Below are 230,686 nucleotides of genomic sequence, written 5' to 3' on the forward strand. Positions count from 1 at the left end.
GCGGGTGGCCAGCAGCAGCCCCAGGCGACGCCGGAACCGACCAAGCCCAAATACGACTTCTACACGCTGCTGCCGGAATCCGAAGTCATAGTGCCGCCGGACGCCATGCCCAAGGACACGCCACCGACCACGCCCACCCAGCCGGTGACGCCCGAGGAAGCCGCGAAGATCGACGCCGCCCGCGCCGAAGCCGCCCTGGCCGGGCAGGTGCCGCCGCCTCCGCCCACCGTGGCCAAGGCGCCGGTCACCCAGTTCTTCCTCCAGGCCGGCTCCTTCCGCAAGAAGGACGACGCCGACCGCGTACGTGCGCAGATCATCCTCCTGGGGCAGAACGTCCAGGTGGAATCCGGCACCGTGCGCGAGGAAACCTGGTACCGGGTGCTGGTCGGCCCCTTCGCCACCCGTGAGCAGCTGGCGGGCGCACAGAAACAGCTGGCTGGCAGCGGCTTCGGTAATCTCCTGTTGCAACAACGACAGGCACGCTGATCGGCTATTCGCAGGCGCGCGGTTGAAAAGCCGCGCCGCCTCCCCCATCTGGGTTTCCATTCGGGCAATTCGCCCCGCTGCGTGGAGACTCTCCCCTTGACCACAATCGTTTCAGTCCGCCGCAACGGCAAAGTCGTCATGGGCGGCGACGGCCAGGTTTCCCTCGGCAACACCGTGATGAAGGGCAACGCCAAGAAGGTCCGCCGTCTCTACCACGGCCAGGTGCTGGCCGGCTTCGCCGGTGCCACCGCCGACGCCTTCACCCTGTTCGAACGCTTCGAAGGCCAACTGGAGAAACACCAGGGCCACCTGGTCCGCGCCGCCGTCGAGCTGGCCAAGGACTGGCGCACCGACCGCTCCCTCAGCCGCCTGGAAGCCATGCTCGCCGTGGCCAACAAGGACGCCTCGCTGATCATCACCGGCAACGGCGACGTGGTCGAACCCGAGCACGGCCTGATCGCCATGGGCTCCGGCGGCGGCTTCGCCCAGGCCGCGGCCACCGCGCTGCTGCAGCGCACCGAGCTGTCCGCCCGCGAGATCACCGAGACCGCCCTGAACATCGCCGGCTCCATCTGCGTGTTCACCAACCAGAACCTCACCATCGAGGAACTGGACGCCGCCGAGTAAGGCCGTCCAGACCGGAGCTTCCGTACATGTCCATGACCCCCCGCGAGATCGTCCACGAACTCAACCGCCACATCATCGGCCAGGACGACGCCAAGCGCGCCGTGGCCATCGCCCTGCGCAACCGCTGGCGGCGCATGCAGCTGCCGGTCGAGCTGCGCGCCGAGGTGACGCCGAAGAACATCCTTATGATCGGCCCGACCGGCGTCGGCAAGACCGAGATCGCCCGTCGCCTGGCCAAGCTGGCCAACGCGCCCTTCCTCAAGGTCGAAGCCACCAAGTTCACCGAAGTGGGCTACGTGGGCCGTGACGTCGAATCGATCATCCGCGACCTGGCCGACGCCGCCGTGAAGATGATGCGCGAGCAGGAAATGCACAAGGTGCGCTTCCGCGCCGAGGACGCCGCCGAGGATCGCATCCTCGACGCCCTGCTGCCGCCGGCCCGCAGCGGCTTCGGTGACGAGCCCGCCCGCGAGGATTCCAACACCCGCCAGCTGTTCCGCAAGCGCCTGCGTGAAGGCCAGCTGGACGACAAGGAGATCGACATCGAAGTGGCCGAAAGCCCGGCCGGCGTCGAAATCATGGCCCCGCCCGGCATGGAGGAGATGACCAGCCAGTTGCAGAACCTGTTCTCCAACATGGGCAAGGGCAAGCGCAAGAGCCGCAAGCTCAAGGTCAAGGAAGCGCTGAAGCTGGTGCGCGACGAGGAAGCCGCGCGCCTGGTCAACGAAGAGGAACTCAAGGCCCGCGCCCTGGAGGCGGTGGAGCAGAACGGCATCGTCTTCATCGACGAGATCGACAAGGTCGCCAAGCGCGGCAACGTCGGCGGCGCCGATGTCTCCCGCGAGGGCGTGCAGCGCGACCTGCTGCCGCTGATCGAGGGCTGCACCGTCAACACCAAGCTGGGCATGGTCAAGACCGACCACATCCTGTTCATCGCCTCGGGCGCCTTCCACCTGTCCAAGCCCAGCGACCTGGTGCCGGAGCTGCAGGGCCGTCTGCCGATCCGCGTGGAGCTCAAGGCCCTGTCGCCCGAAGACTTCGAGCGCATCCTCACCGAACCGCACGCCTCGCTCACCGAGCAATACAGCGCCCTGCTGAAGACCGAAGGCCTGAACATCGAGTTCGCACCGGAAGGAATCAAGCGCCTGGCTGAGATCGCCTGGCAGGTGAACGAGAAGACCGAGAACATCGGTGCCCGTCGCCTGCACACGCTGCTGGAGCGCCTGCTGGAGGAAGTCTCCTTCAGCGCCGGCGACCTGGCCGCCCAGCACGACGAGAAGCCGATCCTGATCGACGCCGCCTACGTCAACAGCCACCTCGGCGAGCTGGCCAAGGACGAAGACCTGTCGCGGTATATTCTCTAAAGTTCAAAGCCTGAAGCGGGAAGCCTGAAGAAGGAGCCCTTCCCGCTTCAAGCTTCAAGCTTCAAGCTTCAAGCACTGCTGACACCCGGACTAACACCCATGCGCCTGCCAACGTCGATCCAACTGCATAAAGCCTCCCGCACCCTGGTGCTGGGTTACGGCGAGGTGAGCTACAGCCTGCCGGCGGAGTTCCTGCGGGTGCATTCGCCCTCGGCCGAGGTGCAGGGCCACGGCAAGCCGATCCTGCAGTACGGCAAGGCGCGGGTCGCGCTCGTCGGCGTCGAACCGGCGGGCAACTATGCCCTGAAACTGACCTTCGACGACGGCCACGACAGCGGCCTGTTCACCTGGGACTACCTCCACGAGCTCGCCGTCCGCCAGGACGCCCTCTGGGAGGATTACCTGCAGCAGCTTTCCGCCGCCGGCCGCTCCCGCGATCCCGACGAAAGCGTCGTCCGCCTGATGCTCTGACGCAGTGCACCCGCCAGCCCCTTTCTGGCCATGCCGCACTAGGTTAGAGCGCATTTTCTAGAAGCTCGCGACATACTCCCCGGCGCGCGCCCGACCCAGGGCCAGCTTGCGCAAATCCACAAACTCGGGTAACCAAGAACTGGCAGGTTCCATGCATTTGGCAACCACAGGTTCATAGAAATCGGCGAAGTTCTCTTCGCACCCCCGGTAACCCGAGCAGTACCAGGCACGCTTAACTGTCCCGTACAGCAGTCACCCGGTATCCGCCTCTGGACAATGGAGCGTCGTAGATGAGCAACAAGAACAATGAAGACCTGCAGCGCCAAGCCTCTGAGAATACCCTCGGGCTGAACCCGGTGATCGGCATCCGCGGCAAGGATCTGCTGACCTCCGCGCGCATGGTCATGCTGCAGGCCATCAAGCAGCCCTTCCACAGTGCCAAGCACGTCGCCCATTTCGGGGTCGAGCTTAAAAACGTCCTGCTCGGCTCCTCGGCCCTGCAGCCGGAAGCCGACGACCGCCGCTTCGCGGACCCGGCCTGGAGCCAGAACCCCCTCTACAAACGCTACCTGCAGACCTACCTCGCCTGGCGCAAGGAACTGCACCAGTGGATCGAGCACAGCGACCTGTCGTCGTCCGATACCAGCCGCGGCCACTTCGTGATCAACCTGATGACCGAAGCCATGGCCCCCACCAACACCATGGCCAACCCGGCGGCGGTGAAGCGCTTCTTCGAAACCGGCGGCAAGAGCCTGCTCGACGGCCTCTCGCACCTGGCCAAGGACCTGGTCAACAACGGCGGCATGCCCAGCCAGGTCAACATGGACGCCTTCGAGGTCGGCAAGAACCTCGCCACCACCGAAGGCGCCGTGGTCTTCCGCAATGACGTGCTGGAGCTGATCCAGTACAAGCCCATCACCGAGCAGGTGTACGAACGGCCGCTGCTGGTGGTGCCGCCGCAGATCAACAAGTTCTACGTCTTCGACCTGTCCCAGGAGAAGAGCCTGGCGCGCTTCAACCTGCGCAATGGCATCCAGACCTTCATCGTCAGCTGGCGCAACCCCACCAAGGCCCAGCGTGAATGGGGCCTGTCGACCTACATCGAGGCGCTCAAGGAAACCATCGAGGTGGTGCTGAAGATCACCGGCGCCAAGGACCTCAACATGCTCGGTGCCTGCTCCGGCGGCATCACCACCGTCGCCCTGCTGGGCCACTACCAGGCGATCGGCGAGCACAAGGTGAATGCCTTCACCCAGTTGGTCAGCGTGCTCGACTTCAACCTGGACACCCAGGTCGCGCTGTTCGCCGACGAAACCACCCTGGAAGCCGCCAAGCGCCGCTCGTACCAATCCGGTGTGCTGGAAGGCAAGGACATGGCCAAGGTCTTCGCCTGGATGCGCCCCAACGACCTGATCTGGAACTACTGGGTGAACAACTACCTGCTCGGCAACGAGCCGCCGGTGTTCGACATCCTCTACTGGAACAACGACACCACGCGCCTGCCCGCCGCCTTCCACGGCGAACTGGTGGAGATGTTCAAGACCAACCCGCTGACCCGTCCCGACGGGCTGGAGGTCTGCGGCACCCCGATCGACCTGAAGAAGGTTACCTGCGACTTCTTCTGCCTGGCCGGCACCACCGACCACATCACCCCGTGGGAGGCCTGCTATCGCTCGGCGCTGCTGCTGGGGGGCAAGTGCGAGTTCGTACTGTCCAACAGCGGGCACATCCAGAGCATCCTCAATCCTCCGGGCAACCCCAAGGCGCGCTTCTCCACCAACAGCGAGATGCCTGCCGATCCGAAGGCCTGGCTGGAGAGCGCCACCAAGCACGCCGACTCCTGGTGGCTGTACTGGCAGGCCTGGCTGGCCGAGCGCTCGGGCAAGACCAAGAAAGCCAGCTTCACCCTCGGCAACAAGGCCTACCCGGCCGGCGAGGCTTCGCCAGGGACCTATGTCCACGAACGTTGATCGCGCGCATTGCGCATTGCTGCCCCGGCACCCGGACGTGCCAACCAGGCCCACCGCCAATACCGGCGGCGGCCTGAACCAGGCTCGGCCTGGCGCTACAGGGAGGCCCCTCGCGGGTGCCTCCCGTCGTTTCAATCCATAGGGGCCCGCGCATGCCGCAACCTTTTGTCTTCCGCACCATCGACCTCGATGGCCAGACCATCCGCACCGCCGTCAGGCCCGGCAAGGACCACCTGACGCCGCTGCTGATCTTCAACGGCATCGGTGCCAACCTCGAGCTGGTGTTCCCCTTCGTCCAGGCGCTGGACCCGGACCAGGAGGTGATCGCCTTCGACGTTCCCGGTGTCGGCGGTTCCTCCACGCCGAGCAAGCCCTACCGCTTCCCCGGCCTGGCCAAGCTCGCCGCCCGCATGCTCGACTACCTGAACTACGGCCAGGTCAACGCCATAGGCGTGTCCTGGGGTGGCGCCCTGGCGCAGCAGTTCGCCCACGACTACCCCGAGCGCTGCAAGAAGCTGATCCTCGCCGCCACCTCGGCCGGCGCGATCATGGTGCCCGGCAAGCCCAAGGTGCTCTGGCGCATGGCCAGCCCGAGGCGCTACATCCAGCCGTCCTACGGCGTGCACATCGCCCCGGACATCTACGGTGGCGCCTTCCGCCGCGACCCGACCCTGGCCATGGCCCACGCCAGCAAGGTGCGCTCCTCCGGCAAGCTCGGCTACTACTGGCAGCTGTTCGCCGGCCTCGGCTGGACCAGCATCCACTGGCTGCACCGCATCCGCCAACCCACCCTGGTACTGGCCGGCGACGACGACCCGATCATTCCGCTGGTGAACATGCGCATGCTCGCCTGGCGCATCCCCAACTCGGAACTCCATGTCATCGACGACGGTCACCTGTTCCTCGTGACCCGAGCGGAAACGGTGGCGCCGATCATCATGAAGTTCCTCGCCCAGGAGCGTCAGCGCGCGGTAATCCACCCGCAGCCGATGCAACTGCGCAATCCCTGAAGCCCGCAGGCGGCGGTGCCTCCGCTCCATGATGGGGCGGCAGCACCGCATTCGCGCGGCAAAACGCCCGCTGTAACGAACTTGAATTTCCCGCGCAGTAGTCTGGAATGCACCTATTGCGCTCAGTGGTACGAGCCTTGCCTAAACCTCCTTGACGACGGATTGATTACGGAGCGTTGCCCCCATGCGAGAGAAACAGGTGTCGGGAGCCTTGCCGGTCCCCGCTAACTACATGAACGCGCAGAGCGCGATCGTCGGCTTGCGAGGCAAGGACCTGGCCTCCACCGTCCGCACCCTCGCCCTGCAGGGCTTGAAGCACCCCGTGCACAGCGCCCGCCACGTCCTCGCCTTCGGCGGCCAGCTGGGCCGCGTATTGATGGGCGACACCCCGCACAAGCCCAACCCGCAGGATGCGCGCTTCGCCGATCCCTCCTGGAGCCACAACCCGTTCTACCGTCGCGGCTTGCAGGCCTACCTGGCCTGGCAGAAACAACTCTATGCCTGGGTCGAGGACAGCGACCTCACCGACGATGACCGCGCCCGCGCCCGCTTCGTCCTGGCCCTGGTCAGCGACGCCATGGCGCCCTCCAACAGCCTGCTCAACCCCCTCGCGGTGAAGGAGCTGTTCAACACCGGCGGCCTCAGCCTGCTCAATGGCGCGCGCCACCTGTTGGACGATGTGCTGAACAACAACGCCATGCCGCGCCAGGTCAGCAAGCACTCCTTCGAGATCGGCCGCAACCTGGCCACCACGCCCGGGTCGGTGGTCTATCGCAACGAGCTGCTGGAACTGATCCAGTACAAGCCGATGAGCGAGAAGCAGTACCTCAAGCCCCTGCTGATCGTCCCGCCGCAAATCAACAAGTTCTACATCTTCGACCTCTCGCCGGAGAAGAGCTTCGTCCAGTACGCGCTGAAAAACGGGCTGCAGGTGCTCATCGTCAGCTGGCGCAACCCCGACGCGCGCCACCGCGAATGGGGCCTGTCCACCTATGTGCAGGCGCTGGAGCAGGCGGTCGACGTGGCCCGCGCCATCACCGGCAGCAAGGACGTCAACCTGATGGGCGCCTGCGCCGGCGGCCTGACCATCGCCGCCCTGCAGGGCCACCTCCAAGCCAAGCGCCAGCTGCGCAAGGTCAGCAGCGCCAGCTACCTGGTCAGCCTGCTGGACAGCCAGGTCGAAAGCCCTGCCGCGCTGTTCGCCGACGAGCAGACCCTGGAGGCGGCGAAGCGCCGCTCCTACCAGCACGGTGTCCTGGACGGCCGCGATATGGCGAAGATCTTCGCCTGGATGCGCCCCAACGACCTGGTGTGGAACTACTTCGTCAACAACTACCTGCTGGGCCGCCAGCCGCCAGCCTTCGACATCCTCTACTGGAACAACGACAACACCCGCCTGCCCGCCGCCTTCCACGGCGACCTGCTGGACTTCTTCAAGCACAACCCGCTGACCCGGGGCGGCGCGCTGGAAATTTGCGGCACCCCGATCGACCTGCAGAAGGTCACGGTGGACAGCTTCAGCGTGGCCGGCATCAACGACCACATCACCCCCTGGGACGCTGTCTATCGCTCGGCCCGGCTGCTGGGTGGCGAGAGCCGCTTCGTGCTGTCCAACAGCGGGCACATCCAGAGCATCCTCAACCCACCGGGCAACCCCAAGGCCAACTACCTGGAAAACGGCAAGCTCAGCTCGGACCATCGCGCCTGGTACTACGACGCGAAGAACGTGCAGGGCAGCTGGTGGCCGGAGTGGCTGAGCTGGATCCAGGCGCGCTCGGGGGAGCAGCGCGAAACCCTGGTCACCCTCGGCAACCAGGCCCACCCACCCATGGAGGCGGCACCCGGCACCTACGTGCACGTGCGCTGAAGACGTTCGGCCGGCCGGGGAACACCCGGCCGACCGCATGCAACGACGACAAGAAGACTGGATGAAGACCCGAGACCGGATACTCGAATGCGCCCTGATGCTGTTCAACAGCGAAGGCGAACCCAACGTCACCACCCTTGAGATCGCCACCGAACTGGGCATCAGCCCGGGCAACCTCTACTACCACTTCCATGGCAAGGAACCGCTGGTGATGGCGCTGCTGGAGCGCTTCCAGGACGAGCTCGCGCCGCTGCTCGACCCGCCCGAGGACGTGGAGCTGGGTGTCGAGGACTACTGGCTGTTCCTGCACCTGATCGTCGAGCGCCTGGCGCAGTACCGCTTCCTCTTCCAGGACCTCTCCAACCTCGCCGGGCGCCTGCCCAAGCTGGCCCGTGGCATGCGCGCCTGGCTCAACGCACTGAAGCGCACCCTGGCCTCGCTGCTGGCGCGGCTCAAGGCACGGGAGCAGTTGGTCAGCGACACCGAATCCCTCGGCCAACTGGTGGAGCAGATCACCCTCACCCTGCTGTTCTCCCTCGACTACCAGCGCATCCTCGGCAACGACGGCGAAGTACGCCTGGTGGTCTACCAGATCATGATGCTGGTGGCTCCGCACCTGCAGGACGACTCGCGCCAGGCCGCCGAGCGCATGGCCCGGCGTTATCTGGAAGCCTGAAACGCAAACGCCCGGCGCGAGGCCGGGCGTCTGTGGTCCCTGACGATCAGGACTGGCTTGGCGTGCTGGCCGGAGCGGACGGCGCCGGAGTGGCGGCGGGAGCGCTCGGTGCAGCGGCCGGAGCCGGGGTTGCGGCCGGGGTCGCCGGCTTGGCAGCTGCCGGTTTCGGCGCAGCGGCTTTCTTCACCGCAGGCTTCTTCGCAGCAGGTTTGGCAGCGGGCTTCGCCGCCGGCTTGGCAGCCGGTTTTGCCGCAGTTGCAGGCTTGGCAGCGGCTGCGGGTTTGGCCGCTGCCGGCTTCGCCGCAGGCTTGGCTGCTGCCTTGGCGGCAGGTTTCGCCGCAGGCTTGGCGGCCGGTTTGGCAGCCGGTTTCGCCGCAGCGGTCTTCGCAGCGGGTTTGGCTGCAGCCTTGGCGGCCGGCTTCGCAGCCGGTTTAGCGGCGGGCTTGGCAGCGGGTTTCGCCGCAGCGGTCTTGGCAGCAGGTTTGGCAGCGACCTTGGCGGCCGGTTTAGCGGCAGCTTTGGGAGCGGGCTTGGCAGCCGGCTTGACCGACTTGGCGGAGACGCCGGTCAGCTTCTCGATCTGCCGGGTCAGGCTGTCGACCTTGCTGTTCAGGTCCTTCACCTCGTTGCGGCTAGGAACGCCGAGACGGGAGATGGCACTGTTCAGGCGCTTGTCGAAAGCCTCTTCCAGCTCGCCCCATTTGCCGATCGCCTTGTCCTTGACCTCATCGACCTTGGACTTGGCGGAGCCGACGCGGGAACCAACCCGGGACTTGACCGCATCGACCTGCTTGTCGACTTCGGTCTTGGCCTGTTTTTCAGCCTTCTCACCATCCTTGACCAGCGTATCGAACAGCTTGGTGCCGTCGTTGCTGACCTTCGAGTAGGCCCCCAAGCCAGCCAGCCAGATCTGGCGCGAGTATTTCTCGATCTCGCCGATCCAGGAGTTGGTTTCTTTCGTGGTTTTTTTCTTACCAGCCATCCTGCTCTCCTTATTTGGTTCGCGCGACGTGCTCGAGCAACGCGCTCAGCTCGTCAAGCTTAGCAGAGAGTGCCTCAACGTCCTGTCGCGAGGGAATACCCAGGCGATTGAGTGCGACAGCGACGCGGTTGTCGAAGGCTTTTTCGATCTTGTCGAGCTGCACTTCGACCTTTTCCTTCACGCCGGTGACCGAGCCCTTGACGCTGCCCTTCACCGAATCGATCTGGCTGTTGGCGGCTTCGACGCGCGCATCGACGACCTTGCGGCCCTGCTTCTCGACGCTCTCGCCGGCCTTCACCAGGTCGCGCAGGTAGTCGGCGCCTTCCTGTCCGGCCTTGGCGTAGGCACCCAGGCCAGCCAGCCAGATCTTGCGGGCATAGAGACGGACATCGGAAAGGACGGTGGTCTTGGTTTCTTCGACTTTCTTCTTGACGACGGCGGCTTTGGCCATGGTGCACCTCACTCGGGTAATGGAGGACTCGCCCTTTCTCAGGGCTTGAGGTGCACGTTAACGAGGAAAATTAGAAACCGCATACTAGCCGCGGGTTGGGTGAAACGCGCCGTGCCCGCCCTCTCCACGTGCCGTGAAAAGGGCCCTCACGGCATCAGGCCAGGTACTCGTCCAGCGCCTTCTCGATCTCGCGCTTGATGCTGCCGCTCATGGCCGACAGCAGCAGGCCCAGCTTCACCTCGACATTCACCTTGTCGTCACTGACCTCGATCTGCCCGTCGGCGCCGCTGCGCTTGAACTCCAGGGTGTCGCCACGCCACTGATAGCGCACGTCGTATTCACGGGCGAGGCGCTCGGCGAGCTGCTCGGCCTTGGCCCGGACGGCGCTGCGGCCCAGGTTGTGGGAACGTTCGACATTGATGCGGGCCATGGGCCAACTCCTGACTGCGACTTAAGGTCGCGCGACTATAGCAGGCCGCCCGCGGGCCCTGGCGAACCGGCACCGTTCGGGGCCAAGACAAAGCAGGCCAACCGCGCCTAAAATGGCCGCCAATTTCTTCCGGGGCAGCGACATGAACGATCCGCGCAAAGGCAGCGATGCCGAACCCACCACCCACTTCGGCTACCAGAGCGTTCCCGAGAGCCAGAAGGCCGACAAGGTCGCCGAGGTGTTCCACTCCGTGGCCGCCAAGTACGACCTGATGAACGACCTGATGTCCGCCGGCGTCCATCGGCTGTGGAAGCGCTTCACCATCGAGCTCTCCGGCGTACGCCCGGGCAACCGCGTGCTCGACATCGCCGGCGGCACCGGCGACCTCACCCGCCAGTTCTCGCGCCTGGTGGGCAGCACCGGTGAAGTGGTGCTGGCCGACATCAACGCCTCGATGCTCAAGGTCGGTCGTGACAAGCTGCTGGACAGCGGCGTCGCCGGCAACGTCAGCTTCGTCCAGGCCGATGCCGAGCAGCTGCCCTTCCCCGACAACCATTTCGATGTGGTCACCATCGCTTTCGGCCTGCGCAACGTCACCCACAAGGACGCCGCCCTGCGCTCCATGCTGCGTGTGCTCAAGCCCGGCGGCCGCCTGCTGGTGCTGGAGTTCTCCAAGCCCACCAGCAACCTGCTGTCCAAGGCCTATGACGCCTACTCCTTCAGCCTGCTGCCGCTGATGGGCAAGCTGATCACCAACGACTCCGAGAGCTACCGCTACCTGGCCGAGTCGATCCGCATGCACCCCGACCAGGAAACCCTCAAGGCCATGATGGTGGAAGCCGGCTTCGAGCGCGCCACCTTCCACAACATGACCGGCGGCATCGTCGCCCTGCACCGCGGCATCAAGCCCTGATGCTTACCCAGGCCCTGCTCGCCGGCGTCGAACACGGCATCAACCGCGTCCTCAGGCTCGACGGCACTGCGCTGCCGCGCCTGTCGCGCCTCGAAGGCAAGGTGATCGAGATCGATTGCCAGGCACCCGCCCTGCAGCTGTTCATCCTCCCCGGAGGCGACGGCCTGCAATTGGCAGCGAACTGGGCCGCTCCCGCCGACTGCCGCCTGCGCGCGCCGGCCGCCAGCCTGCTGCGCCTGGCCCTGAGCCGCGAAAAGACCGCCGTCCTGCACCGCCCGGAAGTCGAGCTGGACGGCGACAGCGCCGCGCTCATGGAGCTCGCCGGCGTCCTCCAGGACCTGGAGCTGGACTGGGAATACGAGCTGTCCCGCTGGCTCGGCCCGGTGGCCAGCCAACTGCTCAGCGCCCACCTGCGCAGCCGTGTCGACTGGACCACCCAGAGCCTCGACAGCCTGCGCCTGAACCTCGCCGACTACCTGGCCGAGGAATCGCGCACACTGGTCGGCCAGCGTGAAGCGGACGCCCGCTTCGCCGAACTGGACCGCCTCAAGGTCGACCTCGACCGCCTCGACGCCCGCATCGGGCGCCTGACCCAGAAAAGCAAACCCAACGCATGAAGCTGCTCGCCGTCCGCCGTCTGCTGCGCATCCAGAGTGTGGTCATCCGCTACCGCCTCGATGACCTGGTCTTCGACCTGCCGCTGCCCTGGTGGCTGCGCGCCCTCAGCTACCTGCTGCCCTGGCGCTGGTTGCCGCGCAAGCGCCTGGAGCTCTCCCGGGGCGCACGCCTGCGCCTGGCGCTGGAAGGCCTGGGGCCGATCTTCATCAAGTTCGGCCAGCTGCTGTCCACCCGCCGCGACCTGCTGCCGCCGGACATCGCCGACGAGCTCGCGCGCCTGCAGGACCAGGTCCCGCCCTTCGACCCCGAGCAGGCCGTGGCCCGCATCGAGGAGCAGCTCGGCGCCCGCGTCAGCGAAGTCTTCGCCCGCTTCGACGTCACCCCGCTGGCCTCGGCCTCGGTGGCCCAGGTCCACGCCGCGCAGTTGAAAAGCGGCGAGGAAGTGGTGGTCAAGGTGATCCGCCCCAACCTGCGCCCCATCATCCGCCAGGACCTCGCCTGGCTGTTCATCCTCGCGCGCATCGCCGAGCGCCTCTCCAGCGACGCCCGCCGCCTGCGCCCGGTGGAAGTAGTCAGCGATTACGAAAAGACCATCTACGACGAACTCGACCTGCTCCGCGAGGCGGCCAACGCCAGCCAGCTGCGGCGCAACTTCGAAGGCTCGCCGCTGCTCTACGTGCCCCAGGTCTACTGGGACCTGTGCCGCCCCAAGGTGCTGGTGATGGAGCGCATCTACGGCGTCCCGGTCACCGACCTGGCCACCCTCGCCGACCAGCGCACCGACCTCAAGCTGCTGGCTGAACGCGGCGTGGAGATCTTCTTCACCCAGGTCTTCCGCGACAGTTTCTTCCACGCCGACATGCACCCCGGCAACATCTTCGTCAGCAACCGCCAGCCCTGGAACCCGCAGTACATCGCCATCGACTGCGGCATCATCGGCAGCCTCACCCCCGAGGACCAGGACTACCTGGCGCGCAACCTGATCGCCTTCTTCAAGCGCGACTACCGTCGCGTCGCCCAGCTGCACATCGACTCCGGCTGGGTGCCCGCCGAGACCCGGGTCAACGACTTCGAAGCTGCCATCCGTACCGTCTGCGAGCCGATCTTCGAGCGGCCGCTCAAGGACATCTCCTTCGGCCAGCTGCTGCTACGCCTGTTCCAGACCGCGCGCCGCTTCAACATGGAAGTGCAGCCGCAACTGGTGCTGCTGCAGAAGACCCTGCTCAACATCGAAGGTCTGGGACGCCAGCTGTACCCGGACCTCGACCTCTGGAGCACCGCACAGCCCTACCTGGAACGCTGGATGCGCGAGCGCATGAGCCCCAGGACCCTGCTGCACAACCTGCAGTCCCAGGTCGAACAGGTGCCGCATGTCGCCAACATGACCCGCGACCTGCTGGAGCGCATGAGCCAGCCCCATGCCGCCGACCCGCCGCCGCCCTGGCACAAGCCCCGTGACGGCCTGGCCCTGCGCCTGATCGGCGCCGCCCTGCTGGTCGGTGCCGCCACCCTCGGCCTGGAGCAACACGCCGCAGCCTGGCCCGCCTGGCTGATGCTGGCCGGTGGTCTGTATCTGGTATTGCGCCGATAGCCAAGCCAGCGCCGGCGCTGGCACACTAGCCGCCCCGGTCAGGCCGTGCATCGCACCTGACCCGCTCGTGGAAACCGAAATGAACGACTGGCTGGAAGAAATTCACTGGAATGCCGATGGTCTGGTCCCGGCAATCGCCCAGGACCACAAGACCGGCCGCATCCTGATGATGGCCTGGATGAACCGCGAATCCCTGACGCTCACCGTCGCCGAGAACCGTGCCATCTATTGGTCACGCTCCCGTGGCAGGCTATGGCGCAAGGGCGAGGAATCCGGCCACGTGCAGCGCCTGCACGAGCTGCGCCTGGACTGCGACGCCGACGTCGTGGTGCTGATGGTCGAACAGCTTGGCGGCATCGCCTGCCACACCGGCCGTGAAAGTTGCTTCTACCGCGTCTTCGAGAATGGCGACTGGAAAACCGTCGACGCGGTCATCAAGGACCCCGATGCGATCTACCACGCAGGACACACCCATGAGTGACACCCTTACCCGCCTCGCCGAGGTCCTGGAAGCGCGCAAGGGCGCCGCAGCGGACTCCTCCTACGTGGCCAGCCTGTACCACAAGGGGCTGAACAAGATTCTCGAAAAGGTCGGCGAGGAATCGGTGGAAACCATCCTCGCCGCCAAAGACGCCGCCGTCAGCGGCGACTGCAGCGACCTGATCTACGAAACCGCCGACCTCTGGTTCCACAGCCTGGTCATGCTCGCCGCCCTCGGCCAGCATCCCCAGGCGGTGCTCGATGAACTGGATCGTCGCTTCGGCCTGTCCGGGCACGCTGAAAAAGCCGCCCGCCAGCCTTCCGCATAACGCATTAGCCTCAGGAGCAAACCATGGGTATTTTCGACTGGAAACACTGGCTGGTCATTCTGATCGTCGTCGTCCTGGTGTTCGGCACCAAGCGCCTGAAGAACCTCGGTTCTGATGTCGGCGAAGCCATCAAGGGCTTCCGCAAGGCGATGAACACCGAAGAAGACCAGAAGGCCGAACAGCAGGCTGCCGCCCAGCCGCAAGCACAACAGCCCGGCGCCCCGCTGAACCAGCCGCACACCATCGACGGCCAGGCACAGAAGGTCGAAGAGCCGGTAGTGCGCAAGGACTGACCCAGCATGTTCGGTATCAGCTTTGGTGAACTGCTGCTGATCGGCCTGGTGGCGCTGCTGGTGCTCGGCCCCGAGCGCCTGCCCGGTGCCGCCCGCACCGCCGGCCTGTGGATCGGCCGCCTCAAGCGCAGCTTCAACGCCATCAAGCAGGAAGTGGAACGCGAGATCGGCGCCGACGAAATCCGTCGCCAGCTGCATAACGAACAGATCATGGCGCTGGAGAAGCAGATCAAGGAGAGCATCGTGCCTCCCGCTGCGGAGCCCGTGCCCACGCCGGCCGCCCCGCAGCCGGCCCCCGAGGCCGTGCCCGCACCCGCGACAGCAGCGGCGGCCGAGGCGAGCCCCGTCGCGCCCGCCGCTGAAGCCGTCCCGGCCCGCGCACCGGCCGCCCCCGTCGTGCCCACCGAACAGCCACAGCCGCCACGCCCCCTATGAGCGATCACAAGCCGGAACTGGACCAGGAAATGCCCCTGGTCTCGCACCTCACCGAACTGCGTACCCGCCTGCTGCGCTGCGTGGCCGCGATCTTCCTGATCTTCGCCGGGCTGTTCTACTTCGCCCAGAAGATCTACACCCTGGTCTCCGCGCCGCTGCGCCAGTACCTGCCCGAAGGCGCGACCATGATCGCCACCGACGTGGCATCGCCCTTCCTCACGCCCTTCAAGCTGACCATGGTGGTGGCACTGTTCCTCGCCATGCCGGTGATCCTGCACCAGGTCTGGGGCTTCATCGCGCCCGGCCTGTACAAGCACGAGAAACGCATCGCCATGCCCCTGCTGGTCTCCAGCATCGTGCTGTTCTACGCCGGCATGGCCTTCGCCTACTTCCTGGTGTTCCCGCTGATCTTCCACTTCTTCGCCAGCGTCACTCCCGAAGGCGTGTCGATGATGACGGACATCAGCAGCTACCTCGATTTCGTCATGACCCTGTTCTTCGCCTTCGGTGTCGCCTTCGAGATCCCGGTGGCCGTGGTGCTGCTGATCTGGATCGGCGTCGTCGACGTCGCCTACCTGAAGAAGATCCGCCCCTATGTGATCATCGGCTGCTTCGTGGTCGGCATGATCCTCACCCCGCCGGACATCTTCTCCCAGACCCTGCTGGCGATCCCCATGTGGCTGCTGTTCGAGGTCGGCGTGTTCTTCGGCGGCCTGATCCGCAAACGTGGCGATCACCCCGAGGACAGCACCGACGAGCCCGGCGACCAGCCGCCCGCCACCCAGCCGTGAACCTGCTGCTGCTCGAAGAGGGCGACCTGATCGCCCCCGATCGTGCCCTGCTGCAGGGTCGTCGCCTCAAGCACCTGCATGAAGTGCACCGCGCCGAAGCCGGCGACAGCCTGCGCGTCGGCCTGCTCGGCGGCGCCATGGGCGAAGGTCGCCTGCTGAACCTGGAGGCCGACCGCGCCGAACTGCAGTTCAGCCTGGAACAGGCGCCACCGGCCAAGCTGCCGCTCACCCTGCTGCTGGCCCTGCCACGGCCGAAGATGCTGCGCCGCGTGCTGCAGACGGTCGCCGCCATGGGCGTGCCGCGCCTGGTGCTGCTCAACAGCTACCGGGTAGAGAAAAGCTTCTGGCAAACCCCCTTCCTCGAACCCGACGCCATCCGCGAACAGCTCATCCTCGGCCTGGAGCAGGCCCGCGATACGGTGCTGCCCGAGGTGGTGATCGAGAAGCGCTTCAAGCCCTTCGTCGAGGATCACCTGCCCGCCATCGCCGCCGGCACCCTCGGTCTCGTCGGCCACCCCGGCCCCTGGCCCGCCTGCCCGCGCGCGGTGGAAGGCCCCATCACCCTGGCCATAGGCCCGGAAGGTGGCTGGATTCCCTACGAGGTGGAAAAGCTCCAGGAAGCCGGCCTCGAGCCAGTGCAACTGGGTGAGCGCATCCTGCGCGTGGAAACCGCCGTCACCGCCCTGCTCGCCCGCCTGTTCTGAAGCCTTTGGCTTCAAGCCGCGCCTGCGCCTGCCGATAACTACGGAACTGCCTCGTTCGCTGGAGAAATCCTCATGTTCCGCTGGTTCGGCAATATCAGTGTCAATCTCAAGCTGACCCTTGGCTTCGGCCTGGTACTGCTGCTCACGGTGCTCATCACCCTCACCGGCTGGCTGGCCCTCGACGCCACCCTGCAGCGCGGCGACAAGCTCGGTGCCAGCGCCAAGCTCAGCGAGATGACCAAGGACCTGCGCATCGCCCGCCAGGAGTACCAGATCAAGCAGGAGCCGGCGACGGCCGACAGGGTCGACGCCGCACTCAAGGCAATCGAGGCCTTCGCCCAGGAGCTCGACAAGCAACTCAGCGATCCCCAGGACCACGACCTCATCGACCAGGAGGAAGCCGCGCTCGGCGCCTACCGGCAAGCCTTCGTCCAGCTCGGCCAGGCCTACCAGGCCCGTGAGGCCTCACGCGCGCAGCTCGGCGCCAGCGCCGATGCCGCCGTGCTGGCGATCGGCGAGATCGAGCAGCGCATCCTCTCCGACATCGCCCTGGACGAAGCCTCGCGCCTCGACCAGTACCGCCAGATCAACGAACTGCGCCTCGCCGTGCAACAGGCCCGCTTCCAGGTGCGCGGCTACACCTACAGCAACGACCCCAGCCTGGAACAGGCCGCCCTCACCGCCGTGGATACCGCCCTGGCCGGCCAGGCCAAGCTCGGCGAGACGCTGGGTGAGGACGAAGACCTGGCCAAGGTCGCCGCCGGCCTCAAGGCCTACCGCGCCGCCATCGGCGCCTTCCGCAGCGCCACCGACGCCACCCTGGTGCACGCCCAGGCCATGACCACGCAGCGCGACAAGCTGTTGCAGATCAGCAACCAGCTGTTCGAGAGCCAGTCCGCCAAGCGCGAGAGCGAATCCGCCCAGACCCGCACCCTGCTGCTGACGGCCATCGCCATCGCCCTGGCCATCGGCATCGCCGCCGCCGTGATCATCACCCGGCAGATCGTCCTGCCGCTGCAGCGCACCCTGGCCGTGGCCGAACGCATCGCCTCGGGCGACCTGAGCGAAGACCTCAAGGTCGATCGCGGCGACGAACTCGGCCAACTGCAGAAGAGCATGCAGCGCATGACCCTGAGCCTGCGCGAACTGATCGGCCATATCCGTGACGGCGTCACCCAGATCGCCAGCGCCGCCGAGCAGCTTTCCGCCGTCACCGGGCAGACCAGCGCGGGGGTCAACAACCAGAAGGTCGAGACCGACCAGGTCGCCACCGCCATGAACGAGATGGCCGCCACCGTGCAGGAAGTCGCACGCAACGCCGAGCAGGCTTCCGAGGCCGCCAGTTCCGCCGACCGCCTGTCCCGCGAGGGCGAGGTGGCGGTGAACGAGGCGGTCGAGCAGATGGATCGCCTGGCCACCGAAGTGGGCCGCTCCAACGAGGCCGTCGGCCGCCTCAAGCAGGAGAGCGAGAAGATCGGCAGCGTGCTCGACGTGATCAAGTCGGTGGCCGAGCAGACCAACCTGCTGGCCCTCAACGCCGCCATCGAAGCCGCCCGCGCGGGCGACGCCGGGCGTGGGTTCGCCGTGGTGGCGGACGAGGTGCGCGGCCTGGCCCAGCGCACGCAGAAATCCACCGAGGAGATCGAGGAACTGATCGCCGGCCTGCAGAGCGGCACCCAGCAAGCCGCCAGCCTGATGGACACCAGCCGCAGCCTGACCGAAAACACCGTCGAGCTGACCCGCCGCGCCGGTCGCCGCCTGGGCACCATCGCCCAGGCCGTCTCCACCATCCAGCAGATGAACCAGCAGATCGCCGCGGCCGCCGAGCAGCAGGGTGCGGTGGCCGAGGAGATCAACCGCAGCGTGATCAACGTGCGCGACATCTCCGAGCAGACCGCCTCCGCCAGCGAGGAGACCGCCGCCTCCAGCGTCGAACTGGCGCGCCTGGGCAACGAGCTGCAATCGATGGTCTCGCGCTTCCGCGTATAACCCGCCAGCCCTGGCCCGCGTTTCCCGGCCAGGGCGCAATGCCCATGCAGGCTTGCGGCGCCGCTACGCCGCCAGCTACTCTCCCGCACCTTGCGTCCCTGGTCGCAGCTCCGGTGGCCCCTTCAGCCAGCCACCCGCGCCCAGCTCCAACAACTCGAAAGACGCCCCTACCCCACTCGAACACGGCAGCGCCACAAGCACTGCCGTGCGCAGCTCATTTCCGGGAGAAATCCATGTACCACTGGTGTACGCAACTGCTGGCCAACCTCACCGTCAGCAAAAAACTCGTGGCCGGCTTCGGCCTGGTCCTGCTGCTCACCCTCACAGTGATGCTCACCGGCATCCACGGCATCGACCGCATGATCGCCAGCAGCGACGAGATGGTCGCCGTCGGCGCCGTGGAAAACCTGATCAAGGACGCCCGCGCCGAGCGCCTGCAGTTCCTTGCCAACGGCGACATGCAGCACGCGAAGAACATCGAGGAACTGGTCGACCGCATGCTCCAGCAGAACGAGCACATGCGCCCGCAGTTCGCCGAGGGGGAAGGCGCACGCCGCCTGGCGGGCCTCAACGCCGCCGTGCTCGCCTACCGCCAGTCCCTGGGCGACCTGATCCGCGCCCAGGAAACCCGCAACGCCGCCCGCGCCGTGCTGGTCAAATCCGCCGAGTCCAGCCTGCAAGTGTTCGAGAAGCTGCAGAACCAGCTGTTCGACGAACTGGCGCTCAACAGCAGCGACAGCCAATTGCTGGGCCAGGCCCGCGAGGTGTTCGAGCTGAACCGCCAACTGCTGTCGATCCGTTACCTGGTGCGCGGCTTCGTCTTCCAGCAGACCCCCGAATCCGAGCAGCCGGCCCTCGCGGCGCTGGCCACCATGCAGGCCGACCTGCAGAAGGCCATCGCCGGCACCAGCGGCGAGCGCCTGGAAGCCCTGCAGAGTGCGCAGCAGTCCTTCGCCGCCTATCAGGACGCCATCCGCCTGTTCGGCAACGGCGCCGCTGCCAGCCGCCAGGCCAGCGCCACCATGGCCGATCACGCCCAGGTCATGCGCGACCTCAGCCAGGCGCTGTACAGCCAGCAAGTGGACGAGCGCAGCGGTGACGCCAGCGCCGCCAGCGGCCAGTTGCTGGTCACCACCCTGTTCGCCGTGCTCCTGGCCATCGGCGCCGCCTGGGTCATCACCCGGCAGATCATCCAGCCGCTGCGCCAGAGCCTGGCCTTCGCCGAACGCATCGCCCAGGGTGATCTCGGTGGCCAACTGCAGGCCGACCGTCGCGACGAGCTCGGCCAGCTGCAGCGCTCCCTGCAGGCCATGGCCGGCAACCTGCGCCAGTTGATCAGCCACATCGGCGACGGCGTCACCCAGATCGCCAGCGCCGCCGAGCAGCTCTCCGCCGTTACCGAGCAGACCAGCGCCGGGGTCAACAGCCAGAAGGTCGAGACCGACCAGGTGGCCACCGCCATGAACGAGATGGCCGCCACCGTGCAGGAAGTCGCGCGCAACGCCGAGGAAGCCTCCGAAGCCGCCCTCGCCGCCGACCGCGAAGCCAATGCCGGCAACCGCATGGTGCTGGAGGCGGTGCAGCAGATGGACCGCCTGGCCACCGAAGTGGCGCGCTCCACCGAATCGGTGCAACAGCTCAAGCGCGAGAGCGAGAAGATCGGCAGCGTGCTCGACGTGATCAAGGCGGTGGCCGACCAGACCAACCTGCTGGCCCTCAACGCCGCCATCGAGGCCGCCCGCGCAGGCGAAGCCGGCCGCGGCTTCGCCGTGGTCGCCGACGAGGTACGCGGGCTGGCCCAGCGCACGCAGAAATCCACCGAAGAAATCCAGGAGCTGATCGGCGGCCTGCAGAACGGCACCCAGCAGGCCGCGAGCATGATGGAAAGCAGCCGCGCCCTCACCGACAGCACCGTGGAACTGGCGCGCCGCGCCGGTGATTCCCTGGCCAGCATCACCCGCACCGTGTCCACCATCCAGGCGATGAACCAGCAGATCGCCGCGGCCGCCGAGCAGCAGAGCGCAGTGGCCGAGGAGATCAACCGCAGCGTGATCAGCGTGCGCGACGTCTCCGAGCAGACCGCCGCTGCCAGCGAAGAGACCGCCGCCTCCAGCGTCGAGCTGGCGCGCCTGGGCAACGAGCTGCACACCATGGTCGGGCGCTTCCGCGTCTGACAAAACGGCGCCCCGGGGGTAGGATCACGCGGTCATCCTTCCCCCAAGGCCCCCGTCATGCGCCCACTGACCATCGACCTCGACGAACTGGCCTTCGCCCTCAACACCAACGGAGAAGATCTGGATCACTACCTGGATCTTCTGAGCGGCAAGGTCCTCTTGATGTACTCGGAAGTTCCAGACCCCGAAGTTGCGGATCTGCTTGAATCCGAACCCGAGCGAATGCTGCTGATCGAGCCGATCACTTCGGCAATCAGCTTCACCATCATGGAAGACTTCATACAGACGGTGACGCAGCAGGAAATCTATCTTGCCCTCGAACACGCCCTGTCTGGCCGGAAGCCGTTCAGAACATTCAAGAACGTGCTTATGGGTTATCCGGACGTACTGCAGGCCTGGTACACCTTCGAAGCCAATGCCATCCGGCAACTGGCGCTGGACTGGCTTGAGGAAAATGACCTGTATCCCGCCAACGAACCTCGCGATGCATAGCCTGCAAAATCTCGCTGATTCGCCACACCATGAAAAAGGGCCGCATCGCGGCCCTTTTTTCGTTACAGCACCTGGCGCAGGAAGGATTGCGCGCGCGGGTCCTGTGGCTGGTCGAAGAACTGCGCCGGCGGCGCGTCCTCCAGCAACTTGCCGTGGTCGAAGAACAGCACGCGGTCGGCCACTTCGCGGGCGAAGCCCATCTCGTGGGTGACGCAGACCATGGTCATGCCCTCGACGGCCAGCTGCTTCATCACGTCCAGCACTTCGCCGACCATTTCCGGGTCCAGCGCCGAGGTAGGTTCGTCGAACAGCATCACCTTGGGCTCCATGCACAGGGCACGGGCGATGGCCACGCGCTGCTGCTGGCCGCCGGAGAGGCGCGAGGGGTACTCGTCCACCTTCTGCGAGATGCCGACCTTGGCCAGCAGCGCCCGGGCCTTCTCCTCGCGCTCGGCCTTGCCGCGCTTGCGCACGACCTTCTGCGCCAGGCAGAGGTTCTCCAGCACCGTCATGTGGGGGAACAGGTTGAAGTGCTGGAACACCATGCCCACCTCGCGGCGGTAGGCGTTCACGTCGGTCTTCGGGTTGGCGAGGTCGACGCCGTCGATGCTCACCGAGCCGGAGTCCAGCTCTTCCAGGCCATTGAGGCAACGCAGGAAGGTGGACTTGCCGGAACCGGACGGGCCGATCACCACCACCACTTCGCCACGGGCCACCTGGGTGGTGACGTTATCCACCGCGCGCACCTCATGGCCACGGGCATCGAAGACTTTTATCAGCTCACGGACTTCAATCACTTTGCGCAAGCCTCCGTTCCAGGCGGTTGGCGATCTGCGACAGGGGCAGGTTGATCACCAGGTACAGGGCGGCGACGCAGAACCAGATCTCGAAGGTCGAGAAGGAGGTGGTGATCGCCTCGCGGCCGCTCTTGGTCAATTCGGTGATGGCGATGACCGACACCAGCGAGGTGTCCTTGACCAGGCTGATGAACTGCCCGGCCAGGGGCGGCAGCACGCGTTTGAAGGCCTGGGGCAGGATCACGTGGCGCATCGACTGCCCGGAAGACAGGCCGAGGGAACGCGCCGCCTCGTTCTGCCCACGGGCGATGGACTGCACGCCGGCACGGACGATCTCGCCGACGTAGGCGCCGGTGAACAGCGCCAGCGCCGCCACCCCGGCGAACTCGCGGGACAGGTCGAGCACGGTGCCGATGAAGAAATAGAAGATGAAGATCTGCACCAGCAGCGGCGTGCCGCGCACCAGCTCGACATAGACGGTGGAGAGGTCGCGCAGGGTGGGGTTCGGCGAAAGCCGGCAGAGGCCGGTGAACAGGCCGATAGCCAGGCCGAAGGCACCGGAAAGGACGGATATCCACAGGGTGGTCCAGAGGCCCCAGAGCAGCGGCCCGGCGGCCCAGTGGCGGGTCACGCCAACCACATCGCCCTCGGCGACGTCATCGCCCTGGGAAACCTGCAGGCTGTCCTTGGCGATGACCAGCTGCTGTTCCTCGCCGGCATCGTTGACCAGCGTCACCCGGGCGTTGGCGCCCTCCTCGGCGATGGCATCGACCCGCGCGTACTCGGCGGCGCGCTGGGCTTCTTCGGCGTGGTAGGCGAAGTACTGCGGCACGCGGTTCCAGCGCCACTCGTACGAAATCAGGGAGGTTGAATACCAGAGGCCATAGGCGACCACGACCAGGATCAGGCCGGTCAGTACGTGCCAGGGCCAGGTGCGACGTTGTTTTCTAGTCACGGGCTATCTCTTTCATGGCGGGAGGCCATAGAAGGCAAAAAGGCAGGCCCGGCCTCGTGAGCCGGAACCTGCCGTCTGCAGCGTGAAGCGTCAGGGCTTCGCGGCTGCGATTACTCCATATCCTTCAGCCAGGCGGTGTTCTTGAACCACTTGGCATGGATGCGATCGTAGGTGCCGTCCTTCTGGATCTGGTGCAGCCAGTTGTTGATCCAGTTGATGCTGTCGTAGTCACCCTTCTTCAGGCCGAAGGCCAGGGGCTCGTAGGTGAAGGGCTCTTCCAGGTACACCAGCTTGCCGGCGCCGGCCTTGTTCACCGCGACCACGTTGTAGGGGGCGTCGTAGATGAAGGCATCGGCCTTGCCGTTGACCACGTCCATCACCGCTTCCTGCTCGTTGTCGAAGCCGTTGTACTTGGCCTTGGCGATCAGCTTCTTGGCGACCATCTCGCCGGTGGTGCCGATCTTCGAGGTGATGCGGTACTGGGCGTCGTTCAGGTCCTTGTAGGACTTGATCTTGCCTTCCAGCTCCTTGCGGATCAGCAGGGTCTGGCCGACCACGATGAAGGGCTCGGAGAAGTTGAGGCGCAGGTTGCGCTCCTGGGTCAGGGTCATGCCGGAGCCGATCATGTCGAACTTGTCGGTCAGCAGGGCCGGGATGATGCCGTCGTAGCTGGTGGAAACCAGTTCCAGCTTGACGCCCATCGCCTTGGACATGGCCTTGAGCAGGTCGACTTCGAAGCCAATGATCTCGCCACGCTTGTTGGTCATTTCGAAGGGCATGTAGGTCGGGTCCATGCCGACGCGGAGGGTGCCGCGCTTGACCGCATCATCGACGACGCCAGCGTGTGCCAGGCCGGTGACGGCGCAGGCGGAGAGCAACAGGGATGCGAGAAGCTTCTTCATTCTTACTCCTGATTGGGCAGATCGTTTTATTGTTGGCAGCCCACGGACGACGGGCAGGCGGCAGATGCTAACCGCCCGCGCCGTGGATGGCGAGTCAGAGGCAAGAAGTACGCCAGATTCGGACGGGTGGAGCGCGAGGCCTAGCTTTCCAGCAGGAAGGTGACCGGGCCGTCATTCACCAGGTGCACCTGCATGTCGGCGCCGAAGCGGCCGGTCGCCACCTGCGGGTGCTTGAGGCGCGCCTGCGCCACCAGGTAGTCGAACAACTCCTCGCCCAGGGCGGGCGGCGCGGCACTGGAAAAGCTCGGGCGCAGGCCGCTGCGAGTGTCGGCGGCCAGGGTGAACTGGGACACCAGCAGCAGGCCGCCCCCCACCGCGCCGAGGGAGAGGTTCATCTTGCCCTCGGCATCGGCGAACACACGGTAGTTGAGCAGCTTGTGCAGCAGCTTGTCGGCGCTGGCCTGGCTGTCCTGGGGCTCGACACCCACCAGCACCAGCAGGCCCTGGTCGATGGCACCGACGGTTTCGCCAGCGACGTCCACGCGGGCCGCGGAGACCCGTTGCAGCAAGCCCTTCATCAGGCCTCTTCTTCCGGCGGCAGGTCCAGCAGGCGGCGGGCGATCTGGTCGGTGGCGCGCACCAGCGCATCGGTGATGCCCGGCTCGGACGCAGCGTGGCCGGCATCACGGACGATCTGCAGCTCGCTGTTGGGCCAGGCCTGGTGCAGTGCCCAGGCATTGTCCAGCGGGCAGATCACGTCGTAGCGGCCGTGCACGATGATGCCGGGCAGGTGGGCGATCTTGTGCATGTCGCGCAGCAGCTGGTTGGGCTCGAGGAAGGCATCGTTGACGAAGTAGTGGCACTCGATGCGGGAGATGGACAGCGCGCGCATCGGCTCGCTGAAGCGCTCCACCACCGGGCCGCTGGGGCGCAGGGTGGCGGTGCGACCTTCCCAGGTGGACCAGGCCTTGGCGGCGTGCATCTGGGCGATCTGGTCGCTGCCGGTCAGGCGCTTGTGGAAGGCCTGCAGCAGGTCGCCCTGCTCGTCGGCCGGGATCGGCGCGACATAGTCTTCCCAGTAGTCGGGGAACAGGCGGCTGGCGCCACCCGCCTGGTAGAACCAGGTGATCTCCTGGGGACGGCAGAGGAAGATGCCACGCAGGATCAGCGCCTGCACACGTTCCGGGTGTGCCTGGGCATAGGCCAGGGACAGGGTCGAGCCCCAGGAGCCACCGAACAGTACCCACTTGTCGATGCCCAGGTGCTCGCGGATGCATTCCAGGTCGGCCACCAGGTCCCAGGTGGTGTTCTTCTCCAGGCTGGCATGGGGCGTCGAACGGCCACAGCCGCGCTGGTCGAAGGTGACGATGCGGTACAGGTTGGGGTCGAAGAAGCGGCGGCTCAGGGCGTCGCAACCGGAGCCCGGGCCGCCGTGGATGAACACCACCGGCAGGCCGTCGGGCGAACCGCTCTCGTCGACGTAGAGCACATGCGGTTCGTCCACCGCCAGCTCGTGACGGGCGTAGGGCTTAATCTCCGGAAACAAAGTCTGCATTCTGGGCTCCGATACTCTGCGTAAGCTCGACCCCTTGCGGGTCTCCGCCACCTGTCCTGCCGGGCATCATAACGAGGAAAAGGGAGTTAGGCATGTCACCTGGGAAGATGATTTTCGCGATCGCATTGATTCTAGTCGCGCTCACCGGGTGCGGCCGCGATGATCCCGCCGCTGCGCTGGATGCCGCGGTACAGCAGCTGCAGGACAACCTCGAAGCGAAGAAGACCAGCGCGGTGATCGACCAGTTGCACCCGCAGTTCAGCGCCCAGCAGGAGTTCGACCGTGAATGGGCCAAACGCACCATGACGCTGTTGTTCCTGCGTCACAAGAATGTGCGCATCCTGGCCCTGGGCAAGGCCAACCGCATCGACCCGACCTACAGTACCAAGGGCTACACCGAGGCCCAGGTGGGGCTGGCCGGCGCCGAGGGGTTGCTCCCCGACGCCGCGCGGCACTACGCCGTGAAGCTCGAATGGTGGCTGGAGGACGGCGAATGGAAACTGGCACGGCTCACCTGGGAATAGCCCTCAAGCTGCAACACCGCATCCGCGCCGCCGGCCTGCTGGTGGAGGCCGGGCGCATCCTGCTGGTCAAGCACGCGGTCGGCGACGACACCTACTGGATACCACCGGGCGGCGGCTTCGAATCGGATACCGATGCCTGCACCCGCGACACGGTGAAGCGCGAGTTCTTCGAAGAGACCGGGCTGGTGGTGGAAGTCGGCCCGCTGGTCTACGTCCGCGAGTTCGCCGAACCGGCCATGGGCCGCTTCCATATGGAGCTGTTCTACCGCATCGACGCCCGCCACGGCGAACCCACCCTGGCCAACCTCAAGGGCCTGGGCGGCGACGAGTTCGACATCCGCGAGCTGGCCTGGATCAGCCGCGAAGAACTGGCCGCCCTGCCCTTCTACCCCGCCGAGCTGCTGGACGACGCCTGGGATCGCCTCGCCCCCGCCCTGCCGACCATCCGCCATCTCGGGTTGCAGACCTAGCCCGGAACGGCTCCTGTGGCAGCGAACTCATACGCGAAAAAACGAACGGTGGGCTGAAGCGGAGCGCCGCCCGGCCCACCCTACGAGCGTGCCACCCCGGCCATCGATGGGATTCGCTGCGCTCTTCCCATCCTACGAAAGCCCGTCACCGCACGGCCCTTTCCAGGCGCCCAAGGGTTCGTGCCTCCTCCCCCGCATGGGTTTCGCTTCGTTCTACACCATCCTACGAAAGCCCGTGCGCACCACGTGGCGATGCGCTGGACGAAGAAAGTTGGAGCAGCCGCGAACGCCCCTCCAGGAGGCCGAGCGCAGTCGTTGCGCCGGGGGACGAGCGGCATGGATGCCGCGAGAGACGCGCCAGGCCATGGATGGCCCATCGCGCCGACCCCCAGACGACGCTTGCGGCGAACGCACTTCAGTGCGGCCCGAAGGGCGAGCGTAGCGAGTAACGACGATGGAGTGAGGGAACCCGACGCAGTCGGGCCGGATGATGGGGCAAGTTTTTTGGTTCCTTTTCACCGGGCTGGCGTTCCAGCGATTGGAAAAGGGACTCGCCCGGGTGGGCGAAACCAGAAATATCACCAGAGCTCGGCAATCAGCTGGGCTCAAATCCTCTAGCAACACTTAACGCAGACAGAGCCAATTCATTCGCCCATGGCCGCAACGCGGCCCCAGCAATGTAGCCCGGGCTTCAGCCCGGGAAAGATGGCACGTGCCAAGCCCCGGGCTAAAGCCCGGGCTACCTCTACGAAATCCTCCGTGCCGTTACTTCCCGTACCGCCCCCGCCCCCAGGCGAGCATCGCCAGCAGCAGTTGGCGGATGACCTTGCGGGTGGGCACGGCGAGGTCTTCGCGGAAGGCAAAGGGTTCCACTTCGTTCATGTAGGTGCGCTGGGCCAGTTCCAGCTGCACGGCGTGGATGTGCTGCTCCGGCTGACCGTAGTGGCGGGTGATGTGGCCGCCCTTGAAGCGGCCGTTGAGCACGTGGCTGTAGCCCTCGGCACGGGTGCAGACACTTACCAGGGCGTCCGCCAGGCCGGGGTCGCAGCTGGCGCCGGCATTGGTACCGAGGTTGAAGTCCGGCAGGTGGCCATCGAACAGGCGCGGGATGAAGGCGCGGATCGAGTGGGCGTCGAACAGCAGGGCATAGCCGAACTCGCGCTTGAGCCGCGCCAGCTCCTCGGCGACATGGCCGTGATAGGGCCCCCAGATGCCTTCCAGGTAGCCGGCACGCTCCTCGGCCGAAGGCTCCGCGCCGTCACGGAACAGCGGCTGGCCGTCGAACATCACGTCGGGGAACAGCCCGGTGGTGGCGGTGGCGTAGAGCGGCTTGTCGTCCGCCGGGCGGTTGAGGTCGATGACGTAGCGCGAGTAGTTGGCGGCCAGCAACCCGGCACCCAGTTCGGCAGCGAAGTCGTAGAGCAGCGGGATGTGCCAGTCGGTGTCGATCAGCGAGCGTGCGCCGTCGACCAGGCCGGCCTCCACCGCCGGGGTCAGGCGGGTGCCGGGGTGCGGCATGCTGATCAGCAGCGGCACGCGGCCGGGGGTGAAGTCGAGGACGTTATCCAAGGTCGATCTCCTGTCCGTGGCGCACCACCCGTTTGGGCAGGTCGCCGCCGAGCCAATAGGCCAGTTGCGCCGGGCGCTCGATGTCCCAGGCGACGAAGTCGGCGAGCTTGCCCGCCTCCAGGCTGCCGCATCGCTCGGCCAGGCCCAGGGCGCGGGCGGCGTTGAGGGTGACGCCGGCCAGGGCCTCTTCCGGGGTCAGGCGGAACGAGGTGCAGGCCATGTTCAGCATTAGGCGCAGCGACAGCGCCGGCGAGGTGCCGGGGTTGAGGTCGCTGGCCACCGCCATGGCCACGCCGTGGCGGCGCAGGGCCTCGATGGGCGGCAGCTGGGTCTCGCGCAGCAGGTAGAAGGCGCCGGGCAGCAGCACGGCGACGGTGCCGGCGGCGGCCATGGCGATGGCGTCTTCCTCGGTCATGTACTCCAGGTGGTCGGCGGACAGCGCGCCATAGCGCGCCGCCAGGCTGGAGCCGTGCAGCGACGACAGCTGCTCGGCGTGCAGCTTGACCGGCAGGCCCAGCCCGCGCGCGGCCTGGAACACCCGCTCGACCTGGGCCGGGGAGAAGGCCAGGTGCTCGCAGAAGGCATCCACCGCATCCACCAGGCCTTCACCGGCCAGTTGCGGCAGGATCTCGGTGCATACCCGCTCGATGTAGTCATCGGCACGCCCGGCGTATTCCGGTGGCAGCGCATGGGCGGCCAGGCAGGTGGTGGTCACCGTCAGCGGCAGCGCTTCGGCGAGGCGCCGGGCGACCCGCAGCATCTTGCGCTCGCTGGCCAGGTCCAGGCCGTAGCCGGATTTCACCTCCAGGGTGGTGACGCCGTCGCGCAGCAGCTGCCGGGCGCGCGTCACCGCGCTGGCCAGCAGTTCATCCTCGCTGGCCTCGCGGGTGGCGCGCACGGTGCTGGCGATGCCACCCCCCTTGGCGGCGATCTCGGCGTAGCTGACGCCCTCCAGGCGCTGTTCGAACTCGGCGCTGCGGTCGCCGCCGAACACCAGGTGGGTGTGGCAGTCGATCAGCCCCGGGGTGACCCAGGCGCCGCCCAGGTCGATGCGCTCGGCGCCCGTGGTGTCGGGCGCCTCGGCCAGCGGGCCGACCCAGCGGATCAGCTCGTCGTCGGTGAGCAGGGCCCCGTCCTCGATGATCGAGTAGCGCCCGCCCTGCAGGGTGGCGAGACGGCAGCCGTGCCAGAACCTCTTCATTGCAATCCTCCTGTCCGTGTGGAAACCGTTTCCAAAGCCGGCCCGTCGCGCAGCAGCGCCACGGCCGAACCGATGTCGGGGGCCAGCCAGCGGTCCTCCTCGTAGGCCGGCACCCGCTCACGCAGCAACGCCCGGGCGGCCGCCGTGCCGGCACCGGTGGCCAGCTCGCCGAGGAACTCCTGGGCCTGGGCGGCCAGCAGGTACTCGATGGCCAGTATCTGCCGGCAGTTGCCCAGGGCGCGGCCGAGCTTCAGCGCGGCGCTGGTGCCCAGGCTGAGGTGGTCTTCCTGCAGGCCGGAGGTGACGAAGTTGTCCACTACTGCCGGTTGCGCCAGATGGCGGTTCTCGCCGGCCAGGGCGGCGGCCACGTACTGCAGGATCATCATCCCCGAGTTGACCCCGGGCCGGCTGACGAGGAAGGCCGGCAAGCCGCTGACCAGCGGGTTGACCAGGCGATCCAGGCGCCGCTCGGCGATGCCGCCCAGCTCGGCCACGGCTATGGCCAGGAGGTCGGCAGCCATGGCCACGGACTCGCCGTGGGGGTTGGCCTGGGAGATCACCCGGTAGTGGTCCGGCGTGCCCAGCACCAGCGGGTTGTCGTTGGCGGAATTGAGCTCGGTCTCCACCTGGCGCGCGGCGTGGTCGAACTGGTCGCGGCAGGCGCCGTGCACCTGGGGGATCGAGCGGATGCTCAGGGCGTCCTGGGTGCGCAGGCCCTGGCTGGCGGCGATCACTTCGCTGCCGGCGAGCAGCGCGCGCAGGTTGGCGCCGACCTGCTGCATGCCCGGGTGCGGCTTGAGTTCGAGTATCGCCGGGTCGAAAGCGGCGAGCTGGCCGCGCAGGGCCTCGAAGCTCATGGCGCCGATCACGTCGGCCCAGCGCAGCAGGTGCTCCAGGTCGGCCAGGGCCAGGCAGGCCAGGCCGGTCATGCAGGGCAGGCCGTTGACCAGGCAGAGCCCGTCTTTGGCGCCCAGCTGCAGCGGTTGCAGCCCCTCGGCGGCCAGCGCCTGGGCGGCCGGCACCACGGCGCCGCGATGACTCACCTCGCCGACGCCCAGCAGGGCGATGCCGACATGGGCCATGTGGGTCAGGTAGCCCACCGAGCCCTGGGACGGCACGCGCGGGGTGATGCCACGGTTGAGCAGGTTGAGCAGCCCTTCCACCACCTGCGGCTGCAGCCCGGACTTGCCCTGGCTGTAGTTGGCGATGGCGCAGCAGATGATGGCGCGGGTCTGCTCGTCCTCCAGCACCGGGCCGACGCCGCAGGCGTGGCTGAGCAGGGTGTTGCGCGACAGCGCGGTGAGCTGGTCGCCCTCCAGCAGGATGTCGCTCAGGGCCCCCAGGCCGGTGCTGATGCCATAGGCGCGCTCGCCACGCTCGACGATGCGGCGAACGATGGCGTGGGCGTTGTCGATGCGCGCCCAGGCCGCCGGGGCCAGCTCCAGGCGCCGGCCGCCACGGGCCACATCGACCACGTCGCGCCAGCGCAGCGGGCCGTTGCCGAAGACGAGGGTTTCGCGGGTGGTGCTGCTGGTCTTCACGGTATCCATGCCGCCCTCACAGGTTGGCCACGCGGCGCTGGACGAAACGGTCGACGTAGTCGTCAGCGGGCTGGTGGAGGATTTCACGGGGCGCGCCGACCTGGATCAGTTGGCCGTCCTTGAGGATGGCGATGCGGTTGCCGATGCGCACCGCCTCGTCGAGGTCGTGGGTGATGAAGACGATGGTCTTGTTCAGGCCCTTCTGCAGCTCCAGCAACTGGTCCTGCATGTCGGCGCGGATCAGCGGGTCGAGGGCGCTGAAGGCTTCGTCCATGAGGATGATGTCGGTGTCCGCCGCCAGCGCCCGGGCCAGGCCCACGCGCTGGCGCATGCCGCCGGACAGCTGGTGCGGGTAGGACTTCTCGTAGCCGGCCAGACCGACCGTGGTGATCCAGTGCTGGGCGCGCTCCTGGCACTGCGCCTTGCTCTCGCCGCGCACCTTGAGGCCATAGGCGACGTTGTCCAGCACGCTCTTGTGCGGCAGCAGGCCGAAGCTCTGGAACACCATGCTGATCTTGCGCCGACGGAAGTCGCGCAGGGCCTGCATGTCGTAGCGCAGGATGTCCTCGTCATCCACCAGGATCTCGCCGCTGGTGGGGTCGATCAGGCGGTTGAAGTGGCGCACCAGGGTGGATTTTCCCGAGCCGGACAGCCCCATGATGACGAAGATTTCCCCCGCCTCGATGGACAGCGACAGGTCGTTGACCCCCACCACGCAGCCGGTGGCGGCCAGAACCTCGGCCTTGCTGCGCCCCTGGCGGATCAGCGCCATGGCCTCCTCCGCACGCGGGCCGAAGATCTTGTAGACGTTTTTCACCTGGATCTTGCTCATTGGCTGGCCTCATGGCGGGAGCGGCCGTAGGCCTGGGTGATGCGGTCGAAGACCACGGCGAGGATGACGATGGCCAGGCCCGCCTCCAGGCCCTTGCCGACGTTGAGCGTCTGGATGCCGATGAGCACGTCCTCGCCCAGGCCACGGGCGCCGATCATGGAGGCGATCACCACCATCGACAGCGCCATCATGGTGGTCTGGTTGACCCCGGCCATGATGCTCGGCAGCGCCAGCGGCAATTGCACGCCGAACAGTTGCTGCCAGCGGTTGGCGCCGAAGGCGTTGACCGCCTCCATCACCTCGCCGTCCACCTGGCGGATACCCAGGTCGGTGAGGCGGATCAGCGGCGGTGCGGCGTAGATCACCGTAGCGAAGATGGCCGGTACCTTGCCCAGGCCGAAGAGCATCAGCACCGGGATCAGGTACACGAAGCTGGGCATGGTCTGCATGATGTCCAGCAGCGGCATCAGCAGCGCCCGCAGGCGGTTGCTACGCGCCGAGAGGATCCCCAGCGGGATGCCGATCAGCACCGAGATGAAGGTGGCCACCAGCATCAGCGCCAGGGTCTGCATGAGCTTGTCCCAGAGCCCCACCGCGCCCACCAGGAACAGCAGGCCGGTGATCACCAGGGTCGGCAGCACGCGGCGGGTGGCGTGCCAGGCGATGGCCGCCACCAGGGCCAGCATCAGCCACCAGGGCGTGGCACGCAGCAGCCACTCCAGGTTGACGATGGCCCACAGCAGGGTGTCGGAGATGTGCCGGAACACATCCCCGTAGTTGGTCACCAGCGCATCGACCCAGCGGTTGACCCAGTCGGCGATGGAAAATGTGAAGCGTTCGGGAAACATGGGGAGCTCTCTCCGGATGGGTGGATGCGGCTGGCGGTTTCAGGCGGTCAGAGCGAGGCGTCGACCTTCTTCGCCGCATCCTCGCTGACCCAGGCGTGCCAGACCTCCGGGTGCTCCTTGAGGAAGGCCTTGGCCAGCTTGTCCGACGCGATCTTCTCCTTGGCCATGCGTGCCAGGTTCTGGTTCAGCAGGTCGATGGGCAGGTTGACCTTCTTGAGCATCTCCACCAGCTCGGGCGCCTCGTCGTGGAAGACCTTCGACAGGCCCACCTGGATGGTCACGCGCTTGTCGACGCCGGGCTTCTCGTCCAGCTTCACCAGGTCGGCCTGGCCCATCAGCGGCGTCGGCGACCAGTAGTAGAAGAGAATAGGCTCGCCACGGCGGTAGCTGGACAGCACCGCGGCATCCAGCGCCGGGCCGGTGCCGGGGCGGAAGTTGGTGAATGTGTCTTCGAGGCCGTAGTCCTTGAGCATCTCGCTGTTTTCCAGCTCGCAGGTCCAGCCGGCCGGGCAGTTGTAGAAGCGGCCCTTGGACGGCTCTTCCGGGTCGCGGAACAGCTCGGCGTACTGACCCAGGTCGGCGATGGCCTTGAGTGTCGGCGCCTTGGCTTCCAGGCCGCGCTTGGCGTCGCCTTCCACCAGGTAACGCGGCACGTACCAGCCTTCCACGGCGCCGACGATCGGTGCGCCCACGCCCACCACCTTGCCGGCCTTCTCGGCCTTGTTCCAGGCGTCGCTGCGGCCGATCCACTCCTCGGCGAAGATCTGGATGTCGTTGTTGCCCAGGGCCTGCTCCATGGTGATGGAGTTGCCCGGCAGGCTGTCGGTCTCGCAGCCGTAGCCTTGCTTGAGGATGATCTGCAGCAGGTCGGTGAGCAGCATGCCGCTCTCCCAGTTGAGGCCGGCGAACTTCACCGGTTTGCCGGCTCCGCACCAGCTTTCGGCCTGGGCGGTCCCATGGCCCGCCAGCAGCCCCACGGCACACACCAGGCCCAGCATTTTCTTGTTGAATCGCATGTTCCGACGCTCCTTGAACTTGGTAAGGGTTAAGGCAGAGCAAATGCCCGGAGGGCAGGCCATCGGTTTCCGGGCAGGAAACCGGCAAGAGCCGGTTCCCGTACGTCGGCGACGACGAATTATCGTGAATGGCGGGTACGCCCAGGCGCCCCGCTCATCCCGCGTACGACCACTCAGTCATCCAGACTCAACACGGACGGCATCTCCTGCCGCCCCTCACCAGCGCCCGGCCGCACCCAGATGAACCAGGCGATGACCAGCAGGGCGATCCACACCGCGCCTACCTGCAGCGCGGCCTCACAGCGGTCACCGCTCCAGGCGGTGACCTGACGGATTGAAGTCACCTCTACAGCACCATCGCCGCCACCCAGCCGAAGGCCAGCAAAGGCAGGTTGAAGTGCAGGAAAGTCGGTATGACGGTGCCCCATATGTGATCGTGCTGGCCGTCGGCAGCCAGCCCAGCCGTCGGCCCCAACGTGGAGTCGGAGGCTGGCGACCCCGCATCGCCCAGGGCAGCAGCAGTGCCCACCAGGGACAGGGTCGCCAGAGGCGAGAAGCCGAAGCCTATCGCCAGTGGCACGTAGATGGCGGCGATGATCGGCACGGTGGAAAAGGACGAGCCGATGCCCATGGTGATCAGCAGCCCTACCAACAGCATCATGAACGCCGCCAGGGCGCGGTTGCCGCCCACCAGTTCGGCGGAATGGGCCACCAGGGACTGGATTTCACCGGTGGCCTTCATCACCCCGGCGAATCCCGAGGCGGCGATCATGATGAAGCCCACCAGGGCCATCAGCCGCATGCCCTGGAGGAAGACCCCGTCCTGTTCGTTCCAGCGGATCACCCCGCTCATGGACACCAGCGAGAACCCCACCAGGCCGCCAAACACCATCGAGCCGGTCCAGAGCTGCACCACCAGGGCCAGTACCAGCGCCAGCAGCACCATCGTCAACTGCCGGCGAGACAGGCGCGCCGGGGCCTCGCCCTCCTCACCCGCCACCGGCCGGTCGGCATAGACGCGAGGCTGGCGGTAGCTCCAGAGCAGCGCCAGTAGCAGGCCGAACACCATGCCAAGCGCCGGGATCAGCATGGCAACCGGCGCCATCTCGCGGGACACCAACTGGCCACTGCCGGCACCGTTGATGTTGGCCACCAGGATGTCGTTGAGAAAGATCGAGCCGAAGCCCAACGGCAAGGTCATGTAGGTGGTCGTGATGGCGAAGGTGATCGCGCATGCCACCGCCCGGCGGTCGAGTTGCAGCCGGTTCATCACGTGCAGCAGGGGCGGCACCAGCAGGGGGATGAACGCGATGTGCACCGGCACTAGGGTTTGCGAGGCGACGCCGGCCAGCACCATGGACAGCAGGATGGCCCACTTGATGAAGCGCCCCCCGCCCTCGCCCAGCCGGCTGGTCAGGTTGGTGGACAACCGCTGGGACAGGCCGGTACGGGACAACGCGATGGCGAAGGCCCCCAGCGTCGCGTACGCAAGGGCCACGGGGGCGCCGCCACCCAGGCCTTCATTGAAGGACTTCACCACCGTTTCCATCGGCAGGCCGGCGAACAGCCCGCCCACCAGTGCCGAGGCGATCAGGGCGAAGACCACCGAGACCCTCAGCATGCACAAAGCAACCATGACCAGTACGGCCAGGATGATCGCGTTCATAACCACTCCTTGTTCTTGTTCTGTCAGACGGGCCGAGCGCACGGCCCGCTGGGGTGGGGGGGTGGGCTCAGAGGCTCGGTAGCAAGCCCGGCGGCACCAGGGCATTGAGGCAGCCGCTGGCCAGCAGCGCGCTGGCGGCCTCGATGTCCGGGGCGAAGAAACGATCCTCCTGGTAGTAGGGCACCTGGCCGCGCAGCAGGGCGCGGGCCTCTTCCAGCTTCGGCGAGCTCTTCAGCCCTTCGCGGAAGTCCAGGCCCTGGCAGGCGCCCAGCCACTCCACGGCGAGGATGCCGCGCACGTTCTCGGCCATGGCCCAGAGGCGCTTGCCGGCGTTCGGCGCCATGGAGACGTGGTCTTCCTGGTTGGCCGAGGTGGGCAGGCTGTCGACGCTGTGCGGATGGGCCAGCGCCTTGTTGTCGCTGGCCAGGGCGGCAGCGGTGACCTGGGCGATCATGAAGCCCGAGTTGACCCCGCCGTTGGCCACCAGGAAGGGCGGCAGCTGCGACATGTGCTTGTCCATCATCAGCGAGATGCGCCGCTCGGACAGCGAGCCGATCTCGGCGATGGCCAGGGCCAGGTTGTCGGCGACCAGGGCCACGGGCTCGGCGTGGAAGTTGCCACCGGAGACCACGTCACCCTGCTCGGCGAACACCAGCGGGTTGTCGGATACGGCGTTGGCCTCCACCTCCAGCACCTCGGCGGCCTGGCGCATCTGGGTCAGGCAGGCGCCCATCACCTGCGGCTGGCAGCGCAGGGAGTACGGGTCCTGCACCTTGTCGCACTGGGCGTGGGAGCGGGCCACCTCGCTGCTCTCGGTGAGCAGCGCGCGGTAGGCGGCGGCGGCGTCGATCTGCCCGCGCTGGCCACGGGCGGCATGGATGCGCGCATCGAAGGGCGCCCGCGAGCCAAGCATGGCCTCGACGCTGAGCCCGCCACAGACGGCGGCGGCGGCGAACAGGTCCTCGGCCTCGAACAGCCCGCGCAACGCGTAGGCGGTGGAGGCCTGGGTGCCGTTGAGCAGGGCCAGGCCCTCCTTGGCGGCCAGGGTCAGCGGCTCCAGCCCGGCGATGGCCAGGGCCTCGGCGGCCGGCAGCCACTGCCCCTTGTGGCGCGCGCGGCTCTCGCCGAGCAACAGCAGGGACATATGCGCCAGGGGGGCGAGGTCGCCGGAGGCGCCCACCGAGCCCTTGAGCGGAATGTGCGGGTAGACCTCGGCGTTGATCAGGGCGATCAGCGCGTCGATCACCTTGCGGCGGATGCCGGAGAAGCCACGGGCCAGGCTGTTGACCTTGAGCAGCATGATCATCCGCACCAGGGCGTCGTCCAGCGGCTCGCCGACACCGGCGGCGTGGGACAGCACCAGGGAGCGCTGCAGCTTCTCCAGGTCCTCGCGGGCGATGCGGGTGGAGGCCAGCAGGCCGAAGCCGGTGTTGATGCCGTAGGCGGTACGGTCCTCGGCGATGATGCGCTCGACGCAGGCGACGCTGGCCTCGATGGGCGCATCGGCGCTGGCGTCCAGGCTCACGCGTACCGGTCCGAGGTGGACCTTGCGCAGTTGGGCCAGGGTCAGTTGGCCGGGGTGCAGATGGAGGTCGAACATGCTCATTCCCCCTTGCCGATCATCGGCAGGTTGAGGCCCTGCTCGCGGGCGCAGTCGATGGCGATCGGGTAGCCGGCGTCGGCATGGCGCATCACGCCGGTGCCCGGGTCGTTGGTCAGCACGCGGGCGATGCGCGCGGCGGCTTCGTCGGTGCCATCGCAGACGACGACCATCCCCGAGTGCTGGGAGAAGCCCATGCCCACGCCACCGCCGTGGTGCAGCGACACCCAGGTGGCGCCGCTGGCGGTGTTCAGCAAGGCGTTGAGCAGCGGCCAGTCGGACACGGCGTCGGAGCCGTCCTGCATGGCTTCGGTCTCGCGGTTGGGGCTTGCGACCGAGCCGGAATCGAGGTGGTCGCGACCGATGACGATGGGCGCCGACAGCTCGCCGCTGCGCACCATCTCGTTGAACGCCAGGCCCAGCTTGGCGCGCTGGCCCAGGCCAACCCAGCAGATGCGCGCCGGCAGGCCCTGGAAGGCGATGCGTTCGCGGGCCATGTCCAGCCAGCGGTGCAGGTGGGCATCGTCGGGGATCAGCTCCTTCACCTTGGCGTCGGTCTTGTAGATGTCCTGCGGGTCACCGGAGAGCGCCGCCCAACGGAAGGGGCCGATGCCGCGGCAGAACAGCGGGCGGATATAGGCCGGGACGAAGCCGGGGAAGTCGAAGGCGTTGGCCACGCCCTCTTCCTTGGCCATCTGACGGATGTTGTTGCCGTAGTCGAAGGTGGGGATGCCCTGCTTCTGGAAGTCGAGCATGGCCTGCACGTGCACGGCCATGGACTGCTTGGCGGCCTTGACCACGGCAGCGGGTTCGCTCTGCGCACGGTCGCGGTACTCCTCCCAGGTCCAGCCGGCCGGCAGGTAGCCGTTGAGCGGGTCGTGGGCGCTGGTCTGGTCGGTGACCATGTCCGGGCGCACGCCACGGCGCACCAGCTCAGGGAGGATCTCGGCGGCGTTGCCGTGCAGGGCGATGGAGATGGCGCGGCCTTCGGCGGTGTATTTGGCGATGCGCGCCAGGGCGTCGTCCAGGTCTTTGGCCTGCTCGTCGACGTAGCGGGTCTTCAGGCGGAAGTCGATACGGCTCTGCTGGCATTCGATGTTCAGCGAGCAGGCGCCGGCCAGGGTCGCCGCCAGGGGCTGGGCGCCGCCCATGCCGCCGAGGCCGGCGGTGAGTACCCAGCGACCGGCGAGCTTGCCGTCGTAGTGCTGGCGGCCCGCCTCGACGAAGGTTTCATAGGTGCCCTGGACGATGCCCTGGCTGCCGATGTAGATCCACGAGCCGGCGGTCATCTGGCCGTACATGGCCAGGCCCTTGGCGTCCAGCTCGTTGAAGTGTTCCCAGGTCGCCCAGTGGGGGACCAGGTTGGAGTTGGCGATCAGCACGCGCGGGGCGTTGGCGTGGGTCTTGAACACCCCGACCGGCTTGCCGGACTGCACCAGCAGGGTCTCGTCCTCGTTCAGCTCCTTGAGGGTGCGAACGATGGCGTCGTAGCACTCCCAGTTGCGCGCAGCACGACCGATACCGCCGTACACCACCAATTCCTTGGGGTTCTCGGCCACTTCCGGGTCCAGGTTGTTCATCAGCATGCGCAGCGGCGCTTCGGTCAGCCAGCTCTTGGCGTTTAGCTGGGTACCGCGGGGAGCGCGGATCTCGACATCACGAAATTTGGTCATGGCAGGCTCCTGGGAGACGTGGAGTGCAGATGGACGGGATCGTACCCGGGATATCTACACACATATGAACTTGTACATACAAGCATATGCAAGTGAAAGGCCAGTTCACTGAGGTACGCCTCTCTGCGTCGCAAGGAACCGCTGTACGCCGCGAATGACGGGGCCGAGAGCAAACGCGAAATGTTCGGGGGTGGACCGCAAGGAAGGTAGCCGACCTGTTACCGGGTCGCTTTCCTGGGGCAAAGAGCCTCCTTCGGCGCACGGTAATGGGGCATTCGGTAACGCGACGGGGAAAGGGGAGGAAACACAGGTGGAGCCGGGCGATGTTCCGCCGAGGCACGAAAGCGGGACCAGGCCATGAAGCGTTGGGCCTCGCTGCGCTCGGCGCCGACCTACGGCATCGAGTCCAACGTGGAGAACAAGGGGATCAGCGCGGTTGCAGCTCGATCAGGCAGCAATCCACCACGGCCAGCGCATCGAGCACCAGCTCGCGCAGCGTGCCATTCCCTTCCAGGTGCAGGCAGTCATGGCGACCGAGGTGCAGTGTTTCGCCCGCGTCCAGGCGCACTTCCAGCTCTTCGCCGGCGCTGAACAGCAGCAGGGTGTCGGCGGCGCTGAACAGGCGTAGCGGCCCGTTGACGCGCTGCCACTGCAGGCGGCCGGCGAAGCGCTGCGGGGCATAGATGAGGTTGAAGTCGCGGATGGCGCCGCCCAGCAGCTCGCACTGCACGCGACTGCCGCCGTCGAAGGCGAAGGCGTCACCGGCCGTCAGCTCGCGGGACGGGACGTCGTCCACCACCAGGCGCATGCCGGCACCCTCCAGCACGGTGATGACGCGCTGGTAACCGGTGAAGGCGGAAAAGGGCCCGGGCTGGCCGACATCGGCGATGGACAGGCGCCAGCCGAAACCGTCGAGGTCGGCGCCGCCGTCGCGGAGGATCTCCTGGGTGGAACCGGCACCGTTCTTCCACGGCATGCGCGGGTAGTCGGCGGCACGCAGCACGCGGGGCAGGCTCATGAGCCGAACCGCCCTTCGAGGCGGTAACGCGAGCCCGGGTAGAGCAGGCGCGCGCTGGTGACGGTATTGCGGCCCGACCAGGTGCGGCGGCGGATCAGCAGGCAGGGTTCGCTGCGCTCGATCAGCAGCAGGCGGCACTCGTCGGCGTCGGCGAGGATCGCCTCGACCACGTGCTCGCCCTCGGTGAGCGGCGCCACCTGGGACAGGTAGGCGTGAGGCGTCTGCTGGGTGAAGTCCTGCTTGAGGTAGTCCGGCGCCACCGAGGCGTTGACGTAGCGGTCCTCGATCTGCACCGGCACGTCGTTCTCGTAATGCACGATGAGCGAATGGAACACCCGCTGCCCCTCGCGCACGTCCAGTGCCAGGGCACGCTCGGAGCCGGCCAGTTCCTCGCCCAGGGCGATCACTTCGCAGCGGTGCGCATGGCCCCGCGCAGTGATTTCCTCGGCGATGTTGTGCACCTCGAACAGTGCCGCCTGGCCCTTGGGCTCGGCGACGAAGGTGCCGACGCCCTGCATGCGCACCAGGTAGCCGTCGGCAGTCAGCTCGCGCAGGGCGCGGTTGACGGTCATGCGGCTGACGCCCAACTCGTTGACCAGCTCGCTCTCGGAGGGCACGCGATGGTGCGGCGGCCAGGTGCCGTCGTCGATCTGCCGGCAGATCATCTGCTTGACCCGTGCGTAGAGCGGCGCAGGCGCCTCGCCGGGCTGGACGGCGAAGGACGGGATATCGACAGGCGGATTGGGCACGGGAACACTCCTTGGCGGCACGCTCGGCTGGTCGGCCGGGGAACAGGGCGAGTTTACGGTCTCGATATACGTCTGTATATGTATATACAAATAACAACCCTCGCAGGTCGCTAATCATGCCAGCCTTCTTCACCGAACGAGCCCTGTTGCCCCAGGGCTGGGCCAGGGACGTCCGTTTCGAGGTGGCCGCGGATGGCCGCCTGAGCCGCGTGGAAGCAGGCGCCACGGCCGATGGCGCCGAACGTCTGAACGGCCCGGTGGTGCCGGGCATGCCCAACCTGCACTCCCACGCCTTCCAGCGCGCCATGGCCGGCCTGGCCGAGGTGGCGGGCGACCCCAACGACAGCTTCTGGACCTGGCGCGACCTGATGTACCGCCTGGTCGGCCGCATGGAGCCTGAGCAGGTGGAGGTGATCGCCCGCCAGCTCTACATCGAGATGCTCAAGGCCGGCTTCACCGGCGTCGCCGAATTCCATTACCTGCACCACGACCGTGACGGGCGCCCCTATGCCGACCCGGCAGAACTCGCCCTGCGCATCAGCCAGGCCGCCAGCCGCACCGGCATCGGCCTGACCCTGCTGCCGGTGCTCTACAGCCACGCCGGCTTCGGCGGCCAGGCGCCCAACGAGGGCCAGCGCCGCTTCATCAACTTCACCGATGGCTACCTCGCCCTGCAGCAGCGCCTGCGCGCAGCACTGCCCGCCGGGCAGGTGCTGGGCACCTGCTTCCACTCGCTGCGGGCGGTGACACCGGAGCAGATCGGCGCCGTGCTGGCGGCGGACCCGGGCGACGCACCCATCCACATCCACATCGCCGAGCAGCGCAAGGAAGTGGACGACTGCCTCGCCTGGAGCGGCCGCCGCCCCCTGCAATGGCTCTACGACAACGTCGATGTAGACCCGCGCTGGTGCCTGGTCCACGCCACCCATGCGGAACCCGACGAGGTCGAAGCGATGGCCCGCAGCGGCGCGGTGGCCGGTCTGTGCCTGACCACCGAAGCCAACCTGGGCGACGGCATCTTCCCGGCGGTGGACTACCTGGCCCAGGGCGGACGCTTCGGCATCGGCTCCGACAGCCATGTGTCGGTCAGCCCGGTAGAAGAACTGCGCTGGCTGGAATACGGCCAGCGCCTGCGCGACCAGCGCCGCAACCGCCTGCACCAGGCGCATCAGCCCCGCGTGGGCGACGCCCTCTACCAGGCAGCGCTGAACGGTGGCGCCCAGGCCCTGGGCCAGCCCACCGGCGCCCTGGCAGCAGACCAGCGTGCGGATTGGCTGGTGCTGGACGGCAACGACCCCTACCTCGCCACCGCCCAGGACGACGCGCTGCTCAACCGCTGGCTGTTCGCCGGTGGTGATCGCCAGGTGCGTGATGTGATGGTGGCGGGACGCTGGGTGGTGCGGGACGGCCGTCACCCCGAGGAAGAGGCGACGGCGCGGGAGTTCGCCGGCGTGCTGCGCTCCCTGTTGGGCTAGGGGATCAGCGCGGCATCTTGTCGTCCGGCGTACGCCAGATCAGGCCATCGGTGTCGTAGCCCTGGTCGCGGGCCAGCTTCAGCAGGTGCGCGCGAGTGTGTTCCGGCACCTCGGGAGTGCGTGACAGCAGCCAGAGGTAGGTGCGGTCCGGGTGGCCCACCAGCGCGGTCTGGTAACCGTCGTCCAGGTAAAGCACCCAGTACTGGCCCTTGGTGAGGTCCGGCGCCAGGCGGCTGAACCAGTTATCGAAGCGCACCCAGAGCTTGTCGGTCTGCCCGGCGACCTGGGGCACGGCCTGGCCCTGGGCTTCCTGCCATTCGCCTTCGGCGGTACGGCAACGGTTGAGCACGCCGACCGCGCCATCCGGCTGCAGGCTGTAGTGGGCTTCGGATTGTGCGCAATGGCGCTGGAAGAACATCGGCAACCGCGCCAGTTCGTACCAGGTGCCCTGGTAGCGTTGCAGATCCACCGAGCCCACCGTGCGCGGTGGCGCAGCGGGCTCGCTGGAGCCGGCGCAACCGGCCAGCAGCAGCGCGCCAAGCAGCAGCGCAAGACGGATCATTTCAGGCCCTGCCCTTGGTACATCATCACCTTGTCGCCGGCGAACTGGATGCTGATGAAGGCCTTCTGGTCGCCCCAGGTGCAGCTGGTCAGGCCCACGGCGCCGGAGCACTCGGTGGGTTCGCCGATGATCTGCTCGACCTCGGCCTTGGCCATGCCGGCCTTGATCTTCGAATAGTTCTCCTGGTTGATCTTGTTGCAGGCGACGAGCGCGACGCAAACGGACAGCAGGGCGAGGATGCGCAGTTGCATGAATGACTCCGTGGTGTGGGGAATACCGCGGCAAGCTTGGCACAGCGCCACGGGGAATGCCCATTGGAGTCAGAAGCGCGAGCCGGGTTCCTTGAGGAAAGCGGCTTCCTCGACGCTGGAGGCACGGCCGAGGATGGCGTTGCGATGGGGGAAGCGGCCGAAGCGGGCGATCACCGCGTGGTGGCGCACGGCGTAGTCGAGGAAGCCGTCGAACAGCTCGCGCTCGGCAGGGGAAACGCCATCGCGCAGGGCGGTGTAGCGCTGCACGGCCAGTTCCTGGGTGGCCAAGTCCTCGGCGTGCTCGAAGACGATCTCGACGAACACCCGGCGGATTGGTGTGAGCTGCGCATCCAGGCCCCGGGCGATGCCGTCGCGCACCAGTGCCAGGGCACGGCTGTCGCCGGCATAGGCGCGGGGCTGGTCACGGAAGAGCATGCGCGGCAGCTGGTCCAGCAGCAGGATCAGCGCCAGCCAGCCCTCGGGCTGCTCCGCCCAGTCGGCCAGGCCGCCGTCCAGCGCCTGCTCCACCTGGCTGCCGAAGCACTGGCGGGCGTGTTGGTCCTGGCTGTCGCGCTTGCCGAACCACAGGCCCTGGCGCGCGGCAGCCGTCTCGGCAGCGTCGGCGAAATCGCCGAACCACCAGTCGAGCAACGGCTGCCAGGGCTGCATGGCTTATTCCTGGTGGTAGCCGGTAACGCGCTCGACTTCTTCCTTGGAACCCAGGAACACCGGCACGCGCTGGTGCAGGGAGGTGGGCTGGATGTCGAGGATGCGCTGACGGCCATCGGTGGAGGCGCCGCCGGCCTGCTCGATGATGAAGGACATCGGGTTGGCTTCGTACATCAGGCGCAGCTTGCCGGGCTTCTCCGGCTCACGGGCGTCCCAGGGGTACATGAACAGGCCGCCACGGGTGAGGATGCGGTGCACGTCGGCCACCATGGAGGCGATCCAGCGCATGTTGTAGTTCTTGCCCAGCGGGCCTTCCTTGCCCTCCAGCAGCTCGTCAACGTAGCGCTTCACCGGGGCTTCCCAGTGGCGCTGGTTGGACATGTTGATGGCGAATTCAGCGGTGGCGGTCGGCACGCGGATGTCGTCGTGGGTCAGTACGAAGCTGCCCAGCTCGCGGTCCAGGGTGAAGCCCTTGACGCCGTCGCCCAGGGTCAGCAGCAGCATGGTCTGCGGGCCGTAGATGGCGTAGCCGGCGGCCACCTGCTTGGTGCCCGGCTGCAGGAAGGCCTGCTCGTTGAGGCTGTCGTTCTGGGAGAGGTACTCGTCCGGGCAGCGCAGCACCGAGAAGATGGTGCCGACCGAGACGTTGACGTCGATGTTGGAAGAGCCGTCCAGCGGGTCGAATACCAGCAGGTACGCGCCCTTGGGGTACTTGCCGGGGATCTGGTAGGCGTTGTCCATCTCTTCGGAGGCCATGCCGGCCAGGTGGCCGCCCCACTCGTTGGCTTCCAGGAGGATTTCGTTGGAGAGCACGTCGAGCTTCTTCTGTACCTCGCCCTGTACGTTCTCGGTGCCCATGCTGCCGAGCACGCCGCCGAGGGCGCCCTTGGAAACGGCATGGCTGATTTCCTTGCACGCACGCGCCACGATCTCGATGAGGAAGCGCAGATCGGCAGGGGTGTTGTGGCTACGGGTCTGCTCGATCAGATAGCGACTCAGGGTTACGCGGGACATGGAAGAGGCTCCGGAGGGGAAGTAAAAACGCGCGCAGTTTAGCGCGACTCGCGCCGCAATGCTGCAAGCCGCTCGGCAGCCTTCTGCAATGCCCGGAGCAGAGGCGCCGGAGGCCTTCTGGGCGGCACGCAGAATCATCTGACGCAGCAAACGCCAACTGGTTCAGCGACGGCTCAGAGGCTCACCCGGGCCAGCGCGCAGACCTGGTTGCGGCCGTTGCGCTTGGCGTCGTACAGCGCGGCATCGGCCACCTGCAGCAGCTCGTCGAGGCTCTGCCCCTGGCTGGGCCAGATGGCCAGGCCGGCGGACAGGGTCACGTGCAGCTTGCCGCCACGGGTGGCCAGGCCGGTATCGGCCAGTTCGCGACGGATGGCTTCCAGGCGAAGGCGCGCCTCTTCGCTGTCGGCCCCGGGCAGGATCAGCAGGAACTCCTCGCCGCCGATGCGGAACACCGCGTCGGTGCTGCGCAGGCTGCATTCCAGGAAGCCGGCGACGCCCTTGAGCACGTCGTCGCCCACCAGGTGGCCGTGGCGGTCGTTGAGCTGCTTGAAGTGATCCAGGTCGATCAGCGCCAGGGCGATGGGGGTTTCCTCGCGGAGGCTGCGGGCCTGCTCGCGGGCGAAGAATTCGTTGAGGTAGCGGCGGTTGTAGAGCCCGGTGAGCGGGTCGCAGAGGGCCTGCTCCTGCAGCTGCTCATGCAGGCTGGAGATGGTGAGCAGGCGTTGCTCGCTCAGGGCCAGGGCCTCGGCCAGCTGCAGCTCGCTGCGGTGGCGCTCGGTCACTTCGCGCAGGTAGGCCATCCGCCCCAGCACATGGCTGCCGGTGCGGGTGACCCGCTCGATGGCCCGGGCGCGCACCTCGAAGTAACGCGGCGGCTCGCCCAGGGTCAGCATCGGCTCGCCACCGGCCTGCGCCTGCAGCAGGCCATGCAGTTCGACGCCGATCACCGGCCAGCCCAGCAGCGCCCTGCCCTGCCAGCCGTTACGCAGGCCCGCCAGGCGCAGCGCGGCGGGGTTGGCCTCGATCACGCGGCCCTTGGCATCGATCACCAGCACCGGATCGGGCAGCTCCTCCAGCAACAGGTGGCGCGCCACCGGCAACAGGTCGAACAGGCGCACACCGAGAATCAGCCAGGAAAACGCCAGCAGGGTGAAGGCGAAGCTGAAGGGTGTCGGGTCGAAGCCGAACAGGGTCCAGCCGAACACCACGTAGCTGATGTTGGCCGCCCAGGGCACGCAGGTGACCACGACGAAAGCGAGGTAGTGGCGACGATGCAGGCCGTGGCTGGTGATCACCGCACGGCTCACCACCGCCAGGCAGAACAGCATCAGCACATAGACGTACACCGCGGTGCCGTGGAACAGCACGCCGTGCTCGTACACCACCGGCGCACCCGGCAGGCTGGAAGCCGGCGCCGTGGCCGGGCCATAGAAAGCCTGCCAGGGGTTGAGCAGCGCCAGGCCCCATACCGCCAGCGGCGCGATCGCCAGGGGCAGGTAGCGCTGCGGCGCCAGAGGCTCGCGGATGCTGTTGACGTATTGCCAGAGGAACACCGCCCAGAGCGTGGGCACGGCGACGATCCCCGGCCAGGCCATGCTGGCCCAGAACACCTTGCACGAGGCGCCCTGGGCGGCCAGTTCGAGGCCGGCGGTGGTCAGCCACCAGAGAATGCAGACATGCAGGACGACGAAGCTGGCGCGGCCCGGGAAGTAGCGCTGGCGGCCGATCCAGCGGGCCAGGAACATGATGCCGACGCTCAGCATCCCGGTGAACAGGACGGGAGTGGTCAGGGCCCAGCCGGAGCCGCTGCACATGCTCATGCCGGGCGCCCCACGCCGAGCCGACGAATGACCGGCCGCCCGAAGAAGGACTGGCCCAAGAGGCGGGCAGCTTGCAGCTGCGAAATGAAGTCGAGCACCGGCCGTACCTGACGCAAAGGAACGTTGCGCGACCCCTGTCGCGCAACGGCGCCAAGATACAGCAAAAAGCCAGTATCTACGTGACAACTTCGCTCAGCGAGCGGCCTCAGGCGCCCTTGCTTTGGCCCTTCAGCAGGCTCAGCGCCATCAGCACCAGAAGCCCCACGCCCAGCAACAGGACGGCCCACAGGCCGATGCGCTTCCAGGCCAATGCCGAGCCCTTCTCCTCGGCCACCACCACCGCCTTGGCCTCGGCCAGGCGCAGGTCGCCATCGGGCTGGGCGCTGCCCATCTTCGCCAGGCTGCCGGGGCCGTAGCCGGGCACCAGGGTGGTCAACGGCAGTTCGGCGCTGGCCGCGCCGGGCTTGCCGACGGCCAGGGTGTAGGGCGGCGTGCCCCGGGCCAGGAACACCAGTTGCAGCGCACGCATGCCTACCTGCAGGGTCGGGGCCTTGACGCCGAAGCCGCCGGCGCGCTGGTCCACGCTCATCTTCAGGTGCTGCACCGGCATCCAGCCGTCCAGTTCGAGCCGGTCGTGCAGCACCTCCTTGCCGTCCTTGGGCAGGCGGTAGAGCAGCCCGGAGGTCAGCGCCTGCCATTGCGCGGTGTCGTTGCTCCGCGCCTGGAGCCGCACCGGCGCCAGGGTATTGGCCTGTTCGAGGGAGAATTTCAGGCTCTCCACCGGCAGCGGCAACGGCAGGTCCCAGCTGTACTCGCCGGCCGCCGGGCTGCCAGCGGGCAGCGGGTCGGACCAGACCATGGGCGCCGGGCTGCTTTCCTGGCGGGCACCGGTGACCCGCGCTTCGGTGAGCAACGGCGCTTCGCGGTCCAGCCAGAGCAGGCGCAGGTAGCGCGCCTTGTGCCCGGGCAGGGTCACTTCACGCTGGTAGATATGGTCGTTGCCGAAGCTCAGCCGGGCGATCTGCCCGGTGCCCCAGGACTGCCAGCTCTGCAGGTCGTCGCTGGCCTCGATGGTGAACTGCTGGAAGCCTTCACCCTCCTCGCTCCAGTCGATCACCAGTTTCTCCAGGGGCGCTTTCATGCCACTGGCGTCCAGCAACCAGCCACGCAGGCGCTCGCCGCTGGCGGCCGGGTCTTCCGGCAGCACCTCGACCACGGTGCCGGTTGTGCTGCGTTCCACCCGCACCCGAGGCGCACCCAGGCTGGTATCGGCCGGGCCGCGCAGGGGGAACCACTTGAGTTCCAGCTCCTGCTCGCTGCGGGTGACCTGGGATTCACCCCGGGCCAGCGCATAGGCCAGGGGCTCGCCCTCGGCGTTGAAGATGCGCAGGTCACGCAGGTCGGCATGACGGGCGAGGAAATGCAGCGACATCGGCAGGTCGACGCGGTACCAGGGGCCATTGCCCTCGACCTTGAGCGGTACCCGGGCGGCGAAGTCGTCCAGGCTGTCCTGGGCCTGCACCGGCTGTGTCACGCACAGCAGGCCCAGGCAGATGTTCAGCAAGAGGGGGAAACGGCTCATGCGTTGACCTGCTCCGATTCGGGCGCCGCCCGCTTGGGCGGAAGCGGCGCGAAGTAACCGACGACCAGCAGCAACACGCCGACGCCGATGAAGGAAATGATCCGCTCCAGGCCGCCCCGGTTACCCAGTTCGACGAAGAACAGCTTGGCCACCACCACCGCGATCAGCGCGGCGCCCACCAGCCACAGCTCGCGGTGCACGCGCCTGTGGCCGCCGATCATCAGGCCCAGGGCGATGCTGGTCCAGACGATGGACAGGCCGGCCTGCACCAGCATCGAATCCAGCTGCGCCTCCAGCACGAAGGGCACGCCGCCCCAGTGGTGGGCGCTGCGGAAGACGATGGCCGTGGCCAGGGCGAACAGCGAGGCGCCCACCACCCACTGCGGCGCCAGGCGCTGGATGCTGGCGTCGAAGCCGAACTCGCCGAGGTTCTCGCGCAGCCACAGCCAGACGCCCAGCAGGGCGAACAGCAGGCCCAGCTCCAGCGGGTTGACCAGCGGCAGGTAGGGCAGCGGGTCGGCACTGCCGTCGCTCCAGGCGTTGGCGATCCAGAACCAGGCCAGCATCATCGCCGCCAGGGGCATGGCGGCCCACAGGCGGTATTCGCGCGGGAAGGCGACCACCGGCCAGGGCAGGCGCGACACCCGGGTGACCAGCAGCAGGTAGAGGCTCGGCAGCAAGGCCCAGCCCAGCCAGCGCCAGGCGTTGTAGTGCTCGGACAGCAGCATCAGCAGGTAGCGCAGCTCCAGTGCCAGCACCCCGAGGATCAACCAGCAGCCCAGCACGTGGGCGGCGCTGCGGGGGCCTTCCGGCAACAGGCCGTGAAGTTTGCGCAGGGCCAGCAGGTGCACCGCGAACAGCGCGCCCCAGCCCAGCCAGCCGAAGTCCGCCGCCGGGTGGTAATGCGGGTTCCAGGCAAGCATCAGCACCACCAGCGCACCCGGCACCAGCAGCAGGCAAAGCAGCGCCAGGGTGCGCCACTGGGTGCGCAGCGCCAGCAGCATCCACAGCGTCACGGTCACCGCCGCCGCCAGCAGTACCAGGGGGACCTGCAGTTCCGGCGCGGCGAAGCGGGCGATCTCGGCGACCCAGGTCAGGGTCCACCAGCCCGCGCTCCACACCAGCAGCAGTTGCGACAGGTGCCCCAGGCTCAGGCCTTGCAGGCGCGGGTCCTCGCGACGGGTTTCGTGGTGCAGGCGCCAGGCGCCGGCCAGGGCGGCCAGGGACAGCACCAGCGGCGTCCAGAAGCCGGCGTGGGCCAGCGGGCGCAAGCCCTCGGTGCTCAACTGGCCGAGCAGCAGCGGGCTCACCGCGAGGAAGCTCAGGCCGGCGATCACCTGCAGCGCCAGGCCGAAGACGAAGCTGGCGCGCAATTGCAGGTGCAGGCTGAGCCAGACGATCAGCAGGCCGCTGCCGCCCCATACCGCGCTGGCCGTGCGCCAGGGCAGGACGAAGAGCACCGCCAGGTTGATGAACACCAAGCCCACCAGCAGCACCAGGGACATGCTGTGCAGCAGGCGCTTGTCGTTGCGCACCATGTCGTCGCGGGCCGCCACCAGCATGCCGCCGATCAGCGCCAGGCCGATCAGCGAGGCGGTGACCAGGCCACTCCAGCCCAACGCACTGCCGCTGCCCAGCCCGCTGCGGTCCATGCCCAGGAGGAACACGGCGCCACCGAGCAGCTGCACGGCGAAGGCGCTGAAGAGGAAGGTGCGCGAGGCCAGGCGCAGGCCGACGTAGAGGGTCGCCAGGCCGGCCAGGGCCCAGACGATGGCGGTGCCTTCGGCGCGCAGGCACAGCGGCGCGATCAGGTAGAGGAAGGCCAGCCCGCTGCAGGCCAGCACCGGCAAGCCGCTGCGTTCCCAGGCGGACGCCTCTTCCTCCTGCGCACCGCGCAGTTGCCAGAAGCTGAACAGCAGCGCCACGCCGAGCATCAGCGCGCCCAGCGCCGCACCGTCCAGCAGGCTGTCGACGCCCACGCGCAGGCTGCCGAGGAAGGCCAGTGCCGCCCCCACCTGCAACAGCAGGGCGAAGGCACGGGCCAGAGGCCGGCGTTGACGCAGGCCCAGCCAGAAGATGCCGGCGCCTTCCACGGCCCAGGCGGCGGAGGTCCAGCGCGCATCCAGGCCCAGCGGGATGGCCAGGGTGCCGAACACCACGCCGAGGGCCATGCAGGTTTCCACCAGCAACAAGGCGCGGCCCGGTGCGCGACCGGCCAGGACCCGGGCGATGAACATGTACAGCAGGCCCATGGCCAGGGCGCTGAAGGCGGCGCCGAACTCGATGTGGTGGATCACCGCGTACTGCAGGCCGAAACCGACCAGGGGCGGGCCGAACAGCACGGTGCCGTCGATGTAGTCGCCCTGGCGCGCCGACCAACGCAGCAGCGCATCACGCTCGCCATCCGGCGCGGCCGCCGCCTCGCGCAGCTTGCGCCGGGCGAACAGCAGGCCGATGGCCAGGTACATGAGGAAGAACAGCACCAGGAAGGGCTCGGTGCTGGCGAACAGCTCGGGCTTGTACGAGCGCAGACCCCAGGCGAAGCCGATGCCGAAGGTGCCGACGAAGCCGATCAGGTTGAGCAGGCGCCAGGCCTTGAACCAGGCGATGGCGAAGATGCCGGCGTTGAGCAGGGCGAAATAGGAGAACAGCGCGACATGGTTGCCGCTGCCGGTGGAGGTGAGGATCGGCGCGGCGAAGCCACCCAGCGCCGCAGCGGCGGCCAGGCCCAGGGCGTCCTGCAGCACCGCGAGGATGGCCGAGCAGAGGGTGACCACGATCAGCAGGATCAGCGCCATCTTCGGGTCCAGCAGCGGATGCAGGCGCATCGCCGCGAACACCGTCAGGTAGAGCACCGCAATACCCGCACCCTGCAGCATCAGGCCGTAGTTGGGGTTGCGCTTGCGCAGCCACCAGCCCAGCCCCAGCAGGGCGATGGCCGCGGCAGCGACACCCGCATAGCGCACCTCGATGGGCACCACCATGCCTTCGGTGGCGTAGCGCAGGAGGAAGGCCAGGCCGAGGAACAGCAGCAGCACGCCGACCCGCAGCACGGTGTTGCCGCCGAACAGCCAGTTGCGCGCAGCCTCGAAGCCCCGCTCGAACAGCGAAGGCTCGCGGGGCGGCGGCGGTGGGGGCGGGGTAACCGGGGCACGGGCGACCATGGGCTCCGACTGGCGCGGCGGTAGCGGTTCGGCCAAGGGCTCGGGGAGGGGTTCCAGGGTCCAGTCGCTGACATCCGGCTGGCGCGGTGGCGGGGTCACCACCAGGGGCTCCGGCTCGAGCTCCGCAGGCAGTTCCCAGACCAGCTCGCTGTCGTCCACCGGTTGCTCCGGCTTCTCCGGCGCGGCGGCCTGAGCATGCACGACGGGCGCTTCCGGCACCGGCACGGGCGCCTCGGTGGGCGGCGCGGCGGGAGCGGCGGGTTGCACCCCGCTGCGCTCGACCTTGAGCAGCCGCTCATGGATGGCCTGGGTGCCCACATCGAAACGGGCCGCGAACTCGCGCAGCTGCTTCTGCAGGGCGGCGTTTTCCGTACTCAGCCCGTGCAGGCGAATCGCCTGTCCGAGGCCCAATCCGAGGAGGCCGCCCAGCAGGGCTCCGGTGATCGATTCACCGGCTGCCGCTCCCATGGCCAGACCCACCAGCATGAAGATCCATTGCATGCACTGAATTCCCAAGTGATTGAGAAGAAACGCCAGATCCCTGCACGTTCAACGCCGCCGCCCGGCGTAAATGGCGACGCGCCAGTATATCGAGCGAAACGGAACACTCCCTACAGACGAATGCTGGCCATCTCACAGACACAGAAAATTCATCCGATTGCGCACAGAGAGTAGAAATCCTCTCGCCGGCCGGCGGCAAACTGTTCACAAATTCGCCAATCCCGCTATGATGCGCGCCCTCCCAGCCCCAAGCCCGCGCCCAAGCCATGAAAACCATGCTCATCGTCGGTGCCGACATCGATCGCACCGAAACCTGGATCCGTTACGAAAAGAGCATGTGTCACGCCTGCGTCTCCAGCTGCTGCACCATGCCGGTGGAGGCCCGCATCAGCGACCTGATCCGCATGGAGCTGGTGGCCGACTTCGAGCGCGGCGAGCCGCCGAAGAACATCGCCAAGCGCCTGATGAAGGACGGCCTGGTGGAACGCTTCAACCAGAAGTCGGGCATCTTCACCCTGGCCCGCATGGCCAACAACGACTGCTACTTCCTCGACCGCAAGTCGCGCCTATGCACCATCTACGACAAGCGCCCGGAAACCTGCCGCAACCACCCCAGGATCGGCCCGCGCCCCGGCTACTGCGCCTTCAAGCCCAACGCCTGATCCCGCGACCTCGACCAAGGCGGGTTTCACCCGCCCTACCCACCTCGGCAAGTACCGCCCACCCAGGATGCTGCCTTGTGGGAGCGGATTCATCCGCGATGCCCCGGCCCCGGGCTGAAGCCCGGGCTACGGCCAGAACGGCAACACGAGCCCCTGAAAACGAAAACGCCCCGCGGGCGATGCCGGCGGGGCGTTTTTCAGTGGCGGCTATCAGCCCTTGGCGAACAGCTTCTTCGCCAGGCTCACCACCACCAGCACCAGCGCACCGGCGACGATGCCGACCACGCCGTTGATCAGGGTCGGCACCACCACGCCAGCGGCGCCCGCCGCTTCGGCCAGGTGATGGATGGGCTCATGGGCCGCAGGGATGCCGTGGGTGAGGATGCCGCCGCCCACCAGGAACATCGCGGCGGTGCCGATCACCGACAGCCCTTTCATCATGTAGGGCGCGGCACGCAGGATGGCGCGGCCAATGCTCTGCGCGGCCTGGCTGGCCTTGCGGCTGAGGTAGAGGCCCAGGTCGTCCAGCTTGACGATGCCGGCCACCAGGCCATACACGCCGGCGGTCATGATCGCGGCAATGCCCACCAGCACGGCCACCTGCACACCGAAGGACGACTCGGCGACCGTGCCCAGGGTGATGGCGATGATTTCAGCGGAGAGGATGAAGTCGGTGCGGATGGCGCCCTTGATCTTGGCCTTCTCGAAGGCCACGACATCGACGTCGGTCTTGGCCAGCGCCTCGACATGGGCCGCGTGGCTCTGCTCGTCTTCCTCGGCGCTGTGCAGCCACTTGTGGGCGAGCTTCTCGAAGCCCTCGAAGCACAGGTAGGCGCCGCCCACCATCAACAGCGGGGTCACCGCCCAGGGCGCGAAGGCGCTGATCAGTAGCGCAGCCGGCACCAGGATCGCCTTGTTCACCGCCGAGCCCTTGGCCACTGCCCAGACCACCGGCAGCTCGCGCTCGGCCTGCACGCCGGAAACCTGCTGGGCGTTGAGGGCCAGGTCGTCCCCCAGTACGCCGGCGGTTTTCTTCGCGGCGACCTTGGTCATCAGGGAAACGTCGTCGAGGACGCTGGCGATATCGTCTAGCAGGGTGAGCAGGCTGGCTCCGGCCATGTGGAAATCCTTGAGTGGGGGAAGGCGTTGCAGGGGCGGAATGATGCAACAGCCTACGGCGCCATTCCATCGGCCCGTCGGATTTCCAAGCAAAAAGCTGACAGACAGACGCCCCGGCACAGTCAAGGCCGGGGCCGGACGCTATCTCACCTCAACCACGGGTGCTGGGCGGGCCGCTCTGCAGGGGCTGATCGCCCTCCTTTGCCACTTCCACCGGTTTGGCGGCGGCCTTGGGTTTGGGCTTGATCAGGCTGAAGTCGATCATGGTCTTCGGCGCGTAGGGGTCGCCGATCATCAACGGGCGCGCCTTGAAGTCGGCACTGACCAGGCTGCGGCTGGGATCGAGCGTGTCGAAACGCAGGCCGGCCAGGTCCGCCCAGGTGTGCACCAGCCCGGCGCTGCTGAAGGGGCGGTCGAAGGTACCGGCGAAGTTGCGCGGGTGGCTCTGTTGCCAGGCGGGGCTGGTCCAGACCATGAAGGGGATGGTGTACATCGGCGCAGTGGGCGCCGCCTCGTTGCGCCCCAGCACCTGCGGGTGCTCGGGGTCGAACACCGCCTCGCCGTGGTCGGACAGGTAGAGCAGGAAGCCGTTCGGGTCGGTGGCCTTGAAGCGCTCGATCAGGGTGGAGACCACGTGGTCGTTGAACAGCACGGCGTTGTCGTAGCTGTTGTAGGTGGGCAACTGGTCGTCGGTGACGTTGGGCGGCACGCCCTGGCGATCGGTGAAGCGCTCGTACTCCGGCGGGTAGCGGTACTGATAGCTCATGTGGGTGCCCAGCAGGTGCACCACGATGAACTTGCGCGGCGCCTGGTCGGCGAGGACCTTGGCGAAGGGCTCGAACACGTCGTCGTCGTACTGGCGAGCATTCTGGTTGCGGTTGTTGTTCAGGTAGAACTGCTCGTCGGCCTGCTTGGAGAAGGTGGTGAGCATGGTGTTGCGCTTGGTCAGGGTCTGCTGGTTGGTGATCCAGAAGGTCTTGTAGCCCGCCTGTTTCATCATGTTCAGCAGCGAGGGCTTGCTCAGGTAGGCGTCCGGGTTGCTCTCGTCGGCGAAGCTCAGCACCTGCTGCAGCGCCTCGATGGTGTAGGGGCGCGGGGTGACCACGTTGTCGAACACCTGCAGCTCGCCGCGCAGCTTGTCGAGGTTCGGCGTGGTCGAGCGTGGGTAGCCATACAGGCTCATGCGCTGGCGGTTGGTGGATTCGCCGATGACCAGCACCAGGGTCGACGGCTGGTTGCCGTTGATGTCGCGCAGGTTGGCCAGGGGCGCGATGCGGGCGTTGCCTTCCAGCAGGTCCTGCATGTTGGACAGCTGCTGGCGGTATTGCCGGTAGCCCACCGCCAGTTGCCAGGGCACCGCCGGCTCCAGGCGCTTGTCGATGCCGTCCATGGCCTGCTCGAAGCTGTCGTTGACCATCATCTGCTTGGTCACCGGGTAGCCGAGCAGCGCCACCAGCAAGGCCGCGCTGATCGCCAGCGCCTTGCCACGGGGCAGGTACACCGGGCGCAGGCGCCGCCAGATCAGCCAGGCGACGGCGGCGTAGGCCAGCAGCACCAGGGGGATCCACCAGGTCATGTACTGGGTCAGGTACTCGCCGGCCTCGGCGGTATTGGACTCGAACATGATGAAGATGACGCTCTGGGAAAACTCCTGGCCGTACACCAGGAAGTAGAACAGCGCCGGCAACGAGGCCAGCCAGAGCATCACGCCGATCACCGCAGCCAGTGTGCGGGTGCGCGCCGGGAACAGCAGCACCGGGATCAGCCACAGGCCGCTGAGCAGGAAGGCCTGGCGAAAGCCGGTGAAGCCACTGGTATCGGTGGCCAGGATCAGCACCTGGGTGAGGCCGGAGAAGCACCAGAAGAACAGAAACAACCAGCCCAGACCGGCCCAGTCGAATGTCCGGGCCCCTTGATCACGCGCATGCGACGGCATAAGAACTCCATCAGTCGGATACAGGCTGCCGAGCGAACCGGCAGGAACTACACGAACTCTGCACAAGCACGTGTGAAAACTTCGTCAAGAAAGGCGATACGGCCCGGGAGTGCGCGCTCACGCGCAACGCATCCCAATGGCGTAGGGGCAAAGTCGCTACACTCCGCCACCACCCATGCTCCAGCAGGACACGGAATGTCGATGACCACCCCGCACGCACGCCTCCGCCAGCTCCTCGTTTATTGGCTGTATGCCGCCGCTTTCGGGCATCTCTGTGCCGGCCTCGTGCTCACCTGGTTCAACCACCTGCCGCTGTTCGAGGCCTATCAGCAGGGCGTCGAGCACGCCTTCTGGACCGGCGCAGTGCCGGCGGGCGCGCGCGATCAGCAGCTGTGGTGGCAGGCCCTGTTCGGCGCCACGATGCAAAGCTACGCGGTGTTCATGTTCGCCCTGGTGCGCATCGGCGACCGTGGGCGCAACGGTTCGGCCTGGGGCTGGATGATGGTCGGCATCCTGCTGTGGGCCCCGCAGGACATGCTGCTCTCCGCGCAGCGGGGCATCTGGGCGCACCTGTGGGTCGACGGTTTTGCCCTGCTCGCCCTGCTGCCACCGCTCGCCTGGCTCTATCGACACGATCGCCGCACATCTTCCGACTGACCAGTCGTCGGCAGCTCCCGCAGGCCTTGGGTGATCCGACCGAAGGCCGAGGGCTTCGCTTCGTCGTCCCCCCTCCTCCTCTCCCCCGCTTCGCCGTTGCCAGCGCCCGTTTGCGGTTGCCGGCGCAACCTCCCGTTTTTCGGGCCCTGCAGCCCTGAATCCCGAGCTGGACTCCACCGGGAGAGCCCATCCGTGTTCGCCGCGGCACTCGGGCAAGCGCAACGGCTAGAAATTGACACCCTGTCAATTAACGACAAATAGCCGCCTTATTGCCGAAATTTGCAGCAAATATCGCGATTATTTATGCATTCGAGCGTTGATATCCCCTTCCTGGCGTCTATACCTTCCTCCTTATCGCCACCCCAACCGGCCATCCGCCGGGCACCGGCGATACCTCGCTCCTAGAGCGCCCACAAGGCCACTGGAGCACCACGGAGATACCCTCCGACCATCACCAAGGAGCTACAGAATGCAAAGGAAGTTCATAGGAAAAACGCTGATCCTGGCCACTCTCGCCTCTCCCGCGATAGGACTCGCGGCCGAGCTGGTGGACGTAGCCAAGTTGCCGTCACGGGCAGGAATAGCCGGTGGCAGCGACATCCACTCCGACCTGGGCCTGGCACCCGAGGAGCTCGACAAGGGCACCAGCGCCAAGCTGCCGAACGGCACCCAGGTCACCCGCTACCAGCAGTACTACAAGGGCGTGCGGGTCTGGGGCGAAGCCATCACCGAAAGCCGCAACGGCGCCACCAAGCGCACCGGCCGCATGCTGGTGGGCATCGAGCAGGACCTGGTGCGTGACGCCACCCCCACCCTGACCAAGGAGCAGGCCCTGCAACAGGCCAAGGCCCTGGTCGCCAGCAGCCAGCCGGTGAGCAACGAGCAGAGCGAGCTGGTGGTACGGCTGAACGAGCAGAAACAGGCGCAGCTCGCCTACGTGGTGTCGTTCTTCGTCGGCGGGGATGAGCCGTCCCGCCCGCACTTCATGATCGAAGCCAACACCGGCCAGGTCCTGCAGCGCTGGGAAGGCCTCAACCACGCCGAAGCCACCGGCCCGGGCGGCAACGCCAAGACCGGCAAATACCTCTACGGCACCCAGTACGGCCCGCTGATCGTCAACAACCGCTGCGAAATGAACAGCGGTGACGTGATCACCGTGAACCTCAACAACAGCACCAACAACACCAGCGTCAAAGCCTTCCGCTTCGCCTGCCCGTACAACGAGTACAAGCTCACCAACGGCGCCTACTCGCCCCTCAACGATGCCCACTACTTCGGCAACGTGGTGTTCCAGATGTACGGCAATTGGTTCGGCGGGCTGCGTCCGCTCAACGAGAAAAAGCTGTACATGAAGGTGCACTACGGCAACGGCTACGAGAATGCCTTCTGGGACGGCCAGGCCATGACCTTCGGCGACGGCAAGAGCCGCTTCTACCCGCTGGTTTCCCTCGACGTGTCGGCCCACGAGGTCAGCCACGGCTTTACCGAGCTGAACTCCGGCCTGGTCTACGAGGGGCAATCCGGCGGCATGAACGAAGCCTTCTCGGACATGGCCGGCGAAGCCGCCGAGTACTTCATGAAGGGGCAGAACGACTGGAAGGTGGGTGCCGATATCTTCAAGGGCAACGGTTCGCTGCGCTACATGGACCAGCCCAGCCGTGACGGCAGCTCCATCGACCGGGCCAGCGACTACTACGAGGGCATCGACGTGCACCACTCCAGCGGGGTGTACAACCGCGCCTTCTACCTGCTCGCCAAGTCGACCGGCTGGAACACCCGCAAGGCCTTCGAAGTGTTCGTCGACGCCAACCGCTTCTACTGGACCGAGACCAGCACCTTCGACCAGGGCGCCTGCGGCGTGATCAAGTCGGCACAGAACCGCAGCCTGCCGACGACGGACGTGATCAACGCGTTCAAGGCCGTGGGCGTGAGCTGCAAGACGACGCTGTAACCAGGGCACTGCCCGTATCAAGCCCCCTGTCGGCGCGAGCTTGCAGGGGGTCATCAAGCAGTACGCTAGAAAATCTCTATGCCGGACTGCCCCTTTGGCGATTCCTCTACTATCTCCTCGTGCCTCAAGGCCGAGTCTCATCCCCAGAGAGCCGGCACCGCAGCGACGAAGAGCGTAAGAGCCTCAATAAGCGGTCCAGATCCTCTCACCCTTGCTCACCGACAGTGAGCGAGCGCGATCCCGACGCGCCTTATTAAGCAGGCTCAAACGGCGCAGCAGGTAGCGAGCACGCCAGCGCAGAGGCTTTTCGATGGCTTCGAGCAGCATTGGAACATCTTCAACAAAATCCACATCGTCAGTTTCATCGTGCACGTCAATGAACAGCCGCTGCTCCATGGATTCGCCATCAAGAGGCAGACCAGCCATGAGCCGGTAGAAGTTCCAGAAACTCTGATCGTTGGTGCGCTGATGGTGGAGAACCATGCGGGCGAGCGCATCGAGAGCAGCGCCACGATCCCCGGCTGCAATGCGAATCGCAAAAAGCTCACCATAATTTTTGAAGGTGTAAGCGCTACGCCCGCTGCGTCCCAGAAAGCGGGTTCCGCTGATATTCAACAATGATTTGAATGCAGCCTCCGAGTAGTAGACGTCGCTATACAAAACCAGCAAATCGCCGCTGACCCAGAGCGACTCTGCTGCAAGCAGACTATGGGCTTTGGTTTCGTTATTCAGCGGGCACCAGCTGATAGCGGGCAATGCGGCAAACGCAGGACTGGCGGTGACGAGCCAAGGCATGGTTATGCCTTGCTCCGACAACAAGCGAAGGGTACGCCCTATGAGCGTCTCACCTTGCACCTCGATGAACTGTTTGGGGAGCGCCCCCTGCTCCCAGCGATCAAGCTTATGCCCACTTTCTGCAGCAAGTATCAATACGGTAATGCCAGTCATTGGCGTAGAACTCCTTGGCCAGACTCCAAATCCTTGGCCTCTACATTTCCTGATTTCACAAATTTTTCACAAATAGTGGCGGCTGGCCACCTTATAGAAAAAAAAATGAACTGCAATGATGCAGATCACAGCAACGACAGACGGTAAAACCGCTTGAGTGGTGCAAGATGCCGACGTAGAGGAGAACTAGAGAGCCAGAACCGGTAGAGCTGAGAGCGCCTCCGACTTATTGAACGCGCCGGGCACAGACTCCCAATCATCAGAAGGCGCGCGGTGCATAAGCGTCCCCGCACCTGCCATACCGGACTATCGACAACAATCTCTGCCGGTTGTCTAGCCACACCACCTGACGGCTCCGCATCCGACCTAGGACCTCCCCTCAGTCAAGAACGAATCAAAACGCCGGCAATACCAGCGAAAGCTAGAGCGACAAAATGGCCTCCCAAGACATGCTTGGCAGCAGCTGAACGGCCGGTTCGTGATGCTGCTGAATAGGACGCAGAGCGTTCCGCGCCAAAGACGGCCTAGCCACTTGCCACTCAAGTTCTGTCAGAGTATTCCGAAACAAAAGTAAGCCACTGCAAGAGCGGCTGGAATCTCCACTCGGATGGAACTGAACCGATGTCATCGCTGCGCTCCGTCAGCCTGCAGACCAAGATTCTGCTGGCCTTCACCCTGGTCAACCTGATCAGCATCGCCACCTTCATCAGCTACGCGCAGTACGTGAAGTCCCTGGACATCCGCGAGCAGATGGACAACCGCCTGCGTGCGGCGGCTCATGCAGTGCCACGCCTGCTGGGTAACGACTACCTGGAGCGGGCGCGGACGGCCGATGGCCTGCGCGAGGGCGAGTACCTGGAACAGGTGCGCAACCTCGGCGAGTACGCCGGCGAGGTGGACTTGAAGTTCGCTTACACCCTGATGGTCGACAGCGGCGGCCGGGTGTTCTACCTCTCCGACGGCGCCAGCGGCAGCGAGATCGCCAGCGACAGCTACGCCAAGCACCTGGAGGAGTACACCGATGCCAGCCCGGCGGTGATCCAGGCCGCGCGCAGCAACCAGGCGCAGTTCGACGAGTACACCGACAGCTACGGGACCTTCCGCTCGATCTTCCTGCCCATGCGCACCAGCGGCGGCCAGCCCTACGTGGTGGGCGTGGACGTCACCCTGAGCAGCCTCGACCAGGCCATCGCCGACAGCCTGCGCAGCCTGCTGCTCATTGGCGCGGTGACGCTGGGCATCGGCCTGCTGCTGTCCTGGCTGGCCACGCGCATGCTAGTCCACGCCATCCGCCAGCTCACCGGGCAGCTCAATCGCATCGCCCAGGAACGCGACCTCTCGCACTCCCTGGCAGTCACCAGCAACGACGAACTCGGGCAGATGGGTACGCGCCTGTCCGGCCTGCTGCAGGACCTGCGGCAAACCCTTTCCGGCGCCCTCGGCATGGCCGACAGCAACCAGCAGCTGGCGGAAACCTTCCTGCACCGCGCCGACGACATCACCCAACAGATCCAGCAGGCGGCGCACCAACTGGCCGACGTCGACCAGCACGGCCAGTCGATCCAGCAGGCCGCCGGGCAATCCCACAGCCTGGCCGGGGCGGTGCGCAGCAACCTCGAGCGCACCAGCACCGAGCTCAGCCGCGCCCACCAGGAGCTGCAACAGCTGATCGCCGATGTGCACGGCAGCACCTCCTCCAACATCGAGCTGGCCACCGACCTCGACGGCCTCAGCCGTGAGGCCGAGCAGATCGGCCAGGTGCTGCAGATGATTGCGGGTATCTCCGAGCAGACCAACCTGCTGGCCCTCAACGCCGCCATCGAAGCCGCGCGCGCCGGCGAAGCGGGCCGTGGCTTCGCCGTGGTCGCCGACGAGGTGCGCAAGCTGGCAGGGCAGACCAAGAGCGTGCTGGCCGATGCGCACAAGGTGATCGACCAGGTCACCGGCGCCATCCGCCAGATCGCCCAGCGCATGGGCAGCACCGCCGAGCGCTCGCGCGCCCTGGCGGGCAACGCCGACGAAGCGCTGGAAGCCCTCGACACCCTGGTGCGGCAGATGGGCGAGGTGAACGCCAATGTCGAGCAGGCGCTGACCAGCAGCGAGCACATCCAGCATGCGGTGGCCGATATGTCCGGGCGCCTGGGCGATATGCGCGGCGCCTTCGAACACACCCGCCAGGATGTGGACGCCATCAACCACTCCGCCGCTGAACTGGGCGAGACGGCACGTGCCTTGAAGAGCGGGCTGGGGGCCTTCCGCACCTGACAGGTGCAGGCGCGGAAGCTGACCACTCGCACAAGTTCGTCAGCGCCCCTATAATCCGCGCCCCCGCAGGAGAGCGAGGCGCCATGCGCCTCCGCCGAAGGCGCAAACTCCCATAATCGCTCAGGCAGAAGTCACTGCGGGTTCCATGATCGCCAACTGGAGAGCGGCCGCCCGCGAGCGGCCCACCGAAGGGGCAAGCGGCCCACGCCGCGCAAACTCTCAGGTACACAGGACAGGGGGAGGGGCAGCACAACGCAGGAGTTCTGTGTGCTCACCTACGTCTACCTGATTGCCATCGTCGCCGAAGCCATGTCCGGTGCCCTCGCCGCCGGCCGGCGCAATATGGACCTGTTCGGCGTCAGCCTCATCGCCTTCCTCACCGCCCTCGGCGGCGGCACCGTCCGCGACATCCTCCTCGGCCACTACCCGGTGAGCTGGACCCAGCACCCCGAATACATCTTCCTCACCATCGGCGCCGGCCTCTCGGCCATGCTCCTGGCCAGGTTCATGCACCACCTGCGGCAGCTGTTCCTGGTGCTCGACGCCATGGGCCTGATCGCCTTCACCGTGATCGGCTGCAACGTCGCCCTGGGCCTGGACTATGCCCTGCCGGTGGTGGCCATGGCCGGGATCATCACCGGCATCTTCGGCGGCATCCTCCGCGACATCCTCTGCAACCGCACCCCGCAGGTCCTACGCCAGGAGCTCTACGCCAGCGTCTCCCTGCTGGTCGCCCTGCTCTACCTCGGCCTGCGCCAGCAAGGCGTCGACGACGACCTCAACCTGCTCGCCTCCTTCAGCGTCGGCCTGCTGCTGCGACTTTCGGCGATCCGTTTCAGCTGGTCGCTGCCGATGTTTTCCTATGCGCCGGGGCGCTGGGAGCATTGAAAGTCTCCGCACCCACCCACCGAGCCCGGCTCGGTTCGGTGCGCCCCATCTCCAGCCTGCCAGCGCAGCCCCGGGCCCGCGGTGTCGCCCGATCCCGGAGCGCACAAATGGTGGCACCTCGCCGTTTCGGCCTTGGTTTCACCTTGCCCGAAGGGTAAAATCCACACGTTTTCCCGGGCTTTTCTACGGGCCTGTGACGGCCCTGGCCAAAGCCCGCTCGCTCACCACGACGATGCGTCGCCCGTAGGACCCGCTGCAAGGATCGCAGTCGCCTTGAGCGCTAGACCCATCGGGACATGACCCATGCCGTTCGGGCCGCCCCCCAAGCTCAACCTGCGCAGCCTCATCCTGCTGTTCGCACTCGCCGCGACCCTGGCGACGCTGGCCAACAACCTGCTGGTGACCTATGGCATCCAGCGCCAGGCACTGGTGCAGAACGCCCTGGAGGCCAACCGCGCCTATGCGGCCAAGCTCGCCGCCAGCATCAACGAGAACCTGGCCGGTGACCTGGAACGCCTGCGCTTCAGCGCCACCCTGCTGGGCAACGTGCCGGGGGACACGAAACAGATGGCGCTGGAGGCCGAGCGCCTGCTGATGCAGGACCACAGCTTCAACACCGTGCTGGTGGCCGATGCCGAGGGCACCGTGGTGGCCTCCAAGCCGGACAGCCTGGGCATCAACGGCCAGGCCCTGCGCTCGCGGGAGGCCCTGCAGCAGCGCCGGGCGATGGTCAGCCCGGCGTTCCGCTCCCTGGCGGGCAACCTCATCGTCTTCGTTTCCCACCCCATCTGGGGCCCCGATGGCCAGTACCGGGGGCTGATCGGCGGCACCATCTACCTGGGCAAGCCCAATGCCCTGGATTCGCTAGTCAGCCAGCATTTCCACCATGACGCGTCCAACGTCTACCTGGTGGACCCGGACCGCAAGGTGCTGTTCCACCCCGACACCAGCCGCGTTGGCGAGCGCCTGGGCGCCAACCCCATCGTCGATGCGGTGCTCAAGGGCGAGAGCGGCGCCATGCAGGCGGTCAACACACGGGGCGTGGAGATGCTGGCCGGCTACGCCAGCGTGCCGCTGAGTGGCTGGGGCGTGGTGGCACAACAACCCCTGGCTGCAGCACAGGCAGCGCTGGAGGAGTTGATGAAGCGCCTGCTCGCCGGCCTGCTGCCCATGAGCCTGCTGGGCATCGGGCTGATCCTGTGGATTTCCGCGCGCATCAGCCGCCCGCTGCGGCAATTGGCCGAGAGTGCTGCGCAGCCCGAGCGGGCGGAGAAGGCCCTGCGGGTGAAGGCCTGGTATGCCGAGGCCTGGATGATCAAGCGAGCCCTGCTGGCGGGCCTGGAAGTGACCCGGGCCAAGCTCGGCCAACTGGATCAGCAGGCCAAGAGCGATCCGCTCACCGGGCTGGCCAACCGCCGCGCCATGGAGGAGCGCTTGCAGGCCTGGCAGCGGTTGGGCACGCCGTTCTCCGTGATCAGCCTGGACATCGACCACTTCAAGCGGGTCAACGACACCTTCGGCCACGACACGGGAGACGATGTGCTACGCCAGTTCGCCGACCTGCTGCGCCAGAGCTGTCGGGAGCGGGACCTGCCGTGCCGTGTCGGCGGCGAGGAGTTCATCCTGCTGCTGCCCGAGGCGCCCCTGCGCACGGCAGCAGAGGTGGCCGAGCGCTTCCGCGCCCGGCAGGAGGCCACCCCGATCGACCCGGTGGGGCAGATCACCGTTTCCCTCGGTGTGGTGCACTGGTCGCCCCGAGGCGGGCGCAGCGTGCAGGACGTGCTCAAGCGCGCGGACGAGCTGCTCTACCAGGCCAAGCAGGCCGGGCGCAACCGGGTGATGGCGGACGAGATACGGGCATTCGAGTCAATCAGATGACGCCAAAAAATAAGCCTGTAAAAAATTCCTGACAGCCAATTCCTAGGTAAAAGTCGCCGTGATATACAGCGGCGGCTTTCTCGAGCCCTTCTTGCCGTCAAAGGACTGCTGTCATGAATCGAGCCTTCTCGCTGGTCTGGAATCCCCGTCTGCGCGCCTGGTGTGTCGCCGATGAGCATGCCCGGCGACGCAAGGCGGGCTCCGGCGCGGTCCTGGCATGTGCGCTGCTGGCCCCGATGGCGGCCCTGGCGGCCGACCTGCCGACCGGCGGCCAGGTGGTTTCCGGCAGTGGCGCCATCAGCCAGCCCAACGCCCAGCAGATGGTCATCGACCAGTCCAGCAGCAAGCTGGCGATCAACTGGCAGAGCTTCGACATCGGCGCCGGTAAGCGGGTGACCTTCAACCAGCCCGGCAGTGATTCCATCGCCCTCAACCGTGTGGTGGGCAGCGACGGCTCGAAGATCATGGGCCAGTTGGATGCCAACGGGCGGGTCTTCCTGGTCAACCCCAACGGCGTGCTGTTCGGCAGCGGTGCCCAGGTCCAGGTCGGCGGCCTGGTGGCCTCGACCCTCGACATCGACCCGCAGGATTTCGAACGTGGCAACTACCGCTTCAAGGGCGATGGCACGCCGGCGGCCGTGGTCAACCAGGGCACCCTCACCGCAGCCGATGGCGGCGCGGTGGCGCTGCTGGGGGGCACCGTCAGCAACCAGGGGGTGATCGTCGCCCAGCAGGGCAGCGTGGCCCTGGCGGCCGGCAATGCCGTGACCCTGGACTTTGCCGGCGACGGCCTGCTCAACGTCCAGGTGGACGGCGCCGCAGCGGATGCGCTGGTCGAGAACCACAAGCTGATCCGCGCCGACGGCGGCAAGGTGCTGCTCACCGCCGATGCCGGCGATGCGCTGCTCAAGACCGTGGTCAACAACACCGGCGTGATCGAGGCCCGCACCCTGGGCGAGAAGAACGGCAAGATCATGCTCATGGGCGACTTCGACGGCGGCGTGGTCAAGGTGGCCGGCACCCTCGATGCCAGTGCCCCGAACGGCGGCAATGGCGGCTTCATCGAGACCAGCGGTGCCCACGTGCAGGTGGCCGATGACGTGAAGGTCACCACCTTGGCCAAGCCCGGCAAGGGCAAGACCGGCGAATGGCTGATCGACCCCTACAACGTGACCATTTCCACTGCCAGCAGCACCGGCATGGGGGGCTTCAACGGCAACGCCAACGACAGCGTGCTCAACGTCAACACCCTGACCAACGCCCTGGCCAGCACCGGGGTGACGGTGACCACCGGAGTCGGTGGCAGCCAGGCCGGCAACATCACCGTCGATGCGCCCATCAGCTGGAGCGCCGACACCACCCTGACGCTGAACGCCGCCGGCAGCGTCATCATCAACAAGGACATCACCGCCACCGGCACCAACGCGGGGCTCTCGCTGGTCTACGGCAACGGCTACCGGCTGGGCAGCGGCGCCCGCGTCACCCTGTCGGGCAGCAATGCCAGCCTCAGCCTGGGGGGCACCAGCTACACCCTGATCCATGACCTCGCCGGTTTGCAGGGTGTCGGCGCCAGTGGCAACTACGCCCTCGCCACCGACCTGGACGCCAGCGCCACGCGCACCTGGAACGGCGGCCAGGGCTTCGCGCCGCTGCAAGGCTTCAGCGGCACCTTCACCGGCCTCGGTCACGCCGTGGACGGCCTGACCATCGCCCGTGGTTCCGAGAACAACGTGGGCCTGTTCCAGGCCGTCAGCGGGCAGGTGCGCGACCTGACCCTGTCCCATGCCGCCATCACCGGCAACATCACCGTCGGCGCCATCAGCGGGTCCCTCAGCGGCACGCTGTCGGGCATCCACGTCACCGGCTCGGTGCTGGGCAACGGCTCCAACGTCGGCGGCCTGGTCGGCCAGGTCACCAATGGCACGCTGCAGGGGGCGTCCTCGACCGCCAGCGTGACGGGCCTGAGCAACGTGGGCGGCCTGGCCGGCACCGTGCAGAACGGCACGCTGGCCGATGCCTATTCCACGGGGTCGGTGACCGGCACCCTCAGCAACAGCAGCGCCTTCGCCGGCGGGCTGGTGGGTAATGTCTTCGACTCGGCGACCCTGACCAACACCTACGCCAGCGGCCGGGTCCAGGGCTACACCGCCACGGGCGGCCTGATCGGCGGCACCTTCCTGTCCACCATCACCTTCGCCAACAGCTACTGGGACGTGAACAGCACCGGGCAGGCCAGCAGCGCCAGCGGTGGCACCGCCATCACTTCGGCCAATGCCCGCACCCAGTCCACCTACAACGGCTTCGACTTCGCCAACACCTGGGTGATGTTCGAGGGTGATACCCGGCCGATGCTGCGCAGCGAGTACTCCACCGCGGTGTACACCCCCCATGCCTTGCAACTGATCGGCATGAACCTGGCCGGCAACTACCGGCTCGGCACCTCCCTCGACCTCGGCGCCGCGCTTGCTGCCGGCGGCACCGGCTACTACGCCGATGTCTGGGGTGCATCGGGCTTCAAGCCCCTGGGCAGCGACACCGGCAGCTTCACCGGCAGCTTCAATGGACAGGGCTTCGGCCTCAGCGGCCTGGCCATCAACCGGGCGAGCACCAACTACGTGGGCCTGTTCGGCTACACCTCCGGCGCGACCCTGGCCAACGTCAAGCTGGTGGGCGGCAGTGTCACCGGCAGCGATGGTGTCGGTGCGCTGGTCGGCTACATGACGGGCGGGACCCTTGGCAGCGCATCAGCCAGCACCACCGTCAGCGGCACCAGCACTGGCGAGGCCAATACCGGTGGGCTGGTGGGCACCAACGACGGCGGCGCCATCGCCGATGCCTCCGCCAGTGGCAACGTCACCGGCGCCGGCTACCAGGTCGGCGGCCTGGTCGGCTTCAATTTCAGCGGCGGCAGCATCACGCGCGCCTATGCCACCGGCAATGTGACCGGCACCAACCCGAACAACGGCCTCGGTTATGTCGGTGGGCTGGTCGGAGCCAACGGCTACAGCGGCGATGGCGGTTCCATCAGCCAGTCCTACGCCACTGGCACGGTGAGAGCGGCGGCGGGCCCCATCGGCGGTTTCGTCGGCCATAACGAAGGCAGCATCACCGACTCCTACGCCACCGGCGCGGTGATAGGCCAGGGCTCCGCCAGCAACATCGGCGGCTTTGTCGGGGTCAACTTCGTCAACGGCACCATCGGCAACAGCTACTCCACCGGCTACGTCGCGGGCGGCAGCCAGATGGGCGGCTTCGCCGGCTACAACAACGGTGGCAGCAGTGCCATCACCAACGCCTACTGGGACATCCAGACCAGCGGCCAGACGCTGGGCAGCGCCGGCGGGGTGGCGGCTGGAATCACCGGACGCACCACCGCCCAGTTGCAGGGCAGCCTGCCGGCCGGCTTCGCCTCCTCGATCTGGGGCATCGGCACCAACCTCTATCCCTATCTGCAATGGCGCTACAGCACCACACCCAACGCCGTGAGCGGCCGGGTGTTCAGCGACGCCGGCAGCACGGCATTGGCCGGCGCCACCGTCAGTGCCGTGTCGGGTGGGCAACTGATCGGCAGCGCCTCCACCGGGGCGAACGGCTACTACTACGTCCTTGGCGAAGCCAGCCGGTTCGACAGCAATGGCACGCTCACCTACCTGGAGGGTGGTTCCAGCCAGGGTGCCGCGTTCAGTGATCGTGTCGGCTACCTCGGTATCCAGGGCCTGGACATCTATGCCTCGGCCATGCGCCTGGTGACCGGGCAGGGCAGCCTCACGGCAACCCGCAGCCGCTACCTGGCCGCTCGGGGCAACTACGCGGACAGCGACCTGGGCTTCCTCGCGCTCTCCGACTTCGGCGGTCTCACCGATACCGGCTATGGTCTCTACCTGAGCGCCACTCCCGCCAGCTACAGCCTGGACACCGACCTCGGCTCCGGCGGGCTGTTGAGCCTCGACAGCGGCGGTGCCTTCGGTATCAGTGGCACCCGCCAACTGTCGGCAGCCGGCAACCTCAACGTGGCCGACCGCCTGGCCTGGGGCGACAACGCCGGGCTGACCCTCAGCACCAGCAACAGCGGCAACATCCTCCTGGGTGATGGCATCGACGCCGCCAACGGCAGCCTGACCCTGTCTGCTGCTGGCACCGTCACCAGCAACGGGAGCGTCAACCTCGGTGTGCTGAATCTCACCGGCGGCACCTGGAACCAGGTCGCGGCCAGCCTGCTGAGCTTCAACGTCACCGACTTCCGCCTCAGCCCCAGCGCCACCTTCATACGGGCCCTGGCCGGGGACGGCAGCATCGCCACCCCGTACCGCATCGCCGATGTCTATGGGCTCCAGGGGCTGGCCTCCAACAGCCTGGCGGGCAGCCGCTTCGTCCTGGCGAACGACGTCGAGGCCTCCAGCAGTGCACTGTGGAACAGCGGTACCGGCTTCCTCTCCATCGGCAGCCTGGCCAACCCCTTCACCGGCCGGTTCGACGGGCAGGGGCACCGCATCAGCGGCCTGGCCATCAACCGCCCCGGCAGCACCTACAGCGGCCTGTTCGGCTACAACGCCGGTTATGTCGGCAACCTCAACCTGGTGGGCGGCAGCGTAGCCGGCGGCACTTACACCGGCGCCCTGGTGGGCTACAACGCTTCGGCGGGTGTGATCGAGCGGGTCAGCAGCGACACCAGCGCCACCGGTACGGGCAACGTCGGCGCGCTGGTCGGCACCAACGCCGGCACGCTCAGCGAGTCCCTGGCCACAGGCAGTGCCAGCGGCGGTCTCAATAGCGGCGGCCTGGCGGGCAGCAACACCAGCACCGGTATCCTCCGCGACAGCTACGCCACCGGCAGCGCCCAGGGCAACGCCACGGCGGGCGGCCTGGTCGGGTTCAACGACGGCAGCCTGCTGCGTGTTTATTCCACGGGCACGGCCAGCTCCAGCGTCGGCGCGGTCGGCGGCCTGGTGGGCAGCAATGCCGGCACCGCCACCGGCAGTTTCTGGAACACCACCACCAGCGGCCTGGCACAAGGCGTCGGGGCCGGCAATGCCTCGGGCGTATCGGGGTTGACCAGCACCCAGCTCACCACCCTGGCGCCCTTCGTGGCGGCCGGCTGGAGCATCGACGACGCCGGCGGCACGGGCGCCACCTGGCGCATGTACGAGGGCCACAGCGCGCCCCTGCTGCGCAGCTTCATGACCGCCCTCAGCGTCAACGTCGGCAACGCCAGCAAGACCTACGACGGCACCGCCACCAGCAGCACCGGTGCCCTGGTGTTCCCCATCGGCTACGACCCGGCCCTGGTCGGCGGCAGCGCTCTCTACACCGCAGGCAGCGCCAACGCCGGCACCTACACTGGCGCCAACCTGCGCGCGAACGGGCTCTATTCCAGCCAGTTCGGCTATGACATCGAGATGCTCGCCGGCACCCTGACCATCGACAAGGCAGCGCTGACCATCACCGCCAGCAATGCCAGCAAGACCTACGGCCAGACGGCATCGCTGAGCGGTTTCAGCACCTCGGGCCTGATTGCGGGTGATCAGGTCAGCGGTGTGGATCTCGCCAGCCTGGGGTCGGTCTTCAATGCTGGCGTCGGCAACTACGCCATTGCTGCCAGCAACGCCCAGGGCAGTGGGCTGGGCAACTACGACATCACCTACGGCAACGGCACCCTGGCCATCGACAAGGCCGCGCTGACCATCACCGCCAGTAACGCCAGCAAGACCTACGGCCAGACTGCTTTGCTGAGCGGCTTCAGCACCTCGGGCCTGATCGCGGGTGACCAGGTCAGCGGCGTGGATCTCGCCAGCCTGGGGTCGGTCTTCAATGCTGGCGTCGGCAACTACGCCATTGCTGCCAGCAACGCCCAGGGCAGCGGGCTGGGCAACTACGACATCACCTACGGCAACGGCACCCTGGCCATCGACAAGGCCGCGCTGACCATCACCGCCAGTAACGCCAGCAAGACCTACGGCCAGACTGCTTTGCTGAGCGGCTTCAGCACCTCGGGCCTGATTGCGGGTGACCAGGTCAGCGGCGTGGATCTCGCCAGCCTGGGGTCGGTCTTCAATGCTGGCGTCGGCAACCACGCCATCGTTGCCAGCAACGCTCAGGGCAGTGGGCTGGGCAACTACGACATCACCTACGGCAACGGTACCCTCACCATCGACAAGGCTGCGCTGGCCATCACCGCCAGCAATGCCAGCAAGACCGCCGGCCAGGTGGCGAGCCTCAGTGGCTTCTCCAGTGCTGGTCTGGTGGCCGGCGACCAGATCAGCGGCGTCAGCCTGAACAGCGGTGGGGCCGGGACCGGGGCCACGGCGGGCAACTACGCCATCGTCGCCAGCAACGCCCAGGGCACCGGCCTGGACAACTACGACATCACCTACGTTGACGGCATGCTCACCGTCACCGAGACGCTGTCCGTCAGCACCGTCACTGACCCGCGCGTGCCTGCCGCGCAGATGACCGGCAAGCAACCCGGCAGCGAAACCGAGCGACCGCTGGTGGTGGTCACCCCGGCTCTATTCGCACCGGCCGAGTTCGGTGCGCAGCTCAACCTCGTCAACAACGGCATTCGTCTTCCCGAAGGAATCTGAAGATGCGTTCGACTCCCGTGCTGGCCGGCCTTGCCGCCTCGCTGCTCAGCCTGTCCGTCTCCGCCGCCACCGCTCCGGATGCCGGCCAGGTGCAGCAAGGCCTCGACCAGCAGCCCCTGCAACTGAGTCCCCGGCAGTCCCTGCCGATCAACCTCCCGGACACGCCCGCCGACCCGTCGGCCGAGGCCGGTCCGCGCCTGCAGGTCAACGGTTTCACCCTGGAGGGCAATAGCGCACTGGGCAGCGAAGAGCTGCTGGGCCTGCTGGCCGACCTGCCCGGCAAGGAACTCAGCGTCGGCCAGCTGCAGGCGGCCGCCAATCGTATCACCCGGCGTTACCGCGAACAGGGCTACCCCCTGGCGCGTGCCTACCTACCGGCCCAGGAGATCGACGGCGGGGTGGTGAAGATCGTCGTGCTGGAAGGGCGCTACGGCGAGGTCCACGTCGACAACCCGGTAGGCCTGGGTGGCAGCGCGCTGGCGCCGCTGGCCGCGCTGAAAACCGGCGATGCGGTGCAGGGCCAGCCCCTGGAGCGCAGCCTGCTGCTGCTGCAGGACACCCCCGGCGTGGAGGTGAAGTCCACCCTGCGACCCGGTGCCAGCACCGGTACCACCGACCTGCTGGTGGGCCTGCAGAAGGCGCCGCTGGTCACCGGCTCGGTGGACATGGACAACTACGGCAACCGCTTCGTCGGCCAGTACCGCCTCGGCGGCACCCTGAACCTGAACAACCCGCTCAACCTCGGCGACCGCCTCAGCCTGCGGGCCATGGGCAGTGACGAGGACCAGCACTACGGCCGCGTGGCCTACCAGTTGCCGCTCGGCCCCTGGGCCACCCAGTTCGGCGTCGCCTACTCGGACATGGACTACGAGCTGGGCAAGGACTTCGAGGACCTGCGCGCCCACGGCAACGCGCGCATCGCCAGCGTCTACGCTATCCAGCCCCTGGTGCGCTCGCGGGACTTCAGCCTGTTCACCCAGTTGCAGCTCGACGACAAGCGCCTGAAGGACGACATCGACCTGTTCGATGAGAAGAGCGACAAGCACGCCCGCGTCGTGACCCTCACCCTCAACGGCAACAGCCATGACGACCTCCTCGGCGGCGGCATCAACAGCTTCGCCCTCGGCTGGAGCCAGGGCAGCCTGACCCTCGACGGCGCCCAGGCCCGGCGCACCGACGACGCCACCGCCGGCACCCGTGGCCGCTTCAACAAGCTCAACCCCAGCCTGGTGCGCCTGCAGCGCCTCAGCGACCGCTTCAGCCTCTACACCCAGCTCCAGGGCCAGTGGGCAGACGGCAACCTGGACAGCTCCGAGAAACTCTACCTAGGCGGCGCCTACGGCGTTCGCGCCTACCCCCAGGGCGAGGCCTCGGGCGATCAGGGCTGGCTGGCCAACGTCGAGCTGCGCTACGCCCTCACCGAGGCCTGGCAGCTGTCCACCTTCGTCGACCACGGCGAAGTGCGCCTGAACAAGGACGCCTGGACCTCGGACGACAACCACCGCAGCCTCTCCGGCGCCGGTTTCGGTGCCCTGTGGGCGGCCCATGGCTGGCAGGTCAACGCCGTGGCGGCCTGGAAGCTGGGCAACGCCGCAGCCGAGAGCGACGTGGAGCGCACGCCGCGCGTCTGGGCCCAAGTGGTGCGCGCCTTCTGAGTCCGTGCCCCTGCCTGATGGGCAGGGGCCTGGCGGGGTTTGCCGGTGCTACGGGCACAGCCTGGAGACAGGCCGCCCAACAGGTCGCAATCAATGATCCGACTGCTGGCCCGACCGTCGCAGTCACTGCAGCGCCTTCCGAGTGGATCGAGAAAGCCGCCCCTGTTGGGCGCCAGCCTCATCGCACGGTGGTGAGCCGAACCCCACCTCCGGGTGCCTCTTCATCCCCGTCGGTGTCGGCCTCGGTAATGACCCTGACCAGGTTCAAGCGCTCCTTGCGGATCAGCACTCGATACCGACCATCCACTGGGTCTTGTCAGCGTTGCTGCGGTCCAGATCGGCACGACGGACGAGCGGCTCCGTGCATCCCCGAGGCTTGATGTACTCCTCCGCTGCGCGCGCTGCCTCATCGATCGACATGGGGCGACGGTCATCCCGCTGCACGGTGATATAGAAGGGCTTCTGGAACATCACGATGTAGGCATCCAGCGTGTAGCGCTGGCCCGCGATCTCGAGGTGATTTAGGAGTTAGCGTCCATCCAGACAAGAAGTTCCCAGACGAATCACGAATAACGTCCAATCCTGCATTGGGATCAACGCCGGTTGAAAATCGCCCTCAATTCCTACCCGGCCAGCAACAAGGACTACGCCACCACCCGGCCCATACCCCGGATAAGGCCACCGGGACTGTGACTCAGGCAGGCGAGATTTGAGGTGAGCGAGAATATTAAAGTGCGGGTGATGAAGGGTGTTTGGTGATTACGGCGAAGTAAAGAACAGCCCCCCAGTAAAAGCCGGGGGAGGTCTAATTCAGTAGTCCAGTGAAACTAAAAGAGCACGCTCTACCATCTCTAGAGAGATGTATGGAACAAACCCTAACCTATCTCCATGCTCAAAACTGCACTTATAATTTTCAAGTTTCTTTTTATCTCCGGCTATTGCTAAAGCAGCTAAATGCCGCAAGGGCAAAGCGCCCTTCGAGTCTGTTGGCAAAGCTCTGTATGCTGCCAAACCTTGTTCTATATCTTGAGAGACAGCCCAATTTATAGCAGCTTGAGAAAGCCTAACAACATCAGCCGCTGAAAAATTGGCTATTTTTTCAGGGATATCATTACTTACAATGACCGGCTCGTGATCACCTTGTTCACCTAGAATAAAAGCAGTCGCCGCCGTAAAGATTTTTGTAGAAACAGAAGGCATAAATGAAACTCTAAAATGATCTGTTCGCTTCCCTATTGCTGGAATAATCTGAGCCAGCCTCTCATCAATATCCATAAGGCAAAAATAATCTCCAACCTCATCCTTATGACATTGCCAGCCGCAGTCCTTCAGTATGGGCAATATCTCTTTTACTTTCACTGTTTAGCACCTGGAAAATTCATGACTTCAATCGGAATACCATTTGGATAACCCTGCTCTCTAAGTGGCTTACCCGGAGTCAGGTCAAAAGCTTTTGCTACTTCCCCCCTGGGAATTGAGTTTCCATCTCGAATCTGTGGAAATATTTCAGACTGACGAATACTAAGATCGGCATTACCGGTCTTAACCTCAATGTAGCTAGCCGGATTCCGAATGGAACTCTCCCAATCCTCTACAAACTTAGCTTCAACAGCGGTTCGTTTTCCATCAGTAGTCGTTACGTTATCAGCAACACCACTTACTCGTTTTCCGTTTAGGACTGTTGTGTACTGACGATCAGCATACAAATCACGGCTCCAGAGCATTGCCAGTAAAAAACCTGGTATCAATATCCGCTGCCGGCTCAAGCCCGCCGTAGTATTCTTTTATATCAAATCTCTTTGATAGAGCACATGCATACTCCCGCATAGCGGGCATTATGCGACCTATATCAAGCGACGGAATTTCATTAAAAGAAAGCTCAACATCCACTTCGCCCTTATACTTAACCACCCTCAACAAAACCAGAGGAAGGCATACCGTCTCCGAAACCTTGAATTCATGCAATCGTTCCGTAAGGCACACATCCCCCTCATAGGCAAGAAATGCATCGACTAAGCTCTTGTTAATCCCTGCAGGATCAATTCCCCCAAGATCTTCAGAAACAGCTAAGCCGGAGAATTCTTGGGACTCCGTCTCTATTAATTTCAACAACGCATACAAATCGCCTACCGCGACTTGCTGAAAAACAACTTCATAGGACTCAGACATATATGATCAATCAATAAAACCCTTGAAAATTCCATCCATATTCAGCCGAACACCTCGACCATCAGGCAGCCACTTCTCCATAAAGGTAAGTCCTTTATCGGTTGCAACCTCAGCATGCTTATATGCATCCCACAACTGTCCTTTATTGAAAGCTATTCGGATATTTTCTGGTGTTTTAGCGATTGGCCGTACATAAGGCATTCTAGCCTCGGCATTCGTTATTGCGCTGCTGAGGTTTGGATTCTTTGTAGCTGTTGAAACTGCCGCACCAGTTTCTTTTACAGCATCGCCCGCAGCACCAGCAGCCACAAAATCTGGGCGGCCTCGTAAGCACTGCCGCTAGTTATTGGGAGACAAAGGTTACGATGCTGATCATCTACGCCAGTACTATGACCGCTACCGCATGAGGCAATCAAACCATTCAACGGCACCACCTGATCCATCTCGATCAGGAACAGCTCTTTGTGGGTCTGTTTACGCTTGCCGGCGTACTCAGTGTCGGCGAAGGTAATCTGCTTCATCAGTGAATTCGGACAACGGGACCGGTGTATTTCACCAGATTTTGGAAGTATTCTTCAGACTTTCCCTAATTAGGACAGGCCACTTGGTCAGTATTGATCGGTTCACATCTTTCAAACCAACAGTGACTGAAATCAGCCAAGGCCAGCCTACTTCAGGCCATCCTCAGCGACATACTTATTTAAACAGTCTCTTACCTCCTGCCCACCCTCCCCCATGATAGCCAACAGCCCACCAGATTTAGTACCTGGAATACTGGTGCCATAGACAAAATAGCTAACCACATCATCGACAGGCTCATCATCATGATATGTAGTAGTAACCTCTAACTCTTCCTCAGCATGAAAATCCTCACAACGCTTATAGATAACCTTATCAATCTCATCATGCAAAGCCTCTGAAAAAGGACCAGTACAAACAAAGCTTCTAGCACCTCTTTCCAAGAGCATATTAACTAACTTACACAGCATGACACCACCATCCAAGGGTTTACTGTAAGCTGTAATTAAAACCACATACGGCACCCAACCAAACCCTAATCTCTCCTCTAAACATTCGACATCTGTCACGAGTAAAATACGGCCATTTATGCATTTTTCCATCATGACTCAATCTCTCCTCGCTTTATTTTCTCTATATTGTTTTTAAATGTTCTAATTTCTGTCTCCAGATGCTGAACCCTTCTCTGCTGCTGCATTTGAATTACCTCCTTTGGCATATTTTCCATGCCCGGCCTTATAGTTGAATTATCTTTGAAATCTTGGATCTTCTTCTCATGCTTAGCAATTTGCGCCTCAAGGGATCGTATGGATTTTTGCTGCTGAATAGTTAGTTCTTTTATGCCAACTTTTCCAGCGTTTCCTGCTGTATCTTTAGCTAGGGACTCACCAAATTTCTTTTCAAGAGCCTCTGCTGCCTCCTTTCCAATTTTACTAGTTACCTTAGCTGCTACCTTCGCCTTGCCAGAAGCATCAGGGAAGGCCAAATCGATCACCAGCGGCAGATTATCAACTACATTTTCTTTAAGGCTTTCTGGCAAATATATTTCATAGCGCAATTCTTTATCCCTGCGCAACATATACCCAGCAAACGCAACGACATCTTTATCTAAAGCCCGCGCAGCTGATATATCTTTCCCCCCAATAATTCTCAGCGCCTGAAGTGCTACATCTGTATCAACAGTCTTGGGGCAGAGCGGGTCTGATTTGCAACGTTCCTTGGCCTCTTCAATCGCCTCACGAGCATTCTCTTCATGTAGTAAATAATTATACTGAGTCGCATTTTTGGTCACCCATGCCGTATTTTCAGGATCGCCATTGGTTATCCCTGCGGCGAGGATGCCTACCAGTTGTGACGCCATTTGCAGAAGCGCTTCATTACCTTTCACCAAGGCATTGAGGTCTTCGATCAGCGCCTCGTTAGCTCCGGCCGCCAGCGCACCACTTGCAAAGTCACCGCCTATTGCCTCACTGAGCAAACCTCCCACAAGGGCGTGGATGGCGACTTTTCCCGGACTCCCATCAGCCAGAACATCCTTCGTGTGGTCTCCCACTGCATTGAAGGCGGCCGCTGCAATCGTGTTGAACCATGCCGTTTGCAAGGCATCCTTGAACTCCACTTCTCGGCCTAATGCCTTGTTCAACACTGCCGAAGTGCCGGCCTGTAGTACTTGGTTGCCGGCAAAGCGCCCAATACCCTCAAGGCTACTGAGATCGACCGTAACCTTGCCGGTGACCGGGTTGGTTTTAGTCTTCAGCACACCGTCATAGAAGCTCTCAGTCAGGCCCGCTGTTACGCCTGCAACCGCTGCGTTTTTCAGACTGTCGACGCTGAAGGTCTCCTTGAGAGCAGCCCCGAGGTTGCCTTTGTTGTTGACCGTGCTGATCGTTCCCGTTGTAGCTAGACTGGTAGCCGCGCTACCGCCTACGGTGCCCAATGCTTCAATTGCCATGGGTCCAACAACAGCTGCGATAAAGACAGCGATCGCCAACTGCGCGCCAACGCCTAATCCCGAGTGGCTGTACCTGAAGGAGTCATGGATCTCCTTCACCCGCCGCCAGTCAACGTCACCACGCTGTTCAGCGGCTTTTATCCATGCCAGTTGCGGATCAGCACCCACCATGGCGTCAATGGTCTGGCTAACAGTCTTCTGATCGATCTGCTTGATGTCGATCTTCAAGCCATCAGCAGCTTTGATGACGATTTCACCTTGAGCAATAAGCTGGCTTTGCAGCAACGTTTCGTCCGTGTTGCCCTTCCCCTTCATGGAGTTCCAGGCAAGGTCGCTCTTGCTCTTCTCGTGGCTCTCCTGGTGCAGGTCTTTCACCGCTTCGAAGGCGATTTCGCCACCGCTGTCCAGGGTCAGGTCGCCACCGCTTTCCAGGCGTGCACGCTGGTAGAGCTGGTCTCCTTCACTGGCAAGGGTCAGGTCACCTCCGGTGGTGACCTGGCTGCCGATGTTGCGCACGTCGGTAATTTCATCGCGCTTGCTTTTCTTGCTGCCGAAACTGCCCTTTTTCTTTTTGTCGTACAGGCTGTAGTCGCTGTCTTCAGCCGCAAGCAGGCTCAGGTCATTGCCAGCGTAGAGATAGGCTTCGTTGCTCGCCTCAAGGCGGCTGGCTGTCAGGCTCAGGTCGTTGCCAGCAGTCAGCTTGAGGTCACCTCCCGAAACGATCTCGCTCCCCTGCTGCCGGACGCTGTCGCGCTCGATATCCAGTTGCTTGCGCTTGCGTTTGGAGTGGTACTCGTAGTGGCTGTCATTGGCCGCCGAAGTGATGTCGAGGTCGCGCCCTGCCGCCAGTGCAATATCGCCACCGGCTTCGACACGGCTGGCGATCACTGCCAGGTCTCGGCCCGCCTCGACCTTGAGTTTGCCCCCCACGTGCAGGTCGCTGCCGTGCTGGGTAACCGTGGTCTCGCTCCAGCGGGATTTCTTGCCTTGGCCTTGGGCACTGTCGATTTCAGTGGCTGAGCCTATGAGCAGGTCACGGCCCGCCGTCAGACCGGCACTCCCTCCAGCACTGATGACACTGCCGATATTGGCCAGGTCGCGCCCGGCGGTGAGACTCAGGTCGTTGGCTGCCTCGATGCGAGCCGCGCTGTCCATCACGGTGTCTTGCCGTGCGGATGTGCCATGGGTCGTCAGGGTGCCCTGGCTCCGCTCGTTGATGATGTCGCCCGCGACGGCGATGACGCTGATATCGCGCCCCGCGATGATGCCGCCCTGGGCATTGCGGATGCTGTCGGTCGCCAGCAGGTCGAGGCGGCTCCCGGCTTCAACCAGACCACTGTTGAAGATATTGCCGGCGCTGGCGCTTAAGTCGTTGCTGGCGCGCAGGGTGCCCTGGTTGATGAGTTCACCACCGGAAATCAGCGCCACGTCCCGGCCCTGGATCAGCGCACCATTTGGCGCAAGGCGCCCCTTGGCCTGGGCCAGGTAAAGCACCGGCACCAGCACCCTCTCGCCGTTCACTTCATGCTCTTCGAGCCAGACGATGTCGTGTGTCAGCGCCGCAACCTGGGCGGCGCTCAGGCTGACACCCAGACTGAGGTTGAGGGACTGCTTGCTGGCGATGGCGTTGTCCATCAGGTAGCGGAACATCGCTTCATCACTGCCCAGGCCAGCGAGGTAGCGCTGGCCGGTGCGGGCAGTGATGGCTTCACGAACCAGACGCTGTTCGTAGAGGCCGTCGCCCAGGCGCTTCTGGGCCTTGTCGGGGTCATAGCCAAGCAGGCCGAGCAGGTAGTCGGAGCTGAGGAACTGCCGGAGCTGGGTCAGTTCCGGATTGGTTTCGATCAGGTACCGATAGGGTTGGGGTGCGATGCCCGTAGCCGGCAGTTCCTGGACACGCGCGACGCTTTGGGTTCCAACGGGCGTCTGGGGCTGCACCTGAGTCGGCTGGGCTGCCGGGAGCTCGCCCATGACAGGGGGGCGCTGCGCCGGCAGCAGGCCTTCGCCAAGGTCGACACCGGGCGGGTCAATCCGGTCCGGCTGCACGTGTGGGACCATCGCGGGGACGCGGGCTAGCGCATCGCTTTGAGTCCGGCCTGGCCGTGTCTGGTCGATCGCGAGACCGTCACTGCCGACCTGGGCGGCATTTTCGCCAGCGGCCCCGGAAGACAGGTGCTGCCTCAGGTTCAGCTCACGACTACCTGTCTCCGAGGAGCCGTCAAGCTGCACATCGAACCTACCGCCACTGACCTGGAGGTGTTGCTGGCGCTGGGCGACGCTGATGCTGGCGCTTCCCACGGTCCAGCTTTGCTGTCCTTGCTCCGCGACGACCTTCGCATCGGTTGAAGCAGTGGAACTCAGCCGGAACAGGCCATTCTGCCCATTAGGGATGCTGAAGCCGGGCAGCGCGAGCGGATTGACCTGCTTTTGCGCGAGATCAGGCGGGAGTTGCGCATTGATCAGCACGACGTTACCGGCCGCGCTAGCGGCTACGGAGGTATCGGAAACCTTGCTGGCACCACCGGCGTAGGCGACGTTACTGCGGCTGACGCCATTGCCCAGGCTGGTGGACGCCTTGATGGTGACATTGCCACCGGCCTGGATGATGGCGCTGGCGGCCACACCGGTATTGAGACTGGTTTCGGACGAGCTTGCCAGGATGTAGCTGTAGAAGCGGTCGGGTATCTTGTGATCGAAACTGGGGTTGAAGTGCGGGTTCGGAGTACTGGTTACCTGCTCATGCGTACGAAGAATGTATGTTTGTGGCTCACGCCCCCCGGTGGTCCTGGTATATCGATGAACATACCGCGCGTTGTACTTGTTGTAGTCCGCGAGTGCCCCATTGATGAACCCGTAGAACACATGTGAGGGTTCGGTGTCATCGGTTTTGCGGAACGTACGGGAACGAATGATGCTCTCGGTCGCAGCTCCAGTGTTATTGAATAGAGCGGTGTCGATATAAACGTCACCGGAGGCCGAGACAAGGCTGTGCTGGTTATCGAAGCTATCGGAAGAAACCGTGAGGTTTCTGCCAGCCGAGATACTTGAGGCTGCGGAGTCCGATGTGACCGTGCGCTCAATCTCTTCATTCACGAAATAGTCGAGATCAAAGTGCCTGCCTTTGCAGTTGTAGCAATGGAAGGTGATGGAGCCGGCAATCAGCCGCTCTGAAATCGAGAACACATCCTTACGATTAAGGATGCTCGTTACCGCCAATTTCATATCGCGAGCGCTTTCCAACGTCGCCGATATATTCTCCAGCACCGCACTGCGCGCGCCTGAGTCGTTGGCCGCGATGCTCAAGGAGCCCAGGCTGTAGATATCGGCAAAGCGGTTCTTCAGGCTGGTGACATGCAGCGTCATGTCGTCGCCGCTGAATAGCAGGCCGCGCTCGTTCAATAGGGCCGATGTCGTCAGCCGCAGCACCTCACCGCTGCCGAGGGTGCCGTGGTTGTCCAGTTGACCGGCATCGAGCATCAGGCCGCCGGAGGAGGTCAGTACGCCGTGGTTGGCAAGCAGCTTTCCGACCTTGACGTTGGCACTGCCCCCGCTGGTGATGCGGCCGGTCGTGGGCAAGGTCAATTGTCCCGCTGCCAGGTCAAGCGTACCCAAGCTGGTGACGCGGCCGGAACCGCTATAGGTGCCACTGAGACTGAGTACCAGCGCGCCATCGCTGGCAATCAGCCCATCGTTACGCCAATCACTACCGGAGCCGGTGAGGGCCTGGCTCGCCAGCAGTTGACCATTGGCGGTCTGCTGGAAGTTACCGACATTGACCGTCAGACGCCCAGCCTGGATGACGGCACTGTTGGTCCAGCTATCGGCATTGAGGGTCAGGCCACCTTGGGTGACGATGCGACCGCCAGCGTTGCCGACGTTCGGCAGGGATATATCGAAGACACCATCGCCGACGTGTAGCAGGCTGCCGCCTTCATTCAGCAGGCTGCCGGCAGCGAGGCCGAAGTCGAGGTTGGCGCTCTCCAGTTGGCCGTTGCGGTTGTCCAGCAGCCCCCCTACCACCAGTTGCATAGCCCCTGTATTACCGAGGGCACGCAGTTGGCCACCACGGTTGTCCAGGCTTCCCGCGCGCAGGCTCAGAGTACTGTCGCTTTCGAGGATGCCGGCCTGGTTGTCCAGGGCACCGGCCAGGCTGAAGTCGATCCGCTGACCAGCGATCTGGCCCCAGTTGGTCAGGCTGTCGCCTTCGACCCTGAGCAGCCCGGCGGCAAAGAGGCCTCCCTGACGATTATCCAGATGACCGACCGCCAATTGCGCATCGCCAGCCAGAGCCGATAGGTGCCCGCCCTGGTTGAAGAGGCTGCTGGCGGCCAGGGCCAGGCTGCGGCCCTGGACGATGCCGGCCTTGCCTGACGTGCCGGCCCTGTCGGCGTTGCTGCCGTTGTTCAACCAGCCACCCAGGCGGGCGCTCACCCAGCCCTGCAGGCTGGCGAGGGTACCGGCGCGGTTGTCCAGGGTGTCGGCGGTGATGTCCAGGTTGCCGGCCAGGCTGAGCAGACGCCCGCCCTGGTTGCTCAGTTCGCCCGTCACAATGCCCAGGTCACCCTGCGCCTGGAGGCTGCCGTAGGTGTTGGTGAGGCCGGCGGACTCGATGCGTACGCCAGCCTCCCGGCTGTGGATCAGGCCATCCTTGTCGTTCTGTACGGCACCGCTGGTGCTCAGGAGCAGGGCGCCATTCGCGGCCAGGGTTCCACGGCTGCTGTTGTCCAGACTGCCGCCCAGCAGGGTCAGCAGGCTCCGGCTGACAATCTGGCCGCCTTGGTTATCGACGCGACTCGCGCCCTGGAGGAGGAGCGCTCCGGTGCTGGCCAAGGTGCCCTCGGCATTGCCGAAGGAGCCGAGCAGGTGGAGAGTCACCCGATCACCACCGGTCAGGCTGCCGCGCTGGTTGTCGATGCTGTATGCAGTGAGGTCGAGCCGCCCTTGGGCATGTAGGCTGCCCGCGGCATTGTTCAGATGGGCAGTGCGCAGTTCGAGCCCTGCGCCGCTATCGATAGAGCCACCGGCACGGTTGTCGATCGATTCGGCGATCTCAAGGCGTTGCCCAACCCCGCTGGATAGGATGCCCCGGTCGCTGTTGTCGAGTTTCGTAGCCTTGAGGCTTAGCCGTCCCTGGCTGACCAGGGCGCCTTCCACGCTGTTGTGCAGGGTGCCGGCCAAGATGACAGAAAGGTCGCCATCCCGACTGGACAGGGTGCCTTGATGGCGATTGTCCAGACTCTGGCCACGGACACTGAGCCCCTGCCAGCCGGAAAGCAGGCCGCCCTGGTTGATGAGCGTCGTTCCCGCCAGGCCCAGCTGCCCACGGGTGATCAGCTTGCCAGCAGTATTGTCGAGGTGACGCAGATCGAGCGCGAAGCTTTGGTGGCTGCTGATTTCGCCGCCCTGGTTGGCAAGGTCGCGTAGGCGCTCGAAGCTAAGGGGGCCGCGCGCAAGAATCAGGCCGCCCTGGTTGTCCAGATCGCCACCGTAGAGGTCCAGGCGTAACCCGCGACTGCCGATCAGACGCCCCTGGTGCTGGATCAACTGGCTGAGCCCAAGGTCCATGTCGCCCTGGGCAGATACTTCGCCGTCATGGCTCGAGTCGAGTGTGGAGGCCCGCAGGACCAGGCCGCCCTGGCTGTTGATAAGACCGCCATCGCGGTTGTCGATGTCCTGCCCATGCAGTTCGAGTGAGCTCCCGGCCAGCAGGCTCCCGCCTCGGTTGTCCAGATCCGAGGTTTCGACGCTGAGCTCCCGGGCCGCGCTGATCAGCCCGTGCTCGCCGTTGGCCAGCGCCTCGCCGACATGAAGCCGCGTGTCACTGCGGCTGGTCAGGGTGCCACCGGTGTTGTCCAGGCGGGAGGTGCGCAGGTCGACGCGCGAGCCGGCGATCAGTCCCTTGAGGTTGGCCAAGGCCCGCTCGATGCGAAGCGTCAGGGCCATGGCACTGAGCAGCTTGCCATCGTGGTTGTCGAAGCGGCGCGCCACCAGGATGAAGGCCTGCTGGCTGGAAATCTCTCCCCCCTGGTTACTGACATCGCCAAGGTTCTTCAGCAGCAGTTGCCCCGGGGCGTTGATGAGACCTTCGCGGTTATCGAGGTCGCCACCGTTGAGGTCAAGGCTGAGCCGAGCGTTGCTGAACAGTTGGCCGCCTTGCTGCTCCAGGCGCGTGACGCTGGCCTCCAGCGCCTCGCCACTGCCGATACGACCCGCGTTGTTGATAAGGGGGCCAGCGTCGAGTTGCAGAGTGCTGGCGCTGGTCAGGCGGCCCTGGCTGTTGTCGAGGGTGCCGGTGGCCACCTGGACGGGACCTTTGGCGGACAGGACGCCCCGACGGTTCTCCAGATGGGCACCGGTCAGCGACAAGGCAGCGTCGCTGATGAGTTGGCCCTCATCGTTGTTCAGACCCGCCTGACTGCTGATAACGAAGGCACCTCCACTGGAGAGGCTGCCTGCGTGGTTGTCGAGATAACCGACGTCGAGGTCCAGCCGACCTTCGGCACTGATCAGACCCTGGCCGTTGGCCAGGGTATCGTCGACACTGATCGCTACCGCCCGCTGGCTGACCAGGCGACCGCCCTGGTTGTCCAGTCGGGAGCCGCGAAGGCCAATTCCATCGGTTCCGGCGATGAGGCCCCGTGCCTGGTTGATCAGATGCTGGACGACCAGGTCGAGCCGGGAGCCGGAGAGCAGGCGCCCGCCTTCGCTGTTGTCGAGCGCTCGGGCAGCGAGGATAACGCCACCCTGACTGGATATCTCACCCACCCGGTTGTCGATCTCGTCGACCTCCAGGCTCAGCCCTTGAGTAGCCCCAATCAACCCGTCGGCGCGGTTGTCGAGGCGCTGGCCGGACAGCATCAGCGTCCCAAGGGCGACCAGTTGGCCACCCCGCTGGTCGAGGGTTCCGATCTTCGCCCGGACGTCCGCCTGGCTGGCAACTTCACCTGCGCGGTTGTCCAGTGTGGCGGCGGCGAGGGCCAGATTGCCTCTCGCCAGGATGCTGCCGCCCTGGTTATCGAGGTGGCCGGCGGTATCCAGTGCGAGTCGATCTCGACTGCTGATCAGGCCACTTCGACTGTCGAGCCGGCCGGCTCGCAGCTCCAGGCCGTTGGCCAGGATGGAGCCCCTGACGTTGTCCAGGGCCTGGGTGATGCGCAGGACCAGTGACTGCTGGCTGAGCAGCTTGCCAGCTTCGTTGTCCAGGCGCTCAGCGGCCAGGGTGAAGTGCTGCTGGCTCGAGATTTCACCACCACGGTTGCTGACCTGCCCCAGGTTTTGCAGGAGCAGTTGACCGGGGCTGTTGATCAGGCCGCCCTGGTCGTTGTTCAGCAGCCCGTACTGCAGGTCGAGGCGTAGGTCGCCATCGCTGAACAGCTCGCCATCGTCGTGCTGGTCCAGGCCGGAAACCCTGGCAATGAGCGGGCCGCCGCTGGCGATTCGCCCCTGGCTGCTGTTGTCGACCTGCCCCGCCTCCAGTTCCAGAGTACCGGCGGCTGCCAACCGTCCACCCTGGCTATTGCCGAAGGTGCCCGTGGTGAGCCGCGCATCCCCTCGAGCGCTGATATCACCGGCCAGCCCGTTGTCCAGGCTTGCGCTCGAGAGTTGAAGGGAGCCATCACTGACGATGAGGCCGCTCTGGTTATCCAGCCGGCCGGCACTGGAGGCGGCAAGGCGGCCGCCACTTGAAAGGGTGCCCTCCTGGTTGTCAATGCGATTGGCGCTGACGTCCAGGCCTAGGTCGCCGCTGATCACACCCTGTTGATTGGACAGGACGCCGTCCAGTTCGCCCTCAGCGGTGGCGAGGGTGACGAGGAGCGCCCCCGCACTGGAAAGCGTGCCACCCCTGTTGTCCAACTGCTGGCTTTCGAGAGTGGTCGCGTGACGACCGAAGATCAGGCCCTTGCCCTGGTTGATCACGCGGTCCACGGCGAGGAGCAGGCGCTTGCCAGAAAGTACCTTGCCACTGCCGTTATCCAGCCGCTGGCTGGACAGGCTCACGCCAGCCTGGCTGGAAAGTTCGCCGCCCCGGTTGTCGATATCCTTGATCTCGAGCATCAATCCCGCTGTGCTGCCCACCAGGCCACCCTGGCGGTTGTCCAGGGACTGGGCGACGAGGCCCAGCCGCCCCTGCGCGACCAGTGCCCCTCCCTGCTGCGCCAGCGTGCCGACAGCAGCATGCAGATCGCCCTGGCTGGCGATGCGCCCCCTGGCATTCCGTACCTCTTCCGCCTCAAGGGACAAGACGCCGGCCGAGATGATGCGACCGCCCTGGTTGTCGAGGTGCTGCCCCTGGTAGGCAAGATCCGCCTTGCTGGTGATCTGGCCCTGGTGGCTGTTGTCCAACCGCTCCAGCCTGAACACCAGCGGGCCATCGGCGGCCAGGGTGCCGCCACGGTTGTCCAGGCGCTTGCCATCCAACGCGACCCGCTGACCGCTGACCGTTCCACCACGGTTGTCCAGCGCATCGCCAACGCTCAACGCAAGGCCGCCTTCACCGAGGATCTCGCCGTTCTGGTTGTCGAGGTTGCCGGCCCGCAGCCGGACGAGGCCGCCGCCGGAGATTTCACCCTCACGGTTGTGAGCCTGGCCGCTCACGGCCAGTGACAGTTCGCCGCGGCTGGAGAGCAGGCCCGCGCGGTTGTCCAGGGCTGCGCTTTGCACGTCGAGGGTGCTGGCGGCGATCTGCCCCTTGAGGTTCTGCAGGGCACGCTCGATTCGCAACGACAGCGCCTGGGCGCCGAGCAGCTTGCCACCGGAATTGTCGAGGCTGCGCGCAACCAGGGTGAAGGCGGTGTGGCTGGAAATTTCGCCGCCCCGGTTGCTGACATCGACCAGGTTCTTCAGCAGCAACTGACCCGGGGCGTGGATCAGACCAGAGCTGTTCTGCAGGTAGCCGCCGTTGAGGTCCAGGCTGAGTTCGCGACCACTGTAGAGCTGGCCGCCGCCGGCCTGGTCGAGGCCACTTATGCTGGCGACGAGCGCGCCGCTGCTGAAAATGCGCCCACCGGCGGTGTTGTTCACATGCTGGGCGCCGAGGTCGAGCTGACCCTTGCTGGTGATCCGGCCACCGCCCTGGTTGTCGAGCGAACCTGTCGAAAGGCCGAGCGTACCCTGGGCCCCTATCTGCCCCGCCTGACTGTTATCCAGGCCGCCCGTCGTCAAGCGCAGGTGCTTGTCGACAAGCAATTGGCCGCCGCGATTGTCGAAAGCGCCACTGCTGCTGATCGACGCATCGGCTGCACTGGCCAGGACACCGCCTTGGTTGACTACCGCGGATGCCCGGAGCAGAAGTCGACCATCCGTCATCAGCACGCCCCGGGAATTGTCGAACCTGCCGGCGTGCTCACCAGCGGTGCGGTCGTTCATGAGAAGCGACAGGCCCTGCCGCGCATAGAGGCGCCCGGCCGTGTTGACGAGCTGCCTGGCTTCCAGACGCGTGCTGCCCAGGCTCGACAGGAGCCCCTTCAGGCTGTTGTCGAGTCGGTCGAAGAACAGATGCAGATCATCCCCGACCACCACCTGACCACCCTCACGGTTGTCCAGGGAAGTGCCGGACAGGCTCGCCTTGCCGCGGCTGGACAGGGTCCCGCCACGGTTGTCGAGCTGTGCAGCCACAATGGACATGGCCTGGTTCGATGTCGCCCGACCGCCCTGGGCGTTGTCGAGACCGCTCGTGCTCAAGCCGAGCCCACCCACGCTGGCGATACGCCCTTCCCTGTTGTCCACTGCCCCCGTGCTGTCGATCGCGACATGGGTATCGCCAAGAACAGCGCCCTTGCGGTTGTTCAATGAACCCACCTGCAGTCGGCCATCAGTGGCCAGAATCTCGCCACGCTGGTTGTCCAACTCACCAGCAACCCAGAGCTCGAGTCCGTCCTGGGCATCGAGAATGCCGCTCTGGTTGTTCAGATGTGCCGCAGACAGTTCAAGCGTCCTGGCGGCGATCCGGCCCCGGAGGCTGGCCAGCACCTGGCCGACCAGCAGCGTCAGCGACTGCTCGCTGAGCAGTTTGCCGTCCGTGTTGTCCAGGCTCCGAGCAACCAGCTCGAAAGACTGGGCGCTGGCGATCTCGCCCCCCTGGTTGCCGACCTCCCCCAGGTTGCGCAACAGGAGGTGCCCCGGCGAGCGGATCAGGCCACCGCTGTTCTGCAGATGGCCACCGTTCAAGTCGAGACTGAGATCGCCACCGCTGTGGAGCTGGCCGCCGCCTCGCTGGTCGAGACGGCCAACGCTGGCATCGAGCACGCCATCGCTGGCGAGGCGACCGGCGTTGCGGTTATCGACATGCCCCGCCGTCAGGCCGAGGGAGGCGCGGGCAGTCAACTGGCCGCCCTGTCGATTGCTCAGGGTTCCGGCAGCGACCTTGGCGTTACCCTCGGCACGTATCTGGCCGGCACTGTTATCGAGCGTTCCGGCCACCCGCATCTCTAGGCCACCTTGACTGGCGAGCTGCCCCCGCAGGCTGTTATCCAGGGTCTCTGCCTTGAGTCGCAGTTGCTGCCCGGCGCCCAGCGTGCCTCCCTGGTTCTGCAACGCGCCGTCGACCGACACATTGAGCACCTGCTTCGCCAGTACCTTGCCCGCCTGGTTGTCAACGGCCCCGGCCCGAAGATCGACACGCGTTCCGCCGGAAAGCTCACCCGAGCGGTTGTCCAGTTGCCCGAGCCGAGCATCCAGCCGGCCATCGCTGGCCATCAGACCGGACTGTCGGTTATCGAGTGTCCGTGCCTTGACCGCCAACTCGCCCTGGGAAAGCACACGGCCCCGGCGGTTATCGAGGCGGTCGGCGTAAACCCAGGCGTTGCCCTGCGCACTGAGGGTCCCGCCCTGGTTATCCAAGGCCTCGGTTACATGAAGCTCCAGGTTGCGGTCCGCCACCAGGCTGCCGCTGTTGCGCACTTCCCGTGCCCGCACCTCGACATCACGCTGGCCGTTACGTCGACTGTCCGGGCTGACACCCGCCTCGACAACGCCCTCGTTGAGGAGACGGCCGCCGCTGCTCAGGCGTACATCGTGATTGGCCGCCAGATTCTGGCGCAGGCTTATGTCGCCTTGCGTCTCTAGCAGCGCACGCCCTCCGGCATAAACAGCGCCCTGGATTTCTGCGGCCTCGGCCCTGATCTGCAGGTCACCAGCGGCGGAAGCCTGGGAGAGGGTCAACTTGCCGTTGGCGTCGATCTGGATGTCGCCGCCGCTTGCGGCCATGTCGCCGGCCAGTTTGACGCCGACGCCCTGTTCGGTGCCGACGAGGCGGATAGCGCCGGCGTACATGCCGCCCAGGGCGCTGCTGTCGATGGCCAGTTGGGGTTTGTCGGTGCCGTCGTCGGCCTTGGCGGTGTCGGCGAGGGTGGCGGCGTCGACGTCGTTGCGGCCGGTGACCAAGGCCAGTTGCCGGGCGTGCAGTTCGGCGTTGATCTGGGCGCTGCGGGTGATCAGTTCGAACTGGTCGACGTTGCTGGCGTTGAGCCCCTGCCCTTCGATGCGGATCTGTCCGCCGTCGACGTCGTAGCGCTTGAGGGCGCCGTTCTCGACCACGGGGGCGCCGGTGCTGAGGGTGGCACGCGGGGTGTTGATGAAGCCGCAGCCGTCGCAGGTGATGCCGTGGGGGTTGGCGACGATGACGTGGGCGCCCTGCCCGGCCACTTCGGAGTAGCCCTTGAGCTGGCTGGGGTTGGTGCCCGTGACTTCGTTGAGGATGACGCCGGCGGCGCGCCCGTTGAGGTTGGGGTTGCCGAGGATGTAGCCCCCCAACTGGGTCGACTGAGTCTTACCTGTCGCGTTGTTGAGGATCAGCCCCTGTTCGCCGACGTTGTAGTCGCTGAATGTGTTGTGCGACAGGCCGTTGCCGTTGGGCGTGGCGATGTTGACCACGGGTACGCCGTTGGCGGCGGCGCCGATGCTGGTATTGCCGCCGGCGGCGGCATCCACGGCCAGGTCAGCGGCGGTGGAGACGATGGGGTTGAGGAACATCACGCCGACGAGCACGGTGGCGATGTTCTGGAAGAAGGGGCTGCGAACGTCCATGAGGTGAGGCTCCGGGTGACGCGAAATCAGTAGAACAGGTCGAGGCGGGCGTAGATCGGGTGCTCCTGCCGTTCGATGACGTCAGGGCGCTCCAGGGACCGTGCGAAGGTGAGCGAGACGGCCAGGTTCGGGCCGCGGGCGCTGAATTCGAAGGCGTTGCCGCTCAGGCGGCCATGGGCGCGGGCGTTGTTGCGGTCGCCCTGGATCTGGCCCAGGTCGTAGGCGCAGGCGAGGCCGTACTGGCCCACGAAGGGCTGCAACGGGGCCCAGCCCACCGGGCGGGTCCAGCGCAGTTGGTTGCGCCAGTAGCCGCCGCTGTTGCCGGACAGGGATTGCTCCTTGAAGCCGCGCACCGAGCTGGGGCCGCCGATGCTGATGCGCTGCGGGCTGTTGAGTTCGTCTTCGCTGCGCTGGTAGTTGATGAGGCTGTCGACGCTGAGGTTTTCCCCGAGCAACTGGAAAGGCTGCAGGTAGCTGGCGGTAAGGCTGTACTTGTCGTAGCGGGCGTTGGTGCCGCTCTTTCCGTCGATGCGGCTGTTCTTGGCGTCCAGGGCGCCGATGCCCTGCTGCCAGCCGAGGTCGAGGTTGAGGAAGGCGCCGCCGAGCCGGCGGCCGTGGTTGAAGCCCAACTGGCTTTCGGTGATGCGCGGGCTGGAGCTGCCCAGCAGGACGTTTTCGAGGTAGTTGCGGGTTTCCAGGCGCGCCAGGCCCAGGCTCAGGCCGGTCTTGCTGACGCCGTCGCGTTGCAGGACGCGGTCGGCGCGCAGTTGGTGGGTTTTGCTTTCGCCGTCGGAAACGAAGGGGAATCCGCTGTTCTCGTTGCGGGTGCGGTAGTAGCTCTGGCTGTAGGCGTAGCTGAAGCTCCACCAGCCATACGGCAGGTTGTAGGAGAAGCTCTGGTTGGCGGAGTGGCGCCAGCGGTCGCTGACGGCGTCGCCGCCGGCGCGCAGGCTGAGCTGGTCGGCCAGGCCCAGGGGGCTGTCCCATTCCAGGCTGGCGCCCCACTGCTGTTCACCGGTGCTGCGCTGGCCGTCGTTGTGGCGGTTGAAACCGACCCGCCAGGGCTTGCCGCGCTCGCCCTTGAGCTGGACGCGGCTGCCGCCCACTTCGCTACCGGGCACCAGTTCCAGTTCGGCGGGGCGCGAGGGCAGGCGGTTGATCTGCTCAACCAGTTGCTCCAGCTCCCGCAGGTTCAGCGGCTCGCCGGTCTGCGCCGGGGAGGCCAGGGCCAGTTCGCGGTCGCTGGCGATCGCCGAGCCTTCCACGCCCTCCAGGCGGCCTTCGACGACGATGACGTCCAGCTCGCCGTCGGCCAGGTCCTGCTGCGGCAGGTAGGCGCGGGAGGTGACGTAGCCCCGGTCGATGTAGTGCTGGGTGATTACCTTGAGCAGGTCGTTGAGGCGCCCGCTGTCCAGGCATTGATGTTCGAAGGGCTTGAGCAGTTCACGCTGGCGCACCTCGCTGATCAGGTGCACGCCCTGCAGGCGGATGCGCCGGATGTCGAAGCACGGGCCCTGTCCCTGGGGCTGGCTGGGTGCCACGGGCTCGACGCGACCGGGCAGTTGCTGCAGCTCCTGCAGGCGCTTGCGCTGCTCTTCCAGCAACCGCTCCTGGCGGTCACGGATCAGGTCGCGATCCCCTGGAAGCGGCTCGGCAGCCTGCAGTGCCAGGGGCATCGAAAGTAGCGGTGAAAACAGCGCGAGAAAGGTCGAAAGACGCACGGCGAGCAGTCCTTGCAAGGGCCTGGCGAAACAGGCGCCCATGAGAGCAACTCGACAAAGACCGGCCTATCGGCCCTGGCCTGATGAGGCCTGGGGAAATTTCTCAAGCGAAGGAACGATGCCGTGGCTCACTTGTAGGCCCACCGGGCAGGGGCAGCCGAACACCCAACAAAAAGCCCCCGCCGGATCACTCCGACGGGGGCTCTTCAGTTACTGATCGAAGATCAGACCTTGGCGCGCTCGTAGCGCTTGCGGTCGTTCTCGTTCAGCATTTTCTTGCGCAGGCGAATGGACTTCGGAGTCACTTCCACCAGCTCGTCGTCGGCGATGAATTCCAGCGCCTGCTCCAGGGTGAAGCGGATCGGCGGAACCAGGGCGATGACTTCGTCTTTGCCCGATGCGCGCATGTTGTCGAGCTTCTTGCCCTTGGTGGGGTTGATCACCAGGTCGTTGTCACGGCTGTTGATGCCGGCCAGCTGGCCTTCGTAGATCTCGTCGCCTGGGCCGAGGAACAGCTTACCGCGGCTTTGCAGGGTTTCCAGCGAGTAGGTCAGGGCGGTGCCGGTGGCCATGGAGACCAGTACGCCGTTCTGACGGTTGCTGACTTCGCCGGCCTTGATCGGGCCGTAGTGGCTGAAGGTCGAGGTCAGGATGCCGGTACCCGAGGTCAGGGTCAGGAAGTTGTTACGGAAGCCGATCAGGCCACGCGCCGGGATGGTGTATTCCAGGCGTACACGGCCCTTGCCGTCGGGGATCATGTTGGTCAGATCGCCCTTGCGCAGGCCCATCTGCTCCATCACCGAGCCCTGGTGCTGCTCTTCGATGTCGATGGTGACGTTCTCGTAGGGCTCCTGCTTGTCGCCGTCCTTCTCGATGATGACCACTTCCGGACGGCCTACGGCCATCTCGAAGCCTTCGCGGCGCATGGTTTCGATCAGTACGGAGAGGTGCAGTTCACCACGGCCGGAGACCTTGAACTTCTCGGCGGATTCGCCCGCTTCAACGCGTAGGGCGACGTTGTGCAGCAGTTCTTTTTCCAGACGGTCCTTGATGTTGCGGCTGGTGACGAACTTGCCTTCCTTACCGGCGAAGGGCGAGTCGTTGACCTGGAAGGTCATGCTCACGGTCGGCTGGTCGACGGTCAGGGGCGGACGGGCTTCGACGTTCTGCGGGTCGCACAGGGTGTCGGAGATGAACAGCTCTTCCATGCCGCTGACGCAGACGATGTCGCCGGCTTCGGCTTCAGCGACTTCGACGCGCTGCAGGCCGGAGTGGCCCATGATCTTCAGGACGCGGCCGTTGCGCTTGGTGCCGTCGTCGCTGATGGCGACCACCGGGGTGTTGGACTTGATCTTGCCGCGGGCGATGCGGCCGATGCCGATCACGCCGAGGAAGCTGTTGTAGTCCAGCTGGGAGATCTGCATCTGGAACGGGCCGTCGACGTCGACGTCCGGAACCGGAACGTGGTCGATGATCGCCTGGAACAGCGCGTCCATGTTGTCGTCCATCTTCTCGTGGTCGAGGCCGGCGATGCCGTTCAGGGCGCTGGCGTAGACGATCGGGAAGTCGAGCTGCTCGTCGGTGGCACCGAGGTTGTCGAACAGGTCGAAGATCTGGTCGATGACCCAGTCAGGGCGCGCGCCCGGACGGTCGATCTTGTTGACCACGACGATCGGACGCAGGCCGGCCTTGAACGCCTTCTGGGTCACGAAGCGGGTCTGCGGCATGGGGCCGTCCTGGGCGTCGACCACCAGCAGCACGGAGTCGACCATCGACATCACGCGCTCGACCTCACCGCCGAAGTCGGCGTGGCCGGGGGTGTCGACGATGTTGATGTTGTAGCCGTTCCACTTGATGGCGGTGTTCTTCGCCAGAATGGTAATGCCGCGCTCTTTTTCCTGGTCGTTGGAGTCCATCACGCGCTCGCTTTCCGCTTCTTTGCGGTCGAGGGTGCCGGACAGCTTCAGGAGCTTGTCGACGAGGGTGGTTTTGCCATGGTCGACGTGGGCGATGATGGCGATGTTGCGTAGTTTTTCGATCACTTGTGCATCTCGATCAGAGGATTCGGTTCGCCGCTGAGTCTAGGCGGCCTGTATGAAAAACGTTCGATTCAGCCCGCCCGCTGGTCGGGGGGGCGGTGGCGGATGCTGCCGCCGTACAGCCCGGGCTGTTTAGGCCGGGCGATAAACGCGCACATTGGCATGCCCCTCGCTGAGCAGATGGTGAGCATGCAGGCGGCTCATGACGCCTTTATCGCAATAGAGGAGGTACTGGCGATTTTCGTCCAGTTCCTTGAAGCGGCTGTTGATCGCGTAGAACGGCATGGCCTGGACTTCGATGCCCGCCAGCTCCAGCGGTTCATCTTCCTGGGCGTCGGGGTGGCGGATGTCGATGACGATCTGCCCCGGCAGAGCCTCGCTCACCTCCTCCACCTTCAGGTCCTGGCCCAGCTCGTCGATCACCCGGTCGATGGGGATCAGGCGCGCGCGCTCGATGGCGCGTTCCAGCACGGCCATGTCGAACTGCGTCTCTTCATATTCGATGCGGCTCTTCTTGGCGCGGGTGGTGGGGTTCACCGAGATCACGCCGCAGTATTCGGGCATGTGCTTGGCGAACTCGGCAGTGCCGATCCGGGTGGCGGTGTCGATGATGTCCTGCTTGTGGCTGGCGATCAGCGGGCGCAGCACCAGCATGTCGGTGGCCGAGTCGATCACCGAGAGGTTCGGCAGGGTCTGGCTGGACACCTGGGAAATGGCCTCGCCTGTGACCAGCGCCTCGATGCGCAGTTGCTCGGCCATGCGCGTGGAAACCCGCAGCATCATGCGCTTGAGGATCACGCCCATCTGGCTGTTGTCGACCTTGCCGAGGATCTCGGCCACCACTTCCTCGAACGGCACGCTGATGAACAGCACGCGCTGGGAGCGGCCGAACTTTTCCCACAGGTAGTGGGCCACTTCCATCACGCCCAGCTCGTGGGCACGACCGCCGAGGTTGAAGAAGCAGAAGTGCGCCATCAGGCCGCGACGCATCATCTGGTAGGCGGCGACGGTGGAATCGAAACCACCGGACATCAGCACCAGGGTCTGCTCCAGCGAGCCCAGCGGGTAACCGCCCAGGCCATCATGCTGGTGGTGGATGACGAACAGGCGCTGGTCGCGCACTTCGATGCGCACTTCCACTTCCGGGTTCTTCAGCGAGATGCCGGCGGCGTTGCACTCACGACGCAGGCGGCTGCCGACATGGCTCTCCAGCTCCATCGAGGTGAAGGTGTGCTTGCCGGCACGCTTGCAGCGCACGGAGAAGATCTTCCCGGGAATCTGGTCGGCGTAATGCAGCTTGCACTTTTCCAGCACGTCGTCGAAGTCGCCGAGCGGGTACTCGTTGACCTCCAGGAAGTGGGTGATGCCGGGCGTGCAGGTGAGGCGCTCGATCATCTCCGCAAGGAGCTTGGGGTCGGTCTGCGTCGTGACCAGTTCCAGGTTGTCCCAGATGCCGCTCACCTCGACTTCCGGGTCGAGATCACGCAAGACCACGCGAATGTTCTTCGCGAGCTGGCGGATGAAATGCTTGCGCACCGGCCGGCTCTTGATGGTGATTTCGGGGAAGACCTTGATGATGAGTTTCATGAAAACAGCACTGGCTGGGACGCTGAAAAAAGAGGGGCGCGGATTATAGCGGAAATTGTTCAAGCTTTGACCAAAATCAATCACACCTCTTCGCTACGCACCAAACAGGTGCAATCTCGATGCGCGGAGCACGGAATTGGTGCGCAAAACTGTACACAATCAATCGGCAGCCCCCGGCCCGCGTGAGTTCTAGGGCCTTTGCCCATTCCAGGGCACTGGCACGCAATTTGCTCCCTTGTGAGGCAGGTTGCCCTGGCGGACTATGCCGCCCCGGCTTCACCTTTTTATTGGGGGCTTGCACGACAGCCACCCCCGACCACCTGGAGGACACCATGTCGAAGTCGCTTCAACTGATTAAAGACCATGACGTGAAGTGGGTTGACCTGCGCTTCACCGATACCAAAGGCAAGCAGCACCACGTGACCATGCCGGCACGCGACGCGCTGGACGACGAGTTCTTCGAAGTCGGCAAGATGTTCGACGGCTCGTCCATACATGGCTGGAAAGGCATCGAAGCCTCCGACATGATCCTGCTGCCGGTCGACAGCACCGCCGTGCTGGACCCCTTCACCGAAGAGCCGACCCTGATCCTGGTCTGCGACATCATCGAGCCGAGCACCATGCAAGGCTACGATCGCGACCCGCGCTCCATCGCCAAGCGCGCCGAGGAATACCTGAAGACCACCGGTATCGGTGACACCGTCTTCGTCGGCCCGGAACCCGAGTTCTTCATCTTCGACGAAGTGAAGTTCAAGTCCGACATCTCCGGCTCCATGTTCAAGATCATCTCCGAGCAAGGCTCGTGGATGACCGACCAGGACGTCGAAGGCGGCAACAAGGGCCACCGCCCGGCCGTCAAAGGCGGTTACTTCCCGGTTCCGCCGTGCGACCACGACCACGAAATCCGTACTGCCATGTGTAATGCCATGGAAGAAATGGGCCTGGTCATCGAAGTTCACCACCACGAAGTGGCGACTGCCGGTCAGAACGAAATCGGCGTGAAGTTCAACACCCTGGTCGCCAAGGCTGACGAAGTTCAGACCCTGAAGTACTGCGTGCACAACGTCGCCGACGCCTACGGCAAGACCGCGACCTTCATGCCGAAGCCCCTGTACGGCGACAACGGCTCGGGCATGCACGTGCACCTGTCGATCGGCAAGGACGGCAAGAACACCTTCGCAGGTGAAGGCTATGCCGGCCTGTCCGATACCGCCCTGTACTTCATCGGCGGCATCATCAAGCACGGTAAGGCCCTGAACGGCTTCACCAACCCGTCGACCAACTCGTACAAGCGTCTGGTTCCCGGCTTCGAAGCCCCGGTCATGCTGGCCTACTCCGCCCGCAACCGTTCCGCCTCGATCCGTATCCCGTACGTGTCCAGCCCGAAAGCACGCCGCATCGAAGCGCGCTTCCCGGACCCGGCTGCCAACCCCTACCTGGCCTTCGCCGCTCTACTGATGGCCGGCCTGGACGGCATCCAGAACAAGATCCACCCCGGCGATGCGGCCGACAAGAACCTGTACGACCTGCCGCCGGAAGAGGCGAAAGAGATCCCGCAGGTTTGCGGCAGCCTGAAAGAGGCGCTGGAAGAGCTGGACAAGGGCCGTGCGTTCCTGACCAAGGGCGGCGTGTTCAGCGACGACTTCATTGATGCCTACATCGAGCTGAAGAGCGAAGAAGAAATCAAGGTGCGCACCTTCGTGCACCCGCTGGAATACGACCTGTACTACAGCGTCTGATCCAGCTGCCTGCATAGGCAACGTGCCGCGCAAGCGGCGCGGACTGAGAGGCCTCCTTCGGGAGGCCTCTTTTTTTATGGCATGGATTGCGTGCAACAACGCCCTCGAACCGAGCGATTTTCCGGCTGCGCCGCACAGCCGCATCAGGCCGAACTTGCCAGCTTGGCGCGCGGGTGCAAGGCTTAGCGGCATCATCCAGAGGAGACCGGCCCATGCGCCTCCTGCTCGCCTGCCTGCTGCTGTCGCTGACGCTCCCCGCCACGGCGCAGATCTACAAGTACACCGACGCCAACGGCAATACCGTCTTCACCAACCAGCCGCCGGATGGCACCAAGACCGAAGAGGTCAGCCTGCCCACCACCAACACCGTGGAAGCGCAGAAACCCGTGACGCCGGTCGCCACCCCGAAAGACCAGGCGGCGGAAACGGCGTACAAGGAACTCCGCCTGACCGACGTCCCCAGCGAAGAAGCCCTGCGCGCCAACAACGGCACCTTCTCCGTCGGCGTGCAGCTGATTCCGCGCCTGCGCCCGGGCCATCAGCTGCAGCTGCTGCTGGACGGCAAGCCCGCGGGCCAGAAGGTCAACGTGCCGCGCCTGCAGGTGGTCAACGCCGACCGTGGCGAGCACAGCCTCGCGGTCCAGGTACTGGCCGGCGACCAGGTCGTGCAACAGAGCGAAACCGTCACCTTCACCGTGCAGCGGGTCAACACCAGCAGCCCGGCGCTGCGCCCGCCACCCCCTCCGAAACCCACTCCGAAGCCAGCCAACTGACCCATGCGCACGATCCTGCTCTTCCTGTTGTTCGCCAGCCTGCCGGCGATGGCCCAGGTCTACACCTATGTCGACGAGGAAGGTAACCGCGTCTTCACCGACCGGCCCAAGCCCGGCAATGCCGAGCGCATCGAACTGGCGCCCTCCAACGGCATGACCGCCCAGCCAACGGCCCCCGCCGTGCTGCCACCGGCCGCCATTCCCCGCGAGCTGGGCTACCAGGTGCTGCGCATTCTGGTGCCCGAGCCGGACGCCACGCTGCGGGACATGGAAGGCAACCTCATCGTCACCGCCATGAGCGAGCCCGGCCTGCGCGATGGCCACAGCTATCGCCTGGTGCTGGACGGCAAGACCCAGGGCGAGCACGGCCGCAGCCCGGTATTCCCCATCACCAACCTGGATCGCGGCACCCACCAACTGGCGGTGGAGATAGTCGACGGCAAGGGCCGCGTAGTGGAACGCACGCCGAACCAGCCGGTGCACATCCTGCGTACGACCCTGGCGCAGAAGCGCCAGGCCCGCCCCTGCCAGAAGAAGGACTACGGCGTGCGCCCCGAATGCCCGCTCAAGGACAAGCCCAAGGAGCCGGACAAAGGCATCATCGGCATCCTTCCGTTCTTCTGATCCACTGACGCACCGCAATGGTGCGTCACGCTGCACCGATTTCTATACTCTCCCCATTTTGGTTCGCCCGCGCACCGCCGCGCTGCGCTGAAAAGCAGCCGCAAGCGGCTGGTTGCCTGTTTCAGCGCGTCTTTTCAGGGCTTGGTTTGCTTCTTGCATTTTCCTGCCCATCGCCGAGATGCCCGACCTATGACCATCAACGACGCCCTGCACCGACTGCTGCTCGACAACCTGACCACCGCGGTGATCCTGCTCAATGCCGACCTGCGGCTGGAGTACATGAACCCGGCGGCGGAAATGCTTCTGGCCGTCAGCGGCCAGCGCAGCCATGGCCAGTTCATCAGCGAGCTGTTCACCGAATCCCCCGAGGCGCTGACCTCGCTACGCCAGGCGGTGGAAGAGGCGCACCCCTTCACCAAGCGCGAAGCCATGCTCACCTCCCTCGCCGGGCAGACCCTGACGGTGGACTACGCGGTGACGCCCATCCTCAACAAGGGCGCCACCCTGCTGCTGCTGGAAGTACACCCGCGCGACCGGCTGCTGCGCATCACCAAGGAAGAGGCGCAACTGTCCAAGCAGGAGACCACCAAGCTGCTGGTGCGCGGCCTCGCCCACGAGATCAAGAACCCCCTGGGCGGCATTCGCGGTGCCGCCCAACTGCTGTCCCGGGAACTGCCGGAAGAGCACCTGAAGGACTACACCAACGTCATCATCGAAGAGGCGGACCGCCTGCGGAACCTGGTGGACCGCATGCTCGGCTCCAACAAGCTGCCGTCCCTGGCGATGACCAACGTCCACGAAGTGCTGGAGCGCGTCTGCAGCCTGGTGGAAGCCGAGAGCCAGGGCGGCATCACGCTGGTGCGCGACTACGACCCGAGCATCCCGGATGTGCTCATCGACCGCGAGCAGATGATCCAGGCCGTGCTCAATATCGTGCGCAACGCCATGCAGGCCATCTCCGCCAACAACGACCTGCGCCTCGGGCGCATCACCCTGCGTTCGCGCACCCTGCGCCAGTTCACCATCGGCCACACCCGGCATCGCCTGGTGACAAAGGTGGAGATCATCGACAACGGCCCGGGCATCCCGCCCGAACTGCAGGAAACCATCTTCTATCCCATGGTCAGCGGGCGCCCCGACGGTACCGGGCTCGGGCTGGCCATCGCCCAGAACATCATCAGCCAGCACCAGGGCCTGATCGAGTGTGAGAGCCACCCCGGCCACACCGTCTTCTCGATCTTCCTGCCGCTGGAACAAGGAGCCACATCCTCATGACTCGTAGTGAAACCGTCTGGATCGTCGATGACGACCGCTCCATCCGCTGGGTCCTGGAAAAAGCTCTGCAACAGGAAGGCATGACCACCCAGAGCTTCGAAAGCGCCGACAGCGTGCTCACCCGACTGGGTCGCCAGCAGCCCGACGTGATCATTTCCGACATCCGCATGCCCGGCTCCAGCGGCCTGGACCTGCTCGCACGCATCCGCGAGCTGCACCCGCGCCTGCCGGTGATCATCATGACCGCCCATTCCGACCTGGACAGCGCCGTGGCGTCCTACCAGGGCGGCGCGTTCGAATACCTGCCCAAGCCCTTCGACGTCGACGAGGCGGTATCACTGGTCAAGCGCGCCAACCAGCACGCCCAGGAACAGCAGAGCCTCGAAGCCCCGGTCAGCCAGCCGCCCACCCCCGAGATCATCGGCGAGGCGCCGGCGATGCAGGAGGTGTTCCGCGCCATCGGCCGCCTCAGCCATTCCAATATCACCGTGCTGATCAACGGCGAGTCCGGCACCGGCAAGGAGCTGGTGGCCCATGCGCTGCATCGCCACAGCCCCCGCGCCAGCTCGCCCTTCATCGCCCTGAACATGGCGGCGATCCCCAAGGACCTGATGGAATCCGAGCTGTTCGGCCACGAGAAAGGCGCCTTCACCGGCGCAGCCAACCAGCGACGCGGCCGCTTCGAGCAGGCCGATGGCGGCACCCTGTTCCTCGACGAGATCGGCGACATGCCCGCCGACACCCAGACCCGCCTGCTGCGGGTGCTGGCCGATGGCGAGTTCTACCGCGTGGGCGGCCACACCCCGGTCAAGGTGGACGTGCGCATCATCGCCGCCACCCACCAGAACCTGGAAAACCTGGTGCAGGCCGGCAAGTTCCGCGAGGACCTGTTCCACCGCCTCAACGTCATCCGCATTCATATCCCGCGCATGTCGGACCGCCGGGAAGACATCCCGGCGCTGGCCCGCCACTTCCTCGCCCGTGCGGCCCAGGAGCTGGCCGTAGAGCCCAAGCTGCTCAAGCCGGAGACCGAGGAATACCTGAAGAACCTGCCCTGGCCAGGCAACGTGCGCCAGTTGGAGAACACCTGCCGCTGGATCACCGTCATGGCCTCGGGCCGTGAAGTGCATGTGGACGACCTGCCGCCGGAGCTGCTGACCCAGCCCCAGGACGCCGCCCCGGTCACCAACTGGGAACAGGCCCTGCGTCAGTGGGCCGACCAGGCCCTGGCCCGTGGCCAATCCAGCCTGCTGGACAGCGCCGTGCCGTCGTTCGAGCGGATCATGATCGAGACCGCCCTCAAGCACACCGCCGGCCGCCGTCGCGACGCCGCCGTGCTGCTGGGCTGGGGTCGCAACACCCTGACCCGCAAGATCAAGGAACTGGGCATGAAGGTGGACGGCGGCGACGAGGACGACGGCGACGACGCCTGATTCTCTCCGCCCCCCTCCCCCCTTCCATACGCGGGCCTGCTGGCCCGCGTGACGCATCCGGCGGCACCCCGCCCTCCGCGTTGTAGGAGCGGGTCCGTTCGCGACGGATCGCTGGCCGATCCCCAAGCCCCTCGGAAAGGCCCACCGCGAATGGATTCGCTCCTGCTCCCTCCCTTGCCCTCCCACGCCCCGAACTCCCCGTAGAGCAGCCATCCAGACGCCTGCGCGACCTGCACCAGGGCGGGCTGCAGTCGCTAAAAACGATCCCCGCTGGTGCCACGCACCGCTTCGGCGCATCAAAAACGTGCTCAGAAAATGGCCAGGAATCCGCGAGAAACGGCCTGCAGGCGGTCATGTCGAGCAACAACGGAAAAGCGCACGAAACGCTACAGGCCAGGAATTACGGGACTTTCAGAGCTGAAGGTCGATGCGAAGCGAGCCTGAACAGGCATCACGAATAGAAACTGGCACACCCCCTGCATTGGTAGAGACAACCAGTTTCGGGGACCTTGGTACAGGCAGGCCGGGGATCCCTCTTTTATGCAAGACCCTTCGCTGCCAGCGTCACCGCGTCGAGCCAGGCTCCGCGCGCGCACGGCGAAGGGGAACGGTTTTGGGGGCCTTGGTACAGGCAGGCCGGGGAACCCCCTTTCTTACACCGCCACGCCGTAACGGCAGCCACAGGCCCGGACAGCGCAGCGACAACCCTTTTGGGGACCCAGGTACAGGCAGGCCGGGGAATCCCCTTTCTTATCCCGCCACGGGCGCTGCGAAAGCGGCACCGGGCACGATGCGACGACCCGTTTCGGGGACCTTGGTACAGGCAGGCCGGGGAATCCCCTTTCTTATCCCTCCCGCAGGCTGATCTGCAGCCGCCACTTGCCATCCACTTCGGCACCGCTCCACTCCCCATGCAGGGGGCGGGTGGCCACGAAGTGCAGCAACAGCCCGTTCCGACTCATCTGCAATCGCCAGTTCAGCGCCTTGTCCCCCAGCTGCAGGTGGCCTTGCTGCGGCTCGGCGCTGGCATCGAAGAGAAAGGCCAGCGCACCGTCCATATGTTCCGCGTGCTGGCGGGGTTCGTCGTTGAACCACAGCGCCAGGCCGCCCGGCACTTCCTCCACCCGTTCCAGGTGGACGGGCCCCGGCGCGGTCAGGCGGCCGATCATCATGCCCACCAGCAGTCCGAAAATCGCCAACGAGCCCAAAAAGCGCGGCCACATGCGCCGCCTCGGGTCCTCATCGGGAGTAGAATGCCGCCGGTTTTGGCGCTGGGGGCCACGCATGTTTCACGTCATCCTTTTTCAACCGGAAATTCCGCCGAACACCGGCAACATTATCAGGCTGTGCGCCAACTCGGGCTGCCACCTGCACCTGATCGAACCCCTGGGTTTCGAGCTCGACGACAAGCGCCTGCGCCGCGCCGGGCTGGACTACCACGAGTACGCCCCCCTGCAGCGCCACGCCGACCTGGAAAGCTGCCTGGCGAGCCTGGGGCACCCCCGCGTGTTCGCCTTCACCACCAAGGGCACGCAGCTGTTCCACGACGTTGCCTTCGAGAAGGGCGACGCCTTTCTTTTCGGCCCGGAAAGCCGCGGCCTGCCGGAGGAGGTGCGCAACGCCCTGCCGCCCGAGCAGCGCCTGCTCCTGCCCATGCGCCCCGGCTGCCGCAGCCTGAACCTGTCCAACACGGTGGCGGTGGCGGTCTACGAGGCCTGGCGCCAGCACGGTTTCAGCCTGGACTGAGGGCCATCGCCCGCCCACAAAAAAGCGCCCCGAGGGGCGCTTTTTTCATCCAGCGCGGATCAGGCGTTGGCCGGGGCTTCGCCGGCGGCCTGCAGGCGCGCCATTTCCTGCGCGTACAGGGCGTCGAAGTTCACCGGAGCCAGCATCAGCGCCGGGAAGGAGCCACGTACGACGAGGCTGTCCAGGGTTTCGCGGGCGTAGGGGAACAGGATGTTCGGGCAGAAGGCACCCAGGGTGTGGCTCATGGAAGCCGCATCCAGGCCCTTGATCAGGAAGATGCCGGCCTGCTGCACTTCGGCGATGAAGGCGGTCTCTTCGCCGTTCTTCACGGTCACGGAGAGGGTCAGCACCACTTCGTGGAAATCACCGTCCAGCGACTTCTGGCGGGTGTTCAGGTCCAGCGCCACGCTCGGGGTCCACTCCTGACGGAAGATCTCGGGGCTCTTGGGGGCCTCGAACGACAGGTCACGCACATAGATACGCTGCAGCGAGAATTGCGGGTTCTGGGCTTCCTGGGAAGCGCCGTTGCTTGCTTGTTCAGTCATGGCAGAGCCTTCTTGTTCGTACGTTTCTAGTGGGGTCACGCCTTGAGCAGAGCATCCAGCTTGCCCGCCCGCTCAAGGGCATAAAGGTCGTCACAGCCGCCCACATGGGTCGAACCGATCCATATCTGCGGCACCGAGGTACGCCCCGCCTTGCGGGTCATCTCGGCGCGGACGTCGGGCTTGCCATCGACACGGATCTCTTCGTACTGGACGCCCTTGTTGCCGAGCAATTGCTTGGCCCGGATACAGTAAGGGCACCAATCGCTGGAATAGATGACGACGGCAGCCATATTCACTTCACCAACGGCAGGTTTTCGCCGCGCCAGCTGCCGATGCCGCCAGACAGCTTGAGGGCGGTGAAGCCGGCTTTTTGCAGGTCACGGCAGACAGTGCCAGCGTGCTGGCCCATGGTGTCGACCACTATGATGGTCTTGTCCTTATGCTTATCCAGCTCCGCAAGGCGAGCAGCCAGCTTTTCGTAGGGGATGTTCAGCGAGTCGACGATACGACCGGCGGCGAAATCCTTGTTGCTGCGCACGTCGAGGACGATGCCCTGGCCACCGTTGACCAGCGCGGTGAGCTCGCGGGTGCTGATGCTGCGGCCACCACGGCGCAGTTCGTGGGCGATCAGCAGCACCAGCAGGACGACGAAGGATGCGCTCAGCACATAGTGGTTAGTGGCAAATTCAATCAGGTGGGCGAACATCGACGGGTCCCGGGACGGTAAAATGCCGGCCAGTATACACAGCACCACAGGTCCACCAAACCCCGCACGGCGGTGACGTACAAGGAACTTGTACGTAAAATGCCGCTCCCTTTTTGATCTTCTTGTGCCATGCGAGTCGGACTTATGACAGCCACGCCCAAACCCCTGGTTCTGATCATCCTGGACGGCTTCGGTCACAGCGACAGTCCCGAATACAACGCCATCTACGCGGCCACCAAACCGGTGTACGACCGCCTGCTGGCCACCCAGCCCCACGGCCTGATCTCCGGCAGCGGCATGGACGTGGGCCTGCCCGACGGGCAGATGGGCAACTCCGAGGTCGGCCACATGAACCTCGGCGCCGGCCGCGTGGTGTACCAGGACTTCACCCGCGTCACCAAGGCCATCCGCGATGGCGAGTTCTTCAACAACCCGGTGATCGTCGAAGCCGTGGACAAAGCCGCCGCCGCCGGCAAGGCCGTGCACTTCATGGGCCTGCTCTCAGACGGCGGCGTGCACAGCCACCAGGACCACCTGGTCGCCATGGCCGAACTGGCCGCCCAGCGCGGTGCCGAGAAGATCTACCTGCACGCCTTCCTCGACGGCCGCGACACCCCGCCGAAGAGCGCCGAGCCGTCCATCAAGCTGCTCGACGACGCCTTCGCCCGCCTCGGCAAGGGCCGCATCGCCAGCCTGATCGGCCGCTACTTCGCCATGGACCGCGACAACCGCTGGGACCGCGTCGAAGCCGCCTACAACCTCATCACCGAAGGCCGGTCCGAGTTCACCGCCGCCAGCGCCGCCGAAGGCCTGGCCGCCGCCTACGAGCGCGGCGAGAGCGACGAATTCGTCAAGGCCACCCGTATCGGCGACGCCGCCCCGGTGGAAGATGGCGACGCGGTGATCTTCATGAACTTCCGCGCCGACCGCGCCCGCGAGCTGTCCCGCGCCTTCGTCGAGCCCGGCTTCAAGGAGTTCCCGCGCCAGCGCGAGATCGCCCTCGCCGGCTACGTGATGCTCACCCAGTACGCCGCCAGCATCCCTGCGCCCAGCGCCTACAAGCCCGAATCGCTGAACAACGTGCTGGGCGAATACCTGGCCGCCAACGGCAAGACCCAGCTGCGCATCGCCGAGACCGAGAAGTACGCCCACGTGACCTTCTTCTTCTCCGGCGGCCGCGAAGAGCCCTTCGAAGGCGAGGAACGCATCCTCATCCCGTCGCCCAAGGTCGCCACCTACGACCTGCAGCCGGAAATGAGCGCCCCCGAGGTGACCGACCGCATCGTCGACGCCATCGAGAACCTGCGCTACGACGTGATCATCGTGAACTACGCCAACGGCGACATGGTCGGCCACACCGGCGTGTTCGAGGCCGCGGTCAAGGCCGTCGAGTGCCTGGACACCTGCCTCGGCCGCATCACCACGGCCCTCGACAAGGTCGGCGGTGAAGCGCTGATCACCGCCGACCACGGCAACGTCGAGCAGATGGAAGACGAAATGACCGGCCAGGCGCACACCGCGCACACCTGTGAGCCGGTGCCCTTCATCTATTACGGCAAGCGCCAGGTGAGCCTGCGCGAAGGCGGCGTGCTCGCCGACGTGGCGCCGACCCTGCTGACCCTGATGGGCCTGCCGGTGCCGGCCGAGATGACCGGCAAGACCATCGTCGAGCTGAAATGAGCCGCGCGCCGACCACCGGCGCAGCGGTTTCGTGTCGAACGCCCCAAAGCTCAGGCTTCGGGGCGTTTTTTTTGCCGAGCGCGACGGGCATACTAGGCCGGTCCTCCTCCCTGGTGCCGCACCTCCCCATGTTTCGCGTCCTCGCCCTCTTCCTCCTTGCCTGCCTGCTCACCCCGGCCATCGCCGACGAGCGCGCGCAGACCCAGCAGCAGCTGGATCAGGCCGCCAAGGACGTCGCCGAGCTGAAGAAGCTCCTGCAGCAGTTGCAGCAGGAAAAGAGCGGCGTGCAGCAGGACCTGAAGAAGACCGAGTCCGACATGGGCCAGCTGGAGAAACAGGTCAAGGACCTGCAGCAGGAGCTCGACAAGGGCGAAGACGAGGTCAAGCGCCTGGACCAGGAGAAAAAAAAACTCCAGGGCGCGCGTCTTGAACAGCAACGGCTGATCGGCATCCAGGCCCGCGCGGCCTACCAGAGCGGCCAGCAGGAATACCTCAAGCTGCTGCTCAACCAGCAGCACCCCGAGAAATTCGCCCGCACCCTCACCTACTACGACTACCTCAGCAAGGCCCGCCTGGAACAGCTTGACGCCTTCAACGAGACCCTGCGCCAGTTGGCCAACGTCGAGCGCGACATGGCCACCCAGCAGGCCGCGCTCATCGAGCAGAAAAGCGCCCTGGACGGCCGTCGCGAGCAGCTCGCCGGCCTGCGCAAGGAGCGCCAGCTGGCCCTGGCCAAGCTGAACAAGGACGTGACCGACCGCGACCAGAAGCTCAAGGCGCGCCAGCAGGAGCAGGCCGACCTCGGCAAGGTGCTCAAGACCATCGAGGAAACCCTTGCCCGCCAGGCCCGCGAAGCCGAGGAAGCGCACAAGCGCGAGCTGGCCGAACGGCAGCGCCAGGAAGACGAGCTCAAGCGCTCCCCGGCCGCCGCCAAATCCATCTCCGGGCCCCTGGTTTCAAGCACCGGGGGCAATTACGGCGGCCCTTTCGCCAGCGCCCGGGGCAAGCTGCCCTGGCCGGTCGACGGCCGTCTCGTTGCAAGATTTGGAACTCCTCGCGGCGAAGACGCACGAACTAAGTGGGATGGCGTGCTCATCGGCGCCAGCGCAGGCAGCCAGGTGCGTGCCGTACATGGGGGGCGCGTGGTATTCGCCGATTGGTTGCGTGGAGCCGGGTTGCTGGTCATCCTCGACCACGGCAACGGTTTCCTCAGCCTGTACGGACACAACCAGAGCCTGTTGAAAAATGCCGGCGACATCGTCAAGGCGGGGGAATCCATCGCCACCGTCGGCACCAGTGGCGGGCAGGACACGCCCGCGTTGTATTTCGCCATTCGCCAACAGGGCCGCCCCAGCGACCCCGCGCAATGGTGCCGAGCGCAAGGATAAGCGCCACTTCATCCAGTAGGAGTTGATTCGCATGCCGCATCTGTCCCGCCTTACCTCCCTGGCCATGGCCCTGGCACTGATCGGTGGCGCCTCGTTCGCCAACGCCGCCCAGGAGCCGCCGGCAACGGCACCCGCCCAGGCGCCGATGGCGAACGGCAAGGCACCGCTGCCCCTGGACGAGCTGCGCACCTTCGCCGAGGTGCTGGACCGGATCAAATCCGCCTACGTCGAGCCGGTGGACGACAAGACCCTGCTGGAGAACGCCATCAAGGGCATGCTCAGCAACCTCGACCCGCACTCCGCCTACCTGGAGCCCGAGGCCTTCCAGGAACTGCAGGAAAGCACCAGCGGCGAGTTCGGCGGCCTGGGCATCGAGGTGGGCACCGAGGACGGTTTCATCAAGGTGGTCTCGCCCATCGACGACACCCCCGCCTCCAAGGCCGGCATCCAGCCGGGCGACCTGATCGTCAAGATCGACGGCCAGCCCACCAAGGGCCTGTCGATGATGGAAGCCGTGGACAAGATGCGCGGCAAGGCCGGCAGCCCCATCGTCCTGACCCTGGTACGCGAGGGCGGCCAGCCCTTCGACGTCGAGCTCAAGCGCGCCGTGATCAAGGTCAAGAGCGTGAAGAGTCAGCTGCTGGACAAGAACTACGGCTACATCCGCATCACCCAGTTCCAGGTCAACACCGGCGAGGAAGTGGGCAAGGCGCTGGCCAAGCTGCGCAAGGAAAACAGCGACAAGAAGCTCGCCGGCCTGGTCCTCGACCTGCGCAACAACCCCGGCGGCGTGCTGCAGTCCGCGGTGGAAGTGGCTGACCACTTCCTCACCAAGGGCCTGATCGTCTACACCAAGGGCCGTATCGCCAACTCCGAGCTGCGCTTCTCCGCCGACCCGGCCGACGCCAGCGAAGGCGTACCGCTGGTGGTGCTGATCAACGGCGGCAGCGCCTCGGCGGCCGAGATCGTCGCCGGCGCCCTGCAAGACCACAAGCGTGGCGTGCTGATGGGCACCGACAGCTTCGGCAAAGGCTCGGTGCAGACCGTGCTGCCGCTGAACAACGACCGCGCCCTGAAGCTCACCACCGCGCTGTATTTCACCCCCAACGGCCGCTCCATCCAGGCCCAGGGCATCGTCCCGGACGTGGAAGTGGCCCGCGCCAAGGTCACCCGCGAGCAGGACAGCGAGAACTTCAAGGAAGCCGACCTCGCCGGCCACCTCGGCAACGGCAACGGTGGCGCGGACAAACCCAGCTCCGGCAAGGCCAAGTCCGCCCAGGCCCGCCCGCAGGACGACGACTATCAGCTGAGCCAGGCGCTGAACCTGCTCAAGGGCCTGAACGTCACCCGCGGGGATTGAGGTGAGCCGGGGAGCCTGGCTGCTGGCGCTGCTGCTCGGCGCGTCGGCGACCCAGGCCCGCGACCCCCTCCCGCCCCTGCCCCGGCTGCCCCTCTTGGCGCCGGAGCAGGCGGTGCCCGCCCAGCCGCAACCCATCCAGCCCGGCCCTATCCGACTCGGCCCCGAGCAACCGGCCAGCGTCACGCCCAGCGCCACCCCTGCCCCGGTGGCAGTCCCGGTACTGCCGCCCGCCGAGGCCGACAAGCCCGAAAAAACCCTTCCCCCTGCCCCGGCAACCCCACTCGATAGCCGCCAGCACCCTCGCCTGAGCCTGGTGATCGACGACCTCGGCCAGACGCCCGAGCGCGACCGCCGCGTGCTCGCCCTACCCGGCCCTGTGGCCCTGTCGATCATCCCCGACGCGCCCCACGCCACCCAGCTGGCCAATACCGCCCACGCCGCCGGCAAGACGGTGATGCTGCACCTGCCCATGGACCCGGCCGGCGGCCCCTTCGCCTGGCACCCGGACATGCCGGTGGACGAACTGCAGCGCCGCCTCGACGCCGCCTTGCGCGTGGTGCCCCACGCCCAGGGCCTGAACAACCACATGGGCAGCCGCATGACCGCCCAGCCCCAGGCCATGGCCTGGCTGATGCACCGCCTGCAGGGCGACCACCGTTTCTTCGTCGACAGTCGCACCAGCGCCGCCACCGTGGCCGCCGCCGAAGCGCAGAAGATCGGCCTGGCCAGCCTCTCGCGGGACATCTTCCTCGACGACGACATGCACCCCGATGCCGTCGCCGCCCAGTTCGCGGCAGCCCTGAAGCTCGCTCGCAAGCAGGGCTCGGCGGTGATGATCGGCCATCCGCACCCTGCCACCCTGGCGCTGCTCGAACGCGAGCTGCCGCGCCTGAAGGCACAGGGGTTCGAACTGATCGGGGTGCAACAGATGATCGCCCTGCGCAGCAACCGCGCCATGGCCGCCCACGGCAAGGCCGGGGTCTATCGCTGAGCCGGCGTGCGCCAGCGCATGTTCCCCGGCATCGCGGCTGGGCAAACGTGCGGCGAGTCTTTAGGCTTCAGCGCCTCTCCTGCAAGGATGCCGTTCCATGTCCCGTCGCGTCTCCCTGATCAAGGCCTTCCTCCTCCTGGCGTTCGTCATCGCCGCGGCGGTGCCCACGGGCTATATCTGGATCATCGTCAGCGCCAAGCTGGAACTCGGCGGTGCCAGCCCGGGCGAAGAGATCGTGGGCACCACCAGCCGCGTCGAGCAGCGGGCCCGCCAGCAATACTGCACCGGCGTGCTGGCGACACCGAAGAACACCTGGCTGGTCGGCCGAATGGACCGCGCGGAAAAGGCCGAGGACCAGCCCGGCATCGACCTCGACGCACTGATCCGCGGCGGCGCTGCCGAACCGGACGACGAGGAGCCCTCAGGCTTCGGTGGCCTCTTCGGCGGCGGCCTCTCCAGCGATCCGCAGACCACCTACCTGTCGCGGCTCGACGCCAACGGTGAGTTCGTCCAGGTCGCCCGCCTCGGCGAAACCGCCTGCCTGATGGCGACGCCCGATGGCGATGCCCTTTACCTGCTCACCGGCGTCAACCGCCCCGATGATTGGCAGCAGGCGGACATCCGGCAGACGGTGGTCCTGCGCAGCGACGACCAGGGCGCCAGCTGGGCACCCCTGGACCAGGGCCTGCTGGCGGAGGCCAACGACCTGGCCTGGGCGCTCGACCCCTATTTCTTCGACAACCGGCAGGTCTGGGCCTGGGCCAGCCTGCCGCAGAGCGGCAGCGCCTACGGCGCGCCCGAGAACCTGCGCGGCGGCCTCTACTACTCGCCCGACCAGGGCGCGACCCGCGAGGCGATCGTCGCCAGCGACGATCTGCTGGTCAGCCTCGACACCATTCGCAGTCGCGCACCTGAAGGCGTCAACTGGGGCGACTACAACGGCGAGTACGGCCGCATCACCAGCCACATCCGACAGTTCGACGACCAGCACGCGGCGATCTGGGTCTCGCAGTCCTTTCTCTACGGCGAGCCAGACGGCCAATACCTGACCACCCCAGTGTTCGTCACCAGCAAGGCCCGCCTGGTACGGGAAGGCGGCCAGTGGCAAATGGGCCCGCTGGAACGGGAGTTCGGCCTGCACCTGGACGAGGTCGTGAGCAACGACGAGAAGCGCGTGATCGCAGTGATCGAGCGCGAAGGGGACGCGGCCACCCGGGTCGCCGAACTGGACCGGCAGACCCTCGCCTGGCAAGCCCGGGGCAGCCTGCCCAGCCCGTTCTGGCCGCTGCCCTCCAGCACCGGCCTGCGCGGGTTCAGCATCGGCAAGGGGGTGCTGCTGGCCAATACCGGCAGCAGCTACAGCGTCCCCCTGTGGCTCTACCCCAAGGCCAACGGCGAGCCGGCGACCATTTCCTCCGATGCGGTGTTCTATTCACGTGACTGGGGGCGGAGCTGGAGCCGCCTCGCCATCGAGGGCTACCTCGGCGTGCAGGGACTGGACCCGCGCACCGACCGGGTGTTCTGGGCCGAAGGCGACTGGTACGACGTCAACCCGGACCCGCGCATCCACAGCTACCACCTGGACTGACGCGCACGGCGAAGTCCGCCGGTAGGCCTGTGTCGGAACGTTCATTTCGGAGGAAGGCGGCCCGCACAGAGGGCGAGGCCCGGGGCGTAGCGCTAAGCGCACCGGAACGGTGCAAGCACCACCCACCCTGCGGGGTGGGTGGCGGCAGGCGGGATTACAGGTAATTCTTGGTCACTTCTTCGACGAAGCCTTCGGCGCGCATCTGGTCGAGGGCCTTCTGCAGGCGCTCGATCACTTCGTCCGGGGTGTCCTTGTTGAAGGCCAGGTACAGCTCGGCATCGTTGAAGCGCAGCACGGTCTGCAGGCCGGTGACGCCTTCCTGCTTGGCCAGGTAGCGGCCGACCGGATCGGTGGCGGCCCAGAGGTCGATCTGGCCCTTGATCAGCTTCTTCACGTTTTCCTGGTCACGCAGGGCGTTCTGCGGTGACAGGCCCTGGCTTTCCAGGTACTGGCTGACGGCGTCGTTCTTGTAGGCACCGATGCGGTATTGGCCGGCGCTCTTCAGGTCCTTGAGGGCGATGTTGTTGCCCGGCGCGGCGAGCAGCACCCAGCCGGTCTTGGCCACGGGGCCGACCCACTTGAACAGCGGCTGGCGCTCGGGGGTGAAGGTGGTGGAGAACAGGCCGTAGTTGGGCTTGTCCAGGGTCAGGCGGTAGAGCCGGTCCCAGGGGAAGCGCAGGGTGAGGGTGTACTGGATGCCCGCGCGCTTGAACATCTCGCGGACGATATCGGTGCTGATGCCGTCGATGCCGTCGTCGCGGGCGAAGTTCTTATCGTCCACCGCCATGTTGAAGGGCGGGAAGTTCTCGGTCAGCAGCACGACCTTGTAGTCGGCCGGGAGCTCGGCGCGGGCCCCGAAGGCCAGGAACATCAGGCCCAGGGTCAGGGCGCTTCTCATCAGTTTATGCATTGTCATCCGCTCGCTTGAATTTGTGGTTATGGCTAGCGACTTCCCTGCATGGGCAAGCAAGCCCACGGACGTACGGCACCACTCGTCCTGCCTTCCAATGGCAAGCGACCGGCTCTTGGCCGGTCGCTGGGTGTCACAGGTAGCTGTTGAGGATCTGGTCGACCACGCCCTCGGCGCGCATCTTGTCCAGTGCGTCCTGCAGACGCTTGACCACCTCGTCGGGGGTCTCCTTGTTCAGCGCCAGGAACAGCTCGGCCTTGTTGAAGCGCAGCACGGTCTTCAGGCCGGAAACGCCTTCCTGCTTGGCCAGGTAGCGGCCGGCGGGGTCACCGGTGGCCCAGAGGTCGATCTGGCCTTTCTCCAGCTTCTTGGCGTTTTCCTGGTCGCGCAGGGAGGTAGACGCCTCGATGCCCTTCTCGGCCAGGGCCTGGGAGATGGCGTCGCCCTTGTAGGCGCCGACCTTGTACTGCTTGGCCTGCTCCAGGCTGGAGAGGCTGATGGTGCTGTCGCCACGGGCGAGCAGGACCCAGTCATCCGGACCGATGGGGCCGACCCACTTGAAGGACTGTTCACGCTCGGGCAGGCGGGCGGTGACGAAGATGCCGTAGTCGGGCTTCTCCATCGCCAGCTTGTAGATGCGATCCCAGGGGAAGCGCAGGGTCAGGTTGTACTTGATGCCCGCGCGCTTGAACATTTCCTTGACCACGTCCACGGCGATGCCGTCGACGTTGTCTTCCTGAGCGAAGTTCTTTCCATTGATCGCCATGTTGTAGGGCGGGAAATTCTCCGTCAGCAGCACCACCGAGTAATTCTCATCCACGTCGGCGCGGGCGAATCCGGCCAGCACCATGAGAGCGCCCGCCAAAGCGAGCAGGAGGCGTTTCGACATATACAACTACCTTGTAAGGAGGGATGGGAAAAACCGCTGAGTCGGTCCCCGTGGGTACAGGGTAACGACGTCAGCCGCCCAGGCTGCGAACCGGATCACGGTTGCAGCCGAAGCTCAATTAAAGGCAAGAATCGTGCTCAGCGCACGACAATGCCGCGACTAGCGAGATAGGCCTTGGCTTCCGGGACGGTGAACTCGCCGAAATGGAAGATGCTCGCCGCCAGCACCGCGTCGGCCTTGCCTTCGAGGATGCCGGCCGCCAGGTGCTCCAGATTGCCCACGCCACCGGAGGCGATCACCGGAATGCCCACGGTTTCGCTGATGGCGCGGGTGACGCCGAGGTCATAGCCGCTCTTCACGCCGTCCTGGTCCATGCTGGTGAGCAGAATCTCGCCAGCGCCCAGGTCTTCCATTTTCTTCGACCAGGCCACGGCATCCAGGCCGGTGGGCTTGCGCCCGCCGTGGGTGAAAATTTCCCAGCGCGGCGTTTCCCCAGGCGCGGAAACCTTCTTCGCGTCGATGGCGACCACGATGCACTGGGAGCCGAAACGCGCGGCGGCTTCGCCGACGAACTCCGGATTGAACACCGCGGCGGTGTTGATCGAAACCTTGTCCGCACCGGCATTGAGCAGGTTGCGAATGTCCTGCACGGTGCGCACGCCACCGCCCACGGTCAGGGGGATGAACACCTGGCTGGCCATGCGCTCCACCGTGTGCAGGGTGGTGTCACGGCCATCGACGCTGGCGGTGATGTCGAGGAAGGTGATCTCGTCCGCGCCCTGCTCGTCGTAGCGGCGGGCGATCTCCACCGGGTCACCGGCGTCGCGAATGTTCTCGAACTTCACGCCCTTCACCACGCGGCCGTTGTCCACGTCGAGGCAGGGGATGATGCGTTTAGCCAGGGCCATGCTTTTTCTCCGAAAAACAGCTGCAGGCTGCAAGCGGCAAGCTTCAAGAGCGAGCCAGGACCAGCAGCGCCGTTACGTGTCGCTTATGGCTTGCCGCTTGCCACTGCATCGCAGAAGGCCTGGGCCTCGGCGACGTCCAGGGTGCCTTCATAGATGGCACGGCCGGTGATGGCGCCGATGATGCCGGGGGCCTTGGCCGCCAGCAGCTTCTCGATGTCACCCAGGTTGTGGATGCCGCCGGAGGCGATCACCGGAATGCGGCTGGCGGCGGCCAGGGCCGCGGTGGCCTCGACGTTGCAGCCCTGCATCATCCCGTCCTTGGCGATGTCGGTGTAGACGATGGCGGAGACGCCGTCGGCTTCGAAGCGACGGGCCAGGTCCACGGCCTGCACGGTGCTGACTTCAGCCCAGCCGTCGGTGGCGACGAAACCGTCCTTGGCGTCCAGGCCGACGATGACCTTGCCCGGGAAGGCCTTGCACGCCTCGGTAACGAACTCCGGCTGCTTCACCGCCTTGGTGCCGATGATCACGTAGCTGACGCCGGCCTTGACGTAGTGCTCGATGGTTTCCAGGGAGCGGATGCCGCCACCGATCTGGATCGGCAGGCCCGGGTAGCGCTTGGCGATGGCGGTGACCACCTCGCCGTTCACCGGCTGGCCCTCGAAGGCACCGTTGAGGTCCACCAGGTGCAGGCGGCGGCAACCGCCGTCCACCCACTTGGCGGCCATGCTCACCGGGTCGTCGGAGAACACCGTGGAATCTTCCATGCGGCCCTGGCGCAGGCGCACGCAGGCGCCGTCCTTCAGATCGATAGCGGGGATAATCAACATGTCTTTTTTCCTAACGTCAAAAAGTGCGACAAGTTGCGAGCCTCAAGCTGCAAGCAGGCGCATTCGTGTCTCTTGCAGCTTGGCTGCCTGTCGCTTTCAGCTACCTTTTTCGAGCGCCCACAAATCGCTCTCGATGCTCTCGAACCTGTCTTTCAGGTGCGCCTGCACATCGAAGATCGCCTTGTTGTAGAAACTCGGGGCGAATTCCCGGGCGAAGAAATCCAGCACTTCCTCGGCCTCGAAGGAGCCCAGCTCCAGCTCGAAGCGTTCCGCCATGAACTGCTTGATCGCCAGCACGGCGTCCTGCGTCTGGGCGGCATCGAGTTGCAGCACGGGGGCCTTCTTGGCGCGGCTCATGGCTTACCAGCGCCCATCCCAGGCGGCGAAGTTCTGCAGCAGCTGCAGGCCATTGGTGTGGCTCTTCTCCGGGTGGAACTGCACGGCGAAGCGCGAGCCATCGGCCAGCGCGGCGGCGAAATCCTTGCCGTAGTGGCCGTGACCGGCGACCTGGCGCGGGTTGCCCGCCTCGATGTAGTAGCTGTGCACGAAGTAGAAGCGGCCCTGGTCGGGGATGTTGTGCCAGAGCGGGTGGTCCAGGGTGCGAGCCACCTCGTTCCAGCCCATGTGCGGCACCTTCAGCAGTTCGCCGTCTTCCACCATGCCCTTGCCGAAGAAACGCACCTTGCCGGGGAACAGGCCGATGCAGTCGACACCGCCGTTCTCCTCGCTGTGCTCCAGCAGCGCCTGCATGCCGACGCAGATGCCGAGGAACGGGCGGTCCTTGCTCACTTCGCGCACCAGCTCGTCGAAGCCCAGGCGGCGGATCTCGGCCATGCAGTCACGGATGGCGCCGACACCGGGGAAGACCACGCGGTCGGCCTCACGGATGACGCCGGCGTCGCTGGTGACCATTACCCGGCCGGCGCCGACGTGTTCCAGCGCCTTGGCGACCGAGTGCAGGTTGCCCATGCCGTAGTCGATGACAGCAACGGTCTGCATCAGAGCACGCCCTTGGTGGAGGGCATCTGGCCGGCCATGCGCGGGTCGAGCTCCACGGCCATGCGCAGCGCGCGGCCGAAGGCCTTGAACACGGTCTCGATCTGGTGGTGGGTGTTGTGGCCACGCAGGTTGTCGATGTGCATGGACACCAGAGCGTGGTTGACGAAGCCCTGGAAGAACTCCTGGAACAGGTCGACATCGAAGCCACCGACCGTGGCACGGGTGAAGGGCACGTGCATCTGCAGGCCGGGGCGGCCGGAGAAGTCGATCACCACGCGCGACAGCGCTTCGTCCAGCGGCACATAGGAGTGGCCGTAGCGGACGATGCCTTTCTTGTCGCCGATGGCCTGGGTGAAGGCCTGGCCGAGGGTGATACCGACGTCTTCGACGGTGTGGTGGTCGTCGATATGCAGATCACCCTTGCACTCGATGTCCAGGTCGATCAGCCCATGGCGGGCGATCTGGTCGAGCATGTGCTCGAGGAAGGGCACGCCGATATCGAAGCGCGCCTTGCCAGTGCCATCCAGGTTGATCGAGACCTTGATCTGGGTCTCCAGGGTGTTGCGTTCGACGGATGCCTTACGTTCGGCCATCACCAGCTCCGCAAAATCATTGGGCAAAAGGGGCGACATTATAGGCCGAGAATGCGACGGGCTTGAAGCCGATCGGCGGGAGGACTACAGGGGACCGAAACGCACGGGGCCGACATGAAGTCGGCCCCGGCGATTCACAGGTGTGGCACTCAGCTGAACAGCGCGGCTGTCTTCTGCAGGGTGATCCACACGCCCCAGGCCAGCGGCAGGCCCACGGCCAGCCAGGCCGCGATGACCAGCGGCTTGCTGGACGGGTCGGCCGACCATTCCAGGTCCGCGGCTTCCTTGGCGGCGTCATGGCCGATGGCACGCTCGGCGGCCAGTTCGGCGTCGGTCATGAAGTACTTCGGATCCACCGGGCGCACCAGCATGTTGCAGATGAAGCCCAGCACCAGCAGGCCGGCGAGGATGTACAGGGTGATGTCGTACGCCGCAGCGCGTTCGACGCCGATGCTCAGCTGGTACTCGCGGATGTAGTTCACCAGTACCGGGCCGAGGATGCCGGCGAAAGCCCAGGCGGTCAGCAGGCGACCGTGGATGGCACCGACCATCTGGGTGCCGAACAGGTCCGCCAGGTAGGCCGGCACGGTGGCGAAGCCGCCGCCGTACATGGACAGGATCAGGCAGAAGCAGAACACGAAGAACGCGACGCTGCCCAGGTGGCCGGTCCAGGGCACCAGTGCGTAGAGCACGAAGCCGAGGGCGAAGAACACGAAGTAGGTCGCCTTGCGGCCGATCAGGTCGGAGAAGGACGCCCAGAAGAAGCGGCCACCGATGTTGAACAGGCTCAGCAGGCCGGTGAAGCCCGCCGCGATGGCGGCGATCTGCGCCAGTTGGGCGGCATCCAGCTGGTTGAAGCTCAGGTGGTTGCCGATCAGCTTGCCGGCGAAGACTTCCTGCAGCAGCGGGGACGCCATGCCGATGATGCCGATGCCGGCGGACACGTTGAGGCAGAGCACGGCCCAGACCAGCCAGAACTGCGGAGTCTTCCACGCGGTGTTCACATGGACGTGGCCCTTGGTGATCATCGCGTTGTTGGCTTTCTTCACCGGCGCGGTCCAGCCCTTGGGCTTCCAGCCGGTCGGCGGCACGCGGTAGGCCAGGGCGCCACCGACCATGAAGACGAAGTAGATCGCCGCCATGACCACGAAGCTCTGCCAGACGCCAACGCTATCGGCGGAGGCGAAGTGGCTCATCAGTTCGGCAGCCAGGGGCGCACCGACCATGGCACCACCGCCGAAGCCCATGATCGCCATGCCGGTAGCCATGCCGCGCTTGTCCGGGAACCACTTGATCAGGGTCGAGACCGGCGAGATATAGCCGAGGCCGAGCCCGATACCGCCAATCACGCCCAGGCCCACCCACATCAGCCAGATCTGGTGGATGTAGACGCCGAAGGCGGAAATCAGCAGGCCACCGCACCAGCAGAAGGCCGAAACCAGGCCCGCCTTGCGCGGCCCCGCGTGCTCCAGCCAGCCCCCCCAGATGGCGGCCGAGCAGCCGAGGAAGATGAAGAACAGGGTGTAGATCCAGCCGAGCATCGAGATCTGCCAGTCGCAATCGCTGGCGAAGACCTGGGCGAAGAAGCCCAGCTCAGGGGCGCAGGCGACCGGCGCGGTGACGCCGATGGCCTTGGACAGGGGCAGCCAGAACACGGAGAAACCGTAGGCCATGCCGATGCACAGGTGGATGGCGAGGGCCGCCGGCGGAACCAGCCAGCGGTTGAAGCCCTGTCGGGCCACCGTCCGTTCCTTCGACAGGAACGCCGGCCGGGCGGCCTTGCCGTCCAGACTCAAGGTACTGCTCATTGATTATTTATCCTTTATAGGTGCACGCAGGTGGGCGGCCCGTACAAAACTGGTTGCTCCCCAAGCACGGGCCACACGCAAAACCGCAAGTCCCACGAGACTGCGGCATTGCGTCGCGTATTATCCCGCCGTCACCGCCCGCGCCTCAATAAGGACACGCATGCCCGTCATCGTCGAAACACCCGACCGAATCAGCGACCAGGACAGGAATGACCTCGCCCGCATCTACGCCGACGCCCCGGATTGGCTGTTCGCACCTTTTGCCGGGACTGAGGACCTGGTCACATCCGCGCTCGCCGAGGGCAGCCTGATGACCGGCCGCTTCAACGATCGCCTGCTGGGCGCAGCCCTGCTGCAGCGGGGCGAAGGCCACTGGCAGCTGTCCCACCTTTGCGTACGCGCCATCACCCGCCAACGCGGCGTGGCCCGCCGGTTGCTCGACGAAGCCCAGCGCATGGCCCGCGAAGCCGGCTGCGAACTGCGCCTGGCCGCCCCCGCCGGGCACCTGGAAAGCCAGGCCCTGGCCGCCCGCACCCACCTACCGCTCGTCAGTTTCTGAGCCTCAGGCCGTCGCGGCGCCCTGCGCCGTGCGGCCCAGCAGCATCAGCCAGGCCAGGCTGCCCAGGCACAATCCCGCTAGCACCAGCCCCAGCCACCAGAGCCCCGGCGCCAGCCAGGCGCCCCAGCCCAGCGCCAGGCCGGCCATGGCCACCAGGCGCAGCGCCTCGACCCGCCAGAGATTGCCGCGCCCCTCGAACAGCAGCCCCAGGCTCAGGCAGCCGGAAAGGATCGCCACCACCAGCAGCCACGGCTCCCACACCGCCGCGCGACGTACGCAGGCGAGAAACCCCAGCGCCAGCAGGTTGATCAACAGGAACTGCACGAAGGCATAGGCCACCAGTTGCCGGGGGTAGGCGCTCTCGAAACGCTCGTCGGTCATCTTCGGCCAGGGCCGCTCGCGCACATCCGCCGGGCGCCAGCCGGTGGGCATCCACCACAGGCGCAGCTTGTCCCACCAGGAACGGGTCGCCCGGGCGTCGTCCCAGAGCAGCCGCCACCAGCTGAACTGCAGGCGGATCGGGTCGAAGGTGCGCACCGGCGTGGTCACCCCATAGATCACCGGCTCGCGCTCCTCGGTGAAGGTGCCGAAGAGCTTGTCCCAGATGATGAACACGCCACCGTGGTTGCGATCGATGTAGCAATCGTTCTGGCCGTGATGCACGCGGTGCAGCGAAGGCGTCACCAACACCTTCTCCAGCCAGCCGAGCTGGCCCACATGCTGGCTGTGGATCCAGAACTGGTAGGTCAGTTGCACGCCCAGCAGCACCAGGAACAGCGGCAGGGGCAAGCCGAGCAGCGCCAGGGGCAGGTAGAAGGGCCAGTCGAAGGCGGTCTGGAAGGCGCCCTTGCGCAGCGCGGTGGACAGGTTGAAGTCCTCGCTGGAGTGATGCGGCTGGTGCGCCCCCCACAGCAGGTTGTAGCGATGCAGGGTGCGATGGGCCCAGTAGAAGCAGAAATCCACCGCGATGAAGCCGCCCAGCCAGACCCAGGGCGAGGCCGCGTCCAGCTCCAGCAGCCGCCCGTGCTCGTAGAGCCAGGCGTAGGGCAGCACCAGCAGCAGGCGCAGCGGCCCTTCCAGCAGCACTCGCAATACCGCGGTGTTGATGCTGGTGGCGGCGTCCGCCAGGCGATAGGTGGAGCGGCCGGAATGCCGCTCGTAGGCGAGCTCCAGCAGCATCAGCAGGATGTAGAGCGGGAAGGCCAGCACCGCCACGTTCATGGGCACCTCGTCATTGTCATTGTCGTACCTGTGCCGGCCAGACTAGATCAGCGCCCCACCGCCCTTCCCGACCGCTCGCGCCAAATGCCGGTGCAGCGCGCGCCAGGTTCGCTGGGGCAGGCGGTGAACCGCCGGGCGATTTCATCATCCAAACAGCTGACCTCGCTGGCGCTATACTCGGCGCCCTCACTCCACATGCACCCACCACAAGGACTCGTCCATGAAATCCATCGGCAAAATCCTGGGCCTCTTCCTCCTCGGACTGTTGCTGATCATCGTGGCGCTGGGCTTCGCCCTGACCCACCTGTTCGATCCTAACGACTACAAGGACGAGATCCGCCAGATCGCCCGCGACAAGGCCAACCTGGAACTCGACCTCAAAGGCGACATCGGCTGGAGCCTGTTCCCCTGGCTGGGCCTGGAGCTGCACGACACCACCCTGGCCAGCGCCGCCACCCCCGACAAACCCTTCGCCGACCTGCAGATGCTCGGCCTCTCCGTGCGCGTGCTGCCGCTGCTGCGTAAGGAAGTGCAGATGAGCGACATCCGCGTCGAAGGCCTCAACCTCACCCTGGTACGGGACGAAAAGGGCCACGGCAACTGGGAAGACATCGGCCGCCCGGCACAGACCGCCCAAGCCGCGCCTGCCGACGCCGCCAAGCCCGGCGCACCGGCAGAAACCCCGGCGCAGCAGCCCGACAACGCCCCGGCGCGCCCGATCAAGCTGGATATCGACAGCCTCACGGTGAACAACGCCCGCGTCGACTACACCGACGCCAAGACCGGCAAGCAATACAGCGCCGAAAGCATCGAGCTGACCACCGGCGCCATCCGTGAAGCCGCCAGCGTCCCCTTCAAGCTCACCGCCTTCTTCGGCAGCAACCAGCCGCTGATGCGCGCCAAGACCGAACTGGCCGCCAGCCTGCGCTTCGACCGTGCCCTCAAGCGCTACCAGCTCGAAGACGCCAAGCTCAGCGGCGAAGCCTCGGGCGAGCCGCTCAAGGGCAAGACCCTCACCTTCAACGCCCAGGGCCAGCTGCTGGCCGACCTCGCCGCCAACGTCGCCGAGTGGAACGGCCTGAAGCTCTCCGCCAACCAGTTGCGCGCCCTGGGTGAACTCAAGGTGCATGACCTGGACAAGACCCCGCGCCTGGAAGGCGGCCTGTCCATCGCCCAGCTCGACCTGCGCGAGTTTCTCACCGGGCTCGGCGTGGAACTGCCTGCCATGCAGGACGCCGGCACCCTGAAGAAATTCGAAATGGCCGCCAAGCTGGCCGGCACGCCCACCAGCCTCGCCCTGGAGCAGCTCAACCTGAAGCTGGACGACAGCACCTTCAGCGGTCGCCTGGCCATCGCCGACCTCGACAAGCAGGCCCTGCGCGTGCAGCTCAAGGGCGACAAGCTCGACCTCGACCGCTACCTGCCGCCGAAGAAGAAGGACAAGGACACCAGTGCCCGCCAGGCCGAAGTGCAAGGTGCCGTCGCCGCTGCCGGCCAGGCCGGCACCACGCCGCTGCCCGACAAGCCCAGCCAGCACGCCTGGAGCGAAGAGCCGGTACTGCCCCTGGAGCCCCTGCGCAAACTCGACCTGGAAGCCGACCTCGTCTTCGGCCAACTGACCTTCGACAAGCTGCCCCTGGGCGATGCCCGCCTCAAAGCTCGCGGCAAAGGCGGCCTGATCGAGCTGGAGCAGATGCGCGGCGCCCTCTACGGCGGTGATTTCGAAGCCAAGGCCAGCCTCGACGTGCGTCCCCCGGTACCGCTGCTGGCCGCGCAGAAGCGCATCAACCACATCCCGGTGGAGAAGATCCTTACCGCCCTGGAGCAGAAGCCACCGGTACGAGGCGCCCTGGACCTGAGCGCCGACATCACCACCAGCGGCAACAGCCAGAAAGCCTGGGTCGACGGCCTCAACGGCACCGCCAGCTTCGTCCTCAACGACGGCGCGCTGCTCGACGCCAACCTCGAACAGCAGCTGTGCCAGGGCATCGCCACCCTCAACCGCAAGGCCCTCACCACCACCTACAGCGGCAAGGAAACCCCCTTCGAGCAGCTGCAGGGCAGCCTGGTGTTCAACCGTGGCGTCGCCAGCAACCCCGACCTCAAGGCACGCATTCCCGGCCTCAGCCTGAACGGCAACGGTGATGTGGACCTGCGCGTGCTCGGCCTCGACTACCGCGTCGGCATCACCATCGAAGGCGACAAGGGCGAAATGCCCGACCCGGCCTGCCAGGTGAACAAGCGCTACGTCGGCATCGAATGGCCGCTGCACTGCCGTGGACCGCTGGAGATCGGCGCCAAGGCCTGCCGCCTGGACAAGGACGGCATGGGCAAGATCGCCGCCAAGCTGGCCGGCGACAAGATCAGCGAGAAGCTCGAGGAGAAGCTGGGCGACAAGGTCAGCCCGGAACTCAAAGACGCGCTCAAGGGGCTGTTCAAGCGATGAGCCCCGAGCAATTTTCCAGCGCCGTCCTCGACTGGTACGACCGCCACGGCCGCCACGACCTGCCCTGGCAGCTGGGCATCACCCCTTACCGCGTCTGGGTCTCCGAAATCATGCTGCAGCAGACCCAGGTCAGCACCGTGCTCGGCTACTTCGACCGCTTCATGGCCGCCCTGCCCACCGTGCGCGACCTGGCCGAAGCCCCCGAGGACGAAGTGCTGCACCTGTGGACCGGCCTGGGCTACTACACCCGCGCACGCAACCTGCAGAAGACCGCGAAGATCGTCATGGAGCAGCACGGCGGCGAGTTCCCCCGCGATGTCGAACAGCTCGCCGAGCTGCCCGGCATCGGCCGCTCCACCGCCGGGGCCATCGCCAGCCTGTCCATGGGCCTGCGCGCGCCTATCCTCGACGGCAACGTCAAGCGCGTGCTGGCCCGCTACGTCGCCCAGGAGGGCTACCCGGGCGAGCCCAAGGTGGCCAAGCAGCTGTGGGCGGTGGCCGAGCGCTTCCTGCCCCGGGAGCGGGTGAACAACTACACCCAGGCGATGATGGACCTGGGCGCCACCCTCTGTACCCGCAGCAAGCCCAGCTGCCTGCTGTGCCCGCTGCAGAGCGGCTGCCAGGCGCACCTGCTGGGGCTGGAGATCCGCTACCCGATCCCCAAGCCGCGCAAGGAGCTGCCGCAGAAGCGCACCCTGATGCCCATCCTGGCCAACCGCGAAGGCGCCATCCTCCTCTACCGCCGCCCCTCCACCGGGCTCTGGGGCGGGCTCTGGAGCCTGCCGGAGCTGGACGACCTGGCCGCCCTCGACCCTATCGCCAGCCAGCACGCCCTGCGCCTGGGCGAGCGCGAGGCGCTGCCGGAGCTGACCCACACCTTCAGCCACTTCCAGCTGGCCATCGAGCCCTGGCTGGTGCACGTGGAAGGCGATCAAGGCGTCGTGGCCGATGCCGACTGGCTCTGGTATAACCTCGCCACCCCGCCGCGCCTGGGCCTCGCCGCCCCGGTGAAGAAGCTGCTCAAGCGCGCGGCCGATGTATTGAATGCAGGAGAAAAGCCATGACCCGCACCGTCAAGTGCCGCAAGTACAACGAAGAACTGCCCGGCCTCGACCGCCCGCCCTACCCCGGCGCCAAGGGCGAAGACATCTTCAACAACGTCTCGAAGAAAGCCTGGGACGAATGGCAGAAGCACCAGACCCTGCTGATCAACGAACGTCGCCTGAACATGATGAACGCCGAAGACCGCAAGTTCCTCCAGGCCGAGATGGACAAGTTCTTCTCCGGCGAGGAATACGCCCAGGCGGACGGTTATGTACCCCCGAGCGCGTAAGCACCCGTAAAGGCTGAAAAATTTTTTCGAAACACGCTTGACGACCCCCTCTGAAATCCGTTTAATAGCGCCCCGTTGCCCAGGTAGCTCAGTTGGTAGAGCAGGGGATTGAAAATCCCCGTGTCGGCGGTTCGATTCCGTCCCTGGGCACCACCTTCAAGCTTTCAGGTGGTGCTGGCATCAGCTGGAAGCAAACAGAAAACCCGCCTAGTGCGGGTTTTTTGTTGCCTGCGATTCAGCATCGATAGACGCCAATCCGGGTTTCTGATTGAACGCCCTCACGCCGGTCAGGCTCGAAACAGCATGACCCGAGGAGGTGCGACATGACTGGAAAAGACGACCTGCCGGTGGACAGCGACCCGCAGCGCCCCGGCCGCGATCCCGAACCCGTGGACCCGGATCGCGATGACGGTGAGCAGCCCCGCGACCCGGACGAGTCGCAGGTGGAGTGAAAGGCGTCAGCCCAGGGGCAGCACCAGGCTGAAGGTGGCGCCTTCGCCCTTCTCGCTGGTGACGTCGATGCGCCCGCCGTGGGCGGTGACGATCTGTTCGGAGATGTACAGGCCGAGCCCGAGGCCGGCGATCTTCTCCGAGCCGCTGACCCGCTCGAACTGCTGGAAGATGCGCCGCTGATCGGCAGGCGAGATGCCGACGCCATTGTCGCTGACCTCCACCCGCGCCTCGTTGCCCTCGCTCTGCACACGCACCCGTATCGGCTTGCCCGGCCCATAGCGCAAGGCATTGCTCAGCAGGTTGCTGACCACCTGCTCGATGCGGAAGGCATCCCACACGCCGTGCAGCTCGCCGTCGATCTCCAGGCTCAGCTCGCAGCCAACGCCCTGCATCTGCTGCTCGAAGTTTTCGGTGACGTTGCGCACCAGGCGCCCGAGCTCGGTGCGCTCGGGGCGGATCGACAGCTTGCCGGTGCGGATGCGGGACACATCGAGCATGTCTTCGATCAGGCGGATGAGGCTTCTGATCTGCCGCTCGTCGCGGTCGAACATGGCCTTGAGCTTGTCCTCGCTGAACACCGCGGCATTGCCCTTGGCCATGTACATCTGGCGCAGCTGGGTATCGAGGATCAGTCCGTTGAGCGGCGTGCGCAGCTCGTGGGAGACGATGGACATGAAGTCGTCACGCATCTGCACCGCGCGCTGCAGCTCGGCCTGGGTGGCGCGCAGCTCGGCCAGCAGCGCGTCCTGCTCGCGGCGGCCCTGCTCCAGGGCATCCAGCTGGCAGGCCATCAGCTTGCGCTGGCGGTGCAGCTCGACGAACACCGCCACCTTGCTGCGCACGGCGTGGTGGTCCAGGGGCTTGTAGAGGAAATCCACCGCGCCGCTCTCATAGCCCTTGAAGGCGTAGTTGAGCTCGCGCCCGGCGGCACTGACGAAGACGATGGGGATGTGCTTGGTCTTTTCCGTGCCGCGCATCAGCTCGGCCAGCTCGAAACCGTTCATGCCGGGCATCTGCACATCGAGAATGGCCAGGGCGAACTCGTGCTCCAGCAGCAGCGCCAGCGCCTCGTCGGCCGAGCAGGCCTGGTACACCTGGCGTCCCTCGCCCTTGATCAACGCCTCCAGCGCCAGGAGGTTCTCCGGCAGGTCGTCGACGATCAGCAGCTTGCTCGTTTGGCTAGTCGGCATGGGCGGGGTCCAGTTGGGCCAGGAGTGCGCGAATGCCGCGCAACGGAAGAATATGGTCGGGCACGTGGCTCGCCAGGGCGGCCTCGGGCATGGTCGGCACTTGCGCTTCGAGCGGGTCCTGGACGACGGTCAGGCCACCGCCCTGCTTGATCGCCGCCAGGCCCGCCGCGCCGTCCTGGTTGGCGCCGGTGAGCAATACGCCCACCAGGCGTTCCTGGAAGCAGTCGGCCGCCGATTCGAAGAGCACATCGATGGACGGCCGCGAGTAGTGCAGCGGCTCTTCGCGGCTGAAGGACAGGCTGCGGTCGCGCTCGATGGAGAGGTGGTAGCCGGGCGCGGCGAAATACAGGGTGCCGGGGCGCAGGCTTTCCTTGTCCTCGGCTTCCTTCACCCGCAGCGCCAGGCGCCGGGAGAAAAGATCGGCCAGCAGGCTGTCACGAGACTCCGGCAGGTGCAGCACGCAGACCAGCGGCAGCGCGTAGTCAGCGGGCAGGCCGTTGAACACCGTCAGCAGCGCTTCCACGCCACCGGCGGATGCCCCGACCACCACTGCGTCCCACTGCTGCGTGCTCATAGTTTGCGAAACACCCTTTCCTGGCGGTTGAGCGCCTCGAAGCGGTTGGCGTAGGCGGAGAAGTCCAGGCTCTCCTTGCTGCCCAGGCCGAGGAAGCCGCGGTGGCACAGGGACTCGTGGAAGAGCCCGAGGGCGCGGTCCTGCAACTGCTTGTTGAAATAGATCAGGACGTTGCGACAGGAGATCAGCTGGGTCTCGGAGAACACCGCGTCGGTCGCCAGGCTGTGGTCGGCGAAGGTGACGTTCTCCCGCAGGGCCTTGTCGAACAACGCGCCGTCGTACGCCGCAGTGTAGTAGTCCGACAGCGACCCCCGCCCCCCGGCCTTGCGATAGTTCTCGCTGTACTGGCGCATGTCGTCGAGGGAGTAGATGCCGCGCCGGGCCTTTTCCAGGGACTGCGGGTTGATGTCGGTGGCGTAGATCAGCGTGCGCTCCAGCAGCCCTTCCTCATGCAGGAGGATGGCCATCGAGTGCACTTCCTCACCGGTGCTGCAGCCGGCTATCCATACCTTGATCGAGGGGTAGGTGCGCAGGATGGGCACCACTTCCTGGCGCAGGGCGAGGAAGTAGCTGGGGTCGCGGAACATCTCGCTGACCGGGATGGTGAGGTACTGCAGCAGCTCGTGGAACGCCTGGGGGTCGTGGATGATGCGCTCCTGCAGGGCCGAGATGGTGGCGCACTCGAACTGGTTCAGGGCGTAGAGCACCCGGCGCTTGAGGGAGGAGCCCGAGTAGTCACGGAAGTCGTAGCTGTACTTCAGGTAGATCGCCTCGATCAGCAGGCGCAGCTCGATTTCCTGGGTGCGTTCGGGCATCTCAGATGCGCTCCAGCTTCGGCAGCCAGACGCGGATCAGCGAGAACAGCCGATCCAGGTCGATGGGTTTGGCCAGGTAATCGTTGGCGCCCGCGCGCATGCACAGGTCCTGGTCGTCCTTCATCGCCTTGGCGGTCACCGCGATGATCGGCAGCTTGGCCCAGCGCGCTTCCTCGCGGATCAGGCGGGTGGCTTCGTAGCCGTCCATCTCCGGCATCATCACGTCCATCAGCACCAGGTCGATCTCCGGCACCGCATTGAGCTTGTCGATGGCCTCGCGGCCGTTGCGGGCGATCTCCACCCGCGCGCCCTTCTGCTCCAGGGCGCTGGTGAGGGCGAAGATGTTGCGCACGTCGTCGTCCACCAGGAGGATGCGCCGCTCCTCGAACACCTTGTCGCGGCTGCGGGCGGTCTTGAGCATCTTCTGCCGCTCGCTGGAGAGCTCCGATTCGACCTTGTGCAGGAACAGCGTGACCTCGTCCAGCAAGCGCTCGGGGGAGCGCGCGCCCTTGATGATGATGGAGCGCGAGTATTTCATCAGCTCGGCTTCCTCGTCGCGGGTCAGGTTGCGCCCGGTGTAGACGATGACCGGCGGGAAGGAGCAGATGTCCTCGCTGCCCATGCGCTTGAGCAGGTCGTTGCCCTGCATGTCGGGCAGCTTTAGGTCGATGATCATGCAGTCGAACAGGGTGGAGCGCAGCAGCTCCAGGGCCTGTTCGCCGAACTCGACGGCGGTGATTTCGATGTCGTCGTCGCCGATCAGGCGGGCGATGCTGTCGCGCTGCAGGGCATCGTCCTCCACCAGCAGCACGCGCTTGACCTTCTGGGTGAGCTTGGCCTCCAGCTTGCCGAACACATCCTTGAGCTGGTCGCGGGTGGTGGGCTTGACCGCATAGCCGATGGCGCCCAGGTGCATGGCGGCCTCGCTGAGGTCCTCCACCGAGATGACGTGCACGGGGATGTGGCGGGTGTGCGGGTTGCCCTTGAGGCGTTGCAGCACCGAGAGCCCGGATTCGTCCGGCAGGCGCATGTCCAGGAGGATGGCGTCGGGCGAATGGCCGTCGGCCAGCTGGTAACCCTCGTCGGCACCATGGGCCACCAGGCAGCGGTAGCCGAGCTCGTGGGCCAGGTCATAGAGGATCTGCGCGAACTTGGGCTCGTCCTCGATCACCAGCACGCAGCGCCCGCCCAGGTCGGCCTGGCCACGGTCATCCGGGAAGCTGGGAATGGGTTCGGCACGCGGTGCATCCGGTGCCGGCGGCGGCGCCACGCGCTGTACGGGGCGGCTCTCGACCACCGCCAGGGGCACGGCCTCGGCCTCACCACGGCTCTGGTAGGTTTCCGGCAGCAACAGGGTGAACAGGCTGCCCTTGCCCGGCTCGCTGGACACCAGGATGGAGCCGCCGAGAAGTTCCGCCAGGTCACGGGAGATGGACAGGCCCAACCCGGTGCCACCGAAACGGCGGTTGGTGGTGCCATCGGCCTGGTGGAAGGCATCGAAGATGGGACCGAGCTGGTCGCCACGGATGCCGATGCCGGTGTCGCTGACGGCGAAGGCGATACCGCCCCGGGCACGGCTGACGCGCAGGCCGACTTCGCCCTTGTCGGTGAACTTGAGGGCGTTGGACAGCAGGTTCTTGAGAATCTGCTCCACACGCTGGCGGTCGGTGTAGAGCACGTCCGGCGCATCGGCATCGATGTCGAGGTGGAAGGCCAGGCGCTTTTCGTCGGCCAGGGGCTGGAACACACCCCGCAGCCCTTCCGCCAGGCGCTGGACATTGGTGTTCTCGGCGCGTACGTCGAGCTTGCCGGCCTCGACCTTGGAGATGTCGAGAATGTCGTTGATCAGGTTCAGCAGGTCGTTGCCGGCGGAGTAGATGGACTCGGCGAACTTGATCTGCTCGTCGTTGAGGTTGCCGGCCTGGTTGTCCGCCAGCAGCTTGGCCAGGATCAGCGAGCTGTTCAGCGGCGTGCGCAGCTCGTGGGACATGTTGGCGAGGAACTCGGACTTGTAGCGGCTGGCCCGCTGCAACTCCTCGGCGCGCGCTTCCAGCTCCACCTGGGCCTTGTTCAGCGCGCTGTTCTTGTTGTCCAGGTCGTCGCGCTGGGCCGCCATTTCCTGGGCCTGCTCGCCGAGGCGCTCGTTGGTCTGCTCCAGCTCCGCCTGCTGGGTCTCCAGGTGGGCCTGGGACTCGCGCAGCACGCGGGATTGTTCCTCCAGCTCCTCGTTGGCAGTCTTCAGCTCTTCCTGCTGCACCTGCAGCTCTTCGTTCAGTTGCTGGGTTTCCTCCAGCACCACCTGCAGGCGCTGGCGGTAGCGGGCCGCTTCCAGGGCGGTACCCAGGTTGCCGGCAATCATCTCCAGCAGCGCCGAATCACGCGGCTCGAGGCGGCGCAGGAAGCCCAGCTCGATCACGCCATTGACCTCGCCATCGCTGAAGGTCGGCACCAGCAGCACCGCTTGCGGCTCGACATCGCCCAGGCCGGAGCTGACCTTGATATAGCCGGCCGGCAGGGCGTCGAGCGCACGGATGCGCTTTTCCACCGCCACCTGGCCCACCAAGGTCTCGGTGCTGGCGAAGTTCTGCTCGCGGCTCTCCAGCTCGCGGGAGAAACCGTAGGAAGCGACGCGCTGCAGGCTGCCGTGCTCGTCACGGCCATAGAGCGCACCCACCGCCATGTCCAGGTAGCCGGCCAGGAACTCCAGCATGTTGCGCCCCAGCACCGGCGGGGTCTGCTGGCCGATGATGCGTTCGGAGAGCAGCGCCTGGCCGTCCCGCAGCCAGGCCTGGCGTTGCAGGTGCTCACTGTGGGCCCGCTGCTGGGCGAGGGACTCGCTGTAGGTGGTGGAGAGGGACAACAGCTCGCGGCGCCCGAAGAACGCCAGCAGGCCGCTGAAACTCAGGCTGAAGAGCAGGTAGAGGGCGATGGTGAGGATCGCCGTATCACTGGCCTTCTCGTTGCGCTCGTGGCGCAGCTGGCGCTCCAGGTTGATGAAGATGCGGTACTGCTCGCGAACGGCATCCACCAGTTGCTTGCCCCGGCCCTCGCTGACGGCATCGACGACGTTCAGGCCATCGCGCTTGCGGTCGATCATCTCCTTGGCGAAACGGTCCCACTCCTCCTGCAGCGCCTCGATGGTGCGCACGCGCTCCACCTGGGGCGGGTTGTCCTTGACCATCTCGCGCAGGCCGGACATGGCCGCCTTGATGCGCGGCCGCGCCTGCTCATAAGGCTGCAGGAAGGTGGCGTTGCCGGAAATCAGGTAGCCGCGCAGGCCGGACTCCTGGTCCACGGACAGGCGCAGGCCGTCGTTGGCATTGCTGATCACGATATCGGTGTGCTCGACCCAGCTGAGCACATAAAGCAGGTAAGAGATCAGCGCGACGAAAAGCATGGCGCCAAGCACGCCGACGCCCAGCGGCAGGGCGACGTTGCGCGCGAGGATGCGCCGAAAGCTCTTCTCGTCGGTGGAGTTCATGGTGGTCATCTGTGTTCCCTGGCCTGGTGCCTAAAATCACCGATCTGTTGGGGATATCGGAGGGTTCCGCATGTTAATGCGCTGACCTTCTTTAACCAATCACCCTCTTCACATGGCACATCGACACCAAGGGCAGAGGTTCCGCTTGGAACACCGGGAGGGGGAAAAAGGTTCATTAAAAAATACGGAATCTTTCCAAGTCGGGAACTTCTAAGACGATCAGCCCCGAAAAGCGCACGAGCGCCGCAGAAGAACCGATGGACGCGAGCTCAAACGATCACGCCTTCCCCGCCCCGCCACCCACCGCTGCCGCAGCAGGGGACTTCCTCAACAGCGTCGGGGAAATGGCACCGCTGATCCGCGCCCACGACTGGGGCGTCACCCCGCTGGGTGCCCTGCAGGACTGGGCCGCCCCGCTGAAGTCCATCCTCGGCGTAGGGCTCAATTCGCGCTTCCCGGTATGCATCTATTGGGGCCGGGACTATCACCTCCTCTATAACGACGCCTACAGCGCCATCCCGGGCGACAAGCACCCCTGGGCCCTGGGCCGGCCGGCGCGGGAAGCCTGGGCGGATATCTGGGACACGCTCGAGCCCATGTTCGACGGCATCATGCAAACCGGCGTCGCGGTGCACGTCGAGGACGGGCTGCTGCCGATGCAGCGCTTCGGCTACGTCGAGGAGTGCTACTTCAACTACAACGTCAGCCCGATTCTCGGCTTCGACGGCCGCCCGACCGGCCTGTTCAACACCGTCATCGAAACCACCGTGCAGGTCATCGAAGCGCGGCGCAGCCGGCTGCTGGGCGAACTGCGCGCCAGTACCCGCACCGCTGCCAGCCCCGCAGAGGCCTGCCGCCTGGCGGAGGAGGTGCTCCGCGGCGCCGCCGCCGACCTGCCCTTCTGCCTGCTTTACCGCCTCAACGCCGAAGGGCGGGCCGAGCTGGCCCTCTGCAGCGGCCTGGAACCGGGCGATGCGCTGGCTCCCCTGGAGTTGGCCCCGGGCACGGCGCCCTGGGCAGCGACCGCCGCTGGCGACACCCTGGATATCGAGCTGGAGCGACCGCAGTCGCTGCCGCCCTGGCCGGAGCCGGTCACCCGCGCGCGGGTGCTGCCCCTTATTGCCGATGGCGCCGATGATCGCCCCCTGGGCGTGCTGGTGTGTGCCATCAGCCCGCGACGCCCGCTGGATGCACGCTACCGGCGCTTCCTCGACGAGCTGGCGGAAAGCCTCAGCGGCGACCTGGCACGGGCAGCCCGCCAGGCCGAAGAGACGGACCGCCTGCATCAACGCACCCTGGAGCGCGACCGCATCTGGAACCTCTCCCTGGACCTGCTCTGCGTCGCCGACCAGCAGGGCCGCCTGCTCAGCATCAACCCGGCCTGGACCACGACCCTGGGCTGGAGCGAGGAAGAACTGCTGGGTCGCACGACGCACTGGCTGGAGCACCCGGACGACATCCCCAGTACCGACCAGACCCGCCAGGAACTGGCCGGGGGCCTGAGGATCCGGCGCTTCGAGAACCGCCTGCGGCACCGCGACGGCAGCTACCGCTGGCTGTCCTGGAGCGCCACGCCGGAGAACGACATCCAGTACGGCAACGGCCGCGACATCACCGAGGAAAAACGCACCGCCGAGGTGCTGCGACGCACCGAAGAGGCGCTGCGCAACGCCCAGCGCATGGAGGCGGTCGGGCAGCTCACCGGCGGCATCGCCCACGACTTCAACAATCTCCTGGCGGGCATCCGCGTCGGCCTCGACCTGATCCGCCGGCGCCTGCCGGACGAATCCCGCCAGGACCTTGAGCGCTTCATCGACGCCGCCACCGACTCCGCCGAGCGTGGCGCCGCGCTGACCCACAACCTGCTGTCATTCGCCCGCCGCCAGGCCCTGGATATACAGCCGATCCGCCTTGACGCCTGGCTCGCCGAACATCGCCCACACCTGGCGGAACGCGCCGGGCCGGCGGTGAAGCTGGTGCTGCAGGTCGACCCGCTGCCCACCACAGCCCTGTGCGACGCCGAACAGCTGTGCAAGGCACTGGAGCACCTGGTGGACAACGCCCGCGAGGCGATGCCCGACGGTGGCCAGCTGCTGATCCGCGCCAGCGCCCCGGAAGAAAGCGCCGAAGGCGCGGAGCCGGGCCCGGGCGATTATCTGCTGCTGGAAGTGCATGACACCGGCCGAGCCATGGACGAGAGGGTGCTGAGCCACGCCTTCGAACCCTTCTTCACGACAAAACCGCTGGGTCAGGGAAGCGGGCTGGGGCTGTCCATGGTATATGGCTTCATCAAACAGACCGGTGGCCAGGTCCGCCTGCAAAGCGGCGCCGGCCAAGGCACCCGTGTCAGCCTTTATCTACCGCGAGGTCCCGTTTTGTCGGAACAACAACAAAGCCCAGTCGAGCAGCCCACAGGGGCGGCCAACCGTGAATCCATTCTGGTGGTGGAAGACGCCGACGTGGTGCGCATGCTCACGGTCGAGGTGCTGGAAGAGTTCGGCTACCAGGTGATGGAGGCCTGCGACGGCCAGCAGGCGCTGGCCATCCTGCGCAGCGACGCGACCATCGACCTGCTGCTCACCGACATCGGCCTGCCCGGCATGAACGGCCAGGAGCTGGCGGCCGTGGCCCGCAACCTGCGCCCGGGCCTGCGCGTGCTGTTCGCCACCGGCTATGCCGAGATCGTCAGCATCGACGGCAGCGAGCTGGCCACCCAGATGGACATGATCGCCAAACCCTTCTCCATCGACGAACTGCGCGAGAAGGTCTCCAGCCTGCTGGAAGGGCGTGGCAAGGCCCGCTGAAACACCCTCTCTGGCCAGCGCCTGGCACTGGAATTGCGAGCGTTTTGCGCGTAGGGTGCGCCGCCTTTGCGTCGAACCCAGGCAAAAACCGTCTTTTCTTGCGTTTGCGCGACAATCGGCTGCATCCATGCGACAAGCCCCACAAGCGAGCCGGCGCGGTGCCAGTACCGCCCTTGGCGCCCCTTGGGGCCTATGCTAGGTTGGCCTCCTTCGCCAGGAAGGCCGATCGCAGCCGGAGCGCATCCGAACAATAAGAGGAACCCCCATGGCCGAGGCCACGCCCGCGCTAGAAATCCGCAACCTGCACAAACGCTACGGCGATCTAGAAGTGCTCAAGGGCATCTCCCTTACCGCCCGTGATGGTGACGTCATCTCCATCCTCGGTTCTTCCGGCTCCGGAAAATCCACCTTCCTGCGTTGCATCAACCTGCTGGAAAACCCCCACCAGGGCCAGATCATCGTCGCTGGCGAAGAGCTCAAGCTGAAACCCGCCCGCTCCGGCGAACTGGTCGCCGCCGACGGCAAGCAGATCAACCGGCTGCGCAGCGAAATCGGCTTCGTGTTCCAGAATTTCAACCTGTGGCCGCACATGACGGTCCTCGACAACATCATCGAGGCGCCGCGCCGCGTGCTGGGCCAGAGTCGGGCAGAGGCCACCGAAGTTGCCGAGGCCCTGCTGGCCAAGGTCGGCATCGCCGACAAGCGCCACGTTTACCCCGCCCAGCTCTCCGGCGGCCAGCAGCAGCGCGCGGCTATTGCGCGCACTCTGGCGATGCAGCCTAAAGTGATTCTGTTCGACGAACCCACCTCGGCGCTCGACCCCGAGATGGTACAAGAAGTGCTTAACGTGATCCGCGCGCTCGCCGACGAGGGCCGGACCATGCTGCTGGTAACCCACGAAATGAACTTCGCCCGCCAGGTTTCCAGCCAGGTGGTGTTCCTCCACCAGGGCCTGGTGGAAGAGCAGGGGCCGCCACAGCAGGTGTTCGACAACCCGACCTCGGCGCGCTGTAAACAATTCATGTCCAGCAATCGCTAAACACGGAGCAACATCGCATGAAGAACTACAAGAAGATCCTGCTGGCCGCTGCCGCCACCCTGGCCTTCGGGACCAGTGCCGTCGCCGCCGATAAACTGAAGATCGGCACCGAAGGCGCCTACCCGCCCTTCAACCTGATCGACGCCAGCGGCCAGGTCGGCGGCTTCGACGTCGAAATCGCCCAGGCCCTCTGCGCCAAGATGAAGGCCGAATGCGAAGTGGTCACCTCCGATTGGGACGGCATCATTCCGGCCCTGAATGCCAAGAAGTTCGACTTCCTCGCCGCGTCCATGTCGATCACCGAAGAGCGCAAGCAGGCCGTCGACTTCACCGACGCCTACTACACCAACAAGCTGCAGTTCATCGCTCCCAAGGACGCTGACTTCAAGACCGACAAGGCCAGCCTGAAAGGCAAGGTCATCGGTGCCCAGCGCGCCACCATCGCCGGCACCTGGCTCGAAGACAACATGGCCGAGGTGGTCGACATCAAGCTCTACGACACCCAGGAAAACGCCTACCTGGACCTGTCCTCCGGCCGCCTCGACGGCGTCCTGGCCGACAAGTTCGTCAACTGGGAATGGCTGAAGAGCGACGCCGGCAAAGGCTTCGAATTCAAGGGCGAGCCGGTGTTCGACAACGACAAGATCGCCATCGCCGTGCGCAAGGGCGACCCGCTGCGCGAGAAGCTGAATGCCGCACTGAAGGAAATCGTCGCAGACGGCACCTATAAGAAGATCAACGACAAGTACTTCCCTTTCAGCATCTATTGATGCCGCCTGACCGGCGCCGCCCACGCGGCGCCGGTCCCCAGCAGTAGCCTTGCAGATGAACCTCGACCTCTACGGATTCGGCCCCGCCCTGGCGGCCGGCACCCTGATGACCATCAAGCTGGCGCTTTCCGCGCTGTCGCTCGGTCTGGTGCTAGGCCTGCTCGGTGCGCTCGCCAAGACTTCCCCCAAAAAGCCGCTGCAATGGCTTGGCGGAACCTACTCCACCCTGGTGCGCGGTGTGCCGGAGCTGCTGTGGGTCCTGCTGATCTATTTCGGCACCGTGAACCTGATGCGCTCCATCGGCGAACTGATCGGCGTGCCCGGCCTGGAACTCTCGGCCTTCGCCGCCGGCACCATCGCCCTCGGCCTGTGCTTCGGCGCCTATGCCACCGAGGTGTTCCGCGGCGCCATCCTGGCCATCCCCAAGGGCCACCGTGAGGCCGGCCTGGCGCTGGGCCTTTCCGGCTCGCGCATCCTCATGCGCCTGATCCTCCCGCAGATGTGGCGCATCGCCCTGCCCGGCCTCGGCAACCTGTTCATGATCCTGATGAAGGACACCGCGCTGGTCTCGGTGATCGGCCTCGAGGAAATCATGCGTCGCTCGCAGATCGCCGTGACCGCCAGCAAGGAGCCCTTCACCTTCTATATGGTGGCGGCCTTCATCTACCTGGGCCTGACCATCCTCGCGATGATCGGCATGCACTGGCTCGAAAAACGCGCCGGACGCGGCTTCAAAAGGAGCGCGGCATGAACTGGGACGTGATCATCAAATACCTGCCGCGCCTGTGTGACGGTGCGCTGCTAACCCTGGAGCTGGTGGCCATCGCCGTGGTCGCCGGGCTGATCCTCGCCCTGCCCATGGGCATCGCCCGCTCCTCGCGCCACTGGTACGTGCGCGCCCTGCCCTACGGCTACATCTTCTTCTTCCGTGGCACGCCGCTGCTGGTCCAGCTGTTCCTGGTCTACTACGGCCTCGCCCAGTTCGACCTGGTACGCAAGGGCCCGCTCTGGCCCTACCTGCGCGACCCGTTCTGGTGTGCCGTCATCACCATGACCCTGCACACGGCGGCCTATATCGCCGAGATCATCCGCGGCGCCATCCAGGCCATCCCGCCGGGCGAGATCGAAGCGGCGCGGGCGCTGGGCATGTCGCAGCTCAAGGCGCTGGTGCACATCATCCTGCCGCGCGCGGCACGCATCGGCCTGCCGGCCTACAGCAACGAAGTGATCCTGATGCTCAAGGCCAGCGCCCTGGCCAGCACCGTGACCCTGCTGGAACTCACCGGCATGGCCCGTACCATCATTGCCCGCACCTACCTGCCGGTCGAAATCTTCTTCGCCGCCGGCATGTTCTACCTGGTGATCGCCTTCCTTCTGGTGCGCGGCTTCCGCCTGCTGGAACGCTGGCTGCGCGTCGACGCCTGCCAAGGCCGCTGACCGGGCGCCGCCCCTCGCCACGAGGGGCGGCGTTATACTGCGCGCCCGACCATCTTCCCCTTCCTCGCCATGCCAAGCCCCGCCCCCCTTCAGGGCTCACTGCTGCTCGAACGCTTCACCGCGCTGGATGAGTTCCTCAGCCAGGGCTACCCGCTGTGGCACCCGGAACCCTTCACCGAGTTGCGCCTGGGCTGGGAAGACGAACTGCCCGAACTGGCCCACTGGCTACGCGGCCGCAGCCTGGAGCAGGCGGAAGCGAGCCATGGCCTGCTGCACCTGCCCGACGCTCCTGCGCCCTTCCCCGAGCTGGCGGCTCGCTCCCATGAGCTGGCCGATACCGGCGCATTCGATAACGCCCCCGAGCGCCAGTGGCCGTCCGCCCTCTGTCTCGATGTGCCCGGTCGCAAATGGCAGCAGATCCAGGCCTTCGCCGGCAGCCTGCAATTCAGCCGGGCGCCCCGCCACTGGCTCGACTGGTGCGCCGGCAAAGGCCATCTGGGCCGGACACTGGCCCACCCCGACGCAGTACTCACCTGCCTGGAGTTCGATCCGCTGCTGGTGGAAGACGGCCAACGCCTCAGCGAACGGCTCGGTCTCGCGGCCTCGCACCGCCTACAAGACGTGCTGGCCACCGACACGGCGACGCAGCTGCGCCCCGAACACACCGCCATCGCCCTGCATGCCTGCGGCGACCTGCACGTCCGCCTGCTGCAACTGGCCACTGACCAGGGCTGTGGACAACTCGCCATCGCCCCCTGCTGCTACAACCGCATCACAGAACAGCACTACCAGCCCCTCTCCACCGCCGCGCAACGCTCCACCCTGCGCCCGGATCGGCGGGACCTGCGCCTGGTACAGAGCGAAACCGTCACCGCCGGTGCGCGCGTCCGCCGCCAACGCGACCAGTCCATGGCCAGGCGCCTGGCCTTCGACCTGCTGCAGCGGGAACAACGCGGCCTCGACCAGTACCTGCCCACACCCTCGCTACCGGTGAGCTGGCTGGAAAAGACCTTCGAGCGCTACTGCCACGACCTCGCCCAGCTCAAGGGCCTGGCTGCGCCTGCTCCGCGCGACTGGGCCAGGCTGGAGGCCCGGGGCTGGCAACGCCTGGCCCAGGTACGCAACCTGGAGCTGCTGCGCGCCCTCTACCGCCGCCCCCTGGAAATCTGGCTGCTGCTAGACCGCGCCCTGTTTCTTCAGGAGCGCGGCTACCGGGTGCAGGCCGGCCGCTTCTGCGAACACCGCCTCACCCCCCGCAACCTCTTGCTACTCGCGGAGCGCAGCGAGTTGCCCACAGAACCTGTGGATAACTTTGTTGATGAATGATGAGCAACTGCCCGAACGCCCACCCCGGCAAGGCTTGCTGAGAATTGATCGCTTTTTGATCAAAAAATAAAACATCCAGAAAACAGCCAGTTACGCGGTTCCGCGACCTGAATCACAGTTCACGAGTACTTCCGTGCCAAAAACCACTCACTTGTGCATAAGCCTGCGCATTCTGATTCTGAGCAGCAGCAACAGGTGGTTTACTCGGCTCAACCAATCGCTATAATGGCCGCCCCTTGCCGGTATAGCTCAGCTGGTAGAGCAACTGACTTGTAATCAGTAGGTCCCGGGTTCGACTCCTGGTGCCGGCACCAAAGCATAAAAAAGCCCCGCAGCGATGCGGGGCTTTTTACTTTGGGTGTCTTCTTTCACGCAAAACGTAAATGTCTCACTCCTAGCTACTGCTGTTTCAGAGCGAGTTAATTTCCGTAGTGATCGTCAGCGGATATCATCGTTTTTTTTAGTTGAGGTTCAGGGATGCACATTCTCATCACCGGAGGAGCAGGCTTCATCGGCTCCGCACTCGTAAGGTACCTGCTGAGCGAAACCGATCATGAGGTGCTCAACCTCGACAAGCTAACTTATGCTGGCAACCTCGAGTCCCTGGCAACTGTCGCTGGCCATCCCCGCTACCAGTTCCTCCAGGCCGACATCGCCGACAGCGACGCCGTCAACGCCGCCCTGCAGCGCTTCCAGCCCGATGCCATCATGCACCTGGCCGCCGAGTCCCATGTCGATCGCTCCATCGACGGCCCGGCCGAATTCATCCAGACCAACATCGTCGGCACCTACGCCCTGCTGGAAAGCGCCCGGGCCTATTGGATGGGGCTGGACGCCGAGCGCAAGGCGGCCTTCCGTTTCCACCACATCTCCACCGACGAGGTGTATGGCGATCTGCATGGCGTGGACGACCTGTTCACCGAGACCACGCCCTATGCGCCCAGCTCGCCCTATTCGGCGAGCAAGGCCGCGTCCGATCATCTGGTCCGCGCCTGGAACCGCACCTACGGCCTGCCGGTGCTGTTGACCAATTGCTCCAACAACTACGGCCCCTATCACTTCCCCGAGAAGCTGATCCCGCTGATGATCCTCAACGCTCTGGAAGGCAAGCCGCTGCCGGTCTACGGCGACGGCCTGCAGGTACGCGACTGGCTGTTCGTCGAGGACCACGCCCGGGCCCTGGTGGAGGTGGTCAGCCGTGGCCAGGTCGGCGAGACCTACAACATCGGCGGCCATAACGAGCAGAAGAACATCGACGTGGTGCGCGGCATCTGCGCCCTGCTGGAAGAGCTGGCACCTGCCAAGCCCAACGGCGTCGCCCGCTTCGACGAGCTGATCACCCACGTGAAGGACCGTCCGGGTCACGACCTGCGCTACGCCATCGACGCGAGCAAGATTGAGCGCGAACTGGGCTGGACGCCGCAGGAAACCTTCGAGAGCGGCCTGCGCAAGACCGTGCAGTGGTACCTCGACAACCTGGAATGGTGCCATCGCGTGCAGGACGGCAGCTACCAACGTGAACGCCTGGGAGCGCAAGCATGAAAGGCATCATCCTCGCCGGTGGCTCCGGCACCCGCCTGCACCCCATCACCCTCGGCGTATCCAAGCAGTTGCTGCCGATCTACGACAAGCCGATGATCTACTACCCCATCTCGGTGCTGATGCTCGCCGGCATCCGAGAGATCCTGGTCATCTCCACCCCCCAGGACCTGCCCCAGTACCGCAACCTGCTGGGCGACGGCAGCCAGTTCGGCGTAAATTTCAGCTACGCCGAGCAGCCTTCGCCGGATGGCCTGGCCCAGGCCTTCCTGATCGGCGAGGAATTCATCGGCAGCGATTCGGTCTGCCTGATCCTCGGCGACAACATCTTTCACGGGCAGCACTTCACCGAGAAGCTCAAGCGCGCGGCCGAAGGCAATAAAGGCGCAACCGTGTTCGGTTACTGGGTCAATGATCCGGAGCGCTTCGGCGTCATCGAGTTCAACGAGCAGGGCCAGGCCATCTCCATCGAAGAGAAGCCCGCCAAGCCCAAGTCCAGCTACGCCGTCACCGGTCTGTACTTCTACGACAACGACGTGATCGACATCGCCAAGGCGGTGAAGCCTTCCCACCGTGGCGAGTTGGAGATCACTGACGTCAACAACGCCTACCTGAAGCGCGGCGACCTGCGTGTCGAGAAGCTCGGCCGTGGCTTCGCCTGGCTCGACACCGGTACCCATGACAGCCTGCTGGAAGCCTCCCAGTACGTGCAGACCATCGAACACCGCCAGGGCCTGAAGGTCGCCTGTCTGGAGGAAATCGCCTTCCAGAATGGCTGGATCGACAAGACGCTGCTGCTGGAGCGGGCCAAGGCCTTCGGCAAAACCGGCTATGGTCAATATCTCTATAAGCTGGCTGGAGAACAGGCATGAAGGTAATCGCCTCCGAGCTGCCGGAAGTGCTGATCCTCGAACCCCGCGTCTTCGGCGACGAACGCGGGTTCTTCATGGAGAGTTTCAACGCCAAGGCTTTCGAGGAGGCGACCGGCCTCAAGCGTGACTTCGTACAGGACAACCATTCGCGCTCGCAGAAGGGTGTGCTGCGCGGCCTGCATTATCAACTTCAGCAGGCGCAGGGAAAGCTGGTACGAGTCACCGCCGGCGAGGTGCTCGACATCATCGTGGACGTACGCCGCAGCTCGCCTAACTTCGGCCGTTGGGTCGGCGTACGGCTCTCCACCGAGAACAAGCGCCAACTCTGGATTCCGGAAGGCTTCGCCCATGGCTTCGTCGTGCTCAGCAATTTCGCCGAACTCCTCTACAAGACCACCGACTACTACGCCCCCGCCCACGAGCGTTGCATTCGCTGGGATGACCCGACCCTGGCCATCGACTGGCAGCTCAGCGAAGCGCCCCAGCTTTCCGCCAAGGACCAGGCCGGCCTGAGCTTCGAAGAGGCCGACGTATTCCCATGAAGATCCTCATCACCGGCCACAGCGGCCAGGTCGCCCGTGAACTGCGCCTGGCCCTGGCCGATCAGGCCGAACTGCTCGTCCTCGGTCGCGACCGCCTGGACCTGGCCGACAGCGACGCCATCCGCCGCCTGGTACGCGCCGAGCGCCCCGCACTGATCATCAACGCTGCCGCCCACACCGCCGTGGACCAGGCCGAAAGCGAGCCCGAGGCCGCCTTCGCCCTCAACGCCACCGCCCCCGGCGTGCTGGCCGAGGAAGCCGCCGCCCTGGGCGCACCGCTGATCCACTACTCCACCGACTACGTCTTCGACGGCAGCAAGAACGCACCCTACACCGAGGACGACCCGCCCAACCCGCTGGGCGTCTACGGCCGCAGCAAGCTGGCCGGGGAAGCGGCGATCCGCGCGGTCGGCGCTGCGCACCTGATCCTGCGCACCAGCTGGGTCTACTCCCTGCACGGCCGCAACTTCCTGCTCACCATGCAGCGCCTGCTGCAGGAGCGCGATCACCTGCGCGTGGTGGCCGACCAGATCGGCGCGCCCACCTGGGCCGGCAGCATCGCCACGGCCACCGCCGCATTGATCCAGCGCTGGCAGGACGGCCGCCAAGCCTGGGGCACCTACCATTTCAGCGCCGGCGGCGAGACCTCCTGGTTCGGCTTCGCCAGTGCCATAGCCGATACGCTCAAGGCCGAAGGCAAGCCCTGCGCCAGCCTGGAGCCCATCCCCAGCAGCGCCTATCCCACGCCTGCCCAACGCCCGCTCAACTCGCGGATGGACGGCGGCAAGCTGCTACGCGACTGGGACGTCGCCCTGCCCGACTGGCGCCTGGGCCTGGACGAGTGCCTGCGTCACCCTCGCTGAGCCCGCCGGTGTCATAATGCGCCGCATCCCCGGCGCATTCCGACACCCATGACCGCCAACGCCCTACCCTATCGTCCCCGCTGGCGCAGCCTCGTCCTGCTGGCCCTGGTCCTGGCGCCCTTGCTGTGGCCGGCCCACCACCTGGCTGAGCGTTACTACAACCAGGCCCTGGCCGAGCAGAACCGGCAGACCCTCGACCTCTACGTCGCCAACCTGCTGGGCACCCTGCGCCGCTTCGAGGTGCTGCCGCCGATCCTCGCCGACCTGCCGGCACTGCGCAGCCAGCTGGCGGACCCAAAGGACCCGGCCCGCCTGGACGCCGCCAACCGCCTGCTGGCCGAAGTACGCGACGAGACCGGCGCCGACGTCATCTACCTGATGAACCCCCAGGGCACCACCCTCAGTTCCTCCAACTGGGACAAGACGGACAGCTTCGTCGGCCGCGACTTCGCCTTCCGCCCCTACTACCGCGAGGCGCTCATGGGCCGCCAGGGCCGCTTCTTCGGGCTCGGCACCACCTCCGGCAAGCGCGGCTATTTCTATGCCAGCCCGGTGCGCGACGGCCAGGCGGTGATCGGCATTCTGGTGGTCAAGGTTGACCTGGACGACGCCGAATCCCTCTGGGGCAACACCCCCGAGCAGTTGCTGGTGACCGACTCCAACGGCGTGGCGATCATCACCTCGCGCCCGCAATGGCGCTTCCACGCCACCCGCGAGCTGGACAACGCCGAGCGCGCCGCCATCTCCGCCAACCAGCCCTATCCGACCCAATCCCCCGAGCCCATCCGCCTGCGTCCGGGCGAATGGATCACCCAGAGCCGTGAGCTGCGCGAAACCGGCTGGACGGTCAGCATCCTCGCCCCGCAGGTGCTGGTGGACCGCCAGGTGCGCACTACAGACGCCATCGCCGCCGCCACCCTGCTCGCCCTACTGCTGCTGCTCGGTCTGATGATGCAGCGCCGTCGCCACTACCTCGACCGCATCGCCCTCGACGCCCGTGCCCGGCGCGAGCTGGAGCTGCGCGTGCAGGAGCGCACCCAGGACCTGGAAGCCCTCAACAGCCGCCTCAAGGTGGAAGTGCTGGAGCGCGAGCAGGCCCAACAGGAACTGGTCCGCGCCCAGGACGAAGTGGTCCAGGCCGGCAAGCTCTCCGCCCTCGGCACCATGTCCGCGAGCATCAGCCACGAACTCAACCAGCCCCTGGCGGCCATCCGCAGCTACGCCGACAACGCCGGCGTGCTGCTGGACCACGAGCGCTACGACGACGCCCGCGGCAACCTGCGGCAGATCAGCGAGCTCACCGGGCGCATGGCCTCGATCATCGCCCACCTGCGCGCCTTCGCCCGGCGCGACCGCCACGCCCCGGAAAGCGTCGCCCTGCAACCGGCGCTGGACGATGCCCTGTCGCTGCTGGCCAAGCGCCGCCGAGCGATGGACGTGGAGCTGATCCGCGACATGCCCGAAGCCCAGCTCTGGGTCCAGGCCGGCGAAACCCGCCTGCGCCAGGTGCTCGGCAACCTGCTGGCCAATGCCCTCGACGCCCTGGGCGAGAAGCCCCATCCCCGGCGCATCTGGCTCAGCGCCGAGACCGATGCCGAAGGCGTGACCCTGACCCTGCGCGACAACGGCCCCGGTTTCAGCCAGGAAGCCTTGCAACGGGCCCGCGAGCCCTTCTTCACCACCAAGACCAGCGCCCAGGGCCTCGGCCTCGGGCTGGCCATCTGCGACAGCCTGATCCGCGCCCTCGGCGGCGAACTGCTGCTGGCCAACCACCCCGAAGGCGGCGCCCTGCTGACCCTGCGCCTGCGCTCCGCCATCCCTGGCGCCAACCCCCTCTCACCCGAGGACCACTCCGCATGACCCAGCCCATCGAAGCCGGCATCCAGGTCCTGCTGGTCGACGACGACCCGCACCTGCGCCAGGCCCTGAGCCAGACACTCGACCTTGCCGGCCTCAAGGTCCTCACCCTGGGCGATGCCAATGGCCTGGCCGACCGCCTGCCCGCCGACTGGCCAGGTGTGGTGGTCAGCGATATCCGTATGCCCGGCGTCGACGGCCTCGAGCTGCTGCGCCAGCTCCACGAGCGCGACGCCCAGTTGCCCGTACTGCTGATCACCGGCCACGGCGACGTCCCCCTGGCGGTGCAGGCCATGCGCGCCGGTGCCTACGACTTCCTGGAAAAACCCTTCGCCAGCGAAGACCTGATCGACAGCGTGCGCCGCGCCCTCGACCTGCGCCGCCTGGTGCTGGAGAACCGCAGCCTGCGCCTGGCCCTTTCCGATCGCCAGCAGCTCAGTGGCCGCCTGGTGGGCCAATCGCCAGCAGCTCAGCGCCTGCGCGAGCAGATCGGCGCCCTCGCCGGCACCAGCGCCGACGTGCTGATCCTCGGTGAAACCGGCGCCGGCAAGGAAGTGGTCGCCCGCGCCCTGCACGACCTGTCCGCGCGCCGCGACGGCCCCTTCGTCGCCATCAATGCCGGCGCCCTGGCCGAGTCGGTGGTGGAAAGCGAGCTGTTCGGCCATGAGCAGGGCGCCTTCACCGGCGCGCAGAAACGCCGCATCGGCAAGTTCGAGTACGCCAATGGCGGCACCGTGTTCCTCGACGAGATCGAGAGCATGAGCCCGGACGTGCAGGTCAAGCTGCTGCGCCTGCTGCAGGAGCGCGTGGTCGAACGCCTCGGCGCCAATCAGTTGATCCCCCTCGACATCCGCGTCATCGCCGCCACCAAGGAAGACCTGCGCCAGGCCGCCGACCAGGGCCGCTTCCGCGCCGACCTTTATTACCGCCTCAACGTCGCCAGCCTGCGCATCCCGCCGCTGCGCGAGCGCGGCGAAGACATCCTGCTGCTGTTCCAGCACTTCGCCGAAGCGGCGGCCACCCGTCACGGAAGCCCGCAACGTACGCTGGACAGCTCCCAGCGCGCCCTGCTGCTGACCCACGATTGGCCAGGCAACGTCCGTGAACTGCAGAACGCCGGGGAGCGCTTCGCCCTGGGCCTCGACCTGGCGCTGGACAACGGCACGCCAGACCTGCCCGCCAGCAACGGCGGCGGCCTGAGCGAGCAGGTGGAAGCCTTCGAGCGGGCGCTGATCCTGGCCGAGCTGGGCAACCCGCACAATTCGATGCGCAGCCTGGCCGAAGCCCTGGGCCTGCCGCGCAAGACGCTCTCGGACAAGCTGCGCAAGCACAACATCAGCTTTGGCGGCGGAAATCCCGCAGAAGAACAGGACTGATCGGCGACTTTCCGCTCAAAGAAAGCAGCTGCCCACCGCCCGCGCCAGCAATGGCGGGCCTTCCGGGCGCTGGCACAGGCCTTGCTCCATGCACAGCATCTCAACGCTTAGGCGTTGACCAGGGCCCCCTCCCCGGGATGCCCGCCCGCAACGGCCACAAGCCGCCACCGGGTTTCTTTCCCCAGCGCAGCCTCGGTCCTCCCCGGCCCTGGCGGCAGGCGACGGTCCATCAGCCCATCGCCTTCCACGTCGACCCCGGCCTCGCGCCGGGTTCGTCGTTTCTGTCTCGCGGAAATCCGTCTTCCCTAGGGTCGCTCCAGCAGAAAGCGCTCCAGATCAACCGGTGTACCCGGCTCGGCGTGCAATTTCTCCCGGAGGTCGGCGAACACCCGTTCGTAGTCCCGGTGCCCAGCCAGGGGCACCATCAGGTGCGGCTCAAGGCCGTGGTGGCGCAGACGCCGGCAGGCGCTCTGCAGAAAGTTGTAGGCAACGTCGCGGTGCAACTCGAAGCACTCCTGGAAGGAACGACCGCTGATATCGCCCCTGAGATCGAAGCGCACGTAAGTCCCCCAGTCGCGCTGCTCGACCTCATAGTCCAGATCGATGTGATAACCAGGCCAAGGGCCTACAGGGTCCCTGACTATTTCAAGGTGTCCCGGACGAAACATATTCAACCTCCTATGGAAAGTTGAAGTAAGAAACTGTCTACCTCGCTGACTTATATCCGTTCGGAATCAACTCAATCCCTGACAATTCCCATATAAGCAAATGGCATTTCGCCATATTTCTTACAACAAATACTTACAACTTGAACTGTCACGAAAACCAACTAGTTTGAACGGGGCGCCGCCTGGGATGGCCTGCCGCCCCCTCTAATTTGCTCGCTCCGAGCATGCCTCCGAAGCCGCCACGCTCCCTCCGAACTCTGTAAGGAAATTGTCCCGCGCGGATTGATAGCTAGCTATTGACCTACGTCATAACTCTTCCCTGAAAGGAAGAGCCAACTAAGCACAGTTCCTACTCCTACTGGAGGTGCAAGATGTCAGACTCCACCCAAAAACTCCGACTAGGCGCTTTGGTGGCGCTGGTGGTTGGCTCAATGGTCGGCGGCGGGATCTTCTCGCTGCCGCAGAACATGGCAGCCAGCGCCGATGTCGGCGCCATCCTCATCGGCTGGGGCATCACTGCCGTCGGCATGCTCACCCTGGCCTTCGTGTTCCAGACCCTGGCCAACCGCAAACCCAACCTCGATGGCGGCGTGTACGCCTACGCCAAGGCCGGCTTCGGCGACTACATGGGCTTCTCCTCGGCCTGGGGCTACTGGATCAGCGCCTGGCTGGGCAACGTCGGCTACTTCGTCCTGCTGTTCAGCACCCTCGGCTACTTCTTCCCCATCTTCGGCGAAGGCAATACCCCGGCGGCCATCATCGGCGCCTCGGTGGTGCTCTGGGCCGTGCACTTCCTGGTGCTGCGCGGGATCAAGGAGGCGGCCTTCATCAACCTGGTGACCACGGTCGCCAAGATCGTGCCGCTGTTCCTGTTCATCCTGATCTGCCTGTTCGCCTTCAAGCTGGACATCTTCACCGCCGACATCTGGGGCTCGATGAACCCCGACCTCGGCAGCGTGATGAACCAGGTGCGCAACATGATGCTGGTCACCGTCTGGGTGTTCATCGGCATCGAGGGCGCGAGCATCTTCTCCGCCCGTGCCGAGAAGCGCAGCGATGTCGGCAAGGCCACCATCATCGGCTTCGTCACCGTGCTGCTGTTGCTGGTGCTGGTGAACGTGCTGTCCCTCGGCATCATGACTCAGCCGGAACTGGCCAAGCTGCAGAACCCGTCCATGGCGGCGGTGCTGGAGCACGTGGTCGGCCACTGGGGCGCGGTGCTGATCAGCGTCGGCCTGATCATCTCCCTGGTCGGTGCCCTGCTGTCCTGGGTGCTGCTGTGCGCGGAGATCCTCTTCGCCGCCGCCAAGGACCACACGATGCCGGAGTTCCTCCGCCGCGAGAACGCCAACCACGTGCCGGCCAACGCCCTGTGGCTGACCAACGCGATGGTGCAGCTGTTCCTCATCGTCACCCTGTTCAGCGCCAGCACCTACCTCTCGCTGATCTACCTGGCCACCTCGATGATCCTGGTGCCCTACTTCTGGTCTGCCGCCTACGCCCTGCTCCTGCCCATCCGTGGCGAGACCTACGAACAGGACGGCCGTGACCGCAACAAGGACCTCGCCATCGCCGGCGTCGCCCTGGTCTACGCCGTGTGGCTGCTCTACGCCGGCGGCGTGAAGTACCTGCTGCTCTCGGCCCTGCTCTACGCCCCCGGCGCGATCCTCTTCGCCAAGGCCAAGCACGAGCTCGGCCAACCCATCTTCACCAACGTTGAGAAGCTGATTTTCGCCGCCGTGGTCATCGGCGCGCTCGCGGCGGCCTACGGCCTCTACGACGGCTTCCTGACTCTGTAACTCGTAAGGAGACCTGCCATGTCCAAAGTCAAACTCGGCGTTCATTCGGAAGCCGGCAAATTGCATAAGGTGATGGTCTGCTCGCCGGGTCTGGCCCATATGCGCCTGACCCCCAACAACTGCGACGAGCTGCTGTTCGATGACGTCATCTGGGTCAACCAGGCCAAGCGCGACCACTTCGACTTCGTCACCAAGATGCGCGAACGCGGCATCGAAGTGATGGAGATGCACAACCTGCTCACCGACATCGTGCAGAACCCCGAAGCCCTGAAGTGGATCCTCGACCGCAAGATCACCGCCAACCAGGTCGGTGTCGGCCTGACCAACGAAGTGCGCTCCTGGCTCGAAGGCCTGGAGCCGCGCAAACTCGCCGAGTTCCTCATCGGCGGTGTCGCCGGCTCCGACCTGCCGGACAGCGAAGGCGTCAGCGCGATCAAGATGTACCGCGACTACCTGGGCCACTCCAGCTTCATCCTGCCGCCGCTGCCCAACACCCAGTTCACCCGCGACACCACCTGCTGGATTTACGGCGGTGTGACGCTCAACCCCATGTACTGGCCGGCGCGACGTCAGGAAACCCTGCTCACCACCGCCATCTACAAGTTCCACCCCGAGTTCACCAACGCCGAATTCGAAGTCTGGTACGGCGACCCCGACAAGGACCACGGCAGCGCCACCCTCGAAGGCGGTGACGTCATGCCCATCGGCAACGGCGTGGTGCTCATCGGCATGGGCGAGCGCACCTCGCGCCAGGCCATCGGCCAACTGGCCCAATCGCTGTTCGCCAAGGGCGCGGTAGAGAAGGTGATAGTCGCCGGCCTGCCGAAGTCCCGCGCGGCCATGCACTTGGACACCGTCTTCACCTTCTGCGACCGCGACCTGGTCACGGTCTTCCCGGAAGTGGTCAAGGAGATCGTCCCCTTCATCCTCCGCCCGGACGAAAGCCGCCCCTACGGCATCGACATCCGCCGCGAGGAGAAGAGCTTCATCGACGTGGTCGCCGAGTCCCTCGGGCTCAAGCAACTGCGCGTGGTGCAAACCGGCGGTGACAGCTTCGAGGCCGAGCGCGAACAGTGGGACGACGGCAACAACGTCGTCTGCCTGGAGCCCGGCGTGGTGGTCGGCTACGACCGCAACACCTACACCAACACCCAGCTGCGCAAGGCCGGTGTCGAGGTGGTGACCATCAGCGCCAGCGAACTCGGCCGCGGCCGTGGCGGTGGCCACTGCATGACCTGCCCGATCCTGCGCGACCCGATCGACTACTGATCCAAAAAGCCGAACCCCGGCGGCCGCTACCCGCGGCCGCCCTTCCCGCCAGCCACGAGCTGTTCTGACGGGAGCCGGATTCCGACCTGCCCAAAAGGAGAAAGACCATGGCTTTCAACATGCACAACCGCAACCTGCTCAGCCTCATGCATCACAGCACCCGTGAGCTGCGGTACCTGCTGGACCTCTCCCGCGACCTGAAACGCGCCAAGTACACCGGCACCGAGCAGCAGCACCTGAAACGCAAGAACATCGCACTGATCTTCGAGAAGACCTCCACCCGCACCCGCTGCGCCTTCGAGGTCGCCGCCTACGACCAGGGCGCCAATGTCACCTACATCGACCCCAACTCCTCGCAGATCGGCCACAAGGAGACCATGAAGGACACCGCCCGCGTGCTCGGGCGCATGTACGACGCCATCGAGTACCGCGGCTTCAAGCAGGAGATCGTCGAAGAGCTGGCCAAGTTCGCCGGCGTCCCGGTGTTCAACGGCCTGACCGACGAATACCACCCCACCCAGATGCTCGCCGACGTGCTGACCATGCGCGAGCACAGCGACAAGCCGCTGCACGACATCAGCTACGCCTACCTGGGCGACGCCCGTAACAACATGGGCAACTCGCTGCTGCTGATCGGCGCCAAGCTGGGCATGGACGTGCGCATCGCCGCGCCCAAGGCGCTGTGGCCGGAAGAAGAGTTCATCGCCCAGTGCAAGCAATTCGCCGAGGAAAGCGGCGCGCGCATCACCGTCACCGAAGACGCCAAGGCGGCGGTCAAGGGCGTCGACTTCATCCACACCGACGTCTGGGTCTCCATGGGCGAGCCGGTGGAAGCCTGGGGCGAGCGCATCAAGCAACTGCTGCCCTACCAGGTCAACGCCGAGATGATGAAAGCCTCCGGCACCGCGCGGACCAAGTTCATGCACTGCCTCCCGGCCTTCCACAACAGCGAGACCAAGGTCGGCAAGCAGATCGCCGAGCAGTATCCGCACCTGGCCAACGGCATCGAGGTGACCGACGACGTGTTCGAGTCCCCGGCCTGCATCGCCTTCGAGCAAGCGGAGAACCGCATGCACACGATCAAGGCGATTCTGGTCTCGACCCTCGCCGACGTCTGATTCCAGAAATCCACGGGGGCGCTGGCTTTGTCGGCGGCACCGCGCGGCTCCTCACCGTACCGGGGTACGGGTCGTCGCAGCTCGCTTGCCTTCACGCCACCATCCCCTGTGGCTTCCTGGAATATCCGAGATTCGGAGAAGGAGCGGGAAACCGCCCCCTCTCCACCGCAACAGGAGAACAATCATGCGAATAGTCGTCGCATTGGGCGGTAACGCCCTGCTGCGCCGTGGCGAACCCATGACGGCGGAGAACCAGCGCGAGAACGTGCGCATCGCCGCCGAGCAGATCGCCAAGATCCAGCCCGGCAACGAGCTGGTGGTCGCCCACGGCAACGGCCCACAGGTCGGCCTGCTGGCCCTCCAGGGCGCCGCCTACACGGCGGTCAGCACCTACCCGCTGGACGTCCTCGGCGCCGAGACCGAGGGCATGATCGGCTACATGATCGAACAGGAACTGGGCAACCTGCTGCCCTTCGAAGTGCCCTTCGCCACCCTGCTCACCCAGGTGGAAGTGGACGCCAAGGACCCCGCCTTCCAGAAACCCACCAAACCCATCGGCCCGGTGTACTCCCGGGAAGAGGCCGAGCGCCTCGCCGAGGAAAAGGGCTGGACCATCGCCCCCGACGGCGACAAGTTCCGCCGCGTGGTGGCCAGCCCCCGGCCCAAGCAGATCTTCGAGATCCGCCCGGTGAAATGGCTGCTGGAAAAAGGCTCGGTGGTGATCTGCGCCGGTGGCGGCGGCATCCCCACGCTCTATGACGACAACGGCAAGCTCAAGGGCGTCGAGGCGGTGATCGACAAGGACCTCTGCTCCGCGCTGCTGGCCGAGCAACTGGAGAGTGACATCCTGGTGATCGCCACCGACGTCGACGCGGCCTACATCGACTGGGGCAAGCCGACCCAGAAGGCCATCGCCGAAGCCCACCCCGACGAACTCGAGCGCCTCGGCTTCGCTGCCGGCTCCATGGGGCCCAAGGTCCAGGCTGCCAGCGAGTTCGCCCGCAACACCGGCCGTGCGGCGGTGATCGGCTCCCTCGCCGATATCGAAGCCATCGTCCAGGGCAAGGCCGGCACCCGCGTCAGCACCGCCAACCCCGGCATCAGCTACCGCTGAGGCCCCTCACCCACGGAGCCGCACCAGCGGCTCCGGCTCTTCCCCGCCCTCGCGACCACGCCCAGCGTCCATGCACACGGGCAGTACCGATCAATCCTCAAGTGACTCGACAGTCAGCTGCCGCGTCAGGTTAGGCATTCGAATCTTTCGAGCTGCCACCGGGTTCGCCCCGGTGGCCGGATATCCCCGACGCGTTCCCTGGCCAGCCGCACCCGCGGCCTTCACGGCCCCTCTTCACCGCGCTCGGCCCGGCCTCGGCAGGCAATGGTCTATTTGAGGAGTTTCCGAGTCATGTCACGACTTCCGGTCATCGTTGGTTTCGGCGGTTACAACGCAGCGGGCCGCAGCTCGTTCCACCACGGCTTCCGCCGCACCGTGATCGAGTCCGTCGACGCCGCCACGCGTCAGGAAACCCTGGCCGGGCTGGCGGTGATGACCAAACTGGTGACCGTGGTCGACGGCCAGTACCTGGACGCCGACGGCAACCCGCTGACCCTCGCCGACATCGAGTCGCGCTTCGGCGAGCGCATCCTCGCCTCCACCCTGGTGCGCCGCATCGAGAAGCAGCACCTGGATGTCGACGCCGCCCCCTGGCAGAAGAACATCGGTGTCGCCGCCGAGCCCGGCACCCGCATCAGCTTCCTCACCTCGCGCAAGCAGCTGCCCGAGCCGCTGCCGGCCAGCTGGTCAGTGGAGCCGCTGGAATCCGGCGAGGTGCGCGTCACCCTGAATGACGCCACCGAGTTCAAGGTCGAGAGCTTCCGCGCCCTGCCGGTGAAATCCGCCGGCCAGTTGCCCACCGGCTTCGAACCGGGCGAGCTGTACAACTCGCGCTTCCACCCGCGCGGCCTGCAGATGTCAGTAGTGGCTGCCACCGACGCCATCCGCTCCATCGGCCTGCCCTGGCAGCGCATCGTCGACCATGTGCAGCCCGACGAAGTCGCGGTGTTCTCCGGCAGCATCATGAGCCAGCTCGACGAGAACGGTTTCGGCGGCCTCATGCAGTCGCGCCTCAAGGGCGGCCGCGTCACCGCCAAGCAGCTGCCCCTGGGCCTGAACACCATGCCCGCCGACTTCATCAACGCCTACGTGCTGGGCAGCGTCGGCACCACCGGCAGCGTCACCGGTGCCTGCGCCACCTTCCTCTACAACCTGCAGAAGGCCATCGAGCTGATCGGCTCCGGCCGCGCGCGGGTCGCCCTGGTGGGCAACGCCGAAGCGCCGATCAACCAGGAATGCATCGACGGCTACGGCGCCATGGGCGCCCTGGCCACCGAAGACGGCCTGCGCCAGGTCGGCGGCCGCGAGGACGTGGACTTCCGCCGCGCCAGCCGCCCCTTCGGCGAGAACTGCGGCTTCACCCTGGCCGAATCCAGCCAGTACGTGGTGCTGATGGACGACGCCCTGGCCCTGGAACTGGGCGCCGATATCCATGGCGCGGTCACCGATGTCTTCATCAACGCCGACGGCTTCAAGAAATCCATCTCCGCGCCCGGCCCGGGCAACTACCTGACCCTGGCCAAGGCCGTGGCCAGCGCCACCCAGATGTTCGGCAGCGAGACGGTGCGCCAGCACAGCTTCGTCCACGCCCACGGCTCCAGCACCCCGGCCAACCGCGTCACCGAATCCGAACTGCTGGACCGCGTCGCCAACGCCTTCGGCATCGAGTCCTGGCCCATCACCGCGGTCAAGGCCTTCGTCGGCCACAGCCTGGCCACCGCCAGTGGCGACCAGGTGGTTTCCGCCCTCGGCACCTTCCGCTACGGCATCCTGCCGGGCATCAAGACCATCGACCGGGTCGCCGACGATGTGCACCAGCAGCACCTGTCGATCGCCACCCGCGACCAGCGCCTGGATCAGCGCAGCCTGGACATCTGCTTCATCAACTCCAAGGGCTTTGGCGGCAACAACGCCAGCGGTGTGGTGATCTCCCCGCGCCTGACCGAGAACATGCTGCGCAAGCGCCACGGCGAGAAGGCCTTCGCCGCCTACAGCGAAAAGCGCGAAGCCACCCGCGCCGCCGCCCGCCAGTACGACGAGCGCGCGCTCAAGGGTGAGTTGGACATCATCTACAACTTCGGCAACGACCTGATCGACGACAAGGCCCTGGAAGTCACCGCCCAGGGCATCAAGGTCCCGGGCTTCGCCCAGCCGCTGCTCTACGGCACCGACGAGCGCTTCAAGGACATGCTCGACTGATCCGGCACCTGTGAATGGGGCGAGGAGGGTCTCGCTGAACCAGCGGAACACTGCACGCCCCGTCCTGCGAAAAGCTCGCCGCCCCGCGTAGGGTGTGCCGTGCGCACCTCCGCGCAGTGCTTCCGGCGGGCCCGAGGTGCGCGCAGCACACCCTACGTCCGGAGTGAGCGGCGACTGGATGCCCCGAGGTCTGATTGCGGCCCTTCTAGGGGAGCCAAAAGCAAAGCCACGTTCCAGGAACGTAGATTTTTACTCGTCCCCGCTCTGATCAATCCAGCCCGCGCGCCAGCTCCAGCAGCTCGCCACGCCACGCGGCAGCCGCCGGCAGGGCCAGGAAGGACGGGTTGAGGAAGGATTCGCGGGCCGCGTAGCCCAGCGGTTCGCCAGCCAGATCGAGCACCTCGCCACCGGCGCCTTCCAGCACGCCCTGTGCGGCGGCGGTGTCCCATTGCGAAGTCGGCGCCAGGCGCGGGTAGCAATCCGCCGCGCCTTCGGCCAGCAGGCAGAACTTCAGCGAGCTGCCGATATTGGCCAGCTGCAATTCCCCGAAGCGTTCACCCAGCCCGGCCAGCAGGCGTTCCTGCGCTGGGCTTGAATGGCGCTTGCTAGCCACCAAGGTGAAGGCCTGAGCCGGGGCCACGCGCACGGCGATGGCTTCACGCGCACCAGCCTCGATGCGCCAAGCACCCAGGCCCGCACCACCGAGGTAGCAGCGGCCGGTGACCGGCACGCCGACGACGCCGAAGACCACGCGCCCGCGCTCGATCAACGCGACGTTGACGGTGAACTCCTCGGAGCCGGAGATGAATTCCTTGGTGCCATCCAGCGGGTCCACCAGCCACCAGCGCTCCCACCCGGCGCGCTCGGCAAGGGAGATGTCCGCCGCTTCCTCGGACAACACCGGGATGCTGGCATCCAGTGCCTCCAGCCCGTCGGCGAGGATGCGATGAGCGGCCAGGTCGGCAGCGGTAACGGGGGACGCATCGGCCTTCTCGACCACGGCGACGTCCGCGCGCCAGAACGGCAGGATGGCCTGGCCGGCAAGGCCGACCAGTTCGATCACGGCAGGCAGCAACGGATGGCTCATGCGGGGAACTCCCCACGCTGGCTCAGCAGGTCACGGGCCAGGTAGAGCGCCGCCAGGGCACGCCCCTCACTGAACTGCGGGTGCTGCACCAGGCTGGATATCTCGCGCAGGCTGACCTTCTCCACGCCCAGCGGCTCGGGCTCGTCGCCCGGCAGGCGTTCCTCGTAGAGGTCGCGGGCCAGCACCACCTGGATCTTCTGGCTCATGTAGCCCGGCGACAGCGACAGCTCGGTCAGCAGCTCCAGCTTGCGTGCGCCGTATCCCGCCTCTTCCTTGAGTTCGCGGTCGGCCGCCACCAGCACGTCTTCGCCCGGCTCGATCAGCCCCTTGGGCAGCGACAGCTGGTAGTCGTCGGTGCCGGCGCAGTACTCCTCCACCAGCAGCACATGCTCGGCGTCCACCAGCGCCACCACCATCACCGCGCCATAGCCCGCGCCCTTGCCCACCAGGCGTTCATAGGTGCGCTCGACACCGTTGGAGAAGCGCAGCTGCAGCTCCTCGACACGGAACAGGCGGCTGCTGGCGACAATCTCGCGAGCGAGCACGGTGGGCTTCTGACGCATAACGGAACTCCTTGGCATGACCGGCGGGTTATCATACCCCGGCTTTTCCGATTATCTGCGTAGGAGATTGCACGCCGGCGACCACCCGCGATGCAATCGCGACAGCCCTCCCACCTACAGCCCCGGACACGCATGCCACAGCTCAACTGGTCCGCCATCGACACCGTCCTGCTGGACATGGATGGCACCCTCCTCGACCTGCACTTCGACAACCATTTCTGGCTGGACTACCTGCCCCAGCGCTATGCCGAGCACCATGGCATCAGCCGCGAACTGGCCGACGCCGAACTGGTGCCGCTGTTCAAGCGCCATGCCGGCCAGCTCAACTGGTACTGCACGGACTTCTGGAGCCGCGAGCTGAAGCTGTCGATCCGCGACCTCAAGCGCGAAGTCGCCGACTTGATCGCCCTGCGCCCCGACGCCGACCTGTTCCTCGCCGCCCTGCGCCGCGCCGGCAAACGCGTGGTGCTGATCACCAACGCCCACCGCGATTCGCTGTCGCTGAAGATGGAGCGGGTCGAACTGGCGCCCTGGTTCGATCGCCTGATCAGCTCCCACGACTACGGCTTCCCCAAGGAAGACCCACAGTTCTGGCACGCCCTGCAGGCGGATTCGCCCTTCGATCCGGCGCGCGCGCTGTTCATCGACGACAGCCTGCCGATCCTGCGCAGCGCCCGCGCCTATGGCGTCGCCCACCTGCTGGCGGTGCTGCAGCCCGATAGCCGGGGTGCGCTCAAGGACACCGAGGAATTCGCCGCGGTGGACGGCTACCGCGAACTGGTGGCCGGGCTCTAACCCGGCGGGAGCGCCCATGGACATCAAGCAGCTCAAGTTCCTCGTCGCCCTCGACGAGACCCACCACTTCGGCCAGGCCGCCGCGCGCTGCCACGTCACCCAGCCCACCCTGTCCATGCGACTGCGCAGCCTGGAAGAGGAGCTGGGCCTGGAACTGGTGCAGCGCGGGCAGCGCTTCGAAGGCTTCACCGATGCCGGCCAGCGCGTGCTCGCCTGGGCGCGCACCCTGCTCGCCGCCCATGACGGCCTGCACGCCGAGGCGGCCGCCTGCCGCGGCCACCTGGTCGGCACCCTGCGCCTGGGCGTGGTGCCCCTGGCCGGCTACGACCCCATGCGCCTGGTCCAGGCCTTCGCCGGGCAGCATCCCGACCTGCGCTTCCAGTTGTTCGCCCTCAGTTCCGAGCAGATCCTCGAGCGCCTGGCACGCAACCAGCTCGACCTCGGCCTCTCCTACCTCGACCGCCTCGATCGCGAACACTTCGACAGCCTGGAAGTCGCCGACACCCGCATGGGCCTGCTGCACGACCGCCGCCACTTCGCCTTCGACGCCCCGCAACTGACCTGGGAGGCCCTCGCCGGCCTGCCCCTGGGCCTGCTCTCGGCCGGCATGCACTTCCGCCAATCGATCGACCACGGCTTCCGCAGCCGGGGCCTGGCGCCGCAGCCGCGCCTGGAGACCGACGCCGTGCACCAGTTGCTGCAGGCGGTCAACGTCGGCCTGTGCTGCGCCATCATGCCGCTCGCCAGCGGCCTCGACGAACTCACCGAACACCTCGCGCTGCTGCCCATCGAGCACGCCCACACCTTGGCCCCGCTGGGGCTCATCCAGCGCCGCGGCCAACCCCGCTCCGCACTGGCGGATGCCTGCTTCGAAGAGGCCCGCCGGCTGTTTTTTCCCAGCCTGATAGACGCTGTCGATCACAGTATCGGCAATAGCGATTAGACGGACCCCGCCACCAGCGCCTAGGCTGCCTGTGTCAATCCGTCGCAGGGGCGCCACCCGTGCCACGCCAGCTATCCACCTCCCCTCTCAACGACACCGAGCCCGTGACCCAGGCGCGGGGCTATGCCTATGCCGAACTGGGCGGTGCCGCTGCGTCCGGCGAGGGCCTACTGGCCGAGGAGTGCGCTCTGGCCATCGCCTACAACGGCATCAGCCACGCGGTGATGATGGTCTCGCCCGCCGATCTGGAAGACTTCCTCGTCGGCTTCAGCCTCAGCGCCGGCATCGTCGACTCGATCGATGACATCTATGACAGCCGCCTCGGTGGCTGCGACGACGCGCGCCAGGCCGAGGTGGAAATCGCCAACCGCGCCTTCTGGGCCCTGAAGGACCAGCGCCGCCAACTGGCCGGCACCACCGGCTGCGGCCTCTGCGGCGTCGAAGCCCTGGAACAGGCGCTTCCCGCGCTCAAGGTCCTGCAACCGCAACCGCTGCCCCCGGCGGAGCACCTGGCCGACCTGCGCCAGCGCATCGCCGCCAAGCAGGACCTGGCCCGCCGCAGCGGCGCCCTGCATGCCGCGCTCTTCGTCGACGCCGCAGGCGAACTGGTGCTGTGCCGCGAAGACATCGGCCGCCACAACGCTCTCGACAAGCTCATCGGCGCCGTCCTGCGGCAGAAGCTCGACCCACGCGCCGGTTTCGCCGTAGTCACCAGCCGCTGCAGCCTCGAACTTATCCACAAGGCGGTGCGTGCCGGCCTCGGCACCCTGGTCAGCCTCTCGGCCCCCACTGCGCTCACCGTGCAATGGGCGCGTCGGCACAACCTGAACCTGATCCACCTGCCCCATCACAGCGCGCCCCGGGTCTACAGCCCGGCGCCATGAACAGAAGAAGTACAGCCATGAGCCTGCAACCCGTGCATCCCCGCTACAAACCCTACAACGGCGCCGCCGCCGGCTGGGGCGCGCTGAAGAGCGTCGCGCACTTCTGGCTGGACAGTAAGCAGCCGTTCAAGAACCTGCGCGCCCTGCTCAAGACCAACCAGAACGGCGGCTTCGACTGCCCCGGCTGCGCCTGGGGCGACTCCCCCGAAGACGGCCGCATCAAGTTCTGCGAGAACGGCGCCAAGGCGGTGAACTGGGAAGCCACCAAGCGCCGGGTCGACGCCGCCTTCTTCGCCCGCTACAGCGTCAGCCAGCTGCGCGAGCAGAGCGACTACTGGCTCGAATACCAGGGCCGCCTCACCCAGCCGATGCGCTACGACCGCGCCAGCGACCGCTACCTGCCCACCAGCTGGGACGACGCCTTCGCCCTGATCGCCAGCCACCTCAAGCGCCTGCCCGACCCGAACCAGGCCGAGTTCTACACCTCCGGCCGCGCCAGCAACGAAGCCGCCTACCTCTACCAGCTGTTCGTCCGCGCCTACGGCACCAACAACTTCCCCGACTGCTCGAACATGTGCCACGAGGCCAGCGGCGTCGCCCTGGGCCAAAGCGTCGGCGTCGGCAAGGGCAGCGTCACCTTCGCCGACTTCGAGCATGCCGACGCCATCTTCGTCCTCGGCCAGAACCCCGGCACCAACCACCCGCGCATGCTCGAACCGCTGCGCGAGGCGGTGAAGCGCGGCGCCCAGGTGGTCGCCTTCAACCCGCTCAAGGAGCGCGGCCTGGAGCGCTTCCAGCATCCCCAGCACGCCCTGGAGATGCTCACCAACGGCTCCGCCCCGCTGAACACCGCATTCTTCCGCCCGGCCCTGGGCGGCGACATGGCCGCCATGCGCGGCATCGCCAAGTTCCTCCTGCAGTGGGAGCGCGAGGCCCAGGCCGCAGGCCAGCCGGCGGTGTTCGACCACACCTTCATCGCCGAGCACACCGACGGCGTCGACGCCTACCTGGCCGAACTGGACGCCACCGACTGGGAACACATCGAGCGCCAGTCCGGCCTCACCCTCGCCGAAGTCGAGCAGGTCGCGCGCATGTATCGCCGCGCCGAGCGGGTCATCATCTGCTGGGCCATGGGCATCACCCAGCACCACCACTCGGTGCCGACCATCCAGGAAATCGTCAACCTGCAACTGCTGCGCGGCAACCTCGGCCGCCCCGGCGCCGGCCTGTGCCCGGTGCGTGGCCACAGCAACGTGCAGGGCGACCGCACCATGGGCATCAACGACCGCCCGCCGGTGGCCCTGCTCGACGCGCTGGAGAAGCGCTTCCAGTTCAAGGTGCCCCGCGAGAACGGCCACAACACCGTGGAAGCCATCAACGCCATGCTCGACGGCCAGGCCCGCGTCTTCATCGGCCTCGGCGGCAACTTCGCCCAGGCCACGCCGGACAGCCCGCGCACCCACCAGGCGCTGATGAACTGCGAGCTCACCGTGCAGATCAGCACCAAGCTCAACCGCAGCCACCTCACCGTCGGCCGCGACGCGCTGATCCTGCCCTGCCTCGGCCGCACCGACATCGACCACCAGGCCCACGGCCCGCAGGCGGTGACGGTGGAAGACTCCTTCAGCATGATCCACGCCTCCAACGGCCAGCTGGAGCCGCTGTCCCGCGAGATGCGCTCGGAGCCGGCCATCGTCGCCGGCATCGCCAAGGCCACCCTGGGCAACCACCCGGTGGACTGGGACGCGATGATCGCCAACTACGACCGCATCCGTGACCTGATCGCCGATACCATCCCCGGCTTCGCCGACTTCAACCAGCGCGTGCAACACCCGGGCGGCTTCTATCTGGGCAACAGCGCCGGCGCCCGCATCTGGAAGACCGCCAGCGGCCGCGCCAACTTCAAGGCCAACCCGCTGCCGGAAACCCTGATCCACGAACGCATCCGCGCCAGCGGCCTCAAGCCCGACCTGATCCTGCAGACCCTGCGCTCCCACGACCAGTACAACACCACCATCTACGGCCTCGACGACCGCTACCGTGGCGTACGCGGCCAGCGCGAGGTGGTGTTCGCCAACGAAGCCGACATCCAGCGCCTGGGCTACCAGAGCGGGCAGAAAGTGGACTTGGTCTCGCTCTGGGACGACGGCATCGAACGCAAGGTGGAAGGCTTCACCCTGCTGGCCTTCGACATCCCGGCCGGCCAGGCCGCCGCTTACTACCCGGAAACCAACCCCCTGGTGCCCCTGGACAGCTTCGGCGTCGGCAGCCACACGCCCACCTCCAAGTTCATCGCCATACGCATCCAGGCAGCGCAGGAAAGCGGGCGCATCCTCTGACGGATCGCTGCCCATCACACCCTAAGGGAGCACGGAGCCTCCCGTAGGGTGTGCCGCGCGCACTTACTCCCTCCCCGCTCGCACACAGGTGCAGGTACGCGCAGGTCGCACCGATCACACGCATCGAAGGGCCAGGAAAAAAGCGGAATCACCCCCACTGAAGGGGTGCAGGAACAAGGCGCAATGCCATCAGGAAAGGGCCCGAAAAAGGCCCGAAACGCGGTTCTGGAATAGGGCTCTGACATCGCCAAAACAGTCAAAGTTCTCCAGCAAAAACAATTATTTAGAGAATGTGAAAAACCCTGTGCAATTCGTCGGGAGGCGCTTGTACGGGGCCGTTCCGCTGGCAACTATCGCCTCGTCCAAACAACAGAGGCTCTCCTCTCCATGAAGCAATCCTCGATCCTCCTTCTGTCTTTCTGCCTCGTCAGTGGCGGCGCCTTCGCCGGCGGCACCACCGAAGCCGGGGTGGGTGGCGCGCTGGGCGGGGTACTGGGCGCGGCCGTCGGTCAGTCCATCGGTGGCAACACCGGCGCGGCCATCGGTGCCGGCGTCGGCGGTGCAGCGGGTAGCGCAGTCGGCGCCGACCGACGCAACCGCACCGAAGCGGCCCTCGGCGGCGCACTGGGCGCGGCGGGCGGCAACGTCATCGGCCGCCAGGTCGGTGGCAACACCGGCAGCCTGATCGGCGCAGCGGCCGGCGGTGGCGCCGGTGGCGCACTGGGCAACTACATGGGCAACGAGAGCCGTCGCGACGACGACCGCGATGATCGTCGCTACTACGACCGCCGTGGCGATCGCCACGAGCATGGCCGTGGCCACGGCTGGGGCCACCGCAAGCACAAGCACCGCCACCACCACGACTGGGATGACTGATCGCGACCGTTAGTCGCCAATCCCGGTCGATCGGCCCCCCTCACAGAACTCCCGTCACATTCACAGCCTCTTAATCTTCGAGGGCCATCTGCAGTGCAGGTGGCCCTCGTGACCTTGCCTGGAGAAACACCCGATGCGCCTCACTCTTCCCGCCCTGGCCCTGAGCCTGCTCGCGACCCAAGCCGTGGTCGCCGGCGAAACCACCAAGAACGCCCTCGGCGGCGGTCTCGGCGGTGCGCTGGGCAACGTCGTCGGCCAATCCATCGGTGGCAGCACCGGTGCGGCCATCGGTGCCGGCCTCGGCGGCGCAGCCGGTGGCGCCATCACCGCGCGTGACGGCAACAAGACCGGCGCCGCGCTGGGCGGTGGCCTGGGTGCCGCCGGGGGTTCGGTGGTGGGCAACAAGCTCGGCGGCAACACCGGAGCCGCCATCGGCGCGGGCCTTGGTGGTGCGGCAGGCGGCGCCATCGCCAGCGAGCTGAACAAGGACAGCGGCAGCAAGAAGCACCGCAAGCACAGGCACCGCGATTGAGCATCATGGAGCCACACACCCAGCCTCCGCACTGCACGCTGCGGGGGCCGGTGCTGCCGGTGGCTTACCAGAATCCCCTGCCCCACCTGCAGCGCTGGCTGCGTGGCGACGCCCAGCGCCTGTTGGCGCTGCGCTGCGTCGCCAGCCTGGGCCTGCGCGACGCCTGGCTGGCCGCCGGCTTCGTCCGCAACCTCGCCTGGGACCGCCTGCACGGCTACCGCGACGCCACGCCGCTGGCCGATCTCGACCTGATCCACTTCAACCCCGATGACCTCGACCCCGAAGCCGACCTGCGCATCGAGCAGGCCCTGCGGCGCATGGCCGGGCACCTGCCCTGGTCGGTGAAGAACCAGGCGCGCATGCACCTGCGTAACGGCGACGACCCCTACCGCGACAGCCGCGACGCCATGAGCCACTGGCCGGAGGTACAGACCGCCATCGGCGTGCGCCTGCGCCCGGGTGGCGGCATCGAGATCGCCACCCCTTTCGTGCAGTCCGGGCTGCTCGACCTGCGCATCACCCCCAACCCGCTGCACCCGCGTCAGGCGGTCTTCGCCGAACGCCTGCAGGCCAAGGATTGGCTGCAACGCTGGCCGCGCCTGCAAGTCGATACCGCGCCCCTGGGTTGCCTGCTGCTCACCAGCCACTTCGACGAGGCCTGAAGGCGCGCGTCCCTGCGCGCCCTTTCCGTCAGGCCGAGCGCCTGCCCAACTGTTCACGCAGCGCCATCGCCAGCGGCTCCGGACGCAACTCCACGCGGCGGTACTCGCGCCCGTCCGGCGTACGCATCAGCCAGCCGGCATCCACCATTTCCCGGCGCAACAGCACGTGGTCGCCCAGGCTCGCGACCTCACGGATATGCCCGTCCACCTCGCGCTCGCTCATCGCGGTACGGGGCGGCAGGGCCATCCAGGTCATCCACAGGCAGGGGCGTCGGTGGCTGTGCTTGCCGGGCCAGGTGCGCAGGCGGCCCTGCTGGTCGAAGTACCGCAGCAGGCGGCGCACCAGCACGTAGTCCACCGCAACGTCGGCCGGCGGCTGGCTCAGTTGTCGTTCGGCCATCTGGCTCGCACGCAGCGCCTGGAAGCTGCGAAACCCCCGGGCGCGGGCCAGCAGGTTGAGCATCTCCACATGGCCGGGCGGCCGTTCGCGCTCCTCCAGCTGGCGGACCAGCGAGCGGGCGAGCGCAGACATGTCATCGGTAGCGAAAGGGATAAGCGTCTTGGACACAGTTCGTTCCTCGTGTGTGCCAAGTCCTCGGAAGAGGATGTCGGGGGTCGCCGGGTTCCGACGCGGCACGGGGACGAGTGTCGGTCGAGGGTGAGCCTGGGGCTCGTGGCAGGTTTAGCTGCCCGAATGGGCACCGGTGACGCCTGGGTGAACTGCCGACCGCGAGCCAGAATAGCGCCGGGTGTCGTGATGCTCAACAGTCAGCGGGCGAAGCGTCTGAGAAGACTGTAATCTTCCGTCATTACTCTGCTGGCGCATGCACGCCGGTCGCCGTGGACACGCCATGGGTTTCATCCGCTACGCCATAGCTTTGCTCTGCCTCCCCACCCTGCTCCCGGTTGCCTTCGCCGGGCAGCAATTGCGCGTCTGCCAGCAAAGCCCCGTCACCTACGCCTACCGCATCGAACTGGCCAACCTCATCCTCGCCCGCACCGCCGAGCGCTACGGCGAAGCCAGCATCGTCACCAGCCAGGCGCCAGACCCGTCCCAGGAGCGTTGCCTGGCCATGCTCAAGGCCGGCCAGGTGGACCTCGCCTACGTCCCGCCGAACCGCGAGCGCCTCGCCGACTTCCGCATGCTGCCGGTCGACATGCACCAGGGCCTGCTCGGCTACCGCGTGCTGATCATCCGCAAGGATCGCCAGGCCGATTTCGCCGGCGTCAAAGACCTCGACGGCCTGCGCCGCCTCACCGGCGGCTTCGGCAGCCAGTGGAGCGACTTCCCGCTCTTCGCCCGCAACCAGCTGCCGGTGCTGGGCATGGCCAACCCCGGCAACCTGCTGCCGATGCTCGAGCAACGTCGCTTCGACTACTTCCACCGCGGCCTCAGCGAAGCCTGGGCCGAAGTGGAGGCCAACCGCGCCGCGCTGCCGGACCTGACGGTGGAACAGCACCTGGCGCTGAAATACCCCATGCCGGTGTACTTCACCTTCGCCAAAGGCAATCAGCTGCTGGTGAAGCGCTTCACCGAGGGTTTCGAGCAGATACGCGCGGACGGCTCGTTCCAGGCGCTGTTCCTGCGCCATCACGGCTACCTGATCGACAAGGCGAAGATGCCCGGGCGGCTGGTCATCGAACTGGAGTCCGACTTGCCGGGGCAGTTCCCAAACAGCGGCGACGGGTTCGCTGAACCCGCCACCGCCGGAAAGGACGGCGTCGCACCCTGAGGTACGCGCCGGAGGAGATCAGCCGAGGCTCGTTTCGGCCGGCTGGTCGACATCACCGCTGGCCATGCAGGCCGCTGCAGTGAAGAGCACGTCGGTGGAGGAGTTCAGCGCGGTTTCGGCGGCGTCCTGGAGGATGCCGATGATGAAGCCCACCGCCACCACCTGCATCGCCACCTCGCTGGGGATGCCGAACAGGCTGCACGCCAGCGGGATCAGCAGCAGCGAACCACCGGCCACACCCGAGGCGCCACAGGCGCAGATGGACGCCACCAGGCTGAGCAGGATGGCCGTGGGGATGTCCACCGCGATGCCCAGGGTCTTCACCGCCGCCAGGGCCAGCACGGTGATGGTGATCGCCGCACCGGCCATGTTGATGGTCGCGCCCAGGGGGATGGACACCGAATAGGTGTCTTCGTGCAGGCCGAGCTTCTTCGACAGTTCCAGGTTCACCGGAATGTTGGCCGCCGAGCTGCGGGTAAAGAAGGCGGTGATGCCGCTCTCGCGCAGGCAGGTCAGCACCAGCGGGTAGGGGTTGCGGCGGATCTTCCAGAACACGATCAGCGGGTTCACCACGAAGGCCACGAACAGCATGCAGCCCAGCAGTACCGCCAGCAGGTGGGCGTAGTCGGCCAGCACCTTGAGGCCGTTCTCCGCCAGGGTCGAGGCCACCAGGCCGAAGATGCCCAGCGGGGCGAAGGCGATCACCACGCGCACGATCAGCGACACGCCGTGGGACAGGTCGCTGAACACCGCGCGGGTGGTCTCGCTGCCCTGGCGGATGGCGATGCCCAGGCCCACGGCCCAGACCAGGATGCCGATGAAGTTGGCCTGCATCAGCGCCGTCACCGGGTTGGCCACTGCGCTCCCCAGCAGGCTCAGCAGCACCTCGGAAATATTGCCGGGCGGCGCCAGGTCATTGGCCGCCGCGCTCAGGTGCAGGGTCGAGGGGAACAGGCTGGAAGCCAGCACCGCCACCACCGCCGCCGAGAAGGTGCCGATCAGGTAAAGGAACAGGATCGGGCGGATATGGGTGCGCTCGCCCGGCTTGTGGTTGCCGATGGCGGCGATCACCAGGACGAACACCAGTACCGGCGCCACAGCCTTCAGCGCAGCGACGAAGAGCTTGCCGAGCAGGCCCACGGCCTGGGCCGCCGCCGGCAGGAACACCGCCAGCAGGACACCGGCCACCAGGCCGATAAGGATGCGCGTGACCAGGCTGGTGCCTTTCACGCGCTGGAACATGGAGCGTTTTTCAGACGTCATGGCAGATTCACTGAACAGGGGCCGCAAGCACGGCCGATACCCAAGATGCCCCGTCGCGCCACCCTGGCCCGGCAGGATGGAAGAAGCACCAGGCCGCAAGGTCTCTGCCCTGCAGTCAGTGGAAGCGCAACGGATTTGCCGCGCATTCTGCGGGCAGAAGCCCATTTAGGGTAGAGCGACCGGTCAGCGCACCCCGCCAATGTCGCCATTCCGGTCGTTCGGAGTCGATCTGGTGAAAAACCCGGCAGGCAGGATGCAGCGGGATACCCCGCTGCCCGAAGCCATCCGAGAGGGGCTCACCGTAGGATGGGTAGAGCGAAGCGAAACCCATGCGGTAGCCGGCGAATCCGGATCGATGGGTTTCGTACCTCGCGGAACGCCACCCGACCCATCCTACGAAATGACGAGCCGTAGCCCGGGCTTCAGCCCGGGAATGGCCATGCCGGCACTGCGATCAGCCCGCGACCACCAGCTCCGCCAGGGCGGCGCGCAGGCGTTCGGGGATGGGCACGGGGCGGTTGCTGGTGCGGTCGACGAAGACGTGGACGAAGCGGCCAGCGGCGCAAGCTTCGTCTTCGCCGGCCTTGAAGATGGCCAGTTCGTATTGCACCGAGCTGTTGCCCAGCTTGCCGACGCGCAGGCCCACCTCGACGCGCTCGGGGAAGGCGATGGAGGCGAAGTAGTCGCAGGAGGAGCTGACCACGAAGCCGACGATCTCGCCGTCGTGGATGTCCAGGCCGCCCACTTCGATCAGGTAGGTATTCACCGCGCTGTCGAAGAAGCCGTAGTAGACGACGTTGTTCACGTGGCCGTAGACATCGTTGTCGTGCCAGCGGGTGGTGATCGGCTGGAAGTGGCGGTAGTCGCTGCGCAGGTGCTGAGGCTGGCTCATGGAGGTCCTTTCAATAGGCGGCTTGGTAGATCGCGAGGGCATCGCGCTCGCTGACTTCGCGCGGATTATTCACCAGCAGGCGCTGTTGCAACATGGCGTCGCTGGCCAGCTGCGGCAGCATCGCCTCGGCGACGCCGGCATCGCGCAGGCGCGTGGGCAGGCCGCTGCGCTCGCTGAAGTCGGCCAGCTCGAAGATCAGTTGCTCGGTGAGGTGCAGGGCATTGCCCGGCTGCAGCTTGCGGCCCAGCACCAGGGGCGCCAGCTCGGCATAGAGCGGCGCGGCAACCTCGGCGTTGAAGCCGAGCACATGGGGCAGCACCAGCGCATTCGAGAGGCCATGGGGGATGTGGTAGTGCCCGCCCAGGGGATAGGCCAGGGCGTGCACCGCCGCCACCGGGGCGTTGGCGAAGGCCTGGCCGGCCAGGCAGGCGCCCAGCAGCATGGCCTGGCGCGCCTCGCGGTTGCGGCCGTTGTGCACCGCCTCGTCGAGGTTGGCGCAGAGCAGGCGCAGGGCCTCGCGGCCGAGCAGGTCGGACATGGGGTTCTTCTTGTGCCGGCTGGTGTAGGACTCGATGGCGTGGACCATCGCGTCGATGCCGGTGGCGGCGGTCACCGCAGCGGGCAGGCCGAGGGTGAGGTCGGCGTCGAGCACTGCCAGGTCCGGCAGCAGCAGCGGCGAAACCACGCCCATCTTGGTGGTCTCGCCGGTGGTGATGATGGCGATCTGGGTGACTTCCGAGCCGGTGCCGGCGGTGGTCGGCACCTGGATCAGCGGCAGGCGCCGGCCCCGGGCGTTGCCGACGCCGTAGATGTCCTTGAGCGCCTGCTTGCAGTCGGGGTGGGCCAGCAGCGCCACCAGCTTGGCCACGTCCATGGAGCTGCCGCCGCCGAAGCCGATCACCAGTTCGGCGCGCAAGGCCTGCGCCTGTTCCACGGCCTGCAGCACCACCGCCTCGGGCGGGTCGGCCTGCACCTGGTCGAAGATCTCCACCGCCACGCCGGCGGCGGCGAAACCCGGGAGGATCGGGTCGAGCATGTTCAGCCGGGTGATGCCCGGGTCGGTGACGATCAGCACGCGATGGGCATCGCGCTCGCGGCACAGCTCGGCCAGGCGGAGGGCGGAGCCGGATTCGCAGAGGATCTGCGCGGTGGTGGCGAAGCTGAAGGGCTGCATGGGGTGGCCTCTTGTTGTTGTGCTGTCGGGTTTGGCTGAGCGGGTGCTGCACAGGCGGGGGGACGGCGCTGACCGCCCTCCCCGCCGGTTGGACTCCATCAGAACGCGAAATGCGCCTCCGGCAGGGCCATCAGGCAGTCCGCGCCGCCCAGCAGCGACTCGCGGTGGCCACTGGCGCGGGGCAGCAGTCGGCGCACGTAGAAGCGCGCGCTGTGCAGCTTGGCCTGGTAGAAGTCCGCCTCGCCGGTGCCGCCGTCCAGGGCGTCCTGGGCGCGGGCGGCGGCCTGCAACCAGAGCCCGGCCAACAACACATAGGCCGAGTACTGGAGGAAGTCCACCGAGCAGGCGCCGATTTCCTGCGGATCATGGCGCGCGCGGTCGAGCACGGTGGCGGTGAGGTCACGCCATTCCTTGAGGCGCGCCAGCACGGCGCCGGCCAGTTCCGCCAGCTCGGCGCGGCCGGCCTGGGCCTCGGTCATGGCGGCCAGTTCGTCCTGCAGGGCGTACAGCTCGGCGCCGCCGTCGCCCATCAGCTTGCGGCGGATCAGGTCGAGGGCCTGGATGCCGTTGGTGCCCTCGTAGATCTGGGTGATGCGGCTGTCGCGCATCAGCTGCTCCATGCCCCATTCGCGGATGTAGCCGTGGCCGCCATACACCTGCACGCCGAGGCTGGCCACTTCCTGGCCCATGTCGGTGAAGAAGGATTTGACGATGGGGATCAGCAGCGCCGCGCGCTTGCCGGCGGCCTTGCGCGCCGCTGCATCGGGGTGGCCGTGCTCCAGGTCCAGCTGGCGCCCGCAGTAGGCGGCGAGCAGGCGACTGCCTTCCACCAGGGTCTTCTGGGTCAGCAGCATGCGCCGCACATCGGGGTGGTGGATGATCGGGTCGGCGGCCTTGTCCGGCTCGGCCGGGCCGGTCAGGGCGCGGGATTGCAGGCGCTCGCGGGCATAGGAAAGCGCCCCCTGGAAGGCGCGCTCGGCGATGCCCAGGCCTTGCAGGCCGACCTGGAAGCGCGCGTCGTTCATCATGGTGAACATGCAGGCCAGGCCCTGGTTGGCTTCGCCGATCAGCCAGCCGGTGGCCCCGTCGAAGTTCATCACGCAGGTGGCCGCGCCCTTGATGCCCATCTTGTGCTCGATGGCGCCGCAGGACAGGGCGTTGCGCGCACCCGGCGTGCCATCGGCGTTGGCGATGAACTTGGGCACCAGCAGCAGCGAGATGCCCTTCACCCCGGCCGGGGCATCGGGCAGGCGCGCCAGGACCAGGTGGACGATGTTGTCCGAGAAGTCCTGCTCGCCACCGCTGATGAAGATCTTGCTGCCGCTGACCTTGTAGCTGCCGTCCGCCTGGGGTTCGGCGCGGGTGCGCAGCAGGGCCAGGTCGGTACCGGCCTGGGGCTCGGTGAGGCACATGGTGCCGGTCCAGGTGCCGCCGACCATCTTGTCCAGGTAGGCCTGCTTGAGCGCCTCGCTGCCGTGCTTGTAGAGCGCCAGCACGGCGCCTTCGGTGAGGCCGGAATAGACGCGGAAGGACAGGCTGGCGGCCATCAGCATCTCGTGGAAGCTGGCGGCGACCATCTGCGGGAAGCCCTGGCCGCCATGCTCCACCGGGCCGGTCATGCTGGCCCAGCCGTTGTCGCAGTACTGCCTGTAGGCCTCGCGGAAGCCCGTGGGGGTGGTCACGGCGCCACCTTCGAGGGTCACGCCCTCTTCGTCGCTGGAGCGGTTCAGCGGGGCGATGACCTCGCCGGCGTAGCGCGCGCCTTCTTCCAGCACGCCGTCGATCAGCTCGCGGTCCAGGCCATTGCCCAGCAGTTCGCAGTGGCCGGCGACATCGAAGACTTCATGGAGCACGAAACGCATGTCGCGCAGGGGGGCGGTGTAGCTCATCTCAGGCTTCCTCTTGGCAATCGGCGAAGCGGCGGCCTTCGGCAGCCAGGCGCTGGATCAGGGCAGCGGGCTGCCAGTGCAGGCCGTGGCGGCCGGCGAGGTATTCCAGGCGCTCGCGGATGACCTCCAGGCCCTGGCCATCGGCCCAGCTCATGGGGCCGCCCTTGTCGGCGGGGAAGCCGTAGCCGTTGAGGTAGACGGTGTCGATATCGTCACTGGAGGCGGCGATGCCCTCTTCGAGGATCTTCGCGCCCTCGTTGACCAGGGCCAGCAGGCAGCGCTCGAGGATCTCTTCCTGGCCGATGCTGCGGCGCTCGAAGCCGAGCTGCTCGGACACCTGCAGCACCAGCGCGTCCACTTCCGGGTCGTGCTCGGCCTGGCGGCTGCCTTCGGCGTAGCGGTAGTAGCCCATGCGCGACTTCTGGCCGAAGCGGCCGAGGGCGCAGAGGCGGTTGTCCACCTGCACCGCCGGGTCGTCCTGGCCCTTGCCGGCCAATTCGCGGGCACGCCACTCCAGGTCGATGCCGACCACGTCGTACATGCGGAACGGGCCCATGGCGAAACCGAAGCCCTGCAGGGCGGCGTCCACCTGATGGGGGTAGGCGCCTTCGAGCAGCATCATCCGCGCCTCGCGCACATAGGTGCTGAGCATGCGGTTGCCGATGAAGCCGTCGCAGTTGCCGGCGATGACACTGACCTTGCCCATGCGCTGGCCCAGCACTAACGCGGCGTCGAGCACCGGCTTGGCGGTCTTGGCGCCACGCACGATCTCCAGCAGCTTCATGATGTGCGCGGGACTGAAGAAGTGCAGGCCGAGCACCTGCTCCGGGCGCGCGGTGACGGCGGCGATGGCGTCGATATCCAGCGCCGAGGTGTTGCTGGCGAGGATCGCCGACGGCTTCAGCCGGGCGTCCAGCTCGCGGAAGATCTGCTGCTTGAGTTCGAGGTTCTCGTACACCGCCTCGATCACCAGGTCGACATCGGCCAGGGCGTCGTAGTCGGTCACCTGGGTGATGCAGGCACGACGCGCGGCCGCCTGGGCCTCGTCGATGCGCCCCTGGCGCACATTGTGGGCGTAGGTGTCGGCGACCACGCCCAGCGCCTGCACCAGCATCTGCGGGTTGTTGTCCAGCCACAGCACCTGCACGCCGGCGTTGGCCAGGCTCATGACGATGCCCCGGCCCATGGTGCCGGCACCGATCACGGCGGCTTGTCGAATGTCGTTGGGGCTCTGGGTCATCGCATCGTCCTCTTGTTGTTCTGACAGGGCGCAGGCCTGCGCACGGGGAAACGAAAATCGCCAGACACCTTAAGGAAGCCGGTACTATTTTTGAAATTTAGTCTTGTGATAGGTCGTATTTCCACGGTGAATATCTCCACGTTCGATCTCAACCTGTTGCGCGTGCTCGACGCCCTGCTGCGTGAACGCAATGTCTCCCGCGCCGCCGAGCGCCTGTCCCTCAGCCAGCCAGCGGTGAGCAACGCCCTCAACCGCCTGCGCGAGCTGCTCGGCGACCCGCTACTGGTACGTGTGGGCCGCAGCATGCAGCCCACCCCTCGGGCGCTGGCCCTGGAGGCACCGATCCGCACCGCCCTGGCGCAGATCGAGCAGAGCCTTTCCGCCGGCGAGGCCTTCGACCCGGCGAGCAGCCGCCAGCGCTTCAGCATCGCCGTGACCGACTACGTGGAGCTGATCTGCATGACCCGCCTGCTGGAACGCCTCGCGGTGCTGGCGCCGGGGGTGCAGATCGCCATCAGCCACCTCAGCCCCAGCCTCCCCGCCGAAGCGCTGGACAAGGGCGAGCTGGACCTGGTGCTCGGCCGCTTCCAGAGCATTCCGCCACGCTTCGCCAGCCGCCGCTGGATGAGCGAAACCCTGCGCCTCACCGCCCGCCGTGATCACCCGCTGCTGCGCGGTGAGCCGGACCTGGAAAACTTCCTCAGGCTACGCCACCTCTGGGTCCATGGCGGCCAGACCAAAGGCATGGTCGACCTGTGGCTCGCCGAGCGCGGCCTGACGCGGCAGATCCTCTACACCACACCGAACTACCTGCAGGCGGCGCACATCGTCGCCGGCAGTGACCTGGTGGCGGTGCTGCCCACACAACTGGCCCAGTACTTCGCCCGCCTGCTGCCGCTGGAGCTGCACGAACTGCCCTTTGCCGTGGGGCCCTTCCACCTGGATGTGGTCAGCGTGCAGGCGCGGGAACGGGACGCGGCGCTGCAGTGGCTGATCGGGCAGATCCTCGAATTGGGCGAACCCGGCTGAGGGCCTACCGACGAACGGTTGCCAGGGCCTTTTCCGCACGTCCGTACCACCTTGCCGATTCACTTCCGCCACGCTGATCGCCGGCAGCCCCCATGAGCCGGGCGATGCAGGCGCGACGGGACGCTCCAGAGCGAAGCGGCGGGACAGGCGCAGGGGAGAAAAGTGCTAGACGATCGAGTCACCAGCCTTATGCGGGATCGGCCTAAAAGAAGGGTTTGCCCCGCCGTAGACTGAAACTCCCAGGCCAAAAAACCAGGGAGAACCCAATGGCTATCGCAATCACACCCTTAGGCCCGACGCCTTTTTTCAACGACACGCCGCTTACGCGGACCAATGACGCACTGGCGGTCAACGCCCAGCCCGGCGTGACCTCCGCCAACGCCATCGACACCCGTAACGAGCGGGCGCGTATCGCCCGTGAGGAAGCCCAGCAGCAGTTTGAAGAGAACCAGCAGCTGGCCCGGGAACGGGCGCAGGACCTGCGGGAAGAGCAGGCCCAGCAGCTCCGTGAGAACGCCGCCGAGACTGCCCGTCTGCAGCAGCAACAGCTCCAGCAGCAGCGGATCGCCGACTACGTCGAAGCCCAGCAGACCGATGACCTGAATCCCAACAACCCGCTGTCCGGGGACTTTATCGCCCGTCAGCGTCTGCAGCTGGACGGTAACCAGCAGGCCTTCACCCAGCCCGACCTGGGGCTGGTGACGCCGAGGCTGGCCAACCAGGCCATCTCCACCTACCAGGCCGTGCAGCAGCCCAGCTTCACCGACCGGGCCCTGGTGGCCTGACGAGGCGGTAGGCAGGCCATGGCCCGTGCCGGGTACGGGCCGTGGTGGATCCCTGGGCTGAAGCCCAGGCTACAGATCGAGCTGACGGCTGACCCAGTCGCGCACCTGCGCGTAGGGATAGTCCTCCAGCGCCGCGAAGCCCGGCAGGTTGCGGGCCTTCAAGCGGGTGAAGATCGGCGTGGCGATACCGCAGAGGAAGCGGGTGAGGCTCTCCGCCCCCACATCGCAGCCGTCGTATTCGTGCTGGCGCTGGCGGAAACCGCTGCAAAGCGCGGCAAAATCCTTCCCCTCCAGCGCGGGAAGCGCCGCCGGCTCGGGCAAGCGCGCCACCTGGCCCCGGCACACCGAACAGTGGCCGCACCGGGCGGGTGCCTGGTGGTCACCGAAGTAGGCGGCCAGGCGCTGGCTGAGGCAGCTGTCGCTGGCGAACAGCGCCAGCATGGCGTTGATGCGGCCGATCTCGCTGGCTTCCTGGCGCTTGAAGTAACCGTGCAGTTCGTCCGCCAGCGAGTCGGTGTCCCAGTCGCTGCGCAGCAAGGCGTAGACCTCGGTCATCTGCTTGCTTTCCAGCTCGATCCAGCCGCGCTCCTGAAAGAAATCCAGGGCCTTCACCACCCGTGCGCGCTCGGCCTGGTGCTCGTTATAGAGCCGGTCGAAATCCACCGTGCTCCAGGTGCGCGCCCGTTGCGAGGTGCTCACCAGCGCCTCGACGAACTGGCGCCGCTCGCCCTCGAACTTGGCCACCAGCGCCTCGGGCTCCACCAGGTACTTGAAGCGGTACTCGGCGAAGTAGGCGAACAGCGGCGCAATGATGCCGCGCAGCTCCAGCTGCACCAGCAGGGTCTTCAACGGCAGCTGGCGGATGTTGCTCTGGTCGGACAGGGCATTGAGGGTCAGCTCCCAGCGCCCACCCTCCCCGGCTGCGCCCTTGAGCTCCTGCAGCACACGGAGGATGCCGTTGCGCTCCGGCGTGTCGCCGTAGACGAAGTTCTCCAGCACGCTGAGGCCGTCGCGGTTGGCCAGCACCAGGCATTCCGAGCGTTGGCCGTCGCGCCCGGCACGGCCGATTTCCTGGCTGTAGTTCTCCACTGACTTGGGCAGGTCGTAGTGCACCAGGTTGCGCACGTCGCTCTTGTCGATGCCCATGCCGAAGGCGATGGTGGCGACGATCATGTCCACCTGCCCGGCCATGAAGCGCCGCTGCAGCGCCTCGCGCGCCTCATGGCCCATACCGGCGTGGTAGGCGGCGGCGGAAAGGCCGCTGCGCACCAGCGCCTCGGCCACCTGCTCAGCGGTTTTCTGCAGGGTCACGTAGACGATGCCCGGCTGGCCCTTGCGCGGCACCAGCCACTGCACCAGGCGCTGCATGCGCGCCGGGCCGGCCACTGCCTCGACGGCGAGGTCGAGGTTGCTGCGGTAGAAGCCGGTGGTGACTACGTCCTCGTCGGCAATGGCGAACTTGGCCTGCATGTCGGCGATCACCGCCGGCGTCGCCGTGGCGGTCAGCAGCAGCGCCTGGGGAATGCCGAACTGGCGCTGGTAGTCCGGCAGCTTCAGGTAGTCGGGGCGGAAGTTGTGGCCCCACTCGGAAATGCAGTGGGCCTCGTCCACCACCAGCAGGGAAATCGGCACCTGCTGGATGAAGCCACGGAAGCGCTCGTTCTTCAGGCGCTCCACCGAAATCATCAGGATCTTCAGCTCACCCGAACGCGCCCGCGCCATGACGGCGGCGGCTTCCTCGCGGCTCTGCGCGGAGTCGATGCTGGCGGCGGCGATGCCGTGGCGATGGAGGAAGGCCAGCTGGTCCTGCATCAATGCCAGCAGCGGCGAGACCACCAGGGTCAGGTGCGGCAGGTGCAGGGCCGATAGCTGGTAGCACAGCGACTTGCCGGAACCGGTGGGGAAGATCGCCGCCGTCGAGCGGCCGGCCAGCACCGAGCGGATGGCCGCTTCCTGGCCGGGGCGGAAGGCGTCGTAGCCGAAGGTGGCGGCGAGGGTGTTGCGAGGCATGGCTTCACTCCATCGAAAGGGGCCGTCGATCATGGCCAGAAGCGCAACGCAGCAGCGCCGCGACAGTGCAGGGCGTTGGCCTGTATGCCCGTAGGATGGCGTAGAGCGCAGCGAAACCATCATCGCCCGCTCCTGGCATCGCGGCCCGGTTCAGGCACCGCCGGTGGATGGGAAAAGCGCCATCCACCCTACGCCACCCTCGACTCCGAGCACCCGGAATTCCCGGGGCGACCAATGAAAAAGCCGCCCGGAGGCGGCTTCTTCTACAACGGGCTCGCTTACAGCTGCGGGCCGGCGTTGCGGATGGCGTCGGAGACGTCGAACTTCTTGAAGTTCTCGATGAACTTCTCGGCCAGGCCCTTGGCGGCTTCGTCGTAGGCAGCCTTGTCAGCCCAGGTGTTGCGCGGGTTGAGCAGGTTGGTCTCGACGCCCGGAACGGCCTTCGGCACGTCCAGGTTGATCAGCGGCAGGTGCTCGGTTTCGGCACCGATCAGAGCGCCGCTCTGGATGGCCGCGATCACGCCACGGGTGGTCGGGATGTTGAAGCGCTTGCCAACACCGTAGCCACCACCGGTCCAGCCGGTATTGACCAGGTACACCTTGGAGCCGAAGCCCTTGATGCGCTTGATCAGCAGCTCGGCGTACTCGCCAGCCGGGCGCGGGAAGAACGGCGCGCCGAAGCAGGTGGAGAAGGTCGACTTGATGCCGCCGCCGGAACCCATCTCGGTGGAACCCACCAGGGCGGTGTAGCCGGACAGGAAGTGGTAGGCCGCCTGCTCGTTGTTGAGGATCGACACGGGCGGCAGTACGCCGGTCAGGTCGCAAGTCAGGAAGATCACCGCGTTCGGCTCGCCGGCACGGTTGGCCTCGACGCGCTTCTCAACCAGCTCCAGCGGGTAGGCCGCGCGGGAGTTCTGGGTCAGGCTGTCGTCGCTGTAGTCGGGCAGGCGGGTTTCCGGGTTGAGCACGACGTTTTCCAGAACGGCGCCGAACTGGATGGCTTTCCAGATCACCGGCTCGTTCTTCGCGGACAGGTCGATGCACTTGGCGTAGCAGCCGCCTTCGATGTTGAACACGGTGCCCACGCCCCAGCCGTGCTCGTCGTCACCGATCAGGTAACGGCTTTCATCAGCGGACAGGGTGGTCTTGCCGGTGCCGGACAGGCCGAAGAACAGGGTGGTGTCGCCGTCTTCGCCGACGTTGGCGGCGCAGTGCATCGGCAGCACGTCTTTTTCCGGCAGCAGGAAGTTCTGCACGGAGAACATGGCTTTCTTCATTTCACCGGCGTAGCGCATGCCGGCGATCAGCACTTTCTTGGCAGCGAAGTTGAGGATCACGCAGCCATCGGAATTGGTGCCATCACGCTCCGGTTCGCAAACGAAGTTCGGGGCATTGATGATCTGCCATTCCTGGCGGGCCTGCGGGTTGTACTGTTCCGGGTTGATGAACAGGCAACGGCCGAACAGGTTGTGCCAGGCGGTTTCGGTGGTCATCTTGACCGCCAGGTAATGCTCGGGATCGGAACCGACGTGAACGTGGGAAACGAAACGCTCGCGCTCGGTCACATAGGCTTCGACGCGGGTCCACAGGGCATCGAACTTGTCGGCCGGGAACGGACGGTTGATGGCGCCCCAGGCGATCTTGGAGTCGGTGCTCGGCTCCTGAACGATGAAGCGGTCAGCCGGAGAACGGCCGGTGCGGTGACCGGTCCTAACTACCAGCGAACCGTTGGCGGCCAGCTCACCCTCGCCACGGCGGATGGCCTCTTCGACCAGTTGCGCGGCGCTGATATCGGTGTACACGGCGGTATTGGCTTGCGTCATGTGGTTCCCCGTCGGCGAGAGGCCGAGTCCTCCAATCAAATATGTAGTGGGCTATGCGACCCGCTACAGCGAAAAAAGTGCGCCGGATTATGCCAGAGGAACTATGGCTTAGGCGAGATGACTGGACGTAAGGCAGACGATACGGGCGTTTCAGTCAGACCGGGCACCCGGCAGCGCGACTCAGGTACGCGCTCGACCGACGAATGGATAGCTGGAAATGACCATTTCGAATATCCGGGTCACGAGCGGAACGACAAGCGCCAAGACGAGGCCAGACGGGCGCTGGCGGAGATATCCACAGGCCCGGGGGGCGCTACGGCACACTACAAATTGGTAGGAAACTTATTAGTTTGGCCAGATAGCTGGAAGCCTGAAGCTGGAAGCTTGAAGAAAGAGCAGAGCAGCCTCCAACTTCTAGCTTCCGGCTTCCAGCTTCCGATCAGTGCTTTGTGCTAGACGGCGCCGCGCTGCCGCCGCCGGCGAACAGCTGGGCCACGTCGGCGGCGTCGAAGCTGTAGCGCTGGTTGCAGAACTGGCAGTCGATCACCACCGTGCCGCCGTTCTCTTCCAGCAGGGCGTCGGCGTCAGCGTGACCGAGGCTGACCAGGGCGTTGGCCGAGCGCTGGCGCGAGCAGCTGCAGCGGAAGCTGATGGCGAGGGGGTCGAACAGGCGCACCTGCTCCTCGTGGTAGAGGCGGTGCAGCACGGTTTCGTTGTCCAGGCTCAGCAGTTCCTCAGCGGTGAGGGTGTCGGCCAGGGCGGTGAGGTGCTGCCAGCTGGCGGCACGGGCTTCCGGGTCCTTGAGGCGGTCGGCCGGCAGGGCCTGGAGCAGCATGCCCCGGGCGTTGCGGCCATCGGCGTTGAGCCAGAAGCGGGTCGGCAGCTGTTCGGAGTTGGCGAAGTAGGCCGAGAGGCTTTCCGCCAGGTTGGCGCCTTCCAGGCTGACGATGCCCTGGTAGCGCTGGCCCTGCTTGGGATCCACGGTGAGGGTCAGCACGCCTTCGGGCATCAGCTCGTGCAGGCCGGCACCGGCCACCACCTGGTCGGCGTGGTAGCGGGCGATGCCGCGCAGTTCGCGGTCGCTGGAGCATTCCACCATCAGCAGCGGCACGGCGCCGGAAGAGCGCGCCTGGAGCACCAGCAGGCCGTCGAACTTCAGCGTGCCCACCAGCAGCGAGGCGGCGGCGAGCATTTCGCCGAGCAGCTGCGCCACCGGCTCCGGGTAGGGGTGCTTGGCCAGCACGTGGGCGTAGCTCTCGCCGAGGGAGGCCATTTCGCCGCGCACGTCGGTATCGTCGAAAAGGAAGCGCTGGGTGTTATCGGACATGACGGACTCGCTGCGTCTGGGGGCCTGCTCGGCCGAAAGGCTGGCGATTTTAGGTGCAAACCCCCGAGGCGACCAAGCGCCGGTTGTCTACCGGCCCCATGGCGGATCAATCGTCGACAAAGTCACCGGCGCCGCCGCGTAGGTAGTGGATCTGCCGGCGCTGCTTCTTGGTCGGCCGGCCTTCAGTCTGCACGCCCAGGGCGCCGGCCTTGCGCATGGCGGCCGCCTCTTCGCGGCGGCGCACGCTGTCGGCGGTCTCCTCATAGAGGGTCTGCGCCTCGGGCGCGCCACGGCGCACCACGGACAGCGCGCGGACCACCACCGTGCGCTCGTCGAAGCCGGTGCGGATCACGTACTCGTCACCGATGCGCGGCTCCTTGCCCGGCTTGCAGCGGTCGCCCCGGTGGTGGACCTTGCCGCCGTCGATGGCTTCCTTGGCCAGGGCGCGGGTCTTGTAGAAGCGCGCCGCCCACAGCCATTTGTCGAGGCGTACCTTGTCGTCGTCTTTGTCGCTCATGCCACGGTTTCCATGCTGGCAGGCTGCACTGGCTCGCAACCTGAAAATTTGCGTCCCGGGCGCACGCCGGGCCGGATGCAGTTGTCACAAGGGGCAACTAGAATGCCGACAACTTTAGCGGAAAGCCTGCATTGAAGACTTTCGACCAACTCTCCGTGATCGGCCTGCGTGAATGGATAGCCCTGCCGGAACTCGGCATGGTCGGCCTGCGCGCCAAGATCGACACCGGGGCCAGCACCTCCACCCTGCATGCCAGCGACATCGTGCCCTTCGAGCGCGACGGCGAGCGCTGGGTGCGCTTCACCGCGCACCTCGGCACGCTGGTGCAGCGGCGTCACCGCTGCGAGGCGCAGGTGGTGTCGGTGAAGACCATCAAAAGCTCCAACGGCCAGGCCCAGAGCCGCTACGTGATCAGCACCACGGTCGCCCTGGGCGATCGCGCCTGGCCGATCGAGTTCACCCTGGCCTGCCGCAAGACCATGCGCTATCGCGTGCTGATCGGTTCCAAAGCCCTGGTGGACGGCCAACTGGTGGTCAACCCGGCCCTTAGCTACGTACAGGACAAGCCGACCCTACCGGCCTTCGACTCCCTTCCAGGTGCCCAATGAGAATTGCCGTTCTGTCGCGCAACCCGCGTCTGTATTCGACCCGTCGCCTGGTGGAAGCCGGCCAGCAGCGCGGGCATGAGATCCAGGTGATCGACACCCTGCGTGCGTACATGAACATCGCCAGCCACAAGCCGCAGATCCACTACCGCGGCCAGCCCCTGGAAGGCTTCGATGCGGTGATCCCGCGCATCGGCGCCTCGGTGACCTTCTACGGCTGCGCCGTGCTGCGCCAGTTCGAGATGATGGGCGTGTTCCCGCTCAACGAATCGGTGGCCATCAGCCGCTCGCGGGACAAGCTGCGCTCCCTGCAACTGCTCTCGCGCAAGGGCATCGGCCTGCCGGTGACCGGCTTCGCCCACTCCCCCGACGACATCCCCGACCTGATCCGCATGGTCAACGGCGCCCCGCTGGTGATCAAGGTGCTGGAAGGCACCCAGGGCATAGGCGTGGTGCTGTGCGAGACGGAAAAGGCGGCGGAATCGGTGATCGAGGCCTTCATGGGCCTGAAGCAGAACATCATGGTGCAGGAATACATACGCGAGGCCGGCGGCGCCGACATCCGCTGCTTCGTGGTGGGCGACAAGGTCATCGCCTCGATGAAGCGCCAGGCCAAGCCGGGCGAGTTCCGCTCCAACCTGCACCGTGGCGGCAGCGCCAGCCTGATCAAGATCACCCCGGAAGAACGCATGACCGCCATCCGTGCCGCCAAGGTCATGGGCCTGTCGGTGGCCGGCGTCGACATCCTGCGCTCCAACCACGGCCCGCTGGTGATGGAGGTGAACTCCTCCCCCGGCCTGGAAGGCATCGAAGTGACCACCGGCAAGGACGTTGCCGGGATCATCATCGAGCACCTGGAAAAACACGCCGGCCCCAATATGACCCGTACCAAGGGCAAGGGCTGAGCCCGCCCTCGCTCCCCCGACGGGGCGATGGGCTTCCGTAGGGTGGGTAGAGCTCGGCGAAACCCACGCGGTGGAGGTGCCGGGAATCCGGTAGTCATGCCCAGCACCGCAGGGGTCGCACCCAGCACATCCCGCCATACGCCGAGCCCATCCAGCGCCCACACAAAAGCCGCCGGGTTTCACCCGACCTACGGATGCATCAAGGAAGTCGTTGTGCTGAAAAAGGCTCCGCCCCCGGCCGGGAGCGGAGCCGCACCCATCAATGGGTGGTGGTTTCGCCGGCCGCTTTCTTCGCCAGGTAGTGGGCGAACAGCTGGTTGGCGTTGCCCAGGGAGATCAGGTGGGCGTAGATCCAGCCGAGGAAGCCGGATTTGTGCAGGTCCAGCACCTTGTCGTCGGAAAGGGCCAGGAAGCGCTCCTCGTCCACCGCCAGGAAGTCGCTGAGCACGAAGCTCTCGCCATTGCTGTGGCTGAGCTTGAGGCTGCGGGTGGAGAGCAGTTCCAGTTCGTTGAGCTTGTCGACGAAGCGGCGGGTGCGCTCCATCTCGGTGGTGAAGTTCTGCAGGAACTGGATCATCTCTTCGAGGAAGGGGCTGTTCTGGCCCTCTTCGTCGAACAGCTCGCGGCCCTCTTCCTCGTTCCAGCCCGAGTAGGCGGCGTCGAAGCAGACGGTGAAGTTCTCCGCACTGTCCTGGGCCAGGACGAAGGGATAGCGACGCACGAAGGCCGGGATGTAGCAGTTTTCCTGCCACAGGTTGTTGGCGTCGACGTAGCCGTTGTGGCCGGCCTTAAGGCCCAGCAGCGCGATGGGGACGGCCTGGGCACCCTCGCCGATGAACACGATCGGGTAGTGGCGCGACGCCTGGAAGAACTCCAGGCCCGCCAGGGGCACCAGGTGGGTGCTGGAAGCGAATTCGCTGTTCTGGAGGCTGGCGAGTTTCAGCGAGCGGTGCTCCTCGCGGTTCAGCGCCTTGATTTCCTTGTACAGCAGCAGCGTGGTCATTACGTGGGTCTCCTGAGAAAAACGATTAACGGATGACGATCTGCGCCAGGACCTGTCCGCTGTCCTGATCGGGCACCACATCCTTGAGGGTATTGGCCGCCACCAGGCTGATGCTCAGGTGGCGACCCCAGCTGAAGTTAAGACCAGCGCCGACGCTTTGCAGGTCGACATCGGCGGTGCCCAGCTCCATGGCACGACCGTAGTCGAAGAATACGAACGGCTGCCACCGTTCATCGATATTCCAGTACGCCTCCAGGTTCAGGGTCATGCCCTGGGGCGAGGCGATCACGCCCGGATCGTAGCCGCGCACGCTGCTGATGCCACCGAACTGGTAGAGCAGCGTGGAGGGTAGCGTCTCGGTGTCGCTGGCGTACTGCCAGCCGAAGCGGCCCACCAGTTGGAAGCGCTCGCCGAGGTCGCGGCTGGCGTAGGCGTTGCCGTTGAGCAGCTGGTAGCTGCCGCTTTCGCCGTTCACCTGGTTGTCGGTGTTGGCCTGGCGCAGGCGCTGTTCGTAGCGCAGGTACCAGGGCGCGGCGCGGTATTCCACCTGGCCCTTGAGCACCACTTCGTCGGCGCTAGTCTCGCTCAGGGTCAGGCCTTCGATGGTGGTTTCCGAGTTCTGGTTGCTGTAGCCGATGCCGCCCAGCAGCTGCCAGTGCTCGTCGACCCAGTAGGGGTGGTCGTAGCCCAGGCCGTAGGTCTGCGAATCACCCTCGATGTTCAGCGCCGCCAGCGGGCCGGTCTGAATTTCCAGGGTGTTGGCGCCGGCCTCGACGTAGACCACGCCGTTGTAGCGGTTCACCGGGCGGCTGTAGCGCAGGCTGCCGTATTGCGAACCGTCGGTGGCCGCCACCACGGCACTCAGGGCGTCGGCCACGCCGGTGGGCGAGAACCAAGTCAGGCTGCCGCCGTACTGCTCGCGGCCGGTGCCTTCGTTGCCGTAGTTGTTGAGGAACAGGCTCCACTGCAGCGGGTCCGGCTCGAAGGCCTGGAGGTCGACACGGGTGGTGCCGAAGCTCTGCCCAGGCGCCAGGCTGGCGCTGACCTGCGGGCCCGGTGTGGTGGCGTTGAAGCGCTGGATCGAGGTCATCAGCGCGGTGCTGTCGAGGGTCTGGCCCTTGCTCACCGCCAGGCGGTCCTCGTAGAAGGCTTCGTCCACGCTGCGCCGGTCCTGCCAGGCCATGCCGTCGACCTTGGCCTCCACCAGCACCACCTTGAGCACGCCGTCGTCCAGGTTCTGCGGGGCGATGATGGCCCGCGCGGTGAGCTGGCCCTGCTCTTCGTAATGGGCATTGACCTCGCGCAGCAGCGCGTTGAGGTCGGCGAAGCTGATGGGCCGGCCCACGTAGTTGCGGGCGATGCCTTCCAGGGTCTCCTTGGCCAGGAACACCGAGGCGTTGAAGCTCACCCCGCGCAGCTCGAAGCGCTCGCCCTGGGATTGCAGCACCTGCTCCTCGGGCGCCTCGCCACGCAGGGCGGGCACCTCGACGCGCCTGGCGCGCTCGTCTTCCGTACGCTGGCGCTGGATGCGCTCGATCTGCTCGCGCTGCAGGCTCGGGTCCACCTGCCCGGGAATGCCTGCCGGCGGCAGGGTCGCCGCCTGGGCGCCACCGGCCAGGAGCAGCGCCAGGATCAGCGGCTGCCGGGAGTAAACGCGGAACCCGTGGCCCGCCTTGTTCAGAGAGACCACTTGGTTACCTCGTCCTTATCGTCCTGCTCGCTGTGCTGGCTGAACTGCGGTTGCGGCTCGTCGTCCAGGTTCATCACGGTGTTGACGCCGCCGGCATTGAACTTCGGCAACGGCGCGGCGCTCGGCGGTACCGGCACCGCGTTGTGGATCACCGACTCCAGGCGCTTCTGCACCAGGCCGTTGGACAAGTGCTGCTCGCTGTAGCGGGCGGCACTGATGCCCTGGTAGAGCACGCCGGTGTCGGGTGCGTTCTCGGCATGGGTTTCGCTGAAGTTGGTCACCAGCACCTGGTGGGTGGTCTTGCGGTGCACCACGTAGGCGCTGGTGTTGCTCACCAGGCCGTCCTGCTTCAGCTGGAAGGCCTTGTCCAGCTCGTAGAGCTGCACGTCGGCCAGCGGCTGGTAGGCCGGGGTCAGGTTGTCCATCAGCACGGCGGCCTGGGCGGTGTACAGCTTGAGCAGGTCGACGCCTTCGGCATCCTTGATGTCCACGCGCTGGCCGGTGGTGGTCAGGGTGCTGTCCACCGCGTAGAGGCGCGGCATCAGGATATCGGCGGCATCCAGCACGCTGACGAAACGCTTGGCATAGCGGTCGCCGGCGCCTTCCACCCACAGGTTCAGCTGGCCGCTGCCGGTGTGGCGCCCGTACAGCTCCATGTCGACGCCGTGCAGGTCGGCGGACTGGCCGATGGCGGCATTGGCGACACGCACCAGGTTGCCGGACCACAGGCTCAGCTTCGGCGCGGTGGCGCTGTCCAGGTAGATGCCCGCATCGCTGGCCACGCCGTTGCGCCAGCCCGCCTTGACCACCGCGCCCTGGTCGGCGCTGAGCACGCGGCCACGGGTGTCGGTGTAGCTGTCCAGCAGCGCCTGGCCCTGGGCCAACAGACGGTCGAAGAAGATGCTGTCGTCGGCGTGCCAGTGCTGGTAGCCGCCGCTCTGGCTGGTGCCGCTGACGCGGATCAGGCCACGGGCCAGCAGGTCGATATCGCCGCTGGCGGCCATGGCGTCCAGGCGCAGGCTGTGGCCCTCGGCCTCGATATCACCGGCCGCCACACGGATCAGCGGGCTGGTGATGTCGTTGCCGGCCTTGAGGAGCACATTGCCGGTGAGCAGGTTGCCGTCGAGGTCCAGGCCGGTGGTGACGATGCCGCCACCGACCTTGATGCTGTCGGCCGCCTGCCAGTTCTGGTAACCGCCGCTCCGGCTGGTGCCAGTGACGTCGATCAGGCCGCGGGCGACCAGGTCGACCACGCCGCTGGTGGTCATGTCGCCCAGTTTCAGGCTGTGGCCTTCGACATCGAGGTTGCCGGCGGCGACGCTGATCAGCGGGGTGACGATGTCGCCCGAGGCGCTCAGCACCACGTCGCCGGCCAGCACTTCGCCGTTGTAGGGCACGGCGGTGGAGATGATGCCGCCGCCCACCTTGAGGTCGCCGTCGCGGGCGGTGAGGACGATCTTGCCGCCGCCGGTGACGGTCTCGTCGATGTTGATCGACTTGCCCGACTCGATGCTGATGTGACGGCCCGCGGTGACGCCCTTCAGGTCCACCTTGCCGGCGATCAGGAAGGTCAGGTCGCGGCCCGCTTCGGCGTAGCCGCTCACGTCCAGGTCACCACCGACGCCGACCACCAGGTCGCGCCCGGCCTTCAGCGAGTAGGTGCCGCCGAACTTCACGGTGGGCATCGACAGGTCGCCGTTGGCGATGATCGAGACGTCGCGCCTGGCTTCCACCAGCAGGCCGGTGATATCGCCATTGCCATCGGCCAGCAGGCCGGTGCTCTGCAGGAACACGTCCTCGTCGAGGCTCTGCACCTTGCCGAAGAACAGGTTGCGGCCCTTGAGGCTGACCAGCTTGTTGGCCACGGCGTTGCCACCGAACACATCGCCATCGGTCTCGACGGTGATGTTCTCGTCCGAACCCAGGTGCACCGGGATCAGCACGGTGGGGTCGTTCGGGTCGGCCAGCTTGCCGAAGCGGATGGTGCCCAGGGAGCCGGCCACGGTCTTCAGGCTGAGATCGCCGCCGGCAATGCCGGTGAAGATCGTCAGGTTGCCGTTGGTCAGCGCGGTGAGGGTGGTGGCAGCGCTGACAGTGCCCAGGTCGGCACTGCCGGAGACCAGGTCCACGTCCTTGAGGCGGCTGTACAGCTCGTCGGCGGCGAACAGCTTCGCGGCCTTGAGCGACAGGCGGCCGGTGGTGCTGTCCAGGCTGACGAGGTCGGCGCTGCCGACATCGAAGCGGGCATCGCCATTGACCACGGCCTTGCCACCGGTCCAGTCGCCGGGGCCGGTGACGTCCAGCGTGCCGCCGATGGCCAGCTCGTTGTACTTCAGGGCGGTGCCGGCCAGGCCGGTGTGGGTCAGTTCGGCGTTGCCGCTGGCCTTGGCCAGGCCAAGGCCCAGGCCGCCCTTGACCTTGAGGTCGAGGTCGCCGGTGACGTCCAGCGTGCCGATGGCCGAGCCGCTGCCCAGCACCAGGTCGGCGTTGCCGCCGGAGGTGAGCGAGGTCGCCTTGAGGTCGCCGCTGAGGCCGATATCGCTGGTGCCGGTGACCTTGGCGGTGCCGAGGATGGCATCGGTGCCGCGCAGCTTCAGGGTGCTGCGACCGGTCAGCTCGTCCAGGGTCAGGGCGTGCTTCAGGTTCAGGTCCACCAGGCCGGTGATGTCGGCCTTGGCCACATGGCTGCTGCCCAGGGCGGAGGTGCCGCCCACCAGGCCCCAGCTGCCGCCGGCCTTGAGCGAATCCATGTCGAGGTTGCCGGCGACGGTCTGCTTGGCGTTGCCGGTGACCTCCACAGCGCCGATGTCGGCGCTGGCGGCGTTCATGTCCCAACCCGACTTGCCGGTGAGGCTGTCGAGGTCGAGGTTGCCGCTGAGGGTCATGCCCACCTGACCCTGGGCATCGATGCTGCCGATGTCGGCGCTGGTGCCGGTGAGGGTCACGGCGTTGCCGGCGATCAGCTCATCCAGCTTCAGCGCATGCTTCAGGTCGAGATCGACGATGCCGATGACGTCGGCCTTCTTCACCAGGCTGCTGTCCAGGCCGGTGGTGCCGCCGTTCAGGGTCCAGCTGCCACTGGCGGTGAGCGAGTCCATCTCCAGCGCGCCGGCGATGGTCTGCACGACGTTGCCGGTGATGCCGGCGGTGTCGATATAGGCGCTGCCCGCCTTCAGTTGCCAGCCGGCCTTGCCGGTCAGGCTGTCCAGCTCCAGCTGGCCGCTGAGGTTCATGTCCACCAGGCCATCGGCGGTGAGGCTGCCGATATCGGCGCGGGTGCCGTCGAGGTTGAAGGTGCCCTTGCCCACCAGGCTGCCCAGGGTCAGGGCGCCGGTCAGGTCGAGGTCGGTGGCGCCGTCGATGCCGGCGCGGGTGACGTCGGCCTTGACTGCCTTGAGGTTCCAGTGGCCGCCCGCGTCCAGTTGGCCCAGCAGCAGGTCGCCGCCCAGGGTCATGTCGACGTTGCCGTCGATAGCCGCGCTGCCGATGTTGGCGCTGGCCGCCTTCAGGCTCCACAGGCCATTGCTGGCGTTGACGGTGGTGGCCGAGAAGGAGCCGCCGATGTCCACCAGCAGGTCGCCCTGCTCGCTGCTCAGCTCGCCCAGGGCCAGGCTCATGCCGGCGCCGGAGGCGTCGACGGCGTTGCGCGCCTTGAGGGTGCCGATATCCAGCGCGCCGGTGCCGACCAGCTTGGCCTTGCCCTGCTCGCTCTGCACCTTGGCCAGCGTGACGTTACCCAGGGTGTTGAGCAGCAGGTCACCCTGGCTGACCAGGTGACCGGAGGTGACGCCACCGACCAGGTCGAGGAACAGCTTGCCCTTGGCGTCGACCTGCACGTCCTTGCCCGCGACCTTGGCGTGGCGGGTGCTCAGGCCGATGTCGCCGAGGGTGCTGGCGAGTGCCACGTTGTCGGCGCTCCACAGCACGCCGTTGGCGTTGCCCTGCAGGGTGCCGGCTTCGATGTCCAGGTCCTTGGCGCTCAGGGCGCCGAGGCTGGCGAGGTTGGCGATGGAGGCGTCCAGGGTGCCGCTGGCGGTGACCTGCTTGCCGGCGTCCATGGTCCAGTCGTGGCTGATGTCCATCAGCGCCGAGCCCAGGGTCCAGTCGCCGCTCTGCACCAGGTTGTTGACCTGGGCGATGCTCAGCAGGCCGTCGACATCGGCCAGGCGCAGGCGCAGCGTGCCCTTGGCCGGGTTGGCGCCCTGCATGGCACCGATATAGGCGTCGCCGCCCACGTCGAGGTCGATCTCGTCGGTCTGGCTGTTGAGCTGCACGCGGTGGCTGGCGTCGCCGACGTTGCCGCCGACCTTGAGCAGGATGTCGCCGCCGGCCAGCAGGTGCTCGCCGTAGAGGCCGACGCCGCTCAGGTTGCCGCCGACGTTGAGGGTCAGCGGGCCGTTGCCGGTGGTCAGGCGCTGGATGCTGAGGTTGCCGGCCTGGGTCAGGTTGATGGCCTTGGCCGCACGGGCGGTGAGCTCGCCGGTGACGTCGATGTTGAGGCTGGCCTTGCCGCCGATGGAGCCACCGGAGGATTCCAGCACCACGTCGCTGCCGCGTACCACCACCGCACTGCCACGGGCGCTCTCGATGTTGCCATCGGTCTTGATGCGCACGGTGTCGCCCTGGACGTTGTAGATGTTCAGGTCCTGAGTGCCGCCCAGGTAGACGTCGCTGCTGGCGGTGACGTTGATGTTGCCCGAGGCGACGATGTTGATGTCGTCGCGCTGGACGATGCGCAGCTTGTTGGGGTTGCTGGCGTCGTCGACGTAGATGTCGTCCAGCTCGGCGCCACCGAGGGCCGCGAGCTGCGCCGGGGTGAGGTTGGCCACGCCCTGGTTGAGGTCGACGGTGACGTCGTTGGCCAGCACCTTGCCGACGCGCTTGGCGTCGAGGGTGATGTTGGCGCCCTGGATATTGACCTTCTCGATCTTCACCTGGGTGTCGGTGCCACGGTTCACCAGTGCCGAGGACAGCGAGTAGCGCAGCTGCTCCTCGCTCCACTTGGCGGTCTTGTCCAGGGCGTTCTGGTCCTGGGTGGACAGCGCGTACTGGTAATTGACGTCGTAGGCGGCGCCGCCGAACTGCTCGTGCAGGGCCAGGTAGTCGGCTTCGGCACGGGCCTGCTCGGTGGCGATCTGCGCGTCGCTCAGGCCCAGGCCCTTGAGCTGGGCCACCTGGGCCTGGCTGAAGGCCACCTGCTCCAGGTCGAAGACCTGGCCGTCGCGCAGCTGCCAGTAGCGTGCGTAGCTGGCCTGGCCGGCCTTGAGCATCTGCGCCTTCTGTTCGGCCAGGGCGGCATCGGCTTCGGCGCCGGTGAGGCCCATTTCGGTCCACAGGGCGCGTAGCTTGGCCAGGTCGCGTTCGTCGTAGGAGAGCGAGGTGTTGCCATCCAGCAGGTCGCCGTTGGCCACCTTCAGGTGCACGTCGCCACCGGTGATCACCTGGTCCACCGACAGGTCGCCGCTCACCTCGTTGAGGAACACGCCACCCACGGACTGGGCGTTGAGGCTGGGGGCCGAGCTGGTGATGGCGCCGTTGTCGGTGTTGGTGTCGATGTTCACCAGGGCCCCGGCGGCACCGATGGCGCCGTGGGTGGAGGTCAGGCTGATGCCATGGCCGCGCAACACCGCGCCGTTGGCGGTGGTGATGTTGCCCTGGGCCTTGAGGCTGAGGTTGCCGGCCAGCGCCTCCAGGCGGCTGATGTTCAAGCCGCCGTTGATGCCAGCGATGGTGATGTCACCCTTCAGCGACTTGGCCGACAGCAGGTTGCCCACCTGCACGCGCAGGGCCTGGGCGCTGCTGCCGATGCCGGTGCCGGCGTCCAGGGTCAGGTTCTTCGCCTGCACCACCGCGCCGGTGGCGCTCTGGGTCAGGGAGCCGCTGGTGTTGATCTTGGTGTCGCCGTTCTGGTTGAACAGCGAGCCCAGCAGCACCACGTTGCCTTTCGAGTTGACGTCGATCAGGCCGCTGTCGTTGCCGATGAAGCCGATGTTGATGGCCTTGTCCGCCGCCACGGTGTGGCGGGTGATTTCCTTCTCGCCCTGGACCTCGACGATTTTCATCCAGCTGCGCTTGACCTGGCACCAGATGAACTTCTTCGCGCAGCTGGTCCAGCGAGTGGTTTCGCTATTGGCGTCGCCGGTCTTGGCAGTCTCGGTCTCTTCCTTGATCACCCCACCGGCCGGGCCACCGATGGTGCCCATGTACTCGGCACCATCGATCACGCGCTCAGCCGAGCTGACCTTGACCGGAGTCCCCCAAATGGTGCCATCACCGACACCAAAGGCGCCCCAGAGGCTGTCCTTGTAGTAGGTCGTGGTGGTGGTGACGGTGCTGTCCTTGCCGGTGAGCCAGACGTAGGAGCGACCGCTTACGGGGTTGTAGGTGGTGGTGCGGCCATCGCCGATGCGCACGTTGGCCTGGGTCAGCACATCCTTGCTGTTCCCCTGGCGCAGCATGATGTTGTACAGGCCGCTGGCGGTGTTGAAATCGCGGGTGTAGATGGACGACCAGACGTACTCGTTGCCCGCGCCGTCGCGGCGCAGGTCGTTGATGCGCAGGGTGCCTTCGGTGCCGCTGCCCAGGTCGATCTGGTTGAGGCCGATCTGGTAGTTGCTGGTGTTCTTCACCTGCACCTGGCTGTAGCCGTCCAGCACGTTCAGTTGGCCGTTGCCGGTGCTCATGATGTAGCCGGTGAGCTCCATGTAGCCGCCGGCCACGTCCACCGAGTCGAGCACGATGCTGCGGGTGGCGAAGTCGTAGCCGTAGCCCAGCTCGCCGGTACGCAGGTTGCGCGCCTTGAGCTGCAGGAAGGACGGGCCCCGCTTCGCGTCATAGGCCGCCTGGCCGGCGGCGATGATGGCGTCCAGCGCGGTGCTGGCGTCGATGGTGGCGGTCCAGAAGGGCACACCGCTCTGCACCAGGCCGTTGATGTTCAGGTACTGGGCGCTGATCACCACGTTGTTGCCCGCCACCACGCCGGAGCCGGCGGCCGGGCCGGTCAGGCTGGTGCCGTTGTTGTTGGTGGACGGGTCGCCGCCGATGTGGAAGAACGGGTCGGCGGAGTTGAGCACGAAGTCGCGCCCGGCGGTGATGGCCAGCGTCTTGCCGCGGATGTCGGAGTTGGCGTAGATGCTGCCGTACTCGGCCTTGACCGTGACCAGGCCGCGCTGGTTGAAGATGCGCCCGGCGATGAAGATGTCAGGTGCCGGCGCGCGCAGGCCGTCCTGGCCGACGACGCCTTTGGACGGGTCGTAGTTGTTGAGCACGGTGATGACCGGGTCCGGCGAGTTGCCCGAGACGGTGATCGCCGAGAAGTTCGCCTGGCCCTTGTAGCCGGTGGCGTTGGCGCTGTTGATGGCCGACGCGCTGCTCAGCGAAGCATCGTTGAACAGCAGCTGGCCGCCTTCGCGGTAGGGCACTTCCAGGCCGAGGATGCGCAGGAAGGCCGAGCTGTCGTTGGTCACGGTAATGGCCGCGTCGCCCGGGGCGTTGAGCTTGCCGCTGCCAACCAGGGCATCGCCGGTGACGAAGACGTTGCCCGGCTTGGCCAGGATCGGGTCCAGCTCGAAGATCCAGACACCCAACTCCTCCGCCAGGCTGACGCCACCGGCGGTGCTGCCGCCCATCTCGGTGTAGAGCTTGTCCAGCGCCTTGCGCAACACGGTCTGCTCGGCAGTCAAGGCGGTACGCACGGGGGCGGACAGGCCGTAGTCGGTGAGCTGCTTGTCCAGCTCGGCCAGGCGCTTGGTGATGAACTCCGAGTAGGTCCCTTCCACCAGGCGGTAACTGATGTTGGTGTCGCTGGTGGTCACCTTCGGCTTCACCACCAGGGTGTCGCTGTCGGTGATGGTCATCGCGGCGATCTCGGCCAGGGTCTTCTTCACCCCGTTGACCCAGTACTCCAGGCCCTCGATGTGCACCGAGCGCTTGTTGTAGTAGCCGGAATTCAGGGCGCCATCGACCTTCACCACGCTGGTGGAGGTGTTGGTGGCGCTGCCGGATTCGATCTCCACCGACAGGCCTAGCACGCTCAGGGCCTCGGTGTAGAGGTCCTTGGCCACGCCCTTGCCCAGCAGGTTGCCGTAGCCCTTGTCGGCGTAGGCGTAGATGTCGCCGACGCTGTTCACCTGGGCGCCGCTGGCGACATTGATGTCGCTGATGCGCACATAGGCGGCATCGGCGTTGGGCTTGGTGGAAACCGGGAAGGCGGTGTTGTTCCACAGGTCGGTGCGCGCGGTCAGGGTCGCCTGGCTGGACTTGCCGGCGGCGCTGCGGCCGGCGTACAGGCGGATGTCGCCATAGCCCAGCAGGGTGGAGTTCTTGGCGATGTCGACGTCGTAGTCGGCGATGACCTTGGCCAGGGTCGAGCCCTGGGCGGCACCGGCCAGGCCCCAGGTCTTGGCGGTGACGGCGGTGTCGATCAGGTAGTCGCCGCTGCCGCTGAGGACGATGTCGCCGATGCTCGACAGGTCGGCGCTCTCGCCGATGGCGACGCCGGCCTTGCTCTGCTTGACGTTGACCTGGGACTTGGCCAGGGCGATGGAGATGGCGCCGCCGCTGTCCAGGCGCACCTTGTCGTAGGCGGTGACCTGGTTGTAGGCGCTGATCAGCAGGTTGACCGGCACGCGGAAGTCGCCGATCAGGTGCAGGTAGGCACTGGCACCCACCAGGGCGTTGGTGTTCAGCGACAGGGTGGAGACGCTCTGCGCCGCCGCCGCGTCGACCACGCCGCCGGAGCCGGAGCGCACGTTGTAGTCGCTGCTCTGGGCCTTGGTCACCAGGGCCTTGGCGCTCTGCTCGTAGGCGTAGGTTTCCAGGCGCGAGCCACCGGCCAGCTCACTGGTGGTGGTCAGGCTCAGGTCGTTCTGCGCATGGGCGCCGCTGGCGCCGACCAGGGAGGCGTTGACGCTGTCGACGAAGGCGTTGAACACGGACTGGTGCAGGGCCGCCAGCTCGACGGCCTTGAATAGCGCGTTGCGGTTGCTGCTGTCATCGGCGCCACGGGCATAGAGCTTGGCCTTGGTGGTGCCGGTGTCGCCGGTGATGGCCACCGAGGCGGCGCCGCTGACCAGGCCGCCCTGGCCGGCAGTGGCGCGGGCCAGGTTGTCGACCACGGCGGTGGCGCCGACTTTCAGGGTGCCCGAGGCACCGGCGAAGCGGCCGCCCACCAGGGCCTGGGTCGAGGTGGTGGAGGTGGCCTTGGCGACGCTGGCACCCAGGGTCAGCAAGCCGGCGGCATAGCCTTCGACGCTGGCGCGCTGGCGCACGTCGGTAGCGGCCTGGAAGCTCCAGGTGCCGTCGTTGGAAAGGCCGGTGAACAGGCTGCTGTCGGCGCTTTCCAGCAGCGCGGTGCTGCCGTTGCGCGCGGTGGCGACCACCGCGTTGGCCGACAGGCCGATACCGCCGCTGACGCCGAGGCCCTTGATGTTCAGGGTGTCGTTGTCGCCGTTGCGGGTGATCTGCGCAGCCAGGCTGGCGCTCTTCGCCTTCAGCTGGCTGTTGGCCGCCAGGCTCAGGCGCGCGGTGGCGTCGGCGATGGCATCGATCACCGTGGCACCGGCGCTGAAGGCGCCGCCCAGGGCGACGCCGAGGCTTTCCGCCTTGACCTGCGGGGTGGCGCGGGCGCTGAGGTTGATGGCGTTGCCGGCCAGCAGCTTGGCGCCGTCGCCGACGTCGAGGGTGGCGCTGCTGGCGTCACGGGCCACCAGCACGCTGGCGTTGAGGCCGACGGCCAGGCCGCCGGCAGCGCCCTGGGCCTTGAGGGCCACCGGGCCCTGGGAGGCGCTGCCGAGGGTGATGTCGCTGCCGGTGAGGGTCGCGCCCGGGGACACCAGCAGGGAGACCTGGCTGTCGTGCTGGGCGACGCCCAGCACCAGGCCGGCGGCGGCGCCACCGGCGGCGGCCACGCCCAGGGCCTGCACGTCGAGGCCCTGGCTGTCGCTGGCCTGGCCTTTCAGCTCGCCTGTGGTGGTGACGGTGCCACCCAGGGTGGTGCCCACCAGGTTGTTCATCACCGCCACGCCGACGGCGGCACCGAGGCCGACGCCCAGGCCGGCGGTGCCGGCGATGGCTTGTACGTTGACCGCAGTCTTGTCGTCCAGGCCCAGGGCCGCGGACTTCAGGTCGAGGCTGGCGGCCTTGAGGCTGCCACCGATGATCTCCGCCGCTACGCGGGCGTTGGACAGGGTGTAGGCGATGCCGACACCGAAGGCGGTGCCACCGGCCATGACGCTGCCGGCGAGGTTGCTGGAATACAGCTTGTCGGTGGCGGCGATGGTGGCCGCGCCATTGGCGTCCACGCTGCTGCCGCTGACCCGGGCGACGGTTTCCTGCTTGTAGGCGGTGTTGGTCTTGAGGCGGTCCTTGACCTTGGCGCTGGTGGTGGCCTGGTCGAGGCGCGTGGTCTCGTCGGTGGTGCGGGTGTTGCTCACCACCGCACGCTCGCCGCTGGTGTCGAGGCTCTGGTAGGTCAGCGCGGTGTTGCTGCGGGTGGCGCTCTTGTCCACCAGGGACAGGGTGCCGTTGCCGCCGTTGTCCAGTTCGTCCAGCGGGTTGCTGCCCTGCTGGGTGAGCGTGCCGGAGCCCAGCAGCAGCAGGCCGATGCTGCCGCCCAGGGCGGAGCTGCCGGCGAGGCCGCCGGTGACGCTGATCAGGCGCGCGTCCACTTCGCGCAGGGCATCGATCTTCAGCGCGCCACTGAGCCAGGCGATGCTGTCGTTGAGTTGCGCACGGGTGGCGCTGTTGGCCACCAGCACATCGGCGGTGGCGCCATAGGCGGAGCCGCCGAGGGCCACGGAGCCGCCGGTGAGCTTGGCGTCGAGACGGTCCTTGGCGGTGATGCTCAGGCTGCCCGCGCGGGCGGCGCTGCTGCCGAATTCACTGCGGCTGGCGCCGGCCTCGGTGGTGTTCTCCAGCATCACCACGCTGATCGAGCCCGCCGCGCCGGTACCGCCGCCGACTGTGCTGACCGACTGGCTGGAGACGCTGGTGGTGCTCTGGGCGTCGATGCCGATGGCACCGCTGGTGGTGACCTTGGTAGTCCCGGTGCCCGTGCCGGTGGCGGCATCGCCGACCCAGGCACGCACGGTGGAGAGGTTGCTGGCATAGGCCACGCCAGCACCCAGGGCACCGGCACCGCCTGCGCCCACATAAAGGTTGGGCGACAGGCGATTGACCGCCGAGGAGGCGACCTTGAGGCTGCCCACGTTGAGGCTGCTGGCCTTCTCGATCAGCGCCTGGGTGCTGCCCTTGAGGTTGAGCACGCTGGTGGTGGCGGCCACGCCGGTGATGCCGCCACCGATGGTGGTGAGCACACTGCTGGCGGCCTGGGTGGAATTGGCGCGTACCGATGTCTCGCCCTTGCTGGCGAGGGTGACGTTGCTCAGGCGCGCCTTGACGTCGCGGCTGAACACCGCGGTGTCGACGTTGGCGGCCACGGAGGTGATGCCCACGCCCGCGGCGATGCCCACTAGGCCGCCCAGGCCGAAGGCATGGCTGGAGGCGCCGACGCTGACCTGCTGGGCCGCGTTGGCACTGGCGTTGCCGCCGTCCTGGTTGATCTTGGCGTCTTCGATATAGGCCTGGGTGGAACCCGAGACCAGGCCGGTGTTGCTGAGCAGGGTGACGGCAGCGCTGGCGATCGGCTCGACGCTGATGGCCGCGGCGGCGCTGAGCTGGCCCAGCTGCTGCAGGGAGCTGGCACGTACGGCCAGGCCGTGCACGGTCTCGCGGCCGGTGCGCAGGTCGGCCACCGGGTTGAACTGCTTGGGATCGGTCCAGGCGCCGACGTCCGGCGCGTTTTCCAGCACGCCGTTGTCCACCGACAGGCCGTTGCTGCCGTTGCCCCGGGCGTCGACCTTGGTGGCCGTGCCGGTGATGGCGGCGGTGGTGGTGTTTTCCAGCTGGTTGACCGTGACCAGGCCCGAGACCGCGGCGTTGCCGCCCCCGGCGACCACGGCGGCGTAGGACTGCACCACGTCACGGCTGGAAGCGAGCACGCCGACGTCCTCGTCGGCCTTGACCAGGGCGCCGCCGCTGATCAGCGACTTCACCGCAGTGGTCAGCAGGTTGCTGGCGACACCGGCGGAGACCGTCACCGCGCCGGAAACACCAGCGGAGATGGACGCCGAGCGGATGCGCGCATCGGAATCCGCCTGCACCAGCAGTTGCTTGAGCGACCAGGCACTGGCGTCACGGTTACCCGAGAGGCGTGCTTCGATCTGGTTGCCGATGCGGTTGATGGCCGTGGCCACGCCCACCGCCACCGAGCCCGCGCCCACGGCGCCACCGGCCAGGGAGTTGATGCTGGAGTCGTCCTTGGCGCTGATGTTGAGGTTGCTGGCGCTGCCCTTGCTGTTATCGATGGCCGCAGTGGTCACCGCGTTGATGCTGTTGGTGGTGTTGGAGAACACCGCTGCGCCGGTGCCGGCCCCGGCGCCGCTGAGGGCCAGGGTGTTGATCACGCCGGTGGTCAGCGCGGAAACGTCGATGCGGGTGAAGGCGGCATTGCCGTCCATGGACAGGCTGCTGTTCTCCACCAGCGCCTTGCGCACCTGGCTGATTTCGCTGACGGCCACGGCACCGGCGCCCGCGCCGGTACCCGAGCCCTGCACGTTACCGGCGAAGGTATCGATGGTGGCGCTGCCGTCGACCACCTTCACGTCGATGGTTTCGGCACCGGTGACAGTGGCACCACTGAGGGTGGCCAGGTCCTGGCCCTTGACCAGGTTCACCGCCACCGAGGCACCGACCGCGGCATTGCCGCCGACGCCGCCACCGGCCGCCGCCGAACGCACGGCCAGCTTGCCCTTGGCCTGGACGTCGAGGTCCTTGTCGAGGGTCAGGGTGGCGTTGCTGATGCGCGCCTCGCGCAATTGGGTGATCAGGCTGTTGGCATCGGCCGCGCCGACCGAGACGCCCACGCTGACGCCGGCCGTGAGGGCCAGGGCGTTGATCTCGCGATCCCCCTCGACGCGCACGTCCAGGGAGCCGACGTCGATGCTGCCGCCGGAGATGGTCGCGCGGTCGGTGCCCTTGAGCACGCTGGTGGTGACCGCGCCATTGAGGGCGACCTTGTCGGCCGCGCCGGCGGTAGCGGCGATGGTGTCGATGACCTGGTTGGCACCGCTGCGCACCTGGGCGTTCTGGAAGCCCGTGATGGTGGAGCTGACGATCTGCGCGGTGCGATCGGCATTGATCACGTTGGTGGCCACCGAGGCACCGAAGGAGCCGGTGCCGCCGAAGCTGACGGAGCCGGCCAGGGAGCCGATCTTCAGGCCGTTGGTGCTGCTGGCGGTGACGTCGACATCGCCCGTGCCGGTGAGGGTCACGCTGCTGTCCTCGATGCTCGCGTAATCCTTGCCCTGGATGACGTTGTTGACCGAGGAGATGTTGATGCCGGCCTTGCTCGAACCGGCCACGCCAGCGGCGATGCCGTAGATCTCGCCATCCAGGGCGCTGACCACGTTGAGGTCGCCGGAGAGGTTGACCGTGCTGTCCTTGAGCGAAGCGCTGCGGGTGCCGCTGAGTTCGTTCACGGCCACGGCGGCACCGGCGCCGACGTTGCCGCTGGACAGCGAGAAGTTGCCCGCCAGGGCCCAGATGCTGGCGCCCATGCCCGGCTGCGCCGAGAGCACGTCCAGGGCCGTGGCCGTGAGGGTGCTGTGGCTGATCAGCGCGTCGGCGCTGCCGGCGATGCTGTTGTAGGTGAAGGAGCCGGTGTAGGCGCCCTGCCCCGAGGAAAGGGCACCGGCCACGGCGGCCGTGCGGATCTTGCTCTCCTGGGCGGCGATGACCTCGGCCTTGCCGGTGAGCGTCGGGTTGGCGTACTCGAGGCGCGCCTCGACGTCCTGGTCGATGTCGCTGAGGGCGATCGCCAGGCCCAGGGCGTTCTTGCTCGCCGCGCCGATGGCGCCGGCCAGGGAGTAGTAGCCGCCGGCCTTCTGCGCCGACAGCGACAGGCTACCGGCCTTGAGGGTCAGCGGAGCAGCGGCGGTGCCGAGGATCTGCGCCTTGACCGTGCCACGGTCGACCACGGCGGTGCCGGAGCCCACCAGGACGTCGGCCTTGCTGCCGGCGACGCCCACAGCCAGGGCCAGGGTCTCGGTGGCGTTGTAGGCCTCGACGTTCAGCGCGCCCGTCAGGTCGGTGGTGACGTTGGCCAGGCTGGCCAGGTAGTCGCTGCCGGCATAGATGAAGCCGAGGGCTGCGCCACCCGAGCTCTTCTGGCCGACCGCGACGCTGCCGGCGATGCCGAGGATGGCTTCGCCCGAAATCTTGCCGTCGAACAGCGAATGGCTGGTGCTGGCGCCATCGGCGCCGGCGACGTCGGCGTCCAGGGAAACATCGCCCAGGGCGTCCTGGGAACCCAGGTCGAGCTTGTCCAGGGTGCCGTCGGCGGCACTGTCGAACAGGCCGTCGAGGTCGGAACGGCTGGAGACGCTGCGCGCCTCGACATTGACCGTGCCGCCGGTGAGGCTGGAGGTGCGCAGGGTGCCGCCGCTCGGGGTGTAGCCGTCGACGCTGGCCTTGACCTGGTTGTCCATGTAGGCGCCGAAGAAGGAGCCGGTGGCGGCTTCCCCGGTGCCGCCGGCGACGCCCACGCCCACGGAGGCGAGCAGGGTCTGCATGGCGCTGTAGGCGCCGACATCGAGTGTGGCGAAGTTGCTGGCGGTGCTGCCCAGCCAGGCCGCGTTGACGGTATTGGCGAAGTAGCCGAGGGTCAGCGCGCCGCCGTTGGCGCTGCCGGCGCTGCCCTTCATGCCGGCGAAGGCACCGCCGCCCAGCAGGGCGCGGGATCGGTCGTAGGCCGCCACCTGGATGGCGCCCGGCGCGGTGGAGCGGCCCTTGACGGTGCTGTTCTGCACCTGGGCCCGGGTGATGTTGCCGAACTGGCCATAGGACGCGGACAGGGCCACCGCCGTGTTGGACTGGGAGCCGGCAGAGCTCATTGCCAGGCCAAGGCCCATGGCGACCTGGTCGCCATCGCTGAGGGCCAGGACCTTGAGGCTGTCGTTGTCATTGAGGGTGACACCGCTCATCAGGGCGTTGGTTTCGTTGAGCACCTGGTTGCCGGCGATGGCGCCGGTCAGCGCCGAGCTGCTCTGGGATTTCTGCACCTCGCCGGCCTTGGTGGTGTTGGCCCAGGTCAGGGCACCGCCGCCGGAGACGCTGAACTGGTGCGTCTGGTTCAGCGCCAGCAGCGAGACCTTGCTGCCCGTCTTGGTCGGGTCACGCGGGTCGAGGACGATGTCGCCGAGCTGCGCGCGGGTCTTCTGCCGCGAGACGTTGAAGCTCGCCGAGCCCACCAGCGCCAGGGTCGACTTGGGCAGGTCGCCGGTGCGGTTCGGGTTGTCGCTGGTGAGGCTGTTGAGCTTGTTCTTGTAGTACTCGTACTCGGTCTTGAGCTTGCCCAGGCCGGCCAGCAGTGCATCGCTGAAGGTGGAGGCGAGGCTTTCCGCGCCACCAGAGGCGCTCTGCCCGGTGTCCTTGTCCTCTTGCAGCTCGCGCTGGGACTTGGTGGCCGCCGCCGCAGCGGAGAAGGCCCCGCTCTGGCCACTGGAGGTGGCCGAGACGCTGAGGTCGTCGACCTTCCAGGTCGAGGTGATGGCGGAGGTGGTGCCGGCGCCGCTGAGGCCGCGCCAGGCTCGGTTGTCGCCGATCAGTGCCTGGATGTCGCTGTCCACCTGGTTGACAGCAATGGCCACGCCGACGCCGGTGGTGCCGCCGGAATAGGCCAGCGAGCCCGCTGCGCTCCACAGGCCCAGCTCGTGCTTGGCGTCTATGTCGACGCTGCCGGCGGTGATGGTGGCGCGGTTGTTGATGGAGGCGTTGACGGTGGTGTCCAGCAGGCTGACCACGATGGTGCCGCTGCCGGCGGCGCTGGCGCCCTTGCCCGCCGAGGGGGCGAGCGCGATGAACAGGTCCTTTTCCTTGGCACTGACGTCCAGCCCGGAGGTGGTGACCCGGGTCGATGCGCCGATGCCGGCCACGGCCTTGCCTTCGTGCAGGGTGACGTTGAGCCCGCCACCGACGGCGTCGCCCTTCTCCGCGCCGACCAGGCCGCCGTAGTTGCCGGCGATGGACAGGCGCTCGATGCGGTTCTCGCCGAGCACGGACACGGGCGCCGCCCAGTTGTTGGCGCCGGCGGCCAGTGCACTGCTGCCCCAGTTGTTGCTCTGCAGGACCCAGGTGTTGAGGACCTTGCCGTCCTTGTCCAGGTCGCGCCACAGCTCGCTGGTCCAGGCCAGCTCGCCGGTGGCGGTCAGCGAACTGTTGTCGCCGACCCAGGCGGTGGCATCGACATCGGTGCGCATCACCGAGATGGCGCCGGCCAGGCCCAGCTTGTCGGCCTGGCCCAGGGCGTTGGCGTACTGGCTGGGCAGGTTGCTGATGTCGCCGTAGAGGGAAGAGAGGTTCTTCAGGGTGCGATAGACGTCGGCCAGGGAGCTGTAGTTATCCAGTTCGCTGGCGTCGAACATGCCGAGATCGGTGATCGGAATCTCGTTCTTCGCGCCGACGCCGATGTGCGCGGCCTTGACGGTGACGTTGTCGCCGATCAGCGCGCGGGTGCCCTGGTCGAGCTGGCTGTAGACCACCGCCACGCTGGCCGACTTGGCCGCGGTGTCCTTCTCCTTGACCGACGAGTTGACGGTGCTGGAGGCCTGGTTGTTGAGGCTGGCCTGGTGCTGCAGGGCCTGCACGCTGACGTTGCCGCCGACATTGGCGCTCAGCGCGGTGCCGTCCTGGCTGCCCAGCAGGGCTTCAGCCTGGTGGTCGGCCAGGGTGATGGTCACCGCCGAGCCGACGCGCAGCTTGCTGCCGTTGGTGGGCTTCTTCTCGTCGAGGGCGAGCTCCAGCAGGTCGGTCAGCTTGGGGGTGATGAAGCTGATGGACGGCTCGGTGACCTTGCTGAAGAGGAAGTCCGAGAAGCCCTTGCCGGCCTGGACGGTGGACTTGTTGAGCTGGTGGTAGACCAGGTCCAGGGCGCTGATGTTGAGGTTCGCGCCCTGGGTCAGGTCGGCGCTGAAGCGCGCGCGGGTGTCGCTGTTGAACAGCGCCAGGGCGATGGCCGGGCCACCACTGGCGCCGAGGCCGTTGGCCTCGAACCTGACCTCGTTGGTCAGGTCCTGCTCGGCCACCGCGCGTACGCTGATGTCGCCGCCGCTCTGGCGCACGCCCTGGCCGTTGTAGGTGCCGACCTTGATCACGGCGCCCTTGTCGACGGTGACCAGGGTGTCGACATCGGTGCGCGCCATGCCGAAGGCGAAGCCCATGGTCTTCCACGCATTGCCGCCGGAGTCGGTGCTGTTCTCCGCCTTGGTGTCGAGGTGGAGGATGTTCTCGCTGATCGCTTCCAGCTTGAGGTCGCCGCCGGCGGTGAGCTTGGCACCGCTGGCCACCTCCACCGAGGTGGTGCCTTCGAGGCTGCCGTAGGTCACGCCCAGGCCGAAGGGGATCAGGCTGTCGACGCCGAGGATCTCGCCTTTGATGTGGCTTTCCACCTGGCGCAGGCTGCTGGCGGTGACGCTGAGGTCCTTGCTGGCGTTGAGCTCGGCGCTGGCGCCGATCTTCACCGTGGCATCGGAGTGGGCGATGGAGATGCCGACGAAGTCCTGCAAGGCGATCAGCTCGCTGAAGTTGCCCGGGTCGGCTGCCAGCTTGGTCTTGAAGTCGGCGCGGCTGTACTGGTTGAGCGACTCGTAGAGTTCACCGAAGGCGGTGATGTTGTCCAGGCTCAGCAGGCTGCTGGCCCAGAGCGGCTTGATGACGGTCTTGCTCTGCGCATCGATGACGATGTCGCGGCCCTTGATCAGGCCGTTGGCGGTGATGCTGGCGTTGGCACTGGCCCAGCCGGCCAGCTGCTGGTCGGTGGCCAGGGCCTGCACGGTGACGGTGCCGGCCTTGGTGCCATCGGTGGCATGGCTGGCGTCCAGGGTGGAGCCGCTGTCCAGGGCAATGGTGGCGCTGCCGGCACTGCCGGCGAAGATCGCCTTGGGCTTGGTGGGCAGGTCGTCGAGGTCGGCCGGGGTGGTGTTGCCGTCGCCGCAGAAGGTGCAGCTGATGTCGCTCAGGGCCTGCAGGGTGATGTTGCCAGCGCGGCCGGCGCCACTGGCCGAAGCGTTGACCTGGGCGTTGTTGGCGACGTTGATGTGCGGCGCCTCGATGATGACGTTGCCCGCGTTCTTGCCGGCGCTGCCGGTGGTGACGATGCGCGCGCCGCTCTTCAGGTCGACGTTGTTGCCGGCGGCGATCTGCACCTTGCCGCCGGAGTCGTCGGCCATCAGCGCGGCCACTTCACCGCTGACCTCGACGCCGCTGCTGCCGACGATCTTCACCGAGCCATCGGCCTGGGCCAGGCCGGTGCCGATGCTCACGTTATTCAGGTTCACCGTGTTCTTGAACACGGTTTCGGCGGCGCTGGTGCCGGCCTGCAGCGAGGCGCCGGAGGCAACGATGGCGGAGGCGGCGAAGAGGTTGATCGAGCCGACGGCGTTGACCTTGCCCTGGATCTTCACCTCGCCGGTGCTGGAGCCGTTGTACTGGCCGCTTTCGAGGTCGCTGACCGCGGCAATCGTCTGGGCCTCGCTGCCCTGGTGGGCGATGGTGGCCAGGTTCTGCATCTGCGCGGCGCTGGGGGTGGTGACGGTGAGGCTGCCGACGTTGACCACGCCCTGGGCGCCGACCACCAGGCCGTGGGGGTCGGCGAAGATCACGTTGCCGCCGATCTTGCCGTCCTTGAGGCCGTTCAGCGTGCCGTTGATCTCGGCCTTGGCGTTGTGCACCAGGTTGACCAGGTTCTGCGCGTTGGCGGGCACGTGCAGGTTCACCGTGTTGCCCTGGGCCACCTTGAAGTCGCCGAAGGAGTTGAAACCGGTGCCGCCGCGCACCGTGGCCGTGGTGATGTCGGTCACCGTGGAGCTGGTCGGGTTGATGGTGGTCGCGGTGGTCATCCCGCTGACGCCACCGCCAAAGCTGCCGCCATGCAGGGTGATGGTGTTGCTGTCCGCCGCCCAGGCCGGTACCACACCGAGGCTGGCCAGCAGCGCTGCGGTGATGCGGTTGGGTTGGAAGCGCTGCCCGTGGGTGGAGCCTGCGAAGGCACGGGAGGAAGTACGCTTGACCGTCATGGGGAGGACCTCACTGTCGCAATGGTTTTTTCCAGCGACAGGTATTGTCCCCGCCCGAATCAAGGCGGAACTAGACGTGGCCGTTCATGCTTGTGAACAACGGTTGACAGCCGTCAGGCGGTCGGCGCCATCAGTTTGACATCTCAGCCTCGGACGCCAGCTTGTAACCCTTGCCGTAGACGGTCTGGATCAGCTGCGGACGGTTCGAATTGAGCTCCAGCTTGCGCCGCAAACGGGCCACCAGGGTGTCCACGGTGCGCAGGTCGCCGGCATCGTCGGCGTCGACTCCGGAGCGCAGGCAGGCGAGCAGGTCATGGCGGCTGACGGCCTTGCCGCGACGCTCGATAAGGCCGATCAGCAGGGCGAACTCGCCGGCGGTGAGGCTGACGTCGGCACCCTGCTCGTCGGCGATGCGGCGGCGCAGCAGGTCGACCCGGTACGGGCCCAGGCACAGGTCCTGGCTGGGTTTGTCGCCGATGCCGCGGCGGCGCAGCAGGCTGCGGATCTGCGCCAGCAGCACGCGCAGGTTCACCGGCTTGGTGATGTAGCAGTCGGCACCGGTCTCCAGGCCCGCCACGCGGTCGAAGTCGTCGTCGCGCACGGTCACCAGGATGATGCCGATCTCCGGGTTCTTGCTGCGCAGCTGGGCCGCCACGCTGAGCCCGTCGATGTCCGGCAGGCCGATATCGAGGATCACCGCCGCCGGCTGGTGGCGGTCGTACAGGCGCAGGCACTCGAGGCCCGAGGCGGTTTCCAGCACCTCATAGCCGGCATTGGCCAGATACAGCGAGACCATCTCGCGGATCTCCGGCGCATCTTCGACGACTAAGAGTTTTTCCATTGCGATCCGAGGGCTCGTTGTAGTTATGGATGCAGATTGCAGGGCGAAAGCGGACGTTCCACCCGTTTCAGGGAGGCGCAGTTTTATCGCTGTGCATCTCCTCGCGCAACAAGCGGCGATGTTCGTCCAGCACGCCAAGTAGCGCGCGCAGCTCTATCTCGCCCCTTTGCGCCGCCTGGGTGCGATTGGCCAGGCCGTGCAGGCCGAAGTTGGCCGCGCTGCCCTGCAAACGGTGAAGCAAGGCCGAGCGGCGCGGGCCCGCCGGCTGGTCGAGCAGCTCGATCACGCCGCTGCGCACCTCGTCGAGGGAGCCGATGAAGGACGGCAGCAGGCGGTCGAACAGGTCGGTGCCCAGCCATTGGCGCAATTGCTCGAAGCGCGGGGCGGCGAGGCTGCGTTCGTCGCCTTCAGCCAGCTCCGCGGAGGACGGCGCGAACATGTCTTCGCCGCTGAGCAGGCGCTGCAATTCGTGGCGCTGCAGGGGCTTGGCCAGCACCCCGTCGAGGCCCGCCTGCAGGCAGGCCTGGCGGTCGAGGTCGGTGGCGTTGGCGGTGAGCGCGACCATCAGCGGGCCGACGTCGCCCTGCCCTTCGCGGATCAGCCGGCTGGCCTGCAGGCCGTCCATGTCCGGCAGGCGCATGTCCATCAGCACCAGGTCGTACTCGTGTTCGCGGCACGCGGCGATGGCGTCACGGCCGTCGCCGGCGCTGTCCACCAGGCAGCCCCAGGAGAGCAGCAGTTCGCTGGTCACCTCGCGGCTCACCGGCACGTCTTCCACCAGCAGCACGTAGAGGCCGTCCAGGGGCACGTCGAGGCTGCGGCTGGCGGGGCCCTGGCCACGCAGGGTCGGCCAGGGCAGCGCCAGGCGAAAGCAGGAGCCCACGCCGGGCGTGCTTTGCAGACCGATCTCGCCCGCCATCAGCTGCATCAGGCGCTGGACGATGTACAGGCCGAGGCCGACGCCGGGCAGCGCGCTGTGCTGCTCCAGGCGGGTGAAGGCGTTGAACACCTGGGCCTGCAAGGCTTCGGGAATGCCCAGGCCGGTATCGGTGATGGTGATCACCACGCCCTCGCCCAGGGCGCTGTGCTGCAGGCGCACGTCGATGCCGCCGCGCTCGGTGAACTTGATGGCGTTGCCCAGCAGGTTGTAGAGCACCTGGCGCACGCCCACCGGGCTGCCTTCCACCCAGCAGCGCTCGCCCAACTCCAGTTGCAGGGTCAGCTCCAGGCCCTTGGCAGAGGCCTGCAGGCGCATCACCTCGACGCATTCGGCGGCCAGGGTGCCGAAGTCGAAGAGCACCCGGCGCGGCAGCTCCACCGATTCGCTGCGGGCCAGGGCGAGCAGGCCGTCGAGCACGTCGGTGAGCCCGCGCGAGGCGTCCTGCACGGTGTCCAGGCGACGGCGCATGGGCGCGGGCAGGTCGTCGCGATCCAGCAGCAGGGCGATGTGGCCCTGGATGGCCACCAGCGGGGTGCGCAGTTCGTGGCTGAGGGTGGCGAGCAGTTCTTCGGTCTGCCGGGCATCGCGCAGTGCCTGGTCGCGGGCCTGTTCCAGGGCTTGCTGGGCACAGACTTCGCGGTCGATGTCCTCGACCACGCCGAGCCAGTAGAGCGGCCGCCCCTTGCGGTCGAGGATGCAGCGCGCCCGCAGCGACACCCACAGCCATTCACCGCCGGCCCGCAACAGGCGCAGGCTGCAGTGCAGCTCGCCATCGCCACGGCGGGCCCGGCGCAGCTCGGCGAACAGCCGGCCGCGCTCCTGCGGGTGGGCCAGGGCCGGCAGCGCCGCCGTCCCCAGCGAGTGGGGCTCGTAGCCGAGCAGGGTCCAGCAGCGCGCGGTGCCTTCCAGGCGCCGGGTGGCCAGGTCGAGCTTCCAGTGGCCGATATCGCCGCCCTGCACGCCCTGCTCGGCGAGGCGCTGGCGGGTGACATCTTCGAAGGTGGCGACCCAGCCGCCGTCGGCCAGGGCGCGGCGGCGCACCGCGACGATCAGGCGGTTGCCCAGGGCCAGGTCGTCCTGGGCGCGCAGGGGCTGGTCCAGGGGCGGCAGCAGTGCCAGGCACTCCTCGGCACTCAGGGCCAGCTCGGCACGCCCAAGGCAGCGCAGCAGCTGGGCGCGGTCGATGGCTTCGCCGGAGACACCGAACAGGCGGCGGAAGCGCTGGTTGATCGCCAGCAGGTTGCCCTGGCCGTCCACCGAGAGCAGCGCCGCGTCCATGTGTTCCAGGGTGCGGTCGAGCAGGTCGCGGTTCTTGCGCAGCACCTCGGTGCGCTGCTCCACGCGCAACTCCAGGGACACGTTGAGGCGTTGCAGGCGGTCGGACAGCTCGACGTTGTGGCGCAGCGCCGCGAGCATGCGCTGGCCCAGCACCACGCCGTGGGACAGCAGCAGCGCCAGCACGCCGAGGGGGAATACGCTGATGGTGACCACGCCCTCGGTGTAGAGCAGCACGTCGTTGCACACCGCCGCGGTGACCAGGAGCATGCCCAGGAGGATCGCCCAGGCGCCGTCGCGACCATGGCGCACCGCGCGCACCACCACGCTGAGAAAGAACAGGCAGGAGCCGACCACCAGCAGCGCCACCGGCTCGCGGGTGGCGGTGAACAGCGCTGGCGGCGCCAGCAGCACCAGCAGGCCGATGAGTGCGGCGACCGCCAGCAGCAGGCGGGTGACCCGGCGGCTGGATTCCTGGGGGAACAGGCGGCGCAGCAGCAGGGCGTAGATCGCCGGGTAGAGCCCCTGGCAGATGTACTTGATGTGGTAGATAAGGCTGGTGGGCAGCTCCAGGTTATCCATCAGCCCGCTGTTGGCGGCGGCGCTCAGGGCCGCCAGCACCAGCATCATGCTGAAGGGGCCGCCGAGCAGTTGGCGGTCGTTCCAACTGCCCAGCAGCATCAGGTACAGCGCCATGAGGATGCAGCCGCCCAGGGTGAACAGCTGCACGCCCCGGGCCACGGCGGCGCGGTGTTCGAGGTAGTGGCGCGCGCCCGCCAGGATCGGCATGTCGATGCCGCCCTCGCGGTGGAAGTGGTTGGACAGCTCGATGCGCACCAGCACGCTGTCGGCGCCGGGCGGCAGGGGCACCAGCAGCGGGGCGATGCGCGGATGTTCCTGGGCGGCGTCACCGACCGTGCCGACACCGGCCACCAGCTCGCCGTCTATCCACACCCGCCCGGCCGATTTCAGCGCGTCGATGTACAGCGCCAGGGGCTCGTCGGTGGTGGGCAGGCGCAGCTCGGTGCTCAGCTCGATCTCGCCAAAGCCCACCTCGCCCCACCAGCGCGGAGTGCCGTCGTGCCAGGTGAAGGGCAGCTCGACCCGGGACGGCGGGCGCACCCCGCCGCGCCAGGTGAGCAGCCAGTCGCCAGCCATGATCTCCATCGGCTGCGCCTCCGGGGACCATTCGCGCAGGTCGATGCCCGCCGGGTAGGCGGCGCTGGCCGGGGCCGGCCCGCCCACCCAGAGCAACAGGGTGCACAGCAGCCAGCCCGCAAGGCGGTACAGGGAGACGGGACTCAAGGGGCGCGCTGCCGCAGCCAGTCGAGGAAGGCCGCCTCATCCAGCGGCGGGCTGAAGTGGTAGCCCTGGCCGAGGGCGCAGCCCAGGGCGCGCAGGCTGTGGTACTGGCCCCGGGCTTCGATGCCTTCGGCCACGCATTCCAGGCCGAGGTTGTGGCCGATGGCGAGGATGGTGTCCACCAGCGCGGCGTCGCTGCCCGCCAGCTCCAGGCCTTCGACGAAGCTGCGGTCGATCTTCAGGCGGTCCAGGGGTAGGCGCTTGAGGTAGGTGAGCGAGGAATAGCCGGTGCCGAAGTCGTCGATGGCGAAGCGCACGCCCAGGCGCTTGAGCGCCTGCATGGCGGCGATGCACTGCTCGACGTCTTCCAGCAGGCTGCCTTCGGTGATTTCCAGCTCCAGGCGCTGGGCCGGCACGCCGTGGCGCTGCAGGCAGTCGCTGACCCGGGCGACGAAATCACCCTGGCGCAGGTCGCGAGGGCTGACGTTGATCGCCATCACCAGCTCGGGCCACTGCGGCAGCCACTGGGCCAGGCTGGCGCAGGCGCGGTCGAGCACCCAGTCGCTGAGTTCGAGGATCAGCCCGGTCTCTTCGGCCAGGGCGATGAACTGGCTCGGCGGCACCACGCCCCGGGTGGGGTTGCGCCAGCGCAGCAGGGCCTCGGCGCCCACCACGCGCTCGTCGGCGAGGGACAGCTGCGGCTGGAATTCGAGGAACAGCTGGCCCCGGGCGACGGCCTGGCGCAGCTCGCTTTGCAGCTGCAGGCGCTGGTCGATGGCGGCCTGCATGGCCGGGGCGAAGAAGTGCAGCGCGTTGCGGCCGCCCTGCTTGGCCCGGTACATGGCGGTGTCGGCCTGCTTGAGGACGTCGGCCGCACCCTGGCGCTCGAAGGGGTGCAGGGCGATGCCGATGCTGGCGCTGACCGACAGCTCGTGCTCGCCGATGCGGTAGCTGCCGTGCAGGCTGTGGAGCAGCTTGGTGCCCACTTCGGCGGCGTATTCGGCGGTCTGTTCGGGGCTGTCGGCCAGAGCTTCGAGCAGCACCACGAATTCGTCGCCGCCCAGGCGCGCCAGGGTGTCTTCGGCCCGCAGGCAGCTGGCCAGGCGCGCGGTGACTTCACGCAGCAGGGCATCGCCCACCGGATGGCCAAGGCTGTCGTTGACGGTCTTGAAGTGGTCCAGGTCGATGAACAGCAGCGAGCCGTAGCGGCCTTCGCGCACTTCTCGGGCCATGGCGTGCTGCAGGCGGTCGAGGAGCAGGCGGCGGTTGGGCAACCCGGTGAGTTCGTCGCTGTAGGCCAGGCGTTCGATCTCGCGCTGGTAGCGCTGGCGCTCGGAAATGTCGGTGATGCTCAGGCGGATCAACGGCGCGCCGCCACCCGGCAAGCGCACCAGGCGCACTTCGCAGGGGCGCACGCGGCCGGCGACATCGCGCATCAGCCACTCGAACACCGGCGCCTCGCCGGCCAGCGCGGCCTGGGCGTAGGCGTGCCCGACATCCCGCGAGGGGCGGCCATCGGCCTGCAGCAGCGGGCTGAAGCTGGTGGGCATGCGCCCCATCAGCTCCTCGCGGGGCAGGCCGTAGAGGCGTGCGGCGTTTTCGTTGGCTTCGGTGATGCCGCGCTCGACGTCGAACACCAGGATCGCCTCGGGGGCGTGCTCCACCAGGATGCGGTAGCGCGCCTCGGCCTCGCGGCGGGCGCTGACGTCTTCCACCAGGGCCAGCAGCGCATGGAGACGGCCGTCGGCGTCCCGCACGGCGCGGACGTTGATGCGGGTGTAGATGACGCTCTCGTCGGGCCGCAGGAAGCGCTTGTCCAGCTCGTAGCCGTCGCGCTGGCCGCTGCGCACCTGGTGCAGCAGGGCCAGCTCGGCGCCACGGTCGTCGGGGTGGGTGATGCTCAGCCAGTCGGCGCCCTGGAGCATTTCGCGGGAGCGGCCGAGGATGCTGCACAGCTTGAAGTTGACCTCTTCCCAGCAGTGCTCGGGCGAGCACAGGGCCATGCCGATCAGCGGCGCCTCGAAGAACAGGTGCAGGCGCTCGTCGCGCTCACGCTGGCGGCGCTCGGCGCGCTTCAGCTCGGTGAGGTCCTGGACCGCGCCGTAGATGCGGATCACCTGCTCGCCGTCGTGCTCGGCCAGGCCCTTGAGGCGCACCCAGCGGTAGATGCTCTTGGCGGTGACGATGCGCAGTTCGATGTCGAAGGGGTCGGCGGTGCGCAGCACATGGTCGAGGGTGGCCTGGGCGCGGGCGCGGCTGTCCTCGTCGAAGTAGTTCATCGCCTGTTCCAGGTTGGGCGCGCCGCCCACGGGGTCCAGGTCGTAGATGCGGAAGGTGCCTTCGCTCCAGAACATCTGCTCGCCGGGCAGCTCCAGCACCCAGCCGCCGATGTCGGCGATGGCTTCGGTCTGGCTCAGCAGGTGGGTCTGGCGCAGCAGTTCCTCGCGGCGCACGCCCAACTCCTCGGCGAGCATCTCGCGGCGGCTGACGTCGTGCTGCAGGGCGACGAAGTGGCTGATGCCATGGTCGTCGTGCATCGGCGCCAGGGTCACTTCGTTCCAGAACAGGCTGCCGTCCTTGCGGTAGTTGCGCAGCACCACCTGACAGGGCTCGCCGCGCCGGATGGCGGCCAGCAGGCGCGGCAGGTCGGGCTGGTTGCGGTCATGGCCGACCAGGAAGCGGCAGTTGCGCCCGAGCACTTCCTTGCGGCTGTAGCCGGTGATGCGCTGGAAGGCCGGGTTGCAGTAGGTCAGGGGAAAATCAGGCTGGCGCGCGTCGACGATGATCACCCCCAGCGGGCTGGCTTCCAGGGCCAGGCTATTCAGCGCCAGGGCTTGCTGCATCTCGTTGCGGCGGCGCAGCTCCAGGCGCAGGTCGCTGAGGGAGCGGCCCACCAGCAGGGTGGAGACCATCAGCAGCAGCACGCTGAGGTGCAGTTCGATGCGCTGCGGCTCCAGCCACTGCGGCGCCTCGCCCAGCTCGCGGAGGATCGGCAGGGCGAGCACGGTGGCGGTGGTCAGGCCGGCGCCGCACAGGGCGCCGGGGAAGCCCCAGACCAGCGCCAGGCTGAGCATCACCAGGCCGATCAGCGGCAGGGTCAGCAGCAGCGGCATCACCGCGATGGCCAGCGGCAGGGCGATACACAACACCAGCAGCACCGGCCAGGGCGGCAGCCTGAGCATCGATTCGGGCAGCCGCGAGTAAGTGCCCAGGGCGCAGCGCCGACGGCGCAACCAGGGCGTCAGGTAGGTGAGCAGCGGCAGGGCGATGACCAGGGTGGTGAGACTGTCGCCCAGCCACATCAGCAGGCTGGCGGTGCCCCAGGCTTCGGGCTTGATCACCCCGGTGAGCAGAAGACTGCCCTGCACCCCGGTGGACACCAGGGTCACCGGCACCAGCACGCCGAGCAGCATGAAGCGCAGCAGGCTGGAGAAATCCGCCAGGGCGACATCGAAGCGCGACGACCGCAGGAGCAGCCAGCCGACGGCGATGCTGAGGGTTTCGGGCAGGGCGTAGAAGGGCGCGAGGCGCCAGTCCAGCCCCCACAGCGGCGCGCTCAGCGCGGCATTGAGAAAGACCGCGAGCAATACCCGGGGGCCCCACCACAGGCAACCCACCAGGCCCAGGGAAAATGGCAGGTACCAGAGCGCCACGCCGCCGGAAACCTGAGTGCCCAGGGAGAGCCAGGTGGCGATGTGCAGCAACGGGAGTGACGACCACCAGGTCCAGTTGGGCAAGCGGGCTTGAGCGGCGGGCATTGTGACCTCATGTCTACGCGCGCTAGAGGATAGTCCAGGGCGCCTAGAGTACGTGGGTCAAGGCAAAGTGACACTATACAAACGCAAGCGCCGACCGCCGCCTGACGGAAGGCGCGGCCGGCGGCGCGGAGGCCCCGGCACAGGCGGCCGGGGCGCGGTGATCAGGCGGCGTCGCGGGGCAGCAGCAGGCCGATGGGCAGGCACACGCGGGCTTCAAGGCCGCCGCCGGAGCGGTTGCGCAACTCGACGCTACCGCCGTGCAGCGCGGCGATGCGCTTGACGATGGCCAGGCCCAGGCCGGTGCCCTTGCCGCCACGGGCGCGGTCGCCGCGGATGAAGGGGTTGAAGATGTCGCCCAGCTCCGCCGGGTCGATGCCCTGGCCGCGGTCGAGGACACTGAGGACGATATAGGGCGCGGTGTGATCACCCGCCACGAACGCCGCCACTTCGACGCCGTTGCCGCCATATCGCAGCGCGTTCTCGATCAGGTTCACCAGCAGGCGCTTGATCGACACGCGCCGCAGCGGGAACGGCGGCAGCGGTTCCAGGCACAGGCGCACGCGCTCCTCGTGCTGGTTGTAGGGCGCCACCACCTCGCGCACCAGCTCGCCCAGGTCGAGCTCTTCCTGGCGCTCGTCGCGGCCGTCGCGAATGAAGGCGAGGAACTGGTCGAGGATGGCGTCCATGTCCTCGATGTCGCGGACCATGTCTTCGGTCAGCTCGCTGTCGCTGCTCATCAGCTCCAGGGACAGGCGCAGGCGCGTCAGCGGCGTGCGCAGGTCGTGGGAAACCCCGGCCAGCATCAGTTCGCGCTCGCGGGCGGCCTGTTCGACGTCCTCGGCCATCTGGTTGAAGGCGCGGTAGACCTCGGTCATCTCGCTGGGGGTGTCGCTCACCGGCAGGCGCACGCTGCGGCCCTGGCCGAGCTGGCGGGCGGCGAACACCAGGCGCTTGAGCGGGGCGTTGAGCTGGCGCACGAAGATCCAGGCGGCGGCGGTGGACAGCAGGCCGATGCCGAGGAACCAGCCGAGCACGCTCCAGATGCGCTGCCCCCGCAAGGGGTGTGGATACAGCGGGATGCGCACCCAGTCCGGGCCCAGCGCCGGGGCCTGGACCCAGAGCGCCGGCGGGCTCTTGGCGCGCAGGCGCACCTCGGTTTCGGGGCCGAGCTCGGTCTGCATCTGCCGCTCGAAGATTTCGCTGTAGGGCCAGTGCTGCTCGCTGGGCGGCACGGCGTCGCGGGTCACCCGCTTGAGGCCGGCGGCCTTGGCCAGGTCGTCCCGCTCGGACTCGCTGGCCGCCCAGTAGGCGCGCAGGGTCAGGGCCGCGCCGTGGCTGTACTGGCGGTCCACGAGGACGTCCTCGTTCATCATCAGGTAGACCAGGGTCAGGGCCTTGGAAAACAGCACGACGATGAGCACCAGCCAGAGGGTGCGGGAGAAGAAACTCTGCGGGAACCAGTACGGCGCTTTCATCGGGTTTTCCGGGCAGGAGGCTCAGACGCCTAGACACAGCAGTGCCGCGCCCGGGGATACGGGCGCGGCGGGGTGGGTCACTTGTTGCCGTCGGGCACGAACACGTAGCCGACGCCCCAGACGGTCTGGATATAGCGGGGCTTGGACGGGTCGGGCTCGATCAGCCGGCGCAGGCGGGAGATCTGCACGTCAATGGAGCGCTCCAGGGCGTCCCATTCGCGGCCACGGGCCAGGTTCATCAGCTTGTCGCGGGTCAGCGGCTCGCGGGCGTGCTGGACCAGGGCCTTGAGCACGGCGAACTCGCCGGTGGTGAGCATGTGCACGTCCTCGCCCCTCTTCAGCTCGCGGGTGGCCAGGGACAGCTCGTACTCGCCGAAGCTCACGCTCTCGTCGGCAGCGGCGGGAGCGCCGGGCACCTGGGGTGCCTGGCGGCGCAGCACGGCCTTGATCCGCGCCAGCAGCTCGCGCGGGTTGAACGGCTTGGCCAGGTAGTCGTCGGCACCCAGTTCCAGGCCCTGGATACGGCTGGACTCGTCGCCCTTGGCGGTGAGCATGATGATCGGCACCTGGTTGTTCGATGCGCGCAGGCGGCGGCAGGCGGACAGGCCGTCCTCGCCGGGCAGCATCAGGTCCAGGACCACGAGGTTGAACAGCTCGCGGGCCAGCAGGCGGTCCATCTGTTCGACGTTTTCCACCGCGCGCACGCGGTAGCCCTGCTCCTCGAAAAAGCGCTCGAGCAAACGACGCAGACGCGCGTCGTCGTCGACGATCAGGATCTTTTCGCCCTCGGCATTGGGGATGCTGCTCATGTTCTCTCCTGGTTTCTCAAGCGCGGCATTATTACTCAGCGCCGGTGTCGCGCGGCTCGACCATTGTTAGCAGATTTTTCCCCGAACGGTGCCCTGGCCAACGCAACGGGGTGTTTATAATGCGCCGCTTGTTTCCCGGCCGAGGCCAGGCCCGGCCGGTCTTTCGTTGGTCATCAGGTGTGTCTTTTTCATATGGAAAGCATCAACAACCGAATCGCTGAAGAGCTGGGCGTGCGCCCGCAACAAGTCGCCGCTGCCGTTGCCCTGCTCGATGAAGGCTCCACCGTTCCCTTCATCGCCCGCTACCGCAAGGAAGTCACCGGCAGCCTGGACGACACCCAGCTGCGCAACCTGGAAGAGCGCCTGCGCTACCTGCGCGAGCTGGAGGACCGCCGTGGCGCGATCCTCTCCAGCATCGAGGAACAGGGCAAGCTGACCCCGGAACTGGCCCGCGAAATCAAGCTGGCCGACACCAAGACCCGCCTCGAAGACCTTTACCTGCCGTACAAGCAGAAGCGCCGCACCAAGGGCCAGATCGCCCTGGAAGCCGGCCTCGGCGAGCTGGCCGACGCGCTCTTCGCCGACCCGACCCTGGCGCCGGAAACCGAAGCCGCACGCTTCATCGATGCCGAAAAGGGCTTCGCCGACACCAAGGCGGTGCTCGAAGGCGCCAAGTACATCCTCATGGAGCGCTTCGCCGAAGACGCCACCCTGCTGGCCAGCCTGCGCAGCTTCCTCAAGGACAACGCCACCCTCACTGCCCGCCTGGTGGCCGGCAAGGAACAGGAAGGCGCCAAGTTCAGCGACTACTTCGAGCACGACGAGGCCCTCAAGGGCGCGCCGTCGCACCGCGCCCTGGCGATCTTCCGTGGCCGCAACGAGGGCGTGCTCAGCGTCGCCCTGAAGGTCGGCGACGAGCTGCCGGGCACCATGCACCCCTGCGAAGTGATGATCGGCGAGCGCTTCGGCGTGAAGGACCAGGCCCGCGCCGCCGACAAATGGCTGGGCGAGGTGGTGCGCTGGACCTGGAAGGTCAAGCTCTACACCCACCTGGAAACCGACCTGCTGGGCGAACTGCGCGAAGGCGCGGAGACCGAGGCGATCAACGTCTTCGCCCGCAACCTGCACGACCTGCTGCTGGCCGCCCCGGCCGGCCCGCGCGCCACCCTGGGCCTGGACCCGGGCCTGCGCACCGGCTGCAAGGTCGCGGTGGTCGACGCCACCGGCAAGCTGCTGGAAACCGCCACCGTCTACCCCCACGTGCCGCACAACAAGTGGGATGACACCCTGGCCACCCTGGCCAAGCTCTGCGCCAAGCACGGCGTGGACCTGATCGCCATCGGCAACGGCACCGCCAGCCGCGAGACCGACAAGCTGGCCGGCGAGCTGATCAGCAAGATGCCGGGCCTGAAGATGACCAAGATCATGGTCAGCGAAGCTGGCGCCTCGGTGTACTCGGCCTCGGAACTGGCCGCCAAGGAATTCCCCGACCTGGACGTGTCCCTGCGGGGCGCCGTGTCCATCGCCCGCCGCCTGCAGGACCCCCTGGCCGAGCTGGTGAAGATCGAGCCCAAGTCCATCGGCGTCGGCCAGTACCAGCACGACGTGTCCCAGCTGCAGCTGGCGCGCAGCCTGGACGCGGTGGTGGAAGACTGCGTGAACGCCGTGGGCGTGGACGTGAACACCGCCTCCGCCGCCCTGCTGGCGCGCATCTCCGGCCTCAACGCGACCCTGGCGCAGAACATCGTCGCCCACCGCGACGCCAACGGCGCCTTCAAGACCCGCGAGGAGCTGAAGAACGTCAGCCGCCTGGGCGAGAAGACCTACGTGCTGGCCGCCGGCTTCCTCCGCGTGATGAACGGCGACAACCCGCTGGACGCCTCCGCGGTGCACCCGGAAACCTACCCGCTGGTGCAGCGTATCGCCGCCGACACCGGCCGCGACATCCGCTCGCTGATCGGCGATTCGGGCTTCCTCAAGCGCCTCGACCCGGCCACGTTCACCGACGAGACCTTCGGCCTGCCCACCGTCACCGACATCCTCAAGGAACTGGACAAGCCCGGCCGCGACCCGCGTCCCGAGTTCAAGACCGCCGAGTTCCAGGAAGGCGTCGAGAGCCTCAAGGACCTCAAGCCCGGCATGGTGCTGGAAGGCGTGGTGACCAACGTCACCAACTTCGGCGCCTTCGTCGACATCGGCGTCCATCAGGACGGCCTGGTGCACATCTCCGCGCTGTCGGAGAAGTTCGTCAAGGACCCGTACGAAGTGGTCAAGGCCGGCGACATCGTCAAGGTCAAGGTCATGGAAGTGGACATCCCGCGTAACCGCGTCGGCCTGTCCATGCGCATGAGCGACACCCCCGGCGAGAAGGTCGATGGCCCGCGCGGCGGCGGTCGTCCCCAGGGCGGCCAGCGTGCGGATCGCGGCGCACCGCGCCAGCAGCAACAGGCGGCGCCGACGAACAACGCCATGGCCTCGCTGTTCGCCAACGCCAAGCAGATCAAGAAGAAGTGAGCTGAGATGGAAATCTCCGACCTGCACACCGCCAGCGCCTACAGCAAGCTGCTGGGCATCGAACCGGTCAGCCTGGGCGACGGCGTCGCCGAGGCGCGCCTGACGATGGGCGAGCACCTGCGCAATCGCGGCCAGGTGATGCACGGCGGAGCCATCTTCTCGCTGCTCGATATCGCCATGGGCCTGGCCTGCACCAGCGTCCATGGTTTCGAGCGGCGCAGCGCCACCATCGAATGCAAGATCAACTACATCCGTCCCGTGGCCGAGGGTGACATCCTCTGCCGCGCGCGGGTGGTGCACGCCGGCTCGCGGACCCTGGTGGTCGAAGCCGATGTGCTGCAGGGCGACAAGCTGGTCGCTAAAGGGCAAGGCACCTTCGCCCAGCTGTAAGCGCCAGGACGGCGAGGCTCTATTCTGGACAAAGCGACAACGCAGTCATGTCCGCCCCTTGTAGACCGACCAGTCCACCCTCATATTGGGGCGACTGTCCCTGGGACCCACAGGATTCCAAATTGAGCGACCTTCTCTCCCGCCGCCTGGCATTGCTGGGCGAGCGTGCCCACCTGTCCCTGCTGACCCAGTGCCTGCACGGTATCGAACGCGAATGCCTGCGCGTCGAAGACAACGGCCAGTTGGCCCTGACGCCGCACCCGGTGGCCGTCGGTTCGGCCCTGACCAACCCGCAGATCACCACCGACTATTCCGAGTCGCTGCTGGAGTTCATCACCCCCACCGAGCACGACCCGGCCGACACCCTGGCGGACCTGGAGAAGATCCATCGCTTCACCTACCAGAAGCTCGACGGCGAGCTGCTGTGGAGCGCCTCGATGCCCGGCCGCCTGCCCAGCGAGGAGATCATCCCGATCGCCCGCTACGGCACCTCGCCCATCGGCCGCCTGAAGTACGTCTACCGCCGCGGCCTGGCCGTGCGCTACGGCAAGACCATGCAGTGCATCGCCGGCATCCACTACAACTTCTCCCTGCCCGAAGCCCTGTGGCCCCTGCTCAAGGAAGCCGAAGGCGACGAGCATAGCGACCGCGACTTCCAGTCGGCGCGCTACATCGCGATGATCCGCAACTTCCGCCGCTACAGCTGGTTGCTGATGTACCTGTTCGGCGCGGCGCCGGCGCTGGACCAGAACTTCCTCCGTGGCCGCCCCCACGACCTCGACCGCCTCGACGCCGACACCCTGTTCCTGCCCTGGGCCACCAGCCTGCGCATGAGCGACCTGGGCTACCAGAACAACGCCCAGTCCGGCCTCACGCCCTGCTACAACAACCTCGACAGCTACCTGTCGAGCCTGCGCCAGGCGGTGTCCACGCCCTACCCGCCCTATGCCGAGATCGGCACCAAGCGCGACGGCGAATGGGTGCAGCTGAACACCAACGTGATCCAGATCGAGAACGAGTACTACTCGTCGATCCGCCCGAAGCGCGTCACCTACACCGGCGAGCGCCCGATCCAGGCACTGATGGCCCGTGGCGTGCAGTACGTCGAAGTGCGCTGCCTGGACATCAACCCCTTCCTGCCCCTGGGCATCGACCTGGAAGAGTCGCGCTTCCTCGACGCCTTCCTGCTGTTCTGCGCCCTGCAGGACAGCCCGCCCCTGGCCGGCGGCGAATGCCGCGACTGCACCGACAACTTCCAGCGCGTGGTCAAGGAAGGTCGCCGCCCCGGCCTGCACCTGCAGCGCAACGGCCAGGAAATCGGCCTCCAGGAATGGACTGGCGAGCTGCTCGACCAGATCGCCCGCACCGCCGACCTGCTGGACCGCGCCCAGGGTGGCCAGGCCCACGCCGAAGCCCTCGCGGCCCAACGCCCCAAGGTCGCCGACGCCAACCTCACGCCCTCGGCCCGGGTCCTGGCCGAACTGCGCGAGCGCGGCGAGAGCTTCAGCGAGTTCGCCCTGCGCTACAGCCAGCAGCACGCCGAGTACTTCCGCGCCGAGACCCTGGCCCCGGACGACCAGGAACGCCTGGAAACCATGGCGCGCGAATCCCTGGAGGAACAGGCACGCCTGGAAGCCGAGCCCGATGTCGACTTCGACACCTTCGTCGCCGCCTACCAGGCCAGCATCCTCGGCTTGCTGAGCAACTGACACGGTCCCTGCCGTTCCCGGGCTGAAGCCCGGGCTACGGTAGGTTGGCGCCGAGCGCAGCGAGGCCCAACGGTGCTAGCCGCCACCCCGCTCGTTGCGGCTTCGTACCTCAGCCCAACCTACGGATTGCAGCGGCGCCGGAACCACCCGCGAACCCACGCGCCCTCAAAAGGCGCGGCCTGTCACAAAACCGACAAGCTGGGGCTCCAACTGGGACAGGCGGCCACCCGCGCCGGAAAACCGGCAGCTAGCATGAGCACATATCCAGAGCCTGCGAGCTTTGCCCATGGCGCCCCCAGACGCCCATCCCGAAGACAGCCAGCAATGGAGCCTGGAAAGCCTCAACAAGGCTTACCAACAAGGCTACATGGCGGGCCTCACCGGCCAGACCATCAACCAGCAGCCCTACCCCGCCGAAGTGCTCGCCGCGGCCTGGGAAGCCGGTTGGGACGACGGCCACGACCAGTACGAGCTGCAGCGTCCCTCGCGGATCGCCTGAATCAGTCCTCGCGAAAAGCCGCGTCCAGCGGAACCCGATAACCCGTCGCCAGCCGGTTGGTCTCATTGGCCATGCCGATCACCGCCTGCAGTTCGCCGAACATTTCCTCGGTCATCCCCGCCTTGCGCGCCGCCGCCGTGTGCGAGCCGATGCAGTAGGCGCAATTGTTGGTGACGCTGACGGCCACGTAGAGCAGCTCCTTGGTCAGCGAGTCCAGCGCGCCGGGGGCCATCACCTGCTTCAGGCTCTCCCAGGTGCGACGCAGGTTGTCCGGGTGCTGGGCCAGGGCCTTCCAGAAGTTGTTCACCTGGTCGACCTTGCGCGTGGCCATGATGTCGTCATAGACGGCGCGTACTTCCGGACTGGCATGTTCATATTCGATCAAGTGCTTAGACGACATCGCGTTTCCCCTTCTAAGTTATGAGACAGCCAGTATAGGCAGCCCGCCCGTACCGGCCCGATCCCAACCAAGGAGAAGGTCACGCATGTCGATACGCACCCTGGGCCGCCTGGCCCTCACCGCCTCGCTGTCCCTGCCGCTGCTGGCCCAGGCCGCGCAACCCGGCCTCTGGGACACCTACGCCACGCTCAAAACCAAGACCTGGGTCGACCTGACCCACGCCTACGACGAGCAGGTGCCGCACTGGAAGGGCTTCGAGAACGCCCAGCGCAAGACGCTCTACACCGTAGACAAGGACGGCTTCCAGGTGGACCTCTACACCCACGTCGGCCAGTGGGGCACCCATGTCGACCCGCCGGTGCACTTCCACAAGGGCCTGCGCGGCATCGACCAGATCGACGTGAAGGAACAGCTGCTGCCGCTGGTGGTGCTGGACATCCACCAGCAGGCGGCGAAGAACCCCGACTACGTGCTGACCCTGGCCGACGTGAAGGCCTGGGAGGCCGAGCACGGGCCGGTGCCGGAAGGCGCCTTCGTGGCCCTGCGCAGCGATTGGTCCAAGCGCTGGCCGAGCCAGGAAAAGATCCAGAACGCCGACGCCCAGGGCGTGGCCCACTACCCGGGCTGGAGCAAGGAGGCGCTGGTGTACCTCTACGAGACGCGCAAGATCACCGCCTCCGGCCACGAGACCACGGACACCGACCCCGGCATCGCCACCAGCAAGGACGACTACTCGCTGGAGTCCTACATCCTCGGCAAGGACCACTACCAGATCGAGCTGCTGGCTAACCTGGACCAGGTGCCGGAAGCCGGCGCGCTGGTGGTGGTGAGCTTCCCGAAGATCGCCCGGGGCACCGGCTTCCCGGCGCGGGTGTTCGCGATATTGCCCTGATGGGGTGAGGGGAACTCCCCCTGTGGGAGCGGCTTCAGCCGCGATGGGCCCGGCTCGGTGCCGGGCCCTTTCGCGAGTCCACTGGAAGAGGGGCCTAGGAGCGGGCAGCCGTCGCTCACTCCAGACGTAGGGTGTGCTGCGCGCACCTGGAGCTCGCCGGAAGCACCGTGCGAAGGTGCGCACGGCACACCCTACGGCACGCGCCCTCAGTTCTGTAGGAGCGGCCTCAGAGCGCCTTTTCGAAGATCTTCGAATTGCGCTGGTAGTTGTAGAGCGAGGCGCGCGCCGCCGGCAGGCTTTCCACGCCGCTGGGCTGGAAGCCGCGCTCGCGGAACCAGTGGGCGGTGCGGGTGGTGAGCACGAAGAGGGTCTTCAGGCCCAGGGCGCGAGCGCGGTCCTCGATGCGTTCCAGCAGCTCGTCACCACGGCCGCCGTGGCGGTATTCCGGGTTCACCGCCAGGCACGCCAGCTCGCCGGCCTCGGAGTCGGCGATGGGATAGAGCGCCGCGCAGGCGATGATGTGGCCGTCGCGCTCGACGATGCTGAACTGGCCGATCTCGCGCTCCAGCACCTCGCGGGAACGGCGCACCAGGATGCCCTGGTCCTCCAGCGGGGTGATCAGGTCGATCAGCCCGCCGACGTCCTCGATGGTGGCTTCGCGCAGGGATTCGAACTGCTCCTGGTCCACCAGGGTGCCGCCACCGTCGCGGGTGAACAGCTCGGTGAGCAGGGAGCCGTCCTCGGCGTAGCTGACCATGTGGCTGCGCTTGACCCCGCTGCGGCAGGCCTGGGCGGCGGCGTCCAGCAGCTCGGCCTGGTAGCTGTTGCCCAGGCGCACGAGGTGGCTGGGCACCTGCTGCGGGCGCAGTTCGCGCACCAGCTTGCCGGCTTCGTCGATCAGCCCGCGTTCGCTGCCGAACAGCACCAGCTTGTCCGCGCCCAGGTCGATGGCGGCGCGGGTGGCGACGTCTTCGCAGGCGAGGTTGAAGATTTCCCCCGTGGGCGAGTAGCCCAGGGGCGAGAGCAGCACGATGGAGCGCTCGTCCAGCTGGCGGCCGACGCCCTTGCGGTCGATGCGGCGCACTTCACCGGTGTGGTGGTAGTCGACGCCATCGACCACGCCAATGGGCCGCGCGGTGACGAAGTTGCCGCCGGTCACACGCAGGCGCGAGCCCTGCATGGGCGAGGCGGCGATGTCCATGGACAGGCGCGCCTCGATGGCGATGCGCAGCTGGCCCACGGCGTCGATCACGCACTCCAGGGTGGGGCCGTCGGTGATGCGCAGGTCGCGGTGGAAGTGCGGGGTGAGCCCGCGCGCGGCCAGGCGCGCCTCGATTTGCGGGCGCGAGCCGTGCACCAGCACCAGGCGCACCCCCAGGCTGTGCAGCAGCACCAGGTCGTGGACGATGTTGCCGAAATTCGGATGGGCGACACCCTCGCCGGGCAGCATCACCACGAAGGTGCAGTCCCGGTGGGCGTTGATATAGGGCGATGCGTGGCGCAGCCAGTTGACGTAGTCGTGCATGGATTCCGTGAGCCTGTGGACGTTGGCGAAATGAGCGGTGCTACTCCGGAGACGGAGTCGGGGGCGTCGCGTTTATCGTCGTCGCAGGAACATCAACGGATTCCCTCCACATCAGGCCTTGTCGGCGGGGTTCAGGCAGTAGTGCTGGATGAGCTGGCGCAACAGCGCCACGGTAGGTTCGATGCGTGACAGTTCGAGGTGTTCATCGGGCTGGTGGGCGCAGGCGATGTCGCCGGGGCCGAGCACCAGGGTCTCGCAACCAAGCTGCTGAAGATACGGGGCTTCGGTGCCGAAGGCCACCGCTTCTGCGGCATGCCCGGTAAGACGTTCGGCCAGGCGCACCAGATCACTTCCGGCGGGCTCCTCGAAGGGCGGCACGGCGGGGAACAGCGGTTGGTAGTCGATGGCCACGCCATGGCGCTCGGCGAGCGGCGCCAGGCGCTGGCGGATGGCCGCGCGGAGCATCTCCGGCTCCATGCCCGGCAGCGGGCGCAGGTCGAACTCCAGGCTGCACTGGCCGCAGATGCGGTTGGGGTTGTCGCCACCGTGGATGCAGCCGAGGTTGAGGGTGAGCTGGGGCACGTTGAACAGCGGGTTGTTGAACGTGCGCTGCCACTCGCCACGCAGGACCACCAGCGCGGCGATGCTCTCGTGCATCGCCTCCAGGGCGCTGCGGCCCAGGCTCGGGTCGGAGGAGTGGCCGCTCTGCCCGAGGATGTCGATGCGCTCCATCATCACGCCCTTGTGCAGGCGGATCGGCTTCAGCCCGGTGGGCTCGCCGATCACCGCGGCGCGGCCCAGCGGCTGCCCGGCGGCGGCCAGGGCACGGGCGCCGGACATCGAGCTTTCCTCGTCGCAGGTGGCCAGCACGATCAGCGGGCGGCGGAACGGCTGGTCGCGCAAGGCGCGCACGGCCTCGATCACCAGGGGGAAGAAGCCCTTCATGTCGCAGCTGCCCAGGCCGTACCAGCGGTCATCGGCCTCGGCGAGCCGCAGTGGGTCGCTCTTCCACAGCGCGGCGTCGAAGGGCACGGTGTCGCTGTGGCCCGCCAGCACCAGGCCGCCGGGGCCGCTGCCCAGGGTGGCCAGCAGGTTGGCCTTGCCGGGCGCCACCTGCTGCACCTCGCAACGGAAGCCGAGCTCGCCCAGCCAGGTCGCCAGCAGGTCGATCACCGCCTGGTTGGACTGGTCCCAGCCGGGCTGGGTGCAACTCACCGAAGGCGCGGCGATCAGCGCGGCGAACTGGCTCTTCAGGTCTGGAACGGGCATCGGCTTTCTCCACGGACGAAGGCTCATCATAGGGACAACGCCCCGGCGGCGAAACCGCCCGGCAGGGCGCCTCGGCCTCCTGTAGACTTCACGGCCTCGGCAGCCATCCCGTGCTGCGATTGATAAAACTCCGGCCATGCAAAAAGAAACCGAAATCAAGCTCCGCGCCAGCCGCGAGACCCTCGAAGCCCTCCGTGACCACCCGCTGCTGAAGAAGCGCAACAAGAGCGGCTGGGAGAAACGCGAGCTCTTCAACCAGTACTACGACACCCCCGAGCGGGATCTGTCCCGGGCCAAGGTCGCCCTGCGCCTGCGTCGCGACGGCGACCAGTTCATCCAGACCCTCAAGAGCCGTGGCCAGAGCGTGGCCGGGCTGTCCGAGCGCAACGAATGGGACTGGTACCTGCCCAAGGCCAAGCTCGACCCGAAGAAGCTCGGTGACGACTGCTGGCCGGCCAGCCTCGCCGACCTGGACAAGAAGACCCTGGCGCCGATCTTCACCACCGACTTCGTCCGCGAGCGCGCCGAGATCGCCTGGGGCCGCGGCAAGGCCAAGGTCGTGGTCGAAGCCGCGCTGGACCTGGGCAAGGTCATCGCCGGCAAGGCCGAGGAAGAAATCTGCGAGCTGGAGCTGGAACTGCGCCAGGGCGAACCCGAGGCGCTGCTGGAGCTGGCCCGCGAACTGGCCGCCGACCTGCCCCTGATGCCCTGCGACATCAGCAAGGCCGAGCGTGGCTACCGCCTGTTCGACGCCAACAGCTACAGCGTCGCCCTGCCGGCCCCGGCGCTGGACGCCGAGATGCCCCTGGACGACGCCATCGCCGCCATCGCCTGGCACCTGCTCGGCAGCAGCCAGCGCCTGGCCGAGCAATACCGATTCAACGGCCACTGGAAGCTGCTCGGCGAATGGCTGCAACAGCTGATCGACCTGCGCGCCCTGCTCGGCAGCCTCGGCCAGGCCGCGCCGCGTGCCAGCAGCCACGGCCTGCGCGAAGCCCTGGACGCCCTGATCGGTGACTGGCGCCCGCGCCTGGCCGCCGGCCAGGACGACGAAGCCGCGCGCCAGGCGGCGCCGCAGCAATTCGCCGATGAACTGGCCGGCACCCGCTGGGGCCTGTTCTCCCTCGACGCCTCCAGCTGGCTGCTGGCCCGCTCCTGGGCCGTCGGCCGCAACGACCGTGGCAACCGCCAGGGCAAGGCCGCGCTGGGCAAGTGGCTGCCGCGCCTGCTGGGCGACGAAGCCCGCGACCTGCAGCTGGACCGCTACAAGCGCCAGCCCGAGGACCTCGCCGAGCAGCTGCCGCGCATCGAGCGCCTGCTGGTCTGGCTGCGCCTGGCCCGCAGCGTGCTGCTGGAGATCCCCGAGACCGACCGCTGCTACGGCGAACTGAACAAGCTGGCCGAACTGGCCGGCCGGCCGATCGACGAGGAGGCCCTCGAAGCCCGCGTCAGCCAGGCCCACCAGGTGCTGACGCTCAAGAGCTGGAAGCAGCTCCTCAAGTGATGCGACCCGGCACCGCGCGCCCGCGCGGTGCCGACGAGGAACCCACGCGATGTTCAAGCAAAGCTTCAGATCCCTGCTCGGCACCTGGCTGACCGGCCTGCTGGCCCTCTTGCCCCTGGTGCTGACCCTGGCACTGCTGGCCTGGATCGTCAGCCTGCTCAACCGCCTGGTGGGCCCCTCGACGCTGATCGGCCAACTGCTCGCCGCCCTCGGCCAGCCGTTCGCCAGCAGCCCGGTCCTGGCCTGGTTCGTCGGCACCCTGGTGCTGCTGGCCAGCCTCTATCCCCTCGGCCTCGCCGTGCAACTGGGCCTGCGCCGCCCGCTGGCCTGGCTGTTCGACCAGACCCTGCGGCGCACCCCGCTGATCGGCAATGTCTACAACATCGCCGACCGCTTCGTCGGCATGCTCGACAAGGAAAAGAACGCCGACATCACCACCATGCAGCCGGTCTGGTGCTTCTTCGGTGGCGACGGCGCGGCGGTGCTCGCCCTGCAACCGAGCTCCGCGCCTATCGAACTGGAAGGCCGGCCCTACTGCGCCATCCTGGTGCCCACCGCGCCCATCCCGGTGGGGGGCGGCCTGCTCTACGTACCGGTGGAATGGGTGCGCCCGGCCGATATGGGGGTCGATGCGCTGACCAGCATCTATGTCTCCATGGGCCTGACACCACCCCCCGCCGCCACGCCGCCCGACGCCTCGCGGACCTGATCCGCCGACGCGCTTGGCCAAGGCGCGGCCGCGCTGGTTACAATGCGCGCCCCGCTCTTCATTCGTCTGTCCGAGAGAGTCCGCCATGGTTTTCAAAGTGTTCGTAGATGGTCAGGAAGGCACCACCGGCCTCCGTTTGCTCGACTACCTGTCCGGCCGTGCCGATGTCGAGCTGCTGCGCATCGCCGATGACAAGCGCAAGGACTCGCAAGAGCGCGCACGCTTCCTCAATGCCGCCGACGTCGCCTTCCTCTGCCTGCCCGACGTCGCCTCGCGCGAGGCGGTGTCCCTGGTGACCAACCCGAACACCTGCATCATCGACGCCAGCACCGCCTTCCGCACCGACGACAGCTGGGCCTACGGCCTGCCGGAACTGGCCGCCGGCCAGCGCGAGAAGATCCGCACCAGCAAGCGCATCGCCGTGCCCGGCTGCCACGCCAGCGCCTTCATCCTCGCCGTGCGCCCGCTGATCGACGCCGGCCTGCTGCCCGCCGACTACCCGCTCTCCGCCTTCTCCCTCACCGGCTACAGCGGCGGCGGCAAGGGAATGATCGCCGAGTACGAAGCCGGCAACGACGCCAGGCTGATGAGCCCGCGTCCCTACGCCCTGGGCCTGGAGCACAAGCACCTGCCGGAAATGCGCGTGCAGGGCCGCCTGGCCCAGGCACCGGTGTTCAACCCCATCGTCGGCCCCTTCCTCAAGGGCCTGGCCGTGACCGTGCCGCTCTACACCGAGCGCCTGGCACGCAAGGCCAGCGCCGCCGAGATCGTCGAGATCTACCGCCAGCACTACGCCGGCGAGCAGTTCGTTCGGGTGATGCCGGCCGGTGACGAAGGCAACCTCGACGGCGGCTTCTTCGACGTCCAGGGCTGCAACGACACCAACCGCGTCGACCTCTTCGTCTTCGGCTCCGCCGAGCGCCTGAACCTGGTCGCGCGACTGGACAACCTCGGCAAGGGCGCCGCCGGCGCCGCCGTGCAGTGCATGAACGTGAACATCGGCGCCGACGAGGCCACCGGCCTCAACGCCTGATCCGCACCACCCTGGAAAAGCCCCGCCGATGCGGGGCTTTTTCGTTTCCGCGGGATAAGCCGGCGGGTTTCACCCGCCCTACGACAGCCAGCGCATCGGCATGCTCCTGTAGGGGCGAATTCATTCGCCCAAGGACTTCCAGCAGGCCTGAGCCCATATGACCGGTAGGAGCGAATTCATTCGCGAAAGGGCCGCGCAGCGGCCCCCAGGGGCTACCCGGCAAGGAGCGGCAGCCTATCGGCTGCCATCGCGAATGAATTCGCTCCCACAGATACCGTTGCTCCCTCCGCTTTTCTCTTAACCCCCCACCGGCAAACGGGTGGTCGACTTGATCTCCGACAGCGCGACGATGGAATTGACCTCCTGGATGCCCGGCACCAGCGACAGCTTCTCGAAGAAGAAGCGCTCGTAGGCCTCGATGTCCTTGGTGACGATGCGCAGCATGAAATCCACCGCGCCCATCAGCACGTGGCATTCCAGCACCTCGGGGAAGCCCTGCATGGCTTCGGCGAACTCGGTGAGGTTGGAGCGGCCGTGGGCGTTGAGCTTCACCTGGGCGAAGATCTGCGCGTTGAGGCCGATCTTGCGCCGGTCCAGCAACGTCACCTGGCGGCGGATCACCCCCTCCTCCTTGAGCCGCTGGATGCGCCGCCAGCAGGGTGACTGCGACAGGCCGATGCGCTCGGCGATCTCGGCGGTGGCGATGCCGGCGTCCTCCTGCAGCAGCTCGAGGATGCGGCGATCGTACGGATCGAGTTCGATAGGCATGAAAAACCCCAATAACTGGATATCGGGGAAATTCTATTCCCCAATCAGCCGGAACGACCAATAAACAGGCAGAAATTCTCCCTCCGGCGCCCGGAAAATAGGCCATCGCCTCCGGAGCCACGCCACCATGCTCGATCTCGACGAATCGCCCCGCGTCACCCCGCCACTGCCCTTCCCCACAGCCCTCGCGCCGCGTGAGGATGTGTGGAGCAAGACGCACCTGCCCGGCCAGGCGCGCACGCTGAGCTTCACCATCCTCGCCGAGGCCGACGCGGACATCCTCAGCCGCCTGCTCGCCTACTTCGCCCAGCTGCAGTTGGTGCCGCAGTGGCTGGAGGCCACGCGCCAGGGCGACGACCTGCTGCTGCGACTGCGCCAGGACGGGCTGACCCTGCACCGCGCCGAGGTGATCGCGCAGAAAATGCGCTCCCTGGTCAGCGTGTTTTCGGTGGATGTGCAGCCTGCGGCATCCTGACCACGCCGTTCGGTGCACCCGATCACGCAATGCCCTTCGCCCCGAGGCGCCGATTCGGGCATCCTGTGCACCCTCCACGGAAGAGTGCGTTGGCTACTCTTCCCTGACCGGGATCGCGTGACCAAGGAGCCTGCATGTCCGCTTTTGCCTCAGCCGCCCAGGATCGCTGGCTGGACCTCAACGACCTCCTGCGGGAGCTGGTGAACCAGGGCCGGATCGCCCAGGACACCGCCGAGCAGTGCATGGCGATTCGCCGCAGCGCGGTGAACAACCAGCAGCACCCGCTGGAATTCCTCGCCAGCCAGCAGGTCGACGACCTCAAGCGCCCCGGCAAGAAGCTCGACCTCGAAGCCCTGACCGTCTGGCTCTCCGAGTACGCCGGCCAGCCCTACCTGCGCATCGACCCGCTGAAGATCGACGTCGCCGCGGTCACCCCGCTGATGTCCTACGCCTTCGCCCAGCGCCACAAGATCCTCGCCGTGGCCGCCGACAGCGAGAGCGTCACCATCGCCAGCGCCCAGCCCTTCGTGCACAGCTGGGAGGGCAACCTCACCCACGTGCTCAAGCGCCCGATCAAGCGCATCGTCGCCAACCCGGCAGACATCCAGCGCTTCACCGTGGAGTTCTACCGCCTGGCCAAGTCGGTCAGCGGCGCCAATGCCGTGGACCAGAAGATCAGCGGCGTCGGCAACTTCGAACAATTGCTGAAACTGGGGGCGAACGACCAGGAACCTGACGCCAACGACGCGCATATCGTCAACATCGTCGACTGGCTGTTCCAGTACGCCTACCAGCAGCGCGCCAGTGACATCCACATCGAGCCGCGCCGCGAACAGGGCACCGTGCGCTTCCGCATCGACGGCGTGCTGCACACCGTCTACCAGTTCCCGCCCCAGGTGACGATGGCCATCGTCAGCCGCCTGAAGAGCCTCGGCCGCATGAACGTGGCGGAGAAGCGCAAGCCCCAGGACGGCCGGGTCAAGACCAAGACCCCGGAAGGCGGCGAGGTGGAGCTGCGCCTGTCCACACTGCCCACCGCCTTCGGCGAGAAGATGGTGATGCGGATCTTCGACCCCGAGGTGCTGCTCAAGAGCTTCGACCAGCTGGGCTTCTCCCAGGACGACCTGAAGCGCTGGCAGAGCATGACCAACCAGCCCAACGGCATCATCCTGGTCACCGGCCCCACCGGCTCGGGCAAGACCACCACGCTCTACACCACGCTCAAGCAGCTGGCCACCAGCGAGGTGAACGTCTGCACCATCGAAGACCCCATCGAGATGATCGAGGGCGCCTTCAACCAGATGCAGGTGCAGCACAACATCGACCTGACCTTCGCCAGCGGCGTGCGCGCGCTGATGCGCCAGGACCCGGACATCATCATGGTCGGCGAGATCCGCGACCTGGAAACCGCCGAGATGGCCATCCAGGCGGCGCTCACCGGCCACCTGGTGCTCTCCACCCTGCACACCAACGACGCCCCCAGCGCCATCACCCGCCTGCTGGAACTGGGCGTGCCCTACTACCTGCTGCGCGCCACCCTGCTCGGGGTCATGGCCCAGCGCCTGGTGCGCACCCTGTGCCCGCACTGCAAGGCGCCCATCGAGCTGGAAGAAGAGGACTGGCAGAACCTCACACGCCCCTGGAGCGCACCGCTGCCCACCGGGGCGCACCGCGCCGTGGGCTGCCTGGAATGCCGCGACACCGGCTACCGGGGCCGCGCCGGGGTCTACGAGATCATGCTGCTGTCGGACTCGGTGAAGAGCTACATAACCGCCGATACCGATCTGGTCGGCCTGCGTCGCAACGCCTTCAAGGAAGGCATGCGCAGCCTGCGCCTGTCCGGCGCGCAGAAGGTCGCCGCCGGGCTCACCACGGTCGAGGAAGTGCTGCGGGTCACCCCGCAGAGCGAACAGAAGTAACCACCGCCGCCCGGCGCAGAATCCGGGCGGATAACCGAGAAAGGCCGCTGCCGGCACTCACCTACAGGGAACAGTCATGGGCATCACCACAGTCGTACTCCTCTTCGTCGCGCTCGCCGTGGCCATCGTATTCATGGGCTTCAAGGTCGTGCCGCAGGGCTACGAGTGGACGGTGGAGCGCTTCGGCCGCTACACCAACACCCTCAAGCCAGGCCTGAACATCATCGTCCCGGTGATGGACCGCATCGGCCGCAAGCTCAACGTCATGGAAGCCGTGCTGGACATCCCCCCGCAGGAAGCCATCAGCGCCGACAACGCCATCGTCGAGATCGACGCCGTGTGCTTCTTCCAGGTGATCAACGCGGCCCAGGCGGCCTATGAGGTGAACAACCTCGAGCACGCCATCCGCAACCTGGTGATGACCAACATCCGCACCGTGCTCGGCTCCATGGAGCTGGACGCCATGCTCAGCCAGCGCGACGCCATCAACGAGCGCCTGCTGCGCACCGTCGACGAGGCCACCGCGCCCTGGGGCATCAAGGTCACCCGTATCGAGATCAAGGACATCAGCCCGCCCGCCGACCTGGTGGAAGCCATGGCCAGCCAGATGAAGGCCGAGCGCCTCAAGCGCGCGCAGATCCTCGAGGCCGAAGGCTCCCGCTCCGCCGCCATCCTCACCGCCGAGGGCCACAAGCAGGCGGAAATTCTCCGCGCCGAGGGCGAGCGCGCCGCCGCCTTCCTCGAAGCCGAGGCCCGCGAACGCGCCGCCCAGGCCGAAGCCGAGGCGACCCGCGTGGTGTCCCAGGCCATCGCCAACGGCAACGTGCAGGCGGTGAACTACTTCGTCGCGCAGAAATACGTCGAGGCCCTGGGCAGCCTGGCCAGCGCCAACAACAGCAAGGTGATCCTCATGCCGCTGGAGGCCAGCCAGGTGATCGGCTCGGTGGGCGGCATCGGCGAGATCGTCAAAGCCACCTTCGGCGACAAGAAGGTCTGACCATGCTCGGCTACCTGCAGACCCTGTCCTTCTGGGACTGGCTGGCCCTGGGCACCCTGCTGCTGATCCTCGAAGTCTTCGGCGCCGGCGGCTACCTGCTGTGGATCGGCCTCGCCGCCGCCGCGGTGGGCGTGCTCACCTTCCTCGTGCCGGGCATCCCGTGGGAGGTGCAGTTCCTCCTCTTCGGCGTGCTCTCGGTGTGCACCGCCGTCTACTGGTGGCGCCGCCAGCGCAGCGCCGCCAAGCCCTCCGACCAGCCGGGGCTGAACCGCCGGGGCCAGGAATTCGTCGGCCGCCAGTTCGCCCTGCACCAGGCCATCGAAGGCGGGCGCGGCAAGATCAAGGCCGGCGACTCGGTGTGGCTGGTGGTCGGGCCCGACCTGCCCGTCGGCGCCCAGGTCCGCGTGATCGGCCAGGACGGTGTGCTGCTCAAGGTGGAACCGGTCAGCGCCAGTTGAACGAACGGGACGCATCGGTATTGCATGGGGCTCATGGCTAACGTCCAATAGCCGCCTCATGCCAAGGAGCCGTCCATGCCGCGTCCCGCCACCCCCCGCAAACCCCGCGCCAGCAGCCAGCTGCGCATCGCCGGGATTCTCGACGCCGCACGGGCGCTGCTGGCCGAGGAAGGCGTGGCCAACCTGTCGATCTACAGCGTGGCCGAGCGCGCGGACATGCCGCCCTCCTCCGTCTACCACTTCTTCGCCAGCGTGCCGGCCATCCTCGAAGGCCTCACCGCCGAGGTGCACGCCGCCTTCCGCGCCTGCCTGCAGGAGCCGGTGGAACACGGCCGCCTGGGCAGCTGGCGCGACCTCTCGCGCCTGGTGGAAGAGCGCATGCTGGCGATCTACGCCGACGACACCGCCGCGCGCCAACTGATCCTCGCCCAGCACGGCCTCACCGAAGTGACCCAGGCCGACCGCCAGCACGACATCGAGCTGGGCCGCCTGATGCACCGCCTGTTCGAGCGCCACTTCGAGCTGCCGGCGCTGCCGGATGACATCGACGTCTTCGCCCTGGCCATGGAGCTGGGTGATCGCGTCTATGCCCGTTCGGTGCAGCTGCACGGCGAGATCACCCCGCGCTTCGCCGAGGAAGGCATGCGCGTGTTCGATGCCTACCTCGGCCTCTACCTGCCGCCCTTCCTGCCCAAGCGGGCCGTCGGGCTTGCCGATACCCCCTGAAATCGCTCGATTTCTATCCGCTTTTAATTCGATAAACATCCGCTTTATTGGCGATAATTTTCTTTTTACCGATTTAAATCGCTTTTAAAGCAGATTTTTATCGATTATAAAGTCGCCATTCCCGGGCGACCTGCGCCCGTTCATCGACAGCAATCGTCCTGACGAGGTGTTTCCATGTCCCGCATCGTTACCGTCGCCGCCACCCAGATGGCCTGCTCCTGGGATCGCGCCGCGAACATCGCCAACGCCGAGAAACTGGTGCGCCAGGCGGCCGCCAGGGGGGCGCAGATCATCCTCATCCAGGAGCTGTTCGAAACCCCCTACTTCTGCCAGAAGCCCAACGCCGACTACCTGCTGCTGGCCACCGCCACCGAGGTCAACGCCGCCATCGCCCACTTCCAGAAAGTGGCCGCCGAGCTGCAGGTGGTGCTGCCCATCAGCTACTTCGAGCTGGCCGGGCGCGCGCGCTTCAACAGCATCGCCATCATCGACGCCGACGGCAGCAACCTCGGCGTGTACCGCAAGAGCCACATCCCGGACGGCCCCGGCTACCACGAGAAGTACTACTTCAACCCCGGCGACACCGGCTTCAAGGTGTGGAACACCCGCTACGCGCGCATCGGCGTCGGCATCTGCTGGGACCAGTGGTTCCCCGAGTGCGCCCGCAGCATGGCGCTGCTGGGTGCCGAGGTGCTGTTCTACCCCACCGCCATCGGCAGCGAGCCCCATGACGCCAGCATCACCTCCCGCGACCATTGGCAGCGCGTGCAGCAGGGCCACGCAGGCGCTAACCTGATGCCTCTGGTGGCGTCGAACCGCATCGGCCGCGAAGAGCAGGACGGCTACGACATCACCTTCTACGGCTCCTCCTTCATCGCCGATCAGTTCGGTGCCAAGGTCGAGGAGCTGAACGAAACCGAGGAAGGCGTGCTGGTCCACAGCTTCGACCTCGACGCACTGGAACGTACCCGCAGCGCCTGGGGCACCTTCCGTGACCGTCGCCCGAACCTGTACGGCCCGCTGAAGACCCTGGACGGCTCCCTGGAGTCCTGACACCCCTTTCCAGTGGCCCCCGCCAGCGCGGGGCCCACTCAACAGCCACCGCAGCGCCTCTCGCCGGGCGACCACAGGTAACCCCCATGAAACCTCTGAACAGCACCCCCCGCGCCGATGGCTTCCGCATGCCGGCGGAATGGGAAACCCACAGCCGCACCTGGATGGTCTGGCCCGAGCGCCCGGACAACTGGCGCCTCGGCGGCAAACCCGCCCAGGCCGCCTTCAGCGCCGTGGCCCGCGCCATCGCCCGTTTCGAGCCGGTGACCGTCTGCGTCAGCGCCGGTCAGTACGAGAACGCCTGCCAGCGCCTGGACGAACCGAACATCCGCGTGGTGGAAATCACCACCGACGACGCCTGGGTACGGGATACCGGCCCCACCTTCGTCACCGACGACACCGGCGAAGTGCGCGGCGTGGACTGGGCCTTCAACGCCTGGGGCGGCTTCGACGGCGGCCTCTACTCGCCGTGGAACCGCGACGACCAGGTGGCCTCGAAGGTGCTGCGCATCGAAGGCTTCCAGGGCTACCGCACCGAAGGCTTCGTGCTGGAAGGCGGCTCCATCCACGTGGATGGCGAAGGCACCCTGATCACCACCGAGGAATGCCTGCTCAACCGCAACCGCAACCCGCACCTGGGCCGCGAGGAGATCGAGGCAGTGCTGCGCGACCACCTGGCGGTGGACAGCATCATCTGGCTGCCGGACGGCCTCTACAACGACGAGACCGACGGCCACGTCGACAACTTCTGCTGCTACGTGCGCCCGGGCGAAGTGCTGCTGGCCTGGACCGACGACCCCGCCAACCCCAACTACCCGCGCTGCCAGGCGGCGATGAAGGTGCTGGAGCAAGCCCGCGACGCCAAGGGCCGCCAGCTGGTGGTGCACAAGATGCCGATCCCCGGCCCGCTCTACGCCACGGACGAGGAATGCGCCGGCGTCGACCTGGTGGCCGGCACCCAGGAGCGCGACCCGTCGATCCGCCTGGCCGGCTCCTACGTCAACTTCCTCATCGTCAACGGCGGCATCGTCGCGCCCAAGTTCGACGACCCCAAGGACGCCGAAGCCGAAGCCATCCTCAAGCGCCTGTTCCCGCAGCACGAAGTGGTGATGGTCCCCGGCCGCGAAATCCTCCTCGGCGGCGGCAACATCCACTGCATCACCCAGCAACAGCCGGCGCCGCAGAAGCGCTGAGCCGAGCCCGGATGAACGAAGCCCCGCAAATGCGGGGCTTTTTCATTCCGACACAAGGCACCAGCTACCCGTAGGATGGGTAGAGGTACGAAACCCATCATCGGGCGTGCCCAGGACCGCATGGGTTTCGCTTCGCTCTACCCATCCTACGAACCACGCCTCTGTGGGAGGGAATTCATTCGCGAAGGATCGCGTAGCGATCCCGATACTGCCGGGCGGCCCTGCGGTCCGCATCGCGAATAAATTCGCTCCCACACGTGCCCCCAAACGAACGAGCCCCCGCATGCGCGGGGGCTCTTCATGTCGGCACAAGGCAGCTGACGCAACCTCATCCAGCGGATCACAGCTTGGCGATGGACACCTCGGTGGATTTCACGAAGGCGATCACTTCGGAGCCGATGCCCAGCTCCAGCTCGCGCACGGAACGGGTAGTGATCACCGAGGTGACGATGCCGGCGGCGGTCTGCACGTCGATTTCCGACAGCACCGGGCCTTCGATGATTTCCTTGATGGTGCCTTTGAACTGGTTGCGGACGTTGATGGCTTTGATGGTCATGGCGTTTTCTCCTGGGGTCGAAAAGCAGCTTCAAGTTGCAAGCTCCAAGCGGCAAGTCGGAGCGTCCTGCTCTTCCTTGCGGCTTGTGGCTTGCGCTTGCCGCTGAGGGTTAAAGCGCCCAACGCAACTGCGTGGGCAGGGGTGAAAAGGGTTCCGGCTCCGGTGGCGAGGCGGGTTGCGACAGCACCCGCTCCAGCACCTCGGCCTCCAGTGCCGCCAACCGCGCCGAACCACGGGCGCGGGGGCGGTGCAGGTCCACGGCGAGGTCGAGGCCGACTTCGCCGTCTTCGATCAGGATCACCCGGTCGGCGATGGCCACGGCCTCGCTGACGTCGTGGGTGACCAGCAGCACGGTGAAGCCGTGCTTCTGCCAGAGGCGTTCGATCAGTTGCTGCATCTCGATGCGGGTCAGCGCATCCAGCGCGCCCAGCGGTTCGTCCAGCAGCAGCAGGCGCGGTTCGTGGATCAGGGCACGGGCCAGGGCCACGCGCTGCTTCTGGCCACCGGACAGCGCCGCCGGCCATTCCTGGGCGCGGTCGGCCAGGCCCACGGCCTCAAGCGCTTCCAGGGCCTTGGGCCGCCAGTTGCCGGAGAGGCCGAGGCCGACGTTGTCGATCACCCGTTTCCACGGCAGCAGGCGGGCGTCCTGGAACATCAGGCGGGTGTCCTCGCGGGCGTCTTCCAGGGGCGCGGAGCCGGCCAGCAGTTCGCCACGGGTGGGCTTGTCCAGCCCGGCCAGCAGGCGCAGCAGGGTGCTCTTGCCGCACCCGCTGCGACCGACCACGGCGACGAACTGGCCGGCGGGGATCAGCAGGTCGATGTCCTTGAGCACTTCGCGCTCGCCGAACGACTTGCCGATGCTGCGGATCGCCAGCGGGATGCCGCGCTTCAGGCGCTGGGGCGTG

173 protein-coding genes, 2 tRNA genes, 5 pseudogenes and 1 riboswitch (2 of these 181 cut by a window edge) are annotated in these 230,686 nt (G+C 66.5%); of the genes and pseudogenes, 95 read left to right on the forward strand and 85 right to left on the reverse strand.

Annotation, left to right across the window (positions count from 1 at the left end; all coding sequences use genetic code 11):
* The 8 genes from PI990_RS29200 to PI990_RS29235 form a co-directional block, all read left to right on the forward strand.
* Positions 1-486: the 3' portion of an SPOR domain-containing protein gene (locus tag PI990_RS29200; RefSeq protein WP_263400903.1), read on the forward strand. It extends 216 nt beyond the left edge of the window; only the last 486 of its 702 coding nucleotides appear in the window; the start codon falls outside the window, past its left edge; the stop codon is at positions 484-486.
* A 96-nt stretch (positions 487-582) separates the two neighbouring features.
* Positions 583-1,113 (forward strand): ATP-dependent protease subunit HslV, encoded by a 531-nt coding sequence (gene hslV, locus PI990_RS29205; RefSeq protein ID WP_031288432.1) that lies wholly within the window; start codon positions 583-585, stop codon positions 1,111-1,113.
* Between the two features lie 26 nt (positions 1,114-1,139).
* Positions 1,140-2,477 (forward strand): ATP-dependent protease ATPase subunit HslU, encoded by a 1,338-nt coding sequence (gene hslU, locus PI990_RS29210; protein WP_021221353.1) that lies wholly within the window; start codon positions 1,140-1,142, stop codon positions 2,475-2,477.
* Between the two features lie 99 nt (positions 2,478-2,576).
* Positions 2,577-2,948, forward strand: a complete 372-nt coding sequence (locus tag PI990_RS29215) for a DUF971 domain-containing protein (RefSeq protein ID WP_271659259.1) — start codon at positions 2,577-2,579, stop codon at positions 2,946-2,948.
* 290 nt (positions 2,949-3,238) lie between these two features.
* Positions 3,239-4,918: a class II poly(R)-hydroxyalkanoic acid synthase gene (gene phaC, locus PI990_RS29220; RefSeq protein WP_271659260.1), complete on the forward strand. Its 1,680-nt coding sequence runs from the start codon at positions 3,239-3,241 to the stop codon at positions 4,916-4,918.
* A 152-nt stretch (positions 4,919-5,070) separates the two neighbouring features.
* The gene (gene phaZ / locus PI990_RS29225) at positions 5,071-5,928 is read left to right on the forward strand and encodes a poly(3-hydroxyalkanoate) depolymerase (protein ID WP_021221356.1); all 858 of its coding nucleotides are present in this window, start codon (positions 5,071-5,073) and stop codon (positions 5,926-5,928) included.
* A 184-nt stretch (positions 5,929-6,112) separates the two neighbouring features.
* On the forward strand, positions 6,113-7,795 hold the full coding sequence (phaC, locus tag PI990_RS29230; protein ID WP_271659261.1) for a class II poly(R)-hydroxyalkanoic acid synthase: 1,683 nt from the start codon (positions 6,113-6,115) through the stop codon (positions 7,793-7,795).
* A gap of 61 nt (positions 7,796-7,856) precedes the next feature.
* On the forward strand, positions 7,857-8,471 hold the full coding sequence (locus PI990_RS29235; RefSeq protein WP_184489693.1) for a TetR/AcrR family transcriptional regulator: 615 nt from the start codon (positions 7,857-7,859) through the stop codon (positions 8,469-8,471).
* A gap of 36 nt (positions 8,472-8,507) precedes the next feature.
* Here PI990_RS29235 and PI990_RS29240 read toward each other — a convergent pair.
* The 3 genes and pseudogenes from PI990_RS29240 to PI990_RS29250 form a co-directional block, all read right to left on the reverse strand.
* Positions 8,508-9,453: pseudogene (locus tag PI990_RS29240) on the reverse strand (phasin family protein); the annotation flags it as partial.
* A gap of 10 nt (positions 9,454-9,463) precedes the next feature.
* Positions 9,464-9,904: a phasin family protein gene (locus tag PI990_RS29245; protein ID WP_021221360.1), complete on the reverse strand. Its 441-nt coding sequence runs from the start codon at positions 9,902-9,904 to the stop codon at positions 9,464-9,466.
* 154 nt (positions 9,905-10,058) lie between these two features.
* Positions 10,059-10,334, reverse strand: a complete 276-nt coding sequence (locus PI990_RS29250; RefSeq protein ID WP_021221361.1) for a polyhydroxyalkanoic acid system family protein — start codon at positions 10,332-10,334, stop codon at positions 10,059-10,061.
* Between the two features lie 142 nt (positions 10,335-10,476).
* On the opposite strand from PI990_RS29250, the gene ubiE reads away from it, so the two are divergent.
* The 13 genes and pseudogenes from ubiE (at position 10,477) to PI990_RS29310 (ending at position 21,143) form a co-directional block, all read left to right on the forward strand.
* Entirely contained in the window at positions 10,477-11,247 is a 771-nt protein-coding gene (gene ubiE / locus PI990_RS29255; protein ID WP_043245833.1) for a bifunctional demethylmenaquinone methyltransferase/2-methoxy-6-polyprenyl-1,4-benzoquinol methylase UbiE, read from the forward strand.
* A complete protein-coding gene (locus tag PI990_RS29260) occupies positions 11,247-11,864 on the forward strand; it encodes a ubiquinone biosynthesis accessory factor UbiJ (RefSeq protein ID WP_271659263.1) in 618 nt (205 codons plus the stop codon). Before ubiE ends, PI990_RS29260 begins: the two co-directional genes overlap by 1 nt.
* Positions 11,861-13,456, forward strand: coding sequence for a ubiquinone biosynthesis regulatory protein kinase UbiB (gene ubiB / locus PI990_RS29265; RefSeq protein ID WP_043245830.1), 1,596 nt, complete (start codon positions 11,861-11,863; stop codon positions 13,454-13,456). The genes PI990_RS29260 and ubiB overlap by 4 nt, the downstream gene beginning before the upstream one ends.
* A gap of 79 nt (positions 13,457-13,535) precedes the next feature.
* The gene (hisI, locus tag PI990_RS29270; RefSeq protein WP_021221365.1) at positions 13,536-13,937 is read left to right on the forward strand and encodes a phosphoribosyl-AMP cyclohydrolase; all 402 of its coding nucleotides are present in this window, start codon (positions 13,536-13,538) and stop codon (positions 13,935-13,937) included.
* Complete coding sequence (locus PI990_RS29275; protein WP_021221366.1) at positions 13,930-14,265, forward strand: phosphoribosyl-ATP diphosphatase; 336 nt, start codon at positions 13,930-13,932, stop codon at positions 14,263-14,265. The genes hisI and PI990_RS29275 overlap by 8 nt, the downstream gene beginning before the upstream one ends.
* A 23-nt stretch (positions 14,266-14,288) precedes the next feature.
* Positions 14,289-14,558: a twin-arginine translocase TatA/TatE family subunit gene (locus PI990_RS29280; RefSeq protein WP_021221367.1), complete on the forward strand. Its 270-nt coding sequence runs from the start codon at positions 14,289-14,291 to the stop codon at positions 14,556-14,558.
* A 6-nt stretch (positions 14,559-14,564) separates the two neighbouring features.
* Positions 14,565-14,993, forward strand: coding sequence for a Sec-independent protein translocase protein TatB (gene tatB / locus PI990_RS29285; RefSeq protein WP_271659264.1), 429 nt, complete (start codon positions 14,565-14,567; stop codon positions 14,991-14,993).
* Positions 14,990-15,784, forward strand: coding sequence for a twin-arginine translocase subunit TatC (tatC, locus tag PI990_RS29290; RefSeq protein WP_184489696.1), 795 nt, complete (start codon positions 14,990-14,992; stop codon positions 15,782-15,784). Before tatB ends, tatC begins: the two co-directional genes overlap by 4 nt.
* Positions 15,781-16,488: a 16S rRNA (uracil(1498)-N(3))-methyltransferase gene (locus PI990_RS29295; protein ID WP_271659265.1), complete on the forward strand. Its 708-nt coding sequence runs from the start codon at positions 15,781-15,783 to the stop codon at positions 16,486-16,488. Before tatC ends, PI990_RS29295 begins: the two co-directional genes overlap by 4 nt.
* A gap of 72 nt (positions 16,489-16,560) precedes the next feature.
* The gene (locus tag PI990_RS29300) at positions 16,561-18,477 is read left to right on the forward strand and encodes a methyl-accepting chemotaxis protein (protein ID WP_271659266.1); all 1,917 of its coding nucleotides are present in this window, start codon (positions 16,561-16,563) and stop codon (positions 18,475-18,477) included.
* A 380-nt stretch (positions 18,478-18,857) separates the two neighbouring features.
* Positions 18,858-19,748 (forward strand): annotated as a pseudogene (locus PI990_RS31680) (methyl-accepting chemotaxis protein); the annotation flags it as partial.
* Between the two features lie 198 nt (positions 19,749-19,946).
* Positions 19,947-20,651: a methyl-accepting chemotaxis protein gene (locus tag PI990_RS31685; protein ID WP_442969356.1), complete on the forward strand. Its 705-nt coding sequence runs from the start codon at positions 19,947-19,949 to the stop codon at positions 20,649-20,651.
* Between the two features lie 57 nt (positions 20,652-20,708).
* Positions 20,709-21,143 carry a UPF0158 family protein gene (locus PI990_RS29310; RefSeq protein ID WP_271659268.1) on the forward strand — a complete coding sequence of 145 codons (435 nt, stop codon included), beginning with the start codon at positions 20,709-20,711 and terminating at the stop codon, positions 21,141-21,143.
* A 62-nt stretch (positions 21,144-21,205) separates the two neighbouring features.
* Here the strand turns inward: PI990_RS29310 and PI990_RS29315 are convergent, their stop codons facing one another.
* The 5 genes from PI990_RS29315 to pip all read right to left on the reverse strand — a co-directional run bounded on the left by PI990_RS29315 (position 21,206) and on the right by pip (position 25,352).
* Complete coding sequence (locus PI990_RS29315) at positions 21,206-21,940, reverse strand: amino acid ABC transporter ATP-binding protein (RefSeq protein ID WP_031288441.1); 735 nt, start codon at positions 21,938-21,940, stop codon at positions 21,206-21,208.
* Positions 21,933-22,895 (reverse strand): amino acid ABC transporter permease, encoded by a 963-nt coding sequence (locus PI990_RS29320; protein WP_043240630.1) that lies wholly within the window; start codon positions 22,893-22,895, stop codon positions 21,933-21,935. Before PI990_RS29320 ends, PI990_RS29315 begins: the two co-directional genes overlap by 8 nt.
* A gap of 110 nt (positions 22,896-23,005) precedes the next feature.
* Positions 23,006-23,797 carry a transporter substrate-binding domain-containing protein gene (locus PI990_RS29325; RefSeq protein ID WP_021221376.1) on the reverse strand — a complete coding sequence of 264 codons (792 nt, stop codon included), beginning with the start codon at positions 23,795-23,797 and terminating at the stop codon, positions 23,006-23,008.
* Between the two features lie 140 nt (positions 23,798-23,937).
* Positions 23,938-24,375, reverse strand: a complete 438-nt coding sequence (gene dtd, locus PI990_RS29330) for a D-aminoacyl-tRNA deacylase (RefSeq protein WP_184489699.1) — start codon at positions 24,373-24,375, stop codon at positions 23,938-23,940.
* Positions 24,375-25,352, reverse strand: coding sequence for a prolyl aminopeptidase (gene pip, locus PI990_RS29335; protein WP_184489700.1), 978 nt, complete (start codon positions 25,350-25,352; stop codon positions 24,375-24,377). The genes dtd and pip overlap by 1 nt, the downstream gene beginning before the upstream one ends.
* Before the next feature lie 92 nt (positions 25,353-25,444).
* On the opposite strand from pip, the gene PI990_RS29340 reads away from it, so the two are divergent.
* Both PI990_RS29340 and PI990_RS29345 read left to right on the forward strand, forming a co-directional pair.
* Complete coding sequence (locus tag PI990_RS29340; protein WP_031288443.1) at positions 25,445-25,876, forward strand: hypothetical protein; 432 nt, start codon at positions 25,445-25,447, stop codon at positions 25,874-25,876.
* Positions 25,873-26,346: an NUDIX domain-containing protein gene (locus PI990_RS29345; protein ID WP_271661373.1), complete on the forward strand. Its 474-nt coding sequence runs from the start codon at positions 25,873-25,875 to the stop codon at positions 26,344-26,346. Before PI990_RS29340 ends, PI990_RS29345 begins: the two co-directional genes overlap by 4 nt.
* A 765-nt stretch (positions 26,347-27,111) precedes the next feature.
* Here PI990_RS29345 and hutG read toward each other — a convergent pair.
* From hutG to hutC, 12 genes are all read right to left on the reverse strand, one after another.
* Positions 27,112-27,915, reverse strand: coding sequence for an N-formylglutamate deformylase (hutG, locus tag PI990_RS29350; RefSeq protein WP_271659269.1), 804 nt, complete (start codon positions 27,913-27,915; stop codon positions 27,112-27,114).
* Positions 27,908-29,116 carry an imidazolonepropionase gene (hutI, locus tag PI990_RS29355; RefSeq protein WP_271659270.1) on the reverse strand — a complete coding sequence of 403 codons (1,209 nt, stop codon included), beginning with the start codon at positions 29,114-29,116 and terminating at the stop codon, positions 27,908-27,910. Before hutI ends, hutG begins: the two co-directional genes overlap by 8 nt.
* Complete coding sequence (locus PI990_RS29360; protein WP_271659271.1) at positions 29,113-30,666, reverse strand: HAL/PAL/TAL family ammonia-lyase; 1,554 nt, start codon at positions 30,664-30,666, stop codon at positions 29,113-29,115. The genes hutI and PI990_RS29360 overlap by 4 nt, the downstream gene beginning before the upstream one ends.
* A 7-nt stretch (positions 30,667-30,673) precedes the next feature.
* The gene (locus PI990_RS29365) at positions 30,674-31,489 is read right to left on the reverse strand and encodes a quaternary amine ABC transporter ATP-binding protein (RefSeq protein WP_021221195.1); all 816 of its coding nucleotides are present in this window, start codon (positions 31,487-31,489) and stop codon (positions 30,674-30,676) included.
* Positions 31,486-32,337 carry an ABC transporter permease gene (locus tag PI990_RS29370; RefSeq protein WP_271659272.1) on the reverse strand — a complete coding sequence of 284 codons (852 nt, stop codon included), beginning with the start codon at positions 32,335-32,337 and terminating at the stop codon, positions 31,486-31,488. Before PI990_RS29370 ends, PI990_RS29365 begins: the two co-directional genes overlap by 4 nt.
* A 47-nt stretch (positions 32,338-32,384) precedes the next feature.
* Entirely contained in the window at positions 32,385-33,353 is a 969-nt protein-coding gene (locus tag PI990_RS29375) for an ABC transporter substrate-binding protein (protein WP_271659273.1), read from the reverse strand.
* A gap of 173 nt (positions 33,354-33,526) precedes the next feature.
* A complete protein-coding gene (locus tag PI990_RS29380; protein WP_271659274.1) occupies positions 33,527-33,697 on the reverse strand; it encodes a hypothetical protein in 171 nt (56 codons plus the stop codon).
* A 2-nt stretch (positions 33,698-33,699) separates the two neighbouring features.
* Positions 33,700-35,019, reverse strand: a complete 1,320-nt coding sequence (locus PI990_RS29385) for a Na+/H+ antiporter family protein (RefSeq protein ID WP_271659275.1) — start codon at positions 35,017-35,019, stop codon at positions 33,700-33,702.
* 67 nt (positions 35,020-35,086) lie between these two features.
* A complete protein-coding gene (gene hutH, locus PI990_RS29390; RefSeq protein ID WP_184489708.1) occupies positions 35,087-36,619 on the reverse strand; it encodes a histidine ammonia-lyase in 1,533 nt (510 codons plus the stop codon).
* Positions 36,620-36,621: 2 nt separating this feature from the next.
* Positions 36,622-38,292, reverse strand: coding sequence for a urocanate hydratase (gene hutU / locus PI990_RS29395; RefSeq protein WP_271659276.1), 1,671 nt, complete (start codon positions 38,290-38,292; stop codon positions 36,622-36,624).
* Positions 38,293-38,719: 427 nt separating this feature from the next.
* Positions 38,720-39,310, reverse strand: coding sequence for a HutD/Ves family protein (locus PI990_RS29400; protein ID WP_271659277.1), 591 nt, complete (start codon positions 39,308-39,310; stop codon positions 38,720-38,722).
* Positions 39,307-40,059: a histidine utilization repressor gene (gene hutC, locus PI990_RS29405; RefSeq protein ID WP_021221203.1), complete on the reverse strand. Its 753-nt coding sequence runs from the start codon at positions 40,057-40,059 to the stop codon at positions 39,307-39,309. The genes PI990_RS29400 and hutC overlap by 4 nt, the downstream gene beginning before the upstream one ends.
* A gap of 116 nt (positions 40,060-40,175) precedes the next feature.
* Here hutC and PI990_RS29410 point away from each other — a divergent pair, with 116 nt between their 5' ends.
* Positions 40,176-41,534, forward strand: a complete 1,359-nt coding sequence (locus PI990_RS29410) for a formimidoylglutamate deiminase (protein WP_271659278.1) — start codon at positions 40,176-40,178, stop codon at positions 41,532-41,534.
* A 4-nt stretch (positions 41,535-41,538) separates the two neighbouring features.
* Here PI990_RS29410 and PI990_RS29415 read toward each other — a convergent pair whose 3' ends face one another.
* From PI990_RS29415 to PI990_RS29445, 7 genes are all read right to left on the reverse strand, one after another.
* Entirely contained in the window at positions 41,539-42,096 is a 558-nt protein-coding gene (locus PI990_RS29415) for a lipocalin family protein (RefSeq protein WP_021221205.1), read from the reverse strand.
* A complete protein-coding gene (locus PI990_RS29420) occupies positions 42,093-42,347 on the reverse strand; it encodes a hypothetical protein (protein ID WP_021221206.1) in 255 nt (84 codons plus the stop codon). Before PI990_RS29420 ends, PI990_RS29415 begins: the two co-directional genes overlap by 4 nt.
* 69 nt (positions 42,348-42,416) lie before the next feature.
* Positions 42,417-43,016: a DUF924 family protein gene (locus tag PI990_RS29425; RefSeq protein ID WP_271659279.1), complete on the reverse strand. Its 600-nt coding sequence runs from the start codon at positions 43,014-43,016 to the stop codon at positions 42,417-42,419.
* A gap of 3 nt (positions 43,017-43,019) precedes the next feature.
* Entirely contained in the window at positions 43,020-44,030 is a 1,011-nt protein-coding gene (locus tag PI990_RS29430) for a class 1 fructose-bisphosphatase (protein ID WP_184489715.1), read from the reverse strand.
* Between the two features lie 173 nt (positions 44,031-44,203).
* Positions 44,204-45,850 (reverse strand): histidine kinase N-terminal 7TM domain-containing diguanylate cyclase, encoded by a 1,647-nt coding sequence (locus PI990_RS29435; RefSeq protein WP_031288371.1) that lies wholly within the window; start codon positions 45,848-45,850, stop codon positions 44,204-44,206.
* Between the two features lie 205 nt (positions 45,851-46,055).
* On the reverse strand, positions 46,056-47,432 hold the full coding sequence (locus tag PI990_RS29440; RefSeq protein ID WP_271659280.1) for a DUF3999 domain-containing protein: 1,377 nt from the start codon (positions 47,430-47,432) through the stop codon (positions 46,056-46,058).
* Positions 47,429-51,064, reverse strand: a complete 3,636-nt coding sequence (locus tag PI990_RS29445; protein ID WP_442969357.1) for a DUF2339 domain-containing protein — start codon at positions 51,062-51,064, stop codon at positions 47,429-47,431. Before PI990_RS29445 ends, PI990_RS29440 begins: the two co-directional genes overlap by 4 nt.
* Before the next feature lie 299 nt (positions 51,065-51,363).
* Here PI990_RS29445 and PI990_RS29450 point away from each other — a divergent pair, with 299 nt between their 5' ends.
* Positions 51,364-51,759, forward strand: a complete 396-nt coding sequence (locus PI990_RS29450; RefSeq protein ID WP_043240585.1) for a YkgJ family cysteine cluster protein — start codon at positions 51,364-51,366, stop codon at positions 51,757-51,759.
* Positions 51,760-51,969: 210 nt separating this feature from the next.
* Here PI990_RS29450 and PI990_RS29455 read toward each other — a convergent pair whose 3' ends face one another.
* Positions 51,970-52,878 (reverse strand): DUF808 domain-containing protein, encoded by a 909-nt coding sequence (locus PI990_RS29455; RefSeq protein WP_263400935.1) that lies wholly within the window; start codon positions 52,876-52,878, stop codon positions 51,970-51,972.
* Between the two features lie 151 nt (positions 52,879-53,029).
* Entirely contained in the window at positions 53,030-54,814 is a 1,785-nt protein-coding gene (locus PI990_RS29460) for a phosphoethanolamine transferase CptA (protein ID WP_271659282.1), read from the reverse strand.
* 201 nt (positions 54,815-55,015) lie between these two features.
* On the opposite strand from PI990_RS29460, the gene PI990_RS29465 reads away from it, so the two are divergent.
* Positions 55,016-55,471, forward strand: coding sequence for a cell division protein (locus PI990_RS29465; protein WP_271661374.1), 456 nt, complete (start codon positions 55,016-55,018; stop codon positions 55,469-55,471).
* A gap of 469 nt (positions 55,472-55,940) precedes the next feature.
* On the forward strand, positions 55,941-57,422 hold the full coding sequence (locus PI990_RS29470) for a M4 family metallopeptidase (RefSeq protein WP_184489721.1): 1,482 nt from the start codon (positions 55,941-55,943) through the stop codon (positions 57,420-57,422).
* A 183-nt stretch (positions 57,423-57,605) separates the two neighbouring features.
* Here PI990_RS29470 and PI990_RS29475 read toward each other — a convergent pair whose 3' ends face one another.
* A complete protein-coding gene (locus tag PI990_RS29475; protein ID WP_271659283.1) occupies positions 57,606-58,370 on the reverse strand; it encodes an NTP transferase domain-containing protein in 765 nt (254 codons plus the stop codon).
* A gap of 1,272 nt (positions 58,371-59,642) precedes the next feature.
* On the opposite strand from PI990_RS29475, the pseudogene PI990_RS31690 reads away from it, so the two are divergent.
* From PI990_RS31690 to PI990_RS29500, 6 genes and pseudogenes are all read left to right on the forward strand, one after another.
* Positions 59,643-59,729: pseudogene (locus tag PI990_RS31690) on the forward strand (hypothetical protein); the annotation flags it as partial.
* A 390-nt stretch (positions 59,730-60,119) separates the two neighbouring features.
* Positions 60,120-60,635 (forward strand): annotated as a pseudogene (locus PI990_RS31695) (methyl-accepting chemotaxis protein); the annotation flags it as partial.
* Positions 60,636-60,691: 56 nt separating this feature from the next.
* Positions 60,692-60,782, forward strand: a riboswitch (glycine riboswitch).
* Positions 60,783-60,944: 162 nt separating this feature from the next.
* Positions 60,945-61,523 carry a trimeric intracellular cation channel family protein gene (locus PI990_RS29485; protein WP_271661375.1) on the forward strand — a complete coding sequence of 193 codons (579 nt, stop codon included), beginning with the start codon at positions 60,945-60,947 and terminating at the stop codon, positions 61,521-61,523.
* A gap of 303 nt (positions 61,524-61,826) precedes the next feature.
* The gene (locus tag PI990_RS29490; RefSeq protein ID WP_271659284.1) at positions 61,827-63,401 is read left to right on the forward strand and encodes a sensor domain-containing diguanylate cyclase; all 1,575 of its coding nucleotides are present in this window, start codon (positions 61,827-61,829) and stop codon (positions 63,399-63,401) included.
* A 113-nt stretch (positions 63,402-63,514) separates the two neighbouring features.
* On the forward strand, positions 63,515-69,982 hold the full coding sequence (locus tag PI990_RS29495) for an MBG domain-containing protein (RefSeq protein ID WP_271659285.1): 6,468 nt from the start codon (positions 63,515-63,517) through the stop codon (positions 69,980-69,982).
* A gap of 2 nt (positions 69,983-69,984) precedes the next feature.
* Positions 69,985-71,637: a ShlB/FhaC/HecB family hemolysin secretion/activation protein gene (locus PI990_RS29500; protein ID WP_271659286.1), complete on the forward strand. Its 1,653-nt coding sequence runs from the start codon at positions 69,985-69,987 to the stop codon at positions 71,635-71,637.
* Between the two features lie 282 nt (positions 71,638-71,919).
* On the opposite strand, the gene PI990_RS29505 is transcribed toward PI990_RS29500, so the two are convergent.
* The 11 genes and pseudogenes from PI990_RS29505 to thiI all read right to left on the reverse strand — a co-directional run bounded on the left by PI990_RS29505 (position 71,920) and on the right by thiI (position 93,647).
* Positions 71,920-72,111 (reverse strand): hypothetical protein, encoded by a 192-nt coding sequence (locus PI990_RS29505; RefSeq protein WP_271659287.1) that lies wholly within the window; start codon positions 72,109-72,111, stop codon positions 71,920-71,922.
* 336 nt (positions 72,112-72,447) lie between these two features.
* The gene (locus PI990_RS29510) at positions 72,448-72,996 is read right to left on the reverse strand and encodes a DUF6990 domain-containing protein (protein ID WP_271659288.1); all 549 of its coding nucleotides are present in this window, start codon (positions 72,994-72,996) and stop codon (positions 72,448-72,450) included.
* On the reverse strand, positions 72,993-73,343 hold the full coding sequence (locus PI990_RS29515) for a hypothetical protein (RefSeq protein ID WP_271659289.1): 351 nt from the start codon (positions 73,341-73,343) through the stop codon (positions 72,993-72,995). The genes PI990_RS29510 and PI990_RS29515 overlap by 4 nt, the downstream gene beginning before the upstream one ends.
* Position 73,344: 1 nt before the next feature.
* The gene (locus PI990_RS29520) at positions 73,345-73,806 is read right to left on the reverse strand and encodes a hypothetical protein (protein ID WP_271659290.1); all 462 of its coding nucleotides are present in this window, start codon (positions 73,804-73,806) and stop codon (positions 73,345-73,347) included.
* 6 nt (positions 73,807-73,812) lie between these two features.
* A complete protein-coding gene (locus PI990_RS29525) occupies positions 73,813-74,115 on the reverse strand; it encodes a hypothetical protein (protein WP_271659291.1) in 303 nt (100 codons plus the stop codon).
* A gap of 98 nt (positions 74,116-74,213) precedes the next feature.
* Positions 74,214-74,327 (reverse strand): annotated as a pseudogene (locus PI990_RS29535) (IS5/IS1182 family transposase); the annotation flags it as partial.
* A gap of 147 nt (positions 74,328-74,474) precedes the next feature.
* Complete coding sequence (locus tag PI990_RS29540) at positions 74,475-74,930, reverse strand: DUF7684 family protein (protein ID WP_271659292.1); 456 nt, start codon at positions 74,928-74,930, stop codon at positions 74,475-74,477.
* Positions 74,927-88,300 carry a two-partner secretion domain-containing protein gene (locus tag PI990_RS29545; protein WP_271659293.1) on the reverse strand — a complete coding sequence of 4,458 codons (13,374 nt, stop codon included), beginning with the start codon at positions 88,298-88,300 and terminating at the stop codon, positions 74,927-74,929. Before PI990_RS29545 ends, PI990_RS29540 begins: the two co-directional genes overlap by 4 nt.
* 26 nt (positions 88,301-88,326) lie before the next feature.
* Positions 88,327-89,976, reverse strand: a complete 1,650-nt coding sequence (locus tag PI990_RS29550; RefSeq protein WP_271661376.1) for a ShlB/FhaC/HecB family hemolysin secretion/activation protein — start codon at positions 89,974-89,976, stop codon at positions 88,327-88,329.
* Between the two features lie 269 nt (positions 89,977-90,245).
* Positions 90,246-92,063: a translational GTPase TypA gene (typA, locus tag PI990_RS29555; protein ID WP_021222131.1), complete on the reverse strand. Its 1,818-nt coding sequence runs from the start codon at positions 92,061-92,063 to the stop codon at positions 90,246-90,248.
* A gap of 129 nt (positions 92,064-92,192) precedes the next feature.
* The gene (gene thiI, locus PI990_RS29560; RefSeq protein WP_271659294.1) at positions 92,193-93,647 is read right to left on the reverse strand and encodes a tRNA uracil 4-sulfurtransferase ThiI; all 1,455 of its coding nucleotides are present in this window, start codon (positions 93,645-93,647) and stop codon (positions 92,193-92,195) included.
* 332 nt (positions 93,648-93,979) lie between these two features.
* Here thiI and glnA point away from each other — a divergent pair, with 332 nt between their 5' ends.
* The 5 genes from glnA (at position 93,980) to ntrC (ending at position 99,491) form a co-directional block, all read left to right on the forward strand.
* Positions 93,980-95,386, forward strand: a complete 1,407-nt coding sequence (gene glnA / locus PI990_RS29565; RefSeq protein ID WP_021222133.1) for a glutamate--ammonia ligase — start codon at positions 93,980-93,982, stop codon at positions 95,384-95,386.
* A gap of 212 nt (positions 95,387-95,598) precedes the next feature.
* Positions 95,599-96,159 carry a DUF4124 domain-containing protein gene (locus PI990_RS29570; RefSeq protein WP_271659295.1) on the forward strand — a complete coding sequence of 187 codons (561 nt, stop codon included), beginning with the start codon at positions 95,599-95,601 and terminating at the stop codon, positions 96,157-96,159.
* A 3-nt stretch (positions 96,160-96,162) separates the two neighbouring features.
* Positions 96,163-96,783, forward strand: a complete 621-nt coding sequence (locus PI990_RS29575; RefSeq protein WP_271659296.1) for a DUF4124 domain-containing protein — start codon at positions 96,163-96,165, stop codon at positions 96,781-96,783.
* Between the two features lie 189 nt (positions 96,784-96,972).
* Positions 96,973-98,058 (forward strand): nitrogen regulation protein NR(II), encoded by a 1,086-nt coding sequence (gene glnL / locus PI990_RS29580; RefSeq protein ID WP_021222136.1) that lies wholly within the window; start codon positions 96,973-96,975, stop codon positions 98,056-98,058.
* The gene (ntrC, locus tag PI990_RS29585) at positions 98,055-99,491 is read left to right on the forward strand and encodes a nitrogen regulation protein NR(I) (RefSeq protein ID WP_021222137.1); all 1,437 of its coding nucleotides are present in this window, start codon (positions 98,055-98,057) and stop codon (positions 99,489-99,491) included. The genes glnL and ntrC overlap by 4 nt, the downstream gene beginning before the upstream one ends.
* Before the next feature lie 845 nt (positions 99,492-100,336).
* Here ntrC and PI990_RS29590 read toward each other — a convergent pair.
* On the reverse strand, positions 100,337-100,777 hold the full coding sequence (locus tag PI990_RS29590; protein WP_043240562.1) for a hypothetical protein: 441 nt from the start codon (positions 100,775-100,777) through the stop codon (positions 100,337-100,339).
* On the opposite strand from PI990_RS29590, the gene PI990_RS29595 reads away from it, so the two are divergent.
* Positions 100,776-101,237: a tRNA (cytidine(34)-2'-O)-methyltransferase gene (locus tag PI990_RS29595; RefSeq protein ID WP_271659297.1), complete on the forward strand. Its 462-nt coding sequence runs from the start codon at positions 100,776-100,778 to the stop codon at positions 101,235-101,237. The genes PI990_RS29590 and PI990_RS29595 overlap by 2 nt on opposite strands.
* A gap of 59 nt (positions 101,238-101,296) precedes the next feature.
* On the opposite strand, the gene secB is transcribed toward PI990_RS29595, so the two are convergent.
* From secB to PI990_RS29610, 3 genes are read right to left on the reverse strand one after another with little or no spacing between them, the layout of a single operon-like run.
* Complete coding sequence (secB, locus tag PI990_RS29600) at positions 101,297-101,782, reverse strand: protein-export chaperone SecB (RefSeq protein WP_021218677.1); 486 nt, start codon at positions 101,780-101,782, stop codon at positions 101,297-101,299.
* Positions 101,783-101,817: 35 nt separating this feature from the next.
* Complete coding sequence (gene grxC / locus PI990_RS29605) at positions 101,818-102,072, reverse strand: glutaredoxin 3 (protein WP_021218676.1); 255 nt, start codon at positions 102,070-102,072, stop codon at positions 101,818-101,820.
* 2 nt (positions 102,073-102,074) lie between these two features.
* Positions 102,075-102,488, reverse strand: a complete 414-nt coding sequence (locus tag PI990_RS29610; protein WP_021218675.1) for a rhodanese-like domain-containing protein — start codon at positions 102,486-102,488, stop codon at positions 102,075-102,077.
* Between the two features lie 144 nt (positions 102,489-102,632).
* On the opposite strand from PI990_RS29610, the gene gpmI reads away from it, so the two are divergent.
* The 5 genes from gpmI to PI990_RS29635 all read left to right on the forward strand — a co-directional run bounded on the left by gpmI (position 102,633) and on the right by PI990_RS29635 (position 109,495).
* On the forward strand, positions 102,633-104,168 hold the full coding sequence (gene gpmI / locus PI990_RS29615) for a 2,3-bisphosphoglycerate-independent phosphoglycerate mutase (protein WP_271659298.1): 1,536 nt from the start codon (positions 102,633-102,635) through the stop codon (positions 104,166-104,168).
* Positions 104,169-104,296: 128 nt separating this feature from the next.
* Positions 104,297-105,556: a murein hydrolase activator EnvC family protein gene (locus PI990_RS29620; RefSeq protein ID WP_271659299.1), complete on the forward strand. Its 1,260-nt coding sequence runs from the start codon at positions 104,297-104,299 to the stop codon at positions 105,554-105,556.
* Positions 105,557-105,587: 31 nt separating this feature from the next.
* Positions 105,588-106,916, forward strand: a complete 1,329-nt coding sequence (locus PI990_RS29625) for a S41 family peptidase (RefSeq protein ID WP_021218672.1) — start codon at positions 105,588-105,590, stop codon at positions 106,914-106,916.
* A gap of 304 nt (positions 106,917-107,220) precedes the next feature.
* On the forward strand, positions 107,221-107,907 hold the full coding sequence (locus tag PI990_RS29630) for a divergent polysaccharide deacetylase family protein (protein ID WP_271661377.1): 687 nt from the start codon (positions 107,221-107,223) through the stop codon (positions 107,905-107,907).
* A 97-nt stretch (positions 107,908-108,004) separates the two neighbouring features.
* Positions 108,005-109,495, forward strand: coding sequence for a hypothetical protein (locus PI990_RS29635; RefSeq protein ID WP_271659300.1), 1,491 nt, complete (start codon positions 108,005-108,007; stop codon positions 109,493-109,495).
* 154 nt (positions 109,496-109,649) lie between these two features.
* Here the strand turns inward: PI990_RS29635 and PI990_RS29640 are convergent, their stop codons facing one another.
* From PI990_RS29640 to PI990_RS29675, 8 genes are all read right to left on the reverse strand, one after another.
* The gene (locus PI990_RS29640; RefSeq protein WP_043240542.1) at positions 109,650-110,405 is read right to left on the reverse strand and encodes a substrate-binding periplasmic protein; all 756 of its coding nucleotides are present in this window, start codon (positions 110,403-110,405) and stop codon (positions 109,650-109,652) included.
* 133 nt (positions 110,406-110,538) lie between these two features.
* Positions 110,539-111,294, reverse strand: a complete 756-nt coding sequence (locus PI990_RS29645; RefSeq protein ID WP_271659301.1) for a substrate-binding periplasmic protein — start codon at positions 111,292-111,294, stop codon at positions 110,539-110,541.
* Between the two features lie 137 nt (positions 111,295-111,431).
* Positions 111,432-112,202: an imidazole glycerol phosphate synthase subunit HisF gene (gene hisF, locus PI990_RS29650; protein WP_021218667.1), complete on the reverse strand. Its 771-nt coding sequence runs from the start codon at positions 112,200-112,202 to the stop codon at positions 111,432-111,434.
* An 83-nt stretch (positions 112,203-112,285) separates the two neighbouring features.
* Positions 112,286-113,032: a 1-(5-phosphoribosyl)-5-[(5-phosphoribosylamino)methylideneamino]imidazole-4-carboxamide isomerase gene (hisA, locus tag PI990_RS29655; RefSeq protein WP_021218666.1), complete on the reverse strand. Its 747-nt coding sequence runs from the start codon at positions 113,030-113,032 to the stop codon at positions 112,286-112,288.
* A gap of 96 nt (positions 113,033-113,128) precedes the next feature.
* Complete coding sequence (locus PI990_RS29660; RefSeq protein ID WP_043240538.1) at positions 113,129-113,389, reverse strand: DUF2164 domain-containing protein; 261 nt, start codon at positions 113,387-113,389, stop codon at positions 113,129-113,131.
* Between the two features lie 3 nt (positions 113,390-113,392).
* Entirely contained in the window at positions 113,393-114,031 is a 639-nt protein-coding gene (gene hisH / locus PI990_RS29665) for an imidazole glycerol phosphate synthase subunit HisH (protein ID WP_271659302.1), read from the reverse strand.
* Positions 114,031-114,624: an imidazoleglycerol-phosphate dehydratase HisB gene (gene hisB, locus PI990_RS29670; RefSeq protein WP_021218663.1), complete on the reverse strand. Its 594-nt coding sequence runs from the start codon at positions 114,622-114,624 to the stop codon at positions 114,031-114,033. The genes hisH and hisB overlap by 1 nt, the downstream gene beginning before the upstream one ends.
* A 149-nt stretch (positions 114,625-114,773) precedes the next feature.
* Entirely contained in the window at positions 114,774-116,432 is a 1,659-nt protein-coding gene (locus PI990_RS29675) for an OFA family MFS transporter (protein WP_021218662.1), read from the reverse strand.
* Positions 116,433-116,592: 160 nt separating this feature from the next.
* On the opposite strand from PI990_RS29675, the gene PI990_RS29680 reads away from it, so the two are divergent.
* The gene (locus tag PI990_RS29680; protein WP_271659303.1) at positions 116,593-116,991 is read left to right on the forward strand and encodes an acetyl-CoA sensor PanZ family protein; all 399 of its coding nucleotides are present in this window, start codon (positions 116,593-116,595) and stop codon (positions 116,989-116,991) included.
* 3 nt (positions 116,992-116,994) lie between these two features.
* Here the strand turns inward: PI990_RS29680 and PI990_RS29685 are convergent, their stop codons facing one another.
* On the reverse strand, positions 116,995-118,212 hold the full coding sequence (locus PI990_RS29685; protein ID WP_271659304.1) for a sterol desaturase family protein: 1,218 nt from the start codon (positions 118,210-118,212) through the stop codon (positions 116,995-116,997).
* A gap of 220 nt (positions 118,213-118,432) precedes the next feature.
* Between PI990_RS29685 and PI990_RS29690 the strand changes: the two genes are divergently transcribed.
* The 5 genes from PI990_RS29690 to PI990_RS29710 all read left to right on the forward strand — a co-directional run bounded on the left by PI990_RS29690 (position 118,433) and on the right by PI990_RS29710 (position 122,443).
* The gene (locus PI990_RS29690) at positions 118,433-120,658 is read left to right on the forward strand and encodes an AsmA family protein (protein ID WP_271659305.1); all 2,226 of its coding nucleotides are present in this window, start codon (positions 118,433-118,435) and stop codon (positions 120,656-120,658) included.
* Positions 120,655-121,722 (forward strand): A/G-specific adenine glycosylase, encoded by a 1,068-nt coding sequence (gene mutY / locus PI990_RS29695; protein ID WP_043240526.1) that lies wholly within the window; start codon positions 120,655-120,657, stop codon positions 121,720-121,722. Before PI990_RS29690 ends, mutY begins: the two co-directional genes overlap by 4 nt.
* On the forward strand, positions 121,719-121,991 hold the full coding sequence (locus tag PI990_RS29700) for an oxidative damage protection protein (RefSeq protein WP_021218657.1): 273 nt from the start codon (positions 121,719-121,721) through the stop codon (positions 121,989-121,991). Before mutY ends, PI990_RS29700 begins: the two co-directional genes overlap by 4 nt.
* 77 nt (positions 121,992-122,068) lie before the next feature.
* Positions 122,069-122,144: transfer RNA gene (locus PI990_RS29705), tRNA-Phe, on the forward strand.
* Positions 122,145-122,314: 170 nt separating this feature from the next.
* Complete coding sequence (locus PI990_RS29710) at positions 122,315-122,443, forward strand: hypothetical protein (RefSeq protein ID WP_271659306.1); 129 nt, start codon at positions 122,315-122,317, stop codon at positions 122,441-122,443.
* Positions 122,444-122,449: 6 nt separating this feature from the next.
* Here PI990_RS29710 and PI990_RS29715 read toward each other — a convergent pair whose 3' ends face one another.
* From PI990_RS29715 to PI990_RS29730, 4 genes are read right to left on the reverse strand one after another with little or no spacing between them, the layout of a single operon-like run.
* The gene (locus PI990_RS29715; protein ID WP_271659307.1) at positions 122,450-123,634 is read right to left on the reverse strand and encodes a hybrid sensor histidine kinase/response regulator; all 1,185 of its coding nucleotides are present in this window, start codon (positions 123,632-123,634) and stop codon (positions 122,450-122,452) included.
* On the reverse strand, positions 123,624-124,208 hold the full coding sequence (locus PI990_RS29720; RefSeq protein ID WP_271659308.1) for a chemotaxis protein CheB: 585 nt from the start codon (positions 124,206-124,208) through the stop codon (positions 123,624-123,626). Before PI990_RS29720 ends, PI990_RS29715 begins: the two co-directional genes overlap by 11 nt.
* Entirely contained in the window at positions 124,205-125,023 is an 819-nt protein-coding gene (locus PI990_RS29725; protein ID WP_021218653.1) for a CheR family methyltransferase, read from the reverse strand. Before PI990_RS29725 ends, PI990_RS29720 begins: the two co-directional genes overlap by 4 nt.
* A 1-nt stretch (position 125,024) precedes the next feature.
* Positions 125,025-128,513: a response regulator gene (locus PI990_RS29730; protein ID WP_271659309.1), complete on the reverse strand. Its 3,489-nt coding sequence runs from the start codon at positions 128,511-128,513 to the stop codon at positions 125,025-125,027.
* Between the two features lie 248 nt (positions 128,514-128,761).
* Here PI990_RS29730 and PI990_RS29735 point away from each other — a divergent pair, with 248 nt between their 5' ends.
* The 13 genes from PI990_RS29735 to PI990_RS29795 all read left to right on the forward strand — a co-directional run bounded on the left by PI990_RS29735 (position 128,762) and on the right by PI990_RS29795 (position 142,929).
* Positions 128,762-131,308 (forward strand): hybrid sensor histidine kinase/response regulator, encoded by a 2,547-nt coding sequence (locus PI990_RS29735; RefSeq protein ID WP_271659310.1) that lies wholly within the window; start codon positions 128,762-128,764, stop codon positions 131,306-131,308.
* A gap of 265 nt (positions 131,309-131,573) precedes the next feature.
* A complete protein-coding gene (locus PI990_RS29740; protein ID WP_271659311.1) occupies positions 131,574-132,347 on the forward strand; it encodes an ABC transporter ATP-binding protein in 774 nt (257 codons plus the stop codon).
* A gap of 17 nt (positions 132,348-132,364) precedes the next feature.
* On the forward strand, positions 132,365-133,117 hold the full coding sequence (locus tag PI990_RS29745) for an ABC transporter substrate-binding protein (protein ID WP_271659312.1): 753 nt from the start codon (positions 132,365-132,367) through the stop codon (positions 133,115-133,117).
* Positions 133,118-133,172: 55 nt separating this feature from the next.
* On the forward strand, positions 133,173-133,868 hold the full coding sequence (locus PI990_RS29750; protein WP_043240512.1) for an ABC transporter permease: 696 nt from the start codon (positions 133,173-133,175) through the stop codon (positions 133,866-133,868).
* Entirely contained in the window at positions 133,865-134,554 is a 690-nt protein-coding gene (locus PI990_RS29755) for an ABC transporter permease (protein ID WP_271659313.1), read from the forward strand. Before PI990_RS29750 ends, PI990_RS29755 begins: the two co-directional genes overlap by 4 nt.
* A 69-nt stretch (positions 134,555-134,623) precedes the next feature.
* Complete coding sequence (locus PI990_RS29760; RefSeq protein ID WP_271659314.1) at positions 134,624-135,880, forward strand: methyltransferase; 1,257 nt, start codon at positions 134,624-134,626, stop codon at positions 135,878-135,880.
* Positions 135,881-136,118: 238 nt separating this feature from the next.
* A tRNA-Thr gene (locus PI990_RS29765) sits at positions 136,119-136,194 on the forward strand.
* 163 nt (positions 136,195-136,357) lie between these two features.
* Entirely contained in the window at positions 136,358-137,422 is a 1,065-nt protein-coding gene (gene rfbB / locus PI990_RS29770; RefSeq protein WP_271659315.1) for a dTDP-glucose 4,6-dehydratase, read from the forward strand.
* Positions 137,419-138,291 carry a glucose-1-phosphate thymidylyltransferase RfbA gene (rfbA, locus tag PI990_RS29775; protein WP_271659316.1) on the forward strand — a complete coding sequence of 291 codons (873 nt, stop codon included), beginning with the start codon at positions 137,419-137,421 and terminating at the stop codon, positions 138,289-138,291. Before rfbB ends, rfbA begins: the two co-directional genes overlap by 4 nt.
* Positions 138,288-138,833, forward strand: coding sequence for a dTDP-4-dehydrorhamnose 3,5-epimerase (gene rfbC / locus PI990_RS29780; protein WP_271659317.1), 546 nt, complete (start codon positions 138,288-138,290; stop codon positions 138,831-138,833). Before rfbA ends, rfbC begins: the two co-directional genes overlap by 4 nt.
* Positions 138,830-139,696, forward strand: a complete 867-nt coding sequence (rfbD, locus tag PI990_RS29785) for a dTDP-4-dehydrorhamnose reductase (RefSeq protein WP_271659318.1) — start codon at positions 138,830-138,832, stop codon at positions 139,694-139,696. The genes rfbC and rfbD overlap by 4 nt, the downstream gene beginning before the upstream one ends.
* Before the next feature lie 48 nt (positions 139,697-139,744).
* The gene (locus PI990_RS29790; RefSeq protein WP_271659319.1) at positions 139,745-141,556 is read left to right on the forward strand and encodes a sensor histidine kinase; all 1,812 of its coding nucleotides are present in this window, start codon (positions 139,745-139,747) and stop codon (positions 141,554-141,556) included.
* Complete coding sequence (locus tag PI990_RS29795; RefSeq protein ID WP_271659320.1) at positions 141,553-142,929, forward strand: sigma-54-dependent transcriptional regulator; 1,377 nt, start codon at positions 141,553-141,555, stop codon at positions 142,927-142,929. Before PI990_RS29790 ends, PI990_RS29795 begins: the two co-directional genes overlap by 4 nt.
* 305 nt (positions 142,930-143,234) lie before the next feature.
* Here the strand turns inward: PI990_RS29795 and PI990_RS29800 are convergent, their stop codons facing one another.
* Complete coding sequence (locus PI990_RS29800) at positions 143,235-143,597, reverse strand: DUF5064 family protein (protein ID WP_184489755.1); 363 nt, start codon at positions 143,595-143,597, stop codon at positions 143,235-143,237.
* Between the two features lie 371 nt (positions 143,598-143,968).
* Between PI990_RS29800 and arcD the strand changes: the two genes are divergently transcribed.
* The 5 genes from arcD (at position 143,969) to PI990_RS29825 (ending at position 151,096) form a co-directional block, all read left to right on the forward strand.
* Complete coding sequence (gene arcD, locus PI990_RS29805; protein ID WP_271659321.1) at positions 143,969-145,396, forward strand: arginine-ornithine antiporter; 1,428 nt, start codon at positions 143,969-143,971, stop codon at positions 145,394-145,396.
* A gap of 18 nt (positions 145,397-145,414) precedes the next feature.
* Positions 145,415-146,665 (forward strand): arginine deiminase, encoded by a 1,251-nt coding sequence (arcA, locus tag PI990_RS29810; RefSeq protein ID WP_021218636.1) that lies wholly within the window; start codon positions 145,415-145,417, stop codon positions 146,663-146,665.
* A gap of 107 nt (positions 146,666-146,772) precedes the next feature.
* Positions 146,773-147,783: an ornithine carbamoyltransferase gene (locus tag PI990_RS29815; protein ID WP_021218635.1), complete on the forward strand. Its 1,011-nt coding sequence runs from the start codon at positions 146,773-146,775 to the stop codon at positions 147,781-147,783.
* Positions 147,784-147,967: 184 nt separating this feature from the next.
* Positions 147,968-148,897, forward strand: coding sequence for a carbamate kinase (arcC, locus tag PI990_RS29820; protein ID WP_031287432.1), 930 nt, complete (start codon positions 147,968-147,970; stop codon positions 148,895-148,897).
* Positions 148,898-149,188: 291 nt separating this feature from the next.
* Positions 149,189-151,096 (forward strand): beta-ketoacyl synthase, encoded by a 1,908-nt coding sequence (locus tag PI990_RS29825; RefSeq protein WP_271659322.1) that lies wholly within the window; start codon positions 149,189-149,191, stop codon positions 151,094-151,096.
* Between the two features lie 268 nt (positions 151,097-151,364).
* Here PI990_RS29825 and cysQ read toward each other — a convergent pair whose 3' ends face one another.
* On the reverse strand, positions 151,365-152,183 hold the full coding sequence (gene cysQ, locus PI990_RS29830; RefSeq protein WP_271659323.1) for a 3'(2'),5'-bisphosphate nucleotidase CysQ: 819 nt from the start codon (positions 152,181-152,183) through the stop codon (positions 151,365-151,367).
* A complete protein-coding gene (nudE, locus tag PI990_RS29835) occupies positions 152,180-152,746 on the reverse strand; it encodes an ADP compounds hydrolase NudE (protein ID WP_271659324.1) in 567 nt (188 codons plus the stop codon). The genes cysQ and nudE overlap by 4 nt, the downstream gene beginning before the upstream one ends.
* 132 nt (positions 152,747-152,878) lie before the next feature.
* Here nudE and yrfG point away from each other — a divergent pair, with 132 nt between their 5' ends.
* From yrfG to PI990_RS29870, 7 genes are all read left to right on the forward strand, one after another.
* Positions 152,879-153,541 carry a GMP/IMP nucleotidase gene (gene yrfG / locus PI990_RS29840; RefSeq protein ID WP_184489760.1) on the forward strand — a complete coding sequence of 221 codons (663 nt, stop codon included), beginning with the start codon at positions 152,879-152,881 and terminating at the stop codon, positions 153,539-153,541.
* Positions 153,542-153,557: 16 nt separating this feature from the next.
* Positions 153,558-154,484, forward strand: coding sequence for a LysR family transcriptional regulator (locus PI990_RS29845; RefSeq protein WP_271659325.1), 927 nt, complete (start codon positions 153,558-153,560; stop codon positions 154,482-154,484).
* A gap of 59 nt (positions 154,485-154,543) precedes the next feature.
* Positions 154,544-155,368 carry a formate dehydrogenase accessory sulfurtransferase FdhD gene (gene fdhD, locus PI990_RS29850; protein ID WP_271659326.1) on the forward strand — a complete coding sequence of 275 codons (825 nt, stop codon included), beginning with the start codon at positions 154,544-154,546 and terminating at the stop codon, positions 155,366-155,368.
* Positions 155,369-155,385: 17 nt separating this feature from the next.
* Entirely contained in the window at positions 155,386-157,707 is a 2,322-nt protein-coding gene (locus PI990_RS29855; protein ID WP_271659327.1) for an FdhF/YdeP family oxidoreductase, read from the forward strand.
* Between the two features lie 387 nt (positions 157,708-158,094).
* Complete coding sequence (locus PI990_RS29860) at positions 158,095-158,583, forward strand: YMGG-like glycine zipper-containing protein (RefSeq protein WP_021218626.1); 489 nt, start codon at positions 158,095-158,097, stop codon at positions 158,581-158,583.
* Positions 158,584-158,716: 133 nt separating this feature from the next.
* Positions 158,717-159,115, forward strand: a complete 399-nt coding sequence (locus tag PI990_RS29865; protein WP_184489764.1) for a hypothetical protein — start codon at positions 158,717-158,719, stop codon at positions 159,113-159,115.
* A 5-nt stretch (positions 159,116-159,120) separates the two neighbouring features.
* The gene (locus tag PI990_RS29870; RefSeq protein WP_081711415.1) at positions 159,121-159,777 is read left to right on the forward strand and encodes a nucleotidyltransferase family protein; all 657 of its coding nucleotides are present in this window, start codon (positions 159,121-159,123) and stop codon (positions 159,775-159,777) included.
* 28 nt (positions 159,778-159,805) lie between these two features.
* On the opposite strand, the gene PI990_RS29875 is transcribed toward PI990_RS29870, so the two are convergent.
* A complete protein-coding gene (locus tag PI990_RS29875) occupies positions 159,806-160,345 on the reverse strand; it encodes a DUF2087 domain-containing protein (protein WP_031287429.1) in 540 nt (179 codons plus the stop codon).
* A gap of 283 nt (positions 160,346-160,628) precedes the next feature.
* Between PI990_RS29875 and PI990_RS29880 the strand changes: the two genes are divergently transcribed.
* Complete coding sequence (locus tag PI990_RS29880) at positions 160,629-161,510, forward strand: substrate-binding periplasmic protein (protein ID WP_271659328.1); 882 nt, start codon at positions 160,629-160,631, stop codon at positions 161,508-161,510.
* An 18-nt stretch (positions 161,511-161,528) separates the two neighbouring features.
* Here PI990_RS29880 and sstT read toward each other — a convergent pair whose 3' ends face one another.
* From sstT to PI990_RS29905, 5 genes are all read right to left on the reverse strand, one after another.
* Complete coding sequence (gene sstT, locus PI990_RS29885; RefSeq protein ID WP_271659329.1) at positions 161,529-162,773, reverse strand: serine/threonine transporter SstT; 1,245 nt, start codon at positions 162,771-162,773, stop codon at positions 161,529-161,531.
* A 454-nt stretch (positions 162,774-163,227) separates the two neighbouring features.
* On the reverse strand, positions 163,228-163,665 hold the full coding sequence (locus PI990_RS29890) for an acyl-CoA thioesterase (RefSeq protein ID WP_271659330.1): 438 nt from the start codon (positions 163,663-163,665) through the stop codon (positions 163,228-163,230).
* Positions 163,666-163,675: 10 nt separating this feature from the next.
* Positions 163,676-164,839: an iron-containing alcohol dehydrogenase gene (locus PI990_RS29895; RefSeq protein WP_043240458.1), complete on the reverse strand. Its 1,164-nt coding sequence runs from the start codon at positions 164,837-164,839 to the stop codon at positions 163,676-163,678.
* A 98-nt stretch (positions 164,840-164,937) separates the two neighbouring features.
* Positions 164,938-166,728, reverse strand: coding sequence for an acyl-CoA dehydrogenase C-terminal domain-containing protein (locus PI990_RS29900; protein WP_271659331.1), 1,791 nt, complete (start codon positions 166,726-166,728; stop codon positions 164,938-164,940).
* A gap of 1 nt (position 166,729) precedes the next feature.
* On the reverse strand, positions 166,730-167,968 hold the full coding sequence (locus PI990_RS29905; protein ID WP_271659332.1) for a 3-hydroxyacyl-CoA dehydrogenase: 1,239 nt from the start codon (positions 167,966-167,968) through the stop codon (positions 166,730-166,732).
* A 126-nt stretch (positions 167,969-168,094) separates the two neighbouring features.
* Between PI990_RS29905 and PI990_RS29910 the strand changes: the two genes are divergently transcribed.
* Both PI990_RS29910 and PI990_RS29915 read left to right on the forward strand, forming a co-directional pair.
* Entirely contained in the window at positions 168,095-168,997 is a 903-nt protein-coding gene (locus tag PI990_RS29910; RefSeq protein WP_043240449.1) for a LysR family transcriptional regulator, read from the forward strand.
* Positions 168,998-169,263: 266 nt separating this feature from the next.
* Positions 169,264-169,782: a hypothetical protein gene (locus tag PI990_RS29915; RefSeq protein ID WP_271659333.1), complete on the forward strand. Its 519-nt coding sequence runs from the start codon at positions 169,264-169,266 to the stop codon at positions 169,780-169,782.
* Positions 169,783-169,851: 69 nt separating this feature from the next.
* On the opposite strand, the gene PI990_RS29920 is transcribed toward PI990_RS29915, so the two are convergent.
* The 4 genes from PI990_RS29920 to PI990_RS29935 all read right to left on the reverse strand — a co-directional run bounded on the left by PI990_RS29920 (position 169,852) and on the right by PI990_RS29935 (position 175,459).
* Positions 169,852-171,792 (reverse strand): RecQ family ATP-dependent DNA helicase, encoded by a 1,941-nt coding sequence (locus tag PI990_RS29920; RefSeq protein ID WP_271659334.1) that lies wholly within the window; start codon positions 171,790-171,792, stop codon positions 169,852-169,854.
* A 278-nt stretch (positions 171,793-172,070) separates the two neighbouring features.
* Complete coding sequence (locus tag PI990_RS29925; protein WP_271659335.1) at positions 172,071-173,615, reverse strand: phosphoenolpyruvate carboxykinase; 1,545 nt, start codon at positions 173,613-173,615, stop codon at positions 172,071-172,073.
* 439 nt (positions 173,616-174,054) lie between these two features.
* The gene (hslO, locus tag PI990_RS29930; RefSeq protein WP_184489775.1) at positions 174,055-174,942 is read right to left on the reverse strand and encodes an Hsp33 family molecular chaperone HslO; all 888 of its coding nucleotides are present in this window, start codon (positions 174,940-174,942) and stop codon (positions 174,055-174,057) included.
* A 106-nt stretch (positions 174,943-175,048) separates the two neighbouring features.
* Entirely contained in the window at positions 175,049-175,459 is a 411-nt protein-coding gene (locus tag PI990_RS29935) for an RNA-binding S4 domain-containing protein (protein WP_184489776.1), read from the reverse strand.
* Positions 175,460-175,590: 131 nt separating this feature from the next.
* Here PI990_RS29935 and rimB point away from each other — a divergent pair, with 131 nt between their 5' ends.
* Together rimB and rimK are read left to right on the forward strand one after the other, a co-directional pair.
* Positions 175,591-176,067 (forward strand): retropepsin-like aspartic endopeptidase RimB, encoded by a 477-nt coding sequence (gene rimB, locus PI990_RS29940; RefSeq protein ID WP_021218610.1) that lies wholly within the window; start codon positions 175,591-175,593, stop codon positions 176,065-176,067.
* On the forward strand, positions 176,064-176,969 hold the full coding sequence (gene rimK / locus PI990_RS29945) for a 30S ribosomal protein S6--L-glutamate ligase (RefSeq protein ID WP_021218609.1): 906 nt from the start codon (positions 176,064-176,066) through the stop codon (positions 176,967-176,969). The genes rimB and rimK overlap by 4 nt, the downstream gene beginning before the upstream one ends.
* 259 nt (positions 176,970-177,228) lie before the next feature.
* On the opposite strand, the gene PI990_RS29950 is transcribed toward rimK, so the two are convergent.
* The 8 genes from PI990_RS29950 to ompR form a co-directional block, all read right to left on the reverse strand.
* Positions 177,229-177,972, reverse strand: coding sequence for a SapC family protein (locus PI990_RS29950; RefSeq protein WP_021218608.1), 744 nt, complete (start codon positions 177,970-177,972; stop codon positions 177,229-177,231).
* Positions 177,973-177,997: 25 nt separating this feature from the next.
* Positions 177,998-179,662, reverse strand: coding sequence for a ShlB/FhaC/HecB family hemolysin secretion/activation protein (locus tag PI990_RS29955; RefSeq protein WP_271659336.1), 1,665 nt, complete (start codon positions 179,660-179,662; stop codon positions 177,998-178,000).
* Positions 179,650-198,792, reverse strand: a complete 19,143-nt coding sequence (locus tag PI990_RS29960; protein WP_271659337.1) for a leukotoxin LktA family filamentous adhesin — start codon at positions 198,790-198,792, stop codon at positions 179,650-179,652. The genes PI990_RS29955 and PI990_RS29960 overlap by 13 nt, the downstream gene beginning before the upstream one ends.
* Before the next feature lie 130 nt (positions 198,793-198,922).
* On the reverse strand, positions 198,923-199,633 hold the full coding sequence (locus PI990_RS29965; protein ID WP_271659338.1) for a response regulator transcription factor: 711 nt from the start codon (positions 199,631-199,633) through the stop codon (positions 198,923-198,925).
* Positions 199,634-199,700: 67 nt separating this feature from the next.
* On the reverse strand, positions 199,701-203,153 hold the full coding sequence (locus PI990_RS29970; protein WP_271659339.1) for an ATP-binding protein: 3,453 nt from the start codon (positions 203,151-203,153) through the stop codon (positions 199,701-199,703).
* The gene (locus tag PI990_RS29975; protein WP_271659340.1) at positions 203,150-206,908 is read right to left on the reverse strand and encodes a bifunctional diguanylate cyclase/phosphodiesterase; all 3,759 of its coding nucleotides are present in this window, start codon (positions 206,906-206,908) and stop codon (positions 203,150-203,152) included. Before PI990_RS29975 ends, PI990_RS29970 begins: the two co-directional genes overlap by 4 nt.
* Positions 206,909-207,069: 161 nt before the next feature.
* Positions 207,070-208,383: an ATP-binding protein gene (locus PI990_RS29980; protein WP_271659341.1), complete on the reverse strand. Its 1,314-nt coding sequence runs from the start codon at positions 208,381-208,383 to the stop codon at positions 207,070-207,072.
* Positions 208,384-208,460: 77 nt separating this feature from the next.
* On the reverse strand, positions 208,461-209,231 hold the full coding sequence (gene ompR / locus PI990_RS29985; RefSeq protein WP_371877119.1) for an osmolarity response regulator transcription factor OmpR: 771 nt from the start codon (positions 209,229-209,231) through the stop codon (positions 208,461-208,463).
* 153 nt (positions 209,232-209,384) lie between these two features.
* On the opposite strand from ompR, the gene PI990_RS29990 reads away from it, so the two are divergent.
* From PI990_RS29990 to rmf, 4 genes are all read left to right on the forward strand, one after another.
* On the forward strand, positions 209,385-211,706 hold the full coding sequence (locus tag PI990_RS29990) for a Tex family protein (RefSeq protein ID WP_271659342.1): 2,322 nt from the start codon (positions 209,385-209,387) through the stop codon (positions 211,704-211,706).
* A gap of 6 nt (positions 211,707-211,712) precedes the next feature.
* Complete coding sequence (locus tag PI990_RS29995; protein WP_021218602.1) at positions 211,713-212,096, forward strand: PaaI family thioesterase; 384 nt, start codon at positions 211,713-211,715, stop codon at positions 212,094-212,096.
* A 122-nt stretch (positions 212,097-212,218) separates the two neighbouring features.
* Complete coding sequence (gshA, locus tag PI990_RS30000) at positions 212,219-213,805, forward strand: glutamate--cysteine ligase (RefSeq protein ID WP_271659343.1); 1,587 nt, start codon at positions 212,219-212,221, stop codon at positions 213,803-213,805.
* Between the two features lie 286 nt (positions 213,806-214,091).
* Positions 214,092-214,304: a ribosome modulation factor gene (gene rmf, locus PI990_RS30005; RefSeq protein WP_021218600.1), complete on the forward strand. Its 213-nt coding sequence runs from the start codon at positions 214,092-214,094 to the stop codon at positions 214,302-214,304.
* A 1-nt stretch (position 214,305) separates the two neighbouring features.
* Here the strand turns inward: rmf and PI990_RS30010 are convergent, their stop codons facing one another.
* The gene (locus PI990_RS30010; RefSeq protein ID WP_271659344.1) at positions 214,306-214,704 is read right to left on the reverse strand and encodes a carboxymuconolactone decarboxylase family protein; all 399 of its coding nucleotides are present in this window, start codon (positions 214,702-214,704) and stop codon (positions 214,306-214,308) included.
* 85 nt (positions 214,705-214,789) lie between these two features.
* Here PI990_RS30010 and PI990_RS30015 point away from each other — a divergent pair, with 85 nt between their 5' ends.
* Positions 214,790-215,596, forward strand: a complete 807-nt coding sequence (locus PI990_RS30015; RefSeq protein ID WP_184489784.1) for a cyclase family protein — start codon at positions 214,790-214,792, stop codon at positions 215,594-215,596.
* A 226-nt stretch (positions 215,597-215,822) separates the two neighbouring features.
* Here PI990_RS30015 and argA read toward each other — a convergent pair whose 3' ends face one another.
* Positions 215,823-217,121, reverse strand: a complete 1,299-nt coding sequence (gene argA, locus PI990_RS30020; RefSeq protein ID WP_021218597.1) for an amino-acid N-acetyltransferase — start codon at positions 217,119-217,121, stop codon at positions 215,823-215,825.
* Positions 217,122-217,232: 111 nt separating this feature from the next.
* A complete protein-coding gene (argE, locus tag PI990_RS30025) occupies positions 217,233-218,390 on the reverse strand; it encodes an acetylornithine deacetylase (RefSeq protein ID WP_271659345.1) in 1,158 nt (385 codons plus the stop codon).
* A gap of 136 nt (positions 218,391-218,526) precedes the next feature.
* Here argE and PI990_RS30030 point away from each other — a divergent pair, with 136 nt between their 5' ends.
* The 3 genes from PI990_RS30030 (at position 218,527) to argC (ending at position 221,636) form a co-directional block, all read left to right on the forward strand.
* Positions 218,527-219,894 (forward strand): CYTH domain-containing protein, encoded by a 1,368-nt coding sequence (locus PI990_RS30030; protein ID WP_173178571.1) that lies wholly within the window; start codon positions 218,527-218,529, stop codon positions 219,892-219,894.
* Positions 219,895-219,943: 49 nt separating this feature from the next.
* Positions 219,944-220,603 (forward strand): DUF502 domain-containing protein, encoded by a 660-nt coding sequence (locus PI990_RS30035; RefSeq protein WP_271659346.1) that lies wholly within the window; start codon positions 219,944-219,946, stop codon positions 220,601-220,603.
* A gap of 85 nt (positions 220,604-220,688) precedes the next feature.
* Positions 220,689-221,636, forward strand: a complete 948-nt coding sequence (gene argC, locus PI990_RS30040; RefSeq protein ID WP_271659347.1) for an N-acetyl-gamma-glutamyl-phosphate reductase — start codon at positions 220,689-220,691, stop codon at positions 221,634-221,636.
* A gap of 297 nt (positions 221,637-221,933) precedes the next feature.
* Here argC and PI990_RS30045 read toward each other — a convergent pair whose 3' ends face one another.
* On the reverse strand, positions 221,934-222,404 hold the full coding sequence (locus tag PI990_RS30045; protein WP_271659348.1) for an Lrp/AsnC family transcriptional regulator: 471 nt from the start codon (positions 222,402-222,404) through the stop codon (positions 221,934-221,936).
* 127 nt (positions 222,405-222,531) lie between these two features.
* Here PI990_RS30045 and PI990_RS30050 point away from each other — a divergent pair, with 127 nt between their 5' ends.
* The 7 genes from PI990_RS30050 (at position 222,532) to aguA (ending at position 229,225) form a co-directional block, all read left to right on the forward strand.
* Entirely contained in the window at positions 222,532-222,879 is a 348-nt protein-coding gene (locus tag PI990_RS30050) for a hypothetical protein (protein WP_271659349.1), read from the forward strand.
* A 134-nt stretch (positions 222,880-223,013) separates the two neighbouring features.
* Positions 223,014-224,798, forward strand: coding sequence for a GspE/PulE family protein (locus tag PI990_RS30055; protein ID WP_021222853.1), 1,785 nt, complete (start codon positions 223,014-223,016; stop codon positions 224,796-224,798).
* A 76-nt stretch (positions 224,799-224,874) separates the two neighbouring features.
* Positions 224,875-225,795: an SPFH domain-containing protein gene (locus PI990_RS30060; RefSeq protein WP_021222852.1), complete on the forward strand. Its 921-nt coding sequence runs from the start codon at positions 224,875-224,877 to the stop codon at positions 225,793-225,795.
* Between the two features lie 2 nt (positions 225,796-225,797).
* Positions 225,798-226,253, forward strand: a complete 456-nt coding sequence (locus PI990_RS30065) for an NfeD family protein (protein WP_271659350.1) — start codon at positions 225,798-225,800, stop codon at positions 226,251-226,253.
* Positions 226,254-226,328: 75 nt separating this feature from the next.
* Positions 226,329-226,979, forward strand: coding sequence for a TetR/AcrR family transcriptional regulator (locus PI990_RS30070; RefSeq protein ID WP_271659351.1), 651 nt, complete (start codon positions 226,329-226,331; stop codon positions 226,977-226,979).
* 174 nt (positions 226,980-227,153) lie between these two features.
* Entirely contained in the window at positions 227,154-228,032 is an 879-nt protein-coding gene (aguB, locus tag PI990_RS30075; protein WP_021222849.1) for an N-carbamoylputrescine amidase, read from the forward strand.
* 86 nt (positions 228,033-228,118) lie between these two features.
* The gene (gene aguA / locus PI990_RS30080) at positions 228,119-229,225 is read left to right on the forward strand and encodes an agmatine deiminase (protein WP_263401026.1); all 1,107 of its coding nucleotides are present in this window, start codon (positions 228,119-228,121) and stop codon (positions 229,223-229,225) included.
* A gap of 340 nt (positions 229,226-229,565) precedes the next feature.
* Here the strand turns inward: aguA and PI990_RS30085 are convergent, their stop codons facing one another.
* Both PI990_RS30085 and ssuB read right to left on the reverse strand, forming a co-directional pair.
* Positions 229,566-229,781: a TOBE domain-containing protein gene (locus tag PI990_RS30085; protein WP_003455791.1), complete on the reverse strand. Its 216-nt coding sequence runs from the start codon at positions 229,779-229,781 to the stop codon at positions 229,566-229,568.
* 109 nt (positions 229,782-229,890) lie between these two features.
* Positions 229,891-230,686 carry the 3' portion of an aliphatic sulfonates ABC transporter ATP-binding protein gene (ssuB, locus tag PI990_RS30090; protein WP_271659352.1) on the reverse strand. 14 nt of this gene lie beyond the right edge of the window, so the window shows 796 of its 810 coding nt (coding positions 15-810); its start codon lies beyond the right edge, outside the window; its stop codon occupies positions 229,891-229,893.

The sequence above is a fragment of the Pseudomonas sp. TUM22785 genome, assembly GCF_028198105.1.
Taxonomy (GTDB): Bacteria; Pseudomonadota; Gammaproteobacteria; order Pseudomonadales; family Pseudomonadaceae; genus Metapseudomonas; species Metapseudomonas solani.

What these genes read in the sequence shown, in the direction of transcription:
- hslU (WP_021221353.1), top strand. Translation starts at nt 1,140, where the DNA reads ATGTCCATGACCCCCCGCGAGATCGTCCACGAACTCAACCGCCACATC.
- PI990_RS29215 (WP_271659259.1), top strand. Translation starts at nt 2,577, where the DNA reads ATGCGCCTGCCAACGTCGATCCAACTGCATAAAGCCTCCCGCACCCTG.
- phaC (WP_271659260.1), top strand. Translation starts at nt 3,239, where the DNA reads ATGAGCAACAAGAACAATGAAGACCTGCAGCGCCAAGCCTCTGAGAAT.
- phaZ (WP_021221356.1), top strand. Translation starts at nt 5,071, where the DNA reads ATGCCGCAACCTTTTGTCTTCCGCACCATCGACCTCGATGGCCAGACC.
- phaC (WP_271659261.1), top strand. Translation starts at nt 6,113, where the DNA reads ATGCGAGAGAAACAGGTGTCGGGAGCCTTGCCGGTCCCCGCTAACTAC.
- PI990_RS29235 (WP_184489693.1), top strand. Translation starts at nt 7,857, where the DNA reads ATGAAGACCCGAGACCGGATACTCGAATGCGCCCTGATGCTGTTCAAC.
- PI990_RS29245 (WP_021221360.1), bottom strand. Translation starts at nt 9,904, where the DNA reads ATGGCCAAAGCCGCCGTCGTCAAGAAGAAAGTCGAAGAAACCAAGACC.
- PI990_RS29250 (WP_021221361.1), bottom strand. Translation starts at nt 10,334, where the DNA reads ATGGCCCGCATCAATGTCGAACGTTCCCACAACCTGGGCCGCAGCGCC.
- ubiE (WP_043245833.1), top strand. Translation starts at nt 10,477, where the DNA reads ATGAACGATCCGCGCAAAGGCAGCGATGCCGAACCCACCACCCACTTC.
- PI990_RS29260 (WP_271659263.1), top strand. Translation starts at nt 11,247, where the DNA reads ATGCTTACCCAGGCCCTGCTCGCCGGCGTCGAACACGGCATCAACCGC.
- ubiB (WP_043245830.1), top strand. Translation starts at nt 11,861, where the DNA reads ATGAAGCTGCTCGCCGTCCGCCGTCTGCTGCGCATCCAGAGTGTGGTC.
- hisI (WP_021221365.1), top strand. Translation starts at nt 13,536, where the DNA reads ATGAACGACTGGCTGGAAGAAATTCACTGGAATGCCGATGGTCTGGTC.
- PI990_RS29275 (WP_021221366.1), top strand. Translation starts at nt 13,930, where the DNA reads ATGAGTGACACCCTTACCCGCCTCGCCGAGGTCCTGGAAGCGCGCAAG.
- PI990_RS29280 (WP_021221367.1), top strand. Translation starts at nt 14,289, where the DNA reads ATGGGTATTTTCGACTGGAAACACTGGCTGGTCATTCTGATCGTCGTC.
- tatB (WP_271659264.1), top strand. Translation starts at nt 14,565, where the DNA reads ATGTTCGGTATCAGCTTTGGTGAACTGCTGCTGATCGGCCTGGTGGCG.
- tatC (WP_184489696.1), top strand. Translation starts at nt 14,990, where the DNA reads ATGAGCGATCACAAGCCGGAACTGGACCAGGAAATGCCCCTGGTCTCG.
- PI990_RS29300 (WP_271659266.1), top strand. Translation starts at nt 16,561, where the DNA reads ATGTTCCGCTGGTTCGGCAATATCAGTGTCAATCTCAAGCTGACCCTT.
- PI990_RS31685 (WP_442969356.1), top strand. Translation starts at nt 19,947, where the DNA reads ATGGCCGCCACCGTGCAGGAAGTCGCGCGCAACGCCGAGGAAGCCTCC.
- PI990_RS29310 (WP_271659268.1), top strand. Translation starts at nt 20,709, where the DNA reads ATGCGCCCACTGACCATCGACCTCGACGAACTGGCCTTCGCCCTCAAC.
- PI990_RS29325 (WP_021221376.1), bottom strand. Translation starts at nt 23,797, where the DNA reads ATGAAGAAGCTTCTCGCATCCCTGTTGCTCTCCGCCTGCGCCGTCACC.
- dtd (WP_184489699.1), bottom strand. Translation starts at nt 24,375, where the DNA reads ATGAAGGGCTTGCTGCAACGGGTCTCCGCGGCCCGCGTGGACGTCGCT.
- pip (WP_184489700.1), bottom strand. Translation starts at nt 25,352, where the DNA reads ATGCAGACTTTGTTTCCGGAGATTAAGCCCTACGCCCGTCACGAGCTG.
- PI990_RS29340 (WP_031288443.1), top strand. Translation starts at nt 25,445, where the DNA reads ATGTCACCTGGGAAGATGATTTTCGCGATCGCATTGATTCTAGTCGCG.
- hutI (WP_271659270.1), bottom strand. Translation starts at nt 29,116, where the DNA reads ATGAAGAGGTTCTGGCACGGCTGCCGTCTCGCCACCCTGCAGGGCGGG.
- PI990_RS29360 (WP_271659271.1), bottom strand. Translation starts at nt 30,666, where the DNA reads ATGGATACCGTGAAGACCAGCAGCACCACCCGCGAAACCCTCGTCTTC.
- PI990_RS29365 (WP_021221195.1), bottom strand. Translation starts at nt 31,489, where the DNA reads ATGAGCAAGATCCAGGTGAAAAACGTCTACAAGATCTTCGGCCCGCGT.
- PI990_RS29370 (WP_271659272.1), bottom strand. Translation starts at nt 32,337, where the DNA reads ATGTTTCCCGAACGCTTCACATTTTCCATCGCCGACTGGGTCAACCGC.
- PI990_RS29375 (WP_271659273.1), bottom strand. Translation starts at nt 33,353, where the DNA reads ATGCGATTCAACAAGAAAATGCTGGGCCTGGTGTGTGCCGTGGGGCTG.
- PI990_RS29385 (WP_271659275.1), bottom strand. Translation starts at nt 35,019, where the DNA reads ATGAACGCGATCATCCTGGCCGTACTGGTCATGGTTGCTTTGTGCATG.
- hutH (WP_184489708.1), bottom strand. Translation starts at nt 36,619, where the DNA reads ATGTTCGACCTCCATCTGCACCCCGGCCAACTGACCCTGGCCCAACTG.
- hutU (WP_271659276.1), bottom strand. Translation starts at nt 38,292, where the DNA reads ATGACCAAATTTCGTGATGTCGAGATCCGCGCTCCCCGCGGTACCCAG.
- PI990_RS29400 (WP_271659277.1), bottom strand. Translation starts at nt 39,310, where the DNA reads ATGAGCCTGCCCCGCGTGCTGCGTGCCGCCGACTACCCGCGCATGCCG.
- PI990_RS29410 (WP_271659278.1), top strand. Translation starts at nt 40,176, where the DNA reads ATGCCAGCCTTCTTCACCGAACGAGCCCTGTTGCCCCAGGGCTGGGCC.
- PI990_RS29415 (WP_021221205.1), bottom strand. Translation starts at nt 42,096, where the DNA reads ATGATCCGTCTTGCGCTGCTGCTTGGCGCGCTGCTGCTGGCCGGTTGC.
- PI990_RS29420 (WP_021221206.1), bottom strand. Translation starts at nt 42,347, where the DNA reads ATGCAACTGCGCATCCTCGCCCTGCTGTCCGTTTGCGTCGCGCTCGTC.
- PI990_RS29425 (WP_271659279.1), bottom strand. Translation starts at nt 43,016, where the DNA reads ATGCAGCCCTGGCAGCCGTTGCTCGACTGGTGGTTCGGCGATTTCGCC.
- PI990_RS29430 (WP_184489715.1), bottom strand. Translation starts at nt 44,030, where the DNA reads ATGTCCCGCGTAACCCTGAGTCGCTATCTGATCGAGCAGACCCGTAGC.
- PI990_RS29435 (WP_031288371.1), bottom strand. Translation starts at nt 45,850, where the DNA reads ATGAGCATGTGCAGCGGCTCCGGCTGGGCCCTGACCACTCCCGTCCTG.
- PI990_RS29440 (WP_271659280.1), bottom strand. Translation starts at nt 47,432, where the DNA reads ATGAGCCGTTTCCCCCTCTTGCTGAACATCTGCCTGGGCCTGCTGTGC.
- PI990_RS29445 (WP_442969357.1), bottom strand. Translation starts at nt 51,064, where the DNA reads ATGGGAGCGGCAGCCGGTGAATCGATCACCGGAGCCCTGCTGGGCGGC.
- PI990_RS29450 (WP_043240585.1), top strand. Translation starts at nt 51,364, where the DNA reads ATGAAAACCATGCTCATCGTCGGTGCCGACATCGATCGCACCGAAACC.
- PI990_RS29455 (WP_263400935.1), bottom strand. Translation starts at nt 52,878, where the DNA reads ATGGCCGGAGCCAGCCTGCTCACCCTGCTAGACGATATCGCCAGCGTC.
- PI990_RS29460 (WP_271659282.1), bottom strand. Translation starts at nt 54,814, where the DNA reads ATGCCGTCGCATGCGCGTGATCAAGGGGCCCGGACATTCGACTGGGCC.
- PI990_RS29465 (WP_271661374.1), top strand. Translation starts at nt 55,016, where the DNA reads ATGACCACCCCGCACGCACGCCTCCGCCAGCTCCTCGTTTATTGGCTG.
- PI990_RS29470 (WP_184489721.1), top strand. Translation starts at nt 55,941, where the DNA reads ATGCAAAGGAAGTTCATAGGAAAAACGCTGATCCTGGCCACTCTCGCC.
- PI990_RS29475 (WP_271659283.1), bottom strand. Translation starts at nt 58,370, where the DNA reads ATGACTGGCATTACCGTATTGATACTTGCTGCAGAAAGTGGGCATAAG.
- PI990_RS29485 (WP_271661375.1), top strand. Translation starts at nt 60,945, where the DNA reads ATGTCCGGTGCCCTCGCCGCCGGCCGGCGCAATATGGACCTGTTCGGC.
- PI990_RS29490 (WP_271659284.1), top strand. Translation starts at nt 61,827, where the DNA reads ATGCCGTTCGGGCCGCCCCCCAAGCTCAACCTGCGCAGCCTCATCCTG.
- PI990_RS29495 (WP_271659285.1), top strand. Translation starts at nt 63,515, where the DNA reads ATGAATCGAGCCTTCTCGCTGGTCTGGAATCCCCGTCTGCGCGCCTGG.
- PI990_RS29500 (WP_271659286.1), top strand. Translation starts at nt 69,985, where the DNA reads ATGCGTTCGACTCCCGTGCTGGCCGGCCTTGCCGCCTCGCTGCTCAGC.
- PI990_RS29520 (WP_271659290.1), bottom strand. Translation starts at nt 73,806, where the DNA reads ATGTCTGAGTCCTATGAAGTTGTTTTTCAGCAAGTCGCGGTAGGCGAT.
- PI990_RS29540 (WP_271659292.1), bottom strand. Translation starts at nt 74,930, where the DNA reads ATGATGGAAAAATGCATAAATGGCCGTATTTTACTCGTGACAGATGTC.
- PI990_RS29545 (WP_271659293.1), bottom strand. Translation starts at nt 88,300, where the DNA reads ATGGACGTTCGCAGCCCCTTCTTCCAGAACATCGCCACCGTGCTCGTC.
- PI990_RS29550 (WP_271661376.1), bottom strand. Translation starts at nt 89,976, where the DNA reads ATGCCCCTGGCACTGCAGGCTGCCGAGCCGCTTCCAGGGGATCGCGAC.
- thiI (WP_271659294.1), bottom strand. Translation starts at nt 93,647, where the DNA reads ATGAAACTCATCATCAAGGTCTTCCCCGAAATCACCATCAAGAGCCGG.
- glnA (WP_021222133.1), top strand. Translation starts at nt 93,980, where the DNA reads ATGTCGAAGTCGCTTCAACTGATTAAAGACCATGACGTGAAGTGGGTT.
- PI990_RS29570 (WP_271659295.1), top strand. Translation starts at nt 95,599, where the DNA reads ATGCGCCTCCTGCTCGCCTGCCTGCTGCTGTCGCTGACGCTCCCCGCC.
- PI990_RS29575 (WP_271659296.1), top strand. Translation starts at nt 96,163, where the DNA reads ATGCGCACGATCCTGCTCTTCCTGTTGTTCGCCAGCCTGCCGGCGATG.
- glnL (WP_021222136.1), top strand. Translation starts at nt 96,973, where the DNA reads ATGACCATCAACGACGCCCTGCACCGACTGCTGCTCGACAACCTGACC.
- ntrC (WP_021222137.1), top strand. Translation starts at nt 98,055, where the DNA reads ATGACTCGTAGTGAAACCGTCTGGATCGTCGATGACGACCGCTCCATC.
- PI990_RS29595 (WP_271659297.1), top strand. Translation starts at nt 100,776, where the DNA reads ATGTTTCACGTCATCCTTTTTCAACCGGAAATTCCGCCGAACACCGGC.
- PI990_RS29590 (WP_043240562.1), bottom strand. Translation starts at nt 100,777, where the DNA reads ATGCGTGGCCCCCAGCGCCAAAACCGGCGGCATTCTACTCCCGATGAG.
- secB (WP_021218677.1), bottom strand. Translation starts at nt 101,782, where the DNA reads ATGACTGAACAAGCAAGCAACGGCGCTTCCCAGGAAGCCCAGAACCCG.
- grxC (WP_021218676.1), bottom strand. Translation starts at nt 102,072, where the DNA reads ATGGCTGCCGTCGTCATCTATTCCAGCGATTGGTGCCCTTACTGTATC.
- PI990_RS29610 (WP_021218675.1), bottom strand. Translation starts at nt 102,488, where the DNA reads ATGTTCGCCCACCTGATTGAATTTGCCACTAACCACTATGTGCTGAGC.
- gpmI (WP_271659298.1), top strand. Translation starts at nt 102,633, where the DNA reads ATGACAGCCACGCCCAAACCCCTGGTTCTGATCATCCTGGACGGCTTC.
- PI990_RS29620 (WP_271659299.1), top strand. Translation starts at nt 104,297, where the DNA reads ATGTTTCGCGTCCTCGCCCTCTTCCTCCTTGCCTGCCTGCTCACCCCG.
- PI990_RS29625 (WP_021218672.1), top strand. Translation starts at nt 105,588, where the DNA reads ATGCCGCATCTGTCCCGCCTTACCTCCCTGGCCATGGCCCTGGCACTG.
- PI990_RS29635 (WP_271659300.1), top strand. Translation starts at nt 108,005, where the DNA reads ATGTCCCGTCGCGTCTCCCTGATCAAGGCCTTCCTCCTCCTGGCGTTC.
- PI990_RS29640 (WP_043240542.1), bottom strand. Translation starts at nt 110,405, where the DNA reads ATGCATAAACTGATGAGAAGCGCCCTGACCCTGGGCCTGATGTTCCTG.
- PI990_RS29645 (WP_271659301.1), bottom strand. Translation starts at nt 111,294, where the DNA reads ATGTCGAAACGCCTCCTGCTCGCTTTGGCGGGCGCTCTCATGGTGCTG.
- hisF (WP_021218667.1), bottom strand. Translation starts at nt 112,202, where the DNA reads ATGGCCCTGGCTAAACGCATCATCCCCTGCCTCGACGTGGACAACGGC.
- hisA (WP_021218666.1), bottom strand. Translation starts at nt 113,032, where the DNA reads ATGTTGATTATCCCCGCTATCGATCTGAAGGACGGCGCCTGCGTGCGC.
- PI990_RS29660 (WP_043240538.1), bottom strand. Translation starts at nt 113,389, where the DNA reads ATGAGCCGCGCCAAGAAGGCCCCCGTGCTGCAACTCGATGCCGCCCAG.
- hisH (WP_271659302.1), bottom strand. Translation starts at nt 114,031, where the DNA reads ATGCAGACCGTTGCTGTCATCGACTACGGCATGGGCAACCTGCACTCG.
- hisB (WP_021218663.1), bottom strand. Translation starts at nt 114,624, where the DNA reads ATGGCCGAACGTAAGGCATCCGTCGAACGCAACACCCTGGAGACCCAG.
- PI990_RS29675 (WP_021218662.1), bottom strand. Translation starts at nt 116,432, where the DNA reads ATGAGCAGTACCTTGAGTCTGGACGGCAAGGCCGCCCGGCCGGCGTTC.
- PI990_RS29680 (WP_271659303.1), top strand. Translation starts at nt 116,593, where the DNA reads ATGCCCGTCATCGTCGAAACACCCGACCGAATCAGCGACCAGGACAGG.
- PI990_RS29685 (WP_271659304.1), bottom strand. Translation starts at nt 118,212, where the DNA reads ATGAACGTGGCGGTGCTGGCCTTCCCGCTCTACATCCTGCTGATGCTG.
- PI990_RS29690 (WP_271659305.1), top strand. Translation starts at nt 118,433, where the DNA reads ATGAAATCCATCGGCAAAATCCTGGGCCTCTTCCTCCTCGGACTGTTG.
- mutY (WP_043240526.1), top strand. Translation starts at nt 120,655, where the DNA reads ATGAGCCCCGAGCAATTTTCCAGCGCCGTCCTCGACTGGTACGACCGC.
- PI990_RS29700 (WP_021218657.1), top strand. Translation starts at nt 121,719, where the DNA reads ATGACCCGCACCGTCAAGTGCCGCAAGTACAACGAAGAACTGCCCGGC.
- PI990_RS29710 (WP_271659306.1), top strand. Translation starts at nt 122,315, where the DNA reads ATGACTGGAAAAGACGACCTGCCGGTGGACAGCGACCCGCAGCGCCCC.
- PI990_RS29715 (WP_271659307.1), bottom strand. Translation starts at nt 123,634, where the DNA reads ATGCCGACTAGCCAAACGAGCAAGCTGCTGATCGTCGACGACCTGCCG.
- PI990_RS29720 (WP_271659308.1), bottom strand. Translation starts at nt 124,208, where the DNA reads ATGAGCACGCAGCAGTGGGACGCAGTGGTGGTCGGGGCATCCGCCGGT.
- PI990_RS29725 (WP_021218653.1), bottom strand. Translation starts at nt 125,023, where the DNA reads ATGCCCGAACGCACCCAGGAAATCGAGCTGCGCCTGCTGATCGAGGCG.
- PI990_RS29730 (WP_271659309.1), bottom strand. Translation starts at nt 128,513, where the DNA reads ATGACCACCATGAACTCCACCGACGAGAAGAGCTTTCGGCGCATCCTC.
- PI990_RS29735 (WP_271659310.1), top strand. Translation starts at nt 128,762, where the DNA reads ATGGACGCGAGCTCAAACGATCACGCCTTCCCCGCCCCGCCACCCACC.
- PI990_RS29740 (WP_271659311.1), top strand. Translation starts at nt 131,574, where the DNA reads ATGGCCGAGGCCACGCCCGCGCTAGAAATCCGCAACCTGCACAAACGC.
- PI990_RS29745 (WP_271659312.1), top strand. Translation starts at nt 132,365, where the DNA reads ATGAAGAACTACAAGAAGATCCTGCTGGCCGCTGCCGCCACCCTGGCC.
- PI990_RS29750 (WP_043240512.1), top strand. Translation starts at nt 133,173, where the DNA reads ATGAACCTCGACCTCTACGGATTCGGCCCCGCCCTGGCGGCCGGCACC.
- PI990_RS29755 (WP_271659313.1), top strand. Translation starts at nt 133,865, where the DNA reads ATGAACTGGGACGTGATCATCAAATACCTGCCGCGCCTGTGTGACGGT.
- PI990_RS29760 (WP_271659314.1), top strand. Translation starts at nt 134,624, where the DNA reads ATGCCAAGCCCCGCCCCCCTTCAGGGCTCACTGCTGCTCGAACGCTTC.
- rfbB (WP_271659315.1), top strand. Translation starts at nt 136,358, where the DNA reads ATGCACATTCTCATCACCGGAGGAGCAGGCTTCATCGGCTCCGCACTC.
- rfbA (WP_271659316.1), top strand. Translation starts at nt 137,419, where the DNA reads ATGAAAGGCATCATCCTCGCCGGTGGCTCCGGCACCCGCCTGCACCCC.
- rfbC (WP_271659317.1), top strand. Translation starts at nt 138,288, where the DNA reads ATGAAGGTAATCGCCTCCGAGCTGCCGGAAGTGCTGATCCTCGAACCC.
- rfbD (WP_271659318.1), top strand. Translation starts at nt 138,830, where the DNA reads ATGAAGATCCTCATCACCGGCCACAGCGGCCAGGTCGCCCGTGAACTG.
- PI990_RS29790 (WP_271659319.1), top strand. Translation starts at nt 139,745, where the DNA reads ATGACCGCCAACGCCCTACCCTATCGTCCCCGCTGGCGCAGCCTCGTC.
- PI990_RS29795 (WP_271659320.1), top strand. Translation starts at nt 141,553, where the DNA reads ATGACCCAGCCCATCGAAGCCGGCATCCAGGTCCTGCTGGTCGACGAC.
- PI990_RS29800 (WP_184489755.1), bottom strand. Translation starts at nt 143,597, where the DNA reads ATGTTTCGTCCGGGACACCTTGAAATAGTCAGGGACCCTGTAGGCCCT.
- arcD (WP_271659321.1), top strand. Translation starts at nt 143,969, where the DNA reads ATGTCAGACTCCACCCAAAAACTCCGACTAGGCGCTTTGGTGGCGCTG.
- arcA (WP_021218636.1), top strand. Translation starts at nt 145,415, where the DNA reads ATGTCCAAAGTCAAACTCGGCGTTCATTCGGAAGCCGGCAAATTGCAT.
- PI990_RS29815 (WP_021218635.1), top strand. Translation starts at nt 146,773, where the DNA reads ATGGCTTTCAACATGCACAACCGCAACCTGCTCAGCCTCATGCATCAC.
- arcC (WP_031287432.1), top strand. Translation starts at nt 147,968, where the DNA reads ATGCGAATAGTCGTCGCATTGGGCGGTAACGCCCTGCTGCGCCGTGGC.
- PI990_RS29825 (WP_271659322.1), top strand. Translation starts at nt 149,189, where the DNA reads ATGTCACGACTTCCGGTCATCGTTGGTTTCGGCGGTTACAACGCAGCG.
- cysQ (WP_271659323.1), bottom strand. Translation starts at nt 152,183, where the DNA reads ATGAGCCATCCGTTGCTGCCTGCCGTGATCGAACTGGTCGGCCTTGCC.
- nudE (WP_271659324.1), bottom strand. Translation starts at nt 152,746, where the DNA reads ATGCGTCAGAAGCCCACCGTGCTCGCTCGCGAGATTGTCGCCAGCAGC.
- yrfG (WP_184489760.1), top strand. Translation starts at nt 152,879, where the DNA reads ATGCCACAGCTCAACTGGTCCGCCATCGACACCGTCCTGCTGGACATG.
- PI990_RS29845 (WP_271659325.1), top strand. Translation starts at nt 153,558, where the DNA reads ATGGACATCAAGCAGCTCAAGTTCCTCGTCGCCCTCGACGAGACCCAC.
- PI990_RS29855 (WP_271659327.1), top strand. Translation starts at nt 155,386, where the DNA reads ATGAGCCTGCAACCCGTGCATCCCCGCTACAAACCCTACAACGGCGCC.
- PI990_RS29860 (WP_021218626.1), top strand. Translation starts at nt 158,095, where the DNA reads ATGAAGCAATCCTCGATCCTCCTTCTGTCTTTCTGCCTCGTCAGTGGC.
- PI990_RS29865 (WP_184489764.1), top strand. Translation starts at nt 158,717, where the DNA reads ATGCGCCTCACTCTTCCCGCCCTGGCCCTGAGCCTGCTCGCGACCCAA.
- PI990_RS29870 (WP_081711415.1), top strand. Translation starts at nt 159,121, where the DNA reads ATGGAGCCACACACCCAGCCTCCGCACTGCACGCTGCGGGGGCCGGTG.
- PI990_RS29880 (WP_271659328.1), top strand. Translation starts at nt 160,629, where the DNA reads ATGGGTTTCATCCGCTACGCCATAGCTTTGCTCTGCCTCCCCACCCTG.
- sstT (WP_271659329.1), bottom strand. Translation starts at nt 162,773, where the DNA reads ATGACGTCTGAAAAACGCTCCATGTTCCAGCGCGTGAAAGGCACCAGC.
- PI990_RS29890 (WP_271659330.1), bottom strand. Translation starts at nt 163,665, where the DNA reads ATGAGCCAGCCTCAGCACCTGCGCAGCGACTACCGCCACTTCCAGCCG.
- PI990_RS29895 (WP_043240458.1), bottom strand. Translation starts at nt 164,839, where the DNA reads ATGCAGCCCTTCAGCTTCGCCACCACCGCGCAGATCCTCTGCGAATCC.
- PI990_RS29900 (WP_271659331.1), bottom strand. Translation starts at nt 166,728, where the DNA reads ATGAGCTACACCGCCCCCCTGCGCGACATGCGTTTCGTGCTCCATGAA.
- PI990_RS29905 (WP_271659332.1), bottom strand. Translation starts at nt 167,968, where the DNA reads ATGACCCAGAGCCCCAACGACATTCGACAAGCCGCCGTGATCGGTGCC.
- PI990_RS29915 (WP_271659333.1), top strand. Translation starts at nt 169,264, where the DNA reads ATGGCTATCGCAATCACACCCTTAGGCCCGACGCCTTTTTTCAACGAC.
- PI990_RS29920 (WP_271659334.1), bottom strand. Translation starts at nt 171,792, where the DNA reads ATGCCTCGCAACACCCTCGCCGCCACCTTCGGCTACGACGCCTTCCGC.
- PI990_RS29925 (WP_271659335.1), bottom strand. Translation starts at nt 173,615, where the DNA reads ATGACGCAAGCCAATACCGCCGTGTACACCGATATCAGCGCCGCGCAA.
- hslO (WP_184489775.1), bottom strand. Translation starts at nt 174,942, where the DNA reads ATGTCCGATAACACCCAGCGCTTCCTTTTCGACGATACCGACGTGCGC.
- PI990_RS29935 (WP_184489776.1), bottom strand. Translation starts at nt 175,459, where the DNA reads ATGAGCGACAAAGACGACGACAAGGTACGCCTCGACAAATGGCTGTGG.
- rimK (WP_021218609.1), top strand. Translation starts at nt 176,064, where the DNA reads ATGAGAATTGCCGTTCTGTCGCGCAACCCGCGTCTGTATTCGACCCGT.
- PI990_RS29950 (WP_021218608.1), bottom strand. Translation starts at nt 177,972, where the DNA reads ATGACCACGCTGCTGCTGTACAAGGAAATCAAGGCGCTGAACCGCGAG.
- PI990_RS29960 (WP_271659337.1), bottom strand. Translation starts at nt 198,792, where the DNA reads ATGACGGTCAAGCGTACTTCCTCCCGTGCCTTCGCAGGCTCCACCCAC.
- PI990_RS29965 (WP_271659338.1), bottom strand. Translation starts at nt 199,633, where the DNA reads ATGGAAAAACTCTTAGTCGTCGAAGATGCGCCGGAGATCCGCGAGATG.
- PI990_RS29975 (WP_271659340.1), bottom strand. Translation starts at nt 206,908, where the DNA reads ATGCCCGCCGCTCAAGCCCGCTTGCCCAACTGGACCTGGTGGTCGTCA.
- PI990_RS29980 (WP_271659341.1), bottom strand. Translation starts at nt 208,383, where the DNA reads ATGAAAGCGCCGTACTGGTTCCCGCAGAGTTTCTTCTCCCGCACCCTC.
- PI990_RS29990 (WP_271659342.1), top strand. Translation starts at nt 209,385, where the DNA reads ATGGAAAGCATCAACAACCGAATCGCTGAAGAGCTGGGCGTGCGCCCG.
- PI990_RS29995 (WP_021218602.1), top strand. Translation starts at nt 211,713, where the DNA reads ATGGAAATCTCCGACCTGCACACCGCCAGCGCCTACAGCAAGCTGCTG.
- rmf (WP_021218600.1), top strand. Translation starts at nt 214,092, where the DNA reads ATGGCGCCCCCAGACGCCCATCCCGAAGACAGCCAGCAATGGAGCCTG.
- PI990_RS30010 (WP_271659344.1), bottom strand. Translation starts at nt 214,704, where the DNA reads ATGTCGTCTAAGCACTTGATCGAATATGAACATGCCAGTCCGGAAGTA.
- PI990_RS30015 (WP_184489784.1), top strand. Translation starts at nt 214,790, where the DNA reads ATGTCGATACGCACCCTGGGCCGCCTGGCCCTCACCGCCTCGCTGTCC.
- argA (WP_021218597.1), bottom strand. Translation starts at nt 217,121, where the DNA reads ATGCACGACTACGTCAACTGGCTGCGCCACGCATCGCCCTATATCAAC.
- argE (WP_271659345.1), bottom strand. Translation starts at nt 218,390, where the DNA reads ATGCCCGTTCCAGACCTGAAGAGCCAGTTCGCCGCGCTGATCGCCGCG.
- PI990_RS30030 (WP_173178571.1), top strand. Translation starts at nt 218,527, where the DNA reads ATGCAAAAAGAAACCGAAATCAAGCTCCGCGCCAGCCGCGAGACCCTC.
- PI990_RS30035 (WP_271659346.1), top strand. Translation starts at nt 219,944, where the DNA reads ATGTTCAAGCAAAGCTTCAGATCCCTGCTCGGCACCTGGCTGACCGGC.
- argC (WP_271659347.1), top strand. Translation starts at nt 220,689, where the DNA reads ATGGTTTTCAAAGTGTTCGTAGATGGTCAGGAAGGCACCACCGGCCTC.
- PI990_RS30045 (WP_271659348.1), bottom strand. Translation starts at nt 222,404, where the DNA reads ATGCCTATCGAACTCGATCCGTACGATCGCCGCATCCTCGAGCTGCTG.
- PI990_RS30050 (WP_271659349.1), top strand. Translation starts at nt 222,532, where the DNA reads ATGCTCGATCTCGACGAATCGCCCCGCGTCACCCCGCCACTGCCCTTC.
- PI990_RS30055 (WP_021222853.1), top strand. Translation starts at nt 223,014, where the DNA reads ATGTCCGCTTTTGCCTCAGCCGCCCAGGATCGCTGGCTGGACCTCAAC.
- PI990_RS30060 (WP_021222852.1), top strand. Translation starts at nt 224,875, where the DNA reads ATGGGCATCACCACAGTCGTACTCCTCTTCGTCGCGCTCGCCGTGGCC.
- PI990_RS30065 (WP_271659350.1), top strand. Translation starts at nt 225,798, where the DNA reads ATGCTCGGCTACCTGCAGACCCTGTCCTTCTGGGACTGGCTGGCCCTG.
- PI990_RS30070 (WP_271659351.1), top strand. Translation starts at nt 226,329, where the DNA reads ATGCCGCGTCCCGCCACCCCCCGCAAACCCCGCGCCAGCAGCCAGCTG.
- aguB (WP_021222849.1), top strand. Translation starts at nt 227,154, where the DNA reads ATGTCCCGCATCGTTACCGTCGCCGCCACCCAGATGGCCTGCTCCTGG.
- aguA (WP_263401026.1), top strand. Translation starts at nt 228,119, where the DNA reads ATGAAACCTCTGAACAGCACCCCCCGCGCCGATGGCTTCCGCATGCCG.
- PI990_RS30085 (WP_003455791.1), bottom strand. Translation starts at nt 229,781, where the DNA reads ATGACCATCAAAGCCATCAACGTCCGCAACCAGTTCAAAGGCACCATC.